A 230686-nucleotide genomic window follows, 5' to 3' on the forward strand; every position below is an offset into this window, starting at 1 on the left:
GCGCTCGCCTCCGAGGCCACCGCGCGGACGTACGGCACCCGCCCCTTCCCGGTGCTCCTCCCGGACGGCGACACCGTCACCGTCCGCATCACGGCGGTCCGCGACCGCACCCCCGCGGTGACCGGTTCGGACTTCCTGGTGGTGGACCGCGAGGCCCTGCCGAAATCGGCGTCCCGCACAACGGCGCTGCTGCTGACGGGAAGCGACCTGAGCGGCGCCGCCCTGCGCAAGGCGGCCCCGAAGGACGCGTCCGTGCATCTGCGCTCGGAGGAACGCGCGCGCTTCGTCGACTCCCCGCTCCAGTCCGGCGCGGAACGCGTCTATACGACGGCGGTGGCGGCCGGCACCGGCTACGCGGTCCTGGCGCTGCTCCTGTCCCTCCTCCGCGCGGCCCCCGAACGCACGGCGCTGCTGGCCCGCCTGCGCACCATGGGCCTCACCCGCTCCCAGTCCCGCCGCCTCCTGATCCTGGAGTCCCTGCCCCAGGCGGCCCTGGCCGCCCTGGGCGGTGTCCTCACGGGCTGGGCCACGATCCTGCTCCTCTCCCCGGGCATCGACCTGACGGCCATCGCGCTCCCGTCGGCCGGACCCTCCTCGTCCGGCACGGAGTTGCGCACGGACGCGCTGTCCCTGGCGATCCCGGCGGTGTCGGTCCTGCTGCTGGCGGTGGGGATGGGGGTCGGCCAGGCGTGGTGGTCGGGGAGACGGGGATCGGTGCGGGAGTTGAGGGCGGGGGACGCGAGATGAACGACCTCGGCAACTGTTCAGGAGACGTCCGATGACCACGAACCCGACCCTCACCGACCTCGCGCAGAAGGCCACCCAGGCCCGCAACAGCCCCACCTACGGCCATGACGCCCTGATCACCTGCGACCGGCTGGTCCGCATCTTCACCACGGACGGCGTCGAGGTCCAGGCCCTCCAGGGTCTCGACCTCCTCGTCCGCGAGGGCGAACTCCTCGCTCTCGTGGGCGCGTCCGGCAGCGGCAAGTCGACCCTGATGAACATCCTCGCGGGCCTGGACACCCCCACCGCGGGCGCGGCCAGGGTCGCGGGCCACGACCTGCTCACGATGACCGCGAAGGACCGTCTGTCCTACCGCCGCAGGACCGTCGGCTTCGTCTGGCAGCAGACCTCCCGCAACCTCCTGCCCTATCTCACCGCGGCCCAGAACATCACCCTCCCCCTCCAGCTCTCCGGCGCCCGCCGCGCATCCCGCCGCGCGGCCGGTGAACGCGCCCTGGAACTCCTGGAGTTGCTGGAGGTGGCGGACTGCCGGGACCGCCGCCCGCACCAGATGTCGGGCGGTCAGCAGCAACGCGTGGCGATAGCGGTCGCGTTGGCCAACGACCCCGCGGTCCTCCTGGCCGACGAGCCGACCGGCGAACTCGACTCCCACACCGCGGAACAGATCTTCGCCGCGTTCCGTACGGCCAACGAACGGCTCGGCACGACGATCGTCATCGTCACCCACGACCAGGCCGTGGCCGGCGAGGTCCGCCGCACGGTGGCCATCAGGGACGGCCGTACCTCCACCGAGGTCCTGCGCAGAAGCGAGGTGGACGCGACCACGGGCCACGAGACCCTCGTGGCCCGCGAGTACGCGATGCTGGACCGGGCGGGCCGCCTCCAGCTCCCGAAGGAGTACACGCAGGCCCTGGGCATGCGCGACCGGGTGGCGCTGGAACTGGAGCCGGACCACATCGGTGTCTGGCCGGACGACAGCACGCACCGCGACGGCCGGGAGTGATCAGCGCACGCTGACGCCCAGCAGGCCAAGTCCCCCCTGCCGTACGGCGATCGAGCCGTACGGCGTGCGCAGCCGCAGCCACGCTCCCGACGACAGGAGCGCCAACTCCCCGTCGGCCCGCAGGAATCCGAGCGACTGGGCGGCGTGCACGGCCCGCACGGGAAGTCCCGTGTCGCCCACGGTCCGGGACCAGATGTCCCGCCCGATCAGGTCGAGTGCGGCCCGGGTACGGCCCTCGGGCCCCAACTCCTCGGTACGGGACCGGAATTCACCGATCCCGGCCCGGACGAGCGCCCGCAGCGCGTCGACCGCGGGCAGCCCGGTGACCGCTCGCCAGCCGCCGCGCGGGGGCAGCACCCCGGCCCACGGCGGTCCGGTCACCGCTCCCGGGACCAGGGCGGTGACCGCGGCCTCATCGACGGACTCCAGCAACTCCCCCGCGGACACGGTCACATCGAGGCTGACGTCGAGTCCGTTCTCGTACGGCTTCGCCAGCCGTACCGCCCGGATCGCCAGTACCTCGAAGGACGGCGGGCGTCCGAAGACGGCGAGCGCGGTGCCGGTGGCCTGGAGGCGCACGGCGGCCGAGCGGTCGTAGTGGAGGAGCCGGGAGAGGAAGGCCGCGAGGTCCGCCGCCTCCCCCTCGTCGGCGAGGTGGAGCACCGTCATGCGGCGACGGCCTCCTCCTTGTTGTCACCGGGAGCCGGGTCGTCCGTGTACTCCTGGAGGAACTCGCGCTCCTCCGCGGTGATCCGGCGCGGCCGCTGGGCCTCGAAGTCGAACGGCACGACCACCGTCGAGGCCCGGACGTAGACGAGGTCGTCGTCCTTCACCTCGTAGGTGATGGTGAAGGACGCCGCCCTTATCTGCGAGACCCACAGCTCGATGTCGACCGGGTGGTGCCGGTGCACGAGCTGCCGCTTGTAGTCGATCTCATGGCGGGCCACCACGGACCCCTGCTGGAAGTCCTTCTCCGGGCGGAAGAGGAAGTCGATCCTGGCTTCCTCCAAGTACCGCACGAAGACGGCGTTGTTGACATGGCCGTAGGCGTCCATGTCCGACCAGCGCAGGGGACAACGGTAGATGTGCCGCAAGATCAGCCCCGGGTCAGCTTCTTGTAGGTGGCGCGGTGCGGACGCGCCGCGTCCGGGCCGAGCCGCTCGACCTTGTTCTTCTCGTACGACTCGAAGTTGCCCTCGAACCAGAACCACTTGGACTCGCCCTCGTAGGCGAGGATGTGCGTGGCGACCCGGTCCAGGAACCAGCGGTCGTGGGAGACGACCACGGCCGCACCCGGGAACTCAAGGAGCGCGTTCTCCAGCGAGCCGAGGGTCTCGACGTCGAGGTCGTTGGTCGGCTCGTCGAGGAGCAGCAGGTTGCCGCCCTGCTTGAGGGTGAGCGCGAGGTTGAGGCGGTTGCGCTCACCGCCGGAGAGCACACCGGCCGGCTTCTGCTGGTCCGGGCCCTTGAAGCCGAACGCGGACACGTACGCCCGGGACGGCATCTCGACCTGGCCGACGTTGATGTAGTCCAGCTCGTCGGAGACGACGGCCCACAGCGTCTTCTTCGGGTCGATGTTGGCGCGGCTCTGGTCGACGTAGGAGATCTTGACGGTCTCGCCGACCTTGATGGAGCCGGAGTCCGGCTCCTCCAGGCCCTGGATCATCTTGAAGAGGGTGGTCTTGCCGGCGCCGTTCGGGCCGATGACGCCGACGATGCCGTTGCGCGGCAGCGTGAAGCTGAGGTCGTCGATCAGGACCTTGTCGCCGAAGCCCTTGGTGAGGTTCCTGACCTCGACGACGATGCTGCCGAGCCGCGGGCCCGGCGGGATCTGGATCTCCTCGAAGTCCAGCTTCCGCATCTTGTCGGCCTCGGCCGCCATCTCCTCGTACCGGGCGAGACGGGCCTTGGACTTGGCCTGACGCCCCTTGGCGTTGGACCGCACCCACTCCAGCTCTTCCTTGAGCCGCTTGGCGCGCTTGGCGTCCTTCGCGCCCTCGACCTTGAGACGGGTCTGCTTGGTCTCCAGGTACTTGGAGTAGTTGCCCTCGTAGCCGTGCAGACGGCCGCGGTCGACCTCGCAGATCCAGCCCGCGACGTTGTCCAGGAAGTACCGGTCGTGGGTCACGGCCACGATGGTGCCCTCGTACTTGGCGAGGTGCTGCTCCAGCCAGTTCACCGACTCGGCGTCGAGGTGGTTGGTGGGCTCGTCGAGAAGCAGCAGGTCAGGGGCCTCAAGCAGCAGCTTGCAGAGCGCCACGCGCCGCTTCTCACCACCGGAGAGGTTGGTGACGGCCCAGTCGCCCGGGGGGCACCCGAGGGCGTCCATGGCCTGCTCCAGCTGGGCGTCGAGGTCCCACGCGTTGGCGTGGTCGAGCTCTTCCTGGAGCTTGCCCATCTCGTCGAGCAGCGCGTCGCTGTAGTCGGTGGCCATCAGCTCGGCGATCTCGTTGAACCGGTCGAGCTTGCCCTTGACCTCGGACACACCCTCCTGGACGTTCTCCAGGACGGTCTTCTCCTCGTTGAGCGGCGGCTCCTGCAGCAGGATCCCGACCGTGTACCCCGGCGACAGGAACGCGTCACCGTTCGACGGCTGCTCAAGGCCCGCCATGATCTTCAGAATGGTCGACTTACCGGCACCGTTCGGGCCGACCACACCGATCTTCGCGCCAGGCAGGAAGTTCAGCGAGACGTCGTCAAGGATGACCTTGTCGCCGATTGCCTTGCGCGTCTTGCGCATGGTGTAGATGTACTCAGCCAAGAGAAACCGTCCGGCAGCTTGAAATCTGGCAGTGGGCAGATACAACCCATCTTGCCTGAGGTCCACCCTTGGGTGGTAACCCGTTTGGTCGGGGGGCTGTGAGCTGGGGGTTTCGTCGGGCGTGGATACGGTCAGCCCGATTGATCCGGGCTCTGGTCCGGGCTGCGGGAGAAGGCCGTGTCGCCGGCCGTCGCCACGATCGCGTCCTTGACCAGCAGGACTCGGGGCGTGGAGTCCTGGGCCTTGTCGCCGGGGTCGTCGAGGGCGGGGGTGCGCCAGATCTCCGCTCCGGTGCGGGTGTCCAGGGCGAGGAGGCGGCCGAAGCGGTTGGAGAAGTAGACCCGCCCGTACTTCGCCGACACCACGGGCGCGGACAGGCTCTCCACGTCCGTCGCCTTCTGCCAGAGCTGCTTGCCGCTGGCCGCCGACACCGCGGTGACCGACCCGTTGGACCGCACGAAGTAGACGACGCCGTTCACGAGGGTGGCGGTGCCGGTCAGCGGGCGGGTCAGCGGGGTCCGCTCGATCTTGCCGGTCTTCGGGTCCACCCGCAGCAGCGCGTTGTACGGCCGCTCGTACCCGGACTCGTACACGTCCTTCGCGGTCTGCGGGGCCAGGAAGAGCGGCTGCCCGTCGACGGCGCCGAGCGCTTCCGCCTTCTTGGGCAGCGTGGCGGTCTCGGTCAGGCTGCCGGAGGTGAGCCTCATCAGGGCGACGGGCGCCTGACCGGCCTCGGTGCCGGCCGAGCACAGGGCGTAGGGGGCGCCTCCCAGGACCGACGTGGTGCAGTACTCGTCGAGCGCGGCCGCCTGCCACAGCTCCTTGCCGGAGTCGTCGTACGCGACGAAGGACGAGCGGTCGGGGGACATGGCCAGCAGTCCGCCGTCGAACGGGATCACCGGCGCGGCCTTGTTGATGTCACGCTGCCACCGCGTCTTCCCGGTCCCGGCGTCGAGGGCCACCAGGCGCCGGACCGTGTCGTCCGGGTCCTCGTACGTGTAGACCAGCCCGTCGCGGACGCCGATCGGCCGCACCCCCTGGGGCCGGGTGCCGGTGTGCCACAGAATGCGGCCGGTGGCGGCGTCGACCCTGGCGGCCGTGAATCCCGTACCGCCGCAGAACAGGGCGTCGCCCTGCGCCACGCATCCGAGGTCCTGGTAGTCGAGGGGAATGCCCTTCACGTCGGTGCGCAGGGCCGTGCGCCATTCGCGCCAGCCCGCGGGCAGGGACGCGGCGGGGGTGGTTCCGGTGGCGGTGCCGGTGGCGCCGGAGGCGGAGTTCGCGTCTCCGTTCGCCACGAATACGGCCGCCCCGACGCCGAGTCCTGTGACGGCCAGTACGGTGCCGAGACCGGCCAGCAGCATCCGGGCCCGGCGTCTGCGGCCGGCGCCGGCCGGGGTGCCCGCGGCGGTGGCGTCGGCGGTGCCGCCCGCCGAGGTGGGGACCGCGCCCGGGGAGGTGGGTGCCGCCCCCGCCGAGGTGGGCCGGGGCCGGCGCTTCACGGCGCCCACGGCTCTCGGGGCCGCGGTGACGTCGGACTCCGGCAGCGCCTGGAACGAGCGGTGCAGGTCCGCCAGTTCGGGACGCGCGGCCGGGTCCTTGTCGAGGCAGCTCCCGACGAGGCCCAGCAGCGCTTCGGGCACCCCGTCGAGGTCCGGGGACTCGTACATCACCTGGTAGCCGGTCATGTACGGGGTGTCTGCGTCGAACGGCCCGGTCCCCACGGCCGCGAACACCAGCAGCGACCCGAGCGAGAACACGTCCGAGGCGGGCGTGACGTCCCGGGGCGAGGCCAGCTGTTCCGGTGACATGAAGGGCGGGGTGCCGATCACGTTGCCGGTCATGGTCAGGCTCTGGTTGTCGGAGGCGCGCGAGATGCCGAAGTCGATGACGCGCGGCCCGTCCTCGGTCATCAGGACGTTGCTCGGCTTGAGATCCCGGTGCACCAGGCCCACGCGGTGGATGTCCCGCAGCGCCTCGGCGAGCCCGAGGCCGAGCGTGCGCAGCTCCCGCTGGCTCAACGGGCCGTTCTTCTCCACGACTTCGGAGAGGGTGAGCCCCGGCACGTACAGCGTCGCCATCCAGGGGCGCTCGGCGTCCGGATCGGCGTCCACGACCGGCGCGGTGAAGGCGCCGCTCACTCTGCGCGCCGCCGCGATCTCCTGCCGGAAGCGGGTACGGAACTCCTCCTGCTGCGCGTACGACCCGTGCACGAGCTTGACCGCGACCTGCCGCCCCGAGGCGGAGACCCCGAGATAGACGACTCCCATGCCGCCCGCCCCGAGTCTGCCGAGAAGGGTGTACCCGCCTATGGACTCCGGGTCCCCGGCGCTCAGCGGCGTCATCACCGATCATCCTTCCCAGCAGCGGCCTCCGTCACGATCATCAGACTAGGGCCTGCCACCCGGGAAGCGGAGCCGCACCTGGGATGAGCGGTGCGTGTGCGCCTCTGAGCAGGGGGAACCACGGAAATCATTGAGTCCCGGAGCCCTGAAGCCCTGGAGTGCCGGAGTCTCGGAGTGCCGGAGCCCTGGAGTCCCGGAGTGCCGGAGGAGCACCGCCCCACCTCACCAGCCGACTCCGACTCCGAATCCGCGCCCCCGTCGCGCCCTACTCCTCGGCACTACCCCGCACAGCCAGCCACACCGCAGCCCCCACGGCCACCGCCCCCACCGCCCCCGCGGACCGCATCAGCCCATGCGACGTCCGCCACGACAGCACCGACCACTTCGACTGCGCCGACAGCACCGAACCCGTGCTCAGCCAGGAGCCCGCCGAGACGAAGGACAGGGCCGAGCCGATCGAGCCGACCGAGAGCGCCGAGCCCACGGAGCCGATGGACAGCACCGAACCGACCGACCCGATCGAGAGCACCGAGTCGTGCGACCACAGGGACAGGATCGACTCCGAGGAGGTGTGCCGCCCCGGCGCCGCGGAGGACACGGAGGACGCGGAGGACACAGATGGCACGGATGACTTGGTCATGACGTCATTCTGCCCGGCACCACCCTGCCCCGCCCCGGTCAATCCCGGTCAGTCCCGCGTCGGGTTCTGCTTCCGCCCGGTGATGACCAGCGCCGCGCCGCCCACGACGACCAGCGCGATGGCCGTACCGGCGATCAGCGGGGTCGCGCTGGTACCGCCCGTCTCGGCGAGGTTCACGTCGGTGCTGGGAGCGGCCACCATGGCGGGACTTGGCTCGCTGAGCGTCTGGGTCGTGGCCCCCGTCTCACTGCTGCGGGTGCGGCAGTCGAGGACTCCGGTGAACCGCTTGGTGAGGCCGTCGGTGCCGTTGATCGTGAAGTCGTACGCCTGGTCCTCCTGGAGCGGGACCGTCACCGTGCGGGACTCGCCCGCCGCGATGATGTACTCGGTGCCCATCAGCTCGAAGGCGAACTCCTCGTCGCCCTGGTTGACCGCGGTGATGTCCAGGCCGCCCGCCGTGCAGTTCCGGACCGCTGACAGGGCCGGTACGGCGCCCTGCTTCGCCCAGGTCGCGCTCGCCGTCGCCGAGACCGTCGACTCGCTGGACCCGGCCAGGATCTGTGTCTGGCTCCGGCTCTCGGAGGCGAAGGCCCGGCCGACCGGCACGGTGGTCGAGGCCTGCACGGTGAGGTCGGCCGAGCCCGCCGCCGCGTCCTCGGGGACGTCGAAGTAGAGCTCGCTGCCGTTGACCGCGGAGGTCACCGGCTTGCCGTCCTTGCCGACGATCCGCACCCCGCTGGTGGCCGCGTCCGCGGGCGGTACGACCGTGGTGCCGGCCGCGTTGGTGTGCACCGTCACCGGGCCGAGCAGCTCGCCGGGGTGGCCGGAGACCGCAGGCGGGTCCAGCGTCAGCGAGGCCGCGGGCTCGACGACGGCACGGGCGCTCTTCTCCAGGTAGTCCGCGAGCTTCTCGGCCTGCGGGTCGACGGCGTCCACGTCCGCGGCGTCCGAGTAGCGCCAGATCGCGACCTGGGTACCGGCCGCCGCGTCCTGCTCGGTGAGCCCGGTGGCGCCGGCCTTGGCCGCCAGCGCGGCGAGATCGTTGACCTGCGGATAGGAGTTCTGCAGGATCCAACGGATCTTGCCCGCGCTCTTGTTGGCGCCCAGCGAGGTGCCGCTCCAGTCGGTCTCGTGGTACTTGGCGTCCTTCTGCGTCGGGTTGTAGAGGTCGACGCAGTACGTCTGGAGGGTGCCGCCGCCCTCGACGGACATCTCGAACAGCCCGGCGGACACCTGGAGATCGCCGTCGGTGTCGTGTATCACCGCGTCGCCGAAGGTCTTCAGGCCTCCTATGGTGGCCGTCGCCCCTCTCTGGTTCTGCGTCGTCGCGTCCGCGGCCGCCGGGCTCGCGGCGGCCACCGCCGCACCGGCGGCGAGCAGGCCGGAGACGAACGTCGCGGCCGCGAGGCGAGCCGCGCCCCGGCCGCGCGCGGACAGCGCAGAGAACGCAGAAAACACGGAATTCCCCTTCGAGCAGGACCCGTTGACGGGCGGGGTGGCGGTCCCACCAGCAGAATCAGCAGCCCCGAGAGCTGTGTTCGGCATCCTAGGGACGCGGCCGCACCCCTCTTCCCGGGGATGCGGTCGGAAGATCGATCCGACTCGGAATCGTTATCGCCGAGGACGTTCACCGGCAGGGCTTATCGACAAATCGACCGGTGTCGTCCGGAACGCATTCGCCGATAAGCCGTACTTCGGTCAGAGCCGTGCGCCCGTCGCGGTGTCACGTCACCGCGACGGGCTCCTGTTCGGTCACGCTCTCAGCCGGCGGGGTCTCCCAGGACGGCTCCGGCTGCGCCCCCGTGACGGTGGTCTCCGGCCGCTGGGTACGCCGGAAGGCCGAGGTGCCGCGGGCGAGGTCGTGGCCGATCGCCACCGCGTCGATGTCGGCCGAGGTCCAGGAGGGCTGCCCCTCGCGTACCTCCGAACGCACCTTCAGACGGCCCTGGACGACCACGGGATCGCCCACGTTGATCGACCCCGACACGTTCGTGGCGAGCTGCCGGTTGGCCCACACCGTGAAGAAGTTGGTGTGCCCGTCCGTCCATTCGTTCTTCTCGCGGTCCAGGTAGCGCGCGGTCGCCGCCAGCCGGAACCGCACCGACGCGCCCGTCGCCAGCTCGCGGTACACCGGCTGCGTCGCCACGTTGCCCACCGCGCAGATCATCGTCTCGTTCATCGCAGGTCACCCTCCCGGACATGCGTACGGGCCCGTCCCGTACGGCTGCTGCTGTCTGCGTGCCGACCGCGTCACCGCGATCGCCGCGAAGCCAGACTGCCTCCGTCGGGACGAGCCCGCCGAGCCCTGTGGACCGTCCACGGGTTGTGGACAACTCCGCCACCCGAACGAGGGACCCGGTGCCGGGCCACGCCCGTCACCCCACCCCGACGACCCTCCCGTACTGCTCCCGCACCTCCCGGTACCGCAGCAGCTCCGCCGCCACCGGATCCAGCACCCGGGCCCGCCCGCACCCGGCCGCCGCCTCCCGCAGCCGCCGTTCCGCGTCCACGCCGTAGCGCCGCGCGGGCCCCTTCGCCGCCATCCGGCAGCTCCACTCGACGAGCGGCCCGCCGATGATCCCGGCCACCATCAGCAGCACCGGGACCCCGAGGTTCGGCGCCATGAACCCGACGATCTGGCCCACCAGCCACAGCCCGCCGACGATCTGAAGCAGCGTCATGGACGCCTGGGCCAGCACGGCCGCGGGCCACCAGCCCGGCCGCGGCGGCTTGCCCGGCGGCAGCCCGGCCCGGGCCGTGAGCTCGTCCAGCGCCTCGGGAAGCCCCTGGGAGCCCCGTACGGCCGCCTCGCGCACCGCCTGCGCCCACGGCGCGGGCAGTCCCCCCGAGGCCCGGTCGGCGAGCGTGCGTACGGCCTGCTCGACGCGCTGCCGCGCGGTGGCCTCCTCGTCGGCCTGGGCGCGCAACGGCAGCCGCCCCGTGGCCGGTTCGCGCCGGTCCTCGTACCAGCGCCACCGCCGCAGCCAGGGCGTCCCGCACGCGCGGTTGGCGTTGCGCAGCCAGGCGCGCTGGGCCGCCTAACCGGCCGCGGTGGCGCCGACGGCGTCCGCGAGCCGGGCGGCGAAGTCGTCGCGGGCCCGCTCGCTGAGGCCGGTGCGCCGCCCGGTCGCGTACACGGGCCGCAGCCGCCACGCCGCCGCGTCCACGTCGGCCGAGATACGGCGGGCCGCGGCCCCGCGCTCGGCGACGAACTGCCCGAGCGACTCCCGCAGTTCACCGACCCCGTCCCCGGTGAGCGCCGACAGCGCGAGCACCGTGGCGCCCGGTTCGCCGTACTCCCCGAGCGCGATCCCGTCCTCGTCGAGCAGCCGCCGCAGGTCGTCGAGGACCTGCTCGGCGGCCTCCCCGGGCAGCCGGTCGATCTGGTTGAGGACGACGAACATGACCTCGGCGTGGCCCGCCATGGGCCGCAGATAGCGCTCGTGCAGGACGGCGTCGGCGTACTTCTCGGGGTCGACGACCCAGATGACGGCGTCGACGAGCGCCAGGACGCGGTCCACGTGCTCGCGGTGCTGGACGGCGGCGGAGTCGTGGTCGGGCAGGTCCACCAGGACGAGCCCGCGCAGCTGGGCCTCCGTCTCGGCGCTCTGCAGGGGCCGCCGTCGCAGCCGGGGCGGGATGCCGAGCCGCTCGATGAGACTCGCCGAGCCGTCGCTCCAGCTGCACGCGATCGGCGCGGCCGTGGTGGGCCGTCGTACGCCGGTCTCCGAGATGGCCACTCCGGCGAGCGCGTTGAACAGCTGCGACTTGCCGCTGCCCGTCGCGCCCGCGATGGCGACGACCGTGTGCTGCCCGGAGAGCCTGCGCCGCGCGGCCGCCTCGTCCAGGACCTGCCCGGCCTCGGCGAGCGTGCGGCTGTCGAGCCGGGTGCGCGAGAGCCCGATCAGCTCCCGCAGCGCGTCCAGACGGGAGCGCAGGGGGCCGTCGTACGCCAGCGGGGCGGCGGGAGGCGCGTTGTGCCCGCGGGCCTCCACGACGGCGGCCTGCTCGGTCTCGGCGGTCACCCGCCGCGCGATGAGCCCGTCGTCCCAGGAGTCCCCGTCGTCGCAGGAGTCGGCATCGGCGCGCTCCGAAGACGCCTCCACGCGCGCGTGCCCGCCCTCACCGCCGGAGTCCCCGTCGCTCCCGGAGGCCGTCTCCTCCCCCGCCCTGGGCTCCTCCGCCACCTCCTCCTGATCGGATACGGCGTCCCCGGCCTGCTCTGTGTGGTCCTGATCCGTGACGGCGGTCACCGGTCACCTCTCCTTCTGCAGTACGGACAGCGCGGCGATGAGTTCGGCCTGGGGTTCGGGGTGCACCTCGAGTGCGTCGAGCGGGGCGAGCCGGCGCTCGCGTTCGTGGTGCACGACCCGGTCGAGGTGGTCGGAGAGCAGCCGCCCGCCCCGGTCGCGCAGCCGCAGCGCGCCGTGGGCGCCGATCCGCTCGGCGAGCCCCTCACCGGCGACCCGCGCCCGGCGTCCGCCGAGCAGCGCGGTGGCGACGAGGGCGGCGATCGTCTCGGGGTCCGGCGCGGCACCGCGGTCGACGTCGCGGACCTCTTCCTCGGCGTACTCCTCCAGCTCGCGCCGCCAGCGCCGTACGGCCATCCCGATCCGGTGCTCGGCGCTCTCCAGGGTGGGATCGCGATCCGTCAGTTCCGGCGCGTCCGCCGCGGGTTCGCGCCGCCAGGCGTCGTCGATGCGCTCGTCGGCGGCGGTGACCGCGCACAGCAGGAGGGCGCCCAGGCTCTCCACCAGGGCGTCCAGGAGCTCCCCGGCGGTGCAGTCGAGGGGGAAGGCCCGCCAGCGCTTGAGAGCGTCACCGGCGAGCACGGCACCGGCCTGCAACCGGCCCCGCACGCGCGCGTACTCGCTGTCGTACGCCCCGTCGACGGCTGCGGTGAGGCGCAGCGCGGCCGCGTACTGGGCGGCGGCGGCACCGGCCAGCTCGGGCATCCGGGACTTGAGGGAGGCGAGGACGCCGTGGGCCGTACGGGCGACGGCGTACTGCCGGGCCGCGGGGTCCTGGGCCTGGTGGACGAGCCAGGTGCGCAGCGAGGCCACGGCGCTGGCCGGCAGCAGCCCGCCGCCCCAGGCCGACTCGGGCAGTTCGGGCACCGTGAACCGGGGCACCTCGCCGAGACCGGCTTTGGTGAGCAGGGCGCCGTACTGCCGTGAGACCTCGGAGACGACCTGGTGCGGCACCCGGTCGAGGACGGTCACCAGGGTGGCGTCGTACTCCTTGGCGGTGCGCAGGAGGTGCCAGGGGACGGCGTCGGCGTACCGGGCGGCCGTGGTGACCATGATCCAGACGTCGGCCGCGCAGATGAGCTCGGCGGCCAGGACGCGGTTGTCGGCGACGAGGGAGTCGATGTCGGGCGCGTCGAGGAGGGCGAGGCCGGGCGGGAGGGTGTCGGCGGTCTCGACGCGCAGCACGCGCGCGGGGTTCTCGCCGGGCAGCAGGAGTTCGTCGCCGGGCTCCTGGTGCGGCACCCACACGCGTGTGAGGTCGGGCAGTACGCGCATCCCGCTGAACCAGTGATGGTCCTCCGGATGGCAGACCAGTACCGGTGTCCGCGTGGTCGGCCGCAGTACGCCCGCCTCGCTCACCCGCCGTCCGACAAGGGAGTTGACGAGGGTCGACTTGCCGGCCCCGGTGGAACCGCCCACGACGGCCAGCAACGGCGCTTCGGGGTCTCTCAACCGGGGCACCAGATAGTCGTCGAGCTGCGCGAGGAGTTCGTCGCGGTTGGCACGCGCGCGTGGGGCCCCCGCCAGGGGCAGCGGGAAGCGTGCGGCGGCGACACGGTCGCGCAGGGCGGAGAGTGCGTCGAGCAGCTGAGGCCGTACGTCCAAGGTCACCACATGCGAAGAATGCCCAATTTTAGGGGAATTCTGAAGCATATGAGCATGTCTGCGCGCCGACTGGACACAAGGGGCGGAAGGGACGACTGGGGCACAGGCACAGTCCAGGCATAACGAGTGCACAACACCCGGTGCGCGAGCACCCAAAAGCGATGCACGATTCGTACCTGCCTGCGATTATCAGGACCGCTTCACCGAACCTCCACATCGAGCCACGGAGGCGAAGCAACAGGGACAAGGTGACGGGAGCCCTATCCTTGTCCCCGGCAACGTCACGGACCGCCCCACACCCGGGCACCCAAGACAGAGGCCACCACACCGGCCCCCGTAGCTCAGTGGATAGAGCAGGCGCCTTCTAAGCGCTTGGCCGCAGGTTCGAGTCCTGCCGGGGGCGCCACTGACGCCCTGTCAGTTCGGCGACGTTTTCGCAGGTCAGACCATGTCCGACTGATCGCTGAGGCGAATCGGACTCCTCCCCTCCACTGAGGGCGGAGTCCGGCTGACACCGGCCAAAACTGGGTTTCTACGGGTGTCCGTCCCACATACGTCCCACAAAATCGGGTGCCCGAGAGGGCACTCCGATCCCTCCCGACACATAGCGAAGCGGCCCCGGAGCCCGCTCTTCGCAGGCTTCCGAGGCCGCTCGTCACGCCGCAACCTTTGGTAGGTCTTGGACGCCTTCGATCCGTTTCAGGTAGTCGGCCAGCTGGCCGACGATGCAACGTGCATAGATGGCCAGCAGGACCGGCACGCTGTTGCCCGCCCATTCGGCAACCTGGGCCGGCGGGATGCCGCTGTTGAGCCAGGTCGTCAGGCATGTGTGGCGCAGGTCGTACACGCGCTTCCCCGTCGGCGTCTTGAATTCGTGCTCGGAGAGGATCTCCTTGCGCGCCTTGGCCCAGACGCGCCGGAACACGGAACCCGCGAGCATGTCCCCCTTCTCGCCAGGGAAGAGGAGACCCTCTGGCTTGAGGTCGTACTCCTTGATGATCTCTCGGAGGATCGCGACGAGGGAGGGGTGGATGGGGACGGTGCGCGTGTCTCCTTCGCCCCGGCCCTTGAGGTCTCGCTCCTCGTGGACCTCGCCGGTGTCCGTCCACTGGCTGCCGACTTCAGGCTGGGCCTCGTGTATGAGGAACTCGCCCCAGCCGGATTCCGGCAGCGTGGCGTCCCCGACTCGGAGGGCGACGGCTTCCTCGGGGCGTAGCCCCGCGTAGTACAGGGTTGCGAAGAAGGCTCGATAGAGGCGTCCGCGTCGGGGACGCTTGCCTATCCAGTCCAGCATCTTCGCGACCAGGTCGCGGTTCAGGAGGCAGCGCTTGTCGATGGCCTGGGCGACCTTCGGAGCGGTGCGCTCGCCCTTGCCCTTCGGGATCGGGTTGGCCTTCAGGTAGTTGTGCCTGATGGCGTAGCCCATGACCAGGTTCATGATCCGGTCGTTTCGGGTGACCGAGCTGGCGGCTGCCGCGGTGCCGTCCAGGAGGGTGCCGAGAGCCGTGACGACCTTGTCGACCGTCTCAGTCTTCTCCCAGGCACTCATCGGGAGTGCGTTGCGCTTGACCCAGTCGAGGATCGTCTGCACTTCGGCCGGCACCGGGTTCTCGGGGTCGGTGCGCCGATTGACGTTGAACGCGTACTCCCGTAGCGCTCTGCGGACCATCACGGGCTCGAAGTGCTTTGGCGGAGGTGTGCGCAGCAGGGCGACGGTAGCGGGCGTGAGCGCCTTGGCCATGTTCTTCCGGGTGTTTCCGGAAGCCCGGGGCCATTTCCAGTCGACGTACTCGACAGCGAAGTCGTACCAATTGGCCTCGGCTGCCTTGGACATCCAGGAAATGGGCCAACCCGTTTCGATGTCGAACGGCTCACGCTTCCTGTGCGCGGACATCAGCTTCGAGCGCTCGTCGTCGGCCACGGCGCTCTTCTTGTACGTCTTGCTGTGCTTCTTGTGGGCGACCTTCCATCGCACGGTGTAAGTGTTGCCCTTGGCCCGCTTGTTCGTCTCTATCGGGTAGAAACGAACGTCCAACGAGCTGGTGTCCATCAAGAAGGGTCCTCGTAATCCATAAGCCAGTTCTCGAAATCACTGCGCCGTACCCGAAGGGAGCCGTTGGGCAGTCGAATGCAGCGCGGCCCGCGCCCCTTCTGGCGCCATTCGTAGAAGGTCGATCGGGCGATCTGAAGCTCGTCGCAGACCTCGTCGACCGTCAGCTTCGGCCCAGGTCGAACCGCTACCGCCATGACCCCACCTCGCAGTCCCAGATGGGCAAGGAGCCAACGCCAAAGGAGGGCGGACATGCCCACCCGGGGCAAAATAGGGCAGGGGGTATCGCGGATCGGCACATAAGGCAGGGGTTCCTAGCGAAAAGGCGCGCGAGGCGACTGAGCGGAATCAGCAGCTGCGGTTCCCCGCCGGTTCGGCGGAGCGTCGCTTTCTTTCAGCGAGCAGGCGCTGTGTGTCAGGGCAGCAGTAGCCGACAGCCGCGCGTTTCCTCCTCACGTCTTTACGGCACGGTCAACTGCGTCCGCCACGGCTCCACCGCCAAGCACAGCCGGGTGCGAACACCATCAATGCTCTTCACGATCCCCGGTTTCGGTAACCGGGGATCGTGGCCTATAGTGCGCGCCGCACCGAAAAGTTACGTGGCCAGTCGGTAAGACCTGAGCACGGGGCACCCGTCGTCTGCGACCAGAATCAGGAACCCGCCCTCGGTGAGTCGGCTCAGGTTGCGAGCCGCCAAGCGCACGGGAATGCCAACAGCTCGGGCGATGCCACGAGTCACAGCACCAGGGTGCGCGGCCACGTACGCAAGGACTGTGAGGACTTGGCGGCACCCGCGCTGCAGCAGATCCTCACCGAACAGCCCGGCCGCACAGACGCAGAGGCACAGGGCTGTGGACAGAGAGGTGTAATCCGCTGCTGCCTGAGCGGTCCATGCGTTATCGGCGCCAAGCGCCAGGAGGATCGGTGCTGTGACGCGGACCGATCGCAGTGTGGGCTTTGGCAGGTGAGCCTCCTTGGTACCGACTGGGCCACTGAGACTAGGGCGGCAGGACCCGCTCCCCGACCGTCTCTGACCTGGCGTTTTCCGGGAGCTTGTACGTTGACATGGTTCCCGGAGTGGTTCCAGCACTGTGGGGCTTTTTCTCGTCTGCCGTCAGCTGAAGGACAGCACGTCGACGTCTCCACTACCCGACGGAAAGAAGACAACCAACGGCACTCTCGGCTCTGGCGGCAGCAGTCCGCTATATGCCAATTCCAGGTCGGCGTGAGGTCTCCGCAGACCAACATCTCCGTCGAACATCGGGGACTTGGAAGCCTGGACCACCAGATGGGTAAGGTCACGGCACCCGAGCCGGAAGGTAGTTTCATGCCCAACGACGTTGTGATTGCACAGACGACCAGCGACAACGAGGATCTGGCAAAGTCACTGGCCCGGGGTGCGGTCGAGAGCAAGCTGGCTGCCGGCGTTCACATCGATGCACCGATCACCGCCTACTACTGGTGGGAAGGCCAGATCGAGGCAGCACAAGAGTGGCGGATCTCGTACATGACCACGGTAGACCGTCTCGCCGCGCTGGAAGCCTGGGTGCACGAGAGGCACCCATATGACGTCCCCCAGTGGATCACGCTGCCCGTGACCGGGGGGTCGGAGACGTACCTCTCCTGGGTTGCCGAGGAAAGGGCATCAGGCTGAGAAGCCCTGAGCCCGCCGTATGGCTGCTGTCCACGTTTACCCGCATCGCCCATAGAGAGGCGCTCATGCTGCGAACTGCGCAAGGTGAAGCGCTAGTTCTTGCTCGCCCGCCGGGAGGGACGCAGCGATGACTGATGCGCGCTCCTTACCCATCGTGTTGGGTTTAGCCTGAGCCGCTACGGCGAATTGACGTGCCACGTAGACGCCTTGGTCGACGTCGCCGCCGCGCAGAAGAGCCGAAGCGAGATCGCCGAGAACCACGACCCCTCCGTCCGGAAGCTCCCCTCCGAGGCGGTCGAGTGCAGTGTCAGCTGTGGATGCGAGTTCGGGGCGCCCCAACTGGCCGTATACGGAGAGCATCAACGAGTCCATGCGGTGTGGGGTCACAAACCGGACCCATGCCTGCTCACTGGTGTGATCCGCGAAGTCGTAGACGAACCGCGCCTGCTCCAAAGCCCGGAGCGCCCCTGTCTCATCGCTGGCCTCAGCAGCTTCTTCGGCATGCCTGCCGAGGATCCAGGCGGCAGCCGTTGCGTTGCCATGGCCTCGCACGTCCCTGGCAGCCTGGGAGAGGAGTTCAGCCTTCGCTCGCGGAGTCGAATTGCCGTAGCTGGCGTAGGCCAAGGCCAGAGCTCGGAGTGGAGGGTGTCCAGCGGTCGACGCACACTGCGACGTGACCTTGTAATAGGCATCGGCTTTGTCATGCTCCCCCAGGTCCCATGCCACCCATCCGGCCAGGGCGGCGGTCTCCCCGGCCGCGATGGTGAGCGCGCGTTCGTGCTCGCCGGCGTGAGGTAAGGCTGCGGTGATCGCGTCAAGATGCGACTCGACCGTGTTCTGCAGCCGCCGGGCACTGAGGCCGAGTTCCTGAACGTGCAGATCAGCGGCCCGGTCGATGAGCGCGATGGCAGCGACCCTATCGATCTTGGCCCCCTTGCGGAGAGCGAATGCGAGGCGCCCCCAGGGCTCGGCAGCTGTGCTCACGCCGATCGCAGCGCCACCGAGCAACGTGCGGCGATTCACGACGTCCTGGTCCTCCCCCGCATTGGCATGCCCCTTTCTCTTCCGAGCGCGGGCCGCCCTGGCCTCCCGGTGCAGCTCCTCGAAGGGGACACCGCAGGCCACCGCAATATGGCCGATCGTGTGGCTGGTGGGAATAGTTTCAAAGTTCTCATAACGGCTGATCTCTCGGCGGGTCACGGTGTGGCGGCCGGAGACAACGTTGATCGCCTCTGCCTGCTCCTCCTGCGTCCTGCCCGCATCCTGCCGAAGCCGGAGGAGCAAGTCGGCGAACGGATCTGGCATGAGTCTGACCTCTGTCGGTGGGCGGAATCCAATCATGGCCTCAATTCCCCCTCCCGTTTCCCCCCTTGACAAACTTTTCCCCCTCCCACTCCCCCTGGTCCGAGGCTGGGACACACGGTGCGATGAACCCATGACGACGTTCCGCAGGGTGGCACCGCTCCCGCTCGCGAAGGGGACCAACCTGGCGGGCGGGACTTGGCCAAGGAGTAGGCGACCCTGCAGCGCAGCCAAGCCGTCGGGTCACGGCCGGCTCTCTACACACCGCCGGAGAGCGGGGCGCTGGCGCTGCCCAGCGTGGAAGCCGCTAATCGGTTCCGGGCATCCCAAGGAGGTGTGTTGATGACCTGCTCAGTACACGCCTGCTCGCGAGGCACGCTCAATGGGCGCCGCCTCGCGCGATTGGTCAACTCGGGCCCCAGCCATACTGCTGCCTCAGCGTTCGGCAGCGTCTCGCCAGTAGTCCGTCAGCATCTCGCTCGGCCAAGAGGGCTGAGTAATGGGACCCCGAGGAAGCATCTCCTCGAACACTGCCACCAGATCCACCACCTCCGTCCCCTCATCCGCGTCGAGATCGGTCACGTGCAGATCGCGCCCGTCAACGCGGAGAAGCCGAGGAAAGGAGGTCGCCAGCCGGGCGGGCCGGCGGTGGTTGTGGTGTACGAAGGTGCCGGTGGCCGGCCATGCCGGATTGTCCCGGGGACTGCGGGCGTGCAGGGCTACGTCATCAGGGGAACCGAAGTTGAAGAACCAGGTGACCTGGAGGTGCGAGAACTCCTCGATGCCCTGCAGGGTCTCCACGGGGTAGTCCGGCCGCATTCGAATAATCGATTCCACGCCGCCCTTGAAGTCGTCGAGCCGCCCGGTGTGGCCTCCAACCACGGTGGCGATCACAGGCATTTCGATGGACTGTGCGGACACGGCTTTCCCCTTCTCGGTTTCGAGCAGAGCGGGAGGCACGGCTGCACCGTGCTCGTCCTCGCCATCACGGTGCCGTCAGGCTACTCGTTCGAGTACGCCCTTAGCTCGCTCGTCGATCTCTGCTGCTGCATGGATTCCGCGGTTCCGGAAGGGAGACAGCACTCGGCGCATGTTCACGACGGCTTCACGTGCTCGTCCCGACTGGACGCCTTCCATGGCGTCCAGGGCTCGGGCCCACGTATGGCAGGCTGCCTCGACGTTGCCTTGCTTGGCCTGGACGGTGCCCATGTAGCCCAGTGTCACGGCGTGGGTCCGGCTGAACGTGTCGGCCTTCCTTGTCAGCACACTGTTGTTGAACTCACGGAGGGCTCCTTCGAGGTCGCCGAGTGTCCACAGGGTGCGTGCCGTCTCGTGAGCCAGCGACGCTTGTTGGAAGAACCAGACCCGGTGGGGATCTTCGTCACCGGGCTGTGCCGCAGCGAGGTCGTCCTCGGCACGGAGGAGGGCTGCGATCGCCTCGCGCTTCTGTCCGTCGGTCGCAAGACTGCGTGCCTGCACGACGCCCAGCAGCGCGCGCTCTCGGGGTGTGGCCAGGGTGTATCGCTTTCGGTCCACAGAAGCCGCCGAGAGTCTCACCCCTGCCCTGGGGTGGCCCAAGTCGGTTGCCTGATGGGCCATGGCGCGCAAAATGTGACCCGCCAACGGGGCTTCGTCGGCTTCGGCGGCGAGCTTCAGGGCCAGGGTGAAGTAACGGCGCGCTGCCTCGTGTTGAGAGGCGTCGAAGCTCATCCACGCGGCCACATACACGGCTTCGGAGGCGGCAGCGAGAAGGTCTCGACGTGTCTCTTCGCTCGTGAAGACCCCACCCACGTATCCGGCGACGTCATCGAGGATGTACTGCCGCAGAGCTGTACGGCCGTCCATCCCGCCATGTCGTTGGTCTCGCTTCGAGAAGAACTCGGTCATCTCGCGGACGGCAACGACTTCGCTAGCGCCGATCCGTCGGCTTGTTGCCGCTGCACGGGATCTGGCTCGCTGCGGGGCGTCGTCCCACCACTGCTGCCCGGGCAGCACCAGACCACCTACCGAGTAGGCGGCGCCGGCCAGCAGTTGGCGGCGTTCCAAGTCCACGTCGCTTCTCCCGAGATCAACCAGCGCGGTCAGCGTATCGACGCGCCACTCGGATGCTGGGTCGGGGTCGCCGGGCGATGCCGAAAGCCCAATTTCCGCCAAGGTGATCGGGCGTTGCAGCCGTCGAGACAACGTCTCACACAAGATACGGGGTGCCCTGCCGCTGGGACGGGTGCCAGAGATCCACATCGCGATATGCGAACGGCTCGTGGCCTCCAGTTCATCCGCACCGACCTCGGCGGCCACCCGGACTACCGCAGCGGCGAGTTTGGGCTGCGACCAGCCTGTCTCCGCGATCACGGCGGCCAGCTGTTCGTTCCTATGTGCCATCCGGCGCCCCCGTTCACAAGAGAACGATCTTTGACGGGTTTGACGGCATCGCGGACTGGCCGGGGATACCAACCCGTTGTCATTCGAGGTTCGCTCAAGGTCAACGAAACCACCATCTGCCTTTGCCCGGGAGGAAATCCGGTGAAGACCAGCCACACGTCTGGTGCCGACGCCAGGACCTATCCCGGCGCCTCGACTACCGGTACGGCGATCTTGGGGGCGCAAGAGGGCTGGGAGCCACCCTCCGCCCACGGACGCGTCGTCAGGAGCCGGGGATGAATCAGCCTCAAGTCTGTGACGACTACGCCGACACACCGGAGCACCAGAAGAGTCTGACGCTGACCGCTGATGAGCATGCCCCTCGGATGGCGCGCTCCTTCACCCGGGATGCGCTCAGCGCCTGGGGGCTGGACGATCTTCTGGACGATGCCGTGCTCATCGTCAGCGAACTCACCACCAACGCCGAGCTGTATGGCCGGACCTCCGAGGCTCTCAAGAAGCAGCGGCCCAAAGGACAGAGCGAGCGCGAGGAGGAGATCACGCTGACGCTCGTGGTCCAGGCGGATGTGGTGACGATCGAGGTGGAGGACAACTCGCCTCACCTCCCGGTTGAGCAGGCTGCCGACGAAGACGCGACCAACGGACGCGGACTCCACCTCGTGTCGGCGATGGCCGACAGCTGGACCACCTGCCCCACCGAGGACGGGACCGGCAAGCGGGTGCTCGCCTTCATCAAGCGCCCCGAGCCGACCCCCACCTCCTGAACGTCGCCATCCCCTCATTGGAGACCCTCGCCATGCCCCCTCAGTTACGCCCCCCTGCGTCGTCCCCCGCGACGGGGAGCAAGGCCGCCTCGGACTCCGAGGCACCGCGTAGCCTTCTCCTCGATTTGGACGGGGTGCTCGTCGACACCCTTCCCGTGATGGAGATCGCGTGGCACGCGGTGCAGGACGCTCACGGTCTTGACGTGCCGTTCGCGGAGTACCGGGAGCACCTCGGCCGCCCCTTCGACGTCATCATGGAATGTCTCGGCCTGGCCAACGCCGAGGCGATTCACCGGACATACACGGAAGCGTCAACGGTCGCGGCACACCTGGCCCGAGGGTTTGATGGCATCACGGACATGCTGGTCGCCGTCGCTGCCGCCGGCTGGTCGCTCGGGGTCGTTACGTCCAAGCCGTTGCTCCGGGCGAAGCCTCTTCTGGCGGAGCTGGGCTGTACTTTCGCCGCGGTCCGCGGGCCCGACGGCCAAGGGCGGGGCAAGCCGGCTCCGGATTGGATCCTGCTTGCCTTGGTCGACCTCGGCGCAGATCCTGCCAACGCGACCTATGTGGGCGATATGGCGGTCGATCAGGAAGCCGCCTGCCGAGCCGGCGTCCCCTACATCCACGCGGGATGGGGTTACGGCCGCCCCCTCGGTCCGTCCTCTGTCGTCGCCGACTCGCCCAGGGAACTGTTGCACCTCCTTGGCATCGTCACCCCTGCAGCCCCGTTCGTTGAAGGGGGGCTGCTGTGAGGGCAGTTGCGGGTGCGCTCGGGCTCGTCCGGACCGGCGCCGGAGACCAGCCGTTGTGGGCCTTGGTGGGAGAGGGCTCGCTCTCACCCCGTCGGACGGAGCAGATCTCCGTACGCGACCTGGAGGCTGTGCCGCTCGGATCGGGCGAGGTGGACGGGTATGTCGAGCGGATCATGTGCGCTCTGGAAGCGCACTGTGCGCATCTGTCGGCGACGCCGGGCGGCGCGGGATGGCTCTACGTGCAGCATGTTCCGGTCCGGCGTCTGGTGGCGCAGCTGGTGCGCAAGCTGATGGCGCTCAGTGCCTGGGAGCCGTTCGCGAAGGCCCCCGGGCCGATGGCCCTCGTGCCGTATCAGGGGCTCGTCGGCGTGCGGTCGAGTAGTTCGCGGGAGTACCAGTCCTACACCGTCAGTTGGTCCGGGGTGGCCTTCGTACTGGGTGCGCCGGCCCCGCACAACCCGCTGCGATCCGCACCGTTGCGCACCCTTCCCGCACCTCAGGTGGGCCACGGTGAACCGTCCGCTTCCGAGGCCCTGGGTGGTGACGTGGTGGCGGTGTCCTGGTCGTCTCGGCACGCGGCCACGTTGCTGCCCGTGCTTGACGCGCTCGCGCGGGACGGGCAGCGGAGCCTGCTGATCGATCTTGCCACCGACGCGGCGGAGCGGAGTCCGGCTCCAGATTCCGAGGCAGTGACGCTGTGCTCGCCGTCCCCTGACCTGTTCGGGCTCGGCGGTGCCATGGAAGGGCTGCGGTCGCAGGAGGACGGCGCCGTCGTTCGGGTGAAGGAGCACGCGATCCTGCTGAGCCGGCTGGCCCGGCTCCTTTCTGCGGTGCTGGAGACGAGCGGGGGCTGCACCCAGCCCTCGTGGCGCTCCGTCGTGGCAGCGGAAGCCTGGCTGGACGACGTCCTTGCCGCGGCCCGGCCGCACACGATGCTGGTCAGCAACGACACCAGCCCGCTGGGAGCACTCGCCGTGCACGCGGCCGAGCGGCACGGCATCACGACGGTGCACGTTCAGCACGGCGCGTGGACAGCCGAGTCGGCCGCGTGGCCCGCCCTGCACAGCCGTCACATCGTCGTCATGGGGGAACGCGACGTCTCCCTCGCGCACGCCTGGGCACAGCATCCCGACGCCGAGGTACACGTCCTGGGCCAGCCGCGCTTCGACGGCCTGGCCCATCTCGACCGCGAGGCCCAACGGCGCTATCTGGCAGACCTGATGGCGACGGCCACGGGCAGCGAGCCCATCCGGATCATCGTGTGGGCCTGCCAGCCCTTCGGCCCTGACCGCCTGCGCGCCCAGGCGGACCTGCTCATGGACGGGCTCCGTGACGCCGAGGGTGACTGGGGACTGGTCATCGCCCCTCACCCCGCACAGGGCACCGACACATTCTCCAGTCTGCCCCGGAACGACGACGGGCCGCTCGTGGCCGTGGCCGACCCGCACATCGGTGCACGGGGGTGCCTGGCCGCTGCCGATGCTCTGGCGAGCGCGTACTCGACCTGCGGCATCGAGGCGGCCCTCCTGAACGTACCGGTCCTCGAAATCGGTACACCCGGTGAGCGCACCCTCGGGCTCGCCGACCACAGCCTCGCCTCGCAATGCACCAGTGCCGACGAGGTCGCCAGCGCGCTTTCCCTGCTGGCCCGCACGGACCAGCCCCTGTCTCGGCCAGTGCCGGACGCGGTGTGCCGGTGGCGCGGCCACAGTGCCAGCGACATCGCGCAACTCATCCTCGGCCACGCCCACAGCTCTACGGAAGGCCCCAGTCCCGTCCACGACGATGTCCCGGGCGCTGATCATGCGCAGGCGCGGGGCGAAGGAGTCCGTACCCGATGACCCAGTTGACCGGCGACAGTGTGGCGGAACTCTTCGCCGGGGCCGTCACCCTGGCCAAGGCCGGGGAGAAGGTGGCCCCCCGCGGTATGGCCACCCACGAAGTCCTCGATGTCCACATGCGGTTGACGCAGCCCAGGGCCCGTCTGCTGCACGCGCCCCCGGCCCGGATCCTCAACCCGGCGTTCGCGGTGGCCGAGACCGTCTGGCACCTGTCCGGCTCGGACGACCCGTGGATCTTCGACTACAACGCCCGGCTGCGGCGGTACGCGGATGACGGCGTCCTGCGGGGCGCCTACGGGCCCCGGATGCGGAAGTGGGCAGGCACGGTGGACCAGCTCCACCGCGTCGTCGACCTCCTCAAGGAGGACGCCGACTCCCGCCGGGCTCTGGTCCAGCTGTACGACCCGGCCCTAGATTCCGCCGGGCACAAGGATGTGCCGTGCACGCTCGGCTTCGCCTTCCACCTGCGCGCCGGCCGCCTGCACATGACGACCACGATGCGCGGCCAGGACGTGTGGATCGGAATGCCCTACGACCTGTTCTTCTACACCGTCCTGCACGAGCTGGTGGCCGGATGGCTCGGCGCCGACCTCGGCGACTTCCACCATCACGTGGGGTCCCTGCACATCTACGACAACCACCTGGATGCCGCCGAACAGCTCACCTCGCTCGCCGCGAGCGAGATCATGTCCGACCTGACTACGCCATGGGACGGCTTCGACCAGCTGCTCCAGCACGTCCAGGACGGGGAACCGACAGGGCATCCGAGCTGGGACGAAATGGCTGAGACGATGCGCAGCTACCGGCTGTGGAAGACCGACATGTGTGAGGAGGCGTGGCGACAAGCTGATGCCGTGGGCGGCCCACTCGGTCGGGCGCTGAAGTCCTGGTACAGCGAGCTGGAACGCCGCGCCGGTTCCTGGTCGACTGCCAGCGCGGCAGCAGGGGCCAGGTGAGCTGCGCCATGGACCACACCCCGACCGTCATCCTCGGCCTGTGCTCCTACACCCATGACTCGTCCACCGCCCTGCTGGTCGACGGGGAGCTGGTCGGATTCGTCGAGGAAGAGCGGCTGTCCGAGGACAAACACACCAAGGCGTTCCCGCAGCACGCGGTCGACTGGCTGCTGAAGGAAGCCGGACTCACCCCCGGCGACGTGGACGCCGTCGCCTACAACTTCCATCCCGCCCACTACCTGGTCGAGTCCTCGGCGTCGCTGCGCCTGGCTCTGTCGGCGACGACCCGCGAGCGAACGTTGCCCAGGGCCCACGGGTTCGCCAAGGTCGGGCTGCGTACCCAGCGGCGCGTCGGCGCCCTGGGCCGGCTGTTCCCCTCCGCCCGCGTGGTGCCGGTCCTCCACCATCGGGCCCACCAGCTGGCGGCCTTCTCCTGGTCGGGGTGGACGGAGTCCGCGGTGCTGGTCGTGGACAGCCTCGGCGAACGGCAGACCACCACCATCGCCCACGGCCACAACGCGCTGCGCCCGCGCACCCGCACCCTGGAATCGCTCAACGACCCGGCCTCGCTGGGCTACGTGTACGGCGCGGTCACCGAGCATCTGGGATGGCGTCGCGGTGATGAGGAAGGCACCGTGATGGCGCTCGCCGCGCTCGGCGACCCGAAACGGTTCCGGCACCTGTTCGCGCGGGCCCTGCGCACCACGCAGAGCGGTTTCTACGTCGACCCCTCGTATTTCCCCCCGCGCACGCTGTCCTCCGGCTACCCGAGGACCTCGCGCCGTTTCCTCGCCGAGACGTGCCCTCCGCGCCAGTCGGCCGAGCCGGTCGTGGAGGTCCACCGGGACCTGGCCGCGGCACTTCAGGAGCGCACCGAGCAGGTCATGCTGCATTTGGCCCGCAGAGCGAGGTTGATCACAGGCTCGCGCCGTCTGTGCGCGGGTGGCGGGGTCGCCACGAACTGCGTGAGCATCGGCCGGATCATCGAGGCCGGCATCTTCGACGACGTCTTCGTACCGCCTGCCCCCGGTGACGCCGGCACGGCGGTCGGTGCTGCGGTCGCCGTGCACATCGACAGCGGTAGCCAGCGCCCCTTGTCGGGCATCGCACGAAGCTGCTACCTCGGCCCGTCCTTTGAGAACCTGCCCCTTGACCTCACCAGGTGGCCCGGGCTGCGGCAGAAGATGCTGGGGATCGAGAGCGCCGAGTTCCTCGCCGACCAGCTCGCCCACGGCATGATCGTCGGCCTGTTCCAAGGACGGGTGGAAGCCGGACCCCGGGCCCTGGGCAACCGCTCCATCCTCGCCTCGCCCCTGGAGCCGGGAGTGGTGGAACGGCTGAACGCGACTGTGAAGTACCGGGAGCCGTTCCGGCCCTTCGCTCCGATGGTCCTGGCCGAGCGCGCGGGGCAGTTCTTCACCCTCGGCCAGGAGGCGCCGTATATGTCGATGGCCTCCGGCGTCACGGACACCGCGCGCGAGCGGGTGCCGGCCATCGTCCACGCCAACGGCACCTCCCGTCTGCAGACCGTCACCGCCGCGCAGAACCCGTTCATGCACGCGGTGCTGACTGCCTTCGCCCGCCGTACAGGGGTCCCGGTGCTGATCAACACCTCGCTCAACGTCAAGGGCAAGCCGATCTGCGGGACACCGGCCATGGCCCTGGACTGCCTGACCGGCTCCGGCCTGGACGCCCTGCTGCTGGAAGGCCGGTGGATCACCAAATGAGGATCGGGTACAGCTTCTGGGGCTTCCTCGGTAACGGAATCACCGACACCCCCGACGGGGGGCGCAGCCACCGTCGCCCCTTCATCAACGCCCTTCGCGCCCGCGGGCACGAGATCGTCTTCCTCCAGGCCAACCGCGACCTGCTCGAAGCAGACGACGACCTCGGCGGCGCCTACGTCTTTGACGACGGCCTTCCGGAGATCGACGTCCTGTTCCTGGAGTGGCGCTGGCCGATCAGCGGGCGCAACACCAGCGTGTGCGGCACCGAGGGGCACACCTGCGACCTGCACCGTCAGGGCGAACTCCTCATGCACTACGCCGTGCAGCTCGGCATGCCGACCGTGATCTGGGACAAGGACAGGACACTGCGGATCGACAGTATCTGGCGCCGCGCTCCGCAGACCGCCGTGTGCGAAGCAGCCCTCGCCCCCTCGCCCGGGGCCCACCGCCTGCTCTTCCCCGTCGACGACCAGCTCCTGGCCCAGGCGGATCCGCACGCGCTCGCCACGGCACCCCGCGACCTCGACCTCAGCTACGTGGGCAACCAGTACGACCGCGACCACCATTTCGACCACTACTTCGCCCCGGCCGCCGCCCATCTCTCACACCAGGTCGGCGGCAAGTGGCCCCGGACCGAGCGCTGGCCGCACGTCCACTTCCTCGGCCGGATCCCCTTCCCACAAGCCCACGAGCTGTACAGCAGGTCCCTGGCCACCGTCCTCATGCTGCCCGAGCGGTACGCCGTCGTCGGGCAGATGACCCAGCGGATCTTCGAAGCGGTACTGGCCGGATGCCTGCCCCTGGCCCCGGCCGACATCCTCCGCGTCGAGCAGTTCGTGCCCGCCGACCTGATCGTGTCCTCCAGCCAGGAGGTGATCGAGCGCCTCGCCTTCCTCCGGCGGATCGCCGGCAGCCAGCAGCACGCAGATCTGATCGCGGCCTGTCTTAACCACCTGGACCTATTCCGCCTGAGCAGGCAGGTCGACGCCCTGGATACCGTGCTGAACACGATCGTCGCCCCCTCGACCGAGCGAGGAGCGGCATGATGCGACAGACCATCCGGGCCGCCGTGCCCGGGTCATCCGAACGCGTTCCGGCGGCCCGTCCGCTCGGGCGCCCGAGCGACTCTAGGCTGGAGCACCATGGAGAAGGTCGCCATCGTCGGCTGCGGAGGCAGCGGCAAGTCCTACCTGGCCCGCACACTGGGGAAGATCCTCGACGCCCCGGTGACGCACCTGGACGCCGCGTTCTACGACGACGAGTGGACCCCGCTGCCTACGGAGAAGTTCACCGAGCTGCAGCGGGAGCTGGTCGAGCAGCCGCGATGGGTGATCGACGGCAACTACAACTCGACGCTCCAGACCCGGCTCGAAGCCTGCGACACCGTGGTCCTGATGGACGTGTCCACGATCTCCGCGCTGTACGGGATCTTCTCCCGGCAGCTCCGGCACGGGGCCGGGCACAAGGGCAACGGGGTGCACAACCGCATCCACTGGGGTGTGATCCAGTACGTGGCGACGTACCGCCGCAAGATGCGCCCCCGCGTCATGGCCAAGATCGACCAGTTCGCCTCCGGTCGGGCCGACGTGGTGCTGCTGGCCAACCGGCGCCAGACGCGCCGCTGGCTGCACCAGGTGGCCGCCGAACACAGCTGAGCCCTCCGCGCCCGCGAGGGGAGGGCGCGGCATGACCGAGGCCAACCCCTTCCTCGATCCCGCGCGGCAGGCGGACCTCTACGGGGAACCCTCACGCCTGGCCGGACGGTCCAACGCCCTGATGCGGGCCAAGACCTCTGGCCGTCCCGTACCGGACACGATCGTCCAGCTGGTACGCGCCCACCACGGACGTGCCGACCGTCTCGGCATGGTCCTCGACGTCGGCTGCGGTCGCGGGACGAGCAGCAAGACCCTCGCCGAACTCCTGAGCCCGCGCCGGGTCGTCGGCCTCGACGCCTCCGCAGCCCTGATCGGGCAGGCCCGCGCACGCACGCGGCGCCTGCCCAGCGTGCAGGTGAGCTTCCTCCAGGGCGACTTCCACGAGCTGCCCCTACCCACCGCCTCGTGTGATCTGGCAGTCGCCGCGTTCTGCCTCTACCACTCCACCCGCCCGCACGCCGTGGTCGGGGAGATCAACCGTGTACTCGGCCCCGGCGGACTGGCCGTGCTGGTCACCAAGTCCCGCGACAGCTACCGCGAGTTGGACCAGCTAGTCGCCGCATCCGGCCTCGACCCGAGGGCCGAGCATCACGAGAGCCTGTACATCTCCGCGCACAGCGGCAACCTCGCCGACCTCGCCGCCACCGCGCTCGACGTGGTGAGCACCGAGGACGAGGAGCACCTGTTCACCTTCGACGGTCACGACCACGTCGCAGAGTACGTGGCCACCAACCCGAAGTACGACCTGGCACCCGGCCTGTACGGCAGCCCGCAAGCGGTGGCCGCCGTCCTGCACGAGTTCCTGCCGGACCGGCCGGTCACCACCCACTCCACCATCACCTACATCGTGGCCAAAGCGGCGGGAGGAGCGGCGTGACGAGGCATTTCACCAAGCAGTACACCGACTCCTCCCGGGTCGCCGCCGCCGTTCGCCACCACTGGTGGCTCACCGAGCACGCACCACCCCTGCATCTGCCGATGCTTCAGGTGATCCGGTCGAACAGCGTGACTTATCAGTGGGTCAAGGGGCGCCCGGCCCGACCGGAGGACCTGCCCCGCCTGGCACAACTTCTGGGCGACGCCCACGGCACCGCCTGGGCCAGCGACCTCCAGACAGCCGACCTGCACGTACCGCATCGCTTCGACGACGGAACCGAGTTCGCCGACTACCTCAGCCCGCGCACCGCCGCACTGCGCGTACGGCTGGAGCAGGGATATCTGCCCAACAAGGCCGCCCTGCACGCGATGCTGTCGCTGCTGGAGAAGACCGCAGAGGGACCGGCCGTCTTCTACAAGGACAGCAACCCCCGCAACGTCCTGATCGCCGAGACGGGCGTGCTGTTCACCATCGACACCGACGACCTCACCCTGGCCCCGGCGGCGTACGACCTGGCGAAGCTGGTCCTGACGCTGCAACTGACGTACGGGCCTCTGCGGCCGGCAGCCATCGATGCCGCCCTGGTCCTCTACAACGAGGCCGCCGCACGCCACGGCGTCACGCTCGCTGCCACGGACCGTGAGCGTCTGGACGACTTTCTCGCCCTGCACGCCGTCCTGACCGCCCCGTACGTGGGGCGCAACGGCTACCACTACGGCTGGCCCGCCGACTTCCCCCGACCCCGAGGCTGATCATGATCACCACCGAACTTGTCTTCGTCCGTCACGGCGAGGCCCAGTGCAATGTCGACGGTCTGGTCGGCGGGCCGCGGACCTGCACCGGACTGACCAACCGCGGATACGACCAGGTCGAGCGGGCCGCCTCCCGGCTCGCCGCCGAGCACCAGGAGCAGCCGTTCGACGCGCTCTACTGCGGACCACGCCTGCGCCTGATCCAGACCGGAGAGATCTTCAGTCAGGCCCTTCGCCTCCCGCTGACCATGGACGAGCGGCTCGACGGGCCTGTCCACGGCGATGCCGACGGCAGGCCCTGGCCGGAGGTGAAAACCGCCGCGGACGGCGGACCGCACGCCCACCCCGACACCCCCTGGGCGCTGGGATCCGACACGTGGAACGGGTATCTCGCCCGCGCCGCCGGTTTCCTGTCGCAGCTGATAGACGAACACGAGGGCGATCGCGTCCTGTTCGCCGCCCACGGCGAGACCGTGATCGCCGCCCACACTCTGCTCCTGGGCATCCCTCTCGGCGCTCCGGCGGGCTTCACCGTCACCCACGGCTCCCTCACCTGCTGGCAGCACCACCGCAACCGTCTGGACCAGACACGTTGGATCCTGGACCGGCACAACGACACCTCGCACCAACTCCTGGCGGCGGAGGCGGCTTCGTGATCACGGCGTCCGTCGATCCGCGCCTCGACCTGGCCCGTCACACGCTCGGCGCCGTCCGCGTCCTGCCCGATCCCGGCCTTCCGCCCCGGCTGCTCCAACTGATAGACGGCCGGGGACGACGGTACTTCGCCAAACAGCACGCCGACCGCACCCGGTACGCCCAGGAGGTCAAGGCGTACGGCTCCTGGGCACGCCACCTTGCCGGGCATGCACCGGAGTTGGTCGCCTGGCACGACAGTACGCACACGCTGCTGGTGACCGCACTGGACGGCACGCGGGCGGACGCCGTGGCCCCGGGCTCGCCCGACGAGGAACGCGCGCATCATGAGGCCGGCCGTATCCTGCGGCTGCTGCACCAGGCCACCCTCATCCCGCGCTCCGGAGCTGTCGGCCCCGAACTGGCGCACCGCCTCGCCCGCTGGATCGGCCGTGCCGAGCAGGCCGGCCTCATCACCGCCGACGAGCGCGGACTGCTGTCCACGCATCAAGAGGTTCTGGCGAACACGCTCATGGACAGCGCTGTGTGCCACCTCGACTACCAGCCCCGGAACTGGATCCTGGGCGAATCGTTCGGCCTGTACGACCTGGAGCACATGCGGCGCGACGCGCGGATCAGGGACTTCGCCCGCTTGGAGTTCCGCCGCTGGCAGGCAGTACCCCAGCTGCGGAACGCCTTCTACGCCGGATACGGCAGGCATCCCACCGACACCGAGCAGCGTCTCCTCGAATCCTTCGGAGCCATCGAGGCGATCACTGCCCTGGTCCGCGGACACGAGCAAGACGATCTCGCCCTCCTGGCGCACGGCCGCACCGTGCTGGCCCGGCTGCACTGACCCGTCAACACCACCGTTTCTGGAGACACCCGTGACACAGCAGCTGAGCTCGCCGCACACCCCCGTGCCCCGCCGAGCCGTCGTGACCGGCTCGGCCGGCTTCATCGGCTCCCACCTCGCGCACGCCCTCGTCCAGGCCGGGACCACCGTCATCGGGGTCGACCGCCGCGACCCGGTTATGGACCCCATTGCCGCGGCCAACCTCGGCCCTCTGCTGTCGATCCCGGGCTACGTACACATCACCGCCGACCTGGTCGGCTGCGCCATCGACCCCCTCCTGATCGACGCGGACGCCGTCTTCCACCTCGCCGGCATCCCCGGAGTGCGCCCCTCCTGGGGGCCGAAGTTCACCGACTACGTCGCCTCCAACATCCTTGCCACCAAACGGCTGTTGGACGCCGCCGCCCGCCTCCGCGTCCCCCGCCTGGTCGTCGCCTCCTCCTCCAGCGTCTACGGCACCACCGACGGCGGCCACAGCATCGAGACAGACCACCCGCACCCCGCATCGCCGTACGCCGTCACCAAACTCGCCGAGGAACAGCTCTGCCTCGCCCACGCCGCGCAGCCCCACAGCACCATCAGCGTCGTCGCCCTGCGCTACTTCACCGTCTACGGCCCCCGCCAGCGCACCGACATGTTCACTCACCGCGCCCTGCTGGCCGCGCTGACCGGACAGCCGCTGCGCCTGTACGGGGACGGCCACCAGCGCCGGGACTTCACCTACATCGACGACGCCGTCGCCGCGACCATCGCCGCGGCCACCACACCCGACGTCCAGGGAGTGATCAACGTGGGAGGCGGCTCCAACGCCTCCCTCCTCGAAGTCATCGGCATCGCGAACAGCCTGACCGGCCGCGACATCAACCTGCGCCACGAAAGCCCCCGCCACGGCGACGTCCTCATCACCCGCGCCCACCCCGGCCGCGCCCACGAGGTCCTGGGCTGGAAGCCCCAGGTCGACCTTCCCACCGGCATGCGCGCCCACATGGAATTCCTCGCCTCCGAACCCGCCGTGTACGGCCGAGCCGCCTAACCGGCGTTAGCCTGAAGGGAGTTGCTGTGGAGAGTCCTGAGCGAGCGCGGCTCGACGCCTTCTTCCGGCATGTCACCGAGAGGTTCCCCGCCGCCGGTCAGGTCACCTCGCTCATCGTCACGCACCTGCTCTCCGAGCGGCCGGCGTTCCTGCGCGCGATGGCAGCCGCCTCGACGATCGCCGCCGTGCTGCCCAAGCCCAAGTCCATCGACCAGCCCACGCTCGAAGCGGTCCAGGGTCTCTACCCCGTCCACGACCTCAGCCGGGAGCTGTTCGCCGACTCGACCCGTGCGCTGGACTACATCGAGGAGGCCGCGGCCGGGCAGGACCTCGTCCTGGCGGACATCGGAGGCTACTTCGCCCCCTCCCTCGGCACGCTCGTCGAGAAGTTCTCCGGCCGCATCCTGGGCGTGGTGGAGGACACGGAGAACGGGCACCAGCGGTACGCGGCACTCGACCAACTGGAGTGCCCTGTCATCTCGGTGGCCCGTTCACCGCTGAAGGACTGCGAGGACCATCTCGTGGGCCGGTCCATCGTCTTCTCCACCGACGCGCTGGTCCGTGCCCGCGGCGACATCCTGACCAGCCGCAACGCCTGCGTCCTGGGCTTCGGCAAGGTGGGCCGCTCCATCGCGCAGACCCTGCGCGGGCACGACCTGCGGGTCACCGTCTACGACAAGGACCCCATACGGCGCGTGCAGGCGCACTCGCACGGTTTCCGGACGACCGCGACCACCGCCGAGGCGGTCCGGGACGCCGAACTCGTCCTGTGCGCCACCGGGAACCTCGCCCTGCGCCAGCGCGACTTCGAGGCCCTGCGCAACGGCGCCTACCTCGCATCGGTGACCTCGTCGGAGGACGAGCTGGAACTCGCACCCCTCCACGAGCTCTACCAGCGCATCCCGGTGGGAGAGCAGCTGACGCGCTACGAGATCACCGGCCACTACTTCTACGTGCTCGCCGACGGCGGCGCCGTCAACTTCGTCCACGGAGCCGCTGTCGGCAGCTACATCCACCTCGTCCAGGCCGAGATCCTCGCCGCCACCGCCGCCCTCAGCCACGGCCATTTCCAGCCCGGCCTGCACACCATGCCCACCACCGACCGCCAGGCCATCGCCGGTATCTGGCTCGACCACTTCGACAGGTGAACCCCATGCCGCCGTCCCCCGACCACATCCGCGCCACCGCCCAGGCGTACCTCAGCCGCCACCCCGGTGAACAGTCGCTTCTCGACTCGCTGTTCACCGCTCTGGACGACACGCAGGATCCCACGCACCGCAGGACCTTCCCTGCTCACGTCACCTGCAGTGCCATCGTCCTCGACGCCACCGACCGCGTGCTCCACATCCATCACAACGCGACCGGCAAGTACCTCGCACCCGGCGGACACGTCGAGAAAGACGACCAGGACCTCGTCCACGCCGCCCTCCGCGAACTCCGCGAGGAGGCCGGGATCCCCCAAGCCGCGGTCACCCCGCTCCCCGGGTTCGAGGCGGTTCCGCTGGACATCGACGTGCACGGCATCGACGCCAACCCCGCCAAAGGCGAACCGGCACACCAGCACGTCGACTTCCGCTTCGTCTTCCGGCTTACCGCGCCACACGTGGTGACGCTCCAGACCGAGGAAGTCAGCGGCTACGACTGGCGGTCCTTCCAGGAGACCGCCGCCCCGACCGTACGCGCCAAGCTGGCGCTCCTTGCGCGCCCTGCGCGTTCCTGACACGCCGACCATCCGGGGGTTTGCCATGTCTGATGCTTCACCAGCACAATCGCGCACCGTACGCCGCCACGTAGCGGTCATCCCCTGTCGGTGGGGGGCCTCGCGCTTCCCCGGCAAGCCGCTGGCCCTGCTCGGGGACAAGCCTCTGCTGTGGCATGTGTACCAGCGCTGTCTGGAGGCCACGCGTCTGGACGGTGTGCTGGTCGCGACGGACGACGAACGCATTGAGGCCGCTTGCCACCGTCTGGGGATCGAGTGCATGCGCACCGGGGAGCACCTCACCGGCACCGACCGTGTCGCTGAGTGCGCCCAGCGCGTGCCCGCTGACGGCTATATCAACGTTCAGGGCGACGAGCCGTTCATCATGCCGGCTGCGATCGATGCCGTCTCGGAGGCGCTGCACCATCTCGCGGCCGGCACCCTTGCGGTCAACGCCTACACGGAACTGGGCGACGCCGGCGCCGTTCTGGACCACAACGTCGTGAAGGTCGTGGTGACAACAGGGGGAGACGCCCTGATGTTCTCGCGCCAGCCGATCCCCTATCCGCGAGCGGCCCGCCCAATGTATCTGCGGCAGCTGGGACTGTACGGCTTCACCGGTGAGGCTCTCCGGCAGTTTCGGCAGCTCTCACAGGGACCGCTGGAGCAAACCGAGGGCGTGGAGATGCTCCGCTTCATCGAGCACGGGCACGGCGTTCGGATGCTTCGGGTCGCAGATGCGGGCATAGCCGTTGACACGCCCGAGGATCTCGCACGGGCTCTCACCATCCTGCGCAGCCGTGCGCACGACCCTGATCCGGCCCCCAAGCTCGCCTCCCACCAGGTCACCGTGCAGCAGTAGGTGCATCCCGGTATTGATCACAGCCTGAATTGTCGAGGGACCACGGGACCGCCCGCCCTGCCGGGTTGACTCCACCCGGAGGAGAGCGAGAACCGCCCGGTCACCGGATGCCCCGCTCTCCGCGATGGCGAACTCAGGACCTCGACCAAGGCGATGGTTTCACCCTCGCGCAGTGAAAGGAAATTCATGCGTCACCCGACGCTCCTCGATGCCATCCTCGACAAGCGAGGGTGGCGGCGCTACGAGGTATTCGTGACGCAGCTTGCCAGTGCTGGAGCCAGGGCGGCCAAGCACTATGAGAATCCGCGCCTGGCCAGGGTGAAGAGTGTCACCAAGACCACGTACGGGCGGTGGTTGGCCGGTACGCAGGAACCGCGCGGTGACACGGCCACTGTCATGGAGTTCTGGTTCGGGCACAGCGTGAAGGAGCTTCTCGGTCCGGCACCGGAGCGGGAGTTGGTGCTCGCCAGAAGCCCCCATGACGCCTCCCTCGCTGCCGCGCACCGGCTGGACATCAGGTTCGACACCTCGTTCCTGTCCATCGCGGCACCTGCGCCAGGAGCTGGCGGGGTGTGGCACATGGACGGCCTGCGGATCCTGGATGGGACGTCTGTCGCGGTCCAAATGTACGAGGCAGCCCTCCAGCCCGGCTCGGTAGTGATTGGTGCAGAGGACCTTGAGCACCTGAGGTACTTCACTCGGTCCACGCGCCGGGCCTTGCTCCTTGGATCCCTCGGTGCCCAAGGAGCGGACGATCTCTATGCGTTGGATGCGGCGCACGCACGCCGTCAGCTTGCGATGCCTGTGCAGCGGCTACCGATTCCCATGCCGTACCGGCTCGATGAGTTGACCTACGCTCTGCTGTGGGCGTGCTTGAACCTGGACGACAGTCTCCTCGCGGATGACGGTGCTCTCTACCGCGAGCAGCAACGGCTCGACTTCCATCTTGAGCAAGGCCGCTCAGCTGCGGCCCGAACTGCCTATTCGGATCTTTCTCAGGTGGGATCCCTGTGGCTTGGGTCGCATGCCTGCGCTGCGTTCGTCGAGCGGCATCTGAATATCCGCGATGTAAGTCCTGTCATGTGGTCGCGGGCCCAATTCGGGGAACAAGCCGCAGGATGGCTCCTGTTCCGCGAGCGCCAGCGTGTTCTTCAGTTCATGCGTGACCGCTCCGCGGGACTCGAAGGCACACCAGGATGCGCGCTGTGCGTGCCCGAATCTGCCGTGCACGGCAGCGAGCCGTATGAACGGCTGCTGCTGCTTCTCATGGTCGCGTTGATGGAGTCGTACGGCCTGACCGTCTGGGTCTGCACACAAGAGGACTACGCTCGGCTCCCGGAATTCCACCTAACCTCGGACCGGCGGGTCATTGTGGCCGACTGGCTCGGCGCCGACGCCGTATGGAACGTGGAAAGCATCGAGGGCACGGCTGCGACCGACGCCTTCACCCAGGCGATCAAGCATGCCCAGACAGGCACTATCGCCGACGGGGCCACGCCCGCCGAGCGGATACACGCGTTCGCCGACTACCTCGGCCTCGGCCCGGACTGGACCCAATTGATCGAGCGCTGCCGCGAACTCGGTTCATGCGGCACCGCCGGCCTGCTGCGGGCACGAAGCCGCCTGATCCACACAGCGGAAATCGACCGGGTACTGCGCTTTATCGGAGAGTTCGACCTCACCTCCTGAAGCCCAAGCCCCACCAGGACCCACGGCACCACTCGGCACCACTCGGCACCACTCGGCACCAACAGAGCCAACGATGTGTACGGCGCCCCCTGCACCAGGAACAAGCGCGGCGTACTCCACATCGGTGAACCGCTCCGGGATCGGTGGAGCCTCCATCAGACCCGGAGCGGTTCACCGGTTGATCGTGCACTCTCGTCGCCGTCGTACGCAGCAGCTTGCTGACCGCCCCTCACCTGCACAGCCCTCGGTTGAATCTGCGCCCCGGAACAGGGATGTACGGACATCGGGCGCCTCGACGACAGCAGCGAAGCACAGAACACTCCGAGCAGGCCCAGCAATCAAGCGCCACCGCCGACACACGCCCTGCTCCCGTCCTCGCGGGAGTCACCCGGCCCGAAGGACACTTCCGCCCAGCCGGGTGAGCAACTCCGGCACCACATCCGCATCGTTGCCGTGTCGTCCCGGCCATCTCACTCTCATCCGACACGCCGATTTATTCGGAAAGCCCGAATCCGGCCCCGTCGGGCGTCCACGTGCACCTTGAAACGACTCATGAACGACTGCTCCAGGTGTAGCGACGACCGGTTGAATCGAGCAGGCTCTTCGTTACTCCTGATGCCGTTGGGAACAGGCTTTCCTGCGGGGCCATTTGGCTGTTGCCGAGGAGACATGTCGTTCGGGTCTCGGCGGCGTGGCGGCGTCCAAGTGTCGTCCGCCGGACCCTGCCCGGTCGGCACTTTGATGCCGTCAGCAAGTCCGGTGCACGGCAGAGAGCTTCCTCGGCATCGGGCTGGTCAGCAATGCGTCGGCACCGAGCCGGAGCTCAATCCATCCTGTCGTTTCGAGGACATCGATGTCTGCATTCACCTCGCCCGCTGCCGATTTGCCGGGCCCGGTACGCAAGGAAGTCCGGCACCGCCGGATTCGCAAGGATCCAGCCCCGGGAGCCCGGGAGCTGCGCCGTCGGTTGATCTGGCTGGCGATCGCTCCTACGGGCTCCGTGCTCCTGCTGACGGTGGTCGCCGGCCTGTACATCAGCGGGGAGCCCTCCTCCCCGCAGGCAGTCACCTTGGTGATCGCGGGACTCGCAGCAGCTAGCACCATCGCACTCGTGGCGGCTTGCTACCGCGCGTCCACCGTTGCCAGGGGAGTCGACGGAGAAACCCAGCTCGTCGCGGAGTGGCTGGAGTACCTGGACAAACAAGTAGCCGCAGGTGGCGAGGAGGCCCGCCTCGGGGCGGTCCGGTTGCAGAGGGGGCAGCGTCCCGTCGTGGCCGCTACCGTGTCTGCCATTGAGGGCGACCACCCGTTCGCCCAGCTGGCGCGTGACCTGCATGCCTACCGGGCAGTGGTGGGGGACGCCATGGCGCAGGCCGCGGGCCAGCGTGTGCAGGTCTTCGTCAACTTCTCCGATCGGCTCAAGAGCCTGGGCAACGCGGCACTGGCAAAGCTGGACGATGTGGAGCGGGACGTCGAGGAGCCCGACCATCTGGCAGCCCTGTACAGCGTGGATCACGACATCACCCGCATCAAGCGGGCAGCAGAGAGCATGGCGGTGATGGGCGGTGTGCCGTCGTCGCGTGCCGAGGGCCCTCAGTCCATCAAGGCCGTGCTCCGGCTGAGCATCCAGGAGATCCACGCCTACACGCGGGCCAAGGTGGTCACGGCTCCGGTCGCCCACCTTCCCGGCTATGCCGTGGCCTCGGTGACCCACCTGCTGGCCGAGCTGTTGGAGAACGCGACCGCCTTCTCCAATCCGTCCACCCGGGTGGACGTGAACGCCTCACTCGTTCCTTCCGGGCTGCTGGTCGAGATCGACGACAAGGGCGTGAGCATGGAGCCCGAGACGCTCACCGAGATGAACGCCTTGCTCGCCGACCACGAACACTCGGACGTCGGCGCGCAGTTGATCACGGCGGGCCAGAACGGACTGTTCGTCGTCGCATCCCTCGCCCGCCGCTACGGCGTCACCGTCCAGCTGCGGAAGAACATGTACGGCGGCATACAGGCAGCGGTAATCGTGCCACGCAAGCTCTTGGAGGACGGCCACCTGGAGGTCTCCGAGCTGCAGCGGCAAGCCTCTCGCACGCCGGTGCCCCGTAGCCCCGCATTCCGACCGCAAGCCACAGCGCCTGCTGGCCAGCACTCCACGGCCTCAGCCGGTCAGGACTCTGCCGCCCACCCGCCCACGTCGGCGGACCGGCCCGCCCGCCACGCACCTGGAGATGTGGTACCGGGTCCCGCGGAGACGGCCACCCTGTACCTCGTCGACAGCGGTACGCACAGCGGAGCCAGGGCGTTGCGTCCACTTCCCGTACGCCCCGACGATCTATCGGCCCCCGAGACGGCCGAACCGCCGGAACCCTCCCCAGCCGGCGCTGCGCGGCACGACGCGCCTCCGACCGAACACAACTGGCAGCTGGCCGCGCAATTCACGAGCGGATGGCACTCGGCGCCGGATGAAGGCGAGCAACCGGAACACCCTGCTCCCGCCAGCTGACCCCCCACCCTTTGATCCAAGGAGAAGATCACAGTGACCTCGGACACCTCGACCGACGGCAACGGCGGCCTGGACTGGCTGCTCTCCGACCTCGTCGACCGCGTGCCCTCGGCGACCGCCGCCACGGTGTCGTCCTCGGACGGCATGCTCAAGCACTACTACGGACTCGGCAAGGACGACTCGGACAGGCTGGGTGCGCTCGCAACCGGCGCCTTCTCACTCTGCGGCCAAGTGAATTCGCTCCTGCCGGATATCAAGGGCGGCATGGGAATCCAGGTGATCATGGAGACCGATGCCGGAATGATGTTCGCCGCGCGGGTAGGCGCCAACAGCGTGCTGGCGGTACTCGGCACGAAGGGCATCGACGTGAGCGTGGTCGGCTACGAGATGCGGATGCTGGCCACTCGGGCCGCGCCGATCCTGGCTACCCCGGTACGGACCGCCGTGGCCGGCTGATGCCGTCCCCCGAGCACGCTCCCCATCTCTCCGGCAGCGGTCCGCCCAGGCTGCGTCCGTACACCGTCAATGAAGGCCGCACCCGCCCACGCCTGGACCTGGAGCGCACCACGCTGGTCAAGGCGTGCCGCACCGCCCCGCATCCGCCCCAGGGGGCGCCGGAACGCTCGGACGCCTTCGCGCTGTGCCGGACCAAACTCACGATCACCGAGATCGCCGGACGGATGCGACTGCCGGTGCAGGCTGTCAAGGTCCTCGTCGCCGACCTGATCACCGAGAAGTTCCTGATGGAAATCCCGGCCCAACAAGCCGACGCCAAAGACCCGGACACCTTGAGGAGGGTCCTTGCAGGTCTCGAAGCCCTCTGACCAGCCGCTAAGCCAGTTGAAAGTCGTCATAGCCGGCGGTTTCGGCGCGGGCAAGACCACTCTCATCGGTACGACGAGCGAGATCGAGCCGATCTCGACCGATGAACAGCTGACCGAGGCCGCGATCGGCACGGACAAGATCGACGGCGTGGAGGCCAAAACCACCACCACGGTGGCCTTCGACTTCGGCCGCATCAGCCTCTATGACGACTTGGCCCTCTACCTCTTCGGCACCCCGGGCCAGGAGCGCTACCAGTTCATGTGGAACGACATCGTCGAAGGTGCCATAGGCGCTGTCGTCCTGGCCGACACCCGTCGCCTGGAGGACTGCTTCGACTCCATCAACTACTTCCTGAGGCTGGGTCTGCCCTTCATCGTCGCCGTCAACCTGTTCGAGGGCGCTGATCGCTACCCGCTCGATTGGGTTCACACGGCACTGCGCCTTCAGGCAGGCACACCCGTCGTCGGGTGCGACGCCCGTGACTCCCGTTCAGCCCGCCATGTGCTGATCACCCTGGTCAAGCACGCGCACACGATCGCCGTCCGCGCACGCCACTCACCTCCTTCCCTCGACCGGAGACAGCATGTCTGACCTCACGCGTACCCAGCGCACCCTGCACGCCCAGACTCCGCATCGGATGGCACGGCTGTACCAGCTCGCCCTCGCCGACCGTCCCGACGAGGAGTTCGACCGCTTCACCAAGAGCCTGGCCCGTGATTCAGGGATCCCCGGGGCGCTGGCGATGTCCAACGCGATTTCGGACCGGCAGTTCTTCACCGGCATACACCTGCCCACAGCAGACGAACTCGGCTCCGTCGCCGAGGCCGAGGCCCTGGCCGCCGCCGTGGGACGGGTCATGCCGCTGGAACACGGCTACTGCCCCGAGACGCTGGACCGGACGAAAGCCCTGATCCTTCCCGACGTCTGCATGAAGCCTGACTTCGCGGGCAACGATGTCGTCGACCTGGTCGGGATCCGCACGTACATGGGTATCCGGCTGATGGACAAGGAGATGGGGATCCCCCTCATGACGATCTGCGTCGTCGGCCGTGATCTCCGCCCGATGGAAGACGGCCGACGGATGCTCGCCTACATGAAGGAGCGCGGGGCGCAGGGCCAGTACCTCCTCGACCGGCGCATCGACGCGCTGTCCTGATTCACGAGGGCGCGGGGGCAGCGAACCGCTGGGACCACTGCGCTCCCGCTGTCGCACCCCGCGCCAGGCGTGCCAGCCGCAACCGCTGGACGTCAGAGGTCCCGGCCGGCGCGAAAATCGGCTGGGCATCGCGGAAGAACCGCTCCAGCGGCCGGTCGGTGAACAGCCCGCACGCGGCGTGCACCTCCATGGCCAACCGCGCTGACTTCACGCCGAGTTCGTAGTTCATCAGCTTCGCCGTCATCAGCGGACCGTCGCAGGCCAGGCCGCGATCCTGCATGTCGGCCGCTGCATAGGCGAGGGTCCCTGCCGTCTCCAGGTTGGCCACCATCTGCCCCAGCCGCTGCTCCACGGTACTCAGCTGGCTCAGGGGATGGCCGTAGCGCTCGATCTCGTCGGCGAAGCGCAGGCTCTCCTCGACAGTCGCCCGGTGCACACCGAGTGAAACTGCGGCCAGATTCGCCCTCCCGTACAGGACGCTGGAGGAGTCGGCCACGTCCTCGCCTTCGCCCGCCCTCCCCAGCAGGTTCTCCTCCGGCACCCAGACGTTCTCCATGACCACGGTGCCGAAGGAGAACCCGTTCAGCCCGAGGGCCGGCACCTGAGGGCGTAGGGAGACGCCGTCGCGCTCCTTCTCCACGAGGAACGCCGACAGGTCGCCTCGCCCCGAACCAGTTCGTACGACCACGCAGTGCAGGTCGCCGACGTGGCTGTTGCCCACGTGCGCCTTCTCCGCGTTCAGCAGCCACCCGCCCCGTCTCCGGCGGGCCCGCCCCTGGATTCCCGCGATCTGGCTGCCTGAGACCCGCTCGGTGACCGCGATCGTGGGAAGGCACTCTCCTCGGCAGATAGCCGGGAGCCAGCGGGCCTTCTGCTCTGCACTGCCGTAGTTGATGATCATGGCGACCGGGATCAGTGACGCCTGGACCGCGGCTCCCATCGCCCCGCAGGCACGGGCGAGTTCCTCGATGAGGATCGTCTTCGCGAGATAGCCCGCGCCCATCCCTCGGTAAGCCGGATCGACGGTCACGCCGATCCATCCTCGCCGGGCAGCCTCCCGGATCAGCTCGTCATCGACGCTCCGGGTCTGCTCCCACACAGGTATTCGAGGCAGCACTTCGGCCTCGGCGAAAGCCCGGACCTCAGCCCGCAGCTGATCGTGGCGCTCCGTGGTGACGCGACCGAACACCAACGCCCTCCCTCGACAGGCCCCGACGGCCGCAGCCCGCACGTACGACGGTGTACGTCGGCCACGGCCTCAGGGGGCCGACTACCGTTCCCACGATGCCCGCCGAACCGGCGACCGGCCCGGGCGGACACGGTCCACGCAGGTCGGCGCCGCTCATCCGGGCCCCGTTGGTGATACCGCGCTACCACCGTGACGATTTATCGCCTTCGTTGCACCACCATCGTTGAATCGTTCAAGTGTCGTTTCGCCCGGCGGGCGGATCTCGCTGCACTCCTGGCGAGGCGGAAAGTAGTGGTTTGTCAGGCTCTCCTGGGCAGCGTTTCGCTCAAACGACCGCCGAACGATCCCACTGCCGCGTAGCAGCGATCAGGACCTTCGGCCAGAGTTGTACCGCCCCGGGCAGCCACGTCAACGCCTCAGTCTTCAGACCGAGAAGTCGCCTCAAGCTGCCCTCAGCACCGGAGTAGCGCCGCTGCGATGGCACCGGCGAGGCGGGGGCCGCCGTCCAGCTTCACCGGATCGCGTTGGCAGGCGCTCCCCTGACATCGGCAACGCTGTTCGCCGCGCTCGCCCGGCAACTGCTCCGCCGCCATACAGCACCCCGCCGGAGCCGTCCGGCGCCAGGACCGCCAGTTCCGTCCGCGCCCCCCGTCGCGGGCGGAGCTGGCCCCCCTTTCCTCACGCATGCCGACTGACCGCACCGAGAGCGCCGACAGCAAACTCATGACCCTAGCCTGCGAACACCGCAACGACCTGCCTGCCGATCCGGCCGGCGCCACGACCGTGGCGACGCCCGCCGGTGCGCCGGTTCTCCTGAAGGAGGAGGACCTGACGATCCTGCGTCTGATCGCGGCCGGACAACGCCGCATCGACATCGCCGGAGCCACCTTCAACAGCGTCACTAAGATCGACACGCGAACGCGGCGACTGCGCCACGTGCTCGCGGCAGACAGCCGACAGCATCTCGCGGCTCTCGGCGCCGTGTACGGCCTGGTCACCTGCGAGCGCCTGCCCGGTGTGCCCGGCATTCCGCCTCACGTGTCCGAGGACGATCAGGCCGTCCTCGATCTGATCGTCGCCGGATTGAGTGCATCGCGCATCGCGGCCCGGCTCCACTGCGACGTCGACTCCGTGAACACCGCCATTGCGCGGCTCACCTTCGAGTTCGGCGCAGACAATCTGTGCCAACTTGCGGCTCACGCCGTACTGGTGGAGGCGGTGGCATGTCGTGCCGTCTCTCCGCGCTTCCCCGCCACAGCACTGTCCGGCCTGCCTCCGTTCCACGTGACGACTTCGGGCACCGGCGTCCTTCTGCACTCCACGCCGCCGCTGCCGTCGGCGGAATCCGCCCGCCGGAGCCCGGCCAGCAGCGTCCTAGCTGTCCGGGCACCCGACCCGACCGGAGCAGGCCGAGGCGAGGTGCGAGTTACGGGATCACGAGGGGGCCCGGCGCCGTTCCCGCCGGAGCTGGCCATCTGGGTCAACAATCTTGTGGGACTCCATCCGACTTGGGCGCTGCCCAACGACAGTTCCGGTGCCCGCTGTTGGCGGATGTCCTCGCCGGAAGGGATCGTCGAGTTGCGGGTTCCCCGGACCCACGGCGACCTCCATCGCGAGGTGTCCGCGCACCGGCACGCTATCGGCCGGCTGAGGGCCGGACAGGCACCACGCCTGCTCGGGTTCGACCCCGGGCTGCGAGCGCTACTGACGCGGCAGCCACGCGGCGAACGCGTGGATGACGCGCCCGACAGGGGCCTTCAGCTCAGCGAATCCGTGCAGGAGCAGGCTGGGCAGCTGCTGCGCATCCTTCACGAGAGCACACTCGGAGCCCGCGATCGGCATGCTCAGGCTGCCGAGAACACCCTGCGGTACGTCGACTACGTCGACCGTGTACTGGAACGGATCGATTTCCCGGTGCTGGCTGGGCACCGTGCGGGCATCCGGCACCGCCTGGCCGTCCTGCGCGAGGCGGTGCCACAGCTGCCGGTCGGCTTCTGCCACGGCTCGTACGGCGTCGGCGCCTGGCGGTGGCAGCGGGCGACACGGTCTCTGGCCCTGACCGGGTTCGAACGCTCGCACGTGATGGCCGCCGTGATCGACTTCGCCCGTCCGTCGCTGCTATGGGCTGACCACCCCACTCTGCAGGGCGCCTTCACCCGAGGGTACGGCCGGCCCTTGGAGGCGTTGGAAAGACGGCTGCTGGGCGACTTCGCCGTCCTGGCCGCCGCCGAGGACCTGTGGCACGCGAACCCGCAGGACGACGCCGAGACATACGCGCGTCTCGCAGGTGCCCTGCGTGCGGTGACAGGCCGCCTGTCTACCCCCGAGACCGTCGCCGCCGTTGACAGCAAGAAGGCTCCGACCGGATGAGGACTTGCGCTCAGCCTCCGTCATCGCCTGCCGGACCGTTCGCGTGCCGGTGTCGTGCTCATCCTCCGCGTCCCGATCTGGCCCGCCCGCACCCGACACACACCGTCTCATCCGCACCAGGAAGGACATCACGCTCCAATGCCCGATTCGACTCCGCTGCCGCCCCATCCCCTGGACGGCCTGCCGATCGCCGAGCCCGCCGAGTCCGCAAGTCTGCGCCTGCTCCTGGACCAGGCATTCGAGGATGCCGGCTTCGCGGCCCGTGTCGAGACCGGGGTCGGCGATGCCCTGGTGTCCGCCACCCTGCTCAGCACCAGGTTCCCCTTCGGCTCCTCAGCTCCCCTGGCAGCGGACTGGCTTGAACGGGAGGCCGTCGCTCCCGCCCATGCCCGGCTCGACGATGCGGACAACATCGTCTTCGACCTGTCCAGCGCCGCCGCCGTCCAGCGGCTGATCGCCGTACTGCTCCAACCACACATCCGCGCACAGACCACGGCCATCACCCTGCGCGAAATCCTGACCGGGCACGGCCTTGCCCACGCGGCCGACGTCCACGACGCCGATGTCGTCACCCTCACCCTGTGGAACTGCGCCGACCTGGACACCGCGGAACTCTTCGCCGGCCTGCTCGGCGCCATCGGCATCAGCGACGGCCTCGATCTGTCCCGCAACCGGCATCTTCGCCGCTTGGCCGACAGGCTGACCTGGCTCGCCATCGGTATCACCGGCTCCCCGGTCAAGGTCGAGGCGATACCCGGATGCACCCACGAACCCGACCAGGTGACCTTCGTGCTCACCGTCGGCCAGGCTCGCCTGCTGGCCCGGCGCCTCGATACGGCTCCTCCAGCCAACTCGCCGCCGCGCACTGCGGAAACGGGCTGACCGGGCACCGACGTGACAGAAACCGCTCCTCGAACTCGGCATACAGAGCACCCAGGAGCGGCGCAGCCGCGCGTGATCCGGCAGAAACCCGATGCATGAACCCGCACCCTCACCGCCTGGCCCACATGCCCCAGCTCATCCACCGCTCTGAGCGCGGGCAGAGGCCGCAGGCGCGAGAGGCTCACCCACGATCAAGGAGGAGACAGACATGGCGTTAGCCGCCGACAAGGACGAGCTGGTTGCAGCGGGATGGAACATCCAGCACAACGGCCGCGGGCGTACGGGAACGGAGGACCACCGTGATGCCGCCCGTACCCTCCTCGCGTCCTACAAGCCACACATTGTGTGGCGCCAGGAACTGACCGGTGCCTGGGAGAACGGCCGCAGCGAACTGCATGCCGAGGCGAACGCCCTCGGCGGGCTCATCCCCTACATGTCATCCCCGAAGGAGGGACGAAGCCGCAACCCGGTGGGCGTGATGGTCGACCCCGACGTCTTCCTCATCGACAACGATTTCGAGCACGAAGGGCCCTGGAAGTCCTTCCGCCACGTCAGGGTCCGTCTGCGACGGCACCGCACATCCAGGCCCTTCAACATCGCCTCAGGGCATCTGTGCCACTTCGATCCCGCGACCCGGGCGACGGAAGCCAGGAGGCTGACGGCTCTCGCCGACCACGGCCAGAGCGTGCTTATGGAGCTCGACGCCAACAGCTACCCCCACCACGACAGCGAAGCCGCCGCCCGCCACCCCCACCTGGACGGCTACGTCACCGCCCTGCCCGACTGGGAGCAGGTCGAAGACCGCGTGCACTATGAGCAGCGCACCATCGAGCGCGACGGCATCCGGGTCTCGGACACCGTGCCGGACGAGATCCTGACCGGCGGCAAGGAAGTCTTCACCGATCTCGCCCTGCACGCGGCCACCGCCCTACGTCAGCCCACGGCCCTGAGGCCGACGGCGAGTCTGCAGCGCACGGACCAGGGGCACGCACAGCGCATCGACATCGCCTACGGCACACCCGACCTCACCCCGGCCCTGAAAAGCGTCGAGATCGTGGCCACCTCCGAAGTATCCGAGATAACCGATCACGGCCTGGTCATCGTGCGGTTCGACCTTCCGACGTTCGGCACCATCCTGGCCGCGGCTCGCTGAACCAATCCCCTGCACCTCTGCACAGACGCCTGCCTACGCCCGGTACCTGCATGGCGGCGCCGGGCATCGCCGTAACTCTGTCCATCAGTGCCTTTGCTGGGCTCTGCCCAGTAGGGCGCCGAGCCGATACCAGCCGCACCCACACAGAAGGATCATCAGTGACCGGGTTGACCGACTCTGACACGCCTCGTCGTGCCGCCCCACATCGCCTTCCCTCGATGCGTCCGTATCAGGAGGAGGTGCACCACGCGATCGTCACCGGGCTGACGAAAGGGACTCGGGGACAGTTGCACGCGGCGTGCGGGTCCGGAAAGACCTTCATGGCGCTGCGCGCGGCGGAGGAACTGGTCCAGGGGGATGGACTGATCGTGGTGCTGGCTCCGTCTCTGGCTCTGGTTGCGCAGATTCTGCGTGAGTGGCAGGACGCCTGCATGGTCGAATTCCGTGCGATGGCAGTCTGCTCGGACGAGAAGGTCTCCGATGCCCCGGTACGGACCAAGGATTTCTGGGTGCCGGTCAGTACTGACCCGGACATGATCGCTTCCTGGCTGAGCGGTGGCGGACGCCGGGTGATCTTCGGGACCTACATGTCGGCCGCCCGGGTCGGTGAAGGTCTGCGGCAGCGGGGCATCGAGGTCGACCTGCTGGTCTGCGACGAGGGGCACCATCTGTTCGGCAAGCGCGATGCCACCCGTCGTCGGATCGTCACCGACGCGACGTTCCTGCCGCACCGGCGCCGACTGGTGATGACAGCGACGCCGGATGTGACGGGCGGCCAGGCGGAGGGGGCGTTGACCTGGAGGGACGAGGAGCTGTTCGGGCCGGTGCTGTTCCGGTACCCGTTCGCCCGCGGGATCGCCGAGGGGTACCTGAAGGACTATCGGCTGGTGGTGCTGGGCATCGGCGACGCCGAGGCACGCGCATTGCTGGCCGACACCGCATCCGACTACGTCGACGGTGAGATCGCTCTGCGAACCGTCGTCGCGCAGGCGGCACTGGCACACGCCCGTAGTTCGTACGGTACTGAGCGTGCCATCAGCTTCCACCCCCGGGTGCAGCAGGCCGCCGACTTCGCACGTACCCTTCCCGCCACCATCGCCCGCCTGCAAGCCGTCAAGCAGCCGACGGGCAGGGTGCACGCCACCCACATCAGCGGGGCGATGGACACCGCTCAGCGGGAGGAGATCATGGCGTGGCTGGCACAGCCGCCCGCCGGCGGTTGGACGGTCGTCTCCAACGCCCAGTGCCTGACCGAAGGCGTTGACGTTCCGGCGGTGGACACCATCGTGTTCACCCACCCGTCCCGGTCCGCGGCCAAGGTGGCCCAGGCCGTGGGCCGGGCCATGCGGCGAAGCCGTCACACTGCCTCCATCGCCACGATCATCGTGCCGGTCATCGTTCCGGACGAGACCGCAGAGGTCGACGGCGAACTCGACGCGGGTGATTTCGAAGCTCTCTTCGAGGTCGTACGTGCCCTCAGAGCCCACGACGACGTCCTGGCCGGTGAACTGGACCAGGAGCGCGTGAACCGGTCGCTGCGCGCGGCGGCCAGAAAGGACGCCGGGGACTCCGGACTGCCGGAGCCCGAGGCGCCCGGCGTACCGGAAAGGATCACGTTCCATCTGCCGGACGGCACATCCGACCGGATCCTCCACCAGCTGCGCCTGCTGACGGTACGCAACTCCACCTCTTCCTGGTGGGAGAGGTACGCGGACGCCGTTGCCTTCCACCGGGAGCACGGCCACCTGCGTGTGCCGGAGAATCACCCCGGCGCCAGTGGTCGCAGACTGGACTCATGGCTGGTGACCGTGCGCCGGCAACGGCGCACGGGCCGGGTGTCCCAGGACCGCATCGACGCCCTGGACCGCCTCGGCATGGAGTGGGATCCGATGGATGCCCGCCGGCAGCAGCTGCTCAGCGATGCCCGCGCCTACCACCGGGAAAACGGCAACCTCGACGTGCCCGACAGCCATGTCACCGCCGAGGGGCGGCCTTTGGGCCAGCAGTTCGGTTGGCTGCGTGCCTCCTACCGGGAAGGCCGCCTGCACCAGCCCCTCATCGACGCGCTGGACGACATGGGGATGCGATGGGACCCGCAGTCCGCAAGAAAACAGGAACTGCTCAAAGCCTGCGACCGCTACCACCAGCGCTTCGGAAACCTCGACGTGCCGGTCAAGTACGTCGACGACGAGGGCTACCGACTCGGCCAGACGCTCTCCTATGTTCGCTCCGTTGCCCAGGGCACCGTCAAAGACCGCCACGGAGTAGCGCGGACACTGGATGCCGACCACCGTGCTGAACTGGAAAGACGCGGAGTTGTCCTGGACCTTCGGGTCACCGCCATGGACCAGGACCTCAAAAGGGCCCTGGTGGAGAAGGTCCGAAGCGGCACGCAACTCCAAGATGCCCGTGAAGCGCTCGGCCTCAGCAGAACCGCCGTCACGACGGCACGGCAGAAGGACACTGCGTTCGACGCCCGCCTCAGGGACGCGCTCCAGGCACGCTTTCAAGCGCTGGACGCATCGGAGAAACAGGCCCTGCTTGACAAAGTCACCTCCGGAACCTCACTCCGACAAGCCTGCGCAATCCTTGACTTGTCCCGTTCCGCCATTACAACGGCGCGACAGAAAGACCCCGAGTTCGACACGATCCTGAGAGAGGCCATTCGGGAACAGAATCGCCCCTTGGCCGCGCCGATAAAGAAAGCCCTGGTCGATGCAGTCGCTTCCGGAACCTCAATCCGAAAATCCTGCGAAACTCTCGGAATCCATCCCAGCTCCGTGAGGAACGCGCGACGCGGCGACTGCGACTTCGAAAGAGACCTGGTCAACGTATCGGGCGGCCGGATACGCCCCATTGCGAGGCCGCTCACCAAATGACAGACAGCCAGGACCCCTCGATCAGGTGGCGACGCCGGGGACGGCTTGCCGTGATCAGCAAACCGACCCTCTCCCGCAACCCGGTCCAGTTGTCCAGGTCCTGTGGGGCCGTCGCGTTTCGCGGCGCGAGCGTACGTGTCCGCGGCGATTCGGCCACGGCCAAGACCCTCGCAGCAGCTCAATTCAGGGGTGCGCGATGTCCTCGCCTCACAACCGTGGGGCGAGGACGCGGCTCAAACACGCGTGTTCGAAAGCAGTGGTCGGCTCGTTGTCCCGGTCATCATCAGTCATCCCCAACCGGGCCTGAAGGCTGAGCTGTTGGTGATGCGTGCCGGTAGCCGTCGTCCGCGCCAGCCACCGGCGCACCCCCGTTCTGCCGTCCGGTCATCCTCAGGAGGAACTATGAACCCCGCCCTCGCCATCGCCCCTCCCCTCCCTGGAAAGCCCGGGGTCATCCGGGCGACTGCTGCTCGAACCCTTGTGCCGAGGTGTGACAGCGCCTCGGCCGGCATCGCGGATGTGTCACGCCCGGATCCGAGGTGGGGGGCATGAGTGCAGCCACTCCGATTCCTCCCGTGCCGGGGGGAAGGGCCCAGGGCATCGTCGACCCCGTGTCGGGCGACGCTGGCCCCGCTGGAGGCGCCGGCCGCGTGACCGATCTGTACACGAGTCCGGTGAACGTGATGGTTCTCCTGGTGCGCGACGACGGCCGCGTCCTGGCGGTGCGGCACAACGCGACGTCCAATACGTCGCCGAATCAAGTCACGGTCGTCGGCGGCAAGTTGGAGGCCGATGAGTTCGTACACGAGGGGGCGCTGCGTGAACTCGCCGAGGAAACCGGTGTCCACGTCGCGCCTGAGGACCTGGCGTTCTGCCAGCTGGTGCACTACGAAGGCCCGGACAGGGTGCGGGTGATCGGGACGGTGTTCACGGCACAGCGCTGGCAGGGCGAGGCTCACAACGCCGAGCCCGGCAAGCACAGCGCGGTCTTGTGGATCGATCCCGGAAGTCCGCCCCGAGACTGCCACCCCTACACCCGCAAGGTTCTGGAGAGTTTCACCGCCGGGCGGCTGTACAGCACCCTCACCGTGCCGGCGGTCAGGGGCACACCATGACACGGCCGACCGTGCCCACTCAGGGCTCACGACCCGCGACCGGCACCATGGGGAAGACGGTTGCGCCGCCTGCGCCCGCGGAAATCAAGTACACCGGGCAGTACTCGGTCAACCCCATGGACGGGGTGTCGCTCCGCGCCTTGTGCGCCCGGATCCCGTCGGTGCTGAAGAGGATCGCGGGCATGTCGTGGGCGGTCGACCGGACGGCGGTCGTCCTGCTGCTGGTCTGCCAGGTGACGGTCGGCCTGGCGGCAGCCGGACAGCTGACCGCCACGTCGAAGGTCATGCGCTCGCTCCTCGGGGACGGCACCGTTGAGGAGCGGCTGCACCAGGCGCTGCCGTCGCTGATCTTCGTCGCGGTGATGGCCGCCTTGTCGCGTACCGCGAGCGCGGTCTCGGCCTACGGAGACCGGCGGATCACCCCGAAGCTGACCACGGAGGCCGACACGGCGCTGGTCTCCTCGGTGTGCCGGGTGGAGGCCGCCACCTACAGCGAGGACGGGTTCCACGACCGTCAGGAAGCCGCCGAGATGGGCGTGATCCGCACCCACGTGATGGTGGCCGACGCCCAGCAGCTGATGTCCTCGCTGATCCAGCTGGTCACGGCGTGCGGGGTCCTGGCGGTGCTGGACTGGCGGCTGCTGCCGTTCCTGCTGCTCGCCGTGCTCCCGGCCGGCGTCGGCTCGGTGCTCACCGCGCGCGTGGACTACGACATCCACTACGCGAACATCGCCAACCGCAACGCCCGCGGGATGATGCGCTGGTGGGCGACGAGCCCGAAGTACGGGGACGAGGTCCGCGCCAACTCGATGTCCGGCTACCTGCTGTACTGGTACCGGACGCTGTCGCAGCAGGCGGACGACCGCTCGCTGGCCGCGGCGCCCCGGATCCTGCGGATCAACCTCGGGTCGGCGGCGTGCGGCGGGCTGTTCCTCGTGGCCACCTGGGGAGCGCTGTACTGGCTGGCGGCCACCGGCCAGATCGCGGTGGCGATCGCCGCGACCGCGGTCTTCGCCGTGCGCACCACCCTGGGCGCGCTGACCCAGCTGGTGCGCAGCGCAGCCGCGGTCTTCCACACCAGCCTCTACCTCGGCGACATGACCACCTTCCTCGACGAGGCGCAGGAACGGGCCCCGCACCGTGGCGAGTTGACGGTGCAGGCGCCCATCGAGGAAGTCCGCGTCCAGGGGGCGGTGTACCGCTACCCGGGCAAGGACAAGCCGGCCGTCGACGCGGTGTCGCTGACCCTCAAGCGCGGGCAGATCCTGGCACTGGTCGGGGTCAACGGCTCCGGCAAGACCACCCTGACCCGCCTGCTCGCCGGGATCCTCCTGGCCGACAAGGGCACCGTGACCTGGAACGGAACCGACCTCACCGAGGCGGACCCGGACACCGTGTGGGCGCTGACCGGTCTGGTGCCGCAGGTCTTCGCGCAGTGGCCGCTCCGATTGCGGGAGAACGTCAACCTCGGCCAGCCCCGTCCCGGCGGCGACGGGCCGGTGTGGGAGGCGATCGACGCCGTCGGACTGCGCGAGGCGGTCGAGGACCTGCCCGACCAGCTCGACACCCTCCTGGCCCGGGAGATCTTCAGCGGCGTGGAACTGTCCGGCGGACAGTGGCAGCGGGTGGCATGCGCCCGGGGTCTGCACCGGCTCCCGGAGCTGCTGATCATGGACGAGCCGACCTCCCAGGTCGATCCGGAAGGAGAGCACCGGGCGTTCGAGACGCTCAAAGCCATGGCGGCGGACCGCATCACGATCGTGGTGACGCACCGGCTAGAAAACACCCGGATCGCTGACGAGATCGTGGTGATGGAGGAAGGCCGGATCACCGAGCACGGCACCTACGAGGACCTCGCCGCCGGAGGCGGAACCTTCGCGCGGCTGCTCGCCCTGTCACAAGACCGCTGACCGCCCGGGTGCCGCCCCGACACGTGCCGGGGCGGCACCCGCCTCCATTCCGATCTCGGATTTCCCCCTTCCCGAAGGAACTGTGATGACGACCGAACGCCGTGGGCCCGAGACCGGGCAGCCCCAGCCGGGCTTCGCCATGTCGACACCGGCCGGGAGGACGAGGCGATGACGTCCGAGGAGACCAACACCGAGGCGTGGACCGCCTATGGCCACCACCACACCCAGCGCGGAACGCCCCTGCCCGACGTCGAGCGGATCGACTGGGGTCCCGGCGGCGCCGGTCCGGGGGATGCGATCCTCGGTGATCTCGACGGCCGGCGGGTGCTGGACCTGGGCTGCGGGCCTGCCCGGCACGCCGCCCATCTCGCCCGCGTCCACCGCGCGCTCGTGGACGCCGTGGACTCCTCACCCACACAGGTCGAGCGGGCCCACACTCGCTACGACCAGCTGCCCGGTCTGAACGTGCTGCTCGCGGACGCCGTCGATCACCTGCACGCCGCCGCACCGTACGACGTGATCTACTCCGTCCACTCCGTCCCCTACATCGACCCACACCGGCTGCTGCCCGCCCTGAGTACGGTGCTCAAGCCCGGCGGCAGGCTGTGCTTCACCGTTCTGCACACCAACTCCCATGGCAATGGCCCCTCTACCGCGCTCGTGGCGCGGCCGGAGACCCTGCGGCTGGCCGACGGCCCGGAACTGTCCGTCCAGATGTGGGTGCTCACGCCCGAACTGTGGGAGGACCTGCTGGTCCAGTACGGGCTGCGGGTGGAGAGCATCACGGTCCTCGACGCCCCGGAAGAGGACAACCACGCCTCCTACTGCCTCTTCCAGGTTCGCCGCCCCGTACGCGTCCCGTCCCGTCCGCGCACCACTCGGCCACCCGTGGCGCACGCGGCACTCGGCGTCGGCATCATCCTGTCCGGGCCGGACGGCGTACTGCTGGGCCGGCACGAGCGGCATACGGTCGAGTTGCCGGGCGGCACCGTGGAGCCCGGCGAATCACTGTCCGGGGCCGTCGTGCGCGAGCTCGCCGAGGAGACCGGTCTCACGGCCCTCCCGGCGGACGTGCGCCTGCTCGGCATGCTCGTCGACCGTGTCGGCGAGGTCGTCCGTGTCACCGTGGCCGCCGTCGTCACCAGCTGGCAGGGAACGCCCGCCGACCGGCCCGACGAGAGCGTGACCGGCTGGCGCTGGTGGCCTCTGGACGCCTTGCCGTCCGGGCTGTTCGAGTGCAGCGCCCAAGTCCTGGCCGCTTGGCGGCCCGACCTGCTCATCGACCACCCGCCCGCGCACTTCACCCCGTTTGCCGACACGGCGACCGCCCCGCGGAATGACCGCGGCCAACGGCAGCCCACCTCACGGTCCGTCCAGCACCCCGCACCACCGACGAACTAGGCCCGGGCCGCCTCCTGGACAAGCACCATCCCCGGCTCGCCCTCACCTGCAATCAGCAACCGCCCAGCCCTCCCTCGCCCCCCCGCCGGTGGCACGTCCTTGTGCGTCGCCGCCTGCGCGCCCTGTCCGGTATGCCTCTCGATGATTCGGAGCCCGTATGACCTCTCCACTGCCCAGTGACCCCGCGTCTCACGGCACCGGGATGCCGGCCGCCGCGTACGGAGCCTCCCGGGCCACCCTGTGGACCGGCGTGTCCGTGCTCATCACCGACACAGCCGGCCGCATCCTGCTTGAGCGCGTCGCGGCTTCTGCCCGGCGGCGCAGTGGACACCAAGGAAACCCCCACCTGGGCCACCGCTCGCGAGGTCCTGGAGGAACTCGGCGTCCACCTGCCGATCAGCCGGGCCCTGGCTGTGGACTGGGTCCCATCCACCGCCCCCGGCTTCGACCCCGCCGCATGCTTTCCCGGCGAGATCATCTACGTCTTCGACGGCGGCACATGGGACAGCGAACAGATCGCCGCGATCCGCCCGCGCCAAGGCGAGATCGAAGGGGTCGACTTCGTCGACCCCGCAGACCTCCCTGCTCTGATGGCGCCCGGGAACGCCCGCCGCGCCCTGGCCGCTCTCCACGCCCGCGACACCGACGGAGCGGTGGTGCTGGAAGACGGCTACCCGATCGGACCGCCGCCACCGGCTTCCTGCTGAATCTGCCAGGTCAACTCACCGACTGTGAAAGGACATTCGCGTTGCTGACGATAGGCAACTACAACGCCTTCAAGCTCCGCCTCGACGGCCGTGGCACCGACGCCTGGAAAGCCCGCGTCGCCGCAGTCCGCGAACTCGACCCGGACATTCTCGGGGTCCAGGAGATCGTGGTCGATGCCCCGAACACCCCGCGCAAGCAGTGGGATGCCGCGGCCGCCGATACGGTGGCAGCGTTCGCCGACGACTGCGGACTGACCGCCGGGATCACTCCCACCGACGGGTATCCGCACGGTGTGGCGATGGCCGCCGACGGCCACCCCCACCGAGCCTGGTACACGGCCGCGTTGTGGAAACCAGGTGCGGTCGGCTATGTCCCGGACAGCTACCGGCCGCTGGGGGTTCCGGATTTTTGGCACGGACTGACCACCATCGCCTTCGACGTCGGCTCCGGCGAACCCGTCGTCCTGGTCGTGTACCAAGGTGATCCCTTCCGACCGGACTGGCGTTTCCAGGAGGCGCTGCGGATCAAGGGCCTTCTGCGCCGCACCGGAGGCGTCAAGCCCGCCGTCGTGGTCGGTGATTTCAATTCCTTGTCCGCAGCCCGAGTTCCGGGCCCGGACGGGGCACTGGTCTTCTACGACGGCGAGGCGTACGCCGAGCAGGATCACGATGATCTCGAATACCAGGTGCAGGCCGGCACTATGGGCGGGGCGCAGCTGGCCGACCGGGGCCAGAGTGAAGTCCTGCTGCGCCGCGGGTACATGGTGGACGTGGCGGCCCATCTCGGCGCTCCGTGGCAGGCGACGACCGGGCACTGGGAGGACGGGAAGGGCGACCCCGACCCGTGGGGCCCGCGGAGGATCGACTTGATACTTGCTACCCGTCCCGTCGCTCCGGCCGTGACCGCGTACGGCGTCCTGGACAGCGAGACCGCGCTGGCCGGTTCGGACCACCGGATCATCTGGGCCACAGTAGATCCCGCACTGATCGCGGTTCAGGGGGGTGGCCGGTGAGACGGTTCCTGAGCCAGCAGCGGCTGTGGACGACGACGGGCGGGCCGGACGAGGACCGGGTCAAGCCGCATGTGCTGTGGCTGCCGTACGGCCAGCCGCAGGTGCTGGACTACTTCGCCCGGGTCCGTGATGTCCTGGCTCCCTACCGGGACATCATCACTCCCGTCGCCGAGCCCGACCTCCACATGACGGTCCAGAAGGTCGACTCCTGCGACCGTGACGGTCGGCGTGTCGACACCGCGCGCCTGCTGCGTGCCGCACCGGCCGTCCAGGAGGCACTGGCCACGGTGGCGCCGGTCAGGATCGAGCTCGGGCCGCCCCGCGCGTCCGGGTCCGCCGCCCTCACCGACGTGTGGCCCGAGGACGAGCTGCACCAGCTCTACCTCGCCGTACGGGCCGGGCTCGACTCCGCCGGACTGGCCCTGCCAGGGCCGGCTGACTGGTTTTGGGGTCACATGACTGGCGGTTACGGCCTCCAGGACACCGATACACCCGAGTTGGCGGCGCGTTCGGACCGCCTCGCCTCCGAACTCGGCCGCGCCCTTCGCCCCGGCGCCCGCGTCGCAGCCACCGTCTCCTCCCTCTGGCTGGTCTTGGAACGACAGGATCCCGACGCGAACCGCTACACGTTCGACCGTGTCCAGGAGATTCACCTCGGCCGCACCGCACCAGGAGAAGGATCATGAAGCAGTTCGTGCCGGCCTTCCAGGGCCAGGACTGGGAGTCGGGGGCCGGTGCGCTCCATCTCTATGTGCGGCCCGAGCCGGGGGACCGGGCGTTCCACGACCTGGCCGCGGCCTGCCGGAAGGCGATGAGCGGCTATCCGGTCTGGTGCGTTCCCGACGACCTCGTGCACATCACCGTCGAGATGGACGCCTCCGCCCCCCAGCGCCAATATCAGCTCCGCCGCGCACCCGCCTGATCACCGCGCTCAAGGGCGAACTCACACGCATCGAACCGTTCACCCTGTGGTGCGGCAGTCCGATTGCGAACCGCACCGGGGCCGTCCTCGACACACATCCCGACCAGGGCCTTGTGGCCCTGCAGAACCTGGTCCGTGCCGCGCTGTGGAAGGCCCGCGACACCTCGGCCATCGCCCACGAGGGAGGACGCGGGCACGCCTCTCTCGGCTACGCCTACGACAGTGCCGACTCCGACCCGCTCCAGAGCGCCCTGCGCCGGATCAGTCCCAGCCACGCTCCGCTGACCGTGTCTCGCATGCACCTCCTCGACGTGTGCTGGACCGCCCACCCACGAACGGACGGCGGCGTCCGGTGGGAGATGGACTGGGACCCCGTCGCTACTTTCCCACTTGGCACTACATGACTGGAGCCCCGCGGACGCCCACACGACGACGGGGAGGTGCCTGTTGCACGACCCGAGTCGCCTGGCATCGGGCCGGAAAATCCTGCACGACTGTCAGTGGCAACGGTCACACTTGATCCATGACGCTCCGCACCGCTTCGGCACCGCCGCTGCCGGTCCGCACCGGACCAGCAATCAACCCGATGATGCTGGCCCGGCCGATGCTTCTGCCAGTTCTCGACACCAACGTGCTGCTGACTCATGCCTGCTGGTTGGTCAAGAACGGGTACCAGCACGACAAGGTCACGGCACTGGCCGACAGCGGACGCACTACTCCGTACATCGCGGCGCACGTTCCCGCCGAGATCGACGAACACCTGGCCCGGTTGGCCGACGACTATCACGTGGCGGAGCGACACGTACGGCGTCTCCTCGGAGCCCAAATCCTTCCCGCTCTTCGGGTGGTCGACTTGGAGATTCGTGATCACTTGTCCCCGCAGACCCGGCGCATCCTGCATGTCGAGCGCGAAATGCCGAAAAGGTACGGCGATCCGGACGACGCCCCGACCATGGCACTCGCGGAGTTTCTGGGGCCGAGCGTCATCGTCACCGAGGACGGCGTCTTCGCCCGCTCAGGGTTCGCCGTCATCGAATGGGTCCCTGCCGTCCAGTCCCTGCTGCGTATGGCCGACCTGGAAGCCACCGCTGCGGACGCACTGTCCTTCATCGGACTGGCGCTGCGGTTGTTCGGCGCGGGCGCTCACCGCATGCTTGTCCTCGGCGGGCGCAACCCGCTGCTCGCGACCGCGTTCGTGGCCGGCTTGCTGGGGTGGTGCTACCACCGCGGTTACCTGCGCCGAGACAACTGGCGGCGGAGCCTGTCACGAGCAGGGGAAGCGGCAGCGCCGCTGCTGGAGATGATCGACAGTGCGACGGTCGAGCACCAGTCGCTCAGCGACGCGCTCCTGGTGGTTAATCCCCCGGCTTACCCCACCCGCGAGCAGTTGGCGGCCCAGTACCTTGCTCGCTGCGGCCGGTCGCTGACACCCAGCGAGCTACGTGACGCGCTCGCACGGCGCGGCCACTACATCTCCGCCGCGCAGTTGAAGCGGGACATGCTCGCCCACCGGGCGTTCGTCCGTGCCCCCGGCGACCTGTGGACTGTCGGCCGCCCAGTAGCGGGGTTCGGCGCATAGTACGCGGGACGGCGCGAACGGGCAGAAGCAGCTGTCCCCAACGACGCCGAGGACTTGATCGCTATCACCCAGACAGAGATCGAATCTCCCGAAAAGGCGGCTACCGGGCGGGATGTGGCGCACTATGGACTGCGGCTGAGGCCACCCGGCCGTCGCACCACAATGCTGCTGTGGCGACTCGCCGTCGCCCTCCTGGAGACTCCATTGCTACCCACTGCAGAACTTCTTGTCGGTATGTCACGACATCTGAGCGCCTACGGGGCCAGTCAGCCGAAGGCCGATCTGGCCCAGCTTGAGTTCGCGGGCCGGATCTTTGAACTCGCTCTCCGGCTGCGGGGTAGCGGTGTCAGCCCTGCGGAGCGTGTCGAGGCCCTTGGTATCAGTGCCGGCATCAGCAGGCGGGAGATCCGCAGGGAGTTCCTTCCCACGCTTGAGGTTCTGGGCCTGGTTGACCTAGAACGCGACCATGAGGGCACGATCAAGGCGGTGTCCGAGAAGATTCCGCCTATCGACGACCTGTACCAGCGTGCCGACAGCGTTCTCAGTAATGTCATGCCTGAACCGCTTGAGATGATGGTTCTCAGGATTCTCCGCATTACCACCATCATGCCGATCACCGTCTCGACGGCAAAGGAGGAGTGCGCGGCACTCGGACCTGAAGAACTCGCCGTACGGGCCATAGAGGATCTCGAATCGTTGCACCTCTGTACTCGTCAGCGAAGCGCCGACGGGGATGAGGTGCTCTTCAACCCCAATATCTGGGCAGTTGACAAAGATCATTCGCACGCTGCTCTGCAGGCTGAGGACGGGGCCGTACGGGCGGCACTGAGCGGTGTTCTGGAGGAGGTGGCTGCCACGGCTGGGATGCCCGAGGACGAGATCCAGTCCGGGGACCGGAAGTGGGTGGACTATGCCGTCTCCCAGGGTCTTCTTCTGCGGTCTATCGTCACTACGCTCGGAGGCCAGGAGCGAGCGTTCCTCTTCTCTCCGCACATGGGGCGATCTGTGTTCGATGCTCCGACGGGAGCCGACCCGTCCGGGCACGTGCGCCAACTCATCGGGTCCATGGTGTTCGCACGACGATTCGCCAGCAATCGACTGTTCGCTCCGACAGCCTTCCTGCGAACACTGGTACGCAACGGCGAGGCAGGAGACGCCTCCAACATCGGTACCGATTACTCCATGCTCGAAACCGCTGGCATCGTCCGCGTTGAGCCGGCGTACAGGTTCAAGAAGTTCGTCCTCTTGCAGGCAGATGTCGCCGAGGAAGCCATCACCTATCTTGAGGACAGCGCGGACGGAAACACCACGTCTGGTGCCCTCCAGGGTCAGCGCGGCTACCGCCACCCCGAAGCGGAACGCGCACGTCGCCTGGTCCAGTCGCCCAGGGAAGCCGCCCCCAGCCCCAGCGCTTCGCAAGATATTCTCGCCGCACTGCGACAGGAAATGGGGCGACGGCGCTTTGACCGGTAGGGCTGGAAAAGAGAAGGGCGACGAACTTGAACGGCGGTTCGCCCGAGCGGAGTTCGCAGATGGCGCACTCGTCCGTGTACGCCACCCTGTCACCCAGATTGTCGGAGGACGGCCGCGGACGGTGACGGACGTCGATGTGCTGTCGATCGATTTCGACTCAAGGCTCCGTCCCCACATCAGCATCAGCGAGTGCAAGTCCACCCGCGGACAGAGCGGGGAACAGGACCGCCTTCTGTGGCTGCGGGGGCTACAGGCGCTCGTTGGTGCCGACCGCGCGGCGCTCGTTCGCCAAACCGTCACTGAGGCCGGCCGCGGGGTAGCGCGACACATCGGCGTTGACCTGTTTGCCAGCTCCGAGCTGGAGCGTCGTGAGCAGGTCCTGGACCACGTACCACAGCACTTCGCCACCGTCGGGGAGACCGTCTTCAAGGAGGAGAGCGCTGCCGCGGATCAGCAGCTCAAGAAGATCGGAGACCTTCCGTCGGGGCTCATCTCTTTCCTCAGGCACGACGCGCTGCTGGCTGATCCTCACCGAGTCCTCGGAGCGCTGCTGACCCTGGACGAGGTGACGCGCACCGGGACAGTTCTTCCCAACCCCTTGGCCAAGCTGTTGGCAGGTCACCTTCTCCAAGCGCTGGTGTCTTCTGCCCTACGCGCCGGCGGCCGGACCGACACGGTGGGTTCCGAGGGAACGCGCCGAGAAATCGAGCAGGGGCTGAACACCGGCGATCCCCACGACCGCCAGATCCTGCGAGTCGCGGAGATGGCTGATGCCTTGCTCCGTGAGGAACTCGTCACCATTCACCAGGCGTACCGGTCGGCGGGCGCGCCCGCGATTGAGCGGCCTGTCCCCTCCGTCCGCGACGCGATGTCTCAGACACCAGCGTGGCTGGTCAACTTCATGGACCTCGCCGAACGGCTGCGCCGCCGAAGCCCCATCGCCCGTCAGCTGCCGCAGACCGTCGACCTGGCGGTATTCGATGCCCTACTGGGTGGCGACGCTTGGAAGGCGCCGGCGTTCGATCACCTCTTCGCACGCGAGCATCGACAGGCTCTGGGAATTGCCTTGGACTGCCTGTCGAAGGCGGTGCCAGAGCTGACGAAGCAACTGCTCCCAGTGAAGGACCTACCCTTCGACCGAGCCGCAACAGCCTCGCTAAGCCAGTCGAAGCACTATTGATCACGGACCGGGGCTGGACCAGACACCTGCCTGCCCCAGCCCCGGCCGTACTCTCATTGTCGGGGCGGCTGGTATACCCCACGCCAACATCAGCGAGGACCCGCACCCGGGCCCGGGGGCTCGACTCCTCCAGCGAACTGTCAGCGCGATACGGCATCATGGGCTGCTCGACACTGTGTTGTCGGCCGGGCCGTCCGGCTCCCATCCCCTTCCCATGGAGCATGCCCATGAGCCTCCACGGCGACCCCGGAAATGTCTCCCTGGTGCACTCCGCATTCGTCCGGGCGACCTCGGCTGCTGAGAAGGCAATGGGTGAACTCGCAGCTCAAGGACAGCAGTGGAAAGAGGAATACATCACGACCGAGTTCTGCAAGACCCTTGTTCCCGAGGTCAGGTACACGGAGTTCAACAGAACGCAGGAGGGCCGGGTCGGAGCCGATTACATCTGGTGGTGGGTCGACCGCAGCGGCCTGTGTTTCGGTTGCCTGGTTCAGGCAAAAGCCCTCAAGAAGCGCGGCACCAAGTGGAAGATCGGCTTCGATAACTTTAGCAAAACAGGCGATCAGATGGAACGTCTCTTCCGGGCCGCCGACATCTTCAGCATCCCGGCCGGCTACATGCTCTACGCAGGCGACCCGGCCTACCGCGCCGACATGAGATGTTCTTTCACACAGCACGACGACGTTCCGTGCCACCTTCGGGAGGGCGCCGGCGTAACACTCATCCCTGCCTTGGCAGTGCAACAGGACGTGCGAACAGAGGCCCTTCGCGCAACCGCTCCAGCCAGGAAGCTGCTCTTCCTCCCCGAGACCGATGCACTCGATGCGTTCCACCAGGCCATCCCGCTCATCCGTCTCACCCACCCGGATCCATGCATGAGCATCCTCAGCCATAGGGCACTGCGCTTCGATGGAAACCAACACGACCTTCGGCGCTTCCTCACTACCGACCAGATCGGAGCCGCTAAGGTCGCCCGACTGATCTTCGACGTGGTCGGGAAAATCGCCTTCGGACAGTACGAGACCATGACACGCCCGGCCGTGGCAGATCCAACTCCCGCAACAGTCTTTTCCTCATACCCCGGAGTACGAGGTCACTTCGGCACTCCCTATTTCCCACACGTCCTTCAAGGGCTGCGGACCCAGCTACCCGAATACGTCGAGCGGTGTCTGAACGGCAACGTCCCGCCGGAGGTAGCCGAACACGCTGACGGCATTGTGGTCGCTCCGCTGTAAGGGTGTCCGTGCTGGAGCGCCTGTGCCAGACGGGCGGGCTGACGCCCGTGCAAGTACACCGTGATGGTGGTTCCCGTCAGGGCTCCGCCGGGATCTTCCGTCTGGGCGCCTTGCCGGGAGCTGGCGTACCGCCGGGTAGCGAGGGTGCGTGAGCTTTGGGTTGCCGACCTAGCCAGAAGGCGGCGATGGATGGCTCGGCGGAGTTCATAGTGGATCCGTCGTGCGGGAGAAGTTCTGTGGGCGCGATGTAGCCGTCGCCGGGTTCGAGGCGGATACGCAGGCAGCGGAGGTGGTGGCCGACGGCGACGTAGCGGCGCACGTCGTCGGTGTGGGGGTAGTTGTGGTCCAGATCGTCGTAGAGGGCGCGGCAGATGTGCTGCACGTCGCGGTCGGCGATGAGCAGGTAGCGGATGCCGGGGCCGAGGTTGAGGCACAGTCGCCGGCGGCCGTGGTGACGGGTGGCGTACGGGAGCCGGTCGAAGTTGTCGACATGGAGGCCGATGCGGCGGCCGATGGTGGAGTCCTCGGTGGTGGTGGTCCAGTTACCGGGGCTCGCGGTGCAGCCCAGGAGGGTCGTGGGCCAGCCGCCGTTGAGGGGATCAAGGGTGGCGGCGGCTTCGAGGCGGCCGGCGAGGTCGTCGGGGTCGAGATTCGGGAGCTGCCGGTGGACGAGTTGGACCAGCGTCTGGTCCGGGGTTGTGTCGTCGGGGCGCAGATCTTCCGCCTCAACAGCTGTGAGGGGCTCCCAGTCGTCGCAGGGGATGAGGGCGCCGGTGTCATAGCCCGGCTCGCTGCTGGTGAGCCGGACGGAGGCGATGTCGCATCGTCGGCGGAGGTCGCTGACGGTCCCGAAGAGCAGTCGTGGTCCCATGGCCGTGCCTTCCGGAGGGAGGGGTGTGCGGCTACTGGTGGTCGAGGTCTTCGCCGTAGGTGACCTCCAGCTGGGTGGCGAGCGCCTCGGCCAGTTGCAGTGTCTGTGCCCGGTCGATGATCACGTGTTTGAGCGACGTGACGCCGGTCAGCCGGGACAGGTCGTTGCCCCGTAGGTCCAGGCCGCGATAGGTGCCGCCCGCGAATTCGGTCTGGCGCAAATCGCAGTCGTCGAGCAGGCAGTCGGCGAGGTCGGTCGCGGTGAGCGTCGCTTCCCGCAGGGAGCATGCGGAGAAGATCACCGGTCCGGCGGCGCGGACGCGGATGAGGGTGCTGTAGTCGAGCTTGCAGTTGTCGAAGAGGACGTCGTCGAGGGTGACGTCCTCCAGCGTGGCGCCCAGAAGTTTGCAGTCGCGGAAGACGACGCGGTTGAGTTTGCTGGTGGACCAGTGCAGGGAGGACAGGTCGCAGCCGGTGAACTCGACGGAGTTCACCCGTACTTCGTCCAGCCGGGCGCGCTGGGTGCGCAGACCGGTGACGCGGCCGTCCAGGAGGTGAGTGTCGGCCAGGTCGAGGGCGCGCAGGTCGGCGTCGGTGTACTGGAACTCGCTGAGGCGGCCCCGCCCGCCTTCGAGCGAGGTGACGTTGGAGAGGTACAGGCCGGGCTCGTCCAGGGTGGGGAGGGTGACGCTGGTACGGCGGATCGTGCGGGTGCTCATCAGGTGCCTTCCATCGCGCGGGGGCGGCTGCCGGTGGCGCGGGCGGCGACGGTGCGCCGCCCGCACCGCCGGGTCAGCTCTTCTTGCTCCAGTTGTCCCAGGTCGGTCGGTTGTCGAAGGGGGACGGGGTCTTCTGCCAGTTGTCCCAGGTGGGCCGGTTGTCCCAGGACGCTCCCACGGTGAAGGGCAGCGAGAGATCCGGGGTAGTGATCAAGTCCATCACGACGGGCGCGTCGGAGGTGGCCAGTTGGTCCAGGAGTGTCATGCGGCTGGCTCCGTTTCCTGTGTGGCGAGGGTGGACAGGGCGGTGATCAGGGCCTGCCGGGAGACCTGGCAGTAGTGGGTCTGGGTGGTGGCGAGGCTGCCGTTCTCGAAGTAGCGGTTGGCGGCCTGGGCGCCGCGGCAGTAGTCGAAGAACGCGCACGTGTTCCGGCAGCCCTCCAGGCCGGTGAGGAAGTCGCGCACGTAGCGCAACCGGTGGGCCTGGTCCAGGAGTTCGGGCAGGGGCCTGTGCAGGATGTTCCCGGCGAGGAAGTTGGCGTAGGCCGGTGCGGTGGTGTCGGCGAGTTCGGGCGAGAGCAGGACCACGTCGCCGTTGACGGACACGGTGGGGATGGGGTCGAGGCGGCGCTTGTCCCACTCGGCACGCCGCCCGGCGCGGATGAGGCGCAGGTACTCGGACAGGCGGTCGATCTCGCGTACCCGCAGCCGGTTGCCGGGGCGGCGGGTCCAGGTGATGGTGCGGCGCCAGAATTCCTCGGCCTGCTCGATGGTGGGCGGTTGACGTGCGGTGTTGACGCCTTCGATCTCCTCGATGTTGAAGCCTGCCTCGTGGCAGCCCAGGCCGGCGAGGAAGTCCAGCAGTTCCTCGGGCCGGGCGATGGTGTCGGTGCCGACGACGCAGATCACGGAGAACGGGACGCCGTGCTCGCGCAGGCGCTGGATGCCGCGCATGATCCGGTCGAAGGCGGGTTGGCCCTTCAGGTCGACGCGGTGGGTGTTCGCCCAGGGCGGTCCGTCGATGCTCACGCCCACCCGGACGTCGTACGCGGCCAGCAGCTCGCACCATCTGCCGGTGATCAGCGTGGCGTTGGTTTGCACGTAGTGCTGGACCCGCTCTGCACGGCGCAGGTCCTCGAAGAGCGCGAGCAGGGTGGTGAACTGCTGTCGGCCGGTGGCCAGGGGCTCCCCGCCGTGCCAGACGACACCGACCGGACCGCCGTGCTCGGCGAGATGGGCGACCGAGGAGGCCAGGGCCCTGGCGACCTCCAGGGGCATGGACCGCCGCAGCTTGCGCAGCGGCAGGTAGCAGTAGTCGCAGTCGAGATTGCACCAGGTCGTGGGCTGGACCACGACGGTCTGCGGGGCGGTGAACCACTCGCTGTAGCGGGAACGCCAGTCGGCGGTGCGGGCGCTCATCAAGGGCCTCTCCCTCGGCGACGGGGACACGGCCCGTCCCGGCAAGACCAGGGCGGGCCGTGTCCACCATCCGCCGGTGGATGACGTGCACCCGATGACATCTCGATGTCATCCGCGATGACGTGTCATCCGAGCGGCGATGACATGTCAGCCAACTCGGCTGAACGGCGGTGAAGTTCGCCTGTCTGCGGGTGGGCTATCGTGACGGGCGTGCCTCGCTCGATTCTGATCCATGACGGCCAGACCCCCCGCGACATGGGCCTGGTGTACATCTGCTCGGGCTACCTGGTCGAGCGCGGACGGGTGCTGCTCGTCCACCACAACCGCTTCGACAAATGGGTGCCGCCCGGCGGTCACATCGAGCCCGGCGAGTCCTTCGCCGACACCGCGGTCCGCGAGTTCAAGGAAGAGACCGGCCTGCTGGTCGAGGCGATCTCCAGCCAGCCCGCCATCCACCCGGCCGACGACAACGCCACCCCGGAACCCGTGCCGTTCTATGCGGACATCGAGCGCGAAGGCTTCGCTGTCCCGGCCCTGGCCCAGTTCTACTTCGTACGCCGCCAGGCCAGCGCCCAGGGCAAAGCGGTGGAGGCGCAGCTCAAGGAAGTCCACGGAGCCGACTGGTTCGCCTTGGACGACCTCGCCGAGTTGCGGACCTTCGAACAGGTCCGCTCGCTCGCCCGCTTCGCTCTGCTCAACTACCCCATCGCCTCCGAGCGCGCCGCGCTGTAGGCGTCTCACTGCACTTCGAGCCGGAGGACCGATCGCGTGGACCTGCGCCGGGAGCTGGAAGAGCTTGACGCTCTAGCGGGTGGTCTTACGCCACAGGACCGCGGACGCAGGTTCGAGAAGTGGCTGATCAAGCTGCTGTCCCGGGACAACCTCGCACCCCGCCCGGGCTTCCGGCTCGGGGGCGAGGAGGTGGATGGGTCCTTCCGGTACGGGGGCCGCTACTACCTCCTGGAAGCCAAGTGGTGGGCGGAGACCAGCACGGTGCCCGCGTCAGCGATCTACCAGTTCAAAGGGAAAGTAGACGGCAAACTCGTCGGTACCATCGGCGTGTTCATCTCCATGTCCGGCTACAGCGACGAGGCCGTCGACGCGCTGCGCGTCGGCAAGGATCTGAACGTCATCCTGTTCAACAGAAGCGACGTGGAGTACGCCGCTGACCGGTCCTTCGCCGAAGTACTCGAATTCAAACTCCGGGAAGCGGCCGAACTCGGCGAAGTCTTCGCCCCCTACAAGGCAGCCGTCGCCCCACCACTCACCGAGCCGAAGCCGCCGCTGACCATCGTCGTGGAGGGCCGGTCGGACACCGCCATCATCGGCGGCATCTCCGAGGCGCTACGCGCCAGAGGTGACACGGTGCGCCGCCTGAACTTCATCGAGGCAGACGGCGTCGAAGGTCTCGCACGGGTTGCGGCAATCGCGGCCCGGGTGAACCCCGGAACGATCCTCATCGTCGCCGACTCCGACGAAGTACGGACCACCATCCCCCGAGCCGAGCAACTCGACGGCCACGACCACGAGATCATCATCGTGGCCCCCCGGATCGAGAAGTGGCTGGGCATGGCCACTCCCTCCCGGTCACCGAAGCTCCCCTGGGCAGAGCTCGCTCGGCGCGCGACAGCAATCAACCTCGATGAGACGGCAGCCCGGGACGAGCAGTTCGCACGGCTGATCAAGTGGCTTACGTCCTAGAAGTACGGTCGGCGGACCAAAATACGAGGCCGCCGGGTCAACGCGGCTTCGCCGGGCCGGCCAGGCGGTAGCCGCTGGCACCCTCCACGGTGCCGGCGATCAGCAACCGCACCGGCACACCGCCGAACGCCGAGGACACGGCCTGATTGAGGCGCTGGATGTATTTGGGTACCGAGGACGGCGCGACGAACAAGGCGCCGGCGATCGCTTCGGTCGACAGCGCCCCGCCCGGAGCCGCGTGCACGGCTTTCACCAGATCGAACAGGCGCTCCGACAGCACACACGCGACCGCCGCATCACGGTCCTGCGCGGACAGCAGGAGCGTACGGTCGGCAGCGAGGACCGTACTGGTGATCCGAACCTCACCGCTCACGCCATCGGCAGGCTCGTCGTCGCGCAGACCGAGACGAGCAAGGCTCCGCTGGGCCTCCTGGTAGGCCGAGACGGTGTAGTACGCCGCACGGATCGTGGCCCGCTTCCCGGAGGCCCCGGGCTCGTTCCACATCCCGGCCTCGGCGTCCCACAGGTCGTTCATCAGCCGCCACGCTTTGGACAACCGCGCGTCACGCGGGCTGGCACCGGAGCGGATGGCGGCCTGGGTGCACAGTGCATACGCCATGTGCTCCCAGGCGGTGCCCTGCACGTCCATGTCGTCCTCGACGAAGGTCTCCCACCGGGGGTGGTTACGCAGGAGCCACTGCCCGGCCTCCGTGATGACCTCGGACAGCCGCTTCGCCTGTACCTGCCCGTGGACCCCGCCGGTCTCCTGGGGAACGTCCGCGTACGCGGGCTCGCCGGACGGGCCGTTGCCTTCCACGACGGCGCAGAACGCCAGCAGGCACAGCGCGGTCTTGCTCGGGCTCGGATCGGTGTCGACATAGGTACGCCAGCCCCAGGAACCACTGGGGCGACGGTGGTAGAGCAGGCCGCGCACCCCGTGAGTGATCAGCGGCTGGACCCGCTCCAGGAGGCTGCTGGTGTCAATTCCGTCGGCGAGCCGCAGCCCCGGCCCCAGCTCGTGCAGGGTGTCCCTCAGCTGTGCGAGAGCGTGGACGACGAGCGCGGTCTGGTGCAGCGACGTGTCGTCAAGGCCGAGTACCTCCGGCCATCCATGATCGACCTGGTTGTCTTCGAGCCAGCCCACGCACCAGGCGACGGTCTCGGCGACACCGTCGTGGTGGAAGAACCGCGGCTGCGACAGCAATCCGCCCAGTCCGAAGGCGACGAACCGGGTGTGCTCGCCTCGACCGCCCTTGGGACGCGGCCTGCAGTGGTCCGCGATCGCTGTGGTGAGAAAGCCCATCGCGTCGCGCACGGGCTGACCGGCAACACCAGCAGCTGTCAGAACGGGCAGCACCTCACTGGTGTTGACGATCGACGACACCGAGGTGAGCGTGAGCCCCCATCCTCCGTCATACCCCTGGTTGTGCAGCAAGGTACGGGCGGCCTGCCCGGCTCTCGCCTCAAACGACGAAAACCCCGCACGCGCCGCCTTCATACTTCCCCTCCACATCAGCAAGCCGGATCAACCAACAGGTCCGTACCCAACTCGCCGTGCAGAGAAGCCAGTTCGGGAGCCAGTCCAGTCACCTGATTGCCAGGTGAGCCCTGTAAGGCTCGTCGGTGGGCATCGTGGCGAACGAGGACGGCGTGGGCCCGCCACGAGCCGGAGTACGGCCGCCGCAAACTCGTGTTGCGCAGCTCCGTGCGGGACTCGGCGTCGCCGATGTTCAGATCGCTCATGCGCACCCCCGCCCGTAAGAGATCACCGCAGCCTCATGCGGGCACGGCGACAGGCCCCGGCGGATCCGGTTCCACTCGTCGTTCTGTCCGCCCTGCAGCCGGGCCGATTGGAATCGCGTCTGATGGACCCGGGTGAACCACCAGGGTTCGCGAGGAGTCCTTGCACCACCGGTCCCGGCGGGCCGACCGCTGCCGCCCTACGGGACCGATCCCCCCCAGGGGGCTGGCTGGCGCCGCGAAACCAGGGGCATGAGCACCGTCGAGAACCACCTGGCGGCCATGCGTCCGCCGGGCGTCACCGGCACGAGGCCGACGAGCGTCTGCCGGTCTTACGCGAGCACCGCGGCGGTGAAGCGGGACAGGTGCCGGGGGTCGGACTGCGCGTGGCAGTCCCTGTGGGTGACGTGGAGGTCGCCCTCCACGGATACGTCGGCGCCGGCGGGCAGTCCGGCGTGCGCGAGAGCGTTGCGCACCCGCTGGACCTCCAGCCGGCGGGTGGTGGTGTCATGGCCGTGGGTGCACACGAAGGCGACCGCCGGGCCATCGATGTGCAGCTCCCCGCCCTCACGGCTCCCGCAGGTGGTGCACGTGATGGACAGGATGGCAGCAGGGGAGACGACCCGGACACGGTGGCTGACCGAGACCGTCCACGTGCCGAGGGAAGGGTGGGGCGGCGACGCGTGCCGCAGGGCGGCCTCGGTAAGGCCGCTGATCACGTCGCGCAGCCGGCCCACGGCTGCCCACAGCGCCGGGGGGTGTCCCTCCGCCTCGTCGTCCGATGCCTCCGACCAGCAGCTCAGGTCGGCCCACAGGGGGTCCAGGGTGCCCGGTCCGTAGCCGCGGCCCAGGACACCGGCATCCGTGGCGGCCGCCTCGATCCGTCGGCTCAGGTCCCTCAGTTCCTGCGGCTGCTCGCCTTGGACGCTCAGCTCCTCGGCCACCGCCTCCGCCGAGAGGGATGCCGGGGACTGCTCGCGCTCGGCCGACCACATGAGCAGGAGGAAGGAGAGCGCCGTGAGGTCGAGGCTGGGGTGCTCCTGCCAGCTCGGGGCGAGAAGGTGAGCAGCGCGTTCCACGGCAGCCCGCCACAGGTCCGGCGCCGTGGAGGGCAGCAGGAGAGCCATCTCGTCCGGCAGTGTCCGAGGGGGCGGGACAACCGTCATGCGGTGACTCCAAGCTGGTCGGCTGAGGGGACAACGAGGTGCTGTACTCCACCGGTTCAACCGGTCAAGGCTACCGCGTGAACCTCTGCCCACAGGATGGTCCGGGAGATGACTCCGAGGGGACGGATACCCTCTGCGGCGAGCCCCGTCTCCTCGGCCAGTTCCCCCAGCGGCGCTGGGATCCGCTCGTTTCTTGGGGTGGGTTCATGGTGTGTAGGTATCCAGCATCTTGTTGAGCATGGTCTTCTCGGCTGCGGTGACCGTCAGCCGGTACGTGGACTTCACCGAGGTCCAGGCGCGTGCGTTGGTGCACCAGTAGGTCTGGGACGGCGGCTGCCATTCGTCCGGTCCCTGGTCTCCCTTGGCCCGGTTGGTGGCCGCAGAGACCGCGAGGAGCTGCGGGTGGTTGAGATCGTTGGCGAATTCTTTCCGCTTCCTCTGGTCCCAGGTGTTGGCGCCGGAGCGCCAGGCGTTGGCGAGCGGCACCAAGTGGTCGATGTCCATCTTCGAGGCGTCGGTGAACGTCTTGCCGTCGTACGCGCTCACCCACTTCCCGGAAGCGGCCCGGCATTCGTCGTCCTGGGTGACGACGGTGCCGTCCCTGCGCAGCACCAGTTCGCGGGTGTCGCAGTGCCGGCCCTGTTCGGCCCAGTGCGGGAACTTGTTAGCCGCGGTAATTGCGCGATGGCCGCCCCATGACCTGGGGCTATGCGGAGATCCCTGCTACGCCACCCAGCGGAACACCATCTCGGCAAAATAGCCAAACGTGCCGAGTTGATCAAGGAACACCAGGCCCGTCGAGGATGAACGTCGGGCTTGGTGCCTGTTTGGTATCGGAGTCTGCCCTTTCGCACCTGGGATTTGGGCGAGCTGGTGAGTAGAACGGGATAGTACGCCACTTCAAGGGAATGATCATGACTTTCATCAAGGATGAAAACGGTAAATCCGGACGCAGTTCTGTGGCCAAACAGCGCTCAGCGACCTCTGGCAGCGCTGCTGTTCAAAGGTTTCTCGGACTGCAGGGCAGTGCGGGGAACGCTGCTGTTGTTCAATTGCTCCGACAGGCAGGGCACCCCTGGGCCCAAGCCCGACATCAGCACGGCCCAGCCTGCGGGCATCATGAAGAGGGATCCCAGGTCCAGCGGTCCGCGCAGGACAAGGCCGTCGAGCGGATCCCCCCGGGTGAGGAGCATGCCCACGGGGCCGGCCACGGTCACGAGGCCGTAGTGGACGCCAGCCCGGCTGGCCAGAAAGCCTTGCTCGACGAGGCCATGGCGTCACCGAGCCGCTCGCTTCCCGGACCACTGCTCTCGGAGGCGACCCCGTTCTTCCAGAATCCGAACCTCGCCGCTGCTCAACTCCACGATAACCCGGTGGCCCAGCGAGCCACCGCGGCCCTGGGGGCCCAGGCCATGACGGTCGGCACGCACATCTTCGCGCCCCCGCAGGTCGTCGCGGACAAGAACGTCATGGGTCACGAGTTGAGCCATGTCAACGAGAACCTCAAGGGAATCCCCGAGACCGGTCACAGCAATGGTGCAGGAGTCACGATCACCGACCCCAACCAGAGCTCTGAACAGAAGGCGGACAAGGACGGGGCTGCCTTCGGAGCCGGTGCGGCGACCGCTCCGTCCCTCGTGGCTCAGGGCAGCGCGGTGAACGCGGCGGAGAAGCAGGGAATCCATGAGAAGCGGAGCGGCGGAGCGGTCCAGCGTGCCCCGGAAGACCAACGGAAAAGGTCTGCGACAGAGAGCGGCCAGCCGCCCTCGCAGCGCCCCAGAACGGAGGCGGGCGTGGAGGAGAGCAGTGAGTTTGGCGGCTCTTCCGGCGACGAAGCCTTGCACGCAATGATGGATGAAATGGAAAATCTGCATGCGGCATCGCAACAAGAACCACAAAAGCCACTCTCCGAGGAGCAAAGCCTCAATTTATTCACGAAGGAACTCATGAGCGCATTCCGGGGGAACGGCAAGTGGAAGGTGGAGAAAGGTGACCAGGGGTGGATAGCGAGAACGAAGGAGGAGGGTGTGTCGAAGGTGAGGAAGTATGATGAAGAGCCGGAGGTTGAGGGGCTCCGATGGATATCGAGTGTCATCAAGGCATACATGCACGGTTCGGACCCCGTGGAGGTGCAGGCGGCGATCGGGGAAGATGGCAAACTTGTGGTCGCGGCCAACAGTAGCGGTGCCAACAAGGCTCTCGTCGATCTGTTGCGCGAGCGTGAAAGTGCAGAGGAGCTCCTGCTTGAGATGGTGGGCGACAGGAGCAAGTTGGTCGCTTACAGGGGGAAGCCGGACATCTTCAATAGGGCGGATCGGCATTACGGTAAAGCTGAAGGAGTGTTCGCTGAGAGAGATGATTCCGACGGCGAGTTGGCCAGGCATCACATGATCCTCAGCGCGATCGGAAAAGGTCTGGCGGTAGCCGCCGAGGGTGGCTCGGATCTGCATGCGGAACTAAGGATCGTCAAGCGCGAGGGCGGCAAGGTGCCGCCCTACATGGGTGGTACCAAGCGGCCCTGCGCCTCCTGCTTCACCGAACTCTACCCCGGCGGGTCGGAAACAGTGCGCCCGGGGGTCTTCTACTTCTCTAAAGCGGTCTTTGCTGGAACGCAGGAGTACGCCAACAGGGCAGGGAAGGAAAAGGAGGCGGCAGCGGAACTGTTCACGAGAATAGACAAGAATGTCGCCAAGACGTATAAGTCGGCGACGCACAGGAAGAAATCGACGAACTCCAAAGTGGCACTTGCGTTGGGAACGGGATCGGAATCCGAAGGCCAGGCGTAGGGAATTCTGGCATGGAGAATTGTCAGCGTGAAAACCCCCGAAGTCGGAGCACTTGATCAGACGAAGACCGCCCTAGCGTCCGGTGAAAGAGCAGGTCAGACGGCGAAATCCTGCTGGAGTACCAGCCTCGCGCTTTCACGAAATGGGCTGCCCGACTAGTGATCGCGAAAGCAGAAAGTGCCGCTGAACAGCGAGAATAAGGATTGCTGAGGTCCTTGTTCTCGCCACCACCGGAGGCGCTTTCCAGGTCAGGGCTTCGGCATAGTCAGGCGACGTCCGGTTTGTGATCAAGTGAGGCCGAGAAGCGCGAGGGGGCGATGGGGGTCGCGGGCGTTCTGGCGAAGGCCAGCGGCGATGTTCTTCGTCCCGGCTGCTCGTAGGACTCCGATGGCAAGGTTGCGCCAGGTGGCCATGGCGCGGGGTGTGTTGCCGGTCCGCAGCTGCGAGGCATCCTCAGCGAAAGTGGTGTCCCGGACGTGGTGAAGGGCCTCGACCTGCCAGTGGTCTCTGATCAGCTTCGCGAGTTGGGCAGGGCTGGCCTGCTCGGGAGCAGGGCGGTGGACTCAGCAGGGGGAGGCCGCTGTGGCAGCGGGCCCGCCCACGCCGATCCCCCGGAACGGGGGGTGATCACATCGAGTGCGGGACAGGTCCCGGCATAGCCATGACCTCCATGACCGCCGGCGTCGAGATCACAACGGGCGGTCGCGTGCTCTGCGTCTTCGCTGAACACCCCCTCACCCAGACCCCGTTCAGCCCCGCAGCAGCGCACCGTATGGCAAGGGTCGGTTGGTTGTTGCCCTCCTTCCCCTGCCGCGGCAGGTCTGGATGGCCCGCCCCGTGCCGGGGCACACCCCCATGTACCGTCGGCGGCCTCCCGACGCCGCGGGCTCTGCTCCGGGCGCCAGCCTCGGTTCAGAAGGCCAGGGACCACCGCGGCGCGAGCAAAGCTCGCAGCGAATTGACCAGTGCGGGCCCCCACCGGAACTCACTGTGCCCGTAATCCCAGTTCTGGACGATCGGGGGCGGGGTGTCGTCATGGCGGAGCCTCTGCCAGCACACCGAGACCGGGTCCGTGGGGTCCTCAAGGTCATGCCCGAGCAGCTGAAGGCGTTGCTCCCACATCCGGACGATGTCCCACGGCCTCTGCGGGGCCATCAGGTCCTCGATCTGCTCGCTGGTCACCTCCCCGACGGCCAGGCCGTCTTGGGCAGCAACGAGGTAGATCCCGGTGGCCAGTGCCGCGGTCCCCTCGGCCAGCTGCATGCCGTCCCAGGTGATGTCCCGGCCGGTCCAGACCGGCTCGGTCACCGCGATCGCCCGATCCCACGCGGCGCACCACGTCTGCGGGCCCCCGGCGGCCTGCCACTGCCTGAGCTGTTCGATGATGAGGGTCGTCACGAGAGCCATTGTGCCGCCACACGCCGCACAGCCACTACAAACCCGTCCCCCCAAGTCCCAGCCAGGGCTCCCCAGCCGCGGGACGGGGCGTTGATCACTGCCCATTGGTCCGCGGTACGAGGGAGAAGCACGTATGGCCGATCGCCCGGACAACGACACCCGGAAGGGGAACCTCTGGGCGATGGCGACAACCGAACGCCCCCAAACGCCAGCTGTGGACCTGCGGCCGGACGAGGTCGCCCTCTCACCACCAGCCCAATCGGCCTCGTCGGCACCGCCCCCACCGCGCCATCCATACGGCGGCAGCCTGTTCAGGGAGAGCCGACCACCACCAGAGATCCGTCGCTCTCCCGCCGGGTCTCATGGACTCGCAGGGGCGGAGACGAATAGAGCAGCGCACCATCGACGTAGACGCGGTACTGATACGACGCAGCCCGTTCCAGGTCACGCCGCTGCTGCGGGTCGCCATCGGGCAGAACCAGCTCCACAAACCCGTACCCCTCGCGCAAGACGCCCCGCGAGACAACCGCCCCTGTGATGGTCATCACGAGCGCGTCAGCGATGATCTTGACCGTGTCGCCGCACATCGGGCGGCTGCCCGGAAAGTCGATCACGCCGAAACCTCCGACCGCTTCGCGGCACCGGCCCTCGCCGCCTCGCCCTCCGACGCGCCTATGCCCATCCGTGTCTCTCCCTTTGTCTGCCGGTGCCGCCCATCATCCCGGTCCTGCAGTGCTCTGTGCCACTCCTCTGCCCAGCAGCTGCCCCTGCTCGCCGGTCAAGCAGTAGGTGAGTTCGCGGGCGTCGGCCGCGGCAACATCCCCAAGGACCAGAACACCAGCGCGGGCGGCGGCCTGGGCCGGTGGACGGGAAAGGCGCGCGTCCTCGACGGAGACCCGTACTACGTGTTCATGCCCGGGTTCGAGGACTGCGACGTGGAGACCTTCTGCCAGGTATGTCCCTGACATCCTGAACGCGTGACGCGAGGCCCGGCATCCTCGTGGTGTCGGGCCCCACCCACGTCACCACGCCCTCGACGGCGCCGCCCACTCCGCCAGCCGGGCCGCCAGGACCGGCTCTTCGAGCACCTCGGCCCGCGGCAGGTCCACTCCGAACGCCGATTCCGCAAGGGCCAGAGCCCGCAGCTCAGGCCGGCCGGCAGCCACACCGTGCCCCCAGTGTGACCTGCCGTCCGACATGAGCAGACCCGCCTCCCGCATCGCCCCGCCGAGCCTGTCGGGATCCGCACCGGTGCACTCGTGCTCACGGCCCGGCTCGAACCGACACACGATCTGCCCGTCCTGCGCGTAGCCGAACGAGCAGTCCGCGTTCACCGTCCGCCACACATCGACCGCCTCGGTGCCCGCCGCCAGCCGCCGAACCGCGCCCAAGGAGTCCGGGCCGGCCGGGCCGCCCTCGACGAAGGCATATGCCCACCCTCGACTCGCTCCGGCACGCACCACCACATCGCCGGTGTCGTCAGCGAGATCGTTCGCCTCTTCCCGGGTCAGCACCTGATCAGGGTCCACATCCAGGCCAAGTCGCACCAGCAGGTCTGCCGGGCTCATGCCCCGCGCGAACAACACCCAGTACCCGAGATCCACATCCCTGGCCGTCGCCAGCCACTGAACGCCGTCCAACCTCTCCCCCTCGTCACGATGGCCCAGCGCGGGCAAGGACACGAGAACTGGCACCTGCAGTCAGCCTACGCAGACCACCAACGACTAAGCCCCCTCTTGCCCAAGATCCCAGACCACCCCGGTCAGACGTTCAGGCATCGGCCCGCACCGCCCGTCACAGTCATGGCGACGACCCCTATTTCTCATACGCGCATGACGCCGCGGGGCCGCTCATCCGAGGCAGCAAACAGCGACTCCAGCGATCGCCGTACGTAGATACCTGTCGCAACACGAAGCAATCAGCCTACGCAAACCGCCCTATGCACAGGAACCATGAACGCTCCACAGCCTGACAGGAAGTCAGGATTTCAAGTCAGTAACAGAAGCATGCGTTCACCGTGAAATCAAGAACAATATGAACGCATGTGAATTAGCAGCTCAGACCCGTGATCGATTTCAGAGGTGGGGGATTTGGCGCGTTTCTTCGCCACCTTCGAGTCCGTCACCAGGGAGCGCTTTTCAGCCTTGGTCTTGGCCGAACCTCACGTAGGGTCCGAGGCAGTCCCTGCGACCACCGCCGAGCTTTCCGGGTCCAGTTACTTGTTCGCGTTAGCGATGACACGTGTCGGTGAGGTGTAGTGCCTCCCGCGCAGCCGCTGCTCCACGGGGCGGTGCGGGTCACGCGGCGGGTGCTTGTCGCGTTCCGTGATCGCCTTCAGGCGTCTACCGCCGGGGACTTGAACGTCGTGGTCTCGTGGTGGCTTTTCGCCCGGGCCGGAGCTAGGGCCGTGGCCGCCCGGTATGAAGGGGATTGCTCACATGCCTCTGGGAAGGCACCTCGGTGGTGCTGGTGGATCTGGCAGGCGTGTGTCTGAGAGGGGGGACCGCCGACGTTGGGGACGGTGGCGCACGGCGAAGCGGCGGACAGTAGAACGCTCACTGCACAAGCGGTTGCGGAGGGAGTTGCGCAGTCTGGGCATTCACCCGCCGCTGGATGTCGGGGAGCTGGCCGCAGCTCTCGGTGAGAGGCGCGGGCGCCCGATCGTCCTGCGGCCGTTCCCGCTGGAGGTGCCGGGTCCGTCGGGGATGTGGATCGAGACGGCGCAGATGGATCTCATCTTCTACCAGCAGGAAACGACCCGGCTGCATCAGATCCAGATCATCCTTCATGAGGTCCTCCACATCGTGGTTGCGGAGTGGGAGGGAGAGACGGCGGAGGTGGTCTCGGGCGGCTCTCCTGGTGACTTCGCCCAGGAGTGGGCGAGCCTTATTCCGGCGGTCGATCCGAAGCTGATTCGGCGGGTCAGCAGGCGCTGTTCGTACGAGGACAAGCAGGAGTGCTCGGTGGAGCTCGCGGCGACGATCATCCTGGAGTGGTCCTCGGTGGTCGAGGCGCTCCCGCCTCTGTCACAGGACCCGGCGGTCCGCCGGGTTGAGGCGGCTCTGGGCGATCGGCGGGGGTGGCTGTAGGCCGTGGCGGCTTGCCTTCCCCTGTTCGTCACAGGCGCTGTCCTGTGGAGGTTGTTCCTGTGGTCGCGTGTCCCGCGTGATGCTCCGACCCGGTCGGTCGCTCTCGCCTTCGTGTGCCTGGGGCTGTCGGTGACCGTGGTCAGGCCGGTGAATTCCCAGGGAGTGGACTTCACGGCGGTGCACGATACCGGCCGGCTGGTCCAGAACCTGCTGCTGACGCTGGCCTGCTACTTCCTGATGTGCTTCTACCTGTATTCGGCTGACGGTCGCGCGGCCCGCCATCGCGCCCGGGTAGAGGCGGGCGTCGTGGCCCTAGTCGCGATGGCGGCCTCGGTGGCCACCCTGGCGGTGCCGCGCGGTGCACTGGCCGGGCCGTCCCGGCTGACGGACATGACGATCCCCGGGGTCGCTGTCTTCTACCTCTGCACCGGCTTCTACATGGCGTACGCGTTCGGGACGGCCGGACGGTGGTCAGCCCGCTATGCGGGGATGTCGCGCCGTCCTTATGCCACTGGGCTGTGGATCACCGCGGTCGGTCTCTGCTCGGTGGCCGTGGCCTGCGCCGTTCGCGCGGCCTTCACGGCCGCCCGCTGGAGCGGGGCCTTGGTGCCGGACCGGCTCACGGTCTGGTCGGCCGCCTTGTTGACGGTGTCGAGTCTGCTCTTCGTGGTGGGCATCGTGTATGCGGGCCTGCACACGAGGGTCGCTGCCGTGCGGTTGTGGCTGCGCCGGCGCCGGGACCACCGCCGACTGGCCCCGCTGTGGGAGCTGCTGGTCAGCCGTTGCCCTCAGATCCACCTCCAGCCCGCCTCCGGGACGCCGTGGGACCGGTGGCGGGCGCGCGGCGTGCACCGTCGCTACCACCGGCGGATCGTGGAGTGCCGGGATGGGCTGCTCGGCATCAGCCCCTACCTGGTCGGCGAGGGCGAGGAAGCGGACCTGCGCGAAGTGGAACCGGCGGAGCTGGCCAGACGGCTCCGCCGGGCCACCGCGCAATCCGGGCCGACCGGGCCGTCCGCGATGGCGGTGCCCCTGGTGATGAGGCGAGGTGGGGACCGGGCCGCGGATGTCGGCCAGCTGATCGCGGTCTCGGACGCACTGCGCGGGCTGGCGTAACCGTGCAGGAGACATAAGACGCGCGCCTACGCGGGAGAGGCGGGTTCATGCGCCCCTTGTGTCCGCCTCGCTGTTTCCCTGCAGGCGGACATGCATGTCCCTCACTGGCACCGCCGCCGAGTCCCGGCCAGCCGGGCGCACGGGTCGCGGCGAGGACGTTCAGCGTATCGAGGCAGCCGCACAGGATGTCGGGCGGGACGTCCCGGACGAGGGTCACTTCCTTTCCTCGGCCTCTTTCTGCGCCAGTTCCGCTGCCAGTTCGGTGACCAGCGCCATCATCCTGGGCGACATGCCCTGAGGGCCCAGGCCGCGAGCTTTCACCCGTCCGATGGCCCCTTGTCGGGCGGCGGCCAGCAGTTTCAGCCCCTCGTAGACCTGGGCGGCGACGGCCTCGTCCGACTGGAAGTACATCTCCGAGACGCCGACCACCTCGGCCAGCGCACTCAGTACGCCGGGAGCCGCTGTCTGCGTGGCACCGGTGCGCAGGTCCCTGAAGTCCTTCTCGGTGAGGATCTCCTTGCCGAGATGCCCGTTGACCTCGGTGGTGATCTCGGCGTCCGACGGGGGGCCGTGGGGTCCCGGATAGGAGCGCTCAAAGATGAAGTTGATCTTCTCCGCCAGCGTTTCCGGCGGCCTGCCCGGAGCCGCAGCAGGAGTGCCCTGCTCCACTCCCCCGCGCTTTTCGCCCTCCGCCGCGGCAATGGATCGCTCCTGGGCCCGCCGCAGCTCCGCCTCGCTCACGCCATACCGCGCCGCGAGGAGCGGGACGTAGTGGTCCTTGAGCCGGCGCTCGCCGCGTTCCGCCCCGGCGACCGGGCCGGCGCTCTTCGTTCCGATCACGGCCGGCGTCTGCGCGCGGTAGAGGCCGGCGTCGCAGCGCAGGTCGGTGAGATCGGGCAGCCCGGCTCGCGGAAACAGCTCGTCCACACCTCGCCGCAGTGCCGCCGCATACGCGGGCAGGGTCTCCGGATCGGGCGCGGAGTGGCCCGCCTCCCAGTTCGCCACCGCGGAGTTGGAGACGCCCAGCGCTGCCCCGACCTCGCTCTGGCGGAGGTCTGCGGCCCGCCGTGCCGCGCGAGCAAGCTCTCGGTCAAAGTGACGGGCAGGCACCAGACCTCACTTTTTCTCCAAATTGAAGTGAATGCATCTTCTTGACTTTTAGCTTACCTGGGAATAGTTTCAGCGTAGCGAAACCGGAGGGCTGGTGCACGCCGCTCCCCCTCCGGACGTGATCTCTGCGTCCGCCCAGGGTGGCGCAGAGGCCCACGCCGCACCCCCCGGAGGCCGATGACGCCTCGGCCGGGCTGCGGCGTCAGTCCCCTCCCCCACCGTGAGGAAGCCGACCATGCTCCAGCGCCTCTTACGCTGAGCGATCGGCACACCCGGTGCAGAAGTCGTCCAGGGCCGAGGTCCTCGACGAGTACAGAGGCTGAGAACCAGCTCCAGCTCTGGATCTTCGCGCGGGCCCGTGCGCATGTTCGTCGTCCCCCGCAGACGCAGGTGCCGCCGACCTCCGCTACGACTTGTAGAGAGTCCTTTAGCAAGGTCTGGATCTTGCCGCTGGGTCTGCATATGTTCGTCGTCCCTCGCCGGGCACCCGCCCGGCGGCAGACGCTGCCAGGAGGCACGTGCGCCCTATGCGATCCAGCCGGGTGAGATAGCCCCGGATACAGCGACGGCGCCCAAGGAGCTGTAACTCCCGGACGCCGGACGCCAGCTGGTACTCCTGCCCCGGCAAGGGCGGAGATTTACCCACCTTCACCGCACCGGCCCTTTCCACGGGGCACACCGGCGCGGGTTTCACCACGGAGGAGAGTCTTACATGCCGCCTGCCCTGCGCAAGGGGCCGGTGTTCCCGGCTCGCGCGGCAGCCGTCCTCGCTTCACCGCCCGACTCCCTGAGCATGCACCGGCCGCCCGACATCCTCGTGCTGGAGCCGGCCCTCTGCACCTGCCTCGACCGGGTGGTGGCCCGATGAGCCGGGACACCCGGGAATGGGCGTGGGAGCACAGCGCCAGCCGTGGCACCGCACGCCTGGTCCTGCTGTCGATCGCCGACCGGATCCCCGACGAGCAGTGCGTCGCCTGGGCGTCCCTCGCCTCGCTGATGCGGCGTACGAACGCCAGCCGCAACGCCGTACGCGGCGCCATCACGGCGCTGGCCGCGATCGGCGAGCTGGAGGTGCTCGACGGCCTCAACGGCCCGCAGCGCAGCACGGTCTACCGGCTGCCGCGCGCCGCCGCATGGCTGGCCAAGACCGCGGCGGCCCGCCAGGACGATCCCGACGCGTATATCGAGCCCCCGGCCGAGGACGATCCGGTGCCCACGCTGAACGTCGAGCGGCTGCGCAGGCACGGAATCTGGCCCCGCGCCGGGTCGGATTCCGACCCCCCTCGTCAGAATCTGACCGGGTCGGATTCTGCACCCCCTCGTCAGAACCTGACCCCTCCCCGGGTCGGCATCCGACCCCCCTCCGGGTCTGAACCTGACCCCCAGAACCGTAGTGAACCGAAGGTGAACCGTAAGGACAGCAGCAGTAGTGCTGCCAGGCTCACCTCCGCTACGGACTGGCAGGTCGACGACGCCAGCCTGTCCTGGGCCCAGCAGCAGGGACATCTCGCACGCCTCGGCGAGCAGGGCCTGCAGGCCGCCGACGCGAAGTGGCGCCACCACCGAGGCACCTGGAGTCCTCGCCCCGCCGCGACCTGGGCTGCCGACTGGCGGTCCTGGATCGCCCGCGAGCACAGCCCCACCCCCCAGCGCCCGAACCTCTACGCCCTGCCCGGCACTCCCGCGCCGCAGGCCGGCATGACCAAAGCCGACCTGCACATGGCCGCCCTGAAGGCCGCGCTCGACGAACCGACTGGAACGGAGTAACTCCCTTGGACCGCCGCGAAGTTGCTGCCGTACTCACCTACGTCGGCCGACTGGACCCGCGCACCATCCGCACCGACGCGGGCGAGGCCCGCGACCAGCTCGCCATGTGGCACGAGCTGCTCAACGACGTCCCCCTCGCCACCGGCCAGGGCTGGGATGTCCGCGAGACCGTCCGCAAGCTCATCGTGAAGTCGCCGTACCCGATCCTGCCGGCCGACGTGGCCCGCGACTGGCAGGGACACCGCCGTGACCGGCTGTCCTGGCACACCGACCCGACCCCCGTGGCCGACCCGGACAATCCGAAAGCCTGGAGGGCTGAGCTGCTCGCGGCGCGCGACGCCGTGGCTGCCGGGCAGGCCGCCCCGTCGGCCCACCGGGGAATCACTGCGGGGCGGCACCGGCCGGGGCTGAAGGACCGGCTGGCCGCCGTCGGCTCCTGTATCCCGCCCGCCGTGCGTGCTGAGCTGGCGCCGTACCGCCCGGCCCGCGCCGCCCGCGAAGCCGCTGTCGCCTCGGGAGGCCCCGATGTCCTCGGTGTGCCGTGCGAGTGGTGTCACGCCGCTGTTGGCGAGCCCTGCCGCCGCCGTCGCATCGCCCTCGACGGAACCGCCCGGGGCAGCGTACCGCGCGCCACAGCCCACCCCGGCCGCATCGATCGCGCCCAAGAGGTGCAGGCCCGGCAGACATCCGCCGCCTGACCGCCGCCCCCCTTCCCGCAGAAACGTTCCGCCCGCGGTACGGCCCCAGCCCGTGCCCCAAGCCCGCCTCGACGCCGACACGACGCGCCCCGCCCGCCACCGGTGCCTGGCGCCCCGCCTCAAGGCGACTTCCGGAGACTGTCTTGCGCCACATCACCACCAACAACACCCCCACCCCCACGATGAGGGGCATCGCCGACCACAGCTGGCAGGAACGCGGCCGGTGCCACGGCCTGCCGGCCAAGGAGATCGACGAGCTGTTCTTCCACGCGGCCCGCGACCGCGCGGCCATCGACGCGGCCAAGGCGATCTGCGGCAGCTGCCCGGTGAAGAAGGCGTGCTTCGACTACGCACTCGACAACGAGATCCGCCAGGGCCTGTGGGGCGGGCTCACCGAGGACGAACGCCGCCCCTGGCACGCACGGGTCAACAAGCGCCTGGACTACGCCCGTGTCAAGGCCGCCTTCGAAGGCCGCGACGTCCACCTCAGCGACGCCGAGCGCGAGGCCGTCACCCGCCACGCCTACGTCCGCGGCTGGAGCCCCGAGCGCCTCGCCTACGCCCTGCGGCTCGACAACCTCGACTGGGCGCGCGACCTGATGCGTAACGCCGCCCACGCCGTCGCCGACCGCGACCGCTACTGGGGCCAGGCCGAACCGGAAGAGGCCACCGCCGACGAGAACGCCAAGGCCGAAGACACCTCGGAAGAGGACACCGAGGACGCCACCTCCCCGGTGCAGGTGCCACGCCAGGCACAGACCCACGCCCTGATCGCCGCTCTGCGAAAGGCAGCATGACTCACCCCCTCGCCATGCCCTTCCTTCCCTCCGGCATCGAGCCCGTCCACCTCGTCACGGCCGTCGGCGCGCTCGCCCTGGTGCTGACCCGATGGTCGATCCGGCGCAACCGGACCCGGGCAGGCGGCCCCCGCGCATCCGCCCCCGCAGTCTGGGTCGCGGCCCTCGCCGCGCTCAACTGCACCGCCTACAGCGCCGACACCAGCTGGCGGTTCGCCGCTAACTACCTCGACATGGCCGGCACGGTGGAGCGGGCCATGATGTTCAGCGCGGCCGAACTGGCGCTGTTCGCGACCGCGCTGATGGCCCGGCAGAACCTGAAGACCCAGGGAGCACCCGGCCTCCCGGGCGGCCTGGTCTGGGTGATCACCGGGGTACAGGTCATCCCCGCCTACGCCGAGTCGGGCACCGTGGGCGGCACCGTGCGGGCCTTCGTCGGCCCGGTCATGGCCGCCGTGCTCTGGCACCTGGCCATGGGCATCGAACTGCGCCTGCACAAGCCGGACGCCGCCTCGCAAGGACTCATGGCCACGCTCGGACGCGAAGTGCGCGAGCGGCTCCTCTCCCGCCTGGGGATCGCCACCCGCAACCGCGATGCCGCGCAGATCACGAAGGACCGCGCGACCCTGCGGGCCGTGGCGCTCGCCTCCCGGCTGGCCTCGATGCCCGAAGCAGAACGTGAGAACGGCCGTGGCCGTCGGATCACACGTCGGCTCCAGTCCACGCTGACGCGATCCGGTGTCGGCACCGACCCGGTCCAGCGCCGTGCGCTTCTCGACCAGTTGGCCGCGCGCCGGCACGCCGCGGAACTCGCCAGAGTGGCCTTCGCTTCGCCCTGGATGCAGCCCGTGCTCGACCAGGACGCCGATCGCGGGGACCAGTCCCCCCTCCCCACGTTCATCACAACGTCGTCGGCGACCGGGACGCAGGCGGGCACGAGGGTGAGCGCGGTCCCCGGCGACGTTCCCCGACGTACCGAATCGAGAGGGGACTGGACAGAAGGGGACCGTACGGAGCCGGGGACGGGGCACGAGCCCGCCGGGGGCCGTCCCCAATCAGGCTCGGTGGGCAACGGGGACCGAGCCACCGAGTCCGGCTCGGGTCTGCCGCACACGGAGCACGAGGAGGCGGTCGGGGACCGGGAGACCACGCCCACCGGGACCGAAGAGCCCACCGATGACGCGAGCCGCAGTGCCGACCAAGTGCACGAAACCGCTGTTCAGGGAGGCGCAGACCCGTCCCCGGTCCCCGTCCCCACTGGAGGCGGGAACCGGGAACACCCAGATGCCGAAACGGGGACCGAGCCTCTCCGGGACCGTCCCCACGCGGTCCCCGCGGACGACGGGGACCGCGAACACCCCGACACCGAAACGGGGACCGAGCCTCACGGGGACCGTCCCCACGCCGTCCCCATACGGCGGGCCCCGAAGGCGAAGGCGTCCCCGAACCGGCCGCGCGGCGGTCAGTCCGCTCGGTCCCGGAAGCAGCCAACGCTGAGCGTCGAGGAGATGGTCGAGCGGGTCCGTCCCCATGTGGCCGCGCTGCTGGAGCGCGACGGCAACGAGTCCCTGACCCGGGTTCAGCTCCGGGAAATCCTGCGCGACCAGAAGATCCCGGGCGTCCGGAACGAGCGTCTGACGCTGGTGCTGCAACGGCTCCGCGATGAAACGGGCGACACGGCGGCACGGAGTACGGCTCGATGAAGCACTGCCAGCGCTTCGCGCACATCAAGTCCGACTTCGAGCAGGACATCCGCCTCCAGCGCAGTCATGCCGAGCGGTACCAGGGAACCGCGTCGGCGAAGACCAGCGCCAGGACAGCCGTCTCCCTGACGCGGAACATGGCGCGGGCCTTGAACCGGCACCTCGATCGCTGCCCCGAGTGCGGCTGAGTTCCCAAACCAGCAGGTCAAGCGCCTGTTTCCGTCCATCCTTCCGGTGGCCCGGCCTCTCCGGGCCACCGCCCCCGCTCTGGAGGAACCCGTCATGCCTACCCGCCACCCGCGTCCGCACGCGCCATCCTCCGCCGAGGCCGCCGCCTGGGCGGACGTGCTCGTGCGCCACCAGCTCCTGCACACCGCCGTGCTCGCACCGAACGGTCAGTGGCTCGTCCAGCACCGCGCCGACTCCCCCGTCCAACTCCTCGACGGCCCGACCGCCCTGGTCGATCTCGCCGCCGACATCCAGCACCGCATCCGCACCACGAGGAACCGCACCCGATGACCAACCCGATACCACCCGCCACTGCCGCGCACGGTGAGCCGGATATCAACTCCCCTTCAGCACGAGCAAGTTATCCGCCAAGACCGTCTTCCCCGTTGGGGAAGACGGCCTCGGCGCAGCCCGCCCCGGGGGTGTCGGGATCGGACCAGCACCGGGGGGCGCAGGTCCGGCAGGCGGCGACCGAGGGCAGATCGCAGCCGGAGAAGCCCTCCCCGCGCCGCACACGCCGCGCCCCGAAGAAGACCGCACGCAAGCGCTCGCCGAGATCCGGCAGCGACAAGCGCGTCCACGTGACCTACGTCCGCCTCAACGACCGTGAGAAAGCCGTCCTCACCGCAGCTGCCGCGGCGGCCCGAGCGAGTCTGCCCGCGTTCCTCGCCCGCAGCGGCCTCGTCGCCGCCCACGACCTCGACAACACCGCCGCCGCCATCGCCGGACGCCGGGAGACGGTCTCGGAGCTGTTCGCCGCCCGCCGCCACCTCAACCAGGTCGGCAACAACCTCAACCAGGTCGCCAAAGCCGTCAACTCCGGTGCGTGGCCCGCCGAGATGGACGCCGTCATCGCCGCCACCCACCGTGCCGTCCAGCGCGTCCAGGACGCCACCGACCAGCTCCTGCGGCAGAACTGAGACCCGACCGGCATGATCCCCAGGATCCACAAACGCGGCAAGCACACCATCGGCCTCCTGTACTACCTGTACGGGCCCGGCACCCACGAGGAGCACACCGACCCGCACCTGGTCGCCTCGTGGGACAACGGCGCTCCTGATCCCGGCCGCGACGACGCGGCCACGCTCGTACAGCTCCAGCGGCTGCTGGACCAGCCCGTCGAGAACATCGCCCCGAGCCGGCGGCCGAAGAAGCACGTCTGGCACCTGTCCGTACGCAACGCCGCCGAGGACCTCATCCTGACGGACGAGGAATGGGGCGACATCGCCCGGCGCATGGTCGCCGCCGCCGGCATCGACGACCCCGACGACGGCGCAGGCTGCCGCTGGGCGGCCGTCCGGCACGCCGACGATCACATCCACATCATCGCCACCCTCGTCCGCGAGGACGGCTACAAACCCGAACTCGACGGTGACGCCCTTCGCGTCCAAGCCGAAGCCCGTCTCCTGGAAGCCGAGTTGGGGCTGCGCCGCCTCAACCAGGGCGACGGCACCGCCGCCAAACGGCCCACCAGCGCCGAGCGGCACAAGGCCGAACGCCAGGGCAGGCAGCGCACCGCACGCGAGGAACTCCGCGAGAGCGTGCGCCGCGCGGTCGCCGGCGCGGACAGCGAGCAGGAGTTCTTCGACCGCCTCGCCGCCGCCGGCCTGCTGATCCGCCGGCGCACCGCACCCTCCGGCGACCTGCTCGGCTACACGGTCGCGCTGCCCGACGACCGCAACGCCGACCAGGAGCCGGTCTTCTTTTCCGGCTCCACCCTCGCGCCCGACCTCTCCCTGCCCCGTATCCGCGAACGGTTCTCAGCCAACGCCCCTGGACGCGACCGCGACACCGCCACGGACCGCACCTCCGGTACGGCACACATAAGTCCGTCGGCCGCCCGGCGCCGGGCGACGACGGCCATCTGGCAGGCCGTGCTCGTCCTCGACCAGGGCGACGACGGGCAGATCGCGGCGCACCTCGCCGCCGCTGGCGAGGTCCTCGACGCGCTCGCCAAGACCTCTGCCGCCCACACCCGCCGTGAACTCTCGGAGGCCGCCTTCGCGTTCGAGCGGGCCACCCGCTCCCACATCCGGGCCGAGCGGGGCCACCATCGCGCCCTGCGCCGCGCCGCCCGCGACCTCGTCCACGGCGGCCCCGCACTCGGCCGCGGAGAGGACAGCGCCACCACCGCCATGCTGATCGACATGGCGTTCTTCCTGGTCACCGCCGCCGCCCACTGGCACGCCAAGAAGCACCACGCCCAGCAGGCCGCCGCCGCCCGCCAGACCGCCGAACACCTGCGCACCGCCTACCGGTTGGCCGCGCCCCGGTATCTGGGCGTCCTGCACCGGCGCGGCCGACGCCTGTCCCAGCCCCTGCGGCGCAAGCACGCCGCCCACCTGCGCCAGGCGATACCGGAACTGGCCGAGCAGATCCTGGCCGAGCCCGGCTGGTACGCCCTGGCCGCCACCCTCACCGACGCCGAGCACGCCGGACACGACCCGGCCGCGCTCCTGACCGAGGCCGCCGCCCGTCGGGAGCTGGACACCGCCGACTCGATCAGCGACGTCCTCGTATGGCGGCTGCGGCGTATCGCCGACCTGCCCGCCGACGCCTCCGCCATGCCCCCGCACACCACCGCGGCGCCCACCACGACCCGCGGGACCGCACGGCGCACGGCGAAGGGGAAGGACCGTTCCGGCAAGACCCGCTGAATTCAACAATTCTAGAGTTGCAGCAGGTCAGGGACTTACGGCACTCTCCTCGTGCAGGCGAGACGACAGAGATGGAGACCACATGTTCCGACGCACTCGTGCGCAGCGAGACTTCCGTGAAGCCCAGCGTGCCGGCCAGGCGCTACTGGCGCTGCACACGGAGCTGCCGCTGCCCGACTCACCCGACCCGGCCGAGCCGGAGACCACGGTGGTGCCCGACTTCCTGCCCCCGGACTTCCGCGCTCCATCCCGCCAGGACGTCTCGGGCTTCATGATGCGCTGGGACATCCCGCTCGTCATCAACGGGGAAGTCCACCAGTGCCACTGCGGGGCGTACCGGAACTGGATCGTCTTCAACATGCGCGACGACTCGGTGTGGCTGCGCTGCCCGGCCGGCCACGAGGCTCCGGAGCCACGCCTGGACACCGCCTGGTACAACCGCAACTCCGGTCCGGTCGACCACTTCCATCCCACCCTCGAAGAGGGACTGCGCCACCTCGGCCACTGAACCCCGCGAAACCCCTTCCCCTGCCCCCGCGTTCGTCGGCGCCCGGAGAGCCGACCCGGTCAGACCGTCCGTCCCGCATCACGTAGGGGTTTCCGCATGCGCCTGTCCATCACGACCGCCCTCGGCCTGAGCGCCCTCACCGTCCTTGCCCTGGCCGGCTGCTCCGGCAGCACCGAGCCCGCCACCGCCTCCACCTCGTCGTCCACGCCTGCGGACCAGGGCGGCACCGTGGCGAAGGCGTCCGCGCCGCTGTCCTCAGCGGAGCTGAGTGAGCGGCTGCTGAGCGAGAGCGACCTGGGCGAGGGTTACACCCTCAAGCCGCAGCCCGCCGTCCGGCACGACGACGTCACCGTGATCGGCTGCCCGGCGCTGGCCAAGCTCGGCGGCGACACGGCCGCAGGCGGCAGCCTCAGCTTCCCCCGCAAGGCCAAGGTGTCCTTCACCTACGCCGGCAGCAGCTCCGAGCTGTCCGAGGAGCTCTACAGCGACACCGCAGCGAAGCTGTCCAAGGGCATCGGGACGGTCCTCGACGCGATGCTCTCCTGCCCCACCTACCAGATGGTGTCAGGCAGCACCGTCATCGACATGGGCACCACGAAGACGAGCGCCCCCAAGCTGGGCGACGAGCAGTGGAGCCAGCTGCTCACCTACGCCGCCGGCGAGCAGCGCAGCGTCGTCAAGCAGACGGCCATCCGCACCGGCAACATCCTGGTGATCGTCTCCGGGTCTCCGGCACTCGTCGACACCCACCTCACCGACGCCGTCCGCACGGCGCAAGTCCGCTGACGCACACCACTCCAGCACGCCCCGTCGTCCCCTGCCGGTCAGGGCACGACGGGCCTTCGTCGTCCGGCACTACCGTGTTGCCGGACACGTCACACCGCGCCGGCCATAGTGCATCCCAGCCTGCGCCATCAGCCATCCACACGTCGCCATACGAAACGAGGTCCGCCGCAGTGGTGAAGCGTCCCACGAAGACCCGCGGGTCGTTCGCGTTCGTCACCACACCGCGCTGTGAGGTCGTCTTGCAGCTGCGGGACAACAAGGCCGGCATTGCCTGGCCGGGATACTGGTCGCTTCCCGGCGGCGGGTCCGAGGCGGACGAGACCGCGCTCGAAACGGTCCTGCGGGAGTTGCTGGAGGAGACCGGCATCGTTCCGGAGACGATCGAGGAAGTGTTGGTCACTGCCTACGAGATGGGCAAGACGCCGCCTCATGTGTTCGCCGTGTCCTGGGATGACACCGAGGGCGAACTTGTCCTCGGTGAGGGACAAGACCTGCGGCTGTTCCCTCTCGACGCGCTTCCTGAGCCGATGCCGCCCCACGTCCGGCACTACATCGAACAGCTCGCACAGCGCCGACCGCCCCCGTACGCCTGACCCGCAGCACCCGCTGACCGGACACCTGGCGTCAGGGGACACGCCCTGACGCAACGGAAGCGGGCCCGCCCTCACCGTGGCAACGGTGAGGGCGGGCCCTGGTGTGGGTCACTGACGAACTCGGCGGATGGCCTGGCGCGTTCTAAGCACCCCGGCGCACGTGCCAGCGCACGAGGTCATGGCAACGCGGGCATGCCCACCTCCGGCAGGTGAGGCCGCTCGATGGCGAGCAGGCGGTCGTGATGGAGGCCCAGCTCCACGATCTCGTCGTCAGCCGGCACGTAAGCGAGGACCGTGAGCCACCGATAGCCCCGAGCAGGGTCGGTCACGGTCAGCACGTGATGCCGGTCCAGGCAGCCCGACACGGTATATACGTCACCGGCGTTGAGGTCGGCGGCACGCCCCTGAAAGGTCTCCAGTTCCCGGCGCTGGTGCCACCAGCGGGCCCGCGCCCTCATCCGGGCAAGCGCCGTCGCCCGTCGCTCGCACTCGGCCTTCCAGACACCCCGGCAGGGGGCGCACTCCACGGTGACATCGGGGTTCGGTGCGGAGAGCAGCGTGCCGCACAGGGCGGTGCCGGTGGCGGCGTTGCGTCGGTGTCCCGTGACGAGGTTGCTCCTGCCGCTGGGCGCCCACAGCACGTCCTCCTCGCGCGGGCACACCTCGTCGGCGGCACGCGTACCTCGCCCGCAAGACGATCGAAGCGGGTCAGAGCGGCGACCAGCGCCGTGCAGTTCGCACACTTCCGCCGCGCGGACGTCGGGCGGGGATCGAGCGATTTGCCGCAGTAGCCCATGAGGGGACCCGGGATCGGCCGGTGCGCCGTGGCCCCTTTGCCCGTCCCGACGGCAGGTAGGAAGTCCGGTTCGCCATTCGGATGCGGCAACGTGATCAGGATCAGAAAGGCGCGCGTACAGCTCTGGCACAAGGAGTGCGCCGTGTTCGCGCCGACCGGCACCGGGTCCGTCGAGTGGGTGGCGCACACCGTCAACGGCTCGGTGTCGAGCATCACGCCATAGTGCGCGGTCCCGTTGGTGAGCGAGATGGACAGCCGGATCAAGGGCAGGGGCAAGCAGACCTCCAAGGCCAGGGTTGGGACGGAGAGAGTGCGACGTGCCGTCAGTCGCGGCGTACGACGATGAGCCGCTCCTGGGCACCGTCGGGCAGAGTTCGCCGGGGAACGGGGACCGGGGAGGCGAGCGAGGCAGCGAAGGCCGCGACCATGTCGTGGGGGACGCTGGCGCTGAAGCTCGCACACCACAGGTACGGCGCTCCCAGGACGGGTTCCGCCCATGCCTGCCATCCCAGGAGGTCGTCCCGGGGATCGGCGTCATGGATGAGCGGCGGCAGCGTCTCCAACGAGATGCTGGCGGAGAAGCCGGGATCGGTAGCGGTCGTACGCGGGCGATCCACATCACGCAGCCAGCCGTGCGCGCTCAGCGCGGTGAGCACCGTCTCGGCGCTCTCGAACCCGATCTCGGGGGCCTCACGGGCATCGAGCGCGAACAGGAGGTCGGCGAGCGCCTCGTGCGGGACGCCTGCCGTGAAGTACGCGTTCCACTCGGTCATCGCCGAGGCGGTGTGCGGGCGGACCGACAGCTGCCAGGCCACCGGGAGCCCGCCCAACTCGAACGGGTAGGCGGCGAGGATCCATTCGGCGCCGCGCAGACCGTCCGGGCTCACATAGAGCAGGGTGTTGCGGGAGGTCGGCCACATGCGCCAGCCGAGCCCGCTGAGGGTGTCGCCGATCCGCTCGGCGAGGACGTCGTCATCGCCGGCCAGGTGGCGTGGGGTGACCCAGTACACCGGGTCCGGCAAGTGAGGTCGGGAAGGATCGATGGGGTGGTGCGGGTGCAGGGGCGCCTCCGTTGGTTCGCGAGTGGATCACTGGCCGGTGTGCGGCCCGGTCGCGCCACGGCGCCGGCGCGAGGGGCCTTCGGTCGGCGGCTGCCAGGTCAGAGCGACAGCCACGGCGGGCGGCAGGGGGCCGAACTGCTCGGCCTCCTCCGACTCGACGATGTAAACCGTCGGTCGGCCGTGCTCGTCCACCGCCGCCTGTACCCCGCCCAGGCGGTGGGCCATCGGGAAGAAGGGGTTGATAGCGAGGCGGACGGGGGTGGTGCGGTCGCAGGCAGACAGCAGGTCGAGCAGGTCACCGACGGTCATCTCGCGGGAGTGCGGGTCCAAGGGGTTCTCCATGCAGTAGCGGACGGGGCCGCGAGAGCAGAGGCAGGGCACGCGGCGTTTACGAGGGGCGGGGGACGCGGCAATCACAAGGGCTGGGAGGTGGCCAGGATCTGGGCCACGACTCCAGCGATGATCTCCGCCGGAGTCTCCGTACCAAAGGACATCCGGTACCCGGGGACACTCGCCGTGCCGGTGACGGCAATCACCCAACCTTCGCCGGTCACCCAGTCCTCGTCGGCGCCGCCGGGCCGGCCGTTGGGGAAGTAGCCAAGGTAGAACCGGCCGTTCCGCGAGCTGACGTGGACATCCGCCCGGTCGTCCACGATGTGAGTGAAGTCGGCCGCCGAGAACTGGTCGAGCGCCTGCATCGGCTGACCGGCACCGAGCTTCCAGGAACGGGGCCGCAGGGCCGCGACCGTTGTGGCTAATCCGGGTTGCGTCGTATCCAACGCCACAGCATAACCTCTCTGACCTGGGGTTTTACGGGAAGGTCGTTTAGGTTGACATGGTGTCGCGACGTCCACCAGTCCTTTCGGCCATTTCCCTGTCTGCCACAGGCGAACTGCTGTCCTTTGCCAACCAATCAAGTCGTTTGACATCGAACCAGCCGTGCAGGGTGAGCGGAGTACGCCGCCAACGTCAGACGGCGGTTCCGTTGCCCACAGAGCGTGCGCGGGGGTCCAGGGAGCGCCGGAACCGGTTTTGGAGGTAGGGCTCGGCGCTCTCAGAAGGGGTCGACACAGCCCGCGCAAGGCGCCGGAATTCCGCACCGGCGGGGTCAACGCCCGCACTACGATGCGCGGATGAACGAGCTGACGCCGTCCATACGACGCACCCTGTGCAAGCGCGGGCCGCTGCGTCGCGCGCTGCTGGATACTTCCGTGCTGACCACGGACATCATCGCGGCCACCCGTCGGCGGGACCCGTCGTCGTTCGTCGCCGGGGCTCGGGCGGGGACGGTGCGGTGTCTGATCCCTGTTCACGTGTGGGAGGAAGTGCCGCGGGTGCTGGCCGACCGGCACCAGGAGGGCGGGCGGTTCGACCTGGGGCGGGCACTGGCGCTGTGGCAGTCCCGATACGCGCCCGTCCTGTACGTCGTGGACACCGCCGGGCTGCCGATGACCCCGCAGGCTCAGGTTCTCGCCGGACGGGATGCCTCCGATGTGCCGATGCTGCTGTTGGCCGGGGTGATCGCCCCGGTGGTCATCATCGGGACCGATGCGGACCTGGTCGACAGTGGGCTCGCGGTCAAGGAGTGGCGGGAGCTGCGTTCGGCCCTGGGCGACGTGGGTGTGACGGAGGGCAAGATGATCGACCTGGAACGACAGGCCAGCGTCTTACTGAATATCACGGAGCACCTGGTGAAAGGGGTAATCCGGCAGAGCAGCCCGAAGCGTCTAGCAGCCGCGATGGTGGTGGCCGGGGCGGTGGGCGGGGCGTTGTACTGGCGGCAGCAGAAGCACCCACGAGTCCGCCCGCAGCGGCAGCCGGTGTGGCCGGTGATGCTGGAGCACGCCTCGACGCGGATGGCCGCCCACGCCGAGCGGCACACCCGCGGTGAAGACCGGTGGCGCCAGGCGGAGCTGGGGACGCCCGGCGACACGCTGCTGCATCGGGTCGCACGGACATTGGTCAGGTCGCCGGAACCTTTGACCCGTACGGCGATCGTGGAGCGACTGGGAGAGGCCGTCCCCGGTGCCGGGCACACCGAGCGGATGGCGGCTGTCCGGGCGGTGCTGACCGCCCACGCGATGTTCGTGGACGTCACGGGACGCGGGCACTGGCAGGTCGGCCGCCTCGGCAGCCGGTAGCCGGAGAGCTCACCTGGACCGTGCCCTCACTCAACCTCTGTTGAGAAACGCTCAACCTTGCGCCAGGTCATCACTCCTGTGACGCGGGGGTTGTCTCGCTCCTCCATGAGGCTCCGAGTTCCGCGAGCCGCGCTCGCAGTACGCCTCGCTGCTCCTCCAGGTCCTGCGAGCTGGGCGAGAGGACATAGACGTTGTCGCGGTACAGGCGAAACCCGATTCGCTCCCACCCTCGGGTGATCTTGGCGCTCACTCGATCCCACTCGGACCGATCCATCAAGCGGTGATGGCTGAGGTCGGTAACGCCGGGTGAGCACGCGACCGCCCGGCAGCCAGCCATGAGCCGGTGGATCGCCTCAATGGCGAGTACGGGGGCCAGGCCGTGGCCGCGCCATTGTGGCTCAAGGGTCACCCGGTTCATGACGAGCAGGGCGGAACCGACGTACTCCAGCCGCTCGCTGACCTCGCTCGTGAACGAGCCTGTCTCGGGATCGAGGAGGACCTGAGCGGTCTCATACAGATCCTCGGACTCCTCTTCCATGGCCCAGTAGGCATTCCGACCGCGGTCGAGGTGCACCCGGTAGAAGGTCATCTCCCCGACGGCGACATCCTCCGACGTGCACGACGAGCAGTCCGTGGTGGGGCAGGCGCTGCCCGCCGCCGCACCTTGAGCTCCGTCATGTGTACGTCGGCGGTGCAGGACGGCGACGTCCCACCGCTCCAGCGTGTCGGCCTGCGGGGTATCCCACAGTTCGTCGTCGAAGGAGATCCGTAGGTGGAGCTCGGTGGGATCGCCGGGCAGCGAGGAGGACTCGATCACTGCGGCAGCGTAGCGAGGCCCGTGCGGCACGCCTGTCCCTCGGCGAGACCGCAGGAGCCGCCGCCGGCGGGCATGCGCCAGGCGGCCTCAGACGGCGCGAGGCGAACGGGCGTACGCAGCCCGGCCGTTCACAACCGCCGCTCCTTTCGCCAGGTCGTCAACCGCAGTCAGTCGCGAGGCTCGTGCGAGTGGCGTGGCCTTCGCCCGCTTGCATTTCCCGCACAGAGAATCGAACATGTGTTCATGCACGTCGTTTCTGCTGGTGAGCGAGGGACCCCGGAGGCGCCGGGGGCCGTCTCCGACACGCTCTCCAGCCTGCTCCCGGGCGGGAAGCTGCCCCGCGGCGCGGTGGTGAGCGCTGGAGGCGATCTGCCTCTGCTGATCGCGCTGGCTGCCGAGGCCGCCGCCGACGGCGGCGCCTGGGCAGCGGTCGGTCTGCCGCAGCTCGGCGGGCTCGCGGCGGCGGATGCCGGTCTGGAGCTGGCGTGCGGGCTGGCCGTGCCCGAGCCGGGACGGCGGTGGCCCGAGGTGCTAGCGACGGTGTGCGAGGCGGCGCCGGTGGTCCTGCTCGGCCCCGTGGGACAGGTGGCCTGGCGTACCAGCCGCCGGATCGCAGCCCGCCTGCGGCGATCCGGCACGACGCTGCTGACCTGGCAGGACTGGCCGGAGGCGCAACTGCGGCTGCAGGTGATCAAGGCCCGCTGGGACGGACTCGGGGACGGATACGGCCTCCTCACCGGCCGCCGCGCCCATCTGACGGTTGCCGGCCGGGGTGCAGCGACGCAGCCGCGGCATGCCGAGGTGTGGCTGCCCGGGCCGGACGGCTCCGTACAGCTGATCACCGAACCCGCCGCCGTCGCCGGCGCGGATGTCGTACCGCTGCGTCCCGTCACCGCGGGGTGAACCGGACGTGCGTGCACTGGTGATCTGGGCGATGGACTGGCCCGTGGTGGCCGCGGGTGCGGATCACGACGAGCCCGTGGCGATCATCACGCGGGAGCGGGTGATGGCCTGTTCGAAGGAGGCTCGCCGACGGGGCGTGAAGCGTGGGATGCGGGTACGCCAGGCATCCGGACGCTGCCCCCAGTTGAAACTCCTCGACCGTGATCCAGAAGGGGAGGTGCGCGGGTTCGAGCCGGTGCTGCGGCTGTTGGAGAAACGTATCGCCCCGCACATGGAGGTCCTGCGGCCGGGCCTGGTCGCCCTGCCTGCCCGCGGGCCCGCCCGGTACTTCGGCGGCGAGAGCGCCCTGGCCGAGCAGATCACCACCGTGCTGACGGAGGCCGGGATCGAAGCGCGTACCGGGGCGGCCGACAGCGTGTTCGCCGCCGCCCTGGCGGTCCGCGCCCCTCAGGCCGGCCAGTTGGTGCCGGTCGGACGCACCGCGGCCTTTCTGGCCCCTTATCCGGTGGGGGTACTGGGCCGACCGCGGCTGTCCCAGCTGCTGCCCCGGCTGGGCATCACCACGCTGGGGGCATTCGCGGCGCTGCACGGCGAGCGGGTGCTGGCTCGGTTCGGGCAGGATGCCGCCGCGGCCCAGCGCACCGCCCAGGGGTTGGAGGCCCGGCCGCTCAACGTGTCCGGGGCGGAGCCGGACTACAGCGTGACGCGGGCGTTCGAGCCGGCCGAGGACAACCTTGAGCCGGTCGCGTTCATCGCCAAAGCGCTCGCCGAACAGCTCCACGCCGGCCTCGCGCGGGCCAGCGCAGTGGCCGCGAGGCTGCAGGTCGAGGTGGCGCTCGCGAACGGGCTGCGCCTGTCGCGGCTGTGGCGGCACGAGGGCCGACTCTCGGCGCTGGCGGTGGCCGAGCGGGTGCGCTGGCAGATCGCCGCCTGGGCCGAGACCGGGCAGCTCGACACTGCCGCGGCGGGGATCACCGCCCTGCGGCTGGTTCCGGAGGGACTGTCGGCAGCGACCGGCCGGCAGCCGCTGCTGTTCGGGCCGCGGATCGCGCCGCAGGAGCTGGAGCACACGGCGGGGCAGTTGCAGGCGATGCTCGGGCACCGCGCGGTGGTGCGCCAGGAACTCGCCGGGGGCCGTGGCCCGGGCGAGCGGGTCGTGGCCATCCCGTACGGCGACGCGCGCTCGCGCCCGTGGGTGGAGGGGACGTGGCCGGGGCGGCTGCCGGCCCCGCATCCGGCGGTCGTCTATCCCACCCCGCGCCCCGCCGATCTGCTCGCGGCGGACGGCAGCCCGGTCTCGGTGAGCGGACGCGCGCTGCTCTCCCGACCCCCGGCCGCGCTCTCCGTCGACGGCGCCGGGCCGGTCGCGGTGACCGGGTGGAGTGGACCGTGGCCGGTGCTGGAGGACTGGTGGATCCCCGCCCGGGCCCGCCGCCTGGCTCGGCTGCAGGTCGTGTGCGCGGACGGCCGCGCCTGGCTCCTGCACATCCGGGATGGCCGGTGGGCGGTCGAGGCCCTCTATGGCTGACCGCCACGGGAGAGTGCTCCGCTTCCCCCCTCCCCGCACCACCCCACCGGTCGGCGGCGGCTGGGCGGAGCTGCACGTGCACTCCGCCACCTCGTTTCTCTTTGGCGCCGACCACGTGGAGGCGCTGGTCGCCGAGGCCGGCCGCCTCGGCACCGAGGCCATCGCGATCACCGACACCAATGGCCTCTACGGCGCGAGGCGCCTGGCGGAGGCCGCCGGTGAGCACGGCGTCGGCACCGTCTACGGCGCCGAACTCACCCTCGACCAGGGCCTGGGGTCGATCGTGGTTCTCGCCCGCAGCCTGCTGGGCTTCACCCGTCTGTCCGCGGCGATCAGTGCCGGGCAGTTGGCCGGCGCCAAGAACGCCCCGGTCTACGACGTCGACGCGCTCTCGGCTGCCGCGCACGAGGGCGAGTGGGCGATCCTCACTGGCTGTCCCGCGGTCGGTACAGCGGCGTACGACACCCACGCCCTCCACACGCGGATGGACCGGCTGACCGAGCTCTTCGGTCGCACCCATCTGCACGCCGAACTCGTCGACCACCGCCTGCCGGAGGACGGCCCGCGCAACGCCGCCCTGCACGCGGCGGCGGAGCGGTGGCGACTGCCGGCGGTGGCCACCAACGCGGTCCGCTACGCCACCCCGCGTTCCGCGCGCCTGACCGCGGCGCTGACCGCGTTGCACCGCCGCGAGAACCTCGACACCGCCATCGGGGAACTGCCGCCGGCCCCGACGGCGCACCTGCGCAGCGCCGAGGAGATGCGCATCCTGATGGCCCGCTACCCGCAGGCCGTCGCCTCCGCCCTCGACCTCGCCCGCAGCAGCGTCATCGACCTGAACAAACTGCGCCCGCAGTTGCCCAACTTCGACGTGCCCGCCGGCCACACGCCCGACAGCTACCTGCGTCAGCTCGCCGAGGCCGGCTGCGCCCGCCGCTACGGTCCGCGCACCGACCCTTCTGCCGCGGCGGCGTGGAAACAGCTGAACTACGAGCTGTCCGTCATCTCAGACATGGGCATGCCAGGCTATTTCTTGATCTGCTGGGACATCACCCGGTACGCGGCCGAGCAGGGGATCTGGTGCCAGGGCCGCGGCAGCGCCGCGTCCTCGGTGGTCTGCTACGCCCTGGGCATCACGTCCGTCGACGCACTCAAACACGGCTTGCTCTTCGAACGATTCCTGCACGCAGAAAAGACCGACCCCGACATCGACATCGATTTCGAGAACGACCGCAGAGAGGAGGTCATCCAGTACCTCTACACCAAATACGGCAGGTCCCATTGCGCCCAGGTGGCGAACCTCATCACCTACCAGCCCCGGCTGAGTGTGCGCGATTCAGCCCGTGCGCTCGGCTACCCGATGGCACGGATCAGCGAGATGACCCGCCACATTCACCACGATCCCCCGGGCCCCGAGGCCGACATCCCCGACGATGTGCGATCCCTCGCCGAGCAACTGCACACACTGCCGCGGCATTTGGGCATCCACGTGGGAGGGATGGTGCTGACCCGTCAGCCGATCGGGGAAATCATGCCGGTCGAATGGGCCACACGAGAGGGTCGCTCAGTGCTGCAAGGCGACAAAGACGATGTGGCCGCCGCCCGACTTCTGAAAATCGACATCCTAGGGTTGGGCATGTTGGCCGCATTGCACACCGCGTGCGACCTGATCGCCGAACACCACGGAATCAGCGTGAATATGGCCTCGATCCCGCAGGACGACCCGGACGTGTATGCCATGATCGCCGCAGGCCGGACGATCGGTGTCTTCCAGGCAGAGTCGAGGGCGCAGGTCTCGACTCTGCCGCAACTGCAGCCGCACTGTTTCGATGACCTCGCGGTGGCCGCCTCGATCATCAGGCCGGGTCCCATTCAGGCGGGATCAAAGCACCCTTATTTGCGGCGGCGTGCCGGCCTGGAGCCGGTGACTTATCCACATCCGCTCGCCGAGCCGGCGCTGTCCAAAACGCTCGGGGTGCCTTTGTGGCAAGAGCAGGCCATGGCCCTGGCTATCGAATGCGCAGGTTTCACCCCCGGCGAGGCAGACCGCCTCCGTAAGGCGATGGCCGCCAAGAACTCCCCAGAAAGGGTGGCGCAGTTGCGCGGACGGCTACTTACCGGCATGGCCGGCAAGGGCATCGGTCGCGCCGCCTCCGAGCGCATCGTCGGTATGATAGAGGCGTTTTCGGATTATGGATTTCCGCAATCTCACGCTCAATCGATGGCGGGCATTATCTATGCCAGCGCCTGGGTCAAGCATCATTATCCGCATGCCATGCTGGCGGGGATTATGGCGCATCTCCCGATGGGTTTCTACGACTCCCAGACCCTCATCCAGGACGCCAAGCTGAATTGTATCGAGGTCCGCAGCGTCGACGTCCAGTGCTCCGGCGTGCACGCCACGCTCGAACCTCACACCGGTCAGCCGATGCGGCGGCCGGCGATCCGCCGAGGACTGACCTCGGTGACCGGGATCAGCGAGCTGATCGCCGAGCGGATCCTGACCGCGCGCGCCACCGCGGCCTTCCGCTCGGTGGCCGACGTCGCCCGCCGCACACGGCTGTCGGCGAAGCTGATGGAACAGCTGGCCACCGCCGGGGCCTTCGACGGGTTCGGCGCGGACCGGCGCACCGCGCTGTGGTCCGCCGGCACCTACACCGGCGAGATCCAAGACGTCCTTCCCGGACTGGGTGACCTGGCACCCGCACCGGAGCTTCCGGCCATGACCGCGGCCGAGACCACCGCCGCCGACCTCGACGCTTCCGGCGCCAGTGCTACCGCCCACCCGATACAGCACCTGCGCACCCGGCTGGCCTCACGCGGCGCCCTGCCCACACGCGCAGCCCGTGACCTGGCCGACCAGACTCGGGTCCAGGTCGGCGGACTGGCCAAGTACATCCAACGGCCCCCGACGGCCAAAGGGGTGGCGTTCGGCGCCCTGGAGGACGAGACCGGGATGATCAACCTGATTTTCTCGCCCCCCGTCTGGGACCGCACCCGCGAGGTCGTTCTCGGCGCCCCCGCAGTTGTGCTGGAGGGGCACATCGAGCGCGAGCGCGGCTCGGTCAACATGATCGTGCACCGCGCGCACGCCCTGGCCAGCCACCCACGCGCCCATCAACCCGGGCGATTCCGGTGACGATCCACGGAGAAGCAAGGGCTCAACCCGCCCTGGATCGTCAGACCAGGGCCTCATCATGGGGCTATGACCGTCCCCAGCCACGTCCAGGGGCTCGCCGACCACGTTCAGCGCCTGCTCGGCGGTGGTCCGTCTCCCCGGCCCGGCGGCTAGACCCACATGGGCGCTGTCATCTGCGACGTCAGCTTCCAGCCCCGGTGCAACTACGAGACGACCCTCCGACCGCGGCTTCTCCGGCTGCAATTGAACTGGCCGGATGCGAAAACGGTCCACGGCTTCCGGAACCGGCTCGACACGAACGACCTTGCCGTCGCCATGAAGTTCAACCACCCCCAGAAGGCCGCGACGGCCCACGCCATCACCGACCTCCTGGCTGCCAACGGGGTCGACACCCATGACGATCTCCACACATGGCTCGACCACCAGGCCAATCGCACCGCCCTGCGCACGGTGAAGGGGGTGGGGCCGAAGAGCATCGACTACATCGGCAACCTAGTCGGCCGTTCGCACGTCGCCGTCGACGTCCACCTGCGCGCCTTCGCCGCGGACGCCGGTGTGCCGGACCTCCACTACGAACAGCTCCGTGCCGTGTACGAGGAAACCGCCGCACTTCTCGGACACGACAAAGGTGGACTGGAGCACGCCGTCTGGCGGTACAAATCGGAGGCCGCGTAGCCACCGCCTTCGCCATGGCCTGCGGCTTCGAACTAGGCATCTGTCCAGTGGGATGCTGAGGTACGTCCTGAGTATGTCGATGAAGGTCAGCAACACCTGCCGGTGAGTCCCAACAGCAGTTGAGCGGGCTCCGTGCCGGAACGTCGGGCTCGACGCCGACCGAGTAGCTGCACCCTCGTACGGGAACGGGTGGACGCCGATGCGCTTGAGGACGCGCTCGTCGGCGCGCACTTTACAGTCGCCCCCGCGCGGTCGCCGACAACTGATCGTTCGCGAAACGGTCTTCGTTTTGGTGTAAAACCGCCACGAGGTCCCCTACGCCCGCCCCGTGCCTGACACTGCACGCGTGCACAACGCCATCGACACCATCACGCGCCACGGCGACACGATCCTGCAGGTCCTCGCGGCCTTCCTGATCGCCTTCCTGACGAACTCGCTGACCAACCGCTCCCGCGACCGGCAGGACCGCGCCGCCGAACTCGCCACTCTCCAGGCCCAGGTGGACGCCTTCATCACCGCGGCAGCCGCCGTCCGAGCCTCCACCTATATAAGCGAGACCGTCTGGGAGGGGCGCAAGGAGAGGTGGCGGGCGATCGGTGTCGTCGTTCTCGGGGCAGTCGGCGGGTGGGCCACCGCGGGGACGCAGGGGGTTCCTGAGAAGTTGCGCTACGCGGCAGGCATGCGTGATGCCGCACAGCTCATCAGCCGCGAGAACCACGCCCGCAAGATTGCCCTGGCCGCTCTGCAGGCCCCCATGGTCCAACTCGGCACAGCGGCGACTCCCTTGATGCGCCACCAAGACGAGCGCCTAGTCCAGGCCGTCGACGAGGTCATGGCCGCAGCCGGGGCAATCGACGACTCCGCCCGCTTCGAGCGCGCAATGACCGACTTCGGGCAGGCCGCCCGGACCGCGCTCCAGCCCTCGCCGTTGCTATGGAATCGGCTGCTGCGCCGCCGCACACAGTAAGACCCGGATGTCGACGGGGGATGCGACATCCGGGCTGGTGATCACCGTACTCGCCCGGGTCGTGCTGATGCGCGGATTCCGGGACGGTAAAGCGCTCTATCCGATTTGAGGAGAGAAGTTGGTGGTGACCAGGGTGGTCCAGGGATGAGGACTATTGTCCTCCGTATGAGTGAACAGGACGCGCAGGCGGTCGCACGTTGGATGCTCGCGCAGATCACGGACAGCCCGGAGCACGAGCTGTTCCAGTCGGACGCGGCCGACCATATCGCCGAACACTGGCCGGAGTTGACGTACGAGAACGAGAACGGCAACCCGGCGATCGATAAGAAGGTCCTCAAGATCTTCCGCAAGATCAGTGAGGGCACGGTCGTCTGGGAGCGGGGGGCCCGGTACTGGCGCCTGCGCAACGAGCACGATCCCGAGGGCAGGCGGCAGGCCGACTGACGCGGCCGTACACGACTAAGGCGGTCCCCGTTGGGGGCCGCCTTCCGGGATATCCGGTGCACAGGCAGCTCGCCTCCTGCCACCCTTGATCGGATTCGTTTCAAGGCGGGAGGACAGGCAGTGATCGTTCTGGATACGTGCATCCTTCGCAGCTGCGGACTCGAAAGCAGCAGTGCGGAGGTTCTGCGAGCCATCCGTACCGCAGGCGTGGAGGGCGTCTCCGTGCCCTGGATGGTCATGGAAGAGCTGTCCGCGCAGTACGCGGTCAAGTACCGTAAGCAGCACGAGGCCGCAGCTCAGGCACTCCAGTCCCTCGCCGCCGTGACGCCGTGGGGCCTGCCCGTACGGCTGCCGGAGATGGACCTGGAGCGCGTACGGGAGCACTGGCGTACGCAGTGGTCGCGTGTGGTCGATGTCGTCCCCACGAGCGGTGAGGCGCTGCGTCAGGCAGCGTTCCGGGAGGCCAACGCCCTCCCCCCGTGCCGAGACGACGGGAAGAAGACCGGGGCCCGGGACGCCGCGATCTGGCTGTCCGCCATCGAGTACGCGCAGGCCCACGAGGACGAGACGGTCTACTTCGTCAGCGAGAACACCCGCGACTTCGGTGACGGCACCAGCTACACGGGCGCCATGGCCGAGGACATCGCCGACCTCGGGGACAGGTTCGTCCACCTCACTGGGCTGAGTGAGGTCATCGGCCGGTTCACCGAACCGGCCGAGACCGACCCGGAGGTCATCCGGCAGCAGCTCAGCTCCCCGCAGGCCATCCAGACCATCAAGGAGGCGGCGGGCCGGCTCGGCGGGGCCGCCAGCATGGACATCGACGTCGTGGAAGCGCTCAAACTGCCCGGCTTCCGGTGCACGACGGGCAGTTCCCTCACGACGGTGGAGCAGGCGGTGGCACTTCGGTGGGCCGTGCCTGAGGTATCCGCTCAGATCGGCGAGATCACCGCGGCGCAGTCCTACCGCGTCGGCGAGCAGGTGTGGTGTGTCGCGACCGTACGATGGCTCATCGGCGGCCTCGCATTCTTGGAGGACCGGGTCGCCAAGGCCGCCTGTGCGTGGGAGACCCGGCTCCTGTTCGCCCCGAACAGCGACGACCCGCGCATGACCGTGCTGCGCAGTTCCCTGCTCCAGCCTCTGTCCGAGACCGAATTCGGCGAGATCAGCGACAACTTCCTCTGGGGGTACGTCGACCCCGGCACTCCACTCGCGGCCGACCTCAACAGGCGCCGGGCGGAAGGTCTTGCCGACACCATGACCAACCCGGAATCGAAGCTGTGGATGAAGCTCGTCGCAGCCGCGGTCCTGGCCATCAACTGGAAGGATCTTCCGACCCTGGTCCCCGATGTCCGGATGGGCGAGACACACGCCGGCTGAGACGGCGGCCGTCACCCCAGAGCGGGCCCGTGCGGGCTGCGTGTCCGCCCGGTGATGACGGCGTGTTGCTCTGCTACCGCTTGATGCGGCCCCGGATGGCCAGCAGGCCGAGACCGAGGAGCACTGGTTCCGCCAGGCGAGAGCCCATTTCGGTATAGGCGCCGACGGTTGTCAGGTCCTGACCTGCGGATCGGAAGATCACCGAATTGACGACCACCTGCAGAGACTTGTCGAACCGCTGGCCCGACAGACGCGCTGCGTACGGTCCCTCCGGGTTGACCGGGTCGGGGATGTCGGTGGTCATCGTGATCGTGTGGCCGGTGAGGGTGCCGGTACTCTCGGTCGTCGGGTCCTGTCGGGGCAGTCCCCACAGCATCATGACGAGCACGGTCGTGGCCATGGCCCCCAGCAGCCAGCCGAAGGCTCGGGAAGCGCGCATGCCGTAGCCGGACAGTGCCCAGTAGGCGGTCAACAGACTCCGCTCGCCGCGGGGGATGTCGTCGGCGTGGCGGCGCATCTCCATCTCGCCGTAGTAGAAGTCGGCGGCACCGGGCTCGTGTTTGTTGTCTTCGAGCGACTTGCGCAGCGCCCGGTACACCGGTGCCAGCTCGGCCGGCTCCAGCACATCCACCTGAGCAGGGGCGGGCGTCCACCCGCTGGCGTCCCGGGTGCGGCTGGCCCGCCAGTGGTGCTCTTCGGCCAGGACTCGGCGGGGCGTCCACCGCACCGGCCTCACACCCCGCCACCGCAGTCCCGGCGGGACCCTGTCCAGGCGGTATCGCCCTTCCAGCCGCACCTGGTCAAGATGGACCGCCCCGGCGAACAAGCAGGCTGAAAGATCCACGCCGTTCAGTACGAGATGCGCCGCGTCCACTCCCCGCAGCGAAACCACCTGCACACGGGAGTCAGCGAGACCGGGTTCGGCCATCTCCCTGCGCCCGAGAGCGAAGGGCCGGGGCAAGGCGGCGACGGTCAACGGGTACTCCACCACCGCGTCGCTCAGATCCACCGACGCGTACCTCAGCCGCAGCGTCGCCGACGACATCCACCGTGTCCGCCGGCAGCACACCGCACTGGCCGACGCCTCGATGATCACGGCGTTGTTGAACACCGCCTCCGAGAGATCCAGTGTCCCCGCACAAGTCAGCGGTCCCACATTCATGGCACGTTCGAACACGGTCTTGCGGAAAGTGATGTCGGTGCCGAACTGAGCCCCGCGGAACCAGACGTCACCACCGATCTCGGTATCGTCGAAGAAGGCACCGCCACCCACGTCGGCGCTCTCGAAGCGGACCTGGCCGCTGATCTTCGCCCCGTCGAAGACGGCTCCCTCGTTGATCGTCACATCGTCAAACAGGACGTCTCCGCCGATTCGTGTATCGCGGAATGCGACGCCGGCGCGATGAACGGTCGCTCCGGCGAATGAGACGTCGCCCTTCTCGATCTGTGCCTGATCGAAGTGCACGTCACCGTAGAACTCGGCCGTACCGAAATATGCGCCCTCCCGGATCTTCACAAGGTCGAACTGGCAGTCACCCCGGATCTCCGCCTCGGCGAACCAGGCTTCACCCGTGATCTCTGCGCTGGTGAAGTACGCAGCACCACCGATCTTGGCCTTCTGGAACGTCAGGTCGCCGTCGAAAGCCGCTCCTTGGAAAGAGGCGTCACCCCTGATCCTCACTCTCTGGAACAGGGCCCTGTCCTTGATCTTCGCCGTGCCGAACTCGGCGGCGCCTTCGATCTCGGCCCCGGTGAACACCACGGCGCCGCCGAACTCCGTCCCGGTGAACAAGGCATCGCCGCTGATCTTCGCCCGGCTGAAGTCGGCGTCGCCGTCGAACTGAGCCTCGCTGAACTGCGCCTGCCCAACCGCCGGTCGTCCTGTGGCGGGTGCGGTGACAGCGGCGAGGAGTGCGCTCAGCAGCTCTGCCGTAAAACGGGTGCCGCGGTGGTCAAGATCCACGCCGGGCTGAAGGCCGGCCAGGTAGGCCGAGCGGTCCGCGTCGGGCAGGTGCGCCAAGCAGCGGTCGTACGGCTCGACCTGACGACCGGTACAGCCGCCACGTGGGGAATCAGAGCTGGGGGCGCACCGAGGCCAGGAGGACGCCGCGTTCAGTGGTGAGGAAGCCGTCACGTTGCCCAGGACGGGCGACTGCGGCAGGTGGTTGCAGCCTTCAGCGCCTGCAGCGGGTCAGGGGATGCCGCGGTGCACGCTCGGAGCCCGCGCATACCCCTCGACGGGCCATCGGGTGACAGACGACGACAGCCGGGCCGGCTGTGTGATCACTACGCTCCACGTGCGCTGGCCTGGTGAAACGACAACGAGCCCGGGAACCGTTAGGGGATTCCCGGGCCTTGATATCAGGGTGTGTGCAGTCGTGTCAGTCTTCACAGGGCAACGTGGTCGCGTCTCTGCCGCTGCGGCGGGCGCGGGCGGCCACGATCGTTCCGATACCGCTGGCGACAAGGAGTCCTGCACCGCCGACGAGCCACGGGCTGGCATCGGCTCCAGTGTGCGCGAGGGAGCCGACCGCGGCCTTGGAGGTGGCTGCGTCGGACGCGTCGGCCGTCGGCGAAGAGCCGGCGCCCGTGGTCGAGGAGCCCGCCGCGCTGGCCGCCGTGCCGCCACTCGCCGTGTCGCCCGGCGCGGTCGCCGTGTTGGTCGGCTTCTTGGAGGGCGTGGGGGCAGGGGTCGTGCTGCTGGTCTTCTTGGCGTTGGTGATGGTCACGGTCACCGGGTCGTCCGGCTTGGCCTTGAACTTCTTCGCGGACGGGTAGATCTCGTAGCCGGCGGGCGCCTTCACCTGCTTGACCCAGAAGGTGCTGCCGGTGCGGGAGGTGATGGGCAGTGTGCCGCTGGCCGTTCCCTCGGAGCCGGTCGTCAGCGTCAGGATGGTCGTGTCGCCGCTGCCGATGTTGACCGTGGAGCCGGCCAGCAGCTTGCCGGTCTTGTCGTCCTTGGCCTCCAGCAGAAGTGAGGCGGACTTGAACGGGTCGACGATCGTCAGCGTGGTGTCGGCACCGGGAGTGACGATGACGTCCTGGTCGTCGACGACGTCGTGCAGCGGGCTGCCGGAAGCCGTCTGTTTGAGCCGGTAGATGCCCGGCGCGAGGTCGGAGAAGGCCAGCTTCCCCTGTGTGCCGGTCGTGCCTCGTCCGGCTTCCTGGCCGGCGGAGTCGAGCAGCAGGAACGCGGCGCCGGGGAGCACATCCCCGGCCGTGTCCTTCACGGTGATCTCGACGCCGCCCGCGTCAGGGGCCGGTGTTTGTGCGGGAGCGACGGAGGCTGAGGAGGTCGGCTCGGACGGCTGCGCCGTCGCGGACGGCGCCCAGCTGAGGGTGCCGGTTACCGCGGCGGCGACGGCAGCGGTTCGTACGGCGCCGCGGACGAAACGGGGATGCACGAGAAGAGGGGCTCCTTGATCAGGGGGCGGGGAGGGTCATCGGGTCCGGCCGGAGGCCGGGGCGGGAGGCGGCGGGGCCGCAAGTGTGTTGCCGGGCGCCTGCCGGGCTGTCGTGGTGGTGACGTAGAGGGCGCGGCGGGTGTGGACGGGGATGTCCTGGACGGTGCGGTGCAGTGGCTCGGTGGAGATCAGCGAGGCGGTGAGGGCTGCGGCGAGCCTGGTGGGTGTCCCGAAGGAGAGGAGGGCCGTCCAGTGGGGCTCGCTGGGGAATCCGCCCCAGGTCCGCCAGGCTGGTCTGTCGGCGCCGTTGGCGTACTGGTGGCGTACGCCGCCGAGTTCGTCCGGGGTGAGGAAAGTCTGTGTGCCGTCGGTCTTGACGTCGTGGCTCCAGCCGCGGGCGAGCAACGGTGCGTATGCCTGGTGCGGCGCCATCTCGTCCTGGAACAAGCGGTCTTGGCCGCTGTGCCGGTCTTCGAGGTAGAGGTCGAGCAGTTCGGTGTGGACGTCGTGGAGCAGTTCGACGGGGGTGGTGGCGTCAAAGGTGATCCACCAGGCTGGCGGGGTGAAGTCCGGCGGGGTGAACGGGGCTTGGTGTGCGGTGATGGTCCACGTGCCCTTGCCTCGCTTGTCGGGCTGGGGGGAGTAGGTGGTCTGCAGTCGTAGGCAGGGGCTGAGCGCGGCGGCAGTGCCGTCGTCGGTCTGGGCGAACAGCCAGCCCTCGTCGAAGGGAAAGGCCCACGCCGTGCGGGGGTCAAGGGCGCCGGGTCCGGCGAGGTGGCGGGGAAGTACCTGCACGGTTTGGGCCGGGTCGAGGTTCTCCAGGGGGTGGGTCATCACGGGCAGTGCTCCTGCGGGAAAGTACGGAACGCCGAATGCCGGGGCCGGTGGGTGGAGGGGCGGCTCAGCGGACGCGGGCGCCAACACGGGTGACAGGCGCGGCGGGAGAGGGGCGCGGGGCCCGGTCCGCGGTGCGGCTGGGCGCGGATGCGGTCCAGGCACCAGGGAACCAGACGGCGCTGTACTGCTCGATGGCATCGCGCAGGCCAGTGGTGACGGCGCCCTCCCACGGTGGCCGGCCTTGACGGTGGTACTTGCCGAACGTGCCGTACTCGCTGGCGTTGGGGCTGGTGTTGTTGGCTTCGTCACGGCGGTGAAAGGTGCCGTGGTCCACGAATGCGAGGGCCACGGCGTCGATCTCGCCGCGGTCCGGGTGGACGACCGCCAGGCGCAGCCCGCCGTAGGTGTCGGCGTAGATGGTGTGGCTGAAGTCGATCCGCAGCCGCAGGGGCGTGCCCGGAACCGGGGCAGCGTAGTAGGTGTTGCCGACGACGGTGTGGTCGTGGAAAGGGAGGCACAGTTCGGCGAAGAACTCGGGTGCCTGCAGGGACAAGGAGTCTCCGGTCGGGTTCGGGGCCGGTGTCAACGGCGGGGGCTGGGCAGGGCCGGGCGGCTGGTGGTGCTCCAGCGCGGGACGCTGGTCGTGGGCAGCGCGGCCGGGCGGCGGGAGGCAATGCGCTGTACGTCGAGCGGGGTCGGGGCCGGCGGGCGCGGCGGGAGGACGGGGGTGAGCTGTGCGGCTTTACGCAGCCCCGAGGGCATCGAGTCCCTCCAGCGGGGCAGGGGCGCCGGGTCGGACACGCTCCGGGTGATGGCCTTCACCAAGGGGATGGGGGTGTGGGTGGTGGCGGTGGCGTACCAGCGGGCGTAGCCGTTCTTCGGGCCGCCCCACAGGTGCCATCGGGCCCCAAGAGTGGTGAGTTCCTTCTCGGAATCGAGGTGGCCGGTGGTGTATTCGCAGGTGGCCATCCCGTCCGGGGCCTGCAGTTCCATCACGCCCCAGCGGGGGTGCTGGAACTGCCAGCCGTTCTTGATCAGCGGGACGACGGCGTCGAAGGCGCCGAGTTCAGGGTCTTTGAGATCGGGCTCGGCGAGGTAGGCGTCGGGGCCGGCGGTGTATGCCCGGGCGAGGGCGGTGGTGAAAGCGGTGACGAACTCGGTAGGGGCCGCGTCGTTGAAGGAGACGCCCCATACGGGCGGGCCGAAGCGGTCGCGGTAGGCGTTGATCCGCCACAGTCCGTCGTCCTCCCCCTCGGGCAGGAAGCCGAGTCGGACGCGGTGATCGGGAGAGATGGCGTAGGTGTTGTCGCAATCGTCGCTGCTGAAGTCGAAGCCGAGTGCTTGCAGCGGCTCCAGAGCGGGATCGACGGACCACGAGGTGCCGGCGAGGTAGCGAGGAAAGACGTAGACGTCGCCGTCGATCTCTTCAGTGTCGGGCACGAACATCCTGGGGTTGAGGCTGGGTAGTGGGCGGCGCGTGCCGGGGTCAGAATTCGGCGCGCCCCGCGAGCGCGGGCCACAACTGCCGTTCCAGATCGGTGAGTTGGCCGGTGTAGTGGTGGGTGCGCAGGCCCAGTGCGGCGGCGGCCCGACAGTTGTCCTCGCGGTCATCGACGAACACCACCCGCCCGGGGTCGAAGATGCCGGTGGCGGCCAGGGCATGTTCGTACGCCGCCGGATCCGGCTTGCACAGGCCCAGGCGCGCGGAATACAGAGCGTCATCCATCAGGTGGCGCCGCCAGTCGGTGGCATCCAGGACGTTGCTGAGGTGGGCCGGGGCGTTGGAGAGCAGCACCATGGGCAGCCCCGACGTGCGGGCGCGGTACAGGAGGTCGAGGACGTGGGGGTCGGTGCGGGTCCACATGGCGGTGTCGGCCGTGCGGAGTTCGCGCAGCAGGCGCGGTCCGGGGTGGGAGCCGAGCACCTTGGCCCAGTACGCGAGGTCGCTGAGCTGGCCGGCGTCGTACGGTTCGCGGGCGTTCCAGAAGGCGCGCTGGAGGGAGGCGAGGGCGGTGTCGGGCCAGCCGGCGAGCCGGGCGAGGTGCTGCCACTGACCGAGGGCCGGCTGGAAGCCGATGACGCCGTTGTAGTCGAGGATGACGGCGTCCACGCCGGTCGGGGAGACGGGGGTGCGGGTCAAGGGGTGGGTTTCTCCAGGGCTTTGGGGGCGAGGGCGGCGACGGCGACGGCGAGGAGGGCGGGCAGCAGCAGCGCGTGCGGGAGGGTGATGAGGGTGGCGAGGGCGCCGATGAGGGCGGGTCCGGTGAGCAGGCCGACGTAGCCGGTGACCGCGACGGTGGCGACCGCGCCCGGTCCGCCGGTTCCGGCGGCGGTGATCAGGCTGGGGATGGTCACGGACAAGCCCAGTCCGAAGGCCGCCCAGCCGAGCAGGGCGAAGGTGATGGTGGCGCCGGCCAGACCGGCGGTGAGGCCGAGCGCGGCCAGGGCGGCGCCGGTGCGTACGACGGCGACGGCGCCGAAGCGGGCGGTGAGCCGGTCTCCGGCGAGGCGGCCGGTGGCCATGGCGGCGCTGTAGGCGGCGTAGGCCGCGGCGCTGGTCGCCGCGGTCGCGCCGAGGTCGTGCAGGTGGACGGAGGCCCAGTCGGCGGCGGCCCCTTCACCGAGCAGGGTGGCCGCGGCGAGCGCGCCCAGCAGCCACAACCGGGGCCTCGACAAGCTCTCGCGCCGGTCCCGGACCGATGCCACAGGGTGGTGGACGGGTTCGGGTTCCGGGCTGGCGAGCGTGCGGGTGAGCCGGGTTGCTGCCGATGCCGCCGCGGCGGCGCCGGCCCCGACGGCGGCGAACAGGACGGTGTGCGAGCTGTGGGCGGTGATCGCGGCCAGGACGGCGCCGGCGAGGGCGCCGAGGCTGTATGCCGCGTGCAGTCCCGCCATGATGGGCCGGCCGTGCGCGTCCTGGCAGCGCACCGCTGCGGCATTGGCGGCGACGTCGACGACTCCGTGCGCGACGCCGAAGACGAACCCGGCGGCCAGGAGGCTCTCCAGGCTTCGGCACGCCCCGAGGACCGCGAGGCAGGCGGCAAGGCCGAGTGCCCCGAACGCCAGGAGCGCGGGGAGGCGGGCCGGGTGAGCGAGGCGTCCGCCCGTCTTCAGTCCGGCGACCATGCCGAGGGCGGCGGCCAGCAGGACCAGGGCGAGGGCGGCGGTGCTCACCTCGGCGGCCGACTGAACGGCGGGCATGCGAGCGCCCCAGACAGCCATCACCACGCCCAGGCCGGCGAAATACCCGGTCAACAGCCGTCGGCTGTAAGCCAGTTCGGGCGCCACGGTCGGGGTCACGCGCCGCTCTCCCCGATAGCCGGGACGGTCTGCTCGGCCGGAGTCACCTGGACGTCGAGGGCGCGGTACGCCTCCTGGGCGCGGGCCTGGACGATGGCGGTGGTCGGCCCGGTGGTAATCAGGTAGCCAATGCGGGCGGTGAACAGGTCGCCGCCGTCCTGGGGCAGCAGCAGCTTGTCGCCGGGCTGTCGCTGGAAGCGCACGCGTTCCACTCCCCCGACGGGCTTCGTGATGCGGCGGGCGGTGAGGGTGCCGGAGTAGGCGGGGTAGAGGAAGCGGATCGCGGCGGCCTGCCGGCGGGTGGGGGTGAGGTCGGGGGTGCGTCCGCAGGCGATGTCGGCGGCGGCGCGGGCGAGGTCGACGCCGGTGGCCAGATGGACGAGGTGGCTGATCATGTCGCCGGCGATCCGGGCGTTGACCTCGATGAGGCGGGCGCGGCCGTCGACCACGCGGAGTTCGACGTGGCTGACGCCGTCGGTTACGCCGAGGGCGTCGAGCGCGGCGAGGGCAGCCGGGGTCACGGTGGCACGGAGCGGGTCGTCCGCGTCGACCGCGTGAGCCAGCTCCTCGAAGTACGGCGCGCAGCCGACAGTCTTGCGGGTGACGGCGACGACGGTGCTCTGCCCCCGGTAGGTGACGCACTCGACGCTCATCTCGGGCCCGTCGAGGTATTCCTCGACCAGCACCTGGGTGCTCTCCACTCCCTGACCGGCGGTCTTGGCGGCGACGGCGTACGCGGCAGGCAGTTCGCCGGCGGTGTCGACGCGGATGACGCCCATGCTCGCGGCGTGCGCGGCGGGCTTGAGGACGACGGGGAAGCCGATGCGGCGGGCGGCTACGTGTGCCTCGTGCTCGGTGCGGACGCTGACGGAGGCGGCGGAGGGCACCCCGTGGCGGGCGAAGAGGGTGCGTGAGGTGTGCTTGTTGCGGCAGCCCTGAAGTGCCTCCGGGGCGGTGGTGGGCAGGTCGAGCTGGCGGGCGAGGCGGGCGACGGGGACGAGGTACCACTCGGTCAACGTCATCACCCCGGCCAGCCGATGCCGCTCGGCCAGCGCGCGCCCGGCTGCACTCAGCGCTGCCTGATCAGTCGGGTCGGCGACCTCGTAGTCGACGAGGAAGTCCTTCTCCCAGGTCGGCTCGGCACCGGAGATCAGGACGACGTCGTAGTGGACGGCGACGTTCTCCAGACAGGTGCCGCGGTACGCCTGGGCCTCCATGTCGGCGGCGGCCACGACCAGGACGACGGGGCGAGAGGACAACAAGGGCTCCAGACAGTGCGGTGGGGAGGGCGAGCTGAGGCAGGGAGCGGTGCACCGGGCTCAGAGGGTGCGGCGTCGGCGCAGCTCGAACGCGGACGCCCAGTCGGGGTGGTCCTCGATCAACTTGCGGGCGTACAGGGCGGTGAAGGAGTTGTTCAGTCCGCGCACGCCCGCGGGCAATTGCCAGCGCAGATCCTCGAAGAGCGCCTTCAGCCCGACGCGGGTGGCGCCGGCGGCGAGCCGGTCGGCCGTCAGACGCTCCAGCGCGCGGTAGACGTAGGGGTGCTCGGCGTCGAAGGCCCGGAAGCGGTCGGTCAGCGTCGGGCGGGAGCCCGCGCGCCACGGCGGTCGGAGCACCGGCAGGGCGCAGGAGGCGGTAAGGGCGTGGGACGTGGACATGGTGGCGGTCTCCGAGGGGGTCTGGAGGTGACCGTGCGGGTCAGGCGAAGGAGGTGCGCAGTGCGGGGGCGGTGCGCAGCCGGGCGAAGGCGGTGAACAGGCCAGCGGCCTGCAGTGCGGCGCACAGGGTGATCAGGTAGCCGAACTGGGCGGGCGGCACGGTGGCGACGAGGACACCGGCAAGGGGGAAGGGCAGCAGGAGGAGCAGGATGGTCAGCGACAGGGTGGCGCCGAACACGTCCGTGGGGATGAGGCGGGAGCGCACGGTGCGCAGCACGACCGTCATGCCGCCCTCACCGGCCATCAGGACGGCGATCAGGGCGAGATAGGTGCCATAGGTGTCGGCGAAGGAAATGGCCAGACACCCCAGGGCGGCGATCGTCGCGGACACGGCGCCGACGGACCAGAGACCGAATTGGTCGATCGCCCGGCGGCACACGATGATGGCGACGAGCGAGGCCACGGCGGCGACCGACCAGATCAGCCCCGCATCGGCCGTGGAGTGTCCGAGCTGTTGCACGATGATCACCGGGATGGCGGCCTGCAGGAGCCCGGTGGCCAGGTTGGACACGGTCAGCCCCGCAACCAGCCAGCCGAGGGCCGGCAGCGCCCGCAGGGTCGACCAGCCGGTGCGCAGCCCGCGTGCGGCCGGCCGCGGTGCGGCGGCCCGGTGGTCCTGGCGCGGGGCCAGCACGCTGGTGAGCAGGGAGAAGACGGCGACCACCGTCAGCATTCCGGCCGCGCCGGTCCACTCCAGCAGCAGCCCGGCGAGCGCGGGACCGGACAGGGTGGCGACCTGGTCGATGCCGAGCAGCGCCGACTGCACCCGGTGAGCGCGGGTGCCGGCCTCACGGCCGGCCACCCCGCCTGCGGTCTCGGCCGCGATGTACGAGCATTCGCTGAGGATTCCGGTGAGCGCGGCGAGGAACATGACGGTGACCGTCGCCCCGTATCCCGTTTCCTGTGTCGGCAGGATGAACGCGGCGGTCAAGGCGGCCAGGGCCCGGCCCGCGGAGGCCGTACGGAGTACGGCGGTGGTGCCGTGACGGTCGACGAGAGTACCGGCGACGGCGAACGTGCCCAGGCGGGGCACCCATTCCAGCACGAACGCGAGGCCGGTCAGTGCGGCGGAATGGGTGGTGGCCAGCACCAGCAGCGGGATGCCGTAGGTGGCCATGGCGAACGCGGCGGCGTCCGTGCTGCGCGGCAGGTAGATGCCGCGCAGCAGGCTGGGGACCGGTTGGCGGGCGTGCCGCGGTCCGACCTGGGATCTCACGCAGCGCGCCCCGATTCCTGCGCTGCCTCCAAGCAGGGGGCGGTGTCCCGGCGCAGCAGGCGGGGATGGGCCGTGAGCCACGCGGACAGTGCCGCCCGCGGAGTGGGCGGTTCGGGCGTCGCGCCGGTGTAGGGCGAACCGTCGTCCTCGGCCTGGAGGGCGTGTTGGACACGGGCGACGAAATCACTTACGGGGCTGGGGAGTTGCCGGGCGCGGGCCCAGCGTGCCGCGGTGTCGTAGAACTCGGCGAGGTCCTTGCCGCTCGCGGTGAGCTGGTAGCGGACGGTGGCGTGTCCGCCGGCGTGGACGAGGCCGAGGTCGCGTGCGGTGTCGATGGCGTGGCGTAGGTGTCCGAGGGGGAGGTCACCGAGGGCGCCTTGCAGGCTGCCACGCTTCTGGCTGATGGGGCCGTTGTCGTCGATCTCGGTGACCAGGCGGATCAGGCCCGGCAGGGTCAGCGCCCGGATCGCGCGGCGTTCGCGCACGATGTGGTCCGTCGGGGAGGCGGTCACCGGCGGGGGCCTCCTGCCGGGGTGATGGGGCGGGCGGGTATCTGGTGGGAGAAGAGGTCGCCGGGCTTCCACGCCGGGCCGGCAGCGGCAGGGATGGCCAGGGCCGGGCGGACCGACGGTGCGGCAGGAGCTGCGGGTGCCGGAAGGCGGGGCGGGGTGGTTGCCCACGGCCCGGAGGGGGTCTGGGACGGGGCGCCTCCGCGTCGGCGAAGCGGGTCGCTCTCGGCGGGCGGGCGGGCAGCCCAGGTCGTGATGGCCGCGAAGACGGGGGCGAGTTCCTGGCCGCTGACGGACAGCTGGAAGTCGCCGGTCCCGGTGGCCGTGACGAGGCCGTCGGCGGCCAGGCGGTCCAGGGGCTTGTAGACGGCGGTCAGTCCGTAGCCGGGCATGGCCTCGGCGGCCAGGGTCTTGGCGCTCGCCCGGCCCCGGGCCATAAGGGCTGCCAGGATCGGGGTGGCGTGGCGCGGGGCGATCAGGGCGATCGTGTCGTCGATGTTCTGGGCCGGGGGGATCTTCTCGGGCTCCATCGCGCCGGTGGCCTTGTTGGTGACGAGTTCCTTCTCCAGGTGGGTGTCGCCCCAGGCGGCGATCTGGGCCAGGACGGGCAGCAGGTCGGCGCCGCGGCCGGTGAGGCCGTAGGTGACGTGGCGCGGGCCGTATTCGGTGCGTTCGACCACGCCGGCACTGGTGAGGTGGCGCAGCCGGGGGTGGAGCTGCCCGTCGGCGAGCCACGGCAGCTTCGGCTTGATCTCGGCGTAGCGCAGCGGCTGGGAGGAGAGGGTCATCAGCACCCACACGCTCCAGCGCGGGGCGAGCAGATCCAGGGTCTTGGTGACCCCGGGAAGGTCGTTCGGGGTGGCGGGGGGCTGAGCGGGCGTGGCCACGGGTGGAGCTCCTCAAGCGGTACGGGGCAGATCAGCGGGTGTAGGACGTGGCGGGCGTCGGAGCAGCAGGTGCGGGCGGCAGCGGCGGTTGGGACTGCGGGGCCGGTGCGCGGCGTAGCCCTGCCAGGACGGTGCCGGTGCTCTTGGCGCAGGCGTCGCGGGTGGCGACGGACTCAGCGATGCGGCGGGCGCAGTCGAGAATGTGCCCGGCGGCGTGGCGGCCGATCTCCCTTTCAGGGGCCGTGAGTTCGCGCAGCCTCTCCCTTTGGAAGGCGATGTTGCGTTCGGCGAGGACCAGGTCGCTGTGGCCGCTCGTAAGCGCGGCGAGCAGGGTCGCGTCGGAAGTGCTGTCGGCGAGGGCTTCGAGTTCGGCCAGCGGCTGCCCGTACAGCGCCTCGATGCGCTCGGCGATGATCGCGGAGACGGTGTGGGGGGTGATGTCGGGCTGGGTCAATCGGCGGGCTTTCAGGGGCGGTTGGCCCGCACCGCCCCACCGCCGGGGGCGGGCGGAGCGGTGGCGGTGATCTTCGGCTGGGCGAACTGCACGGGTCGCCTTGCGCGCTGGCCAGGAGCGGGCATCGTGCGCAGGAGGTCGTCGAGGGCGGCGAGGTAGCCGTCACGGCTGGCCAGCGCCGCGTCCAGCCACTGGGCGTCCCACCGCAGAGCTTCGGCGGACAGCTCGCCCAGGTCCCGGTCGGGGGCCATGGCGGTGTGGACGCGGTCCCGGACGCGGATGACCACCTCCTCGGCGACCACGAGAAAGCTGCGCAGCTCCAGCGCGCGGTGGAGGGCTGCGCCGGCCTCGGAGCCCGCTGCCCGCGCATACAGTTCGGTGATGGAGGCGCCGAACGCCTCTTCCAGCGCGGTGTCGCGGCTGGAGGACTTGTCGGTGACGCTCATCGCGTCGCCCCTCGCGCCGGGATTCCCCGCGTGCCGGGCAGTGCGGGTCGGGAGGTGGGCAGCGCCGGAGCGCGGCGCGCGTCAGAATCCCCGCGACGCCAGCCGCCGGGTCCGAGCTTGCCCCAGGCGAGGGGGTCGAGGAGATGGTCCACGACCATCACGCGACCGTCCCGGACGGCGACCGCCGCGTTGACCTGATGTGCCAACTCCATGGTCACGTCGTCGAGTTCACCCGGCTGGGTGCCGAGCGCCTCGATGAGTGCGTCCTCCGCAGTATCGAGGGCGTCCTGGGATTCAGCGAGCAGGCCGTACCAGTGCACGACGCTGGTGGCATCGGGATGGGCCTGCGGTGCTGCCTCAACCGCCCGGCGCAGATCGGCGAGAGGCATCTGGAAGCGGTCCTCGATCCGCTCGGTGACGACGCCCATCACGTCCTGGTGGAATTCGGACACGAAAGGAGCTCCTTTCATTCGCGGATTCGGGGGCGGGAAAGGCCGCTCCGCCCGTCCCGTTCCTGTGCCGGCCTCGTGAACTCACGTGCCGGACCGGGGAATTGCCGGCGGGTCTGCTAGTCCAGGCACATGGCGGTGTCGCGGTAGACGTACTTTCCGGACACCCAGCCCTTGATGCCGGTGGTCCTGTCGGTGATGTAGTGCCAGTTCCCGCTGCTCTTGTGGACGGTGAACTTGTGGCTGCGGTAGAGCACGCCGAGCGCCGTGGACTTGGAAGACGCCTTCGAACGGATCGTCACCGCCTTGGCGTGCACCTGGTACGGGAGCGGCTTGGCCGCGCAGCTGCTGAGGGAGGGTGCGGCACTGGCGGTGGAGGTGGACACGAGCGGGAGAGCGAGCGCGCCGAGAACGGCAGCGGAGACGGCTATGCGGGTGGTGCGCATGAGGATGAGAACTCCACGAAGAATGGGGAAGGGAATACGGACAACAGGCCCGGGCTGACGCCGTGCGGACGAGAACAAGAGTCCGGAGAATCCCCGGTTTCGGTAACCGGGGATTGCGTGCTACATTCCGCGCCACTGCACCGAAGGCTGCTGGGATTTCAGCGTGCGGGGAAGTGCAGAGCGGGGCCGGTGAGCTGCGAATTCAGTGGCCCGGGCGGCGTGATGGAGCAGGACGCGCGGGCGGAGCGGGCACGCCGGCGGCGGTGGCCCGGCGGGCTGCCGGGGTGGCCGGTGGCAGCGGGATCGCCTCGCCGCTCCAGTGCGCCTCCCACCACCGGGTGGCGGCCTCGAACGTGGCGAAGCCGCCCTCGCGAAGGATGTGCGTCCGCGCCGTGAGGTCGGCCTCTTCGAGCAGGATCCGGAACGGCATCGGCGCCTTCTCGTCGAGGGCACGCAGCAGCACGGTGATCTCCATCGGCGTGGTGTCGTGCGTGTAGCTGGTCAGCAGGGCGAATTGGTCGCCGTCCCTGCGTAGTCGCCGCTCCAGGGCGCGGGTGGCCTGGTCGGCAGGTGCGGTGCCCATGCCGTCGGCGAGGAGGATCTCCTCCTCGGGGCAGCCCCGGGCGATCAGCCAGGACTGGGCCATCGCCGGCAGGGCGAAGGCGGCGTGGTCGAAGCGGAAGGTCCGCGCGCCGGTGTCACGCTGGAGGTAGAGGGCGACGAGCTGGGGCTCGCCCGGGATACCCCAGGTGACGGCACCGTTGTGCATCAGGTAGAAGCTGTGCTCGCCGTCCTCGGCGTGGTGCTCGACCAGGGCGGTGAGCTGGTCCTCCTCTATGCCGATGTGCTGCCAGAACTGGTCCTCGACGCGGTCGGTGGCGGCGCGGTAGCCGACCAGGCGGAAGTCCGGTGAATCGGTTGAGTCGGTGGGCATCGGTACTTTCGGTTCGGCGACGCCAACGGCGTCGCGGCAAAGGGAAGTTGGGCCGTTCAGCGACGCAGGCGCGCGGGAGTCGGCGAGGGCGGCGGCGTGGTGCCGGGCGGGCCGGCGGGGCGCGGGGCGGTGAGGGCGGCCCGGCCGGCATCGGTGAGCGTCACCGGCTGGCCGGCGTGCACCGGGTGGGAGGTGTCACGGTCCACGAAGCCCCTGGCCTCCAGGCGCTGCAACTGGGCGTAGGAGATGCAGGACCGCGAGCCTGTCGCCACGGCAAGCCGGTGCGTGATCAGGTTCTCGTGCAGCTTGGCGCCCTGGGCGATGGCGAGCAGGGCCGCGACGTCCTGCGCCGGTACCTGGCGTGGCACACGCGGTGGCGCGGCGGCTTCGACCGGCTCCAGAGCGGCGGCAGTCCTGACCTGCTGGGCGTCGCGCGCGTCGATGGCATCGGAGAGCTGGTCGACGGTGCGCTCGATCCGCGTGAACAGATCCCGGTCGACAGGGAATTCACCGGAGGCCAGGCGGGCGAGACGGGCGCGGTAGAAGGTGACGTCCCGCTCGGCCCTCACGAGGTCGCGGTGAGCGTCCGCCAAGGCCGCGTGCGGGGCACCGAGGAGACCCTCGTCGCGGTGCCGGCACAGCCTGTCGATGCTGCATCCTGCCGCCGTCTCGATCCGGAGGTCGAACACGGTGCGCGCGCTGCGGTCGGGCAAGGCCGCGGGAGGTGAGGTCATCGCGGAGCGGCCCGTGGGCATGAGTGCGTGTCCGGGGCATACCCGTGCAGGGCGACGCGTGCCTCGACACAGGGGCCGTCGCGGGTGAGCCGGGCAGGTCCCAGACGCTCCAGGAGCCGGAGCATCGGCGTGTTCGACCTGTGGGTGAACGCGGTGAGGGTGTGCGCCCCGTCGGCGCGGGCGATGAGGGCCGCCTGCCGGGCCATGACTGTGCCGATGCCGCGCCGCTGGTGGTCATCGGCGACCTGCAGTCCGAGATCGACGACGCCCGGCTGAGCGGTGACGGGCCCGACACAGACAAGGGCCAGGGGCTGCTCGTCGGTGTCGAGTCCGACCCAGCAGCGCGCCTGGGCGAGCAGCCGCGCCAGGTCACGGGGCGTAAGGCGGGTACGGCCCCAGCGGCGCAGCAGGTTCTGCGCGGAACACTGCGCGTGGAAGGCGGCGACCAGGTCCTCGTCCGCCGCCGTCACCTCTCGGGTGCGTGCGAGGACGGGGCAGGTCACCAGGAGCAGTCCGGGCGGGCGGCCTGCAGGTCGCTGCGCCGACAGGCGCGGTAGCGGCTGCCGGCGGCGGTGCGCGGCTTGCGGGACGTCATGCCGTGGGGGCGCAGGAGCATCGCGAGGCGGACCGGGGTGAGATCGGTGTAGCGCCAGCGCCCCTCGGCCTCCCCGGGCCGCGCGCGCAGGCGTGCGACCAGTTCAGCAGTGCTGATGCCCTGCGCCGAGCCGCGATCGTCGAAGATGTCGAAGTCCTCGGCGGCGGGGTCGACTTCAGGATCGGAGTCCGGCCCACCGTCGGGTTCCCCGTCGTCCTCCGGCTCGTCGTGGCTGGGCGGTTCGGGCTCGTATGCCGCCGCACAACAGCAGCCGTTGGACAGCAGTGTGCTCAACTCGGCCCCGGCCGCCATGCGTTCGATCAGCAGGTCGGTGAGCTGATCGAGCCGTTGGGTCGCGGTGACACCGGCGGGGCGTTCGGCACCAGCCAGGTCGGCGAGCCGGCGGTCGAGATGGATCTCGACGAACATCGCCACGAGGGTGCGGTGGTGCGGATTCTCGGCGGCCGGGGCCGGCGCCAGTACGGCGGCGACCTGGTCGTTCAGGCTGGGGAACTGCGTCAACGAACGGGGTCCTTCTGGGGCGGGGGCAGTGCCGGTTGGGGATGGCCCGGCAGCATGTAGGGCGGCGGTCCGGGCTTGGGGACGGGCGGGCGTACGCCGAGCTGCGGCGAGCGGGTGCGGGCCGCGTGGGTGCGCTCGCCCAGAGGCCATCGGGCGATGCCGAGGCGGGTCCGGGCGGTGTCGTAGACGTCGTGCGCCCCCCTCGGGCGTACCGCGACGACGTGGATCTCGGTGGTGTGCGTGGAGGTGGCGGGCGCCGGCCGCTGGGCGTAGACGATGCGCCACGCGTTGCGGTGATCGACGTAGACCTTGCGGCACCCGGCGAGATCACGGGTGAGTTTGGCGCCGAACAGGCGGGCGGCGACGATGTCCTGGAGCTGGGTGAGCGCCAGGTCGCGGATGTCCGAGGGGGCCTGGAGAAGGTCGGTCAGGGCGCGCGGGTCGAAGGAGAGCCCGAAGGCCGGCCGGTCACGGCCGCTCATCCGGCCCCCTGGAAGGCTCGCCGTTCTGCTCCGGTTCCTCCGGTACCGCAGCGGCGGTGGTCCGGCTGGAGGGCGGCGGGCCGGGCAGGAGGCGGTGGGCGGGCCGGGCCGGATCGGTCATGCACGCGGACAGCGGCCCGCCGGCGGCCCGGACGGCGGCCATGGCGTGCGTGAGGAAGTCCCGGTGCCACACGAACAGGCCGCTCAGTCCGGCTTCGGGATCCTTGTGCTGCTGGTAGGCCAGCCACAGTGCATGGAGCCAGGCGACGACGTCGGAGTGTTCCTGCCACTGCTCGCACCACGGGGCGGCGGTGGTGACCTCCGCCCCGTAGACGCGGACGAGGTAGTCGTCCACCCAGTCCGACAGCGCGTCGAGTTCGTCCTCGTACTCCTCGCCCTCCAGTTCCAGGATCGGGCGGGGCTCCGGCGGGGCCGCCTGCGGCGCCAAGCCCGCGAACCCCGGCATGCCGAAGGCACCGAACGGCATGTCCGGGGACATGGGTGCGGAGGCGAGGCTGTCGAGCTGGCGGGCCTGTTCCGCGGACTGCTCCATCAGTTTGCGCACGCTCGCCGAAACGCTCTCCAGGTCGGACTCCGGCAGCCGGACGGGCTCCGTCTCGCCGTCCTGCGGGGGGTTTATGTATTCAGGCACGAAAAAAGGGGCCTCCTTGAGCCGCAGCCATCGGGCTGAATTGCGACTCAAACCATCCGGAGAATACCCGGTTTCGGTAACCGGGACTTGGCTGCTATAACGCCAAGCGCGTCAACGGCCAGGGCGCGGCGGGCCACACCGCAGGCCGCCCGCACCGCACGACGGGGCTCAGGACGTGAGGGTCAAGTCCTCCTGGGACAGCACCTGTTGCACCGTCTGCAATAGCCGCTCATTGGCGATGTTCGCGTAGTGCTTGGTCTTCTCGACGCCGATGAAGTCGCGGCCCTCCAGCAGGGCCGCGACTCCCGTAGAGCCCGAGCCGCAGGTGAAGTCGAGCACCGTGCCGCCCGGCGGGGAGATCTGCACCAGCTCCCGCATGACCGAGATGGGCTTCTGCGTGATGTGCTGCCGGTTCTTGCCCGACGGCTGCGAGGCGCTGTAGAGGCCGGGCAGGTAGACCGGGTTGCGGGCGGCGTCGATCGGCCCGTTGGACGCCCAGACGATGAACTCGCAGTTCTGGGTGAAGCGCCCCTTCTGCGGCCTGGCCTGCGGCTTGTGCCAGGCGAGCACGCCACGCCAGAGCCAGCCGGCTGCCTGGATGGCGTCCGTGGTGATCGGCAGCTGCCGCCAGTCGGTGAACAGCAGCGCCGTGCCGCCGGTCTTGGTGAGCCGGTGCGCCTCGGTCATGATCTGGGTCAGCCAGAACCCGTAACTGCGCTGGTCCATGTTCTCGCCCGTGAAGTCCGGCAGCTCGTGCCCGGCGTCGGCGGAGGTGTACTTCTGCTTCGCACTGCGGGAGGTGCGTTCTTTGGCGGTGCGCCCGCCAGAGTTGTAGGGCGGGTCGGTGATGACGGCGTCGACGCAGTCGTCCGGAAGTTCGGCGAGGACGCCGAGCGCGTCGCCCTGATGTAGCGAAAAAGGCAAAGAGATACCCCAATTCGGGTCGGAGACTAAAAAGCGGTGCTCCAGGCCGCCCGGATAACCCGGCGGGACCGTATGCGGGCAGGAAGGCACCACGGGTCCGCGCAGCGGGCAGGGCGAGGGAGATGAGCCAAAACTGTAGGGCACGATCCCCGGTTGAGCGCCATCGCCGCCAAGAACCCCGAAACCAAGCCTTGATCACCAACGATTTCGGCAACCGGGGATCCGCCCTTACTGTTTTGGAACTGCCCGGCCTATCCAGCCGATGGCACATCGCCACCCCTGCCCGCGTGGAGGTATCCCCTCTGTCCCGCCACACCTGACCCGACGCCCCCGAACGGGTGCGAGCGGCAACTCGCACCTGCCCCCGGGTCCCGATTCACCCACCACCCGGCCGTCGCGCCCTTTCCTCAACGCCGCACGCGCCGCCGGGACTTCACCCAAGGACCTCGCCATGACACCGCTCTGCCCACACCTGCCCGCACACCGGTCCTCGGCCCGCAACCGCCAGCCGGGAGGCATCCCCGCTTGAAGGGCGTGGCCGCCGGCATCGGCGTCTTCGTCCTCTCCCCGCTTCTCCTCGCCGGGACGGCCATGGTGATGGCCACCAGCAGCGAGGCCGCCCAGAGCACCTACTCCTCTTTCGCCTGCGTGGGCGACGTCGACACCGGCACGGCCGTCGAGCAGGTCACCAAGATCCTCAACGGCGCCTCCGCCAAAGGCATGCAGGTCGAGGGCCTGTCCCTGCCTGAGGAGCAGATCCCCAACGCCCGTACGATCGTGGCCACCGGGATCAGCCTGCGCGTGCCGGCGAAGGGTCAGATCATTGCGCTCGCCACCGCGATGCAGGAGTCACGGCTGCAGAACCTCGGCTACGGCGACCGCGACTCGCTGGGTCTGTTCCAGCAGCGGCCGAGTCAGGGCTGGGGCACCGCCGCCCAGATCCGCGACCCCGTCTACGCGAGCGGCCGGTTCTACCGGGCGCTGCTGGAGGTGGGTGGCTGGCAGCAGCTGACCGTCACCCAGGCCGCACAGGCGGTCCAGCGCTCGGCCTACCCTGACGCCTATGCGCAGTGGGAGGAGCTGGCGACCGTCCTGCAGACGGCGATCGCCGCAACGTTCCCCAGCTCCGGCCAGGACACCAGCGAGACGGACACCGCCTCCAGCACCACGTCCTGCGCGGCCACCGGGGACGGCTCCGGGTACGGAACCATCCCGGAGGGGTCGGTGCCCAAGGGCTACTCGATTCCGAAGGCCGCCGATCCGACGGCGCGCAAGGCGATCGCCTGGGCGATGGCGCAGCTCGGCACGATGTACCAGTGGGGCGGCACCTGCACCGCGCCGCACGGCCCCGACCCGATGGGCCGCTGCGACTGCTCCTCGCTGACCCAACAGGCATACGCGCACGCCGGGATCACGCTGACCCGTACCACGTACACGCAGATCAACGAGGGCAAGTCCGTTTCCCCCAGGGCACTTGAGCCCGGGGACCTGATCTTCTCCCGCGGCAGTGCCACCCGCCCTGAACACGTCGGCATGTACATCGGCTCGGGACTCGCGATCGAGGCACCAAGGACCGGAAAGCCCGTTCGGATTACGCCTCTTGCGGACTGGGACATCCTCGCCGCCCGCCGGGTCATCTGACCCCGGCCGGGCGCGGCATCCCCGCGCACCGCCCCAGACCGGAACACCCCCTGGACCGCTTCCGCACTCTTCACGGACAGGCCCAGCAGGGCGGGCGTCCTGCCCAACACCCTCCCCGACACCACGGAGCACCTACCCGCCATCGCACACAGCGTGCTATCGCGGCAGCTTCTCCGGGCCTGGCCGTCGCCGCCGGTGGCCAGGCCAAGCGCCACCCGATCTCTGTGATTCCCGCGCGCCGGGCTTCGGTGCGCCCAAGGAGCTTCATTTGCACCTGCTCGACACCTGGCAGTACCTGGCCTACGACCCCGGTATCACGCCCTCCGGCGGCGGCCTGCCTGGCCTCGCCGTACTCAAGACCGTGGTCAACTCGATCAACCTGTTCGCGATCATCGCCGTGGTCGGCGCGCTCGCCGTCTCACTCGGGGTGTGGGCCTGGGGCCATCACTCCGGCGGGCACCAGGCCGAGGCCAACGGCAAGAAGGGCGCGGTCGTCTCGGCCGGCGCCGCCCTCGGTCTCGGGGCCGCCAACGGCATCATCGCCTTCTTCTCCGCCCTGGGCTCGCAGGTCCGCTGATGACCAGACACTTCCCCCGCCCGTCCGGCTTCGGCAGCACCTGGCCGTCCCGGCGGCGCATCACGGTCCTCGCGGCCGGCCTCGCCGTCCTGCTGGCCCTCACCACCGTCGTCGCCCTGCTCACCGGCCGCACCCCAGTCGGCGACAACCAGCCCGCCGAACCGGCCGCAGGATCAAGCAGCACCACCTCATCCACCGGACCGTCGGCGTCGGCCGGGACCGGTTCAGTCACGAGCCCCCCGCAGCTGGCAGACCCGGTCGCGTTCGCCAAGGCCGCCGCCACGATGCTGTGGTCGTACGACACCCGCACCACCAGCCGCGATCAGCAACTCGCCGGAATGCAGGCATGGTTGACGCCGGAGACCCGGTACGCCGACTGGGCATCGATCGCCGCGCAGGTACCGGATCCGGTGCTGTGGTCTCGGATGGCCGACCAGAACCAGTACGCCGCGACCACTGTCACAGAGGCCCACTACCCCTCGGCGTTCAAGGAAGCCCTGGCGGACGATCCCTCCGCGATCACGGAGGCGTACATCTACGCCGTGACCGTCACCGGCACCCAGCAGATCGCGTGGAAGCAGGGCGGCGCCGGCGCCGAGGACCGCTCACTGACCCTCGCCGTGCAGTGCCGCCCAAGCGCGGACTGCTCCCTGGTGTCCATCGCCCCGCGCGTCGTGCCCTGACACCTCAAGCCCACCTGAGAAAAGAGGATGACTCCCCTTGGGCTTCTGCGACCTCCCTCTCGCGGACAAACTCTGCGCCGTCGGCGACGCCGTGGACTTCGCCTCCGATCCCGGCACGGCCATCGGCAACTGGATGGCCAAGAGTTCCGGTGAACTCGCCGCCGCTGCCGTCGACTTGGCGGCCGAGGCGGTCGACACCACCACCAGCGTCGACCTGAACGCGGGCTGGTTCCGCGACAACTACGAGCTGATCCTGCCCATCGGCCTGGTCGTCCTGGTCGCCACCTTCTCCGCGCAGCTGGTGCGCGCCGCGATCCGCCGCGACGGCCAGGCCCTGACCCAGGCGTTCACCGGCACCGCCGTCGGAGTGCTGTTCGCGTTCACGGCGATCGCGTTCACCACCGTGGCCGTCGAAGTGGTCGACGCTCTCTCGGCCGGGCTGCTCAAGGCCGCCCACGTGGACATCGCCACCGCGGTGCGGCGTCTGGTCAAGGTCGGCCAACTCGCCTCCCTGTCCGGCCTGGGCTGGCTGGTCACCGTGGTCGCCGGGTTCGGCACCGCGCTCGCCGCGTTCCTGTACTGGGGCGTCATGATGCTGCGCAAGGTCGGCATCCTCATCATGGTCACCCTCGCGGTCTTCGCCGGAGCGGGTGGCGGCTGGGAGGTCGCCCGCCGGTGGCGTCAGGGCTGGATCGAGGGCACCGCCGCCCTCGTCGCCTCCAAGTTGCTGATGACCGTCATCTTCGTGCTCGGCCTCGCGGCTCAGGGCAAGACCGACGCCACGGGCGGCATCGCCGCGCTCGCCGACGTGCTGGCCGGCCTGGTCATCCTCGCTCTGGTGTTGTTGTGCCCGTACGCGACGTTCAAGTTCGTGCACTGGGCCGCCGCGCAGACCGATGCCGAGGCCCTGCACCGCTCCGCCGGAGCCGGTGCCCAGGTAGCCCGCCAGCACGCCGAGCGCGTCGGCCGCAAGGCCGCCGCCACCGCGGCCGGGGCCGGGGCCGGAAGTGCGGTGGGATCGGGCGGCGCCCCGCAGGGCCCGGAGACGGTCCCGGGCGCATTTCCCGGCGACATCGCCGCCCACCCCACGCCGGGCACCGGCCGCTCCATCACCCCGACCGCCGCGGTCGGCAGCGGCGCGGGAATCAAGAAGACGTTGGACAAGGCCGTCCGACCCCCGCCGACCAGTCCCCGGGACGACACCAGCGGTCAGATCGGCGGCGCCTCCGGACAGGGCAGCGGTCCCGGATCTCCGTCCAGCGGGAGCGGCTTCATGTCGCAGCCCGGCACCGGGACGTCGGCACCGCCGCCGCAGGGTGACCCGCCCGCTTCCGGCCCGGCCACCGCCGCCGAACCCGGAACGCCACCGCCACCGCCCACCGGTCCGTGACCTCCCCCGACTCCGGGGCGGCAGGCGCTGGGCACGTCGCCGCCGCGTGCCGCCCCGGCCACCACACCGCGCACCACCGGAACGGCCCTTGTCTGATCTCACCGTCGCACCGCTCACCGTCAAATTCCCGCACCGCTCCCGGCGCGGCATCCTGCTCGGCCTCTCCCTGCCCCAACTCGTCGCCGTTTCCAGCGCGATGGCACTGCTGCTGGTCGTGGTGATGTCCACCGGGCTGCTCGGCGCGATCGCCCTGACACCCCTGTGGGGCGCGGTCGCCGCGCTGGTCACGATCCGCCGGCACGGCCGCCCGCTGACCGACTGGGCGCCGATCGCCACCCGCTACCTCTGGCGACGGCGCAGCGGACAGATGCGGTGGCTGGCCCGGCCCGCCTCCCGGCCCCGCCAGGACGGCCTCCTGCACCTGCCCGGCACCGCCGCCTCATTGAAGGTGGTCACCCCGGGCGACTCCGCCAACGGCGCTGCCGCCGTGCACGACCCTCACCACCAGACCCTGACCGCCGTCGCCCGCATCTCCAGCCGCGCTTTCGCACTCCTCGACCCGGCGACGCAGAACCACCACGTCACCGGCTGGGGACGGGCCCTGGCCGGGATCGCCCGCCCCGGCCATGTCGCCACCGTGCAGGTCCTGGAGCGCACCGTCCCCGACAGCGGCGACACCCTCACCCGCCACTGGCACCGCCACGGCCATCCCGACGCCCAGCTCGCGGGGCAGGTCTACTCGGATCTGGTCGCCTCCGCCGGACCGGCCGCCGCCCCGCACGAGACATACCTCGCCATCAGCCTCGACCTCAAGGCCGCCAAGCGCCTGATCTCCCAGGCCGGCGGCGGCCTGCCCGGCGCGTTCACCGTCCTGCAGCAGACCACCGCCTCCATCGCGCAGGCCGCGCGCAGCGCCGGGCTGACGGTCACGGGCTGGCTCACCGCCCGCGAGATCGCCGCCGTCATCCGCACCGCCTACGATCCCGCCGCGCTCGGCCTGCTGCAGCAGTGGTCGCCGAACGGGCGGGCCGAGGCCGACCCGGCCGCCGCCGGCCCGGTGGTCCAGGTCGAGGAGTACGACCGGCTCGCCACCGACTCCGCCCGGCACGCCACCTACTGGGTCGAGGACTGGCCCCGCACCGAGACCTCGGCCGGTTTCCTGCACGGCCTGATGTTCACCGCCGGAGTCCGGCGCAGCCTCTCCCTGATCTACGTGCCGCGGGGGCTCGAGTCCGCGCTGCGCGACGTCCGGCGCGCGAAGGCGGCGATCATCGCGGACGCCAACGAACGGGCCCGGCGCGGGCAGGTCGACGCTGAGTCCGACTCCGTGGAGTACGCGGACGTCAAGACACGGGAGCTGCAGCTGATCGCGGGGCACGCCGATGTCGCGCTGACCGGGCTGCTCACCGTGTCCGCCGCGACCGACGCGGCGCTCGACGCCGCGTGCGCACAGATCGAGACCGCCGCCGCCGGCGCCCAGGTCGACCTGCGGCGCCTGTTCTTCCAGCAGCCCGAAGCCTTCGCCCTCGGCGCCCTCCCCCTCGCCCGCACCGCCCTGTGACCCCCACCCCGGCACCGCCGGAATCCTGCCGATCCGGCAGGAAGGACCTCTGCCCTCTGTGACCTCTGCTCTTCCCGCCGGTGACGCGTACCCGTACCTGCGGGCCGCCAGCGCCGGTATCCGCCACCACACCCGCGCCCTCGCCCCACGCACCCAGCACAGCGCTTCGCCTGCGGACCGCGTGCACCTCGACGTGCTCCACACGCACCTGACCGCGCTGCACCAGCTGCTCGACCGGCTCGCCGCGACCACCCGGCCCCCGCACCCCGCCGCCGGACGGCACCTCGCCACCGCGCACGCCCGGCTGTTCCAGACCGCCACCGCGGTGCACGACGCCTTCCACCTCCTGCCCGTCGCAGACGGACCCCCCACCGACACGGACTGCCACCCCGAACGGCTGCCCGAGGGACCTCCCGTCCTGACCATCTGCCAACGCCACCTCACCGCCGGCCACGCCGTGCGCCGTACGACCACCCCACGCGACCTGAACACCCCGCCGCCCGGCCACACCACCACCTGCGCCCAGTAACTCCCGCATCCCCGAAGGCCCTTACGTGCACCTCCCCAAGCGCACCACCTCCACCGCCGTCGTCCTCGCCACGCTCGCCACCGGCGCCGCCGCGCTCGCGGGCGCCTCCCCCGCCGCCGCGGCCGACTACCGGTGCAGCACCAGCAAGAAGAGCATCGACGACCCCTCCTACAACGGCCCGTGGGCCGACAACTGGAACGTCACGGTCCGCCAGTGCGCCCGGCGCTCCGGCTCCACCGTCTCCGCCTACGCCAAGATCAGCTGGGACGGGCCGGTCTACAGCCGTGCCGACGACCGCTCCCTCTTCGACGGCGCCTACTTCACCCTCCAGATCAAGAGGTCCGTCGCGGGCACCGACCCGGTCAAGAAGTCGGCGAAGTACCGCGGCATCGAGTCCCGTCTGGAGAACAGCACCTCCAGCGCCAACTACAACAACACCTACTCCACGCCCGTCCTCAGCTACAAGGCCGGCTCCGGCAAGCACCTCGCCGACGGCGAGCTGCACCTGGACTGGAACAACGACGGCCGTTCCTACCGGACGCACCTGTTCAGCGCCTCGCCCGCCGTCTGACCCCTGCGCTGCGTCCCACGCCGCCGTCCCGTGAAAGCCGCCCCGTCATGAGTCACCGGCCCGCGCGCCGCGCCAGCGCCAGCCCCTTGTTCACCCCGCACGACACCGATCGCGCCTCCCGCAAGGCCGCCCGCCGACAGCTCGCCGAGGCCACAGCCAAGGCCCGCGCCGAAGCAACCATCGATCGCGACGGCGCCGGCGCAGGGGAGCCGGGGATGCCGCTGCCGCTGTACACGCCCGCCGGGCGGCCCGGCCCGGCATCGGCCCGAGGCAACCGGCTCCGTCTGCCCGCCCACCGCATGACCACCGCCACCGCGAGCGGCGCGTACCCGTTCCTCGCCGAAGGCGGCCTCGGCGCCGAGGGCATCTACATCGGCAGCGACGTCCACGCCGAAGCCAGCTTCTGCTTCGACCCCTTCGCGCTGTACGGGAAGATCGAGGGGTTCACCAACCCCAACGTGCTGCTGGCCGGGGTGATCGGACAGGGCAAGTCGGCGCTCGCCAAGTCCTTCGCACTGCGCTCGATCGCCTTCGGATACCGGATCTACGTCCCCTGCGACCCGAAGGGCGAATGGACCCCGGTGGCCCGCGCGCTGGGCGGCACCTCCATCACGCTCGGGCCGGGCCTGCCGGGAAAGCTCAACCCGCTGGACGCCGCGCCGAGGCCCGCCAGCGTTCCGGAAGCGGACTGGGCGGGCGAGGTCCGCAAACGCCGTCTGCTGCTGCTCGGCTCACTGGCACGCACCGTCCTCGGCCGGGATCTGCAGCCCATGGAGCACACGGGCCTCGACGTCGCCCTGGACACCGTCGTCACCCGCGCCGCCGCCACCGGTCGCACCCCGCTGCTCGGAGACATCGCCGCCACCCTCAACAACCCCCATCAACTCGACGAGGCCGGCGGCCTCATGTCCGGCCGCCTCGGCGACGCCTCCTGCTACCTCGCCCACGCCATGCGCCGCCTCGTCCACGGCGACCTCGCCGGCATGTTCGACGCGCCCTCCACGGTCGCCTTCGACCCCACCTCGCCGATGCTGACGATCGACCTGTCCCAACTGGGCGGATCCGGCGACGACACCGCCCTCGTCCTCGCCATGACCTGCGCCTCCGCCTGGATGGAATCCGCACTGTCCGACCCGGACGGCGGCCGTCGCTGGATCGTCTACGACGAAGCCTGGCGCCTGATGCGCCACCCCGGCCTCCTGCGGCGCATGCAGTCCCAGTGGAAACTCAGCCGCGGCCTGGGCATCGCCAACCTCATGGTCATCCACCGGCTCTCCGACCTGCTCACCGCCGGCGACGCCGGATCCGCCGGCCGAGCCCTCGCCGAAGGTCTCCTCGCCGACTGCTCCACCCGCATCATCTACCGCCAGGAAACCGACCAACTCCAGGCCGCAGCAGCCCTGCTGGGCCTGACCACCGTGGAACGCGAAGCCATCGCCCACCTCAACCGCGGACGCGGCCTGTGGCGAGTCGCCGGACGGTCCTTCATCGTCCAGCACCACCTCCACCCCCACGAACTCAGCCTCTTCGACACCGACACCCGCATGCACTGAGAAATGGGACCGGTTCGCCGCGGGAAGGCCAAGGGCCCCGCCATCAGTCGAGACCGCCTGTCACCTCGACGTGTTCGACGAAGGCGGCCACGATTCGCGGCCGAGGAGCGTCGGGAACAGACACCGGAGGCATACCGGCCTCCAGACCCCACTCGGTGTTGACCATTACCCCCGTGCCGCTCGGCACCACGTTGTCCCGAAGCCATCGAACGAACGTGGCCGCCAAGTGGGCGTTGCTGTCCAGCACGGACACGCCCTCGGGTGACAGCAGAGCCATGCCCTCCAGCTGCTCGTCGTCGAGGGTAATGCCGAAATGCATCGACGATCCTTCGACCGACCCGTCGGTCCCGTCCCCGATACCGATGAACTCGTCGGAGTTACGCTCACGCAGCTTCGTCTCCAGGCCCTCGTACGTCAGCCCCCAGCTCTGCCCCTTCGGCGAGGTGAAGACGTACATCGTGCGCAGTTCTGCGATCTCTTCCGGTTCCATCGTGGCGGGGCGCTTCCTGTGCGGGGGGGTACTGGCGGGTCAGGGAACGTAGCGAGCGTGGCCTTGGACGCCATAAGCGGCCATCATGATGCGCCAGTACTGGACCGCCTCCTCGTTGTTGGTGACGGCTTCGACGCCGCGCATCTCCGTGTTCCGCAGATCCTGGAGCGCAGCCGCGTACTTGCGGAGCTCCCGTCGGTCCTTGTCGTAGAGGAAAGCAGTGCCAGCCGTGCCGAGCGGCCGGGAAACCTTGCACATCCGCTCCCGTCGCAGGCAGGCGCCGACGTCACGAGCTGCTCCGCCCACGTCCTCCCTCTCACCCGTTCACCGCACCGATCTGGAATCCGCCATCTCCCACCCCGACTTCGAGCTGTACGACAACGTCGGCCGCACCAGCGAACAGATCCGCGCCCACCGCACCGGGTCGGCCACCTCCGGCGATCTCCACCGGTGGGCCGAGCGCGACGCCGCCGCATTCCGCACCGCCCATCCACTGTCTGCCCCGTCCATGCCCGCCCCGGACCTGAGCCCCTACCGTGAGGCGCTCGGCGCAGCCGACAGCGCGGCCGAGTTCAGCGCCGCCCTCAACGCGCTCCTGGACGCGGTCGAGCCATTCCTCGCCGAGGTCATCGACCACCTGGCCCTCGCCGCTCGGTGGAAGAACCAAAACCGTGGCGCGGAACCCGGCTCGCCGCCATGGCTGCTGCGCGACGCGGCCAGCAGAATCTCCTCAGCCCTGGCCATGGCCGCCGAGGCCGACCTGACGATCCTCCGAGCGCACTACGATCCGCCGCCGGACCACTTCGGGCTCCTCAAGCAGCCACCTGTGCCTGGCGCGCCTGCGGCGCCGACTGGGCCACAGCACGGTTCGAGCGGACCACGACCCTGACTGGCTGGGGCGGTAGGCATTCCGTCTCCCTCACGGCCGCTTCTGATCCGGACGAACGGATGCTGCTGCACGATGTGGCCGACCGGCTCAACAACGTCGCCGACCAGCTCCCGCTGCCCGACCAGATCTGTCTGGATCCAGCGCTCAGCGAGATCCTGGACGACGAAGTCCGACACCTGGCCGCCTTGCTGGGCTTCCTGGCTGGCGAGAGCGCCTTTCGTCACCGGGCCACCGCCCGCTCCCCGGCCCGCCCGACAGCCACGGTGCAGCGAACGACCCTCGCGCTCGCGAGCGCCGCCGAACCCACTGGGCTCGCGCTCGCCGCTCTTGGTGCCGCCGTTCACCATCTCGGCCAGCTCGCCGACCTCACCCACCGAGTCCCCGGCCTTGCCCGTGACCGCACAATCATCATCGAGCACCAACGGCTCGTGGACCGCCTGGGCGACAGCCGCGTCCACCTCGCCCGCGCCGCAAAGCACCTACGTACCGCCGCCGACACCCGCATGCCGCCGGCCACGACTGCCGTGCCCTCTCCCGCGGCCACCACGGTCCCTCAAAAGCCTCACCCACGTCACCAGTTGAGGAACCGCCCTTGCACATAACGGAATTCACCCGAGCGCTCACCGACCGACTGCCCGGCTGGCAGCCCTCCCCGACCGCAGTGCCCATCGCCACCGACCCTGCCAGCGACCGGATCTGGGACAGCGGCCCTCTTCCGTACGCCGCGTTCGAAGCGGACAACATCCAGCGCAGCGTGCTCACCCACCACTGGGGCCTGCAGCTGTATGTCATGCCCCGACCCCACCGCCCCGGCGAGTACCTGATGCTGCCGATGCTGCCCGCCAACACCAGCCACCAGCACGTGACGGGCCTGCGAGCCCCGCGCGGTATCGCCGTCCCCGCCGCCCCCGTCCGCGCCGCGGCCCAATTGCACCGCCGGCTGCTGACCGACTATCGCCGCGCCGCGCCCACCGCGATCCGGCGCAGCAGCCCCGGACACCTCCAGGTCCACGTCACCCTCGACGAACACCGCCGTCCACGGATCCGCACCGGCTACCTCGGCGTGTTCATCGAACTCCTCCACCGCGGCGGGTTCCTGCTCGACCCGGCCACCGGCGAATGCCACCTCCCTGACTCCCTCACCGACAAGGCAGCCCGGCGCCAGCTGACCATCAGCGTGCACCGCCTCCGGCTGCAGGGCTTCCACATCACCATCCCCTCCGCCGACGGCCCGCGCACCTACCCACCCCACGCCCCCGCCTCACCGCGCAGGGGGCAACAGCGATGAACCCGACCGACGACCACTTCGTCCGCGACCGTCTCACCACCTGGCAGCGCCGCATCCAGACGACCTCCGCCGACCTGGCCCCGCCGCAGACCGGAAGCGCACAAGCCGCGCTCGCACCCGTACTGCACCAGCTGGTCAGCGTGTACAACCTGTCCTCCGGGCTCGTCGCGGATCTGCACCAGTCCGCCGACAGTCCCCTCGCGACAATCAGCGCGGGGCGCGAGTACCTGGGCCATCTGGCCGCCGCTCTCGCGCACATCAACCGCGCCGCGGCTCACCTGAGTACGACGGTGATCGGCCTCACCGACGCCCACCGGCACACGCCTCGCCCGGGCACCGCCGCCCCGGTCGAGAGCCAGCTGGCCGTCACGCTCGGCCATTCCGCCGCCCTGCGCAGCCTGCACCGAGCGCTGGAGGCCGTCACCAGCCCGCTGGCCGGGCCGGAGCAGAACTCAGGTCCCTCCTCGGCACCCGTCATCGGGGAGCACAGCCGGGCCGCGGACGCCAGCGGCACCCAGCCCACACGCCGGCGCTGAAGCCTGGGCGCCAACTGCCGCCACTCCCCCCCCTTAAAAATTCTTCTGTCCACCCGTTCCTTCATCGCCCGCCCCATCGACCTCAACGCCGGCTCCGGCTACACCGGCATCCACGTGCAGTTGGACGGGGTGCCCAGCCACCATCTGCCCCTGCTGCTGACCGCCTACCAATGGCGCTTCGCCCGCGATCTTCACGCCCTGCGGCACCACCTCATCGAGGACGTCGCCGTCGGCTGGGACGAGCTCGGCACCGATCTCCTCGACGGTGCCCCGCGCTCAGTCGTCCAGGCGTTGACCGGCGGTGAGCACTGGCCCAGCCGGACGCTGGACCACTTGATCGCTCCCGACAGCTCCCCTCCCGTGCGGATGACGGTCACGGAAACGACCGCCGATGCGCTGGGCATGCACTGGGGCTACATCCTGCATCCGACGGGAATCGAAGTGATCAGCCTCGTCCACCAGGACATCGGCCCCCTCGTGGACTGGAACACCGATCCGCGCAGCGTCTTCAGCGACGACCCCGTGCGCTGGCACACAGGCGCCCTGCCGCCCATCACCGCTCCCGCGCCGCCACGTAACTCCCCTGCGGCTGCGGCGAACAGCGCCGGACCACGGCGCGCCGTCCGCCGCTGACCCGAACTTCCGAAGGAATCCCCCTGTCCACGCTCCACCCGCCCCCGATCACGGTCGTCATCGCCACCCGCCTGCGCGAAGACCGGCTCGGCCACCTCACGGCCATGCACGCCAGCCTCACCCGGCAGTCCGTGCCCTGGGAAGCGCTGATCTCCCTGGACGGCGCCGACCCCGGCCAGCTGCCGGCCCCGCTCGCCGCCGACGCGCGCGTCCGCGTCCTGCCACTGCCCCACCCGGTGGGAGCGGCCTGCGCCCGCAACCTCGCCCTGAACGAGGTCCGCACCCCCTTCGTCAACTGGGCGGACGACGACGACCTGTTCACCGACGACGCGATGACCGTACGGCTGCGTGAGCTGGAGCGGACCGGCCTGGGCTGGTGCGCGGGATACAGCGAGGACCTCCACCCGGACGGCACCACCAGGCTGTGGCGGTGCCCGACCCCGCCCGGCCGGCACGCGGCCGGCGACGTGTGGACGTACTGGAAGGACCCGTCCGACACCATCCCGATCGGGCCGACCACCATCCTCGCGCGCACCGATCTGGTGCGGGCCGCCCCGATGGGGGGCCTGGTCCAGGGCGAGGACTACCTGACCGCGATCGGCGTCACCTGCCTCGCGCCCGGCGTCCTGGTGCCCGTGCCGGTCTACCGCTACCGCAAACACCCCGGCCAGATGACCCGCCAGGACACCTACGATGTCCTGGAGCCGGCAGCCCGTCGGCATGCGTGGAACTACGGGCGCAGCCTGCGAGCTGTCCTCTCCGTCCCAGCGACGAGCAGTGCGGCCGGGGTGGTGTGATGGTCTCCACCATCTCCCAGACCACGCTCGATCACCTGGCCCAGCGGCTGGACGAGATGGCCACCGAGTTCCCCACCCGGCCCGAGGCCGTCGACCCGGTCACGCTCGCCGACGACATCGCCACGCTCTGCCACCTTCTGCAACACGCCGTTGACCGCGCCCAGGAACGGTTCGCCGCCCCGGCCACGGTCCACGCACCAGAACGCCTCGTCATGGTCCGGCTCACCCGGGCCACCGCGAGCGTGGCACACGCTCTGGACACCCTGGCCTACGCCACGACCGGCTTCCAGCGCGAGGCCGTGCCGGAACTCGCCCACTCTCATCTGCGCAACGATCCCCAGGTTCTGCGGATGCTGACGGCCGAGAAGTACGTCGCGGCCCGTGCCCGGCTGCGCCATACCGCCGCCGACCTGCGCACCACGCCGCCCTCGGCCGGTCCCTCCGCGCCACGCGCGACCCGCCCACACGCCGCTGACCAGAAGAAGGGTCTCCCTTTCCTGTCCGACCATTTCCGCTTCGCTGCCCATCCCGAGCACGGCTACATCGCCGAGATCGGCTCCCAGATCACCGGCCACCTGGCCGACTGGCTCCTCACCCGCGAGCAGTTCGAGCCCATCCCCGACTCCCCGGGCCATTACCGGCTCCTGCAGCCCGCATACGACGGCCTGCGCCGCGCCCGCCAGGCCGCGCAAGACCTGCGCCGCCTCGGCTACCAGGTACACACCGACGCCACCCTCACCCCTGGCCGTTCACCGGGTCCGCCCCAACTAGGCGTGTACAACGGACTGTTGGAGAGCCGCGTCCGCGTCGCGCAGGCCGCGGCCACCCGTTCCCCGCAGCACCTCGCCGCCCCGGCCTCACCCCTCCCCACAGGTGTGCCGCAGGCCACCGCCGTGCCCGCGGGCGGCCGAGCCCGGTCGGCGGGAGGAGGGCGGGGCCGATGAGCGACGCAGCCATCCGCATCACCCGTGGCCCGGGCGGCGAGGTCGACGGCGCGGGCCGGGTCGACGCGTTCGCCGCGAGCATCCTGGCCCGTGCCGGATTCGATACCTATCCCATGCTGCGTGGCGTCTGGATCCGCCTGCCGTTCGACCTGGGCCGCCGGTGGGAGAACGAACACGCCACCTGGGCAGCCGAGATGCTCGCCGCCGCCCGCTACACCGTCGCCCTCGACCCCGACCTGCGCCCCACCCCGGACGCCACGTCAGCGCCGCCGCGCCGCGCGAAGACCGTCATGACCGCGCAGGCGCCGCCCGCCGACACCAGCCGGGGACCACGACGCTGACCCGGCACCCCACACCGACCAACTCACCGCCCCTGAAAGGCCCTTCATCCGTGCCCCGCCCCACCGTGCCTGCCTGGAACTGCCACAACGACGTCTGCCCGATCTGCACCGCGCCGCAGCGCGACGAAAAGACTCTGCTGCGCTGCGCCATCCTCACGCTGCTGGAACACGGCCGTTGGATGGCCTCCGACGACATCCCCCTGCGCGACGTCCTGTCCGCCGGAGGCAAGTACCTGAGCGGCTTTACCGACCCTGACGTCCCGGCCCCCGCCGCCGAGCACTGGTCCTGGCTGGAAGCCGAGCTGCGTCTGGCGGTCGCCCGCGCCGCTGGCCTGGACGCCGTCAGCACCCTCGACCCGCGCATCGACCGTCTCCTGGCTTCCGCTGCCCGCCGCACCTCGCGGCGCCAGATCGACCTCCTCGACCGCGCCGCGGCGCAGTTCACCGAACTCCACACACGCCCCCACGCCACCTGAATCCGGCAGCTCCCCTGCCCCCGCCCCGTCACCAGGAGATTCCCCCCTTACATGGCCGTTGTTGGTACACCCGGCTATCGGAACGCGCGGAAAGGCGAGTCAGGCAGCTGCGGGGCGGTGAGGCCCGCCCTGGGCATTGTCGGCGGTCATTGCCCGTCGTTCGTGGTCCAGCCACGCACCGTTGATGTGCTGGCAGCTCCGGGCCCGCCTCGCCTTCGCCCAACATCCCACCGCTTTCCCGCCCCCACCGATAGGAGATCCGCCGTGTCCGAAGCACCAGCAGAGCCGTTCATTCCGATCCGGCACACCATCACCGGCGAGATCACCACCACCGGCTACAACGCCGCCGCACGGCGCATCCTGCTCCAGGCCGGCTTCGAAGAGGCGCCAGGCTGCGCCTGCCGAGCGACGGAGCCCAGTACGCAGCAGACGCAGGGGCCCGCTCGGCAGCCAGCGAGCTGCTCGTCGCCGGCCATCGGGTGCACCTGGACCGATCCCTCGGCCGGCCGGTGAGCGCCGACGGTACGCCCCGGTCGGCCCCATCGCCGATGTCGGCCCAGTCCGTGATCCGCCCCGAGAGCGGCCGGCCTCTCCAGCACATCGCCAACCCCGCCCGCACCCGTACCTGTTGAAAGGGCCTCGTTTGACCACACCCGCAACGTCTGCCAGTCCAGCGCGTACCAAGGGCGGCGAACTACGGGCCAAGGTGGCCCGACTGCTGGCCGACCGGCCGGCGGACACGCTCACCATCGGGGACATGGCCAGGCAGCTGGGCCACTCCCACGGCGCCGTCCGCAACGCCGCCCTCACCCTGGTGCGGCGTGGTGAGGCCGACCAAGGCGGAAGGGGACAACCGGAGTTCCGCGCGAACGGGAAAACCGCCGCAGCCGCGCAGACCGCTGTGATCAGCCCGCCGGGCACCCACGCTCCCCGCGCCCAGGCGGCCACGGCCCGCACGACCATTCCCGCAGCAGCCACGCCCCGGCGGACCGGCCCGATCCGCCGCGCGGGGGGCCAGCTCTACCACCCCCGGGAGCTGGCCGATCTGCCCGACGTCGAGGCGTTGAACCGGCTGCGCGACGCCGACGTGCCGGTGCTGCTCTACGGCCCTCCGGGCACCGGCAAGACGAGTCTGGTCGAGGCGGCGTTCGAGGACCTGATCACCGTCGCCGGCGACGGCGACACCACGGTCGGCGACCTGATCGGCGAGTACACACAGGACGACGCGGGAGCCTACGTCTTCCAGTACGGTCCGCTGGTCACCGCGATGACCGAGGGCCGCGCCCTGCTGATCGACGATGCCACCCTGATCTCACCGAAGGTCCTGGCGGCGCTGTATCCCGCGATGGACGGGCGCAGGCAGATCCAGGTCAAGGCCCACAAGGGCGAGACCATCAAGGCCGAGCCGGGCTTCTACGTGGTGGCGGGCCACAATCCCGGCGCCCACGGGGCGGTGTTGACGGAGGCACTCGCGAGCCGGTTCAGCGTGCAGATCCAGATCGGCACGGACTACGACCTCGCCTTGGCGCTGCGGATCGATGCCCGGGTGGTCCGGGCCGCCCGACACCTCTCCCGCCAAGTCGAACTCGGCGAGCTGGGCTGGGCCCCCCAACTACGAGAGCTTCTCAGCTACCAGAAGACCGAGACCGTCCTCGGCACCAAAGCCGCGCTCGCGAACCTGGTCGGCATCGCTCCTGTGGAGGATCGCGACGCCGTCGCCGCTGCCGTCATCAAGGCTGCCGGCGTCAAGGAGGTCCGCCCCCTCACCCTCGGCAAGCAGCTTTCCGCCTCGGCCGTCCGGCAGCCCCCGGGCAGCACCGGCTCCGCACACCGGAGCCACTCGCGATGAGCGCCCACCACCACGTCCAGTCCCCCGCCACCGCACCGGACGACGACGCCGACCTCGCGCGATGGGACGACGACGGCGCCCCGCCCGCGCAACCCCGTTCCTCCCCGCACTTGTGGCTGCGCGTGGGAGCCGAACTCGGCGACCGGCTGGTCGCCCTCTCCGGCCGCCAAGACCTCCTCGTCACCTGCCGCCCCGGCACGCGCAGCGGCGCACCAGCCGCGTTCTTCCCCTCCCTGGGCGAAGTCGAGTTCGACGCCGCCCTGTTCGCCCCGCTCAAGCCCCACGAGATCCATCCGCAGATCGTGGGCGACGAGGAGCGGTATCCCGCCGCCTGGGGAGTGTTCGTCCACGAGGCCGCGCACGCGGCCCACTCCATCTGGACCGAGCCTGCCGGAGCGAACCCCCGTCTCGTCGAAGCCGCGCTCCTTCTGGAGGAGAGCCGTGTCGAAGGCGCACACCTGAACCGACGGCCCACAGACCGCACCTACCTGCGCACCAGTACCCGAACCCTGATCATGCCCGACATCGCCCACCCCACCTTGAAGGGCATCGAGCACGCCGCCGCCGCGGCGGCCCTGGTCCTCGGCCGCCGTGACGTCGGCATCCTGGACGCCGGCGAGACCCGGGCCGTCGCCGACCTGTGCGAAAAGGTGCTGGGCGCAAACCTGCTGGCCACACTCACCCGCATCTGGACCGCAGCCCACCAGTGCGCCGACCACGACGCCACCAGCATGCTCGTGCACGCGAAAGAATGGTGCGACGCTCTGGACATCGCGGCCCCCGCCCTGCCCGTGCCGGAGAACCTCAGCGATCTGCTGTCCGGCGCCGTGGGGGTCGTCATGGACAGCACGGCAGCCACCGACGCCGCCGACCTCGCGGCACAGGCCGCAGCGACCAACGCCATGGCCGCGCGGTCCAAAGCGCAGGCTCAGGACCGCGCCCAGCGGGCCGGCCACCAACGCAAAGCCGCCGCCACCGCCAAAGCGGTCTTCAACGCCCGCGGCACCCCCATCAACCCCGACGGCACACCCGCGCCCTACGGCAACCCTGTCACCGGCACCCGCAGGCCCACCGCCGCCGAGCAGAGTGCCGCCGCGCGCCTGAGCCGTGCCCTGCGTGCCGCCGCCTACCGCGAACGGACCGAGGAACGGACCACCAGCCCCACCCCGCCCGGCCGCCTCAACATGCGCGCGGCCCTCGCCCGCGACGCTCAGCGCGCGGCCGGATCGGTCCCCACCGCGGAACCGTTCACCCACACCCGTCGCCGCAACTCCCCCACCCCACCGCTGCGTGTGGGTATCGCCGTCGACGTCTCCGGCTCCATGCGCGCCGCCTGCGCGCCCGTCGCGTCCGCCGCCTGGATCGTGGCACGCGCAGCAGCCCTGACCGACCCCGACTCCCGTACCGCCACCATCGCCTACGACACGCGCCTGACCGCACTGACCCGACCCACCCACCGGGCACCAGAGCGCGTGACAACGTTCGATGCCAACGGCAGTAGTCACAACCTCGCCAACGCCCTGGACGCGCTCGACCACGGCCTCGAACTCAGCCGCCCCGGCACCGGCCGCCTCCTCGTGATCGTCACCGACGCCATCTACACCCCCGACGAAACCGCTCAAGCCGTCACCCGCGTCAAGCAGCTCACGACCGCCGGCTGCGCCGTACTCCAGCTCACCCTCACCGCGAAGTCCCACCACTTGCCGGGGACCACCTTGCTGCACCTGCCCCAGCCCTCCAGCGCTCCCGCCGCCATCGCCACGGCGGCCACAGACGCCATCCGCAGGACACGCTGAGACGACGCAGAAGACAGAAAGCAGAAACAACCACGTGGCAATCCGTAAGACCTGGACCATCGTCCACCGCTGTGGACACGAACGCGAACATGATCTGTCCGACCGTCCCGCCGACCGGCGTGCCTCTTTCGCCCGCTGGCTGCAGGAACGTGACTGCACCGACTGCTGGAAGAGCGCCCGAGACAACGACAGTGCCGGCAAGGAGGAGAGGCTGGCAGCCAAACGCGCCGAGGAACAGCAGGCCGCCACCGAGTGGGCCGCGCAGTTCGACATGCCGACACTCGAAGGACCCGAAAAGGCCCTCGCCTGGGCCGAACGCTCCCGCCACCAGCTCGTCACCGCCGCCTACACCGCGCTGGTGAGCGAGGGCAACTGGGACGAGGCCGACTGGGCCCTCCTGGAGGAGAAGATCCGCACCCTCACCCGGGCCGGGTGGTGGCTCGACCAGCGCGACGCCGAAGGCAGCGACCTGCCCGAACTCCTCGACGCCGCCACCAGCGACGACATCGCAACCGAGAACCCCTTCCGGTAGACGCGGGTGCTTATACCCCGCGATCCCCGGTTACCGAAACCGGGGATTCTCCGGAGTCTTGTTCCTCCCACCGCCTGCCAGCGCCCGCTCGTGGAAGGAACCCCTCTGCCGTGCCCGACGCCGTCTTTCCACCGCCGCATGCCCCCGGTGACATCGTCACCCCCCAACGGGACATCACCCACGCCCACTTCCGGCCCGGCGACCGGGTCGTCATCCTCAAGGGCACCTCCGGCAGCGACCTGTGGGGGGCCACCTACAAGGTCGTCACGCCCTCGTGGCACACCCCGACCGACGAGGACGGATGGCGGCTGTACGACCCGGCCGGCGGCGAACGCAGCTACGTCACCGCACACCCTCGCTACCTCGTGCATCTCTCCCGCCGCTGCCCGGACTGCCTCATCTACCAGCAGGCGCTGCGCAGTTACCTTCTGCCGCGCCTGGCGGGCGCCGCAGAGGATGTCGACTGCGGCTGGTACTCGCTCACCCCGCTCAACCAGGTGGTGCACGTCGCCGACGCGCGAGGCGGGCGATGACCCGCACCGTCGGCCCGGAGCGCACCGCGGCGCTCGCGCGTACGACGTCGATCTCCATCGAGACGATCGCCGGGACTCAGTGGCCCGTCCGTCTGGCCGAGGCGCTGGATGATCTGGACGCGACATGGCAGGAGTCGGCCGAGGTGTGCGCCGACGTCGCCTGGCAGGCCCGCGCGGCCGGGAACAGCGCGCTGGTTCTGCTCGCCCCCGGGGACGTCACCGACCCCGGCACCGGGCCGGGCCCGGCCGTCTCGCGGACGTACCGGCACCTCTACCTGAACGCGCTGCACTACGACTTCCGGTGCCGCTCCATCGAATCCCTGCTCAACCAGGTGCCGTTGAGCGTGCTGAACGCGGACCCGTACAGCTGGGCGCTGTATGCCTTCGCGCGCCTGGGCCAGTCCCGCTCGGACGGTCTGGCCGTGATGGAACAGGTCCTTGGCACCGCATCCGATCATCCCAAGACGCTGCACGTCCTGCTGCACGGGGTGTGGCTGGGCGGCCTGCTTCCCGGCCGCGCGGACACCCTCCTGGCTCTCGTGGACCGGCTGCCCGACGGCGGCGACGGTGATCCGATCGCGCTGTTCCACACCGCGTCGGCGCTGCGCGCACTGGGCTGCTACCACCAGGCGCACGCGGCCGTCGAGCGCGCGCTAGAACTCCTGCCGCCGGGCGATCTGGCCGTCCACGCCGACCTGGTGCGCGAACACATCCTGATCACCGCCGCGTACGACCTGACCCACCACATCCTTCAGCGACGGAGTCCCGACCCGAAGTGATCATCCGTATCCATCCGCGCGAGTTCACGCCCGCCGAACCGCTCGCCAAGGCCCTCGGCCGGGCGGTCAGTGACCAGGAGGGGCTGACCGAATACACCGTGGTCGCCCACTGGCCGGGGCTGGACTCCTGCACACCCGACGGCGAGCACAAGGCTTGGACCGCCGCCGAGTGGGGCGCGTATCTGGACGCCCCCAGCGTGCAGCACCCCGACGCGGCCAGCCCCGAGGACGACATCCTCTCCGTCTGGCACGCGGCGGTGTGCCTGCATCCCAGCGACCGCGTGCTCACCGGCCCCGAGTGGTCCGAGATCGCCCACCGGATCGCCCGCGTCGCGGGCATCCAGCGGCCGGGGGAGGACCGCGGCTGCCGCTGGATCGCCGTCCAGGCGCAGCCTGGCCGCCTTGACCTGCTCGCCAACCTCATCCGCCCGGACGGCATCTGGACCGCGCAGCATCCCCGGCTGCCCGCGCTCCTGTCGGCCGAGTGCCGGCGCATCGAGACCGCACTACAGCTGCGCTCTCCGCAGGGCGGCGGCCCGGATCGCGAGCAGGTGGCCGGGTTCCTGCACCGCGCTGCCGCTCTGGCCGACGCCGCCCCACCCGGCGCTGCCGACGCCACTACCCAACTCGCCGGGCTGCTGCGGCAGCTCGCCGACGAGCGCACCGGTTCGCTCGCCACCGTGCGCGGCCTTGTCGAGCACGCGGCCCACCGTCTCGACCGCCTGCCGCATGCCTACGGTCCGGCCGCCGGACACCAACTGGAGCTGATCGCCCGCCGCTTGTACGGCATCCAGCAGGACCTCGACACCGCCGCCCGCGCCCTGCCGCCGGGCGACGTCCCCGCGCCGTCGGCCGGCATGACCCGGGCTGAAGCGCACATGGCCGCCCTGCTCGGCGTCGCACCGCCGGCACCGCCTTCCACCCGGATGGCCACCAGCCTCGTCACCTCACCTGGCGCACCGGCCCCGACTGGCCCACAGCGCTGAACCCGACCCCTCCCTTTGCTTTCGAGGAGACCATGCACGACCCCACCCCCGACACCACGCTCGGCTCCTTCGCCGCCGTCCTCGCCGGCGAACTGCCGGGCGCCTGGACCAGCACCTATCACCCGGTCCCCGGCGGCGGGAGCGACCATGACGCCCTCACCGACCGGGTGTGGGACATGAACGACGTCGCCGATGCCCTGGCCCGTCACACCGTGGACCGCTGCGCCGTGCTGACCCGAGACGACGGCACCCAGTTGTTCGTCACCGGCCGACCCGGACCCGGCGAGGGATACCTGATCGCCGCCATGGCCCCCGCCGACACACCGGCCGAGGCGTTCCGTGGCGTCCGCGAGCCCGACGGCATCACGGTGGCCGCCGATCCGTTCAGCGCCGCCGAGGACATCCACTACGACCTGCTGCCCCGCTACGACAAGGCCCTCGCCCAGGTCCGCGCCAACGCCGCCCTCCTCCCCGCCTCATCGGCTGCCGAACCAGACCACGTGGTGATGACCTGGTCCGACGGCACGCTCGTCGTCGCCAGGCCCGACCACGACGACATCGCCCAGGCCCTGACCGACCACGGCTTCACCCTCGACGCACCACGGGGCCAATTCGTGCTCTCCGGTGACGACTCCGCACGCCAGGCCGCCTCCGTCCGAGCCGCCGGACAGCGCCTGTCCGAGCTGGGCGTCGGCGTCGTCCTGCGCAATCCGCCGGCCCGGCCCGCCCCGGGCACCACTACGGCAGCGCCTCCGAGCCCGCCGGTGACAGCCCCGCACCGCGCCCGCTGACCCGCTGCCCCGTACGTGGGAAACCGTGCCGACGACGAAGGAACCGACGTCGAGATCACATCCGGGCACTGACCGACACGGTCACGCAGACACCCCCACCGGCGAGCCCGGGGGACTGCTGGTCCTGCCCGACAGCCTCGGCTTCGAACGCAACACCCTGCAGACGGCCGGGCCCGCCCACTTCACCGGGGCTGACAAGCGGGAGCTTGCCTCCAGCGCCGTTCCCGCACTGCTCGTGGCCGGACACCTGGTCAACGTCACCGATACCGTCTGGAACCCCACCGCGGGCCGGAAGGCCGCCCAGGCGGTGCGCCGGCAGCCCAGCACCGCAGCGGTGCCCATGCCCCCCCCTGCCCCGCGCTCTCGCCGTACGCGCTGGCCACCGCGCCGGCCCCGCACGGGGCCGACCCCGCCCCCGTCTGGAGTCTTCCGTCACCCGAGAGACCGACCCCACGCCACCACCCATCGCTACCGACCGCATGCCCCGCCTGGCCACCGCCCTCTTCCGCCGCTACCTGCGCGCCGTCACCGCCGGCAGCCGAACCCGGCCCCACTTGCTGGCCGGCGGGCGTCCCGAGGCCGCCCTCTACGAAGCACGCCGACGGGACCTGTTCCTCCTCGGCGCCAGCCACCGCCCCCGCCACCACGACTGACCGCCCCACCAGGCAAGTTCAGGAGGCTCATGACCGACCTTCCGCCCTTCTACTCCCTGCGGCTCGCTGACGACATCGCCCTCCAACTCGGCCTGCTCACCCAGCTCTTGGCTGCGTCGTCGGAGCGGGAGGCCGCTCATGTCCTCAGTCGTGTCCTCGACTACGACGAGGGCCTGCTCGGACGAGTCACGGAACTGGTCGCCACCGGGTCACGCTTCGCCCAGGACCGCTCTCAGCGTGGCGTCCTGCCTCCCGAGGTGTGGCTGGCCCTGGGACGCGCTGCCAACGAACTGAACACCGTGGGCGCGGACTTGAGCGAGCACACCGGCACGATCAAGCAACTCACCGAGCCCGCCGCAACACCCCCCAGCCAGGCCACGAGGCCCGCCGGATCAGCGATGGTCGTCAGGCGGCACCGGTGAGACAGAACAAGCAGTGGGCCACCTCGGGCCCCGGTCAACAGGCGCAGCAGCACTACCTCGTCGAGCCCCGTCATCTCGCCGGCGGCGGCGACCTGCGCCACGTCACCGAGTATCTGCGCGCCTCGGGGTGGAAGGACAAGTCCAAGACCGGCGGCCCCCTGGTCTTCGACAGCCCGGACAAGTCCGTGCGCATCGGCTACGACCCGTACGCCCAGCCCGGCGGCTGGACCATCAGCGGCAAGCAGACCGCGCACCAGCAGGCATGGCACGCCACCTTCAGCCAGCACACGCCGGTCGAAATCGTCGCCGGTCTCACCGACACCCTGTCCACCGCACCCACGGCGCACGCCCCCAACGTGTGGCAGCCCCTGCTGCAGCGGGGCTGGAAAACCCAACAAGGCCAGCACTTCACCGCCCGCAGCCCGGACGACAACGCCTTCGTCCGCTTCCACCAGGCCAGCCCCGGCCAAGCCCACTGGTGGGCCGGCGCCCGCAACGAACACGGCCGCCTGTGGGAAGCAACGTTCACGGCGACCACTCCCCTGCAGCTGGTGCAGGCGTTCAGCGCGGCGCTCGCGGACCCGCAGCCGGTGATGCGCCCCCTCGGGCACATCCCGCCCTCGCAGCGGATCCGCACCACCTCCGTGTCCGTGTTGCCCTCCCAGCTCGCCGCCTGGCAGCAGGCCCGCACGGGCGCAGCCCGCGCCGCCGCCTGGGCCCGGTACGCCACCACCCGCCCACGGTCCGCCACCGCAGGCCCGTACACCGCGGCGGGCGGGCGCCGCCGTTGACGCACCGCCCCACCGCGACGCTTCCCCAATTCCTGTGAGAGCCAAGGATGTTCACCACCGACCTGGCCTGCGCCGACAGCATCACTGCGGAAGTTGTCCACAGCTCTGTCCACAGCCCCGACCCCGTCGGCGGGCCCTACTGCCCGGTCAACCTCCCGCCACTGACCTGTGAGGATCCTCCCGATCTCCTTCGACCATTCCGCTCACCGCGACTTCCTGCGCCACCTCGACGCGTTCCTCCGCGACAGCGAGCAGATCCTCACCGCGTGGGACGCCTACTCCGAGGAACACACCGACCTCGACGGCTGGCCCTACGACGATGACGCCTACGGTCTGCGCCAACGCCGGCGCGACGCCGACACCGCCGAGGCGTTCGAGACCGTACGTGCCGGCGCCCGTCACCTGCTGGCCACGGCCGACACGCAGCTGCCCCGCCTGCCGCCCGTCTCGGTCCAGGCCCACTGGGGCTACCGGCTCGGCGTCCTGCACAGCGCGCTCGACCGGCTCGACGCCCTGTACGAACAATGGCTAGCCACCCGTGACAGCCTCCCCCTCGGCGCCCGTCCCGGCACTCCCGCCTTCGACTCCGCGCTCGCCGAGCATCACGCCGAGTGCTGGAGCCATCTCGACGACTGGGCCACCCACGGCCACGTCCTCGGTGACATCAACACCGCCGCCCAGTACGCCCCGTCGCCCCTGGCACCACCACCCGCCACGATGGCCGTTCTCCCCGCACCCGGCCCGACCCACACCGTGCGCCGGTGAGCACGCCCTCCACTCCTCCCCTCTCGAACACCAAAGGTGACGGCACCTCGTTGAGTGAGCATCCCGCTCCTGTCCCCCATGTCCTGGTCTCCCCACGCCACCTCGCCGGTGCCGGCGACCGGAGCCTGGTCACCACGCACCTGCGCGATCACGGATGGCGTGAGGTGTCCACGCCCGCCGATCTGCGTACCGACCTCGAAAGCCCCGACGCCACCATGCGCCTGTGCCTGGAGCTGGATCCAGAACGGTCCTGGTGGACCGTGCTCGGCGCACCACACGACGGCGGCCTGTGGCACGCCACCTTCCAGGCCCGTACCCCCGCCGAGATGATCCTTGCCTTCGCCCAGGCCCTGACCCACCCCGACGAGGTGCCCGGCAGCGACCCCTTCCACGTGCTGCACGACGCCGGCTGGACCCGGCCCGTCGTCAACCGCCTCCACCAGCCTCACTACAAGCGGGAGTCACCGGAGGGGTACCTCGTCTGGGACCTGCGCCGCGACGAGGACGTCATCGGCTGGCACGTGCGCTCCCGCATCCACGGAACACCCATGTGGTCCGCGGCGCTCAGCACCCACACCCCGCTGCCGGCCGTCACCGCGTTCGCGGCGGCCCTGGCCGACTCCGAGCCGCTGCCCCGCGCACCCAGCTCCGTCCCGCTCGAAACCCTCAAGCTCATGTCCCGCAGATCGGCGGCCACCTCAACACCCCTCTCGGTGCTGCCGGTTGGGCAGCGCCCCTCCCCCGCGCTGCGCAACCGGTAGCCGCTGTGTCCCTGCCCCCTCGCAGTACTGGATCTTCGCCCTGTCCCACCCCGCCTCCAAGAGCACCGACGGCTACGACCTCGCCTTCAAACTCCTGATCGGCGCCCTGTGCGTCGCCGTTCCCCTGTCCCATCTCGCCTGGCTGGGCGGGAACATCGCCGCCTGGGCCACCGGCACCACCTCGGCGCCGTACCAGCCGGTCACCGCGCTGCTCCATCCCGAACAGCTCTGGCCCCACACGGGGGAAACACCCCTGCTGATCGGCGCGCGTATCAGCCCACTCGTCCTCGGACTCGCCGCCGCAGCCGCTCTCGTGTGGAGCCGGCACCAGAACCGAGGCGGAGGCCGGAAGAAGATCACGGGTATGGCCAAGGCCCGGGACATCGAGCCCCTGATGGCCAAGGCGATCACCGCCAAGGCTCGTTCCCTGCGCCCGAGCCTGAAGAACACCAAGCACCCGGCCGCCTGTGACACCGGCGTCCTCCTCGGCAACCTGCAGGGCACCCGTCACGAGGTCCGCATGGGCTACGAGGACGTGGCCGTCGCGATCATGGCTCCCCGGTCCGGCAAGACCACCAGCCTCGCGATCCCCTCCATCCTGGCAGCGCCCGGCCCGGTCGTTCTGACCTCCAACAAGGCCGCCGGCGACGCCTACACCGCGACGCTGGACGCCCGTGCAACGGTGGGACAGGTGTGGTCGATGGACCCCCAGCAGATCGCGCACGCCGAGCACCGGATGTGGTGGAATCCGCTGGCCGACGCCACCACCCTCGACGGCGCGGGCCGGCTCGCCGGTCACTTCCTGGCCGCCTCGGTGGACGCCTCCCAGCAGGGCGACTTCTGGTCCAAAGCCGGATCCAACATCCTCGCCCAGCTCTTCCTCGCCGCCGCCCTGGACGAGCGCCCCATCACCGACGTCATGCAGTGGCTCGCGTTCCCCGCCGACCGCACCCCGCTGGACATCCTGCGCGACCACCGCTTCACCGCTGTCGCCGCCCAGCTCAAGGGCACCGTCGAAGGACCACCCGAGACCAGGGACGGGATCTACGAGACCGCCCGCCAGTACGCGGCCGCCCTCCTGAACAGCGAGATCGCCCGCTGGGTCACCCCGCAGAACGACGTCCCCGAGTTCCGTCCCTCCTCGTTCGTCGCCTCCAGCGACACGCTCTACCTGCTGAGCAAGGACGGCGGCGGTGGAGCGTCCGCGTTGATCGCGGCGTGCGCGGACTCCGTGATGCGGGCGGCGACCGCCCGGGCCGAGCGCGTCGGCGGACGCCTCGATCCGCCGATGCTCGCGATCCTCGACGAGGCCGCCAACGTCTGCCGCATCAGTGATCTCCCCGACCTGTACAGCCACTTGGGCTCACGCGGGATCATCCCGATCACGATCCTGCAGTCCTACCGCCAAGGCCAGAAGGTGTGGGGCGACGCGGGCATGGACGCGATGTGGTCCGCGAGCACCGTCAAGGTCATCGGGTCCGGCATCGACGACCCCGACTTCGCCGACAAGCTCTCCCGCCTCATCGGCGACCACGACGTCGAGACCACCTCCACCTCGACCTCCGACTCGGGAAAATCGACGTCGGTGTCGACGCGGCAGGAGCGGATCCTGCCCGCGGACGCGATCCGCGCCCTGCCCAAGGGCACCGCCCTAGTCTTCGCCACCGGACTGCGCGCCGCCATGCTCGACCTGCGCCCCTGGTACGCGGAGCCCGGCGCCGACGATCTGGCCACCGCCTCCGCGCGGGCGTCGCAGGCGATCACCGCCCGCGCCGTGGCCAAGCACGCACCGACGCAGTCCGACTTCGGGAAGGCAGCGTGAGCGACGTCCGACTGCACCTGGTGCCGGTCCGCTCCCGGGACGCGAAGGACTTCGTACGCGCCTGGCACCGCCACCACCCGCCGCCCGCCGGGCAGATCTTCGCCGTCGGAGCCGCCGACGCGACCGGCACGCTGCACGCAGTGGCCATCATCGGCCGGCCGGTGGCCCGTCACCTCGACGACGACGCCACCCTCGAAGTCACCCGCACCGCCAGCGACGGCGCACGCAACGCGAACTCCTTGTTGTACGGGGCAGCCTGGCGCGCGGCCAAAGCCCTCGGACACCGGCGGTTGATCACCTACGCGCAGGACGGCGAGAGCGGCGCATCCCTACGCGGCGCGTGATGGCGCACCATCGCCGCCCGCCCCCGCGCCGACCGCGGCAACGACCACGTCGCCCGCTTCCTGTGGCAAGCCCCCACAACCCCCTGCCCGGAGACACCCTGCACACCTACGAACCCGCCGACCTCGACGACATGACCCAGCTCCACGCCGTAGACGCCGTGATCGCCGACCTGCGCGACCACCGCATCACCGTGGACCGCACCGGCCTGTTCAACGCCACCCGGCACATCGGCCTCCTGTGCCATCTGACCACCAGGATGGCCTCCGATGCCCAATACCAGATCAGCTCGACCGTCGACGGCGTCCTTCCGGCCGAGGACCTCGCCGCTGGCGCCGGCCACCTTGGGCGGGCCATCGCCCACTACACCCTGGCATTCGCCCCGCTCACCGCCCTTACCCAGCTGGGCACGCAGGCCGCACTCCAGCAGCAGGTCGACGCGATCGACCACCACAGCCAGCTGCGCGTCCACCTCGGCGATGCCGGGCGGGCCCTGGCCGCGGCCGTGGCGAAGGGCTCATCCGTACCGCGCCGCTCATGACCACGGCGCCCGCCGAATCGCTGCTGTTCGACGTGCCGCCACCGCTGACGCCCGTCGAACGGCTGCTCCACCTCGCCGGCCAGTACACCCGCCACAACGACGCGCTCGACCTCCTCCTACACACCACGGACCGCCTCGACCCGCAGGCGCATGTCGCATCCGCCGAGCGCCTGGCATCCGACACCCGCACCGTCATCAGAGCCATCCAGGAGGAACGGCTCTACAAGAGCACGGAGTTGACCGAGTGCGTGGTGCGACTGAAGCAGCTCGCTTTCCTCAGCACCGCGTCCGCCGACCAGGGCATCAAGGCGGCCCGTGAGCTGACCGCCCTGGCTCCCGAGGCCGCGGTCGGCTGCGCCGCGCACCTCGCGGTGGAAACCCGGCGACGGCGTCCACCGGTTGGCGTCGCACCGGGTGAACGGCTCACTGCCGCCCAGCGCGCCGCCCTGGTGCAGATCGCACGCGGTCACGTCGTCGTCAGCAGCTCTCTGGGGCGCCAGTTCGCACGGTCCCGCGAGCCCAAGGTCCTGATCAGCTCGTTGCGCGTCCTGGAATCCAACGGCCTCGCCGAACGGGTCCCCAACTCCGCTCCTGGTGCCTACACCAGCAGCCTGCCCCAGGACCGCGTGCACCTCACAGCTGCGGGCATCACTGCCCTCGCCTCCGCCATCGCACCACCCCCTGAGGGGCCCAGCGTCGCGCCCGGTACGACGCTCCGCCCGATGCCCGCCGCCCAGCAGGCCCCGGCCCGTAGCCGCTGAACCCTCGCCCTCGCCCAGGAGTCACCCCATCTCCACGCACCCGCCCGACCTGCACGACCACGTCCGCCAACTCCGTCAGCTGGCCCGGGACTTCGAATCCCTGCGCGCCCGCGTCCGCGACCACTCCCCCGCCCCGGGCGCCGATGCGCTGCGCCGTATCGGGCCGCTGCTGCTCGCCACCCAGGAGCTGACGGCCAGCGCGCTCGGGCAGTTGACGGCCCTCGACGACAGCGCATACACCCGTCTCGCTGGAAGCGGCGCCGGTCTGGAGCTGATGGCCTCGGTCGTCTCCAGTGCCTCTCGCGCCGGCAACGACCTCGCCGACGCTCTGTCCGCGAACGCGTACGAGGGCGGGCCGGTCGCCGGCTACCCGGCCGATGATGCCGCGTCGCGCACCGCGCGGCATGCCGCCGCGGTGCCGCGCATGGCCGGGCTCCTGGGCGATGCCGCGCACCGGCTCGACCTGAGCGCGACCGGGTGCCGCTACCTCGCCCACGGCATCGCCGAGGACCTCTCCTCCGTGCCGGACCGTACGGCGGCCTCCGCCGAGCAGAGGTCCGTGCCCGCACTCACGCTCACCCAGTACGACGCCCTCAAGTCCCTTGCGGACGGCGGACGGCTGTACGAGAGCGCGACCCGTGGGATGGGCGTCACCCGCGTCGCCACCGACAACGGCACCCGCATCTCGATCGCCACCTACCGGGCCCTGAACAACCGCGGACTCGTCACTGCCGACAACAGCACCTCGCTCTATCACGGACAGAAGATCACAGTGACCGAGCAGGGACGCCGTGCACTGGACGGGCCTCGCCCTCGTGCCCCGTTGGCGGCGGCAGCGGCCACCGCGGCGACGACCACGGCGGCGCAGGGGGTGCGCCGATGAGCCAGTACGCGCCCGACGACCGGGTCATGGTCTCCCCGCGCTACATGGCAGGCGCTGGCGACCGGATCGCCGACGTGATCGGCCCGCTGATCCACCTCTTCGGCTGGCACCCGCAGCACGACACCGCCACTGGGCACGTCAGGATCGACAGCCCCGACGGCAGCGTGTTCTGCGACTTCGATCCCCTCCACCCTCTCGGCCGATGGTGGACGATCGCCCACCACGAGCCCTACTGGGAAGTGCAGTTCAGCCAGCCGACGCCGATGGAGGCCATCGCCGCCGTCACCCAGGCTCTGCCGCAACTGCTCGGCGATGACCGGCATGCCGAGCGCATCCCGATCACGGACATGCCCCTGGACTCGCTCGCGGCGCTCAACGACTGGTCCGTCGAGGACGGCGTCCTGTCCTCGCCCGATTGGTACTGCCGGCTGCTCCACACACCCGACGAGGACATCACCTGGCGGGCCGAGCACGTCTTCTACGAAGACGAGCCGCTGGCGACCTTCACCCGCGATGCCCCCGAGGGCCTCGTCCGGAACTTCTTCGCCCACCTGGCCGCGCCCGCGGCAGTGGAACGGGCCTTCGCCGACATCCCCCTCATGACGCGGCACGGGCACGGCACCGTGATCACTCCGGTCCGCGGCTCCGCGATCACTCCGCACACCGATCACGCCCTCGCTCAGCTCGACCGCTCGTTCCGACGCCGCTGAGTCAACCCTCGCCCACGGAGCTGTCCCTGACCGAGAAGACCCTCTGCCTTGAACCTGCCGAGCAACTCACCGCCCTGGCCGCCGACTTCACCCGCTTCAACGACGCCCACCTGCCGCACGCGCTGAACCACCAGGAGCCCACCACCCTGCTCGGCGCCCAGACCCTGTCGGCCCAGGCACTGGCCCGGTCCGCGCTGACCATCGTGGACACGCTCAACGCCCAGCCGATATACCACAGCCCCGAGATCCGCGCGGTGTACGCACGCGTACGCCGACTCGCCCACCTCGCCACCGACGCGGCCGACCGTCTCATCGATGCCGTCGACATCCTCGACCGCACCCGCGCCGGGCTTCCCGTGGAAGTCGGTGACGGCCTGCGGGAGTCCTGCCCGAAAGCGAGGCCCGCCAGGAGGCCGGCGAAGGCTTCGCCCTCGTCGCCAGCCTCACCGCCCTGGGTTCCCCGGACGCCCTGTCCGCCGCCGAACTCTTCGTCGCCGAACGCCGCTACCGCGGCTTCGTACCCGAGTACCAGTCTCCTGCCCTCTCCCCTACTCAGAACAGCACGCTGCGCGCCGTGGCCCGCGGCGATGTCACGGTCACCGACGACAAGCCCTCCCTGCGCCGCGAGGACACCCGCGTCAGCATCACCACCATCCGCGCCCTGGAGAGCCGCGGCCTCGTGCTGCGCGAGGACTGCCCTCGCTGGTTCTGCGACGAGCGCGTCCACCTCACCGCGGCGGGGCGCCGCGACCTCGCCGCCTCGTTCGCACGGCCGCGCCCCACCGCGTGGACCACCGCCCGCCCCGCTCCGCCCCTGCCGACGGCCGCCGCGGCCCGCACTCCGGCTCACCGCCGCTGACCATCCCGTTCACCGCAAGGACGCCCCATTTCTGCCATCCCCGTATTCCGATCCATCTCACTCGGTGCCGGAGTTCAGTCCAGCGCCATGCTCGCCCTGTCAGCCAACGGGATTCTCCCCAAGGTCGACTACGCCATTTTCGCCGACACCGGATGGGAACCGAAGGCCGTCTACGCCCATCTCGACCGCCTGGAGAAGGAGATAGCACAACCGGCCGGGATACCCGTTCTGCGCGTCGCCTCCGGAAACATCCGCGACGACGCACTCGACCCGGAACACCGCTTCGCTTCCATGCCGCTCTACATCCTGAATCAGGACGGCAAACCTGGTATGAACAGGCGACAGTGCACCGGGGAATATAAAATCAAGCCGATCAAGAAGAAGGTTCGGGAGATTCTCGGATACCCCTATCCGTTGCGAATCCCGAAGGGTGTATTCGTCGAGCAGTGGGTCGGAATTTCCACCGATGAATTTCATCGAGCCAAGGACGCCGACGTCAATTACATGCGCAACCGGCACCCCCTCATCGACCTGAACTGGTCACGCACGGATTGCATCCAATACCTGACGTCCATCGGCCTGGCCGATACACCGAAATCGAGCTGCCTCGGATGCCCATTTCACGGGAACCAGCAGTGGCGGAACATCCGGGACACCAGTCCTCAGGAATGGCAGGACGTGGTGGCGTTCGACTCGGCCATCCGTCAGGGCAACGCCCGCGCCAACGCCTCCGGGAACCGTCTGCTCGGCCAGGCGTTCCTGCACCGCTCCCGTGTCCCGCTCGACCAGGCCCCCATCGACCACGTCACGGCCACCGAATGGGCGGCACGCCAGCAGGAACTCGACGCGCCGTCCTCCACGGTCGAGGAACTGGAGGAAGGCGTGGTCGACGGCTGCTCCCCCTGGGCCTGCCGGGGCGAGGTCGAGCCGGTCCAGGACGAGTTCGGACTGGCTTCTTGAGGCGGATCATCCTGGACCTGTTCGCCGGCCCCGGCGGCTGGAGCCACGCGCTCACCGTTCTCGGCACGCGGGATGTCGGTCTGGAGTGGGACGAGTGGGCGTGCAAGACCCGCGCCCAGGCAGGGCAGTTGACGATCCGCACCGACGTCGCCACCTACCCCGTGTGGATCTTCTCCGGCCGGGTCCTCGGACTGATCGCCTCCCCTCCGTGCCAGGCATGGAGCATGGCGGGCAAGCGCCTCGGTCTCGTCGACCAGCCCCTCGTGCACCAGGCCGTCGCCGACCTGGCCGCCGGCCGCGACACCCGCGAGCAGTTGCTCGGCGCGTGCGCGGACCAGCGCTCGCTCCTCGCCGCCGAACCCATGCGCTACCTGCACGCCCTCCACAGCGTGGGCGAGCCGGAGTGGGTGCTCATGGAGGAAGTCCCGGACGTCCTGCCGTTGTGGCGGCAGTACGCCGCCATCCTGCGCGCCTGGGGATTCTCCGTATGGACCGGCATCCTCAACGCCGCCGACTACGGCGTCCCTCAGACGAGGCGGCGGGCGATCCTGCTCGCCTCCCGCACCCGCACCGCGGCACCGCCGCCGCCCACCCACGCACCGGTGGCCGAACCGGAGTCGCTGTTCGGGCCCGGCCGCGCCCGCTGGGTGTCGATGGCCGAAGCCCTGGGCTGGGGCGCCACCGACCGTCCCGTGCCCACCGTGTGCGCGGGCGGCGGACCGGGAGGCGGACCCGAACCCTTCCCCTCCGGCTCCCGCAAGACCCTCTCCGACGCCCGCGCCCGCGGCACCTGGACGCCGCGCAGCGACACCCACCCCGACGAACACCTCCGCCGCGACAGCTCCGGCCCGGCCACAAGCCACGGCACTGACAAGAACCGCCCGACCCGGGATACGGCCCCCGCACGCACCCCAGATGCACTGCACTGGGCGTGGTCGCTGCGCAGCAACAACCAGGCCAACGCCACCGTCCGGAGGTCGTCCGAACCGGCCGGCACCCTGTTCTTCGGCCACCGGGCCAACGAATGCACCTGGGTCGCCGACACCACCGCCAGCAGCATGGACGGCGAGCAGCAGGTGCCGGATCCGATAAGGATCACCGCCCGCGAAGCGGGCATTCTGCAGAGTTTCCCTGCCAACTACCCCTGGCAGGGCAACAAGGGCCAGCAGTTCTCCCAGATCGGCAACGCCGTGCCCCCGCGCCTGGCAGCCCACCTGCTCGCCTCGCACCTCAACAAGCCCGTCAACCCCGACGACTTCGCCTTCGCCGCCTGATGCCCCACACCCCCGACACCCCTGACATCACCGAGGACGACGATCTGGACCGCGTACGGGCTGCTCTCCAGCCCGTGCACTACGCCGAACAGGCCCTCCTCGGAGCCCTCCTCCTCGACCCCCAGCGTCTGGCCGACACCACAACCCTGACCGCCGGCCACTTCGACAACCACAACCACGCCACCCTCTTCACCGCGATCCGCACCCTCCCCACACCGGACCCCGCCGACCATGCCAAAGACGCCGCATGGCTCACCAAGGTGCTGGAACACGCCCGGCCAAAGTCCCGCAGCCTGAGCTCCTCCTACCTCCACAGCCTCATCCAGTTCTGCCCGCAGCCCAAGCATGCCGCCGCGTACGCCCGAATGATCCGCGCTGACCACGCCCGCCGCACCCTGAGCCTGCACGCCGAACGCCTCGCACTCACCGCCACCGATCCCGCCGGGCCGGACACCACCGCCGCGACCCTCGCCCACGCCGACACCCTCGCCCGCCTCCTGGACGACCTCGCCGGCCAGTTCGCCCCGCACCCCGGCTCTCTTCCCCGCACCCCGCCCGCACCCACCGCCGCACGGCACGGCGGCGAGGAAGACCTCTACGAGGAACGCTGCCTGCTCGCCACCGCCACCGCCTATCCGGCCGAGGTCGCGCAGATGCGGTGGCTGGCGGCGGAGGACTTCATCTGGCCGCTGCACGCCACGCTCTGGCAGTGCATCACCGCCCTGGTCCACCGCGGCGATATGGTCGACCCCGTCACCGTCCTTAGCGAGGCCCAGCACCGCGGACTGATCACCGACACCCTCACCTCCCGCGACCTGATAGCTCTCATCTCCACACCCGCAGCATCCCCCGAATACTGGGGCGAGAACGTCCTTCGGCGTGCGCTGCTCGCCCGCGCCCACACGGTCGCGACACGGATCACCACGTACACCGACGACCTCGCCAACACCCCCCACCAGCTCATCACCGGCAGCCGCCGCGCCCTGGCCGACCTGAACTCCCTGCGCACCCGCTGGCACCACGCCACCTCCCCGGCTCTGGCGACCAGGTCCGCCCAGGCCAGCGCCACGGCCGCACCCCGGGCCGGCCCGCCACCGGCCACGACCCCGCCCGCCGTACGACTGTCCCGCTGACCCCGAACGAACCGGTACCCGGGCTTCTCCGGCCCGGGCATCGGAACGAGAGAGCACCCCAGGTCATGACACCGCCCACCACCGACGCACACGTCCGCCTCGACATCCACCCCTCCCACGCCAGCGCCGTGACCGCCACCCTCACCGGCACCCGCCACGATCTGGCCCACCCCGTGCTGACCGCGCACGGCTTCGAAGCCCTCGACGACCACACCCTGGTCATGGCCCGCATCGACCACGAGGAACCCACTGGGCCGACAGGGCCGCCCAGACCCTGACCGCCCACGGCATCACCACCCAGATCACCGACCGGCTCCGCGAAGCGATCGACGAGGAATGGACCTGGGCCAGCCACCCCATGCCCTGGAGCACCCGCGAGGAAATCCGGGAGATGTCCAACGAAGCCCAGAAGATCTACAACGACATCCGCTACGCGCGGCTCCTCATCCACGCCCACGCCGACGACGGCCACAGCACCGTCGCCGTCGGCACCCACCTCGACAGCGGCAAGAGCGTCTACCTCCACGGCGAAGACCACCTGCGGCAGATCGCCGACAGCTTCGACTCACCCGCCCAGGCCCTGACCGTCCTCGAACGGCTCCACGCCGCCACCATGCGTCCCGGCCCCGCCCTGACCGACACCGAACGCGAAGCCGCCCGAGCCCGCACCTCCCTCGGCACCCCACCCGCGCCCCCGCCCCCGAACCGGAGAGCGTGCCCGCCCACGCCGCCGATGCCCGCAACCACGAAGCCGCCTTCGACGGTTTCCTCACCGACAACGGCGACTGGGAGCGATACAACACCTGGGAGGACGGCACCAGTGTCGCGACCCACGAATCACTGACCCTGCGCATCCTCTTCGAACACGGAGCCGGCCCCCGCGACGCGCAGTGGACCATCGCCGCCTACGAGAGCCTGGTCAGCGAGCGCATGTGGCACATGGCCATCACACCCACCACCCCCCAACCCATCCTGCACACCCTGCTCACCGCCCTCAGCGACGCTCAAGCATGGGAGACCGCACTCGGAACCGCGGTCACCGACAAGACCGTCGCCCAGGCCACCCGACCCCTCACCGAAGCAGGATGGACACCCACCGTCGAGGGCAGCCGACTGCACTGGCAGCCCCAGACGGGCGACGCCGGCATACAGTTCGACGCCTTAGCCGCCAACGCACCCCACCAGCCCCTCGACACCTGGACCATCTGGCCGGCCCCAGCATCAACCAGCGCACCTGGGCCATCCGCGCCTCCGTCTACACTCCGGTGCGCGCCACCACCACGCCACCACGCTCGCAACGCCAGGCCGGCCGACCGCACTGACCTGTCAGCCCCCGCCCCGGTCCCGCGCTCGACACGGTCGCGATCCTCGGCCGCCAGGGAAGACGCTTGCCACCCCCCTACGTACGGCGGGGTGGACCGCATCATTATCTCGTTGCGATCCTCGGCTGCTCGGGAAGGGAACCATCACGGTGCCTCAGCCACCCAGCTTCCCGGCGTACATGTTGCTGCGCTCCTCGGTCGCCCAGGAGGACGACCGCTACCGTCATGCCATCGAGCATGCCCTGGCCGAGGGCCTTGTTGCGATCCTCGGTCGCCCTGGAGAGCGACCGCCACCGGCAAGGCCCGCAGTCCACCACGGAGGACCTTGACGTTGCGATCCTCGGTCGCCCGGAAGGGCGACCGCCGCCGTCTGCTGGTCACGGTACTGGACTGGGAGCACGCCGTTGCGATCCTCGGTCACCCCGGGGACGACCGTACGCCTGGTACAGCAGGTATTCGTTGCGATCCTCAGTCGCCCGGAGGGCAACCGCCACGGTGAAGCCGTGCTGCGCACGGCCGGTGTCGAAGTTGTTGCGATCCTTAGTCCCCGGAGAGCGACCGCCACACCCGGCTGCCGGACTCGCTGTGCACGCACACCCCGTTGTGATCCTCGGTCGCCCCGGGGCAACCGCCACGTGCGAGGCACCGTCACCCCGGAGGGCGACGCCACGCCAGGCGCAGGACGCGCAGCGGTCCCGGCTTTATGAGGTTGCGATCCTCGGTCAACCCGGAGAGCGACCGCCACCGTGTGGCTGCTGTCGTAGCGGTGGGTCCACTCGTCGTTGCGTTCCTCGGTCACCCCGGAGGGCGACCGCCACGAGCAGGGCTTTGGCCGTCTCCCGGCAGGAGCCATGGTTGCGATCCTCGGTCACCCCGGAGGCCGACCGCCACGCGTCACCTCGGTCAGCTTTGCCGTCGCCATCGTCAAGTTGCGATCCTCGGTCACCCCAGAGGGCGACCGCCACTGCCGTGGGGCGTGTGCCCCGAGCACGGCGGCACGCTGTTGCGATCCTCGGTCACCCCGGAGGGCGACCGCCACGCGCTGGCTGCCTCGCACTACGCCCTCGCGACCGCCGTTGCGATCCTCGGTCACCCCGGAGGGCGACCGCCACTCGCGGCGACCTGCTGGTGGCGCAGGGCGTGGAAGTTGCGATCCTCGGTCACCCCGGAGGGCGACCGCCACTTGATGGGCGGCAGACCGGCCGCCTCGCAGATCTTGACGTTGCGATCCTCGGTCACCCCGGAGGGCGACCGCCACCTGCCGGATCCGCAGCGGCGTCGCCTCGTCCGTGCCGTTGCGATCCTCGGTCACCCCGGAGGGCGACCGCCACGACGTACGCGCCGAAGGACTCCGTGGCCTCTTGGTGTTGCGATCCTCGGTCACCCCGGAGGGCGACCGCCACGCCGTGTCGACGTCACCATTCAGCTCGCACCCACAGGGTTGCGATCCTCGGTCACCCCGGAGGGCGACCGCCACGGTGCAGCGGCTGGCCCGCGCCCGCGCCGCCGGGGCCGAGGTTGCGATCCTCGGTCACCCCGGAGGGCGACGGGCCTTGTCGGCGGCGTCGCTGTAGTTGCGATCCCTCGGTCACCCCGGAGGGCGACCGCCACTAGTCCGGATCGATCACCGGGCGTGCGACCGCGTCGTTGCGATCCTCGGTCACCCCGGAGGGCGACCGCCACGTTCGGCCCGCTCACCCAGTCCGCCCGGGCGTTGCAGTTGCGATCCTCGGTCACCCCAGAGGGCGACCGCCACTATGCCGGACACGGTCAGGTGGTTCCGGGCTTGTTGTTGCGATCCTCGGTCACCCCGGAGGGCGACCGCCACGGGGGAGGACGGGCGCGTAGACGAGGTGACGACCTGGTTGCGATCCTCGGTCACCCCGGAGGGCGACCGCCACCCGCACACCGGATCGCGCCATGGCCGCCTCCTCTCCGTTGCGATCCTCGGTCACCCCGGAGGGCGACCGCCACCGCGGCAGGGCTCGGGGAGCTCCCGGTCGATCCCGAGTTGCGATCCTCGGTCACCCCGGAGGGCGACCGCCACGGACCTTGGCGTAGACGAGGAAGTCCTGATCGAGGTTGCGATCCTCGGTCACCCCGGAGGGCGACCGCCACCGCCCACGGCCTCGGCGGTGCAGCCGTAGCGGCAGGTGTTGCGATCCTCGGTCACCCCGGAGGGCGACCGCCACCCCGGCGGCAGGGCATTCCCAGACGACGCAAGAACGTTGCGATCCTCGGTCACCCCGGAGGGCGACCGCCACGGTGGCCTCCGGCGCTACCTGCGCCAGCACTCCCGCGTTGCGATCCTCGGTCACCCCGGAGGGCGACCGCCACTGCGGGGCGCGACCAAGAGCGAGAGCCGCTACCAGTTGCGATCCTCGGTCACCCCGGAGGGCGACCGCCACCACGCCGTCGGTGCTCGTTAACCGCCAGGACCCGACGTTGCGATCCTCGGTCACCCCGGAGGGCGACCGCCACCACCGCCGACACCACCGCCCCCCCAGCCGACCCGCAGTTGCGATCCTCGGTCACCCCGGAGGGCGACCGCCACAACGGAGGGCGCGGATGGACACGGAGCAGTACGAGATGTTGCGATCCTCGGTCACCCCGGAGGGCGACCGCCACGGCCTCGCCCGCCGTGCTGGCGGCGGCGGCCCCGCCGTTGCGATCCTCGGTCACCCCGGAGGGCGACCGCCACGACGGCCCGGACGTAAGGGACGAGGTCGGTCGCGGCGTTGCGATCCTCGGTCACCCCGGAGGGCGACCGCCACGGCGGCTCGGGCGCGCACACCCTCGCGATCACGAAGTTGCGATCCTCGGTCACCCCGGAGGGCGACCGCCACAGCCACCCCTCGCCCACGAGCGTTCCCGGGTTGAAGTTGCGATCCTCGGTCACCCCGGAGGGCGACCGCCACTCCCGGTGGGCTGGTCGTGCGAGAGCCCGGCCTCGGTGTTGCGATCCTCGGTCACCCCGGAGGGCGACCGCCACGTGGACGTCGCGCCGAGCGTGCTGCCCGCCCGCTGGGTTGCGATCCTCGGTCACCCCGGAGGGCGACCGCCACGCCCGCGACTCGGGGGCCAGCGACCAGCAGATGCGCGGTTGCGATCCTCGGTCACCCCGGAGGGCGACCGCCACACGACCGCGGCGATACCGGCGTAGGCCGAGAGGGAGTTGCGATCCTCGGTCACCCCGGAGGGCGACCGCCACGCGGGAAGCCGACGGGACTGGACATCATCGACGGGCAGTTGCGATCCTCGGTCACCCCGGAGGGCGACCGCCACTCCCGGGTTGGCCCGGTATTCGACGTGCGAGTACCGGTTGCGATCCTCGGTCACCCCGGAGGGCGACCGCCACTGTAGCCGGGCAGCACGTCGTACACGCCGCCCCGGGCGTTGCGATCCTCGGTCACCCCGGAGGGCGACCGCCACTTCGATGTTGCGCGTGCCGTTCGGGGCGACGGCGGCGTTGCGATCCTCGGTCACCCCGGAGGGCGACCGCCACGCGGCAGTAGAGGCGACGCAGCACGTACTGGAGTTGTTGCGATCCTCGGTCACCCCGGAGGGCGACCGCCACCGGCGGCAGCGAATACCTGGACGACGTGGCCGTGGTGTTGCGATCCTCGGTCACCCCGGAGGGCGACCGCCACGGAGATTCCTCGCGAATCGCCCGTACGAGGGGAGGGTTGCGATCCTTGGTCACCCCGGAGGGCGACCGCCACGTCGGTGAGGGCGGAGAGGCCGTCGCGTCCGTCGATGTTGCGATCCTCGGTCACCCCGGAGGGCGACCGCCACCACCGCATCGACGAATCCGCACGCCTCGATCTGAAGTTGCGATCCTCGGTCACCCCGGAGGGCGACCGCCACGATCAGCGAGGCCGTCGACGCGCAGGAGAAGTACGAGGTTGCGATCCTCGGTCACCCCGGAGGGCGACCGCCACCATCATGGCCCGCCTTCCCGAAACCGAACCAGGGGGTTGCGATCCTCGGTCACCCCGGAGGGCGACCGCCACGCTGGCTGGCCAGCTAGTTCACAGTAGCTTGTGGTTTTTGAAAGCCACCGGGGGGAGAAAAGTAGGGCACAAACGGGCGTTCTGCTTCGGTGTGGTCCGCGTGTCGCGTGTGCACTTGAGGTTCCGAAGCAGCAGCGAACGATCACAAGACGAGGTCTTCGCGGTGTGGCTGTACTTGGGCGATGCCAAGAGTCTGCACGCTGTCGAAGCCACCCTGGGGCAAGCGGTCCCGCGTCGTCGTGGAGTCGGTGCTGGGCGTGCCGCAGCAGGACGTTTCCCTGGACGGCTCCGTCGAGGCGGGCCATGTAACGGCCGCCTCTGGTCATCCAGGTGATGGGACGGTTGTCCTGGGCACAGCGGGTGATGAGTTCGGTGGAGAGGTTGATGTGCCCGTAGACGACGATGCCGTCGAGGCGGCGCAGAGGCAGGACCCGTCGCCCCGGGGTGTCGGGGAGTTGAACGCGGAGGGTGTCGTGTTCCAGGCGGAGATCGGCGCCTTGTGTCTGTACATACAGGGTGTTCAGGAGTTCGGTGGTCACGCGTCGCTGTCCTGGAGGTCGTCGAGGAGGTAGAGATCGGTGAGGGCCTGGCGGTAGCGGTGGGTGCCGGCGAGGAGTCGTGGCATACATCCGGTGGCCATGGAACAGCGTCGGCAGCGGCTGTCGGCGACGGGAGAAGGCAACCGGTCGGTGGTGAGCAAACTGCGTACCGCGTCGGTGAGTTCGAGGACACGGGATCGAAGTGCGTCGTCAACGGTCACTGAGTGGCGCCGGCGGTCGGCTGCGGAATAGATCGCGGCCTCGGGGACGGGACGGTGGAACATCTCCTCCAGGCAGATCGCCTGGGCCGCGGCCTGTACCTCGGCTGGGCCGCCCGGGTGGTAGCGGCCCGACTTGTGCTCCACGGGCAGGATACGGCCGTCGGCATGGACTTCGACGGTGTCACAGATGCCGGTCAGACCGTAGCCGTCGTGCCAGACGGGCAGCGCGTGGAGTGTGCGTACGTCACCTCGGCCCCGGTTGCCTGGGGTGTCGACACGCTGGTGGAGGAGGGTTCCCCGCACGGTGGCGGCGTCGTCGGTGAAGGCGTCTTCGAGGAGGATGAGCCCGCACTGTCGTGGGCAGTAGGCGTAGTGCTCCAGAGCGGAGAGGGAGACCTGGACGAGGTCTGCCTCTCCGCTCTGGGTCGCGGGTGCGGTCATCCGATCAGGGTCGTGAGGGTGATGCCCTCGGGCAGGTCGGCTTCCTGGACCTCGACTTGGTAGTCGGTGAAGGACCGGGCGGTTGCGTCGCCGGGGCCTTTGACGGTGATGCGGTCGAGGAGTTGGCGTGCGGGCGCGTTGCCGTACTTGTCGCCGTGGGTGAAGACATACAGGCCCCGCAGGTTGAGTTCGCCGCGGGCGGCGGCGCGGTCGTGGTCGAACATGAGGGCGAAGGCACGCCAGAACATGGCGAGGTCGTCGCTGGTGACACCGGTGCGGGCGGCGAGAGGCGCGCTGAAGTGGCCTTCGCCGCGGTAGAGGCCGTAGGGGACGATGTGCTTGGAGCCCATCTCGGTGTTCTTTCCGGCGTCCACGTCTTCCTGTTTGGTGGGGGTGACGCGGGTGATGCTGTATTCGAGCGGGGTGATGGGGTCGACGGAGCGGGAGAAGGTGAGCTGGACGGGTCCGCGGACGCGGCCGGCCTGGCGGTCCTTCTTGCCGGTGGTCATGACGGCGCCGAACATGCGGATGTCGAAGAAGGTCTGGCACATCCACTGCTGGGCGTCGAGCTGGCTGGCCTTCTCGCCGAGTGCGTCGGGGGCGTAGGCACGCTCGTGCTGGGCGTTGAGGGCGATGCCGGCCTCGACGTAGATGTCGTAGCCAGGTTTGTTGTCTTCCTCGTTGAGGAGAGAGACGGTGTTGCGGATCTTCCTTTTGAGGGCGACGTCGGTGATCAGTCCCTGGCCGGAGACGGGGTCGGTGCGGGGCATGCCGCCGGCGTCGGGGTCGCCGTTGGGGTTGCTGTCGCGTGCCTCGATCAGGTAAACGAAGTCGATCTTGCGGGTGGGGTCGTGGTGCGGCGCGGTCATGGAAGGGCACTCCTTGTCGTGGCGGGGGTTCAGGGCGGGTGGCGGGCTGTGTCCGTCGGCGGCGCCCGCGGCGTCGTGTGGGCGGCTAGGCCGTCGGCGGTTCGGGCTCCGGCTCGTCGGGTCCGCTGCCGGTGGCGGCGGCCTCCCGGGCCTTCTTGTGGGCGGCGCGGGCGGCGTTGTCGGCGGCGCGCTGCTGTTCGTAGCCGAGGACGAACCATGCCTGCTGGCGGGTGGGCAGCAGCAGGGGGATGCCGTCGTCGAGCTGGGCGAGGGCGGCGAATGCCTCGGCCAGGCGGGCGTCCAAGGCGTAGTAGGTTGCCCTTTTGTCCCGGCGCAGCCGTTTGAGGTGGGCATTGGCTCCAGTGCGCAGGGTGGTCAGCACGGCGGCGGGGGCGGTCATCGCGGTGCCGAAGTACTTGTCGCCGATGGTGGTGTTGATGTCTCCCAGAGCGGCGTACTGGATGGCTTCGAGGATGGCGAAGGTGCGGCCGCACAGGTAGCCGGGTTCCGTATTGGGCTCGTCGAGCTGGGGGGCGGGGCCGGTCACCTGGTGGTCCTTCCGGTTGGGGTGGAGTGCAAGGCGCAGCAAGGCGGTGCGGGGGTGGTCGACGCGGCGGTCGGCGCGGATGCGCTGCAGCAGGTGGGGCATCAGGCGAGCGGGCAGGGGGCCGCGGGTCAGGGCGGCGTGCAGCAGTTCCTGCTCCAGGCCCTTGGGGGCGCTGCGGGCGACGTAGCGTCCGGTTTTGCCGTCCCAGCGGCCGGCGGCCAGGACGAGGTGCCACAGCGGCAGGCGCCGGTAGGTGTTCTCCCAGCCGTCGTGGACCTGGTGGTGCGCGAACCAGGCGCCGAGGTGGTTGCGCAGGCGGCCGACGGGGATGTCGAGCCATTCGTGGATCACGGCGCGGGCGTTGTTCAGGCCGAGGGTGAGCGCGTAGTAGGCGCTGGGGTCCAGTCGTTCGGCGGCGACGGGGTCGGGGCATTCGTGCAGGGCGTCCAGCAGCTTGGCGACGCTCTCCTCGGTCGGGGTGTCCAGCGACTCGAAGAGATCGTCGGCCGGCTCCCTCGTCCACCACACGGTGACCGTGTCGGTGCCGCGGCGGCGGTGGGTGTCGGTGGCCAGCAGGAGGTTGAGCGCGGCCATGGCGCGGCTGCCGCAGCGCTCGCATACCGGGGTGTTGACCAGCTGAAGGGCTCCGCCGCGTCCCTGGGCGGCGGCGTTGATGCTGATCAGCTGGGAGTCGCGGCCCAGGCCGCTGGTGGGGATGGCCCCGGACTTGATGCTCTCGGGGATCGTGGCCAGCAGTTCGCCCTGCTCGCCGCAGACCAGGCACAGGCCCCTCGCCCCGTCGCCGGCCTTGCGGGCCCGGACGGTCGCCGCCCACGCGGCCTGCGCGGTGGGCAGCTGATGCAGCCAGGTTCCGTCGTGCCCCATGAGGGCGACGGTGTCGGCCGGGGCGATGCCGTCCAGGAGGTCGACGCGGGTCAGGCCGCCGCCGGTGACGAAGGCGTGCACGGCCTGGGCGTACGGGTCGCCTTCGGCGGTGCGGGTCCAGGCCAGCAGCAGCTCGGCGTACTCGCCCTGGCGGCGCACCGCCTCTGCCGCAGAGGTCTCGCTCACCGCGCCGTCCGGACCGGCTTTGGGCACCGCCAGGACGTACTGTGCAGTGTCGACCAGCAGGTTCGCAGGCGGCGTCTTGCCCGAGCGGTAGGCGTAGGGAGCATTGCTCGACAGCGGCTTGTCTTTCGAGCCCTTGGCCGGGCGGCGGTCATACAGCCGGGCGCCGACACCGTCGATGTCGATGCGCAGTGCCCACTGGATCTTCTTGGGCCGGTAGTAGGCCGCGGGGAGTGCGCCGTCGTCCTCGAAGCGTTCGGCGGCCTCGGTCAGGCGTTTCAGCAGCATCGGCGCCTCACCCCGCCTGAGCCCCGTCAGCACGCCAGCCGGAGCCGTCGGGCATGGCCACCTCGCCCGCCCCCAGTGGCCTGAGCGGCACCTTCAGTACGCCCTGGTGCAGCTGGGCATGGAACCAGCGGTACTGCTCGCCCCCAGTGGCGGGATAGACGATCGAGTGCAGCATGACGCCGAGATCCTCGTCCCGTGCGATGGGCACCGTGTCGGTCTGCGGTCCGAAGGAGGCGCTGAACTCGCGGCAGCCGAGGAACGGCTGGGCGAAGCAGGCGCCCTTGTCGACGCGCCGGCGCAGCTGCTCGCGGTACTTCTCCTCACGCTCGCACCTGCCCCGCCCGGTCAGGACGACCTGGGTGCGGATGCGGTAATGGACATCGCGCAGCAGCATGCTGTTGCGCTGGTCCCGGTCCGTTTCCACGTCGTAGCGGCGGCGCGGGTCCTTGCGCAGGGCGGCGACCTCCCCGGCCGTGATCACGGACTTGGCCTCGTTGCGGCGGATCGAGGTCCACTCGATCGGGGCGAGGACCTCGATCGCCCGCACCACGTACTGGAACTCCGGCTTCCAGAAGACAGCGCTGAGCACCCCTACCGCCGCGGACGGGCTCATCACCGGATACGAGACCCGCTCCACCTTCAGCTCGGGCCGCGTGAAGCAGGCCAGCGGGCCCGCCACCTCCACCACCAGATCGGGAAACGCCCAGCCGTCGTTGCCGCGTCGTGCAACTCGCTGCGATGCAGCGGCCGTTCGGGACGACATGTGCACATCACTCCTTTCTGTTCATACCAACTGCTCGCGAAATTCGCCGTGTTGCCACCCAGGAGGGCGACGTCAGCGGCTGCTCACCGTAGGGGAAGCCACTGACATCGCCCGCTGACCTGCTGGTTACCCGATGTGGAAGCGGAATCGAAGCCGGCCGTGACGGACTAAGACGATGACGACGATCACGACGACTCCTGCCACCGTGACGGGTGCCGGAGTCATTGAGGGGTCCAGGGACACGACGATCTCACTCTCTATTTCTTGGTCTTCGCCTGTATCGCTTAATGCTGACGAGAGTGACGGGCGGCTGCCGACGCTTGCGCAGAGATCCGACAGACCTACGCCCATCCCCGTACGGCGTCCCACAGCAACAAGCGGGGCCCGGGGACAAGCTCCCCAGGCCCCGCGTCAATGGCCAGACACAACAGCGCGAACACCAAGTTGCGATCCTCGGCCATGCCGGGAGCAATCTCCGATCGGCGAGGCCGCCGCACGGCTCAACAACGTGGGCCGTTGCGCCATGGTGGCACGGTTCAGCATGGAAACTTCGAGACAGGGACAAACTCCTCAGCAAACGAAGCTCCCGCGGTCCTCCACATCGTCCGGGTCCAGTCCGCGCCATTCGTGGTAGGCGCCGTGCCACCAGATCAAGTCTCCGGTGACCGGTGTGGCCAGGCCGGAGCGCAGGGCCGCCTCGGCCTCGTGGCGCGGCAGGGACGCGGTGTGCTGCTGGAGGGAGCGCAGGACCTCGGGCCCGCACGGGCGGCTGGGATCCAGCAGCCGGGCGACGGACGTCTCGATGGCCTCCCGGTCTGCCTTTCGGCGGATGACGATGACGGGCACGCTGTACCCGTCCTCGATCATCTGGAAGGCGCGGTCCACCTTCGGGAAGTCCAGACGGCGGCGCAGGTCCTCGATCTCCTCGCCCAGTCCCGGCTGGAGGGCGTAACGGACCGGGTAGTAGCGCTCCAGCGCGTCAAGATCGTCGGGGTAGGCGAGCTGCGGCCCGAAGAAGGTATCGCTGGCCTGGACGGCCGCCCGGTACTCGGTGCCCTGCGGCTGACCGCCGCCCTGGGGCCGGAAGATGACGACCGTGCCGCTGTCGAGGCGGCCGTCGCGGTTGCAGCGGCCGGCGGCCTGCTGCATCGACTCCGCCGGTGCCCACGCCCGGTACACGCGCGGGAAGTCCAGGTCGACCCCGGCCTCGATCAGATTGGTGGACACCACCTGCACCGGCAGATTGGCGGCGAGCAACTCCTTGACACGGGCGATGACTTCGCGGCGGTGTGCGCCCGTCATGCGGGTCGACAGGTGCAGCACCTCTCCCTCGGCCGTCATCGCGTCGAGGTGGCGGTGCAGGCGGGCGGTGTCCTTGGTGGTGGCGGCCACGGTCAGCACCTGCCGGTGCCCGGCGGCTTCGGCCGCGATGCTCTCCAGGGTGACGTCCTCGCCGGTGCGCCACTCGTAGCGGACACGGCGCAGCTGTTCGAACAGTGCGGCCGGGTCGTCCACGATCACCCGCCGCTCCAGCCCCTGCCACCGGGGCAGCTGCCAGAACGAGGGCTGGGTGGCCGAGACCAGCAGCACGGTGACGCCGAAGTGGTCGACCAGACCGCGTAGCACGCTCAGGATCGGGGTCAGCAGGCGGTCCGGCAGGGCCTGTACCTCGTCCAGCACGATCACCGACCCGGCCAGATTGTGCAGCCGTCGCATCGCCGAGGGCTTGTGCGAGAACAGCGACTCGAACAGGCGCACCGTGGTGGTCACCACGAACGGGGCATCCCAGTTCTCCGCCGCCAGCCGGGCCGCGTGCGCCCGCCGTTCCCACTGCGCCTGCTGCTCTGGTGACAGTCCGCCGAGCGGCGCCTCGGCGTCCAGGTCGACGGCGCTGTGGTGCTCCAGCACCACCGCCTCCTGTCCCGAGCCGGGCTCCGGGTCGAGGAGGTCGCGGTAGACGCCGGCGTTCTGCTCCGTGATCGAGATGTACGGCACGGCCAGCACCACCCGCCGCATCCCGTGCATGGCCGCGTGCCGCAGCGCGAAGCCCCCCGCGGCCAGTGTCTTGGCCCCGCCCGTGGGCACATGCAGCACATACGCCCCGGGCCGGCCCGACGCCGCCGCGCACGCCTGCTCGTACACCGCCTGCCGCACCCCGTCGACCGGGGACGGCTCCCGCCGCGCCAGCACCGCCGCCCGCCGCTTCTCGTACCGCTCCACCAGCACGCCCATGTCCGCGGGTGCACGCAGCCGCACCGCAGCGCCCTCGAAGTGCGCCGCGGTGTCCAGGAAGTCCGCATCCACCACGCAGCTGAACAGCATCCGCAGCAGCAGATCCAGCCCCAGCCGCCGCTCCGCCTTGGGCACGTCCCCAAGCCACGCCGGGATGCCCGGGCGCGGCTCGGGATGAATCTGCGGAACCGTCTGCTCCACCGCACGGACGGCTTCCTCGACAAGCTCGGCATGCTCCCCGCCGGGCTGTGCCTTGACCAGCTCGGTGCGCAGCTTGTCCATGTCCGGCAACCCGCCATGGTGACCGAAGACCACCGCACCGAACGCCAGCTGCGTATACCGGTCCGCGAGCAGCGTGCCGGCATGCTTGTGCGGCGCCCCGACCCGGCCACCACCACGGCGCTCCGCCTCCCGCAGCCTGTCCTGCCACAGACAACTGCCCTTGCCCACATCGTGGATCAACGCAAGGTAGGCGGCCAGCTCCCCCGCCCCGAAGACCTCACCGAACCGGCCGGCCAACTCCGCGGAACCACGCAGGTGCTCCTCCAGCGCATGCCGGTGCCCCGACACGGCACTGCGGCTGTGCGCGTAAAGCTGACCATTGGACACAAACACGGCGAACTCCCCAAGGCAGAGCGCATTTGCGGATCGGATCATGCGGGTCGGAAACGTACACGCCGCCACTGACACCGCCCTGCGGAAACCGCGCACCCGACCCACGTCCCACCCGGCAAGCGCCCACTTCAAAGGGCCGATGGGCAAACTCCCAGATCGGCAACGGCGGTTGTGGGCAGCTCAACACTGCTTCTTGAGGCGACACTGGCTATCCTCACGGAACCCGCGGCAGGGCGATCGTCCGCAGAGCCACCTATGACCGGCAGCGGTGGCAACGCGAATCCCGACCGCCGACTCGTGCATCACGCAGATGTCGGAAGCCGAAAAGGCACCGAAGCCCAGGAGTCGTCAGTCACCCCCGCCACCCCGTTTCGGGCACGTGGGGGCGGAAATATAGCGGCGGAGTCCCGGTTACCGAAACCGGGACTCCGCCGCACCATTAGTAGTCCACCGCCACGACTTGCCCATACGTCGAAAGAGACACCCGACGACCACAGACCCGATCCCTGACACTCACAGACGGAGCGCCGGCGAGCGATCAAGCCGCCGCGTAGCTCGCGCGGAACAGGTCCTGCGCTCGCTCCACGTCCCTCGCTGTGCGGAGCTGCACCTCCAGGTTACCCGTCCCGTGGTGCCCAAGACCAGATACGTCCCGCGTGAACCCCGGAATGAGGTCTACGTCCTGCGGATCGACCTTCAGGTAGACAAGGAGCTTGCTCCGCTGCGGCGGACACAGGCATGCGAAGTTCCGCAGCCGCTGGTACGCCCAGTACTGCTTGCGCTCGACCCGGTTCACGCTGTCTCCGAGCCCGAGCAGCGCCTCGTCGACCGCGCTTGCCAGCTCCGCCATCGATCCGCCATGGGCTGCTGCCCGGGCGACCGCCCGCCTACGCGACCGACGTGTTGCCTGCGTGCCGCCGCTGGCGGATGCCACGGTCTCAAGCCCGAGCAGGTCGCTGCCGAAGAGTCGGTAGCGGACCAGGTCAATCGACCTCCGGTGCTCGCGTACGGCGTGAACGTCGTAGCGCGTGAAGTCGCCGGCGACGCAGATCAGGCGCGGGCCGTTCCACAGCACTTGGGACGCGGCCGTCGCCCCGAGCCGGTCACGGACCAGGTGCTCGAACTCGGCGCGGTGATCCATCAGCCACGATAGGTAGTACAGGCCCTGGTTGATGACGCCGGCATCGACGCCTCGCTTGTACTCGACGATGACCGGCGAGCCATTCTCGTCCAGCCCGAGCGAGTCGATCCGACCTCGGTGGACCGGCCCGGTACAGTACTCGGTCGCCAGGAAACGGGCCCCAAGCACCGTCTCCATGTGCGCCTCGACGAGGCCCTGCACCTTCGCCTCGACCTCTGCAAGACGCGGGGCGACCTCGGTCACGCCGCTATCCGTCGTGTGGAACAGCTTCAGGCCCGACACCTTCCCCTCCTCGACTCGAAGATCGAGAACGTCGGGGAGGGGCAGGATTGTTTCCGCGAGGGGCTTCGAGCGAGTGAAGATGGCGTGAAAAGCTATATACGGGCAATCGGGGCACGCTGGCGTCCCACGCGTCCCAGGGATCACTTGATCCCACATACGTCCCACAGGTATCTGGGACGAGCGCCCGGAAGACTCCGTTTTCGCAGGTCAACCCCCGTAGCTCAGTGGATAGAGCAGGCGCCTTCTAAGCGCTTGGCCGCAGGTTCGAGTCCTGCCGGGGGCGCCACATCCTCTTCGACCTGGGGTCATGGGTCAGCAGGATCGTCGGGAGCCGCGTGACCAGCCCAGCGCTGGTACCCAGAACCGGGGAGCCCTTCCCGAGGCCGCCCGCGTCCGCCCCGGCCTACTCCCCCCGCAGATACGTCTCCAACTCCCCCGCCCCCACCAACAACGCCCGCCCCCGCGCCGCCAACCGCCCGTGCCAGTCGCGCAGTGCGGTCTCCAGTGGCTCCAGTCCCCCCGCCGCCCGCACCTGCGCGATAAGTGGCTCGATCTGATCCAGCAGATAGCCGCCGCGCCGGAGTTGGTGGGTGAGTTGGGCGTTTCGTACGGCGGTGTCGTCGTAGACGCGGTATCCGGTGTGGGGGTCTCGGTGCGGGTGGACGAGGCCGGCGTGCTCCCACTTGCGCAGGGTCGCGGGGCGGATGCCGAGGCGGGCGGCGAGGGGGCCGATGAACATGCCTTCGGTGACCCGCGGTTCGGGCGATTCGGCTGCGGTAAGGGGCTTCAGGTCGTGCAGGGCGCTCTCCACGGCCCTCAGGGTGCGCCGGTCTTGGAGGAGTTCGGCGTGGCTCTCGTCGATGAGGCGGAACGCCTCCTCCGCCGTGCCCTCGTTCACCGCCCGCATGATCGCCGTCGCCGTCCGGTGGCCGTGGCCCGGTACCAGGGCGAGGAAAGTGCGCAGGGCCTGGGCGTGCCGTGGGGTGTAGGTGCGGTAGCCGTGGGGGGTGCGGGCGGCGGGCGGGAGGATGCCGGCCTCCTCGTAGTTGCGGACCGCCTGCGTGGACAGACCGTGCCCGCGCGCCAGATCGACCGGCCTGAGCCGTTCACCGGTTTTAAGGTTACGTCCCATTTTCCAGCCGCCATCGCGTAAAAGTTTCCACCGAAAGTTCAACGATAGCGTTGAAGGCATGGCTTCCGAGACCTCCGCAACCTTCGACCCACCTGCGACCTTCGGCCCGCCCGGCGACTCCGACGCCTCCGACATCTCCGCCGTCGAAGCAGCCCCTCTCCTCCGCCTCCTCCCCACCCGCCCCCGCCTCCTCGCCCTCGGCGAACCCACCCACGGCGAGGACACCCTGCTCGGTCTGCGCAACGACCTCTTCGAGCAGCTCGCCAAGGAGGGCTACCGGACCCTCGCGGTCGAGAGCGACTGCCTGGCCGGGCTGATCGTGGACGCCTACGTCACCTCGGGCGAGGGCACCCTCGACGAGGTCATGGCGCGCGGCTTCAGCCATGAGTGGGGCGCCTTCGGGGGCAACCGCGAACTGGTGCGCCGGATGCGCGCGTACAACGAGGGCCGGCCCCCGTCCGAACACCTCCGCTTCGCCGGTTTCGACGGCCCCCTGGAGATCACCGCCGCCGCGAGCCCCCGCCAGGCCCTCACCGCACTCCACACCTACCTCGCCGCCCACATCCCGGCCGCCCTGCTCCCCTGCACCGCCGGGACACTGGACCGTCTCCTCGGCCCCGACGACCGCTGGACCGACCCCGCCGCGATGACGGACCCGACACGCTCCGTCGGCCGATCGACGGACGCCGATCAACTCCGCCTCCTCACCGACGAGTTGACCGCACTGCTCGACACCCAGACACCACACCTGATCACAGCGGACCCAGACAGGGGGAACCCGGACCGGAGCAACCTGGACCCAGGCACCCCCGACCCGCACGACTCCGACCGGCACACCCTCGACCACGCCTCCCTGTACAGCCGTACCGCCACCGGCCTGCTCCGCTACCACCACGCCATGGCCGACACCTCACCCGCCCGCATGACCCGCCTGGTCGCCGTGCGGGACCAGATGATGGCCCACAGCCTCCTCGCCCTCGCGGCCCGCGGCCCGGTCCTCGTGAGTGCCCACAACTCCCACCTCCAGCGCGAGAAGAGCACGATGCGACTGTGGGACGGTCCGGTCGAGTGGTGGAGCGCCGGCGCGCTGGTGAGCGCCCGGCTCGGCACGGACTACGCCTTCGTCGCCACGGCCCTCGGCACACTCCGGCACCGGGGAGTGGACGTACCCCCGCCGAACACCCTCGAAGGCCTCCTGTACGAACTCCCGCGCGACCAGTGCCTCATCAACCCCCGCCACCTGACCACCACCCACCTGCTCCCCCGCGAGTCCCCCTGGTACGGCTACGCCCCGCTCGACCCCGCCCACCTCCCCGGCATCGACGGGCTGGTCTTCGTCAAGGACGTGCCCGGGCCGTCCCGCGGCACCCCCGCGTAAAGTCGATCACCCGAACCGACCCCACCGGAGCTCACCGGGGCTCATCGAGGCTCACCGGAGGAAAGGACCGACATGCGTCTGCGTTGCGCCGTGCTCGACGACTTCCAGCAGGTGGCGACCGAGGTCGCCGACTGGTCACCGCTCGCGGACCGGGTCGAAGTCGTCTCCTACGACACCCACTTCGCCGACGAGGACACGCTGGCCGCCGCTCTCGCCGACGCCGACATCGTGGTCACCCTGCGCGAGCGGGTCCCCTTCCCCGCCTCCCTGATCGCCCGGCTGCCCCGGCTGAAGCTGCTCGTCGCCTCCGGGATGCGCAACTCCGTCATCGACTACGAGGCCGCCGAGGCGCACGGCGTCACCGTCTGCGGTACGGCGAGTTCGTCGACCCCTCCGGTCGAGCTGACCTGGGCGCTGCTCCTCGGCCTCGCCCGGGGGATCGTCGACGAGAGCAACGCCCTGCGCACGAACGGCCCTTGGCAGCACACCGTCGGCGCCGACCTGCACGACCGCACGCTCGGACTGCTCGGCCTCGGGAAGATCGGCAGCCGGGTGGCGCGGATCGGACTCGCCTTCGGCATGCGGGTCAGCGCCTGGAGCCAGCATCTCACCAAGGAGCGCGCCGACGAGGTGGGCGTCCAACTGGCCGCCTCCAAGGAGGAGTTGCTCGCCGACAGCGACTTCGTCTCCATCCACCTGGCCCTCGGCGACCGCACCCGCGGTCTGCTCGGCCCCGCCGAACTCGCCCTCCTCAAGCCCACTTCGTACCTGATCAACACCTCGCGCGCGGCGATCGTCGACCAGGACGCGCTCGTCGACGCCCTGCACGAGGGCCGGATCGCGGGCGCGGGCGTCGACGTCTTCGACACCGAGCCCCTCCCCGACGACCACCCGATGCGCACGGCCCCCCGACTGCTCGCCACCCCGCACCTCGGCTATGTCTCACGGGCCAACTACGCGACGTACTACGGCCACGCCGTCGAGAACATCCAGGCGTACCTGGCGGGTTCACCCGTACGACGGCTCCCCTGAGCCCTCGTCGGGAGACGGCCTGCGGTAGATCCCCTCGCTCCGGCGCAGATGGTGCAGGTCCACCAGATAGCGCCGGAGCGTCACATGGTCGATCTCGTCGCTCTCCTCGCACCAGGCCCGCAGCTTCTCGTTGACGACCCGCTCGGGGTACTCGACACCCGGTTCGAAGGTCTGCTCGGCGATGTGCTCCAGAACCAGCTTCTTACGGGCCCACCGAGCGGGCAGCCGCACCAGCCGCCCGTCCCGTACGAAGGTCCGCAGCAACGGTTCTCCCGAACCCGCACCCGAGACCGAGCCGCTCTCCTCAACACGCGCCCGCCCCCGCGCCCGCTCCCTGAACACCCCATACTCCACAACCAGCCCCCCACCATCCCCCTCACCCACCACACCCTCCCCACCCAGCCGATGCAACGCCACAGCCGTGTCCCGGGCGGACAGCCCGGACACCCGGGCGATCTCGGCGGGGGTACCCGCGCCCAGCGCGACGGCGGCGAAGGCCCGTACGCGGTTCTCCTCGGCGAACAGGCGGCTGGTCCGGTCGGTCGGTTCCGTGTCGGTTGCCATGCCCGGAAGCTAGTGGAGCCCTCTCGCCGGTCCGAGCGAATTTTCCGCGCACAAACGCGCGGAACCCGGTCCTCCTGTTCAAAAAGGGTGATCCCCACATGAACGCCGTTACCAGCAGTGAGCCTCCGCGTTGAAGGGGGAGTGCGACGGCGCGTCCTGCCGCCGCACCCACCGAGTCAAAAGGAGAACGTGATGTCTCGCATCGCGAAGGCAGCGGGTGTCGCCCTCGGCACCGGTGCCGTGGTCATCGGCGGCGCCGGCCTGGCGCTGGCGGACGCGGGCGCCCAGGGCGAGGCCGTCGGTTCGCCCGGCGTCCTGTCCGGCAACGTCGTCCAGGTCCCCGTCAACATCCCGGTCAACGTGTGCGGGAACACCGTCGACGTGATCGGCCTGCTGAACCCGGCCTTCGGCAACACCTGCGTCAACGACGGCGGCCACAAGGGTCACCCCGGCCCGGGTGGACACCACGGCGGCTACGGCTACGGCGGCTGACCGTCCGTACGCAGCACAAGAGCCCCGGCACCTCGAGCGCCGGGGCTCTTCCCGTGTCCGCGGAACCCGGACGTACCGACGAGTCCGTCAGACGTACCAGTGCATCCCTCAGGCGTACCGGTAGATCGCGCTGACATCCTCCAGCCGGCCCGGGGTCACGTCCCACGGCGGCAGCTTCTCGTCACGGGCCACGACCCGCTCGTGCTGCTCGTCGGCCGGTCCCGGCGGCGTGGCGGGCAGATAGCGGGCGCCCGCGTGCCGGCGCTGCCAGCGGTACCAGCACAGGTCGACGAAGGCGTGGTGCATCCAGAAGACCGGGTCGTTGACGGACGCGCCGCTCACCATGATCCCGCCGACCCAGCGGTGCACCCGGTTGTGGTTGCGCCAGGCGGCACTGCCCCGCCCGCTCCCCCACCCCTCCAGCCGGTTGCGGAACCCCCGGTTCACCGTGGAGTCCCAGGGCGAGACGTCGTAGACGGGGTCGGCGAGCGCCCCCTCCAGGTCGCCCTTGGTCGGCAGCGCGATGGGGTCGGCGGCCCGCCCGAGGTCCCGGGTGAGGAACTTCTCGTCGGTGATGTTCTCCTTGATCGTCCAGTTGCCCGTCGCGTAGGCGAACGGCCCGGTCGTCACCCGCCGGTCCGAGCGCCGCCCGTTGCCGCCGAGCAGGTCCGCGGTCCAGGGCGTGGAGGTCGCCGTACGGTCCCGGGTCCAGTCCCAGTACGGCACCGTCACCGACGAGTCGACCCGCCTGAGCGCCCGCTCCAGGTCCAGCAGGAACTGGCGGTGCCAGGGCAGGAAGGACGGCGCCATGTGGGCCGTACGCAGCCCGTCGTCGCCGTCGGAGACGTAGTACTCGATGTGTGTGCGCACGAACTCGTCGTACTCGCCCCGCCGTTTGACCTCCAGCATCGCCTTCACGAACCGCCGCTTCTCGGTGGCGGTCAGGGTGCTGACGTCCTTACGCGTATACGCCATGGTCTCCCCCCATGTGTGGTTGTTCTCCGTCCCGCAGCCGGCGCCCGGGCCCGAGTTCGTCGACGGCGGCGCGGGCGGCGTCGAGCGGTGTGGCGTACGACCGGTAGTGGTCGACCATGCTCAGCCAGCTGCCGTCGGCGCGGCGCATCAGATGCAGTGGCCGGCCGTCCACGGTGACGAGCCACCGGCCGTCGCCGAGGACGCGGCCCGCGGCGGCCGCGGAGGTCCTGATGCCGCGGATGTGCCGGCCCCGGTAGGTCTCGTCGAAGACGACGTCCGCGGGCGGTTCGGCCGCGCGCGGGGTGCGGGACACGGCGACGACCGGGGCGAACGCCGCGACCACGGCCACCGGGCCGAACAGCCCGAGCAGCACGTCCCGCCGGCTCACCCGGCCCGGCCCGCCTCTGCCGCGTCCCGCCCTCAGGGGCACCGCCCCCACGACCGCACCGCCGTCACTCACGACCATCGCTGCTCCTCCGGTTCGGGTTGTCCCTACCGGTAACCGCCGCACCCCCCGGTCGGTCACCGTCGAGGGGCCGGCGAGGTGAACCGGCGGGCGGCGCCGGGCAGACCGACGGGCCCGGGCAGGAGCGCCCGGGCCCGTCCGTGCGGTGGGTCCTACAGTCCCGCTCCGGTCACCAGGTCCGCGCCCGGGACCGTCTGGAGCACCGGGGCCAGGACGCCGACCTGGGGCAGCTTGGCGTCCGGGAGGCCGTAGTTGTCGGGGTTGGGCGCGGTGAGCGGGGCGTCCACGCTCAGGCCGGGGGCCAGCGTGCGCAGGTCGGAGGCCGGGGCGTCGACGCCGACGTGGTCGAATCCGTCGCCGAGGACGTGCGGCAGCGGGGCGCGCAGGCCCGCGCCGGGCAGCGCACCGCCGACCGGCACCTGCGGCAGCACCCGCTCGGGGATGAGCCGGCCCTCGACGTACTGCGGGCCCTCGGGCGCCCCGGGCGTCAGCAGCGGAAGCTCCGCGCCGAGCTTGGGCAGCTGCATGTTGAGGGAGTTCTCGACGCCCTCCAGCGGCACGGGGACCGGAACCGTGTCCACCGCGGCGGCGGGGGTCGCGGCGCCCACCGCGGCCGCTACGCCCGTGATGACGGCGGCAATGGTTCCTCGGGTGGTCGACTTCATCTCAGGTACGGTCCCTTTCAGGAATCAGGAGGCTCAACGTCCGTACCCCGTAACGATTCCGACCCCGGGACCAGTACAAGATTCCCCCGGCTGCCGCAGTAGTCGGACGTACGGCAATCGGGTGGTCCAGAAGTCACACCGGGCCCGGTCGCGTCGGGTGCGGGGACCCGGGGGCCGGGGCCCGGCGCTCCTCGTCGCCTCAGCCGCGCAGGCTGCGGGCCGGCAGCACGATGTGCGCCGCCGCGTTCAGCGTCTCGTCGGCGCCGGCGAAGGCGGCCAGCGCCTCCGGGTCGATCGGCTTGCCGGGCTCGGCCTCGGCCCAGGGGCGGGTGGTGAACACGAAGTAGGCGAAGCCCTGTTCCTCGATGGCGGCGAGCCACTCCGGCGGCGGCACGCACTGGGCGTTGAAGCCGGGCATGGTCACGACGGCGGTGCCGGACTGGATGAGCAGGCTGACCGGGATGCTGGGCCGGGCCTTGCCGTCGACGAGGTCGCCGCCGACCGGCAGGCCGTTGTTCTCCAGCAGTGCCTCGACGGCGGCCGTCGAGCCCTCGGGGCCGGTCGCGCCGTCCCCGAGGGAGTAGGCGAGGAGGTAGGGCATGTCCCCGTCGGGGCCTTCGCCGCTCCAGGCCATCACGACCAGCGTGCCCAGGTCGGGGGCGTTGAAGGGGCGGGTTTCGCTTGTGGTTGAGGTCACCGCGCGACCTTATCGACGCGCCGGAAGGCCTCCGGTCGCGTTCTCACCCGAAGGGACGAGCGCCGGGGCCCGCTCCACACGAACGAGGGACGCGCCGCGCACAGGCTGACAGGGCCGGTTCCCCACGACGTGGAACCGGCCCCGCGGCGGAAAGGAAGGCGGGTGGAGCGGTTTTCAGCTCTGCAGCGGAAGGCCGCCGAGCAGACCGCCCGAGTTGAGCGTGGTGGTCGCGCCCTTCACGGTGTTGAGCACGGAGTCCTTGTTCTCGGTGTCGAGCGCGTCCGTCTGGTGCTGGAGCGGCATCACGTCGGCGGGCTCGAGCCGGCCGCTGGTGAGCGTGTTCACGGCGCCGTTCAGGCTGGTGGGCGTGAGGTCGGCGGTGTTGTAGGCGAACGCGGGTGCGGCGGCACCGGCGAGGGCCAGGGAACCGGCGACTACGGCGGCAGCCTTCAGGGACTTCATCGTGTTCCTTTCTTTCGGCGACTCACGTCACCGGGGGAATTCGGACGCCGTGTCTAACGACCTCTGTCCGGCACGGAAACCCTTTGCGCCGTAATTGGGGTAATTGGCCTTTCATGAAAAAGCCGTCGGGCCGGCCTCGGGAAAGGCCGGCCCGACGGAATCACCAGGTTCTCAGGCCGCGTCTCAGGTCGCGGGAAGCAGACCCGAGGTCGGCAGCGAGCTGGTGGGCAGGGAGCTGGTCGGGAGCGAACTCGTGGGCAGTGAGCTCGTCGGCAGCGAGCTGGTCGGGAGCGAGCTCGTCGGCAGGCTCGGCAGACTCGGCAGGGCCGGCAGTCCGGGCAGGTTGGGCAGCGGCAGCTTCCCGCCCAGCAGCGTGGCGGCGAGGACGTTGACCAGTCCGGTCAGCACCCCCGTGACGGCCGGGACGACCTGCGTCGGGTCGCCGGAGGTGACCGCCTTGAGCAGGGTGTCGACCGCCTTCTGGAGGGAGGCGAGCGCGTCGGCGACGAGGTCGGAGGGGAGCTTGGCGGCGGCCTTGGAGTCGTCGGCGCTCTTGGTGAGGGACGGCAGCGTCGGCAGCGAACTCGTGGGCAGCGCGCCGGTCGGCAGCGAACTCGTCGGCAGCGCAGCGGTCGGTGCCTCCGGCAGCGTCGTGGCGGGCGGGGCGACCGGGGCCGCCGGAGCCGCCGCGCCGACCTTGGCGATGGCGTCCTTCACGGCGTCGCCGAGCTTGGTCGCCTCCTCCGGCGAGAGCTGGCCGTTGTCGGCCTTCAGCACGGCGCTGAGCAGGTCGGTGACCGGAGTGAGCACGGCACCGAGGTTGCCGAGGCCCTGGACCTGGGCGAGCAGCCCGTCCGCACCGGGGACGGGGGCCCGGGACGCCGCCTGGACGCGCTCGCGCGCCGTCTGGGTCTCGGCCGCCGCGGCGGCGGGTCCGGCGAGCCCCAGCAGGAGGGCGCCGCAGAGGGCGGAGGAGGCGATACGCCGGACGGGCAGACCACGCATGGGTGTTCCTTTCGATGCACGAGGATCTTGTGCCCACCGTGGAAGTGCCCACCGCGCTCTGCAACCGAGCGAGTACGGGACGCAATCGCGCCCGTGCCGTCAACTCCGCGTTCCCCCTGGTGAGGGCCGCGGCAGGGACGGCTCACCGCTTCGAACACCCGCTCCCCCGTTCGGGGCAAGGCGTCCCGGGGAACGAGAACCGGCCGGGCTCCCGTGATGGAGTCACGGGAGCCCGGCCGGCAAAGGGAATGACGCCGACGTCAGTCGTTGGCGCACTCGTTGCCGAACGAGGGGTTCAGCAGGCCGATCACGTTGACGGTGTTGCCGCAGACGTTGACCGGGACGTGGACCGGAACCTGGACGACGTTGCCCGACAGCACGCCCGGGGAGTGGGCGGCGGCGGCCTGGGCGCCACTGTCGGCGGCGGCGAGGCCGGCGCTACCCGCGACGGCGGCGGCCGCAACGGTGGTCAGGGCCAGGCCCTTCGCAATACGCGACATGGAGAGCTGCTCCTTGGGTTGACACAAACATCCGGGCGGGGATGCCCGGCGCTGTGTCAACGCGCGGCGCGCTCGGGGGTTGTGCCCCCAATGGAGTGATCTCACGGGAGCGGTCGCTTCACCATTCCGACACACTCGCCACCTTTAGCCTGATTAGTACGCATAGCGGCTAGTGTTGCGGACCTCCCGACGCACCCCTATAGGCATCACATCGCACTCATAGGGGCCGAACTTCCCGGAAGGGCAACGCCGGTCATGCGCAAATCCCCGGGTCCGCTGCTGCGCCGCACCCTGGCGGTCTCCCTGGCCCTGCTCGCCACAGCCGCCGCGCCGCCCGCCCCGGAGGCGGAGCGCGTCCCGTTCGCCGAGCGCCACCACGCCCTCCAGCACGGCGGTTTCGCCCGCGCGGCCAACACCTCCATCAGCTGCCGTACGACGACGGCGAACTGTCCGGCGGCCCGTGCCGGCCAGGCGGCCAACGGCGACTTCGACATGTTCTACGTCGACGTCGACAGCGACCCGAACACCTACAACTCCTCCCGCGCCGAGCTCCGGCTGCCGGAGGGCTCTCGGGTGACGTACGCGCGCCTGTACTGGGGCGGCAACCTCAAGGTCGGCGAGCAGAAGCCGCCGAAGGACAACGGGCGGGTGCTGTTCGCGGAGCCGGGCGGCCAGTACAAGGAGGTCCTCGCCGACACGCTCACGGGTCACCGGGTGGCGCGGGGCGCGGACGCCTTCCAGGCCTCGGCGGACGTCACGAAGCTGGTGCGGGAGAGCGGGGCGGGGCTCTACACGGTGGCTCAGGTCAACGTGGCGATGGGCAGGTCGGACGCCGGGGCCTGGGGCGGATGGACGCTCGTGGCGGCGTACGAGAACCCGGGCGAGCCCCTCAGGCACCTCGCGCTCTGGGACGGGTTCGACGCGCTCTCCCCCGAAAGCCATGAAATCCGGATGAGCGGGATGCCCTTCCCGAAGGGCGCGAGCGGCCGCGCGGGGCTCGTCGCGTACGACGGCGACCGGGGCCGCACGGGTGACTCGCTCACTCTTTCGACGGACCGCCGGGTGGGTGTCGCCCTCACCGACACCGCCAACCCCCGTACGGACGTACTGAATTCGACCATCGGTGAGCCCGGACCAGCGCCCTCGCGGCGTGTGCCCTCCTACTCGAACACCCTCGGCTACGACTCCGACGTGTTCGATCTCGGCAAGGCGCTCGCCTCCGGTGGTGACCAGCTGGCCTTCCGGCTCGTTTCCCAGCGCGACGCGGCGTGGGCCGGCGTGCTCTTCGCCGCCGTCGACGCCCGCAAGTGAGGCGCGTTCCCGCCCCTCTTGAGCACCACCCGTGAGCGAGGAAGACGCGCATGCACCAGTCAGCCACCGACCCTCGGCCACGGGTCCTGCACCTCACCCAGCCCGTGGACGGCGGGGTCGCCCGGGTGGTGACGGACCTGACGCGCGCCCAGCTCGCGGCGGGCCTGCACGTCACGGTCGGCTGCCCCGACGGACCGCTCACCCCGGTGCTCCGGGCGCTCGGCGCCGACGTACGGCACTGGCGGGCGACGCGCTCCCCCGGTCCGGCGCTCCTTCAGGAGGTACGGCAGCTCTCCCGGCTCGTCGACGCGGTGCGGCCCGACCTGGTGCACGCGCACAGCGCGAAGGCCGGGCTCGCGGGCCGGCTCGCGGTGCGGGGGCGGATCCCGACCGTGTTCCAGCCGCACGCCTGGTCCTTCGAGGCGGTCGGCGGGGTCACCTCGGCGCTCGCGCTGCGGTGGGAGCGGGAGGGGGCGCGCTGGGCGCACCGGGTGGTGTGCGTGAGCGAGGCGGAGCGCGCGACCGGCGTGCGCGCCGGGATCGCCGGCCGGTGGAGCGTGATCCCGAACGGCATCGAGCCCGAGCGCTTCCACCCCGCCGCCGTCGGCACCGTGCGCGCGACGCTGCTGCCCGACGTCGATCCGGCGGCCCCGCTCGTGATGTGCGTGGGGCGGCTGTGCCGGCAGAAGGGGCAGGACGTGCTGCTGCGGGCCTGGGAGGCCATCCTGGCGCGGGTGCCGGGGGCGCGGCTGGTGCTGGTGGGTGACGGTCCCGACGCCGAGGCGCTGCGGAGCAGGTCGCCGGAGTCCGTGGTGTTCGTGGGCGCCGTCCACGACACCGTCCCCTGGTACCAGGCCGCCGACCTGGTCGTCCTGCCCTCGCGCTGGGAGGGCATGGCGCTCGCGCCGCTGGAGGCGATGGCGTGCGGGCGGCCGGTGGTGCTGACGGACGTCGACGGCGCCCGGGAGAGCCTGCCGCCGGGTCTCGCACCGCGCTGCCTGGTGCCGCCGGGCAGTCCGGCGGGGCTCGCGCGCGCCGTCACCGAGCTGCTGCTCGACCCGCTCCTGCGCGAGTCCCTCGGCCACCAGGGGCGGCGGCACGTCCTGGCCACACACGACGTACGGCACACGGCCGGGGCGGTGGCGGACGTGTACCGCGAGCTCCTCGGCGGCGAGTTCGCAGGGCGCCTCGCGCCCACCGAGTACAGGGAGTCCATCCACTCGTGACCGCGGAAAGTACCGTCCCCTCGCCCGGCGGGCAGCCACGGGATCTGCGATTCTCGCCCGTCTCGGTCATGCCGCCGCGCGGCACCACCACCGGCTTCCGGTTCCCGCTGCGGCGGCCCCCGGCCCGGCCCGCCTCACCGGTGCCGCTGCTCGCGGCCGACGCGGTGGCCGCCCTCGTCGGCGCCTCCGCGATGGCCGAGGCGCTGCGCCATCCGATGCTCGCGGCGCTCCTGGTCGCCGCGTCGATACTGCTGCGCCCGCACCTGTCCGCACCCGTGCCGGGCATCCTCGACGAACTGCCCACAGTCTGCGGCCGGATCGCGGTCGCGTGGCTCGCGGTCGCCGCGCTCGTCGCGGCCTACGACCCCGAGCTGGCCCTCGGCCCCGGCACGCTCGCCGGCGGCTTCCTGATCCAGTCGGTGGTGGCCTGCGCGGGCCGCGGCACCGTGCACTGGCGGCGCCGCGCGGCCCGCCTGGCCCGGCCGCGCGCGGCCCTGGTGGTCGGCCCGGCCGGTACCGCGCAGCGCGTGGCCGCCGCCGTGCAGCGCCATCCGCGGTGCGGGGTACGGCCGGTGGGCATCGTCGCCGACCAGCCGGACGCCGCCGACGGACTGCCGGTGCTGACGACCGGCGAGGAGGTCGAGCGCGCCCTCATCCAGAACGGCGTACGGGACGTCCTCGCCGTCCATCCCTCCGTACGGTCCGAACAGGGGCCGCTGCTGCGGGCGTTGGCGGAGTCGGGCTGCGCGGTGTGGGAGGTGGACGCGGACTCGCCGTCGTACGAGACCCGTCACCAGCTCGCCGGATTCGCCTGCCGCCGCATCGACATGGGCGTACGGCGGCGCGGCAGTGCCGGCAAGCGGGCGCTGGACGTGCTGGTGTCCGGGTCGCTGCTGCTGCTGGTCGGTCCGCTCCTCGCGGTGTGCGCGGTGGTGCTCCGGCTGACCGGCGGGCGGGGTGTGGTGTTCCGTCAGGAGCGCATCGGCAAGGACGGCAAGCCGTTCACGCTGCTGAAGTTCCGCACCCACCGCCCGGTCGACGAGCACGAGGCCGCGACCCGGTGGAGCGTGGCCAACGAGATCCGGATGTCGTGGTTCTGCCGCTTCCTGCGCAAGACCTCGCTGGACGAACTGCTCCAGCTGTGGAACGTCTTCTGGGGCGACATGAGCCTGGTCGGCCCGCGGCCCGAACGCCCGTACTTCGTCGCGAAGTTCAGCCAGACCTACCCCGGCTACGCGGCCCGGCACCGGATGCGCACCGGCATCACCGGGCTCGCCCAGATCAACGGGCTGCGCGGCGACACCTCCATCGAGGACCGGGCCCGCTTCGACAACGCCTACATCGACAACTGGTCGCTGTGGCAGGACATCTGCATCCTGCTGCGCACCGCGGCCGCGCTCGTGCGTCCGACGGGGAGCTGAGCGGCCATGACCCACGTGTCCGACGAAGCGGCCGAGGCACCCCTGCTCCACGCGCCCGGCCAGGTGGCCGCGCGGCCCACGAGCCATGCGCGCTTCCTGCTGTCCCACGCCCGCGAACTGCCCCCGGTGCTCCCGGTGTTGGCCGTGATCGCGCTTCTCGCACTGCCCCTCGGGCCCGGCGGTGAGGGCGGGGCCGGTCCCGCCGACGCGGTGTCCGCGCTGGCGGTGCTGTACTGCGTGCTGCGGCTGCTGCGGGACCGGCGGCGCCCGCTGTCCGTCGCGGCCGTCGTGCTGCTCGGCCTGCCGGTGGCCGGCCTCGCGGTCGCGGCGATGGGCGCGTCCTCGCCGGGCGAGGGGCTCACCGGCATGGGCCGCTACCTCCAGATCTTCGTGCTGGTCCCGGCGGCCGTCCTGCTGCTGATCCGCGGCCGGGCCGACTTCCGGCTGCTGGCCTGGGCGTTCGTGGGGCTCGCGCTGTGGCAGGGGACGATCGGCGTCCACCAGTTCCTGACCGGGACCGGCGCCTCCTACCAGGGTGAGGAGATCCGCGCGGTCGGCACCTTCGGGGCGCAGGACGTGATGGGGATGGCGACCGTCGTGTCGTTCGGTCTGGTGTGCGCGGTGGGTCTCGCGCTGGGCCGGACTCCCGTACGGCAGCGGGCGGTTGCCGCCTGCTGCGCGCTCGCCCTGCTGGTGCCGCTGGCGTTGTCCTTCAGCCGGGGCGCGTGGATCGCCACGGCGCTGACGCTGGTCGTCCAGCTCCTGCTGGCCGGTCTCAGGCGGGCGTTGAAGGTGGGCGCCGTGGTCGCCGCGCTCGGGGTGATCCTGGTCGGCGGCTTCGGCGTCGGCTCGGCGATGCTCCAGGAGCGGGTCGACAGCATCACCCAGGTCACCGACGCACCCGACCAGTCCGTGACCGACCGGTACACCATGTGGGCGGCGGCGGTCGGCATGTGGCGCGAACACCCGCTGACCGGCGTGGGGTTGAAGGGCTTCCCCGAGCACCGGGACGCGCACGCCTCGCTGGCGCTGTCCGCGGGCAGCGACACGGAGGGCGCGGGCGCGGCCTTCCGCAAGCAGCCGCTGCTGTCGCCTCACAACATGTACCTGCTGATCCTCGCCGAACAGGGCCTGCTCGGGCTGCTGGCCCTCGCGGGCGGCTGGCTGGGCCTGCTGGTGTGCGGACTGCGCCGGCTGGTCCGGGTGCACCGCTCGGGCCCCGGCCTCGACTGCGCGCTGGTCGCCTGCGGCCTGCTGGTGTGGCAGCTGACCGACTTCGCGTACGCCGACATCGGCGGCCCCTCGACGGTCCTGACCGCGGTGTGCTTCGGCCTGGCGGCGTGGTGGGCGCTGGCCGGCCACGGGGGTGAGCAGGAGACCGGGGCACGGCAGCCCTCGACCGCTCGCGTCGAGAAGGCCGCGGCGCGGTGAGGGTGAGGCCAGGCGGGACGCGGGGACCTCGCGTCGGGACTCCGCGGGGCATCGGCCGGGCTCGACCGGCACCGGGCCCGGCGGGTGCGCCCCGGCCGGCGGTGGACGAGGCGTCCGGCGAGGTCGGCGCGGTCGCCACCGAAACCGAGACCGAGACCGAAACAGCCGACACCTCCACCGGCACCGTGGACCTGCCCCCCGTACCCCGCGCCGCCCCCGCCGAGCCCCCCGCCCCCGAACTCACCGCCGTCTCCCGCAAGTTCCTCGCCAAGGCCACCCTCGTCACCGCGGTCCTCTCCATCGCCGGTGCCCTCCTCGGACTGGTCCGGGACCAGGCCCTGGCCCGGCTCTTCGGGGCCGGCAGTGAGACGGACGCGTTCCTCGTCGCCTGGACCGTCCCGGAGTTCGCCTCCACGCTGCTGATCGAGGACGGGCTGGCGTTCGCGCTGATCCCGGCGTTCAGTCTGGCGCTGGCCAGGCGGGCGCAAGGGGCCCCGGGCGACCCGGTCCGCTCGCTGGTCGCGACCACCCTGCCCCGCCTCTCGCTCGCCTTCGTCGCCGTGTCCGCGCTGATCGTCGGCACCGCGCCCTACCTCGTCGAGGCCCTGGCGCCCGGCCTGCCCGACCCGTCGCTCGCCGTCGACTGCACCCGTCTGACCGCGCTGTGCGTCCTGGGCTTCGGGCTCACCGGGTACTTCAGCGCGGCCCTGCGCGCGCACCGCCGGTTCGTGGCGCCCGCGGCGATCTACGTGGCGTACAACACCGGCATCATCACGGCGATGTTCGTCCTGGGCGGGCACTGGGGCGTGCGGTCGGCGGCGGTCGGTGTCGCGGTCGGCAGCGGACTGATGGCACTCATCCAACTTCCTTCCTTCGTACGGCAGTTGCGCCGCAGGAAGGTCCAGCAGCCGACGCCCGTCGAGGACACCGGGCAGCGCGCGGTGTCCGTCGCCCTCGTCGCCACGGTCCTGCTCTTCGCCCTGTGCCGGCAGTCCCAGGTCCTCATCGAGCGATTCCTCGCCTCCCCGCTTCCCGCCGGCGCCATCTCGCACCTGAACTACGCGCAGAAGGTCGCCCAGATCCCGATGACCCTCTCGCTGATGCTCTGCACGGTCACCTTCCCGGTGGTCGCCCGGGCACTGGCCGACGGTGACGTCGAGCGGGCCCGCACCCGGGTCGAGCGGGACCTCGCGCTCGCCGCCTGTCTCGTGCTGCTGGGCGCCGCCACGGTGATCGCGTGCGCCCCGCAGATCGTCGAACTCCTCTTCCAGCGGGGCGCGTTCACCGCCCGGGACACCACGGCCACCGCCGACGTCATGCGGGTGTACGCCCTCGGACTGCTCGGCCAGACCCTGACCGGCTGCCTGGTCCGCTCCTACTTCTCCGCGGGCCGCCCCACCTGGTACCCGGTCTCCGCAATGGCCGCCGGGATCGTCGTGACCTCCTGGGTCGGCGCCTGGACGGTCGGCTCCTGGGGCGTCCTCGGGATCGCCGCCGCCAACGCCTCCGGCATCACCGCCACCGCCGCCCTGCTGCTGGTCGGCATGGGCCGCCGCAGCGTCCCGATCCGCACCCGCCGGGTGCTGCGCGAGCTGAGCAGGCCGGTCCGCGCGGCGGTGGTCGCGACCCTGGCCGGCGCCTTCGTCGCGAGCCGCGCCGACACCCCCCTGACCGGCCTGCTCACCGGCTCGGCCACGGTCCTCACCGCCTTCTCCCTTCTGGCCTGGGCCCTCGGCTCCCAGGGTTTCGCACCCGCACTCCAGTCCGTCCGCTCCGTCACACGAAGGCTGACTCATGGCCGCACCCCTTGAATCCACCCCGTGGATCGCGATGTACCACTCGGTGGGCGACTGCTCCGACGACCCCTACCGCATCACCGTCACCCCCGACCGCCTCGACCGCCAGCTGTCCTGGCTGAGCCGCCGCGGCCTGCGGGGCGTCCCGGTGTCCGAACTGCTCGCCGCGCCCAGCCGCACGGGGCTGGTCGGGCTGACCTTCGACGACGGGTACGCCGACTTCCTCGACCACGCCCTGCCCGTGCTGGAGCGCCACGGGTTCGGCGCCACGCTCTTCGTGCTGCCCGGCCGGCTCGGCGGCGACAACGCCTGGGACCCGCTGGGCCCGCGCAAGCCGCTGCTCACCGCCGACGGCATCCGCGCGGCCGCCCGGGCCGGTGTCGAGATCGGCTCGCACGGGCTGACCCACGTGGACCTGACGAAGGCGGACGACGTCCTGCTGCACAGCGAACTGACCGACAGCAGAAAGCTGTTGGAGGAGCTGACCGACACCCCCGTCACCGGCTTCTGCTACCCCTACGGCACGATCGACCGGCGTGCGGTGGACGCCGTCCGGGAAGCCGGATACGCCTACGCCTGCGCCATCGACCCCGGCGGGATCGACAGCCCGCTCGCCCTGCCCCGCGTCCACATCGGGCAGAACGACACCGCCGTACGCCTCTTCCTCAAGTACCGGCTGCACCGGCTGCGCCGCCGCCCCGTCGAGGGGATCTGAGGTGCGGGCCCTCCATGTCATCACCGGCCTCGGGGTCGGCGGTGCCGAGCAGCAACTGCGGTTGCTGATCAGGCACTTGCCGGTCGACTGCGAGGTCGTCACGCTGACCAACCCGGGCCCGGTGGCCGACGGGCTGGCCGCCGACGGCGTGCGGGTGACGCACCTCGGGATGGCCGGGAACCGGGACCTGGGCGCCCTGCCCCGGCTGGTCCGGCACATCCGGTCCGGCGGCTACGACCTCGTGCACACCCACCTCTACCGGGCCTGTGTCTACGGCCGCCTCGCCGCGCGTCTCGCGGGGGTCCGGGCGATCGTCGCCACCGAACACTCCCTCGGCGACTCGCAGATGGAGGGCCGCCGGCTCACCCAGGGGGTGCGCGGGCTCTACCTCGCCAGTGAGCGGCTGGGCCGGGCCACGGTCGCTGTCTCCCCCACGGTCGCCGACCGGCTGCGCCGCTGGGGCGTGCCCGCGCCCCGGATCGAGGTCGTCCCCAACGGCATCGACCTGGACCGCTTCCGCTTCGACCCGGCGAGCCGGCTGCGCACCCGCCAGCGGCTCGGCCTGCCGGAGACGGCGTACGTCCTCGGCGGCGTCGGACGCCTCGCGCCCGGCAAGCGGTTCGACGTGCTGATCCACGCGTTGGCCCGGCTCCCGGAGATCTGCTGGCTGCTGCTGGTCGGCGGCGGCCCCGAGGAGCATCTCCTGCGGCGCGCCGCGCGCGAGGCGGGGGTGGCCGACCGGGTGCTGTTCACCGGCGAGCGCCCCTACCTCCCGGACGGCTCCCCCGGCCCCGACCTGCCGTCGCTCACCTCCGCGATGGACCTGCTGGTCTCGCCCTCCCCCGAGGAGGCGTTCGGTCTCGCGGCCGTCGAGGCGCTCGCGGCCGGGCTGCCGGTGCTCTACGCCTCCTGCCCGGCGATCGAGGACCTGCCTCCGCAGGCCGCGGCCGGAGCCATCCAGGTCCGCTGCGATCCGGGCGCGTTCGCGCGTGCCGTCGCCGCGGCCCGCACCCGTGGCCCCGGCCCGCGCACCGCGCCCGACGCCGCGCACCACTACAGCATCACCCGCAGTGCCGCCCAGCTGATGGACGTCTACGCGGCCGCCGTGGCCGCCCCTTCCGTGTCCCCGTCACCCCAGGGAGCAAGTTCCCCATGACCTCCGCAACCGACAACAGCCCCCGCCGCCCCTCCCCGCTGGCCCGCGTCAAGTCCCTCCCGCCGTGGTCCCTTATCGCGGCCGGCGCCGTCGCCGGCGGACTCCTCGGCGGGGTCTACGGCCTCGCCCAGCCGCCCGTGTACACGGCCACGGCGTACGTCGTCGCCGTACCGACCGAGAAGTCGGACTCGGCGTCCGCGCTCGGTTTCGCGCAGGCCTACGGCCGGGTCGCCACCCAGGTCGCGGTGCTCGGGGACGCCCAGGTGTGGGCCGGGGTGCCGGTGAGGACGCTCAAGTCCAGTGTGCAGACGGCGACTTCGCCGGACGCCCCGATGGTCTCCATCACGGCCACCTCGGCCCGCCCCGACCTGGCCGCCGACATGGCCAACGCGGTCTCCCGCGCCCTGACCCGGCACGCGAACGACACCAAGAGCGCGACCAACGTCGAGCTCCAGCAGTTCGCCCGTGCCACCAAGCCCACCGAGCCGTCCTCGGCCTCCCCGGCGGTGACGGGCCTGGTCGGGGCGAGCGCGGGCGGGCTGCTCGGCGGCCTGGTGCTGCTGGCCCGGCCGCGACGCTCCGGCGCCGACCGGGACCGGGACCGGGGCCGCCCGGCGGCGGTACCGGCACCGGCCGTCGCCGCCGAAGCCCACGGACAGCTGTGACGTACACGACCCACCTCGTCACCGACGAGCGGACCTTCGCCGAACTGGGCCCCGAGTGGGCCGAGTTGTACCGCAGATGCGAGGCCGCGACCCCGTTCCAGAGCCATGCCTGGCTGCACTCCTGGTGGCTGTCGTACGGCAGGCCCGGGCGGCTCAGGCTGGTGCTGGTCCGGCACGAGGGCGAACTGGTCGCCGCCGCCCCGCTGATGCGGGTGGGCCGCCCGGTGCCGTCCCTCGTGCCGCTGGGCGGGGCGATCTCCGACTACGGGGACGTCCTGCTGGACGACGCACGCGGCGAGGAGGTGGTGGCCGCGCTCACCGAGGGCCTCGCGGCCGCCGCCCGCACCGCCCTGGTCGACTTCCGCGAGGTGCGCCCGGGCGGCGCGGCCGAGCGGATCTACGACCACTGGAGCGGGCCCCGGCGCCGGGTGGGCGACTCGGTCTGCCTGGAGCTGCCCGCCGTACCCATGGACGAACTGGTCGCGCGGCTGCCGTCGGCCAAGGCCCAGCAGCGGGTCCGCGCCAAGCTGCGCAAGCTGACCTCGCTCGGGGTCGAGCGGCATGTCGTGGAGCCGGACGAGGTGGACAAGGCGCTGCGTCGGCTCATCGAGCTGCACCAGCTCCAGTGGCAGGGGCGGAAGGTGACGTCGGAGCATCTGCGGCCGCGGTTCTGCGACCACCTGGTGCGTTCGGTCGGCCCGATGGTGCGCTCCGGGGACGCGGTGGTCACCGAGTTCCGGCTGGCGGACGACGTGGTGGCCGTCGATCTGACGCTGCTGTCGCGGCGGCTCGCGGGCGGCTATCTCTACGGCGCCCATCCGCGGCTGCGCGAGCGCAAGGCGGACGTGGCGGTGATGCTGCTCGACGCGTGCGCCGAGCACACCCGTGAGGGCGGGCGCGGCACGCTGAGCCTGCTGCGCGGCAACGAGCCGTACAAGCTGCACTGGCGGCCCGAACCCGTCGTCAACCAGCGGCTGTTGCTGGCCAGGAAGCACACGGCCCCGCTGCTGGGCGCGGTCGTCTGTGACGTGGCCGCGCGGCGGCGGGGCAAGGAGCTGCTGCTGCGCTGGAACGAGCGGAGGGAACATGCCGGTGGCGGCAGGTCCTGAGAGGGCCTGCCGCCACCGGCCGGCGCGGCTACCGGTTGCGGGAGAACCAGTCGAAGCGCAGACAGAGCTTCCCGCCGAGCCAGTACTCCACCCAGTCGCCCAGTTGCAGCGGCGAGCAGTCCGGCGGGGTCGTCGGCGTGGTGGGCGGCTTGGTGGGTTCGGTGGGCGGTGCGGTCGGCGGGGTCGTCGGCTCGGTGGGCTTGGTCGGCTCCGTGGTCGGCTCACCGGTGCGGCCGAAGAGCACGGACCGGTAGACCGCGGACGACTTGGGGTTGGACGAGCACTGCCACACCCCGTGCGGGCAGTAGTCGGTCAACGTGTTGTACAGCGGCTTGTGCTCGTCCATCCAGGCGAGCATGCGCTTCATGTACTCGGCGTTGTCGCCGTTGCGGAAAAGGCCCCATTCGGGATACGAGATGGGCTTTCCGTGCGCCTTGGCGAAATCGACGTGCTCCTGAAGGCCGTACGGCTCCTTGATCTGCTCGTCGAAGGTGAGCCCCGACGGCTGGTCGTAGGAATCCATTCCCACGATGTCGACGGTGTCGTCACCGGGATAGCACTGGGTCCACGGAACGGCGTCCCGGCCGCGGGTCGGGGTGAAGTCGAACTTGAACTTCTGGCCCGGCACCGACCGCATGGTGGTGACGATCCGGTTCCAGTACTTCTTCCAGGACTCCGGGTCAGGGCCGCAGCGGTGGGTGTACGTGGTGCCGTTCATCTCCCAGCCGAGCACGATCACCGTGTCCGGCACCTTCAGCTCGACCAGGTGCTCGGCGAGGGTGCGGTAGTGCTCGTCGAACTGGCCGGCCGCGCCCCGGCGCAGCAGCATCCGGACCTCGGCGTCGGAGACGTGCTCCTCGTTGCGCTCCAGCATCGGGACGTTGAGGACGAGCATCCGGTCCGCGCGTTCGTTGCGCCAGTCCGCCCAGATGTCCAGGAAACCGGGCCTGCCCTCGATGTTGCTCCAGCGGTCGCCGGGCAGATAGGTGTGGCCGACGCGCAGGTCGGCGTTGCCCAGCCAGGCGCTCAGCTCGGCCATCCGGGAGATCCCGCGGGCGCCGTAGTCGAGGTAGGCGCCGAAGGCCGGCACGTCCTTCGACGTCACGGGCTCGACCGGCTTCACGGGCTCCACCGGCGTCACCGGGGCCGGTGTGAGCGCGGGTTCGGCCGGCACGGCGGGGGCCTGCGGGGGCTCGGGGACGGGTGTGACGGCGGGAGTCGGAGCGGGAGGATCGCCGACCACCCCCACGGCGAAACCCGGACCCGACGCCAGGGCGGCCGACGCGGCCACTGTCACCGCGATGAACGCCAGCCGTCCGGTACGAGCCCGTCTCTGCTGTGAGTCCATTCCTGCTCCTTTCTCCACTCTCGCGATGTACGGAAAGTCTTTCGACTAACTGACACTCAGTCATATCAATATGAATTCCGCCACCGTGCTTACGGCTTTCGAGTGCTGCGATGGTCCGCACGAGTGAACCGACCCGAAGGAATAGCCCGTGTCGCTGTTCGACACCCGAGTCCCCGCCGTACTGCTGCGGATCGACCGGAATCCCTTTCACCACGGCACGCTGGGCGCCGTGCGTTCGCTCGGCAGGGCGGGCGTCGAGGTGCACGTGGTCGCCGACTGCGCGGGGAGTCCGGTCCGGGGCTCCCGCTTCGTACGGCAACTGCACCCCCCGCCGTCCCCGGGCGCGTCCCCCGGTGACATCGCGGCCGTGCTGCGCCGGGTCGCGGCCCGGATCCCGCACCCGGCCGTACTGGTCCCGATGGACGACGCGAGCGCCGTCGCGGTGGGCGTGCTGCGCGAGGAACTGGCCCCCACCTATCTACTGCCGCAGCAGCCCGGGGCACTGTCCGAGCGGGTGGCGGACAAGGCGGAACTGGCCGAGGTGTGCGCGGCGGTGGGCGTCCCGCACCCGGTGACGCTGGTCCCGGAGAGCGCCGACCAGGCGGCCGCGATGGCCTGGCGGCTGGGGCTGCCGGTGGTTGCCAAGTGGAGCCGCCCCTGGCTGCTGCCGGTGGACGGCGGGCTGCGCAGCACGGTCGTGGTGCGCTCCACCCAGCAGGCCCGCGAGCTGTATCTGCGCAGCGGGGAGGCGGGCAGCCGGCTGCTGCTCCAGGAGTTCCTGCCGCCGAACCCGGACGGCGACTGGTTCTTCCACGGGTACGCCGACCGCTCCGGGACCGTCCGCGCGGGCGGTCCCGGCGTCAAGGAGCTGTCCTGGCCGCGCGGCGCCGGTCTGACGGCGGTGGGGCACTGGCGGTCCGGCCCCCGGGTGACGGCGCTCGCCGAGCGGCTGGTCGACGCCCTGGGCTATCGCGGCATCCTCGACCTCGACTTCCGCCGCTGCGGCACGAGCGGCGACTACCACCTGCTGGACTTCAACCCGCGGCCCGGCGCCCAGTTCCGGCTCTTCACCGACTCCGCGGACCTGGACGTCGTACGCGCGCTGCACCTGGACCTGACCCACCGTCCGCTGCCGGACGGCGAGCCGCGGCCCGGGCGGGCGTTCGTGGTGGAGAACTACGCGCCGCTGACCGCGCTGCGCCGGGCGCCCGCCGGCCGCGAGCTGGCCTGGTACGCGGCGGATGACCGGGGCCCCGGCCGGGCGATGTGGGCGCTGTGGGCCCGCCATGTGACCCGGCGGCTGCTCGACCGGGCGCGCCGGGTCTTCGCGCGCCGCGGACGGCAGGAGCCGGCGCAGGTGATCCGGCAGGGCAGCGCACCCGTGGCGTCCCTGACCGACCTGACCGCGCAGACCGAGTTCTCCGACCTGACCTCACCGGCCGGTTTCTCCGACCTTCCCGGTGATGAGAAAGCGAGCAGTTGCTGATGTACGACCTGCTGGTGGTGGGCGTCGGCCCCTACGGACTGTCGATCGCGGCGCACGCGGCCGCCGCCGGGCTGCGTCTCGCGGTCTTCGGCCGGCCCATGGCGTCCTGGCGCGACCACATGCCCCGCGGGATGTTCCTGAAGTCGGAGCCGTGGGCGTCCAACCTCTCCTCCCCCGAGGGGGGTCGGACCCTGGAGCGGTACTGCGCGGGTCAGGGGGTCGCGGCCCGGCACGGGGAGCCGATCCCGGTGGAGATGTTCGCCGCGTACGGGCTGTGGTTCGCCCGCAACGCCGTGCCCGAGGTGGACGAGCGCACGGTGACCCGGGTGGCGGCCCGCTCGGGTGGCTTCGAGGTGGTCACCGAGGACGGCGAGGTCCTGCACTCGCGTACGGTCGCGCTGGCCGTCGGGGTCATGCCGTTCGTCGAAGTCCCGTCTGTCCTCGGCGACTTGGGCCCCGGGCTCGTCTCGCACAGCAGTCACCACAGCGCGCTCGACGGCTTCCGCGACAAGGATGTCACCGTGATCGGCGGCGGCCAGGCGGCCCTGGAGACGGCCGCCCTGCTCGCCGAACAGGGCACCCGGGCCCGGGTGCTGGCCCGCGCGGACCGGCTGTGCTGGAACGATGTCCCGCCGCCGTGGGAGCGCCCCTGGTGGCAGTCGGCCCGCTCCCCGCACAGCGGCCTCGGCTGCGGCTGGCGCAACTGGTTCTACGCCGAACGCCCCGGCCTCTTCCACCGCCTCCCGGAGACCACCCGGGCCCGGATCGCGGCCACGGCACTGGGGCCCGCGGGCGCCTGGTGGGTGCGGGACCGGGTGGAGGGGAACGTCGAGGTGCTGCTCGGCCGGGAGGTCACGGCGGCCCGGGAAGTGGCGGGTGGCGTACGCCTGGAGGTGACGGACCGCGCCGGAGCGGTGCGGCCCCTGGAGACCGAACACGTCATCACGGCAACGGGGTTCACCGCCGCCCGTGCCCGACTGGGACTCCTGGACGCCGAGTTGCGCGGTGCGCTGGCCGAGATGGCGGACGGTTCGCCGGAGATCGGGCGGGACTTCGAGTCGTCGTACCCCGGTCTCTTCCTGTCCGGCCTGATCACGGCCTCCGGCTACGGCCCGTCGATGCGCTTCGTGCACGGGGCGACGTACACGGCGGAGGCACTGGTGCGCGGAGTCCGGCGGCGGCTGCGGCTGCGGCAAGGGGTGCCCGCGGAGGGGGTCCTGGTGCCGGGGAGCCGGGCGGAGCGGGGAGTTGAGGTGCGGCGCTGAGGCCCAGGGGGCGCGGGTGCCGGACGGAAGTGTCCGGCACCCGGCGGCGGTGCTACCGGCGGGACGCGGCTCGGCCCCGGCGGTACAGGATCGCCCCGGCCGCGATCAGCGTGGCGCTCGCACCCGAGGCCGCCAGCATGGCCTCACCGCTGCTGCCGGTGTGCGGCAGTTGCGGCGGGGTGGTGGGCGGCGTGGTCGGGGGCGTCGTGGGAGGTGACGTGGGCGGACCCGTCGGGGGTGCCGTCGGAGGACCGGTCGGCGGAGCGGTCGGAGGCGACGTCGGCGGACCCGTCGGAGGCTTCGTCGGCGGAGTGGTCGGCGGCGTCGTGGGAGGTGACGTGGGCGGACCCGTCGGCGGCATCGTGGGCGGGGTCGTGGGCGGCGAAGTCGGGGGCTTCGTCGGCGGCGGCGTCGGGGGGCCCGTCGGCGGTGTGTGGGGCGGCGTCGTCGGCGGCGTGGTCGGCGGACCCGTCGGCGGCTTCGTCGGAGGCGTGTGGGGCGGCTTCGTCGGCGGGGTGTGCGGGGGCTTGGTCGGAGGCGTGTGCGGAGGCTTGGTCGGAGGCGTGTGCGGAGGCTTGGTCGGAGGCGTGTGCGGAGGCTTGGTCGGCGGGGTCGTCTCCTCGCCGCAGTCACCGCCGTAGCCGCCGTAACCGCCGTCGGACTCGCAGTCGTCGCCGCCGTAGCCACCGCCGTCGCCGTAGCCGTGTCCTCGGCCGCCGTAGGCGCCGTGGTGGCCGGGTGAGCCGTGGGAGCCGCCCTTGTGCGCGGCCGGGCCGTTCGCGCAGGAGTTGCCGAACGCCGGGTCGAGCGCGGCGATGACGTCCACGGAGTCACCGCAGGCGTTCACCGGGACCTCGAGCGGGGCCTGCACGCTGTTGCCGGAGAGCACGCCCGGCGAGTCCTTGGCCGTTCCGCCCGCGTGCGAGTCGGCGATCGCGGGACTGCCGCACAGGGACAGAATGCTCGTCGCGGCGGCGGCCGCGACCATTCCCTTACCCAGGGTCTGTCGCAATCTCGTTGTCTTCCTGCTGGTAGAAGTGGGAAAAGCCGGCCCCGAACGAATGGAAGACGTCCGAGGCCGGCCATGGCACAGCCGGGCGGCTGGTGCGCTATGTCGTCAGTCGTTGACGCAGGTGTTGCCGAACGCCGGGTTGAGCAGCCCGATGACGTTCACGGTGTTGCCGCACACGTTGACCGGCACGTGGACCGGGACCTGGACGACGTTGCCGGAGAGGACACCCGGGGAGCCGATGGCGGCACCCTCGGCACCAGCGTCGGCGAAGGCCGGGGCGGCCATGCCGAGGGCCATGATCGCGCCCGCGACGACAGCAGCGGTCTTCTTCATGAGCTTTCCCTTCTCTGCGGTCATGCCTCTGTGACGGTCGAAACCGAGCGAGCACAGTCGGAACGGCTCGCACCATGACCTGCAGGCTGTAGAACGAGAGATAGACAGCGAAGGAAACTACGGAACGTGTGTCGTCGGGTAATTCACTCGAACGCCTTTGGTGAAACGCTTCACCTGACTATTAACAAAGCGAATTGACGGTGCATCAGCAAAAAAATCGCCCGGGCAGAACGCCCGGGCGATTTTCACGACACGGTTCAGCTGCGGATCAGCTGCCGACCGCACCGTTGCCGGCCAGCACCGACAGGTCGTTCAGGAGGTGCGAGGCGGGCTCGTCACCCTTGGCCTGGGTGGAGTTCTCGGCGCACTGCTGGTTCTGCGGCGCGGAGAGGACCGGCACGTCCTGGAGGACGCCGACCGCGGCGACACCGACGAGACCCTGGGCGTTCGCCTTCACGGGCAGACCGACACAGAGCTTGTTGACCGAGTCCTGCACGAGCCCGGCCTGCGGGCTCATGTCGCCCTTGGTCACGGAGTTGCCGAACGCGCTCTGGGCACCGTTGCCGCTGGCCGAGGTCGTTCCGTCGTCGTTGCCGATGGCAAGCGCCTGCGGGGCCGCCGCCGCCGAGGCACCGACGACGGACGCGGCGACCGCCGCCACGGCCATTGCCTTCTTCAGCATTTCGCTTTCCTTTCCTGGAGCACGGGACGCGCTGTCCTGCCTCCGCATCAACCGGCGGCACGTCGATTGGTTTCGACCCGTCACCCGAACGGGCCGCACCCGGCGCGGAGTTAACAAAAGTCGCCTGTGGGCCATCGGAGTGAATGGCAGGAACCAAGCGGGCCGGGGGCAGTTGTCCAGAGCGCTCCGGTGGACGGGGTTTCTCCAGAAAGGGACTACTCAAGTGATCAAGAAGGTTTTGGCTTCGGCCGCTGTCGCCACGGCCGTCGTCGGTGCCGCCTCCCCCGCCATGGCCATCGGCAACGACCACGGCACCACGTCGGCCAGCGGCAACGGTGCTTCGCAGTCGTTCGGCAACTCGGCCACCTACGGCAACATGAGCCCGCAGATGGCGCTCATCCAGGGTTCGCTCAACAAGCCCTGCATCGGCCTGCCCGCGAAGGCGAACCTCCAGGGGATCGTCGGCCTCGCCGCCGTCGGTGTCCTCCAGGACGTCCCGGTCCTGTCGGCCCCGCAGAACCAGCAGTGTGTCGAGAACTCCACCCAGGCCAAGGGCGACGAGCCGCTGTCGCACATCCTGGACGACATCTCGGCCCTGTCCGGCAACGGCTCCGCCGGTAGCTGAGCTCTCGCTCACCGTGGGCCGATGAGCCCTGGGGCTGGTTTCTGAGCCCCCGTCAGCGGGCCGCCGTACCAACGGCGGCCCGCTCGCTTACGTTGCGTCGCGTGACGATGAAGAGAACCCTTTCCTCGGTCGTCCTGGCGACCTCCGCCCTGCTGCTCGCAGGCGCCGTCCTCCCCGGCGAGGCCGCTCCCGCCGCGCACGGCACGAACATCCTGCTGATGGGCACCGACGGCCGGGACACCATCTCCGCGGCCGAGAAGCGCGAGTTCCACGCGGGCGGCTTCGCCTGCGACTGCACGGACGTCCTGATGGTGGTCCATGTGTCGGCCCGCCGGGACCGGGTGAGCGTCGTCGGACTGCCGCGCGACTCCTACGCCGACCTCCCGGCCCACCGCGACGAGATCACCGGCAAGAAGCGCCCGGCCCGTCCCTCGAAGATCAACGGCGCGTACGCCGAGGGCGGTCCCCGGCTCACCGTGGCCACCGTCGAGTCCATGACCGGGCTGCGCGTCGACCACTACCTCCAGCTGGACTTCCGGCGCTTCATCGACGCCGTGAACGAGGTCGGCGGCGTCGAGGTGTGCACCGCGCGGCCCCTGAAGGACCGGGCCACCAAGCTCGATCTGAAGCCCGGCAAGCACCGGCTCGGCGGTGGACAGGCGCTCCAGTACGTCCGCTCCCGCAAGGTGGACCGGGCGGCCGACCTCGGGCGGATCCAGCGTCAGCAGCGGTTCCTCGTGCAGGCGTTGCGCGGGCTCCAGGCGAAGCACCTGCTGACCGACCCGGTGGCGACGGCCGGGCTGGCGCGCACCCTGCTCGGGTCCGGGCGGGGCGAGCAGGGCTTCACGGCCCGGGACCTGGTGGAGCTGGCGACCGCGCTGCACAAGGTGCCGGCGAGGAACACGGAGTTCGCGACGGTGCCGATGGCCGGGTTCAACCCGACCCGGCAGGACATCGGTTCGACGCTGGCCTGGGACCGGGCGAAGGCGGCCGCGATGTTCACGAAGCTGCGCGAGGACCGGCCGCTGCTCAGGCCGGGCGCGCATCCGAAGCCGTACGACCCGCCTCGGATGACCCGCGCGGTCACCGTGCGCGGGAGTGCCTACGCCTGCCGGTGAGGGGCGCTCGCGGGGACCGCGCACGCGCTGGGCCAATCGGGGCAAAGAGCGCAACCCCGGCGGGGGTTCGACCGTTGACGATCATGCAGCTCCTCCCCGGAGTCCGCTTTTCGAAGGGAATGAACATGAAGAAGCTGTGGGCAACCGCGGCTGTTGCCGCGTCCGTCGCCGGTGTCGCGGCCGCGGCCGCCCCCCAGGCGCTCGCCATCGGCAACGACAGCGGCACCACGTCCGCCAGTGGCAACGGCGCCTCGCAGGAGTTCGGCAACTCGGCCACGTTCGGCGACATGAGCCCGCAGCTCGGGCTGGTCCAGGGCTCGCTGAACAAGCCCTGTGTCGGTCTGCCGGCGAAGCTGAACCTCCAGGGCCTGGTCGGCGTCACCGCCGGCGGCGTCCTGCAGGACGTGCCGATCCTGTCGGCCCCGCAGAACCAGCAGTGTGTCGAGAACTCCACCCAGGCCAAGGGCGACGAGCCGCTGTCGCACATCCTGGACGACATCTCGGCCCTGTCCGGCAACGGCTCCGCCGGTAGCTGAGCCGCCCCGCTCCGCCGAAACGGCGGGTCACCGGTTCTCCGGTGACCCGCCGTTTCGCGTGCCGTCGGGGCTCACTTGCGGTAGATCGCCTCGATCTCCTGCGTGTACGCCGCCGTCACCGCGTGCCGCTTGACCTTCAGGGACGGCGTGAGCATGCCGTTGTCCTCGGTGAACTCCCCCTCGATCAGCCGGAAGGCACGGATCGACTCGGCGCGGGAGACGGCCGCGTTGGCGTGGTCGACGGCCTTCTGGATGTCGGCGCGGAGCCGTTCGTCGCGGGCGAGTTCGGCGTGCGGGGTGTCGGCGGGCAGCTTGCGGACGGACAGCCAGTGGGTCATCGCCTCGGGGTCGAGGGTGATCAGGGCGGCGACGAAGGGGCGGTTGTCGCCGACGACCAGGCACTGGCCGACCGGCGCCTGGCTGCGCAGCCGGTCCTCCAGGACCGCCGGGGAGACGTTCTTGCCGCCCGAGGTGACGAGGAGGTCCTTCTTGCGGCCGGTGATGGTGAGGTAGCCGTCCTCGTCGAGCGCGCCGAGGTCGCCGGTGGCGAACCAGTCGTCCCTCAGGACGGCGTCGGTGGCCTCCGGGTTGTTCCAGTAGGCGCCGAAGACGACCCCGCCCTTGATGAGGACCTCGCCGTCCTCGGCGATACGGATCGAGGTGCCGGGGATCGGCTGCCCGACCGTGCCGGGGCGGGGGCTCAGCGGCGGGACGATGGTGGCGGCGGCGCTGGTCTCGGTGAGGCCGTAGCCCTCGTAGATGATGATGCCGGCCGCGGAGAAGAACAGGTTGAGCTCGCGGTCCAGGGGTGAGCCGCCGCTGATGGCGTAGCGCATGCGGCCGCCGAGTTCCTTGCGGACCCTGCGGTACACGAGCAGGTCGTACAGGCCCCAGGCGGCGTAGAGGCCGGGGCCCGGGCCCTTGCCGCGGCCCAGGAACCTGTCGAGGTAGGCCTCGCCGAAGCGGACGCCGATGCGGTGGGCGCGGTCGAAGGAGGCGGCGCGGCCCATCTTCTCGGCGGTGGCGCGGCCGGTGGCGTGGATCTTCTCGAAGAGGTACGGGACGCCGACGAGGAAGGTCGGGCGGAACTCCTTGAGCGCGGGCCGCAGTTCGTCGGGGTTGATGCTCGGGCAGTGGCCGATCTCGATGCGGGCCATCAGACAGGCGATCTGGAGGGTGCGGCCCATGATGTGGGCGAGCGGGAGGAAGAGGAGCGTGGAGGCGGTCTGGTCGGTGACCTCCTTGAAGATGGGGTGCAGCAGTTCGACGGTGTTGGCGGCCTCGGCGTGCAGGTTGGCGTGGGTGAGGACGCAGCCCTTGGGGCGTCCGGTGGTGCCGGAGGTGTAGCAGATCGTGGCGATGGTGTCGGGGGTCAGGGCGGCGCGGCGCTTGGTGACCTCCTCGTCGGGGAGGTCGTGGCCGAGGGCGGTCAGTTCGTCGAGCGCCGCTGAGTCCAACTGCCAGATGCGGGGCTTGACTTGGTGGTGCGCGGTGCCGGTGGTGACCGTGGCCGCGTTCTCGACGTTCTCGGTCACCACGTGCCGGGCGCCCGAGTCGCGGACGATCCACTCGACCTGCTCGGCGGAGGAGGTGGCGTAGACCGGGACGGTCTGGGCGCCGGCCGCCCAGATGGCGAAGTCCAGGACCGTCCATTCGTAGCGGGTGCGGGACATCACGGCGACCCGGCCGCCCGGTTCGACCCCGGCGGCGATCAACCCCTTGGCCACGGCGGTGACTTCGCGGGCGAAGGCGGCGGCCGTGACGGGCCGCCAGGTCTCCTTCTCCTTGCGGTGCAGCACCACGGCGTCGGGGGTCTCGGCCGCGTTGGTGAAGGGGAGGTCGGCGATGCTGCCCGTGGTCGGGGGCGGGGCGAGGGGCGGTGTGCGGGCTTCCCGTACGACACCGCCCTCGTCCTTGACGACCTCGACCGTGGTCCGGCCCGCCAGGTGTTTCGCCCTCTTCAGATCCCTGCGTACGCCCATGGTGGCTCCCCGGTCCGCTCCGACTGGGTGGCTAACTTACTCGCAAGTAAGAAAAGGTCAATGGGTCCGGCGTCAGTCCGCGAGGTGCCGGGCCTCGCGGATGGTGGCGGCGAGTTCACGGACCGCGCTGTCCTCGGTGCTGTCGCCCAACTTGTCGGCCCAGTCGGCGAGTTCACCGAGGGAAGGGCGGCCCGGCAGCCGGTTGTCTGTGTAGCTGCCGCGCAGGGCGTCGGCGAAGTAGGCGGCCACCGCGTCGACCTGGAAGCGGGGGTTCGCCTGCCGCAGTGAGTCGTCGAAGGTCTCCAGTTCGGCCGACTTCTCGTGCGGGGCACGGGACTTGGGGTCCTGCCAGCGGACGGTCGCGGTGGCCAGGTGGCCTTCCGCGCCGGGCTTGGTGCGGACCGCGTAGAGGGCGGTGACGGTGTGGCCGGGGCCGACCTCGCCGCCGTCCACGCGGTCGTCGCGGAAGTCGTCGTCGGCGACGCGGCGGTCGTCGTAGCCGATGAGGCGGAACTGCCGGACGGTCTCCGGGTCGAAGGCGACCTGGGCCTTGGCGTCGCGGGCGGTGAGGTCGATGTTCTGCGGGAGTTGCTCGCAGAAGACCTTCTCGGCGTCCTCGGCGCCGGAGACGTACACCGTGTGGCCGTCGCCCTTGTCGGCGAGGCGTTCCATCAGGGCGTCGCCGTAGTCGCTGCCGACGCCGACGCCGAAGAGGGTGATGCCGTGTTCGCGGCGGGCGCCGTCGATGCGGTCGAGGATGGAGTCGGGGTCGGTGTCGCCGTCGTTGGCGAGGGCGTCGGAGATGAGCACGACCCGGTTGGTGGCGCCCTCGCGCAGGCCGTCGACGGCGGTCTCGTAGCCGGTCTCGACGCCCGCGCCGAGGTTCGTGGAGTACGTCGGCTCCAGGCCGTCGATCGCCCGGTGGACCTTGCCGCGGTGGCCGCCGAGGCGGGTCATCGGCAGGACTGTCTCGGCCTCGTCGCTGAAGGTGACGATGGCGACCGAGTCGTCGTCGCGCAGGCGTTCCGTCATGGTGTCGAGGGACCGCTGGGCGAGGTCGAGGCGGCCGGGTTCGGCCATGGAGCCGGAGATGTCGATGACGAAGGTCAGGGCGGCGGGCGGGCGTTCGTCCTCGTCGTCCGCCGCGTTCCTGGTGGCCAGGCCGACGCGGACCAGGGACCAGTCGTCCTGGTCGGTGCGGGCGCCGTCGACGGTGACCGTGAAGCCGTTGCCGTCGGGGCGGTCGTAGTCCTGGCGGAAGCTGTTGACGAACTCCTCGGGGCGGATCGTCGAGGGGTCGGGACGGCGGCCCTCGGCGAGGGTGCGGCGGGCGTAGCCGTAGGAGGCGGTGTCGACGTCGAGGGCGAAGGTGGAGAGGTAGTCGGGCGACGGGGTGGTGTAGTCGTCGCGGGACTCGTCGGAGTCCTGTTCGCCGCGGGGCTGGTCCGGGGCCGGGAAGGCCGAGCCGTACGAACCGCCCTTCGATCCGTCCGAGTTGCCCTTGCTTCCGTCCGCGCCCCCGGCACAGCCGGTGAGCAGCAGGCCGCCCGCCAGTGTGAGGGCGAGCATCACCTGTCGTGTTCGCTGTCGCTCCATCGTCCGTACCCCCTGGGGCTGTTGACGTCGGCTTCTGCGACTGTGACGGGCCAGGGGGCCGGAACGTGCGCTACGGAGCGTTGCGGAAGGGTATCGAAGGGGGCACGGAGGAGGGCTGTCGAGACCGGTAGGTGATCTTCCGTTGACCTACGAGACCACGTCCTTGCGGGCGAAACCCCGGAAGGCCAGGGCGAACAGCACCAGGGCCAGCGTTATCGAGAGGGAGGTGCCCTGGATCATGTCGGACCACTGCAACTTCGGCCGTACGGCGTCCAGCCAGGCGTACTGCCAGTGCGCGGGGAGGAAGTCGCGCCAGTCGCCGAGGGCCGTCACCTGGTCGAGCACATTGCCGACGATGGTCAGGCCGACCGCCCCGCCGACCGCGCCGAGCGGGGCGTCGGTGCGGGTGGAGAGCCAGAACGCCAGGGCCGCGGTGACCAGTTGGGAGACGAAGATGTACGCCACCGTGATCAGCAGGCGCTGGGCCGCCGTGCCCGCCGGCAGCTCGCCGCCGGTGGGGAGTTGCAGCGGGCCCCAGCCGTAGGCGACGGTGCCGACCGCGAGGGCGACCAGCGGGAGCAGGATCATCGCGGCGAGGCTCAGGGTGAGGCCGACGACGAGCTTCGACCACAGGAGCCGGGCCCTCGGTACCGGGGCCGCGAGCAGATAGCGCAGGGAGGACCAGCTGGCCTCCGAGGCGACCGTGTCCCCGCAGAACAGGGCCACCGGGATGATCAGCAGGAAGCCCGCGGAGGCGAAGAGGTTGACCGCCGCGAAGTTCGGCCCGGACAGGGTGGCCGTGTCCATCAGGCCGACCTGGTTGTTCTCCGAGCCCGGTCCGCCGCCCACCTGGAACGCGATCAGCAGGACGAAGGGCAGCGCGGCCAGGATGCCGTACATCACGAGGGTGCGGCGGCGCTTCAACTGCCGTGCCAGTTCCACCCGGAGGGGCAGGGTGCGGCCCGCGCGGTAGCCGTCGGCGACCTCCGCGCGCTCGGTCAGCGTGCCGCTCATGCGGAGTCTCCGATCAGGGTGAGGAAGGCGTCTTCGAGGCGGCGGTGGGGGCCCACCGACGTCACGGGGACCTCCAGGCGGACCAGTTCGGCGACCAGGTGCTGGGCGGAACCGTCGGCGTCGAGCCGTACCAGGATCCCGCCGTCGGCGGTGACCGCGGAGGCCACGCCGGGCAGGGTCGCGATCTTCTCGACGACGGGCTCCTCGACCGGTACGGCGGTGCCGACCAGGAGGGTGTCGCCGGAGCCGACGATCTCGGCGACCGGGCCCGCCTGGACCAACTGGCCGTGGTCCATGACCACGAGGTGGGTGCAGGACTGCTCGACCTCGGAGAGGAGGTGGCTGGAGACGATGACCGTGCGCCCGGCCGCCGCGTAGCGGATCATCACCTCGCGCATCTCGCGGATCTGCGGCGGGTCCAGGCCGTTGGTGGGTTCGTCGAGGATGAGCAGGTCCGGCAGGCCCAGCATGGCCTGGGCGATGGCCAGGCGCTGGCGCATGCCCTGGGAGTAGGTGCGCACCGCGCGGGCCAGGGCGTCGCCGAGACCGGCGATCTCCAGCGCCTCCTCCATGTGGGCGTCCTCGGGCGGACGGCCGGTGGCCTGCCAGTACAGCTCCAGGTTCTCCCGGCCCGACAGGTGCGGGAGGAAGCCCGCGCCCTCGACGAAGGCGCCGACCCGGGAGAGCACGGGGGCGCCGGGGGCGATGGCGTGGCCGAAGACGCGGATCTCGCCGCCGTCCGGCTTGATCAGGCCCATCAGCATGCGGAGCGTGGTGGTCTTGCCCGCGCCGTTCGGGCCCAGGAGACCGAGGACCTGGCCCTTCTCGACGCGGAACGACAGGTCGCGGACCGCGTATCGGTCGGCGGACTTGGCGTACCGCTTGCTCAAGTCGGTGATCTGGAGGGGGACTTCGGCCAGGGCCGGGTCGGGGGCCGAGGGGGCCGTCGTACGGCGGCGGCCGGTCAGCACGAGGCCCAGGGCGAGGACCGCGCCGGCCAGGGGCAGCCACCAGACCCACGCGGGCAGCGGGGCCGGGGTGTTCTTCTCGCTGAGGGCGGTGGGGACTTGGAGGTCGCCCTTCAGGGAGACGGTGTACGTCGCCGGGGTGGTCGGGGACGCGTAGCCGAGGTCCGTGGAGGCGAGGACCAGCTTGAGGCGGTGGCCGTCGTCGATCTCGTGGTCGATCGCCGGGAGGGTGATCGTGACGTCCTTGCCGGCTTTCGCGCCCTCGACCCTGATCGGCTCGACGAGTTGGGAGGGAAGGGTCTGCTGACCGTTCGGGCCCACGTCGTAGACCTTGGCGAAGAGGACGGCGTCGTCGCTGGTCGACTTCACGTGGACGGTGACGGTGGGTGAGCCGGTGATCTGGAGGTCGTCCCTGACCGGGGCGGACTCGAAGGCTGCGTACTGGCCCGGGAAGTCGAGGGAGACCCCGATGCCGAGGGAGGAGAGCTGGGAGAGGCCACCCGCGCTTCCGAGGCCGGGGAGGGCCGAGACGGCGGGCGGACTGGCCCCCGCCGGGTTGGTGAAGTCCTGTTCGCGGCCGGTGAGTTCGACCTTGTGCTCGTCGCTCTCCAGGCCGGGGTACTTGTCCGCGGTGACGCCGGTGAGGCGGGGTTCGCCGTCGCCCGAGCCGGTGCCGAGGGTGCGGGTGACGCGGAAGGCCGGGCCGGTGTCGGCGGTCTTGTCGTCCTTGAGGTAGCGGTCGAACCAGTCGGCCACACGGCCCTGGATGCGGCCCGTCTCCATGTCGCCGCCGTCATGGCCGCCCGCGATCCAGTCGACGTCGACGGGGGCGCCGTTGGCGCGGATCGCCTTCGCGGCGGCGTCGGCCTGGTTCAGCGGGAAGAGGGAGTCCGTCTGGCCCTGCATCAGAAGGGTCGGGACCTTGATGTCCTTCGCCACGGCGGACGGGGAACGCTCCTCCAGCATCTTCTCGGCCTGCGCGTCCGGGGTGCCGGACTCGGCCACGCGCTCGTACATCGCGCAGATCTGGGGCTCGAACTTGTCGCAGCCGCCCGCGGAGTTGACGAAGATGCCGGCCCAGAGCTTCTTGAAGACGCCGTTCGGGAACAGGGCGTCCGAGAGGTTCCAGTACGTGATCGCGGGGGCGATGGCGTCCACGCGGCTGTCGTGGCCCGCGGCGAGGAGGGAGATCGCGCCGCCGTAGCTCGCGCCGGTCACGCCGACCCGGGGGTCGCCGGGCTTGTCGAGCTGGACCTGGGGCTGCTCGGCGAGCCAGTCGATGAGCTTGGAGACGTCGGCGACCTCGCCCTCGGGGTCGTTGAGGCCGACCTTGCCGGTCGACCTGCCGAAGCCTCTCGCGGACCAGGTGAGGACCGCGTAGCCGTCTCTGGCCAGGTCCTCGGCCTGCTTGCGGACGTCGTTCTTGCTGCCGCCGAAGCCGTGGCCTATGAGGACCGCGGGGCGCCTTTCGGTGCCGGTGGTCGTGAAGTACGAGGTGTCTATGCGGACGCCGTCGATCGACATGATCTGGTCCGCGCGGTGCACCGGGGGTGGGTCGTCAGAGGCGGCGGCCGTCCATGTCCCGGCTGCGGCGAGCACGACGACGGAGGCCGCGGCGGCGATCCACCGTGGCCTCCGGAGGCGTCGAAGATCCATGATTCAACGGTACGGGGTGAAGCTGTCGTCTACTTGTCGACCGAGGGCTGAACTCGTCGCCATCCTGGGGGTGGAGGGGGCTGTGGGGCGTACAGCAGGTGCGGTACGGCTACGGGGGTGGTGCGTCCTCTTCATGGCCGTGTGCGGGTGCGTTGTGGCTGGTCGCGCCCACGCGGCGGAGCCGCAAATCGATACAGCCCCGCGCCCCTGAGTTCTCACACGTCCGGAATCGAGACGAGCCACCTTGTTTCCGCTCGCGGGCGGAGGTACAGGGCCCAGTACAGGGTGGCTGCTGCCGTTATCCCTCCCGTCCACAGCAGGTACTCCGGCTCCTGCTGGGACAGGACGTACGTCAGGACCGCGATCAGAAGGATCGGCATCGCGGGCCACAAAGGCATGCGCCAGGCCGGGGTGTGCTGGTGGTGGTTGCGGCGGGAGAGGAGGCCGGCGACCGCGACCAGGAGGTACATGCCCGTCACCGAGACGCCCGTCACGCCGTACAACGTGTCGAGGTTCACGAAACACAGGGCCGCGCCCGGGACTCCTACCGCCAGGGTGGCCACCCACGGGCTGCCGAAGCGGCCGAGCCGGGTGAAGGCGTGGTTGATCGGGGCGGGCCAGGCCTTGTCCCGCGCCGAGGCGAAGAGGACCCGGGAGTTCTGGATGACCATGACGATGCCCGCGTTGATGATCGCGAGGGCGACGCAGAGGCTGACGAAGGTGCCGACCGCGGAGTTGGACCAGGCCGTGACCATGGTGCTGATGTCGCCGCCGGTCAGTGCGGTCAGGTCGGAGGCGCCCATGGTGATCGCGGCGACCGGGACCAGGATGATCACGGTGGAGATGGCGAGGGTGGCCAGGACCGTGCGGGCCACGTTGCGGCGGGGGTTCTCCAGTTCCTCGGAGAGGTAGACGGCCGTCGAGAAGCCCTGGGTGACGAAGAGGGCGATGGCCAGACCGGAGACCACCAGCATGGCCGTCACCGTGTCCGTCTCGCCGTGCGCGCCCGCCACCTGCATGGAGAGGAGGCTGCCGGGGCCGCGTTCCGCGTGGGTGAAGCCCAGGAGTGCCACCACGGCCGCGGCGATCACCTCCAGGACCAGGAAGATGCCGGTGATCCAGGCGTTGGCGCGCAGGTCGAGGAGGCCGGCGAGGGTGGCCAGGAGCATGACTCCGGCGCCGGCCAGCGAGGAGTTCAGGTGGATGACCGGGGCCAGGTAGTCCGCCGTGCCCATCGCGATCACCGGCGGGACGATCATGACGACCAGGAGGGACAGCACGAAGACGAGCCAGCCCGCGAGTCGTCCGGCGAGCGTGGAGACCATCGCGTACTCGCCGCCCGCGCTGGGGATGAGGGTGCCCAGCTCCGAGTAGCAGAACGCCACGGCAATACAGAGCAGCGAGCCGATCGCGATCGTCAGGGCGGTGGCGGTGCCGAGCGTGCCGAAGAGGTCGGGGACGACCACGAAGAGGGTCGAGGCCGGGGTCACGCAGGACAGGGTGAGGAGGGTGCCGCCGACCACGCCGATGGAGCGCTTCAGCTGGGCGGGGCCGTGCTCCGGAGCCTGGGCGACGGCATTGTCGGCGGGGCGGAGGGTGTCGGTCATGGTGCTGCATGCAACCCTGACGAAACCAGCACGTCAATGGCCCTCCTGCTACGGATTTCGTGGCGAGAGGGCCATTGGATTGCCGTTTACGTCAGGAACCGGCTGTCACTGCCGCGCTTCGGTGCCCTGCGGGAACCGCAGGGCACCGGCGGAAAAAACCTCAGTGGTTGCGCGGGAAGCCCAGGTCGACGCCGGAGGGGCCGTCGGCCGGGTCGGGCCAGCGGGTGGTGACGACCTTGCCGCGGGTGTAGAAGTGCGTGCCGTCGTTGCCGTAGATGTGGTGGTCGCCGAAGAGGCTGTCCTTCCAGCCGCCGAAGCTGTGGTAGCCGACGGGGACCGGGATCGGGACGTTGACGCCGACCATGCCGGCCTCGACCTCCAGCTGGAAGCGGCGGGCGGCGCCGCCGTCCCGGGTGAAGATCGCGGTGCCGTTGCCGAACGGCGAGGCGTTGATCAGGGCGATGCCCTCGTCGTAGGTGTCGACGCGCAGGACTGTCAGGACCGGGCCGAAGATCTCGTCCTGGTACGCCTTCGCCGTGGTCGGGACCTTGTCGAGGAGCGAGATCCCGATCCAGTGACCGTCCTCGAAGCCCTCGACCGTGTAGCCGGAGCCGTCCAGGACGACCTCGCAGCCCTCGGCCGCCGCGCCCGTGACGTAGGACGCCACCTTGTCGCGGTGCACCTTCGTGATGAGCGGGCCCATCTCGGAGGTCGGGTCGTTGCCGGGGCCGATCTTGATCTTCTCGGCGCGCTCGCGGATCTTCTCGACGAGCTCGTCGCCGATCGAACCGACCGCGACGACAGCCGAGATGGCCATGCAGCGCTCGCCCGCCGAGCCGTAGGCCGCGGACACGGCCGCGTCCGCCGCCGCGTCCAGGTCGGCGTCCGGGAGGACCAGCATGTGGTTCTTGGCGCCGCCCAGGGCCTGCACGCGCTTGCCGTTGGCGGAGGCGGTGGTGTGGATGTAGCGGGCGATCGGGGTCGAGCCGACGAAGGAGACGGCCTTGACGTCCGGGTGCTCCAGGAGGCGGTCGACGGCCACCTTGTCACCGTGTACGACGTTGAAGACGCCGTCGGGCAGGCCCGCCTCGGCGAGCAGCTCGGCGATCTTCAGGGAGGCCGACGGGTCCTTCTCGGACGGCTTGAGCACGAAGGTGTTGCCGGTCGCGATGGCGATCGGGAACATCCACATCGGCACCATGGCCGGGAAGTTGAACGGCGTGATGCCCGCGACGACACCGAGCGGCTGGCGGATGGACGAGACGTCGACGCGGCTCGCCACCTCCGTCGACAGCTCGCCCTTCAGCTGCACGGTGATCCCGCACGCCAGGTCCACGATCTCCAGGCCGCGCGCGACCTCGCCGAGCGCGTCGCTGTGCACCTTGCCGTGCTCGGCGGTGATCAGCTCGGCGATCGCGTCCCGGTTCGCCTCAAGGAGGGCCCGGAACTTGAAGAGGATGGTGGTCCGCTTGGCGAGCGAGGAGGTGCCCCAGGTCTGGAACGCGTCCTTGGCGGCGGCTACCGCGGAGTCCACCTCCTCCACGGAGGCGAACGCGACCTTGGTGGTGACCGCGCCGGTGGCCGGGTCGGTGACCGGCCCGTAGTTCCCCGACGCGCCTTCGACGGTCTTGCCGCCGATCCAGTGGTTGACGATCTTCGTCATGACCGAGTACTCCTTCACAGATGGCGGCGTCGGGTAGAGACGTGCCGTTCGTACAGCTCACGGGCCTTCACCGCGGACGCGCGCGTCGCGGTCGCGGCCACAGGAACATCCCACCAGGCCTGCGCCGGAGGCGCGCCCGACACTGTGTCTGCCGTTTCGGTCTCGACGTAGACACATGTGGGAGTGTCGGATGCCCGCGCCTCTTCGAGTGCGGCGCGGAGGTCTCGTACGGTCTTCGCGCGCAGCACGCGCATACCGAGGCTGGCCACGTTGGCGGCCAGGTCGACGGGGAGCGGGGCGCCCGTGTAGGTGCCGTCGTCGGACTGGTAGCGGTAGGCGGTCCCGAACCGCTCGCCGCCGACCGTCTCGGAGAGGCCGCCGATGGAGGCGTAGCCGTGGTTCTGGATCAGGAGGAGCTTGATGGCGATGCCCTCCTGTACGGCCGTGACGATCTCCGTCGGCATCATCAGGTACGTGCCGTCGCCGACCAGCGCCCAGACGTTGCGGTCGGGGGCGGCCATCTTCACACCGATGGCGGCCGGGATCTCGTAGCCCATGCAGGAGTAGCCGTACTCCAGGTGGTACTGGTCCCTCGACCGGGCGCGCCACAGCTTGTGCAGGTCGCCGGGGAGGGAGCCGGCCGCGTTGATGACCACGTCGGACTCGTCGACGAGGGCGTCCAGCGCGCCGAGGACCTGGGGCTGGGTCGGCCTGATGTCGGGCTCGTCGGACTCGTAGCAGGCGTCGACGCGCTGCTCCCAGCGCTCCTTGTCCAGCGTGTACTCGTCGACGTACGCCCCGGGGACGCGGTGGGCGCGCAGGGCCTCGGTGAGTTCCTGGAGGGCGCCACGGGCGTCCGCGACCAGGGGCAGGCCGGCGAGCTTGTGGCCGTCGTAGGGCGCGATGTTGAGGTTGAGGAAGCGGACGCCCTCGCCGGCGAAGAGGGTGCCGGAGGCCGTCGTGAAGTCGGTGTACCGGGTGCCGACGCCGATCACCAGGTCGGCCTGGCGGGCGAGTTCGTTGGCGGTGGCGGTGCCGGTGTGGCCGACGCCGCCGACGTCCTGGGGGTGGTCGTGGCGCAGGGAGCCCTTGCCGGCCTGGGTGGAGGCGACGGGGATGCCGGTGGCGGCCGCGAACTCGGCCAAGGCCTCTTCGGCGCGGCTGTGGTGGACTCCGCCGCCGGCCACGACGACGGGGCGGCGGGCGGCGCGGATCGCCTGGACGGCCTCGGCGAGTTCGGCCGGGTCGGCGCCCGGACGCCGTACGGCCCAGGTGCGCTCGGCGAAGAACTCCTCGGGCCAGTCGTACGCCTCGGCCTGGACGTCCTGCGGGAGCGCCAGGGTCACGGCACCCGTCTCGACGGGGTCGGTGAGGACGCGCATCGCCTGGAGGGCGGCCGGGATCAGGGCTTCCGGTCGCGTCACGCGGTCGAAGTACTTGGACACCGGGCGGAGGCTGTCGTTGACGCTGATGTCGCCCGCGTACGGGACTTCGAGCTGCTGGAGGACCGGGTCGGCGACGCGGGTGGCGAAGATGTCGCCGGGCAGGAGCAGGACCGGGAGGTGGTTGATCGTGGCGAGGGCGGCGCCGGTGACCAGGTTGGTCGCGCCGGGGCCGATGGACGTCGTCACCGCGTGCGCGGAGAGGCGGTTCGACTGACGCGCGTAGCCCACGGCCGCGTGGACCATGGACTGCTCGTTGCGGCCCTGGTGGAAGGGCATGTCGTCGCCGTACTCGACGAGCGCCTGGCCGAGCCCGGCCACGTTGCCGTGGCCGAAGATTCCCCAGGTCGCGGCGATCGAGCGCTGCCGTACGCCGTCGCGTTCGGTGTACTGCGCGGCGAGGAAGCGGACCAGCGCTTGCGCGACGGTCAGGCGGATCGTCATCGGTACCCCTCGGTGTGGTCCGGGTGGAAGCAGATCCGCCACTCCCGTGTCTCACCCGGTCCCGCCATGACGTTCAGGTAGTACATGTCGTGGCCGGGCTGGGCGATGGACGGGCCGTGCCATCCGTCGGGGACGAGGACGGCGTCGCCGGAGCGGACCTCGGCGAGGACGTCGGAACCGCCCTCACGGGAGGGAGATACGCGCTGATAGCCGAAACCGTTCGGGCCGTCGATCTCGAAGTAGTAGATCTCCTCCAACTCGGCTTCCACGCCCGGCCGGTGCTCGTCGTGCTTGTGCGGCGGGTAGGAGGACCAGTTGCCGCCGGGGGTGATGACCTCGACGGCGATGAGCTTGTCGCAGTCGAAGGCGTCGGCGGAGGCGAAGTTGCGGACGTGCCGCAACTGGGTGCCGCTGCCGCGGTCTTCGACGGGGACCTCCGGCGCGGGGCCGTAGCGGGCGGGGAGTCGTCGCTCGCACTTCGCTCCTGCCAGGGCGAAGCGGCCTCCCGCGCCGGAGGCGATCGATGCCTGGGCGTCCCGGGGCACGTACGCGAAGTCCGAGACTCCGGCGAACACGCTTTCCCGACCCAGGAGTTGGAACTCTTCGGTACCTACGTGGACGGTACAGGCGCCCTCCAGCGGAAGCACGATCCACTCGCTGTCACCGGAGGTGAAGGTGTGGGTGCCGCCGGGGGCGAGCTCGACGATGCGCAGGCTGCTGTGGGCCCAGCCGGCCCGCTTGGGGTCGATGTCCACCGTGTACTGGGCGTTGGCGGAGGCACCCTTGGCGACGTACAGGTCGTTGCTCATGCGGCCCTCACAGCAGTCCGACGGCGGTGTCCACGGCGGCGGCCACGTCGCCGTCCGCCGGGTACAGCAGCGAGCGGCCGACCACCAGGCCGCGCACGGTGGGGAGTTGGAGGGCGCCGCGCCACTTCTCGTACGCGCCGTCCTGGTCGTCGCCGACCTCGCCGCCCAGCAGCACGGCGGGCAGCGTGGAGGCGGCCATGACCTCGCCCATGTCGTCCGGGTTGTCGCAGACCGGGACCTTGAGCCAGGTGTAGGCCGAACTGCCGCCCAGGCCCGAGGCGATGGCGATCGACTTGGTGACGGCCTCGGCGGAGAGGTCGTTCCTGACCTTGCCCTCGGTGGTGCGCGAGCTGATGAACGGCTCGACGAAGAGCGGGAGTCGGCGCGCGGCCATGTCGTCGATCGCGCGGGCCGTGGACTCCATCGTGGTGAGGGAGCCCGGGTCGTCGTAGTCGATGCGCAGCAGCAGCTTGCCCGCGTCGAAGCCGAGGCGCTCGATGTCCTCGGGGCGGTGTCCTGTGAAGCGGTCGTCCAGCTCGAAGCTCGCGCCCTGGAGGCCGCCGCGGTTCATGGAGCCCATGACGACCTTGCCGTCGAGGGCACCGAGCAGCAGCAGGTCGTCCAGGATGTCGGCGGTGGCGAGGACGCCGTCCACGCCGGGGCGGGACAGGGCGAGGACCAGGCGCTCCAGCAGGTCGGCGCGGTTGGCCATGGCCATGCGGTTGCCGCCGACGCCGAGCGCGCCCCGGGCGGGGTGGTCGGCGGCGACGATCATCAGCCGGCCGCTGTCGTTCAGCAGTGACCTGCGAGTACGGCGGGCGGCGGCCTCGGCGATCGCCTCGGGGCGTTCGGCGCGCAGGCGGACGAGTTCCGCGATGTCGACGCTCACTTGACCGCTCCCGCCGCGATCGCGCTCTCGATCTCGTCGGTCGTCGGCATGGCCGAGCTGCACTCCAGGCGGGAGGCGACGATGGCGCCGGCCGCGTTGGCGTGGCGCATGATCTTCTCCAGGTCCCAGCCTTCGAGGAGGCCGTGGACGAGGGAGCCGCCGAAGGCGTCACCGGCGCCGAGGCCGTTGAGGACGTTCACCGGCAGGGGCGGGACCTCGGCCTCGTTGCCCTTGCTGTCGACGGCGAGGACACCCTTGGGGCCCTGCTTGACGACCGCGAGTTCGACACCGGCGTCCAGCAGCGCCTGGGCCGCCTCGCGGGGCTTGCGCACCCCGGTGGCGACCTCGACCTCGTCGAGGTTGCCGACGGCGACGGTGGTGTGGCGCAGGGCCTCCTCGTAGAAGGGGCGGGCCGCGGCCGGGTCGCTCCAGAACATCGGGCGCCAGTCCAGGTCGAAGACCGTGGTGCCGGCCTTGGCCCGGTGGGCGAGGGCCGCAAGGGTCGCCGTACGGCTGGGCTCCTCGCTCAGGCCGGTGCCGGTGACCCAGAAGACGCTCGTCCCGTGGATCGCGTCGAGGTCCAGCTCGTGGGCGTCGATCTCCAGGTCCGGGGCCTTGGGCTGCCGGTAGAAGTACAGCGGGAAGTCGTCCGGCGGGAAGACCTCGCAGAAGGTCACCGGGGTCGGCAGGCCCGGGACCGGGGTCACCCAGCGGTCGTCCACGCCGAAGCCCTGGAGGGCCTCGTGCAGGTAGACGCCGAACGGGTCGTCCCCGGTGCGGGTGATCACCGCGGTCCGTCGTCCCAGGCGGGACGCGGCGACCGCGACGTTCGTCGCCGACCCTCCGAGGAACTTGCCGAAGGACGTCACCTGCGGCAGCGGGACACCGGTCTGGAGTGGATACAGGTCCACACCGATCCGCCCCATGGTGATCAGGTCGTACGCCATCGGCTTCCCTTCGTCACGGCTCTCCCGGCGTTTGTAGCCCCGTACGACGAGCCCTGTCAATGTTTTGTCCAGACATTCGGACGAGACCTTGACAGCGCTTGCTGTCCGAACGGAAGCTGACCGGCATGACAGCGCCCGCACCTCAGCCCTCACTGTCCCGCATCCGGATCGGGTCGGCTCCCGACTCCTGGGGTGTGTGGTTCCCCGACGACCCCCAGCAGGTCCCCTGGCAGCGGTTCCTCGACGAGGTCGCCGACTCCGGTTACGAGTGGATCGAGCTGGGGCCGTACGGGTACCTGCCGACCGATCCCGCGGTGCTCACCGAGGAGGTGGACCGGCGGGGCCTGAAGGTGTCGGCCGGCACCGTCTTCACCGGGCTGCACCACGGCGAGGCCGTCTGGGAGAAGACCTGGGCGCACGTCGCCGACAACGCGGTGCTCGCGCAGGCGATGGGCGCGAAGCACCTGGTCGTGATCCCGTCGTTCTGGCGGGACGACAAGACCGGCGAGGTGCTGGAGTCCGACACGCTCACGCCCGAGCAGTGGCGCAACCTCGGCTCGCTGACCGAGCGGCTCGGGCAGCGAGTGAAGGAGGAGTACGGCCTTCAGATCGTCGTCCACCCGCACGCCGACACCCACATCGACAGCGAGGAGAACGTGGTCCGGTTCCTGGACGCGACGGACTCCTCCCTCGTGTCACTGTGCCTGGACACCGGGCACTACGCGTACTGCGGCGGGGACAGCGTCAAGCTGATCGAGACGTACGGGTCCCGGATCGGGTACCTGCACCTGAAGCAGGTGGACCCGGAGATCCTGGCCGACGTGCGGGCCAAGGGGACGCCGTTCGGGCCCGCCGTGGCCCAGGGCGTGATGTGCGAGCCGCCGTCCGGTGTGCCGGCGCTGGGTCCCGTGCTGGAGGCCGCGCAGAAGCTGGACGTGGATCTGTTCGCGATCGTCGAGCAGGACATGTATCCGTGCGAGCCGGACAAGCCGTTGCCCATCGCTCAGCGGACTCGGGCGTTCCTGCGGTCCTGCGGGGCGTAGTTTTCCGGCCGCGGGGCAGGTGCCGCGGTCGCGGCGGGCCCCGCGGTCGCCGTTCGCGGCCACGCCGCCCTGTGGTGACGGCGGCGGCCGGGTGATCCCCGGCGGCCCCCTGTCAACGCGCCGCGCCCTCGCGCCCGCGTGCGCCTTTGCGTCACCTCTGTCACAAACTCCCCCTTCGTGTCACGCATGTCGCGCGTACGCGGGTTCCACGTCACACCCGGTGCACAGGCACTGACCGACGGTCACCGCGTGTCGTTGACGGGGCACAGGCTTTGTGATCGCCAGCGCAGCGCCCGGTACCCCCGACGGCCGTTCCCGGCCGGCGCCGCGGTGCGCGCGAGGAGGTGCACCACATGACCGACCGAAGGCTCTGGTCGTACAAGGAGATCGCGGCGCACATCCGTGTGCAGCCGGACACCGTGCGGTCGTACCGCAAGCACGGGCTGCTGCCACCGCCCGACCACGTCGAGGGCGGCAAGCCCTTCTGGTACGCGGACACCGTGCGGACCTGGGTCGCGTCCCGGCCGGGCAACCGGGGGCGAAGAGAGGACTGACGGCCGGTTCGTGTGACGGACCCGGGGGCCCGCGTGGCATGCGCGGGCCCTCGGAGCCGCAGTCGCCCCATGAGCGACCTCGCCGTCACCGGCCGGGCCACCGGTGAACTCGTCGGCGAGGCCGCCCGGCTGATCGTCGGGTACGGATGCGAGCGGCTCGGCCCGCACCGGATCGAGTCGGAGGTCCACGGCTTCAACTCCCGGGCCCTGCGGGTCCACGAGAAGGCCGGGTTCGTGGTCGGAGGGGTGCGGCGGGAGGCCGATCCGCGGGACGGTGTGTGGGTGGACCGGGTGGTGACGGGCCTCCTCGACCGCGACCGGGCCGCGCTCGGCTCCCCCGGCTCCCTCAGCCCCAGGGCTCGATGACGGTCACCCCCGCTCCGGGGGCCGTGCCCATCGCCGCGAGGGCATCCGGCACCGCGTCCAGCGAGATGGTGCTGGTCACCAGCTGGTCGGGGCGCAGCACGCCCGCCCGGACCAGCTCCAGCATCGGCGGGTAGGTGTGCGCGGCCATGCCGTGGCTGCCGAGCAGCTCCAGCTCCAGGGCGATGGCGCGGGCCATCGGGACCGGGGTGGTGCCGTCCGGCGAGGGCAGCAGGCCCACCTGGAGGTGACGGCCGCGCCGGCGCAGGGAGTGCACCGAGGCCGCGCAGGTCGCCGGGGAGCCGAGGGCGTCCAGGGAGAGGTGGGCGCCGCCGCCGGTCAGGTCGCGGATCGCCGCCGCGGTGTCCTGCGTGCCGGTCGCGTCCACGCACTCCGCCGCCCCGAACCTCCTCGCCAGTTCCAGGGCTTGGGGCGACACGTCCACGGCCACCACCCGGGCCCCGGCGGCCGCCGCGATCATCACCGCGGACAGGCCCACTCCGCCGCAGCCGTGCACCGCGACCCACTCCCCCGCGGCGGCCCTGCCCTGCTGGACCACCGCGCGGAACGCCGTGGCGAACCGGCAGCCCAGGGCCGCGGCCGTGCCGAAGGCCATGTCCTGCGGTACCGCCACCAGGTTCACGTCCGCGTGGTCCAGTGCGACGTACTGGGCGAACGAGCCCCAGTGGGTGAAGCCGGGCTGGGTCTGCCGCTCGCAGATCTGGTGGTCGCCGGCCTTGCAGGACGGGCAGGTGCCGCAGGCGCAGACGAAGGGGACGGTCACCCGGTCGCCGGGGTGCCAGTTCCGCACGCCGGGGCCGACTGTCTCGACCGTGCCGGCGAGTTCGTGGCCCGGCACGTGAGGGAGGGCGATGTCGGGGTCGTGGCCCTGCCAGCCGTGCCAGTCGCTTCGGCAGAGGCCGGTGGCTTCCACGCGGACGACGACTCCGTGGTCCGCGGGGTGGGGGTCGGGGACCTCGTGCACCTCCATCGGTTCGCCGTAGTGCTTGTACAGAACCGCTCGCATCTGCCGTCCCCTCGCCGTTTTCGTGTGCGGGTGCGTCGTGGCCGGTCGCGCGGTTCCCCGCGCCCCTGGGGAGTTCCACTTCCCCTTCGCTCCATCCGAACCGTTCATGCCCCTCGCGCACAACCCTCGGCGTCCCGGCGACTCCGTAGCCCGCCCAGCCCAGTACGGGCGTCCCGGGCCACTCCCGGGGCTTAGGGTTCCGGTAAATCCGCCCTGCACCAGTACGAGGGGATTTGCCGTGACCTACTCGCCGTCGCCGGGCACACCGCGGGCCCGCATCCCCGGACCGCAGAAGCCGCCGCCGACGTATCCGCAGATCCGCGCGGGACTGTGGCGGCACTGTCTGTTCGGCGGGCTCGCGCTGTGGATGCTGACCGCGGTCGTGACGTACGCGACGCGGAACACCACGCTGCTGCCGACGCTGATCCTGCTCGGCAGCTTCCTGGTGCCGGTGACCTTCGTGCTGTGGGCGTTCGAGCGGCACGGCCGTGATCTCGGGGTCAGCGTGATCCTCGGCTGCTTCCTGACCGGCGGCACGCTGGGGGTGCTGGGCGCGTCGGTGATGGAGTACTACCTGCTGCACCCGTCCCTGTGGATGTTCGTCGGCGTCGGCCTCATCGAGGAGGCCGTGAAGCTCGGCGCGCTGATGTTCGTGCTGCGAGGACAGCCACGGCTGCGCGGGACGCGGGCCGGCCTGGTGCTCGGCGCCACGGTCGGCTTCGGGTTCGCCGCCCTGGAGAGCGCCGGGTACGCCTTCAACGCGGCCGTCACCACGAAGGGCATCGATCTGCGGGCCCTGCTGGAGACGGAGATGCTGCGCGGGGTACTCGCCCCCTTCGGACACGGCCTGTGGACGGCGATCGTCGGCGGGGTCCTGCTGAGCCGCCGGCTGCCGAGCGGGCGGTTCCGGTTCACCGGCGCGGTCGTCGGAACGTATCTCGGCGTCTCGTTGCTGCACTCATTGTGGGACTCGACCCATGGGATCGCGCTCTGGCTGGTGGCACGGCTGGACAGCACGCGGCTGGACAAGGGGCTGTTCGCGCAGGGGTATCTGCCGGACCCCACCGACCAGCAGCAACACCTCTTCACGGTGATCTCCGTGGCGCTGATGGTGTTCGTCTCGTTGATCGGGGTCACGTGGGTGCGGTCGCTGGCCTGGCGGGACCCTTCTTGGAGAAATACCCCCTAGGGGTATAGGCTGTGCTCCATCAGCCCCACACGCCTCCATGAGGAGAACGACATGACTGCCCAGACCGACACCACGGGTTCCGTCACCGCTGTCTACAAGGTGAGCGGGATGAGCTGCGGGCACTGCGAAGGCGCCGTCTCCGGTGAGATCTCCGAGCTCGACGGGGTCAGCTCGGTGAAGGCGGTCGCTTCCAGCGGCGAGGTGACGGTGGTGTCCTCGGCGCCGCTGGACGAGGAGGCGGTACGCGCCGCTGTGGACGAGGCGGGGTTCGAGCTTGTCGGCAAGGCCTGAGAAACGCCTCATGAAGTGCCACAGCAGGTTGTCGGGCGACTGACGGCCCGCTGTGGCTCGTCGCGCCCACGCGGCGGAGCCGCATATCGGCACAGCCCCGCGCCCCTGATCACCTCGCCGGAGTTTGCACATGGCCTCCCTCATAGCTTCCGAAGTCGAGCTCGTCATCGGCGGGATGACCTGCGCCTCCTGCGCGGCCCGCGTCGAGAAGAAGCTCAATCGGATGGACGGGGTCAGCGCCACCGTCAACTACGCGACCGAGAAGGCCAGGGTCAGCTACCCCGCCGGGGTCGAGGTCGCCGATCTGATCGCGACCGTCGTGAAGACCGGGTACACGGCCGAGGAACCCGCGCCGCCCGTCGCGGAGGAGACACCGGCAGATCCCGAGCTGGACTCCCTGCGGCAGCGGCTCCTCGTCTCCGCCCTGCTGGCCGTCCCCGTGGTCCTGCTCTCCATGGTCCCCGCCCTCCAGTTCGACAACTGGCAGTGGCTCGCGCTCACGCTCGCCTCGCCCGTCGCCGTCTGGGGCGGATGGCCGTTCCACCGGGCCGCCTGGACGAACGCGAGGCACGCGGCGGCCACCATGGACACCCTCGTCTCCGTCGGGACCCTCGCCGCCTTCGGGTGGTCGCTGTGGGCGCTGTTCTTCGGGGACGCCGGGATGCCGGGCATGCGCGAGCGGTTCGAGTTCACCGTCGGCGGGATGGACGGCGCCTCCACGATCTACCTCGAAGTGGCCGCCGGGGTCGTCGCCTTCCTCCTGCTCGGCCGGTACCTGGAAGCCCGCGCCAAGCGCCGGGCGGGGGCCGCGCTCCGGGCGCTCATGGAGCTGGGCGCCAAGGACGTCTCCGTGCTGCGGGACGGGCGCGAGGTGCGGATTCCGGCCGACCGGCTGGCGGTCGGGGACCGGTTCGTCGTACGGCCCGGGGAGAAGATCGCGACCGACGGCACCGTCGTCGAGGGCGCCTCCGCGGTGGACGCGTCCCTGCTGACCGGCGAGTCGGTGCCGGTGGACGTCGGCGTCGGGGACACCGTCACCGGGGCGACCGTCAACGCCGGCGGGCGGATCGTCGTGGCGGCGACGCGGGTCGGGGCGGACACGCGGCTCGCGCGGATGGCGAAGCTGGTGGAGGACGCGCAGAACGGCAAGGCGGAGGTGCAGCGGCTGGCCGACCGGGTCTCCGCGGTCTTCGTGCCGGTGGTCATCGCCATCGCCGTGGCCACCTTCGGCGGGTGGCTCGGGGCGACGGGGGACACCGTCGCCGCCTTCACCGCGGCCGTCGCCGTGCTGATCATCGCGTGCCCGTGCGCGCTGGGGCTGGCCACACCGACCGCGCTCATGGTCGGCACCGGGCGCGGCGCGCAGCTCGGCATCCTCATCAAGGGGCCCGAGGTCCTGGAGTCCACGCGGCGCGTCGACACCGTCGTCCTGGACAAGACCGGCACGGTCACCACCGGCCGGATGACCCTCCAGGAGGTCTACGTCGTTGAGGGCGCCGACGAGAAGCAGGTGCTGCGGCTCGCGGGCGCCCTGGAGCACGCCTCCGAGCACCCCGTCGCGCGCGCCGTCGCGCTGGGCGCCGAGGAGCGGGTCGGGCCGCTGCCGGAGGCCGAGGAGTTCGCGAACGTCCCCGGGAAGGGCGTACGCGGGCGCGTGGAGGGCCATGAGGTGGCCGTCGGGCGGTTGTTCGAGGTGCTGCCCGCCGAGCTGGCCCGCGCGAAGCAGGAGGCCGAGCGAGGCGGTCGTACGGCTGTCGCCGTCGGGTGGGACGGGGTGGCGCGAGGCGTGCTCGCCGTCGCGGACTCGGTCAAGGAGACCAGCGCCGAGGCTGTGCGGTCGCTGCGGGCGCTGGGACTGACGCCGGTGCTGCTGACCGGGGACAACCGGGCGGTGGCCGAGTCCGTGGCCCGGGCCGTCGGCGTGGCCGAGGTGATCGCCGAGGTGCTGCCCGAGGAGAAGGTCGACGCCGTACGGCGGCTCCAGCGCGAGGGCCGGGTCGTCGCGATGGTCGGCGACGGCGTGAACGACGCGGCGGCGCTCGCCGCGGCCGATCTGGGGCTCGCGATGGGGACCGGGACCGACGCGGCGATCGAGGCGGGCGACCTGACGCTGGTGCGCGGGGATCTGCGGGTGGCCGCGGACGCGATCCGGCTCTCCCGGCGCACGCTCGCCACGATCCGGGGAAACCTCGTGTGGGCGTTCGGCTACAACGTGGCCGCGCTGCCGCTCGCCGCGGCCGGGTTGCTGAACCCGATGATCGCGGGGGCCGCGATGGCGTTCTCCTCGGTGTTCGTGGTGACCAACAGCCTGCGGCTACGAACCTTCCGTTGACGATTCGTTTTCCGGACCCCTCTGGAGTCCGGGGCCACGCTCACATAAGCTCTTCACAAGACTCGCGCATCGTCCTTACGCTTGGGTCCCGTTCGCTGTATCCGGGCTCTTGCGTATCTATCGGACATATGCAAGAGACGCAGATCACAGTGATGTGAACGTAACCATCGAAGGGGTTCGAAGGTCTAAGTTGGCGATGTCAGGAAGCGTCTTGGGGGGCGCTGACTGGCATCTGAGGATGTCTTGGGGGACTTCCTCAGAGATGCGTTGCCGGGGCACGCACTTCGGGAAGCTTTGAGCGGCCCTCCCGAGCGTGCGTTGTCCCGGCAGACCGCACACAGGAGTAGTACGAGGACTTTTGCTCGTTCTGCTCAACGGCAGTACAAGCAGTACAGAAGAAAGACAGCGATTCAGGCGCTGGTCTCTCAGACGCCCGGCCGGATCCCGTGGGGGGAATCCGCACCGGGACATGGGAAGGCGCCCTGGACGCCGGCCCGTGGGGGGACCGGCGCCAGGGCGCCTTTCGCTTCGCGGATTCAGCCGGGGGTTCGGGGGCTTGCCGGTTGACGGCGAGTGCGGGCCGGTGGGGGCGGGTCGCGCAGTTCCCCGCGCCCCTGGGTCGGCTCAGTCACCCGGCACCGAGAAGCCCCCTCCCTCAGCGCTGCTCCACCGGGACGAAGTCCCGCTCCACCACGCCCGTGTAGATCTGGCGCGGGCGGCCGATGCGGGAGCCCGGCTCCTTGATCATCTCGTGCCACTGGGCGATCCAGCCCGGGAGGCGGCCGAGGGCGAACAGGACCGTGAACATCTCGGTCGGGAAGCCCATGGCGCGGTAGATCAGGCCGGTGTAGAAGTCGACGTTCGGGTAGAGGCTGCGCGAGACGAAGTAGTCGTCGGAGAGCGCGTGCTCCTCCAGCTTGAGCGCGATGTCCAGCAGTTCGTCGGACTTGCCGAGCGCCGAGAGGACGTCGTGCGCCGCGGCCTTGATGATCTTCGCGCGCGGGTCGAAGTTCTTGTAGACCCGGTGGCCGAAGCCCATCAGACGGACGCCGTCCTCCTTGTTCTTCACCTTACGGATGAAGGAGTCGACGTCACCGCCGGAGGTCTGGATGCCCTCCAGCATCTCCAGGACGGACTGGTTGGCGCCGCCGTGCAGCGGGCCCCACAGGGCGTTGATGCCGGCCGAGATCGACGCGAACATGTTCGCCTGCGAGGAGCCGACGAGGCGGACCGTGGAGGTCGAACAGTTCTGCTCGTGGTCGGCGTGCAGGATGAGCAGCTTGTCGAGGGCGGCGACGACGACCGGGTCGAGGTCGTACTCCTGGGCCGGGACCGAGAAGGTCATCCGCAGGAAGTTCTCGACGTAACCGAGGTCGTTGCGCGGGTAGACGAACGGGTGGCCGATCGACTTCTTGTACGCGTACGCCGCGATCGTCGGAAGCTTGGCGAGCAGGCGGATCGTCGAGAGGTTGCGCTGCTTCTCGTCGAAGGGGTTGTGGCTGTCCTGGTAGAACGTGGACAGCGCGGAGACCACCGACGACAGCATGGCCATCGGGTGGGCGTCGCGCGGGAAGCCACGGTAGAAGTTCTTGACGTCCTCGTGCAGCAGGGTGTGCTGCGTGATTTCGTTCTTGAAGGTGGCCAGCTCGTCGACGGTCGGGAGCTCGCCGTTGATCAGCAGGTAGGCGACCTCCAGGAAAGTGGAGCGCTCCGCCAGCTGCTCGATCGGGTAGCCGCGGTACCGGAGAATGCCGGCCTCGCCGTCGAGATAGGTGATGGCGGATTTATAGGCCGCGGTGTTGCCGTAGCCGCTGTCCAGGGTGACCAGACCGGTCTGGGCGCGGAGCTTCCCGATGTCGAAGCCCTTGTCGCCGACGGTGCTGTCGATCACCGGGTAGGTGTACTCGCCATCGCCGTACCGCACTACTACAGAGTTGTCGCTCACGTCATCCCTCACCGACGTTGTGCCTCTTCTTCGAGGTTGCCCTGACTGTCTCTACCATCCCCCATTTGGCGCAGGAGAGTGCACTCGGGGTCGGCCGTTGGGCGTATCGGCGGCACTGAGTGCCGCCAACTAGCTCATCCTGCCCTCCCCCACCCCCTTCCGGAAGGCCTCTGTGACCCACATGACTCATTTGATCGATCATTTTTTGTGAAGCCTCACGGTTGACGCGCCTCACGGCCCCGAGAGCCGGAAGTCCAGTGCCGTGCAACGCCGTCCGGCGGACACCGTGCGCACCGCCTGGCCGATCGCCTTGCGCGAACCGACGAGGACGACCAGCTTCTTGGCCCGGGTGACCGCCGTATAGAGCAGATTCCGCTGAAGCATCATCCATGCGCTGGTGGTGACGGGGATCACGACGGCGGGATATTCACTCCCCTGTGAACGGTGGATGGTCACCGCGTACGCGTGTGCCAGCTCGTCCAGCTCGTCGAATTCGTACGGGACCTCCTCGTCCTCGTCCGTCAGCACCGTGAGGCGCTGGTCGACCGGATCGAGCGAGGTGACCACGCCCACGGTGCCGTTGAAGACGCCGTTGGCGCCCTTCTCGTAGTTGTTGCGGATCTGGGTGACCTTGTCGCCGACCCGGAAGACCCGGCCGCCGAACCGCTTCTCGGCGAGGTCGGGGCGGCCCGGGGTGATGGCCTGCTGGAGCAGGCCGTTGAGCGTGCCGGCGCCCGCGGGGCCCCGGTGCATGGGCGCGAGCACCTGGACGTCCCGGCGCGGGTCGAGCCCGAACTTGGCCGGAATCCGACGGGCCGCCACGTCCACGGTGAGCCGGCCGACCTCCTCGGTGTCGTCCTCGACGAAGAGGAAGAAGTCCTTCATGCCGTCGGTGACGGGGTGCTGCCCGGCGTTGATGCGGTGCGCGTTGGTGACGACACCGGACTGCTGGGCCTGCCGGAACACGCGCGTGAGGCGGACGGCGGGGACGGGTCCCCCTTCGGCGAGCAGATCCCTGAGCACCTCCCCCGCGCCGACGCTGGGCAGCTGGTCGACGTCCCCGACGAACAGCAGGTGGGCGCCCGGCGGCACCGCCTTGACCAGCTTGTTGGCGAGCAGCAGGTCCAGCATGGACGCCTCGTCGACGACCACCAGGTCGGCGTCGAGCGGGCGGTCCTTGTCGTAGGCCGCGTCGCCGCCGGGCTTGAGCTCCAGGAGGCGGTGGACGGTGGAGGCGTCGGCGCCGGTGAGTTCGGCGAGGCGCTTGGCGGCCCGCCCGGTCGGGGCCGCGAGGACGACCTTCGCCTTCTTGGCGCGGGCCAGCTCCACGATCGAGCGCACGGTGAAGGACTTGCCGCAGCCGGGGCCACCGGTGAGGACGGCAACCTTCTTGGTCAGCGCGAGCCGGACGGCGGCCTCCTGCTCGGGGGCCAGCTCCACGCCCGTACGGGACTTGAGCCAGCCGAGCGCCTTGTCCCAGGCCACGTCCCGGAAGCCCGGCATCCGGTCCTGGTCGGTGCGCAGGAGGCGCATCAGCTGGGCGGAGAGGGAGAGTTCGGCGCGGTGGAAGGGGACGAGGTAGACGGCGGTGACCTCGTGGCCGTCGGGGCCGGGGAGCTTCTCGCGTACGACCCCGGGCTCGCCCGACTCCTCGTCCGGCAGGGCGAGTTCGGCGAGGCACTCGATGACCAGGCCGGTGTCGACCTGGAGGAGCTTCACCGCGTCGGCGATCAGCTGTTCCTCGGGGAGATAGCAGTGGCCCTGGTCGGTGGACTGCGAGAGGGCGTACTGGAGGCCGGCCTTCACGCGCTCCGGGCTGTCGTGCGGGATGCCGACGGACTGGGCGATCTTGTCGGCGGTGAGGAAGCCGATGCCCCAGACGTCGGCGGCGAGCCGGTAGGGCTGGTTCTTGACGACCGAGATCGAGGCGTCGCCGTACTTCTTGTAGATGCGCACGGCGATCGACGTGGACACCTCGACGGTCTGGAGGAAGAGCATGACCTCCTTGATCGCCTTCTGCTCCTCCCAGGCGTCGGCGATCTTCTTGGTCCGCTTGGGCCCGAGCCCCGGGACCTCGATGAGCCGCTTCGGCTCCTCCTCGATGATCGTCAGGGTGTCGATGCCGAAGTGCTGGGTGATGCGGTCGGCGAAGACCGGGCCGATGCCCTTGACCAGGCCCGAGCCGAGATAGCGCCGGATGCCCTGGACGGTGGCCGGGAGCACGGTCGTGTAGTTCTCCACGGTGAACTGCTTGCCGTACTGCGGATGCGAGCCCCACCGGCCCTCCATCCGCAGGGACTCCCCCACCTGGGCGCCGAGCAGCGCGCCGACGACGGTGAGCAGGTCGCCGGCGCCCCGGCCGGTGTCGACCCGGGCGACCGTGTAGCCGTTCTCCTCGTTGGCGTACGTGATCCGCTCCAGCACGCCTTCGAGCACGGCGAGCCGCCGTTCGCCCGTGGAGTTCCCCGCCTGATCGGTCATGATCCGACGCTACCCCCGGGGTCTGACATCACGATCCGGTATCAGGGTCTTGCCTCTGGCCGTGTAATCGATTCCAATCCTCGGTACACGAAGTCGTGTAATCGATTCCACGAGGAGGTGGAGCGGCGATGGCGAGCATCAAGGACGTCGCTGCCGAGGCGGGGGTGTCCGTCGCCACGGTGTCGCGGGTCCTCAACGACCATCCGTCGGTCAGCGCGGACGCACGCACGCGTGTGCTGGCCGCCGTCGAGACGCTGGGCTACCGCCCGAACGCCGTCGCCCGCTCCCTGCGCACCGACCAGACCCACACCCTCGGCCTGGTCATCAGCGACGTCATGAACCCGTACTTCACCGAGCTGGCCCGCTCCGTCGAGGAGGAGGCCAGGGCGCTCGGCTACAGCGTGATCATCGGGAACGCCGACGAACGGCCCGACCTCCAGGACCACCACGTACGGAACCTGCTGGACCGCCGGATCGACGGACTGCTGGTCTCCCCCACCGACGGCGGCTCCCCGCTGATGCTGGACGCCGTGCGGGCGGGGACGCCGATGGTGTTCGTGGACCGGTGGATCCCGGGGGTGGCCGTGCCGGTGGTCAGGGCCGACGGGCGGGCCGCCGTACGGGATCTCGTGGCCCATCTGCACGGGCTCGGGCACCGCAGGCTCGCGATCATCGCCGGGCCCGCCGCCACCACGACCGGCCAGGAGCGCGTGGCCTCCTTCCGGGACGCCCTCGGGCAGTTCGGCCTCGAACTGCCCGACGCCTACATAGGGCAGGGCGACTTCCAGGCCGAGAGCGGACGGCGGGTCACCGAGGGCTTCCTCGACCTGCCCGAGCCGCCCGAGGTCGTCTTCGCGGCGGACAACCTGATGGCGCTCGGCGCCCTGGACGCCGTACGCGCGCGTGGGCTGCGGGTACCCGAGGACCTCGCGCTCGCCGCGTTCGACGACATCCCGTGGTTCGTGCACACCGATCCGCCGATCACCGCGATCGCCCAGCCCACGGGCGAGCTGGGCCGGGCCGCCGTGCGCGCGCTCGTCGACCGCATCGAGGGGCGGCCGCCCGAGTCGGTCACCCTGCCCGCCCGGCTCGTCGTACGGCGGTCGTGCGGCGAGAGCCCTGCCTCGGAGAACCCCACCCCCGTGAACCCCACCCCTGCGAACCCCACCCCTGTGCAAAGGAGCACGTCGTGAGCAACGAGGACGAGTTGCTGCGCATCGAGGGCATCCGGAAGTCCTTCCCCGGCGTGGTCGCGCTCGACGGCGTCGACTTCGATCTGCGCCGGGGCGAGGTGCATGTGCTGCTCGGCGAGAACGGCGCCGGCAAGAGCACGCTGATCAAGATGCTGTCGGGCGCCTACCACCCCGACGAGGGCCGGGTCCTGGTGGACGGCGAGGAGGTGCACATCCGCGGGGCGCAGGACGCCGAGCGGCTGGGCATCGCCACCATCTACCAGGAGTTCAACCTCGTCCCCGACCTGACGGTCGCCGAGAACATCTTCCTGGGCCGCCAGCCGCGCCGCCTCGGGATGATCGACCGGAAGACCATGGAGGCCGACGCCGAGGTGCTGCTCAAGCGCGTCGGCGTGAACGTGTCGCCACGCGCGCGTGTGCGGGAACTCGGCATCGCCCGGCTCCAGATGGTCGAGATCGCCAAGGCGCTCAGCCTGGACGCGCGCGTGCTGATCATGGACGAGCCGACCGCCGTGCTCACCTCCGAGGAGGTCGACAAGCTCTTCGCCATCGTGCGCACCCTGCGCGAGGAAGGCGTGGGGATCGTCTTCATCACGCACCACCTGGAGGAGATCGCGGCCCTGGGCGACCGGGTCACGGTGATCCGCGACGGCAGGTCCGTCGGACAGGTCCCGGCCAGCACGCCCGAGGACGAACTCGTACGCCTGATGGTGGGGCGGTCGATCGAGCAGCAGTACCCGAGGGAGCGCGGCGACACCGGGGCGGCCCTGCTCAAGGTCGAGGGCCTCACGCGCGACGGCGTCTTCCACGACATCAGCTTCGAGGTGCACGCCGGAGAAGTGGTCGGCATCGCCGGGCTGGTCGGGGCCGGTCGTACCGAGGTGGTGCGGGCCGTGTTCGGGGCGGACCCGTACGACAAGGGGGCCGTGAAGGTCTCCGGGGCCGCCCTGAAGGGGCATGACGTGGGCGCGGCCATGGCGGCCGGGATCGGGCTGATCCCCGAGGACCGCAAGGGGCAGGGCCTGGTGCTCGACCAGTCGGTCGAGGAGAACCTGGGCCTGGTGACCATGCGGTCCGCCACGCGCGCGGGGCTCGTCGACCTCAAGGGGCAGCGGGAGGCGGCCGAGCGGATCGCGCGGCAGCTGGGTGTGCGGATGGCCGGACTCCAGCAGCACGTCCGTACGTTGTCCGGCGGCAACCAGCAGAAGGTCGTCATCGGCAAGTGGCTGCTCGCCGACACCAAGGTGCTGATCCTCGACGAGCCCACGCGCGGGATCGACGTCGGCGCCAAGGTCGAGATCTACCAGCTCATCAACGAACTCACCGCGGCGGGCGCCGCCGTCCTCATGATCTCCAGCGATCTGCCCGAGGTGCTCGGCATGAGCGACCGGGTCCTGGTGATGGCCCAGGGCCGGATCGCCGGCGAACTCGACGCCGACGAGGCCACGCAGGACTCCGTGATGGCACTCGCCGTCAGCACGAACACCGTCAAGACCGAGAAGGAGGCCCCCCGTGGCCACTGACACGCTCAAGGGCGGGGCGAGCGCGGGTGGTCTGCGCCGTCTCCTGCTCGACAACGGCGCGCTGACCGCGCTGATCGTCCTCGTCGTCGCCATGTCGGCGCTGTCCGGCGACTTCCTGACCACCGACAACCTGCTCAACGTCGGCGTCCAGGCCGCCGTGACCGCGATCCTCGCCTTCGGCGTGACCTTCGTGATCGTCTCGGCGGGCATCGACCTGTCGGTCGGCTCGGTGGCGGCCCTGTCGGCCACCGTGCTCGCCTGGAGCGCGACACAGCACGGGGTGCCGGTCTTCATAGCGGTCGTCCTCGCCGTCGTCACCGGCATCGCGGCCGGACTCGTCAACGGCTTCCTGATCGCGTACGGCAAACTCCCGCCGTTCATCGCCACGCTGGCGATGCTCTCGGTGGCCCGCGGTCTGTCGCTGGTGATCTCCGAGGGCTCCCCGATCGCCTTCCCCGACTCGGTCTCGCACCTCGGTGACACGCTCGGCGGCTGGCTGCCGGTGCCCGTGCTCGTCATGGTCGTCATGGGGCTCCTCGCGGCCTTCGTGCTGGGACGGACGTACATCGGCCGCTCCATGTACGCGATCGGCGGCAACGAGGAGGCGGCCCGGCTCTCCGGCCTCCGGGTGAAGAAGCAGAAGCTCGCCATCTACGCGATGTCCGGTGTCTTCGCCGCCGTCGCGGGTGTGGTGCTCGCCGCCCGGCTCTCCTCGGCGCAGCCGCAGGCCGCCGACGGCTACGAGCTGGACGCCATCGCGGCGGTCGTGATCGGCGGTGCCTCGCTCGCGGGCGGCACCGGCAAGGCGTCCGGGACGCTGATCGGCGCGCTGATCCTCGCGGTGCTCAGGAACGGCCTCAACCTGCTGAACGTGTCCGCGTTCTGGCAGCAGGTCGTCATCGGTGTCGTCATCGCGCTCGCGGTGCTGCTCGACACCCTGCGCCGCAAGGCCGGGGCGACCCCGGTGAGCGGGGCCTCGCAGGGCGGCAAGGGGCGGCAGGCGGCGACGTACGGGCTCGCGGCCGTGGTGACCGTGGCGATCGTCGGCGCGACCTCGTTCCTGCACAACGGCTCGTCCTCGTCGGCGAACCCGAAGGTGGGCCTGTCGCTCTCCACCCTCAACAACCCCTTCTTCGTGCAGATCCGGGCCGGTGCCCAGGCCGAGGCGAAGAAGCTGGGCGTGGACCTGACCGTCACCGACGCCCAGAACGACGCCTCGCAGCAGGCCAACCAGCTCCAGAACTTCACCAGTTCGAACCTCGGCGCGATCATCGTCAACCCGGTGGACTCGGACGCGGCGAGCAACTCCGTGAAGGCGGCCGACAAGGCGAAGATCCCCGTCATCGCGGTGGACCGGGGCGTCAACAAGGCGTCCGTGGACGCCCTCGTGGCCTCCGACAACGTGGCCGGCGGTGAACTCGCCGCCAAGAGCATCGGCGAGAAGCTCGGCGGCAAGGGCAAGATCGTCATCCTCCAGGGCCAGGCGGGCACTTCGGCGGCGCGGGAACGCGCACAGGGATTCGCGCAGGGCCTCAAGGCCTACCCGGGCATCCAGGTGGTCGCCCAGCAGCCCGCCGACTTCGACCGCACCAAGGGCCTCGACGTGATGTCGAACCTGCTCCAGGCCCACCCGGACGTCCAGGGCGTCATCGCCGCCAACGACGAGATGGCGCTCGGCGCGATCAAGGCGCTGGGCTCCAAGGCCGGGAAGTCGGTCTCGGTGGTCGGCTTCGACGGCACGCCGGACGGGCTGACCGCGGTGAAGGACGGCACGCTGTACGCGTCGGTCGCGCAGCAGCCCTCGCAGCTGGGCAAAATCGCGGTGGACAACGCGCTGAAGGCCCTTGAGGGCAAGAAGGTCGAGGAGACCGTGAAGGTGCCGGTGAAGGTGGTCACGAAGGAGAACGTGGCCGGTTTCACGGGCTGACGACGGCACACGGGCGGGCAGTTGACCGACTGCCCGCCCCGAGTCACTGACTAGGGGAGTCACTTCATGTACGACTACGACCTGCTGGTCGTAGGGTCGGCCAACGCCGACCTGGTGATCGGTGTGGAACGGCGGCCGGGCGCCGGCGAGACCGTGCTCGGCTCGGACCTGGCCGTGCACCCCGGCGGCAAGGGCGCCAACCAGGCTGTCGCGGCGGCCCGGTTGGGCGCCCGTACGGCGTTGCTGGCGCGCGTCGGCGACGACGGCCACGGCAGGCTGCTGCTGGAGTCGCAGCGGGCGGCCGGGGTGGACACGGTGGGGGTGCTGGTGGGCGGGGCGCCGACGGGGGTCGCGCTGATCACCGTGGACCCGTCGGGGGACAACAGCATCGTGGTGTCGCCGGGCGCCAACGGGCGGCTCACCCCGGGTGACGTACGGGCCGCGGTCAGCCTCTTCCACGCCTCCCGGGTGGTCTCGGCG

General features: G+C 70.2%; 222 protein-coding genes, 1 tRNA gene, 4 pseudogenes and 1 CRISPR repeat array (2 of these 228 only partly in view). Of the genes and pseudogenes, 136 read left to right on the top strand and 91 right to left on the bottom strand.

Annotated features, from left to right (window positions below):
• Together G3I78_RS22620 and G3I78_RS22625 are read left to right on the top strand one after the other, a co-directional pair.
• Window positions 1-747: the 3' end of an FtsX-like permease family protein gene (locus tag G3I78_RS22620; protein WP_164427439.1), read on the top strand. The gene continues 2142 nt to the left of window position 1, outside the view; the window shows 747 of its 2889 coding nt (coding positions 2143-2889); its start codon lies off the left edge, out of view; its stop codon occupies window positions 745-747.
• Between the two features lie 31 nt (window positions 748-778).
• Window positions 779-1750: an ABC transporter ATP-binding protein gene (locus G3I78_RS22625; RefSeq protein ID WP_164427441.1), complete on the top strand. Its 972-nt coding sequence runs from the start codon at window positions 779-781 to the stop codon at window positions 1748-1750.
• Here the strand turns inward: G3I78_RS22625 and G3I78_RS22630 are convergent, their stop codons facing one another.
• The 9 genes and pseudogenes from G3I78_RS22630 to G3I78_RS22670 all read right to left on the bottom strand — a co-directional run bounded on the left by G3I78_RS22630 (window position 1751) and on the right by G3I78_RS22670 (window position 13360).
• Window positions 1751-2419 (bottom strand): hypothetical protein, encoded by a 669-nt coding sequence (locus G3I78_RS22630; protein ID WP_164427443.1) that lies wholly within the window; start codon window positions 2417-2419, stop codon window positions 1751-1753. It lies immediately after the preceding gene.
• Window positions 2416-2844, bottom strand: coding sequence for a thioesterase family protein (locus G3I78_RS22635; protein ID WP_164427444.1), 429 nt, complete (start codon window positions 2842-2844; stop codon window positions 2416-2418). Before G3I78_RS22635 ends, G3I78_RS22630 begins: the two co-directional genes overlap by 4 nt.
• Window positions 2845-2846: 2 nt before the next feature.
• Complete coding sequence (ettA, locus tag G3I78_RS22640) at window positions 2847-4511, bottom strand: energy-dependent translational throttle protein EttA (RefSeq protein WP_164427446.1); 1665 nt, start codon at window positions 4509-4511, stop codon at window positions 2847-2849.
• Window positions 4512-4642: 131 nt separating this feature from the next.
• On the bottom strand, window positions 4643-6856 hold the full coding sequence (locus tag G3I78_RS22645) for a serine/threonine-protein kinase (protein WP_164427447.1): 2214 nt from the start codon (window positions 6854-6856) through the stop codon (window positions 4643-4645).
• 265 nt (window positions 6857-7121) lie between these two features.
• Window positions 7122-7496: a hypothetical protein gene (locus tag G3I78_RS22650; protein WP_203615363.1), complete on the bottom strand. Its 375-nt coding sequence runs from the start codon at window positions 7494-7496 to the stop codon at window positions 7122-7124.
• A 48-nt stretch (window positions 7497-7544) separates the two neighbouring features.
• Window positions 7545-8954 (bottom strand): thioester domain-containing protein, encoded by a 1410-nt coding sequence (locus G3I78_RS22655; protein WP_164427449.1) that lies wholly within the window; start codon window positions 8952-8954, stop codon window positions 7545-7547.
• 265 nt (window positions 8955-9219) lie between these two features.
• Window positions 9220-9675 (bottom strand): single-stranded DNA-binding protein, encoded by a 456-nt coding sequence (locus G3I78_RS22660; RefSeq protein ID WP_164427451.1) that lies wholly within the window; start codon window positions 9673-9675, stop codon window positions 9220-9222.
• A gap of 196 nt (window positions 9676-9871) precedes the next feature.
• A pseudogene (locus G3I78_RS22665) lies at window positions 9872-11749 on the bottom strand (YfjP family GTPase).
• Window positions 11750-11752: 3 nt separating this feature from the next.
• The gene (locus tag G3I78_RS22670) at window positions 11753-13360 is read right to left on the bottom strand and encodes a dynamin family protein (protein WP_164427453.1); all 1608 of its coding nucleotides are present in this window, start codon (window positions 13358-13360) and stop codon (window positions 11753-11755) included.
• A gap of 321 nt (window positions 13361-13681) precedes the next feature.
• Here G3I78_RS22670 and G3I78_RS22675 point away from each other — a divergent pair.
• A tRNA-Arg gene (locus G3I78_RS22675) sits at window positions 13682-13757 on the top strand.
• A 249-nt stretch (window positions 13758-14006) separates the two neighbouring features.
• Here G3I78_RS22675 and G3I78_RS22680 read toward each other — a convergent pair.
• Together G3I78_RS22680 and G3I78_RS22685 are read right to left on the bottom strand one after the other, a co-directional pair.
• A complete protein-coding gene (locus G3I78_RS22680; protein WP_203615365.1) occupies window positions 14007-15401 on the bottom strand; it encodes a tyrosine-type recombinase/integrase in 1395 nt (464 codons plus the stop codon).
• Window positions 15401-15598 carry a helix-turn-helix domain-containing protein gene (locus G3I78_RS22685; RefSeq protein ID WP_164427455.1) on the bottom strand — a complete coding sequence of 66 codons (198 nt, stop codon included), beginning with the start codon at window positions 15596-15598 and terminating at the stop codon, window positions 15401-15403. The genes G3I78_RS22680 and G3I78_RS22685 overlap by 1 nt, the downstream gene beginning before the upstream one ends.
• 1130 nt (window positions 15599-16728) lie before the next feature.
• On the opposite strand from G3I78_RS22685, the gene cutA reads away from it, so the two are divergent.
• Window positions 16729-17055: a divalent-cation tolerance protein CutA gene (gene cutA, locus G3I78_RS22690; RefSeq protein ID WP_164427457.1), complete on the top strand. Its 327-nt coding sequence runs from the start codon at window positions 16729-16731 to the stop codon at window positions 17053-17055.
• 63 nt (window positions 17056-17118) lie between these two features.
• Here the strand turns inward: cutA and G3I78_RS22695 are convergent, their stop codons facing one another.
• The 3 genes from G3I78_RS22695 to G3I78_RS22705 all read right to left on the bottom strand — a co-directional run bounded on the left by G3I78_RS22695 (window position 17119) and on the right by G3I78_RS22705 (window position 20739).
• Entirely contained in the window at window positions 17119-18360 is a 1242-nt protein-coding gene (locus tag G3I78_RS22695; protein ID WP_164427459.1) for a helix-turn-helix transcriptional regulator, read from the bottom strand.
• 432 nt (window positions 18361-18792) lie between these two features.
• Window positions 18793-19257 carry a TrmO family methyltransferase gene (locus G3I78_RS22700; protein ID WP_164427865.1) on the bottom strand — a complete coding sequence of 155 codons (465 nt, stop codon included), beginning with the start codon at window positions 19255-19257 and terminating at the stop codon, window positions 18793-18795.
• Window positions 19258-19353: 96 nt separating this feature from the next.
• Window positions 19354-20739, bottom strand: coding sequence for a Tat pathway signal protein (locus G3I78_RS22705; RefSeq protein ID WP_203615366.1), 1386 nt, complete (start codon window positions 20737-20739; stop codon window positions 19354-19356).
• A gap of 275 nt (window positions 20740-21014) precedes the next feature.
• On the opposite strand from G3I78_RS22705, the gene G3I78_RS22710 reads away from it, so the two are divergent.
• The 21 genes from G3I78_RS22710 (at window position 21015) to G3I78_RS22810 (ending at window position 41316) form a co-directional block, all read left to right on the top strand.
• Window positions 21015-21503 (top strand): ATP-binding protein, encoded by a 489-nt coding sequence (locus G3I78_RS22710; RefSeq protein WP_164427461.1) that lies wholly within the window; start codon window positions 21015-21017, stop codon window positions 21501-21503.
• A gap of 32 nt (window positions 21504-21535) precedes the next feature.
• Complete coding sequence (locus tag G3I78_RS22715; RefSeq protein ID WP_164427869.1) at window positions 21536-22255, top strand: HAD hydrolase-like protein; 720 nt, start codon at window positions 21536-21538, stop codon at window positions 22253-22255.
• Window positions 22252-24096 (top strand): hypothetical protein, encoded by a 1845-nt coding sequence (locus tag G3I78_RS22720; protein ID WP_164427463.1) that lies wholly within the window; start codon window positions 22252-22254, stop codon window positions 24094-24096. Before G3I78_RS22715 ends, G3I78_RS22720 begins: the two co-directional genes overlap by 4 nt.
• Entirely contained in the window at window positions 24093-25052 is a 960-nt protein-coding gene (locus tag G3I78_RS22725) for a thymidylate synthase (protein WP_164427465.1), read from the top strand. Before G3I78_RS22720 ends, G3I78_RS22725 begins: the two co-directional genes overlap by 4 nt.
• 8 nt (window positions 25053-25060) lie before the next feature.
• On the top strand, window positions 25061-26779 hold the full coding sequence (locus G3I78_RS22730) for a carbamoyltransferase C-terminal domain-containing protein (protein ID WP_164427467.1): 1719 nt from the start codon (window positions 25061-25063) through the stop codon (window positions 26777-26779).
• Entirely contained in the window at window positions 26776-27825 is a 1050-nt protein-coding gene (locus G3I78_RS22735; RefSeq protein ID WP_203615367.1) for a hypothetical protein, read from the top strand. The genes G3I78_RS22730 and G3I78_RS22735 overlap by 4 nt, the downstream gene beginning before the upstream one ends.
• Before the next feature lie 96 nt (window positions 27826-27921).
• Window positions 27922-28434: a topology modulation protein gene (locus G3I78_RS22740; RefSeq protein WP_164427471.1), complete on the top strand. Its 513-nt coding sequence runs from the start codon at window positions 27922-27924 to the stop codon at window positions 28432-28434.
• 31 nt (window positions 28435-28465) lie between these two features.
• On the top strand, window positions 28466-29311 hold the full coding sequence (locus tag G3I78_RS22745; protein WP_164427473.1) for a class I SAM-dependent methyltransferase: 846 nt from the start codon (window positions 28466-28468) through the stop codon (window positions 29309-29311).
• Window positions 29308-30063: a phosphotransferase gene (locus tag G3I78_RS22750; protein ID WP_164427475.1), complete on the top strand. Its 756-nt coding sequence runs from the start codon at window positions 29308-29310 to the stop codon at window positions 30061-30063. The genes G3I78_RS22745 and G3I78_RS22750 overlap by 4 nt, the downstream gene beginning before the upstream one ends.
• A 2-nt stretch (window positions 30064-30065) precedes the next feature.
• Complete coding sequence (locus tag G3I78_RS22755) at window positions 30066-30719, top strand: histidine phosphatase family protein (protein WP_164427477.1); 654 nt, start codon at window positions 30066-30068, stop codon at window positions 30717-30719.
• Window positions 30716-31552 (top strand): aminoglycoside phosphotransferase, encoded by an 837-nt coding sequence (locus G3I78_RS22760; RefSeq protein WP_164427479.1) that lies wholly within the window; start codon window positions 30716-30718, stop codon window positions 31550-31552. The genes G3I78_RS22755 and G3I78_RS22760 overlap by 4 nt, the downstream gene beginning before the upstream one ends.
• 31 nt (window positions 31553-31583) lie before the next feature.
• Window positions 31584-32585, top strand: coding sequence for an NAD-dependent epimerase/dehydratase family protein (locus G3I78_RS22765; RefSeq protein WP_343243819.1), 1002 nt, complete (start codon window positions 31584-31586; stop codon window positions 32583-32585).
• 26 nt (window positions 32586-32611) lie between these two features.
• A complete protein-coding gene (locus G3I78_RS22770; RefSeq protein WP_164427481.1) occupies window positions 32612-33733 on the top strand; it encodes an adenosylhomocysteinase in 1122 nt (373 codons plus the stop codon).
• A gap of 5 nt (window positions 33734-33738) precedes the next feature.
• A complete protein-coding gene (locus G3I78_RS22775; RefSeq protein WP_203615369.1) occupies window positions 33739-34305 on the top strand; it encodes an NUDIX domain-containing protein in 567 nt (188 codons plus the stop codon).
• The gene (locus tag G3I78_RS22780) at window positions 34283-35146 is read left to right on the top strand and encodes a 3-deoxy-manno-octulosonate cytidylyltransferase (RefSeq protein WP_239157966.1); all 864 of its coding nucleotides are present in this window, start codon (window positions 34283-34285) and stop codon (window positions 35144-35146) included. The genes G3I78_RS22775 and G3I78_RS22780 overlap by 23 nt, the downstream gene beginning before the upstream one ends.
• A gap of 186 nt (window positions 35147-35332) precedes the next feature.
• Entirely contained in the window at window positions 35333-36835 is a 1503-nt protein-coding gene (locus tag G3I78_RS22785) for a hypothetical protein (RefSeq protein ID WP_164427485.1), read from the top strand.
• Between the two features lie 853 nt (window positions 36836-37688).
• On the top strand, window positions 37689-39335 hold the full coding sequence (locus tag G3I78_RS22790) for an ATP-binding protein (RefSeq protein WP_164427487.1): 1647 nt from the start codon (window positions 37689-37691) through the stop codon (window positions 39333-39335).
• Window positions 39336-39368: 33 nt separating this feature from the next.
• Window positions 39369-39791 (top strand): roadblock/LC7 domain-containing protein, encoded by a 423-nt coding sequence (locus G3I78_RS22795; protein WP_164427489.1) that lies wholly within the window; start codon window positions 39369-39371, stop codon window positions 39789-39791.
• Window positions 39791-40159 (top strand): DUF742 domain-containing protein, encoded by a 369-nt coding sequence (locus G3I78_RS22800; RefSeq protein WP_164427491.1) that lies wholly within the window; start codon window positions 39791-39793, stop codon window positions 40157-40159. The genes G3I78_RS22795 and G3I78_RS22800 overlap by 1 nt, the downstream gene beginning before the upstream one ends.
• Window positions 40137-40751, top strand: a complete 615-nt coding sequence (locus G3I78_RS22805; protein WP_164427493.1) for an ATP/GTP-binding protein — start codon at window positions 40137-40139, stop codon at window positions 40749-40751. The genes G3I78_RS22800 and G3I78_RS22805 overlap by 23 nt, the downstream gene beginning before the upstream one ends.
• Window positions 40744-41316 carry a GAF domain-containing protein gene (locus G3I78_RS22810; RefSeq protein WP_164427495.1) on the top strand — a complete coding sequence of 191 codons (573 nt, stop codon included), beginning with the start codon at window positions 40744-40746 and terminating at the stop codon, window positions 41314-41316. Before G3I78_RS22805 ends, G3I78_RS22810 begins: the two co-directional genes overlap by 8 nt.
• Window position 41317: 1 nt before the next feature.
• Here the strand turns inward: G3I78_RS22810 and G3I78_RS22815 are convergent, their stop codons facing one another.
• On the bottom strand, window positions 41318-42505 hold the full coding sequence (locus tag G3I78_RS22815; protein ID WP_164427497.1) for an acyl-CoA dehydrogenase family protein: 1188 nt from the start codon (window positions 42503-42505) through the stop codon (window positions 41318-41320).
• Window positions 42506-43189: 684 nt separating this feature from the next.
• Here G3I78_RS22815 and G3I78_RS22820 point away from each other — a divergent pair.
• The 16 genes from G3I78_RS22820 to G3I78_RS22895 all read left to right on the top strand — a co-directional run bounded on the left by G3I78_RS22820 (window position 43190) and on the right by G3I78_RS22895 (window position 62324).
• Window positions 43190-44875: a hypothetical protein gene (locus G3I78_RS22820; protein WP_164427499.1), complete on the top strand. Its 1686-nt coding sequence runs from the start codon at window positions 43190-43192 to the stop codon at window positions 44873-44875.
• Window positions 44876-45013: 138 nt separating this feature from the next.
• Complete coding sequence (locus tag G3I78_RS22825) at window positions 45014-45757, top strand: hypothetical protein (RefSeq protein ID WP_164427501.1); 744 nt, start codon at window positions 45014-45016, stop codon at window positions 45755-45757.
• A 208-nt stretch (window positions 45758-45965) separates the two neighbouring features.
• On the top strand, window positions 45966-46910 hold the full coding sequence (locus G3I78_RS22830) for an endonuclease/exonuclease/phosphatase family protein (protein WP_164427503.1): 945 nt from the start codon (window positions 45966-45968) through the stop codon (window positions 46908-46910).
• A 218-nt stretch (window positions 46911-47128) separates the two neighbouring features.
• Window positions 47129-49789 (top strand): DEAD/DEAH box helicase, encoded by a 2661-nt coding sequence (locus tag G3I78_RS22835; protein WP_239158001.1) that lies wholly within the window; start codon window positions 47129-47131, stop codon window positions 49787-49789.
• 650 nt (window positions 49790-50439) lie between these two features.
• A complete protein-coding gene (locus G3I78_RS22840; RefSeq protein ID WP_343243820.1) occupies window positions 50440-50904 on the top strand; it encodes an NUDIX domain-containing protein in 465 nt (154 codons plus the stop codon).
• 47 nt (window positions 50905-50951) lie between these two features.
• Window positions 50952-52814 (top strand): ABC transporter ATP-binding protein, encoded by a 1863-nt coding sequence (locus tag G3I78_RS22845; protein WP_164427877.1) that lies wholly within the window; start codon window positions 50952-50954, stop codon window positions 52812-52814.
• Window positions 52815-52982: 168 nt separating this feature from the next.
• Window positions 52983-54215, top strand: a complete 1233-nt coding sequence (locus tag G3I78_RS22850) for an NUDIX domain-containing protein (protein WP_164427507.1) — start codon at window positions 52983-52985, stop codon at window positions 54213-54215.
• 323 nt (window positions 54216-54538) lie between these two features.
• Window positions 54539-54922, top strand: coding sequence for an NUDIX domain-containing protein (locus G3I78_RS22855; RefSeq protein WP_343243821.1), 384 nt, complete (start codon window positions 54539-54541; stop codon window positions 54920-54922).
• A 41-nt stretch (window positions 54923-54963) separates the two neighbouring features.
• Entirely contained in the window at window positions 54964-55935 is a 972-nt protein-coding gene (locus G3I78_RS22860) for an endonuclease/exonuclease/phosphatase family protein (protein WP_164427509.1), read from the top strand.
• Complete coding sequence (locus G3I78_RS22865; protein WP_343243822.1) at window positions 55932-56621, top strand: 2'-5' RNA ligase family protein; 690 nt, start codon at window positions 55932-55934, stop codon at window positions 56619-56621. The genes G3I78_RS22860 and G3I78_RS22865 overlap by 4 nt, the downstream gene beginning before the upstream one ends.
• On the top strand, window positions 56618-56857 hold the full coding sequence (locus tag G3I78_RS22870; protein ID WP_164427511.1) for a hypothetical protein: 240 nt from the start codon (window positions 56618-56620) through the stop codon (window positions 56855-56857). Before G3I78_RS22865 ends, G3I78_RS22870 begins: the two co-directional genes overlap by 4 nt.
• Window positions 56858-56970: 113 nt before the next feature.
• Window positions 56971-57261, top strand: coding sequence for a hypothetical protein (locus G3I78_RS22875; protein ID WP_164427513.1), 291 nt, complete (start codon window positions 56971-56973; stop codon window positions 57259-57261).
• 119 nt (window positions 57262-57380) lie between these two features.
• A complete protein-coding gene (locus G3I78_RS22880) occupies window positions 57381-58436 on the top strand; it encodes a PIN domain-containing protein (protein WP_164427522.1) in 1056 nt (351 codons plus the stop codon).
• 54 nt (window positions 58437-58490) lie between these two features.
• Entirely contained in the window at window positions 58491-59909 is a 1419-nt protein-coding gene (locus tag G3I78_RS22885; RefSeq protein WP_164427524.1) for a hypothetical protein, read from the top strand.
• Window positions 59910-60030: 121 nt separating this feature from the next.
• Window positions 60031-61089: a hypothetical protein gene (locus G3I78_RS22890; protein WP_164427525.1), complete on the top strand. Its 1059-nt coding sequence runs from the start codon at window positions 60031-60033 to the stop codon at window positions 61087-61089.
• Window positions 61090-61316: 227 nt separating this feature from the next.
• Complete coding sequence (locus G3I78_RS22895) at window positions 61317-62324, top strand: hypothetical protein (RefSeq protein WP_164427527.1); 1008 nt, start codon at window positions 61317-61319, stop codon at window positions 62322-62324.
• Window positions 62325-62400: 76 nt separating this feature from the next.
• Here G3I78_RS22895 and G3I78_RS22900 read toward each other — a convergent pair whose 3' ends face one another.
• From G3I78_RS22900 to amcB, 4 genes are all read right to left on the bottom strand, one after another.
• Entirely contained in the window at window positions 62401-63195 is a 795-nt protein-coding gene (locus tag G3I78_RS22900) for a hypothetical protein (RefSeq protein WP_164427529.1), read from the bottom strand.
• Window positions 63196-63226: 31 nt separating this feature from the next.
• Window positions 63227-63913 (bottom strand): pentapeptide repeat-containing protein, encoded by a 687-nt coding sequence (locus tag G3I78_RS22905; RefSeq protein ID WP_164427531.1) that lies wholly within the window; start codon window positions 63911-63913, stop codon window positions 63227-63229.
• Window positions 63914-63986: 73 nt separating this feature from the next.
• The gene (amcA, locus tag G3I78_RS22910) at window positions 63987-64178 is read right to left on the bottom strand and encodes a multiple cyclophane-containing RiPP AmcA (protein ID WP_164427533.1); all 192 of its coding nucleotides are present in this window, start codon (window positions 64176-64178) and stop codon (window positions 63987-63989) included.
• Window positions 64175-65332, bottom strand: coding sequence for a cyclophane-forming radical SAM peptide maturase AmcB (gene amcB / locus G3I78_RS22915; RefSeq protein WP_164427535.1), 1158 nt, complete (start codon window positions 65330-65332; stop codon window positions 64175-64177). The genes amcA and amcB overlap by 4 nt, the downstream gene beginning before the upstream one ends.
• A gap of 210 nt (window positions 65333-65542) precedes the next feature.
• Here amcB and G3I78_RS22920 point away from each other — a divergent pair, with 210 nt between their 5' ends.
• Together G3I78_RS22920 and G3I78_RS22925 are read left to right on the top strand one after the other, a co-directional pair.
• A complete protein-coding gene (locus G3I78_RS22920; protein WP_164427537.1) occupies window positions 65543-66064 on the top strand; it encodes an NUDIX hydrolase in 522 nt (173 codons plus the stop codon).
• A gap of 36 nt (window positions 66065-66100) precedes the next feature.
• Window positions 66101-67033, top strand: coding sequence for a restriction endonuclease (locus G3I78_RS22925; RefSeq protein WP_164427539.1), 933 nt, complete (start codon window positions 66101-66103; stop codon window positions 67031-67033).
• Between the two features lie 37 nt (window positions 67034-67070).
• Here G3I78_RS22925 and G3I78_RS22930 read toward each other — a convergent pair whose 3' ends face one another.
• The 4 genes and pseudogenes from G3I78_RS22930 to G3I78_RS22945 form a co-directional block, all read right to left on the bottom strand.
• On the bottom strand, window positions 67071-68531 hold the full coding sequence (locus G3I78_RS22930) for a hypothetical protein (RefSeq protein ID WP_164427542.1): 1461 nt from the start codon (window positions 68529-68531) through the stop codon (window positions 67071-67073).
• 14 nt (window positions 68532-68545) lie between these two features.
• Window positions 68546-68776 (bottom strand): hypothetical protein, encoded by a 231-nt coding sequence (locus G3I78_RS22935; RefSeq protein ID WP_164427544.1) that lies wholly within the window; start codon window positions 68774-68776, stop codon window positions 68546-68548.
• A 329-nt stretch (window positions 68777-69105) separates the two neighbouring features.
• Window positions 69106-69939, bottom strand: coding sequence for a hypothetical protein (locus G3I78_RS22940; RefSeq protein ID WP_164427546.1), 834 nt, complete (start codon window positions 69937-69939; stop codon window positions 69106-69108).
• A gap of 204 nt (window positions 69940-70143) precedes the next feature.
• Window positions 70144-70602: pseudogene (locus G3I78_RS22945) on the bottom strand (HNH endonuclease family protein); the annotation flags it as partial.
• A gap of 251 nt (window positions 70603-70853) precedes the next feature.
• On the opposite strand from G3I78_RS22945, the gene G3I78_RS22950 reads away from it, so the two are divergent.
• Window positions 70854-72725, top strand: a complete 1872-nt coding sequence (locus G3I78_RS22950) for a DUF4157 domain-containing protein (RefSeq protein WP_203615371.1) — start codon at window positions 70854-70856, stop codon at window positions 72723-72725.
• Window positions 72726-73012: 287 nt separating this feature from the next.
• Here the strand turns inward: G3I78_RS22950 and G3I78_RS52085 are convergent.
• The 4 genes and pseudogenes from G3I78_RS52085 to G3I78_RS22965 all read right to left on the bottom strand — a co-directional run.
• A pseudogene (locus tag G3I78_RS52085) lies at window positions 73013-73270 on the bottom strand (ISAs1 family transposase); the annotation flags it as partial.
• 367 nt (window positions 73271-73637) lie between these two features.
• Window positions 73638-74123 (bottom strand): hypothetical protein, encoded by a 486-nt coding sequence (locus G3I78_RS22955; protein WP_164427548.1) that lies wholly within the window; start codon window positions 74121-74123, stop codon window positions 73638-73640.
• 311 nt (window positions 74124-74434) lie between these two features.
• On the bottom strand, window positions 74435-74737 hold the full coding sequence (locus tag G3I78_RS22960) for a hypothetical protein (protein WP_164427550.1): 303 nt from the start codon (window positions 74735-74737) through the stop codon (window positions 74435-74437).
• A gap of 408 nt (window positions 74738-75145) precedes the next feature.
• Window positions 75146-75805, bottom strand: a complete 660-nt coding sequence (locus tag G3I78_RS22965) for a DUF6461 domain-containing protein (RefSeq protein ID WP_164427552.1) — start codon at window positions 75803-75805, stop codon at window positions 75146-75148.
• Window positions 75806-76705: 900 nt separating this feature from the next.
• Between G3I78_RS22965 and G3I78_RS22970 the strand changes: the two genes are divergently transcribed.
• Window positions 76706-77212, top strand: coding sequence for a hypothetical protein (locus G3I78_RS22970; protein WP_239157968.1), 507 nt, complete (start codon window positions 76706-76708; stop codon window positions 77210-77212).
• Between the two features lie 3 nt (window positions 77213-77215).
• Window positions 77216-78328, top strand: a complete 1113-nt coding sequence (locus G3I78_RS22975; protein WP_164427553.1) for an MAB_1171c family putative transporter — start codon at window positions 77216-77218, stop codon at window positions 78326-78328.
• Between the two features lie 213 nt (window positions 78329-78541).
• On the opposite strand, the gene G3I78_RS22980 is transcribed toward G3I78_RS22975, so the two are convergent.
• Entirely contained in the window at window positions 78542-79438 is an 897-nt protein-coding gene (locus tag G3I78_RS22980; protein ID WP_164427555.1) for a helix-turn-helix domain-containing protein, read from the bottom strand.
• 712 nt (window positions 79439-80150) lie between these two features.
• Between G3I78_RS22980 and G3I78_RS22985 the strand changes: the two genes are divergently transcribed.
• The 12 genes from G3I78_RS22985 (at window position 80151) to G3I78_RS23040 (ending at window position 89175) form a co-directional block, all read left to right on the top strand.
• Window positions 80151-80306 carry a hypothetical protein gene (locus G3I78_RS22985; protein WP_164427557.1) on the top strand — a complete coding sequence of 52 codons (156 nt, stop codon included), beginning with the start codon at window positions 80151-80153 and terminating at the stop codon, window positions 80304-80306.
• Window positions 80303-81205, top strand: coding sequence for a helix-turn-helix domain-containing protein (locus G3I78_RS22990; RefSeq protein WP_164427558.1), 903 nt, complete (start codon window positions 80303-80305; stop codon window positions 81203-81205). Before G3I78_RS22985 ends, G3I78_RS22990 begins: the two co-directional genes overlap by 4 nt.
• A 5-nt stretch (window positions 81206-81210) precedes the next feature.
• Window positions 81211-81903 carry a hypothetical protein gene (locus G3I78_RS22995; RefSeq protein WP_164427560.1) on the top strand — a complete coding sequence of 231 codons (693 nt, stop codon included), beginning with the start codon at window positions 81211-81213 and terminating at the stop codon, window positions 81901-81903.
• A 143-nt stretch (window positions 81904-82046) separates the two neighbouring features.
• A complete protein-coding gene (locus G3I78_RS23000) occupies window positions 82047-82700 on the top strand; it encodes a WhiB family transcriptional regulator (protein ID WP_164427562.1) in 654 nt (217 codons plus the stop codon).
• A 14-nt stretch (window positions 82701-82714) separates the two neighbouring features.
• Window positions 82715-84403 carry a hypothetical protein gene (locus tag G3I78_RS23005; RefSeq protein WP_239157970.1) on the top strand — a complete coding sequence of 563 codons (1689 nt, stop codon included), beginning with the start codon at window positions 82715-82717 and terminating at the stop codon, window positions 84401-84403.
• Window positions 84400-84591: a hypothetical protein gene (locus tag G3I78_RS23010; protein ID WP_164427566.1), complete on the top strand. Its 192-nt coding sequence runs from the start codon at window positions 84400-84402 to the stop codon at window positions 84589-84591. Before G3I78_RS23005 ends, G3I78_RS23010 begins: the two co-directional genes overlap by 4 nt.
• A gap of 94 nt (window positions 84592-84685) precedes the next feature.
• A complete protein-coding gene (locus G3I78_RS23015; protein WP_164427568.1) occupies window positions 84686-84922 on the top strand; it encodes a hypothetical protein in 237 nt (78 codons plus the stop codon).
• Window positions 84923-85017: 95 nt separating this feature from the next.
• Window positions 85018-85551 (top strand): plasmid mobilization relaxosome protein MobC, encoded by a 534-nt coding sequence (gene mobC, locus G3I78_RS23020; protein ID WP_239157971.1) that lies wholly within the window; start codon window positions 85018-85020, stop codon window positions 85549-85551.
• Between the two features lie 12 nt (window positions 85552-85563).
• Complete coding sequence (locus G3I78_RS23025; protein ID WP_164427570.1) at window positions 85564-87288, top strand: relaxase/mobilization nuclease domain-containing protein; 1725 nt, start codon at window positions 85564-85566, stop codon at window positions 87286-87288.
• Window positions 87289-87370: 82 nt separating this feature from the next.
• Window positions 87371-87796, top strand: coding sequence for a hypothetical protein (locus G3I78_RS23030; protein ID WP_164427572.1), 426 nt, complete (start codon window positions 87371-87373; stop codon window positions 87794-87796).
• Window positions 87797-87892: 96 nt separating this feature from the next.
• Window positions 87893-88582 carry a hypothetical protein gene (locus G3I78_RS23035; RefSeq protein ID WP_164427574.1) on the top strand — a complete coding sequence of 230 codons (690 nt, stop codon included), beginning with the start codon at window positions 87893-87895 and terminating at the stop codon, window positions 88580-88582.
• Window positions 88583-88755: 173 nt separating this feature from the next.
• Window positions 88756-89175: an NUDIX domain-containing protein gene (locus G3I78_RS23040; RefSeq protein ID WP_343243823.1), complete on the top strand. Its 420-nt coding sequence runs from the start codon at window positions 88756-88758 to the stop codon at window positions 89173-89175.
• A gap of 176 nt (window positions 89176-89351) precedes the next feature.
• Here the strand turns inward: G3I78_RS23040 and G3I78_RS23045 are convergent, their stop codons facing one another.
• Window positions 89352-89816: a hypothetical protein gene (locus G3I78_RS23045; protein WP_164427578.1), complete on the bottom strand. Its 465-nt coding sequence runs from the start codon at window positions 89814-89816 to the stop codon at window positions 89352-89354.
• Between the two features lie 246 nt (window positions 89817-90062).
• Between G3I78_RS23045 and G3I78_RS52870 the strand changes: the two genes are divergently transcribed.
• Window positions 90063-90194 carry a hypothetical protein gene (locus tag G3I78_RS52870; RefSeq protein WP_275424841.1) on the top strand — a complete coding sequence of 44 codons (132 nt, stop codon included), beginning with the start codon at window positions 90063-90065 and terminating at the stop codon, window positions 90192-90194.
• A 100-nt stretch (window positions 90195-90294) separates the two neighbouring features.
• Here the strand turns inward: G3I78_RS52870 and G3I78_RS23050 are convergent, their stop codons facing one another.
• The 3 genes from G3I78_RS23050 to G3I78_RS51250 form a co-directional block, all read right to left on the bottom strand.
• Window positions 90295-90981, bottom strand: coding sequence for a DUF317 domain-containing protein (locus G3I78_RS23050; RefSeq protein ID WP_164427889.1), 687 nt, complete (start codon window positions 90979-90981; stop codon window positions 90295-90297).
• 78 nt (window positions 90982-91059) lie between these two features.
• Window positions 91060-91341 (bottom strand): hypothetical protein, encoded by a 282-nt coding sequence (locus tag G3I78_RS23055; protein ID WP_203615411.1) that lies wholly within the window; start codon window positions 91339-91341, stop codon window positions 91060-91062.
• 104 nt (window positions 91342-91445) lie between these two features.
• Entirely contained in the window at window positions 91446-91811 is a 366-nt protein-coding gene (locus G3I78_RS51250; RefSeq protein WP_239157972.1) for a DUF317 domain-containing protein, read from the bottom strand.
• A 354-nt stretch (window positions 91812-92165) separates the two neighbouring features.
• Here G3I78_RS51250 and G3I78_RS23065 point away from each other — a divergent pair, with 354 nt between their 5' ends.
• Window positions 92166-93173 (top strand): PIN domain-containing protein, encoded by a 1008-nt coding sequence (locus tag G3I78_RS23065; RefSeq protein ID WP_164427584.1) that lies wholly within the window; start codon window positions 92166-92168, stop codon window positions 93171-93173.
• A 70-nt stretch (window positions 93174-93243) separates the two neighbouring features.
• Here G3I78_RS23065 and G3I78_RS23070 read toward each other — a convergent pair whose 3' ends face one another.
• The gene (locus G3I78_RS23070; RefSeq protein ID WP_164427585.1) at window positions 93244-93990 is read right to left on the bottom strand and encodes a hypothetical protein; all 747 of its coding nucleotides are present in this window, start codon (window positions 93988-93990) and stop codon (window positions 93244-93246) included.
• A 243-nt stretch (window positions 93991-94233) separates the two neighbouring features.
• Here G3I78_RS23070 and G3I78_RS23075 point away from each other — a divergent pair, with 243 nt between their 5' ends.
• The 7 genes from G3I78_RS23075 to G3I78_RS23105 all read left to right on the top strand — a co-directional run bounded on the left by G3I78_RS23075 (window position 94234) and on the right by G3I78_RS23105 (window position 103026).
• Complete coding sequence (locus G3I78_RS23075) at window positions 94234-94893, top strand: hypothetical protein (protein WP_164427586.1); 660 nt, start codon at window positions 94234-94236, stop codon at window positions 94891-94893.
• Between the two features lie 7 nt (window positions 94894-94900).
• Entirely contained in the window at window positions 94901-96421 is a 1521-nt protein-coding gene (locus G3I78_RS23080) for a DNA polymerase Y family protein (protein ID WP_343243824.1), read from the top strand.
• On the top strand, window positions 96414-99560 hold the full coding sequence (locus G3I78_RS23085; RefSeq protein ID WP_164427587.1) for an error-prone DNA polymerase: 3147 nt from the start codon (window positions 96414-96416) through the stop codon (window positions 99558-99560). Before G3I78_RS23080 ends, G3I78_RS23085 begins: the two co-directional genes overlap by 8 nt.
• A 315-nt stretch (window positions 99561-99875) precedes the next feature.
• Window positions 99876-100235, top strand: a complete 360-nt coding sequence (locus tag G3I78_RS51255; RefSeq protein WP_203615374.1) for a hypothetical protein — start codon at window positions 99876-99878, stop codon at window positions 100233-100235.
• 346 nt (window positions 100236-100581) lie between these two features.
• Entirely contained in the window at window positions 100582-101202 is a 621-nt protein-coding gene (locus tag G3I78_RS23095) for a hypothetical protein (RefSeq protein WP_164427588.1), read from the top strand.
• A gap of 165 nt (window positions 101203-101367) precedes the next feature.
• Window positions 101368-101646 (top strand): hypothetical protein, encoded by a 279-nt coding sequence (locus tag G3I78_RS23100; protein ID WP_164427589.1) that lies wholly within the window; start codon window positions 101368-101370, stop codon window positions 101644-101646.
• Window positions 101647-101766: 120 nt separating this feature from the next.
• Window positions 101767-103026: a PIN domain-containing protein gene (locus tag G3I78_RS23105; protein ID WP_164427590.1), complete on the top strand. Its 1260-nt coding sequence runs from the start codon at window positions 101767-101769 to the stop codon at window positions 103024-103026.
• Between the two features lie 73 nt (window positions 103027-103099).
• On the opposite strand, the gene G3I78_RS23110 is transcribed toward G3I78_RS23105, so the two are convergent.
• The 23 genes from G3I78_RS23110 to G3I78_RS23220 form a co-directional block, all read right to left on the bottom strand.
• A complete protein-coding gene (locus G3I78_RS23110; protein WP_164427591.1) occupies window positions 103100-105046 on the bottom strand; it encodes a pentapeptide repeat-containing protein in 1947 nt (648 codons plus the stop codon).
• A gap of 361 nt (window positions 105047-105407) precedes the next feature.
• The gene (locus G3I78_RS23115) at window positions 105408-106430 is read right to left on the bottom strand and encodes a SpaA isopeptide-forming pilin-related protein (protein WP_164427592.1); all 1023 of its coding nucleotides are present in this window, start codon (window positions 106428-106430) and stop codon (window positions 105408-105410) included.
• A gap of 36 nt (window positions 106431-106466) precedes the next feature.
• Window positions 106467-107264 carry a DUF317 domain-containing protein gene (locus tag G3I78_RS23120; RefSeq protein WP_203615375.1) on the bottom strand — a complete coding sequence of 266 codons (798 nt, stop codon included), beginning with the start codon at window positions 107262-107264 and terminating at the stop codon, window positions 106467-106469.
• A gap of 67 nt (window positions 107265-107331) precedes the next feature.
• Entirely contained in the window at window positions 107332-107820 is a 489-nt protein-coding gene (locus tag G3I78_RS23125; RefSeq protein ID WP_164427596.1) for a hypothetical protein, read from the bottom strand.
• Window positions 107821-107849: 29 nt separating this feature from the next.
• Window positions 107850-108713, bottom strand: coding sequence for a DUF317 domain-containing protein (locus G3I78_RS23130; protein ID WP_164427598.1), 864 nt, complete (start codon window positions 108711-108713; stop codon window positions 107850-107852).
• Window positions 108714-108753: 40 nt separating this feature from the next.
• On the bottom strand, window positions 108754-109407 hold the full coding sequence (locus G3I78_RS23135) for an HAD family phosphatase (protein WP_164427600.1): 654 nt from the start codon (window positions 109405-109407) through the stop codon (window positions 108754-108756).
• Window positions 109404-110489, bottom strand: a complete 1086-nt coding sequence (locus tag G3I78_RS23140) for an MFS transporter (protein ID WP_239158007.1) — start codon at window positions 110487-110489, stop codon at window positions 109404-109406. Before G3I78_RS23140 ends, G3I78_RS23135 begins: the two co-directional genes overlap by 4 nt.
• A gap of 74 nt (window positions 110490-110563) precedes the next feature.
• Window positions 110564-111784 carry an ATP-grasp domain-containing protein gene (locus G3I78_RS23145; protein WP_164427895.1) on the bottom strand — a complete coding sequence of 407 codons (1221 nt, stop codon included), beginning with the start codon at window positions 111782-111784 and terminating at the stop codon, window positions 110564-110566.
• A gap of 102 nt (window positions 111785-111886) precedes the next feature.
• Complete coding sequence (locus tag G3I78_RS23150; protein ID WP_203615376.1) at window positions 111887-112225, bottom strand: hypothetical protein; 339 nt, start codon at window positions 112223-112225, stop codon at window positions 111887-111889.
• 40 nt (window positions 112226-112265) lie between these two features.
• Window positions 112266-113501, bottom strand: coding sequence for an MFS transporter (locus G3I78_RS23155; protein WP_343243825.1), 1236 nt, complete (start codon window positions 113499-113501; stop codon window positions 112266-112268).
• Window positions 113498-114013, bottom strand: a complete 516-nt coding sequence (locus tag G3I78_RS23160; RefSeq protein WP_164427602.1) for a hypothetical protein — start codon at window positions 114011-114013, stop codon at window positions 113498-113500. The genes G3I78_RS23155 and G3I78_RS23160 overlap by 4 nt, the downstream gene beginning before the upstream one ends.
• Window positions 114010-114897 (bottom strand): helix-turn-helix domain-containing protein, encoded by an 888-nt coding sequence (locus tag G3I78_RS23165; RefSeq protein WP_164427604.1) that lies wholly within the window; start codon window positions 114895-114897, stop codon window positions 114010-114012. The genes G3I78_RS23160 and G3I78_RS23165 overlap by 4 nt, the downstream gene beginning before the upstream one ends.
• 31 nt (window positions 114898-114928) lie before the next feature.
• Window positions 114929-115351 carry a hypothetical protein gene (locus G3I78_RS23170; protein ID WP_164427606.1) on the bottom strand — a complete coding sequence of 141 codons (423 nt, stop codon included), beginning with the start codon at window positions 115349-115351 and terminating at the stop codon, window positions 114929-114931.
• An 11-nt stretch (window positions 115352-115362) separates the two neighbouring features.
• Window positions 115363-115797: a hypothetical protein gene (locus tag G3I78_RS23175; RefSeq protein WP_164427608.1), complete on the bottom strand. Its 435-nt coding sequence runs from the start codon at window positions 115795-115797 to the stop codon at window positions 115363-115365.
• Window positions 115794-116249 (bottom strand): hypothetical protein, encoded by a 456-nt coding sequence (locus G3I78_RS23180; protein WP_164427610.1) that lies wholly within the window; start codon window positions 116247-116249, stop codon window positions 115794-115796. The genes G3I78_RS23175 and G3I78_RS23180 overlap by 4 nt, the downstream gene beginning before the upstream one ends.
• 116 nt (window positions 116250-116365) lie before the next feature.
• Window positions 116366-116692, bottom strand: a complete 327-nt coding sequence (locus G3I78_RS23185) for an SH3 domain-containing protein (protein WP_164427612.1) — start codon at window positions 116690-116692, stop codon at window positions 116366-116368.
• A gap of 202 nt (window positions 116693-116894) precedes the next feature.
• Window positions 116895-117626 (bottom strand): hypothetical protein, encoded by a 732-nt coding sequence (locus tag G3I78_RS23190; protein ID WP_164427614.1) that lies wholly within the window; start codon window positions 117624-117626, stop codon window positions 116895-116897.
• Window positions 117627-117682: 56 nt separating this feature from the next.
• Window positions 117683-118360, bottom strand: coding sequence for a hypothetical protein (locus G3I78_RS52090; RefSeq protein ID WP_239157974.1), 678 nt, complete (start codon window positions 118358-118360; stop codon window positions 117683-117685).
• On the bottom strand, window positions 118357-118863 hold the full coding sequence (locus tag G3I78_RS23200; RefSeq protein WP_343243826.1) for a GNAT family N-acetyltransferase: 507 nt from the start codon (window positions 118861-118863) through the stop codon (window positions 118357-118359). Before G3I78_RS23200 ends, G3I78_RS52090 begins: the two co-directional genes overlap by 4 nt.
• Complete coding sequence (locus G3I78_RS23205; protein ID WP_164427616.1) at window positions 118860-119477, bottom strand: DUF3631 domain-containing protein; 618 nt, start codon at window positions 119475-119477, stop codon at window positions 118860-118862. Before G3I78_RS23205 ends, G3I78_RS23200 begins: the two co-directional genes overlap by 4 nt.
• A complete protein-coding gene (locus G3I78_RS23210) occupies window positions 119474-119959 on the bottom strand; it encodes a hypothetical protein (RefSeq protein WP_164427618.1) in 486 nt (161 codons plus the stop codon). Before G3I78_RS23210 ends, G3I78_RS23205 begins: the two co-directional genes overlap by 4 nt.
• A complete protein-coding gene (locus G3I78_RS23215; RefSeq protein WP_203615418.1) occupies window positions 119946-120512 on the bottom strand; it encodes a DUF4913 domain-containing protein in 567 nt (188 codons plus the stop codon). The genes G3I78_RS23210 and G3I78_RS23215 overlap by 14 nt, the downstream gene beginning before the upstream one ends.
• 267 nt (window positions 120513-120779) lie before the next feature.
• Window positions 120780-121535 (bottom strand): site-specific DNA-methyltransferase, encoded by a 756-nt coding sequence (locus G3I78_RS23220; protein ID WP_164427620.1) that lies wholly within the window; start codon window positions 121533-121535, stop codon window positions 120780-120782.
• 525 nt (window positions 121536-122060) lie between these two features.
• Between G3I78_RS23220 and G3I78_RS23225 the strand changes: the two genes are divergently transcribed.
• The 8 genes from G3I78_RS23225 to G3I78_RS23260 all read left to right on the top strand — a co-directional run bounded on the left by G3I78_RS23225 (window position 122061) and on the right by G3I78_RS23260 (window position 130040).
• Window positions 122061-123176 (top strand): C40 family peptidase, encoded by a 1116-nt coding sequence (locus G3I78_RS23225; RefSeq protein WP_164427622.1) that lies wholly within the window; start codon window positions 122061-122063, stop codon window positions 123174-123176.
• 268 nt (window positions 123177-123444) lie between these two features.
• A complete protein-coding gene (locus G3I78_RS23230) occupies window positions 123445-123753 on the top strand; it encodes a DUF6112 family protein (protein ID WP_164427624.1) in 309 nt (102 codons plus the stop codon).
• Window positions 123753-124436 (top strand): hypothetical protein, encoded by a 684-nt coding sequence (locus G3I78_RS23235; protein WP_164427626.1) that lies wholly within the window; start codon window positions 123753-123755, stop codon window positions 124434-124436. Before G3I78_RS23230 ends, G3I78_RS23235 begins: the two co-directional genes overlap by 1 nt.
• Before the next feature lie 37 nt (window positions 124437-124473).
• Window positions 124474-125826 carry a type IV secretion system protein gene (locus G3I78_RS23240; protein WP_164427628.1) on the top strand — a complete coding sequence of 451 codons (1353 nt, stop codon included), beginning with the start codon at window positions 124474-124476 and terminating at the stop codon, window positions 125824-125826.
• Between the two features lie 88 nt (window positions 125827-125914).
• Window positions 125915-127387, top strand: a complete 1473-nt coding sequence (locus G3I78_RS23245) for an SCO6880 family protein (protein ID WP_164427630.1) — start codon at window positions 125915-125917, stop codon at window positions 127385-127387.
• 58 nt (window positions 127388-127445) lie between these two features.
• Window positions 127446-127916 carry a DUF6238 family protein gene (locus tag G3I78_RS23250; protein ID WP_164427632.1) on the top strand — a complete coding sequence of 157 codons (471 nt, stop codon included), beginning with the start codon at window positions 127446-127448 and terminating at the stop codon, window positions 127914-127916.
• 25 nt (window positions 127917-127941) lie between these two features.
• Window positions 127942-128487, top strand: coding sequence for a hypothetical protein (locus G3I78_RS23255; RefSeq protein ID WP_164427634.1), 546 nt, complete (start codon window positions 127942-127944; stop codon window positions 128485-128487).
• A 47-nt stretch (window positions 128488-128534) separates the two neighbouring features.
• Entirely contained in the window at window positions 128535-130040 is a 1506-nt protein-coding gene (locus G3I78_RS23260) for an ATP-binding protein (protein WP_164427636.1), read from the top strand.
• A gap of 43 nt (window positions 130041-130083) precedes the next feature.
• Here G3I78_RS23260 and G3I78_RS23265 read toward each other — a convergent pair whose 3' ends face one another.
• Together G3I78_RS23265 and G3I78_RS23270 are read right to left on the bottom strand one after the other, a co-directional pair.
• A complete protein-coding gene (locus tag G3I78_RS23265; protein ID WP_164427638.1) occupies window positions 130084-130530 on the bottom strand; it encodes a hypothetical protein in 447 nt (148 codons plus the stop codon).
• A 39-nt stretch (window positions 130531-130569) separates the two neighbouring features.
• On the bottom strand, window positions 130570-130788 hold the full coding sequence (locus G3I78_RS23270; RefSeq protein WP_164427275.1) for a restriction endonuclease fold toxin-2 domain-containing protein: 219 nt from the start codon (window positions 130786-130788) through the stop codon (window positions 130570-130572).
• Here G3I78_RS23270 and G3I78_RS23275 point away from each other — a divergent pair.
• The 34 genes from G3I78_RS23275 to G3I78_RS52110 all read left to right on the top strand — a co-directional run bounded on the left by G3I78_RS23275 (window position 130781) and on the right by G3I78_RS52110 (window position 157221).
• On the top strand, window positions 130781-131419 hold the full coding sequence (locus tag G3I78_RS23275; protein WP_164427640.1) for a hypothetical protein: 639 nt from the start codon (window positions 130781-130783) through the stop codon (window positions 131417-131419). The genes G3I78_RS23270 and G3I78_RS23275 overlap by 8 nt on opposite strands.
• A 59-nt stretch (window positions 131420-131478) precedes the next feature.
• On the top strand, window positions 131479-132021 hold the full coding sequence (locus tag G3I78_RS23280) for a hypothetical protein (protein ID WP_164427641.1): 543 nt from the start codon (window positions 131479-131481) through the stop codon (window positions 132019-132021).
• Window positions 132012-132707, top strand: a complete 696-nt coding sequence (locus G3I78_RS23285) for a hypothetical protein (protein WP_164427642.1) — start codon at window positions 132012-132014, stop codon at window positions 132705-132707. The genes G3I78_RS23280 and G3I78_RS23285 overlap by 10 nt, the downstream gene beginning before the upstream one ends.
• Window positions 132704-133243, top strand: coding sequence for a hypothetical protein (locus tag G3I78_RS23290; RefSeq protein WP_164427643.1), 540 nt, complete (start codon window positions 132704-132706; stop codon window positions 133241-133243). Before G3I78_RS23285 ends, G3I78_RS23290 begins: the two co-directional genes overlap by 4 nt.
• Window positions 133244-133357: 114 nt before the next feature.
• On the top strand, window positions 133358-133876 hold the full coding sequence (locus G3I78_RS23295; RefSeq protein ID WP_343243827.1) for a hypothetical protein: 519 nt from the start codon (window positions 133358-133360) through the stop codon (window positions 133874-133876).
• Between the two features lie 47 nt (window positions 133877-133923).
• On the top strand, window positions 133924-134673 hold the full coding sequence (locus G3I78_RS23300) for a glycosyltransferase (RefSeq protein WP_164427907.1): 750 nt from the start codon (window positions 133924-133926) through the stop codon (window positions 134671-134673).
• On the top strand, window positions 134673-135617 hold the full coding sequence (locus G3I78_RS52095; protein ID WP_239157976.1) for a hypothetical protein: 945 nt from the start codon (window positions 134673-134675) through the stop codon (window positions 135615-135617). The genes G3I78_RS23300 and G3I78_RS52095 overlap by 1 nt, the downstream gene beginning before the upstream one ends.
• Window positions 135614-135958, top strand: coding sequence for a hypothetical protein (locus G3I78_RS23310; RefSeq protein ID WP_164427644.1), 345 nt, complete (start codon window positions 135614-135616; stop codon window positions 135956-135958). Before G3I78_RS52095 ends, G3I78_RS23310 begins: the two co-directional genes overlap by 4 nt.
• Before the next feature lie 50 nt (window positions 135959-136008).
• Window positions 136009-136434, top strand: a complete 426-nt coding sequence (locus tag G3I78_RS23315; RefSeq protein WP_164427645.1) for a hypothetical protein — start codon at window positions 136009-136011, stop codon at window positions 136432-136434.
• A 291-nt stretch (window positions 136435-136725) separates the two neighbouring features.
• Entirely contained in the window at window positions 136726-136947 is a 222-nt protein-coding gene (locus G3I78_RS23320; protein ID WP_164427911.1) for a hypothetical protein, read from the top strand.
• A gap of 193 nt (window positions 136948-137140) precedes the next feature.
• Window positions 137141-138283, top strand: coding sequence for an AAA family ATPase (locus tag G3I78_RS23325; RefSeq protein ID WP_164427913.1), 1143 nt, complete (start codon window positions 137141-137143; stop codon window positions 138281-138283).
• Window positions 138280-140079, top strand: coding sequence for a hypothetical protein (locus tag G3I78_RS23330; RefSeq protein ID WP_164427646.1), 1800 nt, complete (start codon window positions 138280-138282; stop codon window positions 140077-140079). Before G3I78_RS23325 ends, G3I78_RS23330 begins: the two co-directional genes overlap by 4 nt.
• A gap of 34 nt (window positions 140080-140113) precedes the next feature.
• Window positions 140114-140611 (top strand): hypothetical protein, encoded by a 498-nt coding sequence (locus tag G3I78_RS23335; RefSeq protein ID WP_343243828.1) that lies wholly within the window; start codon window positions 140114-140116, stop codon window positions 140609-140611.
• A 110-nt stretch (window positions 140612-140721) separates the two neighbouring features.
• Window positions 140722-141144 carry a hypothetical protein gene (locus tag G3I78_RS23340; RefSeq protein ID WP_164427647.1) on the top strand — a complete coding sequence of 141 codons (423 nt, stop codon included), beginning with the start codon at window positions 140722-140724 and terminating at the stop codon, window positions 141142-141144.
• Window positions 141141-141923 carry a hypothetical protein gene (locus G3I78_RS23345; RefSeq protein WP_239157977.1) on the top strand — a complete coding sequence of 261 codons (783 nt, stop codon included), beginning with the start codon at window positions 141141-141143 and terminating at the stop codon, window positions 141921-141923. The genes G3I78_RS23340 and G3I78_RS23345 overlap by 4 nt, the downstream gene beginning before the upstream one ends.
• Window positions 141920-142909 (top strand): hypothetical protein, encoded by a 990-nt coding sequence (locus G3I78_RS23350; protein ID WP_203615378.1) that lies wholly within the window; start codon window positions 141920-141922, stop codon window positions 142907-142909. Before G3I78_RS23345 ends, G3I78_RS23350 begins: the two co-directional genes overlap by 4 nt.
• 32 nt (window positions 142910-142941) lie before the next feature.
• Window positions 142942-143700 carry a hypothetical protein gene (locus tag G3I78_RS23355; protein WP_164427649.1) on the top strand — a complete coding sequence of 253 codons (759 nt, stop codon included), beginning with the start codon at window positions 142942-142944 and terminating at the stop codon, window positions 143698-143700.
• A 479-nt stretch (window positions 143701-144179) separates the two neighbouring features.
• On the top strand, window positions 144180-144353 hold the full coding sequence (locus G3I78_RS23360) for a hypothetical protein (RefSeq protein ID WP_164427650.1): 174 nt from the start codon (window positions 144180-144182) through the stop codon (window positions 144351-144353).
• Window positions 144354-144382: 29 nt separating this feature from the next.
• Window positions 144383-144775, top strand: coding sequence for a hypothetical protein (locus tag G3I78_RS23365; protein ID WP_164427651.1), 393 nt, complete (start codon window positions 144383-144385; stop codon window positions 144773-144775).
• Window positions 144772-145566, top strand: coding sequence for a DUF317 domain-containing protein (locus tag G3I78_RS23370; RefSeq protein ID WP_164427652.1), 795 nt, complete (start codon window positions 144772-144774; stop codon window positions 145564-145566). The genes G3I78_RS23365 and G3I78_RS23370 overlap by 4 nt, the downstream gene beginning before the upstream one ends.
• A gap of 168 nt (window positions 145567-145734) precedes the next feature.
• The gene (locus G3I78_RS23375) at window positions 145735-146331 is read left to right on the top strand and encodes a hypothetical protein (RefSeq protein WP_164427653.1); all 597 of its coding nucleotides are present in this window, start codon (window positions 145735-145737) and stop codon (window positions 146329-146331) included.
• 50 nt (window positions 146332-146381) lie between these two features.
• The gene (locus G3I78_RS23380) at window positions 146382-147092 is read left to right on the top strand and encodes a DUF317 domain-containing protein (protein ID WP_164427654.1); all 711 of its coding nucleotides are present in this window, start codon (window positions 146382-146384) and stop codon (window positions 147090-147092) included.
• Between the two features lie 40 nt (window positions 147093-147132).
• Window positions 147133-148914, top strand: a complete 1782-nt coding sequence (locus G3I78_RS23385; protein WP_164427919.1) for a type IV secretory system conjugative DNA transfer family protein — start codon at window positions 147133-147135, stop codon at window positions 148912-148914.
• On the top strand, window positions 148911-149258 hold the full coding sequence (locus G3I78_RS23390; protein ID WP_239157978.1) for an XF1762 family protein: 348 nt from the start codon (window positions 148911-148913) through the stop codon (window positions 149256-149258). The genes G3I78_RS23385 and G3I78_RS23390 overlap by 4 nt, the downstream gene beginning before the upstream one ends.
• Before the next feature lie 62 nt (window positions 149259-149320).
• Entirely contained in the window at window positions 149321-149797 is a 477-nt protein-coding gene (locus tag G3I78_RS23395) for a hypothetical protein (protein ID WP_164427278.1), read from the top strand.
• Window positions 149794-150558, top strand: a complete 765-nt coding sequence (locus G3I78_RS23400) for a hypothetical protein (protein WP_164427655.1) — start codon at window positions 149794-149796, stop codon at window positions 150556-150558. The genes G3I78_RS23395 and G3I78_RS23400 overlap by 4 nt, the downstream gene beginning before the upstream one ends.
• 211 nt (window positions 150559-150769) lie before the next feature.
• Window positions 150770-151441 carry a hypothetical protein gene (locus G3I78_RS23405; RefSeq protein ID WP_239157979.1) on the top strand — a complete coding sequence of 224 codons (672 nt, stop codon included), beginning with the start codon at window positions 150770-150772 and terminating at the stop codon, window positions 151439-151441.
• A complete protein-coding gene (locus tag G3I78_RS23410; RefSeq protein WP_164427657.1) occupies window positions 151438-152151 on the top strand; it encodes a DUF317 domain-containing protein in 714 nt (237 codons plus the stop codon). Before G3I78_RS23405 ends, G3I78_RS23410 begins: the two co-directional genes overlap by 4 nt.
• A 574-nt stretch (window positions 152152-152725) precedes the next feature.
• Entirely contained in the window at window positions 152726-153010 is a 285-nt protein-coding gene (locus G3I78_RS52100) for a hypothetical protein (RefSeq protein WP_239157980.1), read from the top strand.
• Between the two features lie 87 nt (window positions 153011-153097).
• Window positions 153098-153970 (top strand): hypothetical protein, encoded by an 873-nt coding sequence (locus G3I78_RS52105; RefSeq protein ID WP_239157981.1) that lies wholly within the window; start codon window positions 153098-153100, stop codon window positions 153968-153970.
• 5 nt (window positions 153971-153975) lie between these two features.
• Window positions 153976-155244 (top strand): DNA cytosine methyltransferase, encoded by a 1269-nt coding sequence (locus tag G3I78_RS23425; RefSeq protein WP_343243833.1) that lies wholly within the window; start codon window positions 153976-153978, stop codon window positions 155242-155244.
• A complete protein-coding gene (locus G3I78_RS23430) occupies window positions 155244-156377 on the top strand; it encodes a DnaB-like helicase N-terminal domain-containing protein (RefSeq protein WP_164427660.1) in 1134 nt (377 codons plus the stop codon). The genes G3I78_RS23425 and G3I78_RS23430 overlap by 1 nt, the downstream gene beginning before the upstream one ends.
• A 65-nt stretch (window positions 156378-156442) precedes the next feature.
• The gene (locus G3I78_RS23435; RefSeq protein WP_164427661.1) at window positions 156443-156655 is read left to right on the top strand and encodes a hypothetical protein; all 213 of its coding nucleotides are present in this window, start codon (window positions 156443-156445) and stop codon (window positions 156653-156655) included.
• Between the two features lie 113 nt (window positions 156656-156768).
• A complete protein-coding gene (locus G3I78_RS52110) occupies window positions 156769-157221 on the top strand; it encodes a hypothetical protein (RefSeq protein ID WP_239158018.1) in 453 nt (150 codons plus the stop codon).
• Between the two features lie 1112 nt (window positions 157222-158333).
• Window positions 158334-161712: direct repeats of the CRISPR family, unit length 37 nt; unit sequence GTTGCGATCCTCGGTCACCCCGGAGGGCGACCGCCAC.
• Between the two features lie 290 nt (window positions 161713-162002).
• Here the strand turns inward: G3I78_RS52110 and G3I78_RS23445 are convergent.
• The 8 genes and pseudogenes from G3I78_RS23445 to G3I78_RS23480 form a co-directional block, all read right to left on the bottom strand.
• Window positions 162003-162341: pseudogene (locus G3I78_RS23445) on the bottom strand (CRISPR-associated endonuclease Cas1); the annotation flags it as partial.
• Window positions 162248-162913, bottom strand: a complete 666-nt coding sequence (gene cas4 / locus G3I78_RS23450) for a CRISPR-associated protein Cas4 (RefSeq protein ID WP_164427663.1) — start codon at window positions 162911-162913, stop codon at window positions 162248-162250. The gene cas4 and the pseudogene G3I78_RS23445, both read right to left, overlap by 94 nt.
• Window positions 162910-163782: a type I-C CRISPR-associated protein Cas7/Csd2 gene (gene cas7c / locus G3I78_RS23455; RefSeq protein ID WP_164427664.1), complete on the bottom strand. Its 873-nt coding sequence runs from the start codon at window positions 163780-163782 to the stop codon at window positions 162910-162912. Before cas7c ends, cas4 begins: the two co-directional genes overlap by 4 nt.
• An 85-nt stretch (window positions 163783-163867) precedes the next feature.
• Window positions 163868-165685, bottom strand: coding sequence for a type I-C CRISPR-associated protein Cas8c/Csd1 (cas8c, locus tag G3I78_RS23460; RefSeq protein WP_164427665.1), 1818 nt, complete (start codon window positions 165683-165685; stop codon window positions 163868-163870).
• Between the two features lie 7 nt (window positions 165686-165692).
• On the bottom strand, window positions 165693-166448 hold the full coding sequence (gene cas5c, locus G3I78_RS23465; protein ID WP_203615379.1) for a type I-C CRISPR-associated protein Cas5c: 756 nt from the start codon (window positions 166446-166448) through the stop codon (window positions 165693-165695).
• A 570-nt stretch (window positions 166449-167018) separates the two neighbouring features.
• Complete coding sequence (locus G3I78_RS23470) at window positions 167019-169295, bottom strand: CRISPR-associated endonuclease Cas3'' (RefSeq protein ID WP_343243829.1); 2277 nt, start codon at window positions 169293-169295, stop codon at window positions 167019-167021.
• Window positions 169296-169833: 538 nt separating this feature from the next.
• A complete protein-coding gene (locus tag G3I78_RS23475; RefSeq protein ID WP_164427667.1) occupies window positions 169834-170718 on the bottom strand; it encodes a DUF5655 domain-containing protein in 885 nt (294 codons plus the stop codon).
• A gap of 403 nt (window positions 170719-171121) precedes the next feature.
• Window positions 171122-171850, bottom strand: coding sequence for a TioE family transcriptional regulator (locus G3I78_RS23480; protein ID WP_164427669.1), 729 nt, complete (start codon window positions 171848-171850; stop codon window positions 171122-171124).
• Between the two features lie 58 nt (window positions 171851-171908).
• Here G3I78_RS23480 and G3I78_RS23485 point away from each other — a divergent pair, with 58 nt between their 5' ends.
• Both G3I78_RS23485 and G3I78_RS23490 read left to right on the top strand, forming a co-directional pair.
• Complete coding sequence (locus tag G3I78_RS23485; RefSeq protein ID WP_164427670.1) at window positions 171909-173228, top strand: erythromycin esterase family protein; 1320 nt, start codon at window positions 171909-171911, stop codon at window positions 173226-173228.
• A 72-nt stretch (window positions 173229-173300) separates the two neighbouring features.
• Window positions 173301-174260 carry a D-2-hydroxyacid dehydrogenase family protein gene (locus G3I78_RS23490; RefSeq protein WP_164427672.1) on the top strand — a complete coding sequence of 320 codons (960 nt, stop codon included), beginning with the start codon at window positions 173301-173303 and terminating at the stop codon, window positions 174258-174260.
• Here the strand turns inward: G3I78_RS23490 and G3I78_RS23495 are convergent.
• Window positions 174237-174824, bottom strand: a complete 588-nt coding sequence (locus G3I78_RS23495) for a DUF2087 domain-containing protein (RefSeq protein ID WP_164427674.1) — start codon at window positions 174822-174824, stop codon at window positions 174237-174239. The genes G3I78_RS23490 and G3I78_RS23495 overlap by 24 nt on opposite strands.
• A 192-nt stretch (window positions 174825-175016) precedes the next feature.
• On the opposite strand from G3I78_RS23495, the gene G3I78_RS23500 reads away from it, so the two are divergent.
• Complete coding sequence (locus G3I78_RS23500) at window positions 175017-175316, top strand: chaplin (protein WP_164427676.1); 300 nt, start codon at window positions 175017-175019, stop codon at window positions 175314-175316.
• Between the two features lie 108 nt (window positions 175317-175424).
• On the opposite strand, the gene G3I78_RS23505 is transcribed toward G3I78_RS23500, so the two are convergent.
• The 7 genes from G3I78_RS23505 to chpG all read right to left on the bottom strand — a co-directional run bounded on the left by G3I78_RS23505 (window position 175425) and on the right by chpG (window position 180086).
• Window positions 175425-176291, bottom strand: coding sequence for a tyrosinase family protein (locus G3I78_RS23505; protein WP_164427678.1), 867 nt, complete (start codon window positions 176289-176291; stop codon window positions 175425-175427).
• Complete coding sequence (locus G3I78_RS23510) at window positions 176275-176757, bottom strand: tyrosinase cofactor (RefSeq protein WP_164427680.1); 483 nt, start codon at window positions 176755-176757, stop codon at window positions 176275-176277. The genes G3I78_RS23505 and G3I78_RS23510 overlap by 17 nt, the downstream gene beginning before the upstream one ends.
• 152 nt (window positions 176758-176909) lie before the next feature.
• Complete coding sequence (locus G3I78_RS23515; protein WP_164427682.1) at window positions 176910-177422, bottom strand: hypothetical protein; 513 nt, start codon at window positions 177420-177422, stop codon at window positions 176910-176912.
• Window positions 177423-177621: 199 nt separating this feature from the next.
• On the bottom strand, window positions 177622-178119 hold the full coding sequence (locus G3I78_RS23520; RefSeq protein ID WP_164427684.1) for a DUF5949 family protein: 498 nt from the start codon (window positions 178117-178119) through the stop codon (window positions 177622-177624).
• 174 nt (window positions 178120-178293) lie between these two features.
• Window positions 178294-178581, bottom strand: coding sequence for a hypothetical protein (locus tag G3I78_RS23525; protein ID WP_164427686.1), 288 nt, complete (start codon window positions 178579-178581; stop codon window positions 178294-178296).
• Between the two features lie 183 nt (window positions 178582-178764).
• On the bottom strand, window positions 178765-179586 hold the full coding sequence (locus tag G3I78_RS23530) for a hypothetical protein (RefSeq protein WP_164427688.1): 822 nt from the start codon (window positions 179584-179586) through the stop codon (window positions 178765-178767).
• Between the two features lie 260 nt (window positions 179587-179846).
• The gene (chpG, locus tag G3I78_RS23535) at window positions 179847-180086 is read right to left on the bottom strand and encodes a chaplin ChpG (protein ID WP_164427690.1); all 240 of its coding nucleotides are present in this window, start codon (window positions 180084-180086) and stop codon (window positions 179847-179849) included.
• Between the two features lie 255 nt (window positions 180087-180341).
• On the opposite strand from chpG, the gene G3I78_RS23540 reads away from it, so the two are divergent.
• The 9 genes from G3I78_RS23540 (at window position 180342) to G3I78_RS23580 (ending at window position 190916) form a co-directional block, all read left to right on the top strand.
• Window positions 180342-181397: a DUF3344 domain-containing protein gene (locus tag G3I78_RS23540; protein WP_164427692.1), complete on the top strand. Its 1056-nt coding sequence runs from the start codon at window positions 180342-180344 to the stop codon at window positions 181395-181397.
• A gap of 50 nt (window positions 181398-181447) precedes the next feature.
• Window positions 181448-182623, top strand: coding sequence for a glycosyltransferase (locus G3I78_RS23545; RefSeq protein WP_164427694.1), 1176 nt, complete (start codon window positions 181448-181450; stop codon window positions 182621-182623).
• Complete coding sequence (locus tag G3I78_RS23550) at window positions 182620-184044, top strand: exopolysaccharide biosynthesis polyprenyl glycosylphosphotransferase (protein WP_164427703.1); 1425 nt, start codon at window positions 182620-182622, stop codon at window positions 184042-184044. Before G3I78_RS23545 ends, G3I78_RS23550 begins: the two co-directional genes overlap by 4 nt.
• 6 nt (window positions 184045-184050) lie before the next feature.
• Window positions 184051-185475: an O-antigen ligase family protein gene (locus G3I78_RS23555; protein WP_239157984.1), complete on the top strand. Its 1425-nt coding sequence runs from the start codon at window positions 184051-184053 to the stop codon at window positions 185473-185475.
• Between the two features lie 191 nt (window positions 185476-185666).
• Window positions 185667-187286, top strand: a complete 1620-nt coding sequence (locus G3I78_RS23560; RefSeq protein WP_239158013.1) for a lipid II flippase MurJ — start codon at window positions 185667-185669, stop codon at window positions 187284-187286.
• The gene (locus tag G3I78_RS23565) at window positions 187270-187986 is read left to right on the top strand and encodes a polysaccharide deacetylase family protein (RefSeq protein WP_239157985.1); all 717 of its coding nucleotides are present in this window, start codon (window positions 187270-187272) and stop codon (window positions 187984-187986) included. The genes G3I78_RS23560 and G3I78_RS23565 overlap by 17 nt, the downstream gene beginning before the upstream one ends.
• Before the next feature lies 1 nt (window position 187987).
• Complete coding sequence (locus G3I78_RS23570; RefSeq protein ID WP_164427705.1) at window positions 187988-189142, top strand: glycosyltransferase; 1155 nt, start codon at window positions 187988-187990, stop codon at window positions 189140-189142.
• On the top strand, window positions 189139-189807 hold the full coding sequence (locus G3I78_RS23575; RefSeq protein ID WP_164427707.1) for a lipopolysaccharide biosynthesis protein: 669 nt from the start codon (window positions 189139-189141) through the stop codon (window positions 189805-189807). Before G3I78_RS23570 ends, G3I78_RS23575 begins: the two co-directional genes overlap by 4 nt.
• Window positions 189804-190916: a GNAT family N-acetyltransferase gene (locus tag G3I78_RS23580; protein ID WP_164427709.1), complete on the top strand. Its 1113-nt coding sequence runs from the start codon at window positions 189804-189806 to the stop codon at window positions 190914-190916. Before G3I78_RS23575 ends, G3I78_RS23580 begins: the two co-directional genes overlap by 4 nt.
• Before the next feature lie 28 nt (window positions 190917-190944).
• Here G3I78_RS23580 and G3I78_RS23585 read toward each other — a convergent pair whose 3' ends face one another.
• Window positions 190945-192264, bottom strand: a complete 1320-nt coding sequence (locus G3I78_RS23585) for a glycosyl hydrolase (protein WP_164427711.1) — start codon at window positions 192262-192264, stop codon at window positions 190945-190947.
• 148 nt (window positions 192265-192412) lie between these two features.
• On the opposite strand from G3I78_RS23585, the gene G3I78_RS23590 reads away from it, so the two are divergent.
• Window positions 192413-193750, top strand: coding sequence for an ATP-grasp domain-containing protein (locus G3I78_RS23590; protein WP_164427713.1), 1338 nt, complete (start codon window positions 192413-192415; stop codon window positions 193748-193750).
• A complete protein-coding gene (locus G3I78_RS23595) occupies window positions 193750-195015 on the top strand; it encodes an NAD(P)-binding domain-containing protein (protein WP_164427714.1) in 1266 nt (421 codons plus the stop codon). Before G3I78_RS23590 ends, G3I78_RS23595 begins: the two co-directional genes overlap by 1 nt.
• 52 nt (window positions 195016-195067) lie before the next feature.
• Here the strand turns inward: G3I78_RS23595 and G3I78_RS52875 are convergent, their stop codons facing one another.
• The 3 genes from G3I78_RS52875 to G3I78_RS23610 form a co-directional block, all read right to left on the bottom strand.
• Window positions 195068-196027 carry a chaplin gene (locus G3I78_RS52875; RefSeq protein WP_164427716.1) on the bottom strand — a complete coding sequence of 320 codons (960 nt, stop codon included), beginning with the start codon at window positions 196025-196027 and terminating at the stop codon, window positions 195068-195070.
• 105 nt (window positions 196028-196132) lie between these two features.
• Window positions 196133-196324 carry a chaplin gene (locus tag G3I78_RS23605; protein WP_275424842.1) on the bottom strand — a complete coding sequence of 64 codons (192 nt, stop codon included), beginning with the start codon at window positions 196322-196324 and terminating at the stop codon, window positions 196133-196135.
• 304 nt (window positions 196325-196628) lie between these two features.
• The gene (locus G3I78_RS23610) at window positions 196629-197042 is read right to left on the bottom strand and encodes a rodlin (RefSeq protein WP_164427718.1); all 414 of its coding nucleotides are present in this window, start codon (window positions 197040-197042) and stop codon (window positions 196629-196631) included.
• Window positions 197043-197265: 223 nt separating this feature from the next.
• Between G3I78_RS23610 and G3I78_RS23615 the strand changes: the two genes are divergently transcribed.
• From G3I78_RS23615 to G3I78_RS23625, 3 genes are all read left to right on the top strand, one after another.
• The gene (locus tag G3I78_RS23615) at window positions 197266-197667 is read left to right on the top strand and encodes a rodlin (protein WP_164427720.1); all 402 of its coding nucleotides are present in this window, start codon (window positions 197266-197268) and stop codon (window positions 197665-197667) included.
• A gap of 107 nt (window positions 197668-197774) precedes the next feature.
• Window positions 197775-198785: an LCP family protein gene (locus tag G3I78_RS23620; RefSeq protein ID WP_203615435.1), complete on the top strand. Its 1011-nt coding sequence runs from the start codon at window positions 197775-197777 to the stop codon at window positions 198783-198785.
• Between the two features lie 125 nt (window positions 198786-198910).
• Window positions 198911-199321, top strand: a complete 411-nt coding sequence (locus G3I78_RS23625; protein ID WP_164427724.1) for a rodlin — start codon at window positions 198911-198913, stop codon at window positions 199319-199321.
• A 71-nt stretch (window positions 199322-199392) separates the two neighbouring features.
• On the opposite strand, the gene G3I78_RS23630 is transcribed toward G3I78_RS23625, so the two are convergent.
• The 10 genes from G3I78_RS23630 to iolC form a co-directional block, all read right to left on the bottom strand.
• The gene (locus G3I78_RS23630; protein WP_164427726.1) at window positions 199393-201303 is read right to left on the bottom strand and encodes an AMP-dependent synthetase/ligase; all 1911 of its coding nucleotides are present in this window, start codon (window positions 201301-201303) and stop codon (window positions 199393-199395) included.
• A gap of 72 nt (window positions 201304-201375) precedes the next feature.
• Complete coding sequence (locus tag G3I78_RS23635) at window positions 201376-202899, bottom strand: VWA domain-containing protein (RefSeq protein WP_164427728.1); 1524 nt, start codon at window positions 202897-202899, stop codon at window positions 201376-201378.
• A 147-nt stretch (window positions 202900-203046) separates the two neighbouring features.
• Window positions 203047-203913: an ABC transporter permease gene (locus G3I78_RS23640; protein WP_164427730.1), complete on the bottom strand. Its 867-nt coding sequence runs from the start codon at window positions 203911-203913 to the stop codon at window positions 203047-203049.
• Window positions 203910-206537 carry an alpha/beta fold hydrolase gene (locus G3I78_RS23645; protein ID WP_164427732.1) on the bottom strand — a complete coding sequence of 876 codons (2628 nt, stop codon included), beginning with the start codon at window positions 206535-206537 and terminating at the stop codon, window positions 203910-203912. Before G3I78_RS23645 ends, G3I78_RS23640 begins: the two co-directional genes overlap by 4 nt.
• A gap of 215 nt (window positions 206538-206752) precedes the next feature.
• On the bottom strand, window positions 206753-208144 hold the full coding sequence (locus tag G3I78_RS23650; RefSeq protein ID WP_164427734.1) for an APC family permease: 1392 nt from the start codon (window positions 208142-208144) through the stop codon (window positions 206753-206755).
• A 160-nt stretch (window positions 208145-208304) separates the two neighbouring features.
• Entirely contained in the window at window positions 208305-209807 is a 1503-nt protein-coding gene (gene mmsA / locus G3I78_RS23655; protein WP_164427736.1) for a CoA-acylating methylmalonate-semialdehyde dehydrogenase, read from the bottom strand.
• A gap of 14 nt (window positions 209808-209821) precedes the next feature.
• Entirely contained in the window at window positions 209822-211693 is a 1872-nt protein-coding gene (gene iolD, locus G3I78_RS23660) for a 3D-(3,5/4)-trihydroxycyclohexane-1,2-dione acylhydrolase (decyclizing) (protein WP_164427738.1), read from the bottom strand.
• Window positions 211690-212502, bottom strand: coding sequence for a 5-deoxy-glucuronate isomerase (gene iolB, locus G3I78_RS23665; protein ID WP_164427740.1), 813 nt, complete (start codon window positions 212500-212502; stop codon window positions 211690-211692). The genes iolD and iolB overlap by 4 nt, the downstream gene beginning before the upstream one ends.
• 7 nt (window positions 212503-212509) lie before the next feature.
• Complete coding sequence (locus tag G3I78_RS23670; RefSeq protein WP_164427742.1) at window positions 212510-213391, bottom strand: deoxyribose-phosphate aldolase; 882 nt, start codon at window positions 213389-213391, stop codon at window positions 212510-212512.
• Entirely contained in the window at window positions 213388-214338 is a 951-nt protein-coding gene (gene iolC, locus G3I78_RS23675) for a 5-dehydro-2-deoxygluconokinase (RefSeq protein ID WP_164427744.1), read from the bottom strand. The genes G3I78_RS23670 and iolC overlap by 4 nt, the downstream gene beginning before the upstream one ends.
• A gap of 125 nt (window positions 214339-214463) precedes the next feature.
• Between iolC and G3I78_RS23680 the strand changes: the two genes are divergently transcribed.
• From G3I78_RS23680 to G3I78_RS23690, 3 genes are all read left to right on the top strand, one after another.
• Entirely contained in the window at window positions 214464-215381 is a 918-nt protein-coding gene (locus tag G3I78_RS23680) for a sugar phosphate isomerase/epimerase (protein WP_164427746.1), read from the top strand.
• A 353-nt stretch (window positions 215382-215734) separates the two neighbouring features.
• Window positions 215735-215935: a MerR family transcriptional regulator gene (locus G3I78_RS23685; protein WP_123989353.1), complete on the top strand. Its 201-nt coding sequence runs from the start codon at window positions 215735-215737 to the stop codon at window positions 215933-215935.
• A gap of 69 nt (window positions 215936-216004) precedes the next feature.
• Window positions 216005-216301, top strand: a complete 297-nt coding sequence (locus tag G3I78_RS23690) for a GNAT family protein (RefSeq protein WP_343243830.1) — start codon at window positions 216005-216007, stop codon at window positions 216299-216301.
• On the opposite strand, the gene G3I78_RS23695 is transcribed toward G3I78_RS23690, so the two are convergent.
• A complete protein-coding gene (locus tag G3I78_RS23695; protein WP_164427748.1) occupies window positions 216282-217325 on the bottom strand; it encodes a zinc-dependent alcohol dehydrogenase family protein in 1044 nt (347 codons plus the stop codon). The two genes, G3I78_RS23690 and G3I78_RS23695, sit on opposite strands and share 20 nt — an antisense overlap.
• 238 nt (window positions 217326-217563) lie before the next feature.
• Between G3I78_RS23695 and G3I78_RS23700 the strand changes: the two genes are divergently transcribed.
• The 3 genes from G3I78_RS23700 (at window position 217564) to G3I78_RS23710 (ending at window position 221137) form a co-directional block, all read left to right on the top strand.
• Window positions 217564-218514 (top strand): PrsW family intramembrane metalloprotease, encoded by a 951-nt coding sequence (locus G3I78_RS23700; RefSeq protein ID WP_164427751.1) that lies wholly within the window; start codon window positions 217564-217566, stop codon window positions 218512-218514.
• A 51-nt stretch (window positions 218515-218565) separates the two neighbouring features.
• On the top strand, window positions 218566-218805 hold the full coding sequence (locus G3I78_RS23705; RefSeq protein ID WP_164427753.1) for a heavy-metal-associated domain-containing protein: 240 nt from the start codon (window positions 218566-218568) through the stop codon (window positions 218803-218805).
• A gap of 130 nt (window positions 218806-218935) precedes the next feature.
• Complete coding sequence (locus G3I78_RS23710) at window positions 218936-221137, top strand: heavy metal translocating P-type ATPase (RefSeq protein WP_164427755.1); 2202 nt, start codon at window positions 218936-218938, stop codon at window positions 221135-221137.
• A gap of 655 nt (window positions 221138-221792) precedes the next feature.
• Here G3I78_RS23710 and G3I78_RS23715 read toward each other — a convergent pair.
• A complete protein-coding gene (locus G3I78_RS23715) occupies window positions 221793-223082 on the bottom strand; it encodes a citrate synthase (protein WP_164427757.1) in 1290 nt (429 codons plus the stop codon).
• Window positions 223083-223313: 231 nt separating this feature from the next.
• Window positions 223314-225563 carry an ATP-dependent RecD-like DNA helicase gene (locus G3I78_RS23720; RefSeq protein WP_164427759.1) on the bottom strand — a complete coding sequence of 750 codons (2250 nt, stop codon included), beginning with the start codon at window positions 225561-225563 and terminating at the stop codon, window positions 223314-223316.
• A gap of 128 nt (window positions 225564-225691) precedes the next feature.
• Here G3I78_RS23720 and G3I78_RS23725 point away from each other — a divergent pair, with 128 nt between their 5' ends.
• The 4 genes from G3I78_RS23725 to G3I78_RS23740 form a co-directional block, all read left to right on the top strand.
• The gene (locus tag G3I78_RS23725; RefSeq protein WP_164427761.1) at window positions 225692-226756 is read left to right on the top strand and encodes a LacI family DNA-binding transcriptional regulator; all 1065 of its coding nucleotides are present in this window, start codon (window positions 225692-225694) and stop codon (window positions 226754-226756) included.
• Complete coding sequence (locus G3I78_RS23730) at window positions 226753-228279, top strand: sugar ABC transporter ATP-binding protein (protein ID WP_164427763.1); 1527 nt, start codon at window positions 226753-226755, stop codon at window positions 228277-228279. Before G3I78_RS23725 ends, G3I78_RS23730 begins: the two co-directional genes overlap by 4 nt.
• Window positions 228269-230206: a substrate-binding domain-containing protein gene (locus G3I78_RS23735; protein WP_164427765.1), complete on the top strand. Its 1938-nt coding sequence runs from the start codon at window positions 228269-228271 to the stop codon at window positions 230204-230206. Before G3I78_RS23730 ends, G3I78_RS23735 begins: the two co-directional genes overlap by 11 nt.
• Before the next feature lie 66 nt (window positions 230207-230272).
• Window positions 230273-230686, top strand: the beginning of a protein-coding gene (locus G3I78_RS23740) for a ribokinase (RefSeq protein WP_164427767.1). The gene runs 492 nt beyond the window's last position; 414 of the gene's 906 nt are visible here — the first part of the coding sequence; it begins with the start codon at window positions 230273-230275; its stop codon lies off the right edge, out of view.

This window comes from Streptomyces sp. SID13726, from assembly GCF_010548375.1.
GTDB lineage: Bacteria > Actinomycetota > Actinomycetes > Streptomycetales > Streptomycetaceae > Streptomyces.

Bases quoted from the DNA above. Each gene is read 5' to 3' on its own strand.
- G3I78_RS23685 (WP_123989353.1), top strand. From the start codon at position 215,735: ATGACCGACCGAAGGCTCTGGTCGTACAAGGAGATCGCGGCGCACATC.
- G3I78_RS23710 (WP_164427755.1), top strand. From the start codon at position 218,936: ATGGCCTCCCTCATAGCTTCCGAAGTCGAGCTCGTCATCGGCGGGATG.
- G3I78_RS23130 (WP_164427598.1), bottom strand. From the start codon at position 108,713: ATGTTCGTGCCCGACACTGAAGAGATCGACGGCGACGTCTACGTCTTT.
- G3I78_RS23010 (WP_164427566.1), top strand. From the start codon at position 84,400: ATGAAGCACTGCCAGCGCTTCGCGCACATCAAGTCCGACTTCGAGCAG.
- G3I78_RS23055 (WP_203615411.1), bottom strand. From the start codon at position 91,341: ATGACCGTCGGTGACCTGCTCGACCTGCTGTCTGCCTGCGACCGCACC.
- G3I78_RS23410 (WP_164427657.1), top strand. From the start codon at position 151,438: ATGAGCCAGTACGCGCCCGACGACCGGGTCATGGTCTCCCCGCGCTAC.
- G3I78_RS22935 (WP_164427544.1), bottom strand. From the start codon at position 68,776: ATGAGCGATCTGAACATCGGCGACGCCGAGTCCCGCACGGAGCTGCGC.
- G3I78_RS23005 (WP_239157970.1), top strand. From the start codon at position 82,715: ATGCCCTTCCTTCCCTCCGGCATCGAGCCCGTCCACCTCGTCACGGCC.
- G3I78_RS22810 (WP_164427495.1), top strand. From the start codon at position 40,744: ATGTCTGACCTCACGCGTACCCAGCGCACCCTGCACGCCCAGACTCCG.
- G3I78_RS22740 (WP_164427471.1), top strand. From the start codon at position 27,922: ATGGAGAAGGTCGCCATCGTCGGCTGCGGAGGCAGCGGCAAGTCCTAC.
- G3I78_RS22680 (WP_203615365.1), bottom strand. From the start codon at position 15,401: ATGGACACCAGCTCGTTGGACGTTCGTTTCTACCCGATAGAGACGAAC.
- G3I78_RS23645 (WP_164427732.1), bottom strand. From the start codon at position 206,537: ATGGATCTTCGACGCCTCCGGAGGCCACGGTGGATCGCCGCCGCGGCC.
- G3I78_RS22850 (WP_164427507.1), top strand. From the start codon at position 52,983: ATGACGTCCGAGGAGACCAACACCGAGGCGTGGACCGCCTATGGCCAC.
- G3I78_RS22645 (WP_164427447.1), bottom strand. From the start codon at position 6,856: ATGACGCCGCTGAGCGCCGGGGACCCGGAGTCCATAGGCGGGTACACC.
- G3I78_RS23530 (WP_164427688.1), bottom strand. From the start codon at position 179,586: ATGCGTGGTCTGCCCGTCCGGCGTATCGCCTCCTCCGCCCTCTGCGGC.
- G3I78_RS22705 (WP_203615366.1), bottom strand. From the start codon at position 20,739: ATGGCACATAGGAACGAACAGCTGGCCGCCGTGATCGCGGAGACAGGC.
- G3I78_RS22700 (WP_164427865.1), bottom strand. From the start codon at position 19,257: ATGCCTGTGATCGCCACCGTGGTTGGAGGCCACACCGGGCGGCTCGAC.
- cutA (WP_164427457.1), top strand. From the start codon at position 16,729: ATGCCCAACGACGTTGTGATTGCACAGACGACCAGCGACAACGAGGAT.
- mmsA (WP_164427736.1), bottom strand. From the start codon at position 209,807: ATGACGAAGATCGTCAACCACTGGATCGGCGGCAAGACCGTCGAAGGC.
- G3I78_RS52105 (WP_239157981.1), top strand. From the start codon at position 153,098: ATGCTCGCCCTGTCAGCCAACGGGATTCTCCCCAAGGTCGACTACGCC.
- G3I78_RS23690 (WP_343243830.1), top strand. From the start codon at position 216,005: ATGAGCGACCTCGCCGTCACCGGCCGGGCCACCGGTGAACTCGTCGGC.
- G3I78_RS22715 (WP_164427869.1), top strand. From the start codon at position 21,536: ATGCCCCCTCAGTTACGCCCCCCTGCGTCGTCCCCCGCGACGGGGAGC.
- G3I78_RS23525 (WP_164427686.1), bottom strand. From the start codon at position 178,581: ATGAAGTCCCTGAAGGCTGCCGCCGTAGTCGCCGGTTCCCTGGCCCTC.
- G3I78_RS22990 (WP_164427558.1), top strand. From the start codon at position 80,303: ATGAGCCGGGACACCCGGGAATGGGCGTGGGAGCACAGCGCCAGCCGT.
- G3I78_RS22725 (WP_164427465.1), top strand. From the start codon at position 24,093: ATGACCCAGTTGACCGGCGACAGTGTGGCGGAACTCTTCGCCGGGGCC.
- G3I78_RS22845 (WP_164427877.1), top strand. From the start codon at position 50,952: ATGGGGAAGACGGTTGCGCCGCCTGCGCCCGCGGAAATCAAGTACACC.
- G3I78_RS23365 (WP_164427651.1), top strand. From the start codon at position 144,383: ATGACCGACCTTCCGCCCTTCTACTCCCTGCGGCTCGCTGACGACATC.
- G3I78_RS22785 (WP_164427485.1), top strand. From the start codon at position 35,333: ATGCGTCACCCGACGCTCCTCGATGCCATCCTCGACAAGCGAGGGTGG.
- G3I78_RS23565 (WP_239157985.1), top strand. From the start codon at position 187,270: ATGGCCGCACCCCTTGAATCCACCCCGTGGATCGCGATGTACCACTCG.
- iolB (WP_164427740.1), bottom strand. From the start codon at position 212,502: ATGAGCAACGACCTGTACGTCGCCAAGGGTGCCTCCGCCAACGCCCAG.
- G3I78_RS22940 (WP_164427546.1), bottom strand. From the start codon at position 69,939: ATGACGGTTGTCCCGCCCCCTCGGACACTGCCGGACGAGATGGCTCTC.
- G3I78_RS22905 (WP_164427531.1), bottom strand. From the start codon at position 63,913: ATGAGCACCCGCACGATCCGCCGTACCAGCGTCACCCTCCCCACCCTG.
- G3I78_RS23030 (WP_164427572.1), top strand. From the start codon at position 87,371: ATGTTCCGACGCACTCGTGCGCAGCGAGACTTCCGTGAAGCCCAGCGT.
- G3I78_RS23210 (WP_164427618.1), bottom strand. From the start codon at position 119,959: ATGAGCGGCCGTGACCGGCCGGCCTTCGGGCTCTCCTTCGACCCGCGC.
- G3I78_RS23585 (WP_164427711.1), bottom strand. From the start codon at position 192,264: ATGGACTCACAGCAGAGACGGGCTCGTACCGGACGGCTGGCGTTCATC.
- iolD (WP_164427738.1), bottom strand. From the start codon at position 211,693: ATGACGATCCGCCTGACCGTCGCGCAAGCGCTGGTCCGCTTCCTCGCC.
- G3I78_RS22870 (WP_164427511.1), top strand. From the start codon at position 56,618: ATGAAGCAGTTCGTGCCGGCCTTCCAGGGCCAGGACTGGGAGTCGGGG.
- G3I78_RS22710 (WP_164427461.1), top strand. From the start codon at position 21,015: ATGAATCAGCCTCAAGTCTGTGACGACTACGCCGACACACCGGAGCAC.
- G3I78_RS23265 (WP_164427638.1), bottom strand. From the start codon at position 130,530: ATGGAACCGGAAGAGATCGCAGAACTGCGCACGATGTACGTCTTCACC.
- G3I78_RS52110 (WP_239158018.1), top strand. From the start codon at position 156,769: ATGTCCAACGAAGCCCAGAAGATCTACAACGACATCCGCTACGCGCGG.
- G3I78_RS22745 (WP_164427473.1), top strand. From the start codon at position 28,466: ATGACCGAGGCCAACCCCTTCCTCGATCCCGCGCGGCAGGCGGACCTC.
- G3I78_RS23330 (WP_164427646.1), top strand. From the start codon at position 138,280: ATGAGCGCCCACCACCACGTCCAGTCCCCCGCCACCGCACCGGACGAC.
- G3I78_RS22825 (WP_164427501.1), top strand. From the start codon at position 45,014: ATGCCCGATTCGACTCCGCTGCCGCCCCATCCCCTGGACGGCCTGCCG.
- G3I78_RS22735 (WP_203615367.1), top strand. From the start codon at position 26,776: ATGAGGATCGGGTACAGCTTCTGGGGCTTCCTCGGTAACGGAATCACC.
- G3I78_RS23630 (WP_164427726.1), bottom strand. From the start codon at position 201,303: ATGGGCGTACGCAGGGATCTGAAGAGGGCGAAACACCTGGCGGGCCGG.
- G3I78_RS22625 (WP_164427441.1), top strand. From the start codon at position 779: ATGACCACGAACCCGACCCTCACCGACCTCGCGCAGAAGGCCACCCAG.
- G3I78_RS23705 (WP_164427753.1), top strand. From the start codon at position 218,566: ATGACTGCCCAGACCGACACCACGGGTTCCGTCACCGCTGTCTACAAG.
- G3I78_RS22650 (WP_203615363.1), bottom strand. From the start codon at position 7,496: ATGACCAAGTCATCCGTGCCATCTGTGTCCTCCGCGTCCTCCGTGTCC.
- G3I78_RS23355 (WP_164427649.1), top strand. From the start codon at position 142,942: ATGCACGACCCCACCCCCGACACCACGCTCGGCTCCTTCGCCGCCGTC.
- G3I78_RS23400 (WP_164427655.1), top strand. From the start codon at position 149,794: ATGACCACGGCGCCCGCCGAATCGCTGCTGTTCGACGTGCCGCCACCG.
- G3I78_RS23025 (WP_164427570.1), top strand. From the start codon at position 85,564: ATGATCCCCAGGATCCACAAACGCGGCAAGCACACCATCGGCCTCCTG.
- G3I78_RS23140 (WP_239158007.1), bottom strand. From the start codon at position 110,489: ATGGCTGTCTGGGGCGCTCGCATGCCCGCCGTTCAGTCGGCCGCCGAG.
- G3I78_RS23610 (WP_164427718.1), bottom strand. From the start codon at position 197,042: ATGCTGAAGAAGGCAATGGCCGTGGCGGCGGTCGCCGCGTCCGTCGTC.
- G3I78_RS23270 (WP_164427275.1), bottom strand. From the start codon at position 130,788: ATGTGCAAGGTTTCCCGGCCGCTCGGCACGGCTGGCACTGCTTTCCTC.
- G3I78_RS23650 (WP_164427734.1), bottom strand. From the start codon at position 208,144: ATGACCGACACCCTCCGCCCCGCCGACAATGCCGTCGCCCAGGCTCCG.
- G3I78_RS23545 (WP_164427694.1), top strand. From the start codon at position 181,448: ATGCACCAGTCAGCCACCGACCCTCGGCCACGGGTCCTGCACCTCACC.
- G3I78_RS23695 (WP_164427748.1), bottom strand. From the start codon at position 217,325: ATGCGAGCGGTTCTGTACAAGCACTACGGCGAACCGATGGAGGTGCAC.
- G3I78_RS22695 (WP_164427459.1), bottom strand. From the start codon at position 18,360: ATGCCAGATCCGTTCGCCGACTTGCTCCTCCGGCTTCGGCAGGATGCG.
- G3I78_RS23720 (WP_164427759.1), bottom strand. From the start codon at position 225,563: ATGACCGATCAGGCGGGGAACTCCACGGGCGAACGGCGGCTCGCCGTG.
- G3I78_RS22800 (WP_164427491.1), top strand. From the start codon at position 39,791: ATGCCGTCCCCCGAGCACGCTCCCCATCTCTCCGGCAGCGGTCCGCCC.
- G3I78_RS22900 (WP_164427529.1), bottom strand. From the start codon at position 63,195: ATGGGACCACGACTGCTCTTCGGGACCGTCAGCGACCTCCGCCGACGA.
- G3I78_RS22660 (WP_164427451.1), bottom strand. From the start codon at position 9,675: ATGAACGAGACGATGATCTGCGCGGTGGGCAACGTGGCGACGCAGCCG.
- G3I78_RS23680 (WP_164427746.1), top strand. From the start codon at position 214,464: ATGACAGCGCCCGCACCTCAGCCCTCACTGTCCCGCATCCGGATCGGG.
- G3I78_RS23185 (WP_164427612.1), bottom strand. From the start codon at position 116,692: ATGCGCACCACCCGCATAGCCGTCTCCGCTGCCGTTCTCGGCGCGCTC.
- G3I78_RS22755 (WP_164427477.1), top strand. From the start codon at position 30,066: ATGATCACCACCGAACTTGTCTTCGTCCGTCACGGCGAGGCCCAGTGC.
- G3I78_RS23235 (WP_164427626.1), top strand. From the start codon at position 123,753: ATGACCAGACACTTCCCCCGCCCGTCCGGCTTCGGCAGCACCTGGCCG.
- G3I78_RS22830 (WP_164427503.1), top strand. From the start codon at position 45,966: ATGGCGTTAGCCGCCGACAAGGACGAGCTGGTTGCAGCGGGATGGAAC.
- G3I78_RS23015 (WP_164427568.1), top strand. From the start codon at position 84,686: ATGCCTACCCGCCACCCGCGTCCGCACGCGCCATCCTCCGCCGAGGCC.
- G3I78_RS23190 (WP_164427614.1), bottom strand. From the start codon at position 117,626: ATGCCCACCGACTCAACCGATTCACCGGACTTCCGCCTGGTCGGCTAC.
- G3I78_RS23540 (WP_164427692.1), top strand. From the start codon at position 180,342: ATGCGCAAATCCCCGGGTCCGCTGCTGCGCCGCACCCTGGCGGTCTCC.
- cas5c (WP_203615379.1), bottom strand. From the start codon at position 166,448: ATGTCGTCCCGAACGGCCGCTGCATCGCAGCGAGTTGCACGACGCGGC.
- G3I78_RS23505 (WP_164427678.1), bottom strand. From the start codon at position 176,291: ATGGCGTATACGCGTAAGGACGTCAGCACCCTGACCGCCACCGAGAAG.
- G3I78_RS23310 (WP_164427644.1), top strand. From the start codon at position 135,614: ATGAGCGACGCAGCCATCCGCATCACCCGTGGCCCGGGCGGCGAGGTC.
- G3I78_RS23065 (WP_164427584.1), top strand. From the start codon at position 92,166: ATGAACGAGCTGACGCCGTCCATACGACGCACCCTGTGCAAGCGCGGG.
- G3I78_RS23495 (WP_164427674.1), bottom strand. From the start codon at position 174,824: ATGGCAACCGACACGGAACCGACCGACCGGACCAGCCGCCTGTTCGCC.
- G3I78_RS23625 (WP_164427724.1), top strand. From the start codon at position 198,911: ATGAAGAAGCTGTGGGCAACCGCGGCTGTTGCCGCGTCCGTCGCCGGT.
- G3I78_RS23280 (WP_164427641.1), top strand. From the start codon at position 131,479: ATGCTGCTGCACGATGTGGCCGACCGGCTCAACAACGTCGCCGACCAG.
- G3I78_RS23290 (WP_164427643.1), top strand. From the start codon at position 132,704: ATGAACCCGACCGACGACCACTTCGTCCGCGACCGTCTCACCACCTGG.
- G3I78_RS22950 (WP_203615371.1), top strand. From the start codon at position 70,854: ATGACTTTCATCAAGGATGAAAACGGTAAATCCGGACGCAGTTCTGTG.
- iolC (WP_164427744.1), bottom strand. From the start codon at position 214,338: ATGGCGTACGACCTGATCACCATGGGGCGGATCGGTGTGGACCTGTAT.
- cas4 (WP_164427663.1), bottom strand. From the start codon at position 162,913: ATGACCGCACCCGCGACCCAGAGCGGAGAGGCAGACCTCGTCCAGGTC.
- G3I78_RS23430 (WP_164427660.1), top strand. From the start codon at position 155,244: ATGCCCCACACCCCCGACACCCCTGACATCACCGAGGACGACGATCTG.
- G3I78_RS23485 (WP_164427670.1), top strand. From the start codon at position 171,909: ATGGCTTCCGAGACCTCCGCAACCTTCGACCCACCTGCGACCTTCGGC.
- G3I78_RS23360 (WP_164427650.1), top strand. From the start codon at position 144,180: ATGCCCCGCCTGGCCACCGCCCTCTTCCGCCGCTACCTGCGCGCCGTC.
- G3I78_RS22895 (WP_164427527.1), top strand. From the start codon at position 61,317: ATGAGCCTCCACGGCGACCCCGGAAATGTCTCCCTGGTGCACTCCGCA.
- G3I78_RS22775 (WP_203615369.1), top strand. From the start codon at position 33,739: ATGCCGCCGTCCCCCGACCACATCCGCGCCACCGCCCAGGCGTACCTC.
- G3I78_RS23075 (WP_164427586.1), top strand. From the start codon at position 94,234: ATGCACGTCGTTTCTGCTGGTGAGCGAGGGACCCCGGAGGCGCCGGGG.
- G3I78_RS23085 (WP_164427587.1), top strand. From the start codon at position 96,414: ATGGCTGACCGCCACGGGAGAGTGCTCCGCTTCCCCCCTCCCCGCACC.
- amcB (WP_164427535.1), bottom strand. From the start codon at position 65,332: ATGAGCGCCCGCACCGCCGACTGGCGTTCCCGCTACAGCGAGTGGTTC.
- G3I78_RS51255 (WP_203615374.1), top strand. From the start codon at position 99,876: ATGAAGTTCAACCACCCCCAGAAGGCCGCGACGGCCCACGCCATCACC.
- G3I78_RS23100 (WP_164427589.1), top strand. From the start codon at position 101,368: ATGAGTGAACAGGACGCGCAGGCGGTCGCACGTTGGATGCTCGCGCAG.
- G3I78_RS23260 (WP_164427636.1), top strand. From the start codon at position 128,535: ATGAGTCACCGGCCCGCGCGCCGCGCCAGCGCCAGCCCCTTGTTCACC.
- amcA (WP_164427533.1), bottom strand. From the start codon at position 64,178: ATGACACTCCTGGACCAACTGGCCACCTCCGACGCGCCCGTCGTGATG.
- G3I78_RS23345 (WP_239157977.1), top strand. From the start codon at position 141,141: ATGACCCGCACCGTCGGCCCGGAGCGCACCGCGGCGCTCGCGCGTACG.
- cas8c (WP_164427665.1), bottom strand. From the start codon at position 165,685: ATGCTGCTGAAACGCCTGACCGAGGCCGCCGAACGCTTCGAGGACGAC.
- G3I78_RS23035 (WP_164427574.1), top strand. From the start codon at position 87,893: ATGCGCCTGTCCATCACGACCGCCCTCGGCCTGAGCGCCCTCACCGTC.
- G3I78_RS52090 (WP_239157974.1), bottom strand. From the start codon at position 118,360: ATGACCTCACCTCCCGCGGCCTTGCCCGACCGCAGCGCGCGCACCGTG.
- G3I78_RS23555 (WP_239157984.1), top strand. From the start codon at position 184,051: ATGACCCACGTGTCCGACGAAGCGGCCGAGGCACCCCTGCTCCACGCG.
- G3I78_RS22985 (WP_164427557.1), top strand. From the start codon at position 80,151: ATGCCGCCTGCCCTGCGCAAGGGGCCGGTGTTCCCGGCTCGCGCGGCA.
- G3I78_RS23480 (WP_164427669.1), bottom strand. From the start codon at position 171,850: ATGGGACGTAACCTTAAAACCGGTGAACGGCTCAGGCCGGTCGATCTG.
- G3I78_RS23215 (WP_203615418.1), bottom strand. From the start codon at position 120,512: ATGGAGCAGTCCGCGGAACAGGCCCGCCAGCTCGACAGCCTCGCCTCC.
- G3I78_RS22630 (WP_164427443.1), bottom strand. From the start codon at position 2,419: ATGACGGTGCTCCACCTCGCCGACGAGGGGGAGGCGGCGGACCTCGCG.
- G3I78_RS22730 (WP_164427467.1), top strand. From the start codon at position 25,061: ATGGACCACACCCCGACCGTCATCCTCGGCCTGTGCTCCTACACCCAT.
- G3I78_RS22835 (WP_239158001.1), top strand. From the start codon at position 47,129: ATGCGTCCGTATCAGGAGGAGGTGCACCACGCGATCGTCACCGGGCTG.
- G3I78_RS22790 (WP_164427487.1), top strand. From the start codon at position 37,689: ATGTCTGCATTCACCTCGCCCGCTGCCGATTTGCCGGGCCCGGTACGC.
- G3I78_RS23510 (WP_164427680.1), bottom strand. From the start codon at position 176,757: ATGGTCGTGAGTGACGGCGGTGCGGTCGTGGGGGCGGTGCCCCTGAGG.
- G3I78_RS52095 (WP_239157976.1), top strand. From the start codon at position 134,673: ATGGTCTCCACCATCTCCCAGACCACGCTCGATCACCTGGCCCAGCGG.
- G3I78_RS22930 (WP_164427542.1), bottom strand. From the start codon at position 68,531: ATGAAGGCGGCGCGTGCGGGGTTTTCGTCGTTTGAGGCGAGAGCCGGG.
- G3I78_RS23435 (WP_164427661.1), top strand. From the start codon at position 156,443: ATGACACCGCCCACCACCGACGCACACGTCCGCCTCGACATCCACCCC.
- G3I78_RS23595 (WP_164427714.1), top strand. From the start codon at position 193,750: ATGTACGACCTGCTGGTGGTGGGCGTCGGCCCCTACGGACTGTCGATC.
- G3I78_RS23635 (WP_164427728.1), bottom strand. From the start codon at position 202,899: ATGGAGCGACAGCGAACACGACAGGTGATGCTCGCCCTCACACTGGCG.
- G3I78_RS23175 (WP_164427608.1), bottom strand. From the start codon at position 115,797: ATGAGCGTCACCGACAAGTCCTCCAGCCGCGACACCGCGCTGGAAGAG.
- G3I78_RS23725 (WP_164427761.1), top strand. From the start codon at position 225,692: ATGGCGAGCATCAAGGACGTCGCTGCCGAGGCGGGGGTGTCCGTCGCC.
- G3I78_RS23515 (WP_164427682.1), bottom strand. From the start codon at position 177,422: ATGAAGTCGACCACCCGAGGAACCATTGCCGCCGTCATCACGGGCGTA.
- G3I78_RS23640 (WP_164427730.1), bottom strand. From the start codon at position 203,913: ATGAGCGGCACGCTGACCGAGCGCGCGGAGGTCGCCGACGGCTACCGC.
- G3I78_RS22685 (WP_164427455.1), bottom strand. From the start codon at position 15,598: ATGGCGGTAGCGGTTCGACCTGGGCCGAAGCTGACGGTCGACGAGGTC.
- G3I78_RS23150 (WP_203615376.1), bottom strand. From the start codon at position 112,225: ATGTCCACGTCCCACGCCCTTACCGCCTCCTGCGCCCTGCCGGTGCTC.
- G3I78_RS22880 (WP_164427522.1), top strand. From the start codon at position 57,381: ATGACGCTCCGCACCGCTTCGGCACCGCCGCTGCCGGTCCGCACCGGA.
- cas7c (WP_164427664.1), bottom strand. From the start codon at position 163,782: ATGACCGCGCCGCACCACGACCCCACCCGCAAGATCGACTTCGTTTAC.
- G3I78_RS22820 (WP_164427499.1), top strand. From the start codon at position 43,190: ATGCCGACTGACCGCACCGAGAGCGCCGACAGCAAACTCATGACCCTA.
- G3I78_RS23620 (WP_203615435.1), top strand. From the start codon at position 197,775: ATGAAGAGAACCCTTTCCTCGGTCGTCCTGGCGACCTCCGCCCTGCTG.
- G3I78_RS23120 (WP_203615375.1), bottom strand. From the start codon at position 107,264: ATGACCCACCCCCTGGAGAACCTCGACCCGGCCCAAACCGTGCAGGTA.
- G3I78_RS23500 (WP_164427676.1), top strand. From the start codon at position 175,017: ATGTCTCGCATCGCGAAGGCAGCGGGTGTCGCCCTCGGCACCGGTGCC.
- chpG (WP_164427690.1), bottom strand. From the start codon at position 180,086: ATGTCGCGTATTGCGAAGGGCCTGGCCCTGACCACCGTTGCGGCCGCC.
- G3I78_RS23575 (WP_164427707.1), top strand. From the start codon at position 189,139: ATGACCTCCGCAACCGACAACAGCCCCCGCCGCCCCTCCCCGCTGGCC.
- G3I78_RS23145 (WP_164427895.1), bottom strand. From the start codon at position 111,784: ATGGAGGCCCAGGCGTACCGCGGCACCTGTCTGGAGAACGTCGCCGTC.
- G3I78_RS23490 (WP_164427672.1), top strand. From the start codon at position 173,301: ATGCGTCTGCGTTGCGCCGTGCTCGACGACTTCCAGCAGGTGGCGACC.
- G3I78_RS23605 (WP_275424842.1), bottom strand. From the start codon at position 196,324: ATGGCCCTCGGCATGGCCGCCCCGGCCTTCGCCGACGCTGGTGCCGAG.